Annotated in this window: 208 protein-coding genes, 1 tRNA gene, 1 other RNA gene and 1 pseudogene (1 of these 211 running past the window's edge); 133 read left to right on the top strand and 78 right to left on the bottom strand. The window is 41.1% G+C overall.

Going from position 1 to position 230,686, the window contains the following annotated elements; genetic code table 11:
* The 3 genes from SALWKB2_RS11290 to SALWKB2_RS12655 form a co-directional block, all read left to right on the top strand.
* A protein-coding gene (locus SALWKB2_RS11290) for a gamma carbonic anhydrase family protein (protein ID WP_025331782.1) crosses the window boundary here: on the top strand, positions 1 to 98 show its 3' end. 430 nt of this gene lie to the left of the window's left edge; only the last 98 of its 528 coding nucleotides appear in the window; its start codon lies beyond the left edge, outside the window; the stop codon is at positions 96 to 98.
* A 30-nt stretch (positions 99 to 128) separates the two neighbouring features.
* On the top strand, positions 129 to 269 hold the full coding sequence (locus tag SALWKB2_RS12320; protein ID WP_167539457.1) for a hypothetical protein: 141 nt from the start codon (positions 129 to 131) through the stop codon (positions 267 to 269).
* A gap of 185 nt (positions 270 to 454) precedes the next feature.
* A complete protein-coding gene (locus SALWKB2_RS12655) occupies positions 455 to 580 on the top strand; it encodes a hypothetical protein (RefSeq protein WP_255454304.1) in 126 nt (41 codons plus the stop codon).
* 10 nt (positions 581 to 590) lie between these two features.
* Here the strand turns inward: SALWKB2_RS12655 and SALWKB2_RS11280 are convergent, their stop codons facing one another.
* From SALWKB2_RS11280 to galE, 4 genes are all read right to left on the bottom strand, one after another.
* Positions 591 to 785: a hypothetical protein gene (locus SALWKB2_RS11280; protein WP_025331780.1), complete on the bottom strand. Its 195-nt coding sequence runs from the start codon at positions 783 to 785 to the stop codon at positions 591 to 593.
* Positions 786 to 1,266: 481 nt separating this feature from the next.
* Entirely contained in the window at positions 1,267 to 1,863 is a 597-nt protein-coding gene (locus SALWKB2_RS11270; protein WP_025331778.1) for a hypothetical protein, read from the bottom strand.
* 469 nt (positions 1,864 to 2,332) lie between these two features.
* On the bottom strand, positions 2,333 to 3,784 hold the full coding sequence (tldD, locus tag SALWKB2_RS11265) for a metalloprotease TldD (RefSeq protein WP_025331777.1): 1,452 nt from the start codon (positions 3,782 to 3,784) through the stop codon (positions 2,333 to 2,335).
* A 392-nt stretch (positions 3,785 to 4,176) separates the two neighbouring features.
* Positions 4,177 to 5,211, bottom strand: a complete 1,035-nt coding sequence (gene galE, locus SALWKB2_RS11255; protein WP_025331775.1) for a UDP-glucose 4-epimerase GalE — start codon at positions 5,209 to 5,211, stop codon at positions 4,177 to 4,179.
* 999 nt (positions 5,212 to 6,210) lie between these two features.
* Between galE and SALWKB2_RS11250 the strand changes: the two genes are divergently transcribed.
* The 6 genes from SALWKB2_RS11250 (at position 6,211) to SALWKB2_RS11225 (ending at position 19,275) form a co-directional block, all read left to right on the top strand.
* Positions 6,211 to 7,689 carry a hypothetical protein gene (locus SALWKB2_RS11250; RefSeq protein ID WP_025331774.1) on the top strand — a complete coding sequence of 493 codons (1,479 nt, stop codon included), beginning with the start codon at positions 6,211 to 6,213 and terminating at the stop codon, positions 7,687 to 7,689.
* A 417-nt stretch (positions 7,690 to 8,106) separates the two neighbouring features.
* Positions 8,107 to 9,888 (top strand): leucine-rich repeat domain-containing protein, encoded by a 1,782-nt coding sequence (locus SALWKB2_RS11245; protein WP_025331773.1) that lies wholly within the window; start codon positions 8,107 to 8,109, stop codon positions 9,886 to 9,888.
* A gap of 201 nt (positions 9,889 to 10,089) precedes the next feature.
* Complete coding sequence (locus SALWKB2_RS11240) at positions 10,090 to 11,799, top strand: leucine-rich repeat domain-containing protein (RefSeq protein WP_025331772.1); 1,710 nt, start codon at positions 10,090 to 10,092, stop codon at positions 11,797 to 11,799.
* A 187-nt stretch (positions 11,800 to 11,986) separates the two neighbouring features.
* Positions 11,987 to 13,813 (top strand): leucine-rich repeat domain-containing protein, encoded by a 1,827-nt coding sequence (locus SALWKB2_RS11755; RefSeq protein WP_025331771.1) that lies wholly within the window; start codon positions 11,987 to 11,989, stop codon positions 13,811 to 13,813.
* A 208-nt stretch (positions 13,814 to 14,021) separates the two neighbouring features.
* A complete protein-coding gene (locus SALWKB2_RS11230; protein ID WP_051506516.1) occupies positions 14,022 to 14,630 on the top strand; it encodes a YdcF family protein in 609 nt (202 codons plus the stop codon).
* Between the two features lie 400 nt (positions 14,631 to 15,030).
* The gene (locus tag SALWKB2_RS11225) at positions 15,031 to 19,275 is read left to right on the top strand and encodes a YobI family P-loop NTPase (RefSeq protein WP_144353300.1); all 4,245 of its coding nucleotides are present in this window, start codon (positions 15,031 to 15,033) and stop codon (positions 19,273 to 19,275) included.
* Positions 19,276 to 19,301: 26 nt separating this feature from the next.
* Here the strand turns inward: SALWKB2_RS11225 and SALWKB2_RS11220 are convergent, their stop codons facing one another.
* The 10 genes from SALWKB2_RS11220 to SALWKB2_RS11175 all read right to left on the bottom strand — a co-directional run bounded on the left by SALWKB2_RS11220 (position 19,302) and on the right by SALWKB2_RS11175 (position 30,490).
* Positions 19,302 to 20,168: an AEC family transporter gene (locus SALWKB2_RS11220; protein ID WP_025331768.1), complete on the bottom strand. Its 867-nt coding sequence runs from the start codon at positions 20,166 to 20,168 to the stop codon at positions 19,302 to 19,304.
* A gap of 378 nt (positions 20,169 to 20,546) precedes the next feature.
* Positions 20,547 to 21,785 (bottom strand): sugar transferase, encoded by a 1,239-nt coding sequence (locus tag SALWKB2_RS11215; RefSeq protein ID WP_051506515.1) that lies wholly within the window; start codon positions 21,783 to 21,785, stop codon positions 20,547 to 20,549.
* 9 nt (positions 21,786 to 21,794) lie between these two features.
* Positions 21,795 to 22,616 (bottom strand): glycosyltransferase, encoded by an 822-nt coding sequence (locus tag SALWKB2_RS11210; RefSeq protein WP_038649088.1) that lies wholly within the window; start codon positions 22,614 to 22,616, stop codon positions 21,795 to 21,797.
* 144 nt (positions 22,617 to 22,760) lie between these two features.
* Positions 22,761 to 23,852, bottom strand: coding sequence for a stealth family protein (locus SALWKB2_RS11205; RefSeq protein ID WP_025331767.1), 1,092 nt, complete (start codon positions 23,850 to 23,852; stop codon positions 22,761 to 22,763).
* Positions 23,849 to 24,604 (bottom strand): glycosyltransferase family 32 protein, encoded by a 756-nt coding sequence (locus tag SALWKB2_RS11200; RefSeq protein WP_025331766.1) that lies wholly within the window; start codon positions 24,602 to 24,604, stop codon positions 23,849 to 23,851. Before SALWKB2_RS11200 ends, SALWKB2_RS11205 begins: the two co-directional genes overlap by 4 nt.
* A complete protein-coding gene (locus tag SALWKB2_RS11195; RefSeq protein ID WP_025331765.1) occupies positions 24,601 to 26,076 on the bottom strand; it encodes a lipopolysaccharide biosynthesis protein in 1,476 nt (491 codons plus the stop codon). The genes SALWKB2_RS11200 and SALWKB2_RS11195 overlap by 4 nt, the downstream gene beginning before the upstream one ends.
* A 26-nt stretch (positions 26,077 to 26,102) precedes the next feature.
* Positions 26,103 to 26,912 carry an SPOR domain-containing protein gene (locus SALWKB2_RS11190; RefSeq protein ID WP_025331764.1) on the bottom strand — a complete coding sequence of 270 codons (810 nt, stop codon included), beginning with the start codon at positions 26,910 to 26,912 and terminating at the stop codon, positions 26,103 to 26,105.
* Complete coding sequence (locus tag SALWKB2_RS11185; RefSeq protein ID WP_025331763.1) at positions 26,909 to 28,636, bottom strand: biotin--[acetyl-CoA-carboxylase] ligase; 1,728 nt, start codon at positions 28,634 to 28,636, stop codon at positions 26,909 to 26,911. Before SALWKB2_RS11185 ends, SALWKB2_RS11190 begins: the two co-directional genes overlap by 4 nt.
* Before the next feature lie 162 nt (positions 28,637 to 28,798).
* Positions 28,799 to 29,878, bottom strand: coding sequence for an iron-sulfur cluster carrier protein ApbC (gene apbC, locus SALWKB2_RS11180; protein ID WP_025331762.1), 1,080 nt, complete (start codon positions 29,876 to 29,878; stop codon positions 28,799 to 28,801).
* A gap of 87 nt (positions 29,879 to 29,965) precedes the next feature.
* Positions 29,966 to 30,490 carry a hypothetical protein gene (locus SALWKB2_RS11175; RefSeq protein WP_025331761.1) on the bottom strand — a complete coding sequence of 175 codons (525 nt, stop codon included), beginning with the start codon at positions 30,488 to 30,490 and terminating at the stop codon, positions 29,966 to 29,968.
* A gap of 666 nt (positions 30,491 to 31,156) precedes the next feature.
* On the opposite strand from SALWKB2_RS11175, the gene SALWKB2_RS11170 reads away from it, so the two are divergent.
* The 4 genes from SALWKB2_RS11170 to bfr (SALWKB2_RS11155) all read left to right on the top strand — a co-directional run bounded on the left by SALWKB2_RS11170 (position 31,157) and on the right by bfr (SALWKB2_RS11155) (position 35,601).
* Entirely contained in the window at positions 31,157 to 32,557 is a 1,401-nt protein-coding gene (locus SALWKB2_RS11170; RefSeq protein ID WP_157785038.1) for an OmpP1/FadL family transporter, read from the top strand.
* Between the two features lie 187 nt (positions 32,558 to 32,744).
* A complete protein-coding gene (locus SALWKB2_RS11165; RefSeq protein WP_025331759.1) occupies positions 32,745 to 33,638 on the top strand; it encodes an SDR family oxidoreductase in 894 nt (297 codons plus the stop codon).
* A gap of 1,014 nt (positions 33,639 to 34,652) precedes the next feature.
* Complete coding sequence (gene bfr / locus SALWKB2_RS11160; protein ID WP_025331758.1) at positions 34,653 to 35,117, top strand: bacterioferritin; 465 nt, start codon at positions 34,653 to 34,655, stop codon at positions 35,115 to 35,117.
* Positions 35,118 to 35,127: 10 nt separating this feature from the next.
* Positions 35,128 to 35,601: a bacterioferritin gene (gene bfr, locus SALWKB2_RS11155; RefSeq protein WP_025331757.1), complete on the top strand. Its 474-nt coding sequence runs from the start codon at positions 35,128 to 35,130 to the stop codon at positions 35,599 to 35,601.
* A gap of 70 nt (positions 35,602 to 35,671) precedes the next feature.
* Here the strand turns inward: bfr (SALWKB2_RS11155) and cysG are convergent, their stop codons facing one another.
* Positions 35,672 to 37,084 (bottom strand): siroheme synthase CysG, encoded by a 1,413-nt coding sequence (gene cysG, locus SALWKB2_RS11150; RefSeq protein WP_025331756.1) that lies wholly within the window; start codon positions 37,082 to 37,084, stop codon positions 35,672 to 35,674.
* Positions 37,085 to 37,337: 253 nt separating this feature from the next.
* Between cysG and SALWKB2_RS11145 the strand changes: the two genes are divergently transcribed.
* The 5 genes from SALWKB2_RS11145 to SALWKB2_RS11125 all read left to right on the top strand — a co-directional run bounded on the left by SALWKB2_RS11145 (position 37,338) and on the right by SALWKB2_RS11125 (position 42,112).
* A complete protein-coding gene (locus SALWKB2_RS11145; protein ID WP_025331755.1) occupies positions 37,338 to 38,066 on the top strand; it encodes a phosphoadenylyl-sulfate reductase in 729 nt (242 codons plus the stop codon).
* 56 nt (positions 38,067 to 38,122) lie between these two features.
* Positions 38,123 to 39,037, top strand: a complete 915-nt coding sequence (cysD, locus tag SALWKB2_RS11140) for a sulfate adenylyltransferase subunit CysD (RefSeq protein ID WP_025331754.1) — start codon at positions 38,123 to 38,125, stop codon at positions 39,035 to 39,037.
* Positions 39,037 to 39,639, top strand: a complete 603-nt coding sequence (locus SALWKB2_RS11135) for an RBBP9/YdeN family alpha/beta hydrolase (RefSeq protein ID WP_025331753.1) — start codon at positions 39,037 to 39,039, stop codon at positions 39,637 to 39,639. Before cysD ends, SALWKB2_RS11135 begins: the two co-directional genes overlap by 1 nt.
* A gap of 7 nt (positions 39,640 to 39,646) precedes the next feature.
* Entirely contained in the window at positions 39,647 to 40,942 is a 1,296-nt protein-coding gene (locus SALWKB2_RS11130; protein ID WP_025331752.1) for a sulfate adenylyltransferase subunit 1, read from the top strand.
* A gap of 507 nt (positions 40,943 to 41,449) precedes the next feature.
* Complete coding sequence (locus SALWKB2_RS11125) at positions 41,450 to 42,112, top strand: XRE family transcriptional regulator (RefSeq protein WP_025331751.1); 663 nt, start codon at positions 41,450 to 41,452, stop codon at positions 42,110 to 42,112.
* Between the two features lie 231 nt (positions 42,113 to 42,343).
* On the opposite strand, the gene tehB is transcribed toward SALWKB2_RS11125, so the two are convergent.
* The gene (gene tehB / locus SALWKB2_RS11120; RefSeq protein ID WP_025331750.1) at positions 42,344 to 43,204 is read right to left on the bottom strand and encodes an SAM-dependent methyltransferase TehB; all 861 of its coding nucleotides are present in this window, start codon (positions 43,202 to 43,204) and stop codon (positions 42,344 to 42,346) included.
* Positions 43,205 to 43,888: 684 nt separating this feature from the next.
* Between tehB and SALWKB2_RS11115 the strand changes: the two genes are divergently transcribed.
* The 3 genes from SALWKB2_RS11115 to SALWKB2_RS11105 all read left to right on the top strand — a co-directional run bounded on the left by SALWKB2_RS11115 (position 43,889) and on the right by SALWKB2_RS11105 (position 48,070).
* The gene (locus tag SALWKB2_RS11115) at positions 43,889 to 44,866 is read left to right on the top strand and encodes an L-lactate dehydrogenase (RefSeq protein WP_025331749.1); all 978 of its coding nucleotides are present in this window, start codon (positions 43,889 to 43,891) and stop codon (positions 44,864 to 44,866) included.
* A gap of 192 nt (positions 44,867 to 45,058) precedes the next feature.
* Positions 45,059 to 46,843: an assimilatory sulfite reductase (NADPH) flavoprotein subunit gene (locus SALWKB2_RS11110; protein ID WP_038649085.1), complete on the top strand. Its 1,785-nt coding sequence runs from the start codon at positions 45,059 to 45,061 to the stop codon at positions 46,841 to 46,843.
* Between the two features lie 90 nt (positions 46,844 to 46,933).
* On the top strand, positions 46,934 to 48,070 hold the full coding sequence (locus tag SALWKB2_RS11105; RefSeq protein ID WP_025331747.1) for an acyltransferase family protein: 1,137 nt from the start codon (positions 46,934 to 46,936) through the stop codon (positions 48,068 to 48,070).
* A 155-nt stretch (positions 48,071 to 48,225) separates the two neighbouring features.
* Here the strand turns inward: SALWKB2_RS11105 and SALWKB2_RS11100 are convergent, their stop codons facing one another.
* The 3 genes from SALWKB2_RS11100 to SALWKB2_RS11090 all read right to left on the bottom strand — a co-directional run bounded on the left by SALWKB2_RS11100 (position 48,226) and on the right by SALWKB2_RS11090 (position 51,731).
* Complete coding sequence (locus tag SALWKB2_RS11100; protein ID WP_025331746.1) at positions 48,226 to 49,536, bottom strand: MFS transporter; 1,311 nt, start codon at positions 49,534 to 49,536, stop codon at positions 48,226 to 48,228.
* Positions 49,537 to 50,016: 480 nt separating this feature from the next.
* Complete coding sequence (locus SALWKB2_RS11095) at positions 50,017 to 50,589, bottom strand: hypothetical protein (RefSeq protein WP_025331745.1); 573 nt, start codon at positions 50,587 to 50,589, stop codon at positions 50,017 to 50,019.
* Between the two features lie 404 nt (positions 50,590 to 50,993).
* Positions 50,994 to 51,731 carry a LysR family transcriptional regulator gene (locus SALWKB2_RS11090; RefSeq protein ID WP_025331744.1) on the bottom strand — a complete coding sequence of 246 codons (738 nt, stop codon included), beginning with the start codon at positions 51,729 to 51,731 and terminating at the stop codon, positions 50,994 to 50,996.
* Positions 51,732 to 51,841: 110 nt separating this feature from the next.
* Between SALWKB2_RS11090 and SALWKB2_RS11085 the strand changes: the two genes are divergently transcribed.
* On the top strand, positions 51,842 to 52,384 hold the full coding sequence (locus SALWKB2_RS11085) for a DUF4865 family protein (protein ID WP_025331743.1): 543 nt from the start codon (positions 51,842 to 51,844) through the stop codon (positions 52,382 to 52,384).
* 162 nt (positions 52,385 to 52,546) lie between these two features.
* Here SALWKB2_RS11085 and rnpB read toward each other — a convergent pair.
* Positions 52,547 to 52,907, bottom strand: an RNA gene (gene rnpB / locus SALWKB2_RS11775) — RNase P RNA component class A.
* 143 nt (positions 52,908 to 53,050) lie between these two features.
* Here rnpB and SALWKB2_RS11080 point away from each other — a divergent pair.
* The 3 genes from SALWKB2_RS11080 to SALWKB2_RS11070 all read left to right on the top strand — a co-directional run bounded on the left by SALWKB2_RS11080 (position 53,051) and on the right by SALWKB2_RS11070 (position 57,932).
* Entirely contained in the window at positions 53,051 to 54,892 is a 1,842-nt protein-coding gene (locus SALWKB2_RS11080) for an ABC transporter ATP-binding protein (RefSeq protein ID WP_025331742.1), read from the top strand.
* A gap of 103 nt (positions 54,893 to 54,995) precedes the next feature.
* Positions 54,996 to 56,696, top strand: a complete 1,701-nt coding sequence (gene dld / locus SALWKB2_RS11075; protein ID WP_025331741.1) for a D-lactate dehydrogenase — start codon at positions 54,996 to 54,998, stop codon at positions 56,694 to 56,696.
* Positions 56,697 to 56,942: 246 nt separating this feature from the next.
* Positions 56,943 to 57,932, top strand: a complete 990-nt coding sequence (locus SALWKB2_RS11070; protein WP_025331740.1) for an aldo/keto reductase — start codon at positions 56,943 to 56,945, stop codon at positions 57,930 to 57,932.
* 35 nt (positions 57,933 to 57,967) lie between these two features.
* Here SALWKB2_RS11070 and SALWKB2_RS11065 read toward each other — a convergent pair whose 3' ends face one another.
* Positions 57,968 to 58,861, bottom strand: coding sequence for a LysR family transcriptional regulator (locus tag SALWKB2_RS11065; RefSeq protein ID WP_025331739.1), 894 nt, complete (start codon positions 58,859 to 58,861; stop codon positions 57,968 to 57,970).
* Between the two features lie 346 nt (positions 58,862 to 59,207).
* Between SALWKB2_RS11065 and mgtE the strand changes: the two genes are divergently transcribed.
* Positions 59,208 to 60,641 carry a magnesium transporter gene (gene mgtE, locus SALWKB2_RS11060; RefSeq protein WP_025331738.1) on the top strand — a complete coding sequence of 478 codons (1,434 nt, stop codon included), beginning with the start codon at positions 59,208 to 59,210 and terminating at the stop codon, positions 60,639 to 60,641.
* A gap of 39 nt (positions 60,642 to 60,680) precedes the next feature.
* Positions 60,681 to 61,493, top strand: coding sequence for a peptide chain release factor N(5)-glutamine methyltransferase (gene prmC, locus SALWKB2_RS11055; protein ID WP_025331737.1), 813 nt, complete (start codon positions 60,681 to 60,683; stop codon positions 61,491 to 61,493).
* Positions 61,494 to 61,651: 158 nt separating this feature from the next.
* On the opposite strand, the gene SALWKB2_RS11050 is transcribed toward prmC, so the two are convergent.
* Together SALWKB2_RS11050 and SALWKB2_RS11045 are read right to left on the bottom strand one after the other, a co-directional pair.
* Entirely contained in the window at positions 61,652 to 62,308 is a 657-nt protein-coding gene (locus tag SALWKB2_RS11050) for a site-2 protease family protein (RefSeq protein ID WP_025331736.1), read from the bottom strand.
* 65 nt (positions 62,309 to 62,373) lie between these two features.
* Positions 62,374 to 62,994: an L-threonylcarbamoyladenylate synthase gene (locus SALWKB2_RS11045; RefSeq protein ID WP_025331735.1), complete on the bottom strand. Its 621-nt coding sequence runs from the start codon at positions 62,992 to 62,994 to the stop codon at positions 62,374 to 62,376.
* An 813-nt stretch (positions 62,995 to 63,807) separates the two neighbouring features.
* Between SALWKB2_RS11045 and SALWKB2_RS11035 the strand changes: the two genes are divergently transcribed.
* From SALWKB2_RS11035 to SALWKB2_RS11015, 5 genes are all read left to right on the top strand, one after another.
* Complete coding sequence (locus SALWKB2_RS11035) at positions 63,808 to 64,944, top strand: RNA ligase RtcB family protein (protein ID WP_025331733.1); 1,137 nt, start codon at positions 63,808 to 63,810, stop codon at positions 64,942 to 64,944.
* The gene (prfH, locus tag SALWKB2_RS11030) at positions 64,944 to 65,552 is read left to right on the top strand and encodes a peptide chain release factor H (RefSeq protein ID WP_025331732.1); all 609 of its coding nucleotides are present in this window, start codon (positions 64,944 to 64,946) and stop codon (positions 65,550 to 65,552) included. The genes SALWKB2_RS11035 and prfH overlap by 1 nt, the downstream gene beginning before the upstream one ends.
* A gap of 173 nt (positions 65,553 to 65,725) precedes the next feature.
* Positions 65,726 to 66,361 carry a hypothetical protein gene (locus tag SALWKB2_RS11025; protein WP_025331731.1) on the top strand — a complete coding sequence of 212 codons (636 nt, stop codon included), beginning with the start codon at positions 65,726 to 65,728 and terminating at the stop codon, positions 66,359 to 66,361.
* A gap of 506 nt (positions 66,362 to 66,867) precedes the next feature.
* Positions 66,868 to 67,518: a DUF421 domain-containing protein gene (locus SALWKB2_RS11020; RefSeq protein WP_025331730.1), complete on the top strand. Its 651-nt coding sequence runs from the start codon at positions 66,868 to 66,870 to the stop codon at positions 67,516 to 67,518.
* Positions 67,519 to 67,720: 202 nt separating this feature from the next.
* Positions 67,721 to 68,221 carry a GNAT family N-acetyltransferase gene (locus SALWKB2_RS11015; RefSeq protein ID WP_080690492.1) on the top strand — a complete coding sequence of 167 codons (501 nt, stop codon included), beginning with the start codon at positions 67,721 to 67,723 and terminating at the stop codon, positions 68,219 to 68,221.
* Between the two features lie 360 nt (positions 68,222 to 68,581).
* Here SALWKB2_RS11015 and SALWKB2_RS11010 read toward each other — a convergent pair whose 3' ends face one another.
* The 3 genes from SALWKB2_RS11010 to mutS all read right to left on the bottom strand — a co-directional run bounded on the left by SALWKB2_RS11010 (position 68,582) and on the right by mutS (position 72,724).
* Positions 68,582 to 69,274, bottom strand: coding sequence for a DUF2461 domain-containing protein (locus SALWKB2_RS11010; protein ID WP_025331728.1), 693 nt, complete (start codon positions 69,272 to 69,274; stop codon positions 68,582 to 68,584).
* 690 nt (positions 69,275 to 69,964) lie between these two features.
* Positions 69,965 to 70,041 (bottom strand) — tRNA-Met (locus SALWKB2_RS11005).
* 70 nt (positions 70,042 to 70,111) lie between these two features.
* Positions 70,112 to 72,724, bottom strand: a complete 2,613-nt coding sequence (mutS, locus tag SALWKB2_RS11000; RefSeq protein ID WP_025331727.1) for a DNA mismatch repair protein MutS — start codon at positions 72,722 to 72,724, stop codon at positions 70,112 to 70,114.
* Between the two features lie 194 nt (positions 72,725 to 72,918).
* Here mutS and mltA point away from each other — a divergent pair, with 194 nt between their 5' ends.
* The 7 genes from mltA (at position 72,919) to SALWKB2_RS10965 (ending at position 79,621) form a co-directional block, all read left to right on the top strand.
* Positions 72,919 to 74,247, top strand: coding sequence for a murein transglycosylase A (gene mltA, locus SALWKB2_RS10995; RefSeq protein WP_025331726.1), 1,329 nt, complete (start codon positions 72,919 to 72,921; stop codon positions 74,245 to 74,247).
* 140 nt (positions 74,248 to 74,387) lie between these two features.
* Complete coding sequence (locus SALWKB2_RS10990; protein ID WP_025331725.1) at positions 74,388 to 75,842, top strand: hypothetical protein; 1,455 nt, start codon at positions 74,388 to 74,390, stop codon at positions 75,840 to 75,842.
* Positions 75,839 to 76,987 (top strand): hypothetical protein, encoded by a 1,149-nt coding sequence (locus tag SALWKB2_RS10985; RefSeq protein ID WP_051506504.1) that lies wholly within the window; start codon positions 75,839 to 75,841, stop codon positions 76,985 to 76,987. Before SALWKB2_RS10990 ends, SALWKB2_RS10985 begins: the two co-directional genes overlap by 4 nt.
* Positions 76,988 to 77,007: 20 nt before the next feature.
* A complete protein-coding gene (locus SALWKB2_RS10980) occupies positions 77,008 to 77,544 on the top strand; it encodes a GTP-binding protein (protein WP_025331723.1) in 537 nt (178 codons plus the stop codon).
* A 5-nt stretch (positions 77,545 to 77,549) separates the two neighbouring features.
* Complete coding sequence (locus tag SALWKB2_RS10975; RefSeq protein ID WP_025331722.1) at positions 77,550 to 78,209, top strand: hypothetical protein; 660 nt, start codon at positions 77,550 to 77,552, stop codon at positions 78,207 to 78,209.
* A gap of 21 nt (positions 78,210 to 78,230) precedes the next feature.
* Positions 78,231 to 78,596: a roadblock/LC7 domain-containing protein gene (locus SALWKB2_RS10970; RefSeq protein WP_025331721.1), complete on the top strand. Its 366-nt coding sequence runs from the start codon at positions 78,231 to 78,233 to the stop codon at positions 78,594 to 78,596.
* Between the two features lie 446 nt (positions 78,597 to 79,042).
* Positions 79,043 to 79,621 (top strand): hypothetical protein, encoded by a 579-nt coding sequence (locus tag SALWKB2_RS10965; protein ID WP_025331720.1) that lies wholly within the window; start codon positions 79,043 to 79,045, stop codon positions 79,619 to 79,621.
* Positions 79,622 to 80,321: 700 nt separating this feature from the next.
* On the opposite strand, the gene SALWKB2_RS10960 is transcribed toward SALWKB2_RS10965, so the two are convergent.
* Positions 80,322 to 80,804 (bottom strand): hypothetical protein, encoded by a 483-nt coding sequence (locus SALWKB2_RS10960; RefSeq protein WP_025331719.1) that lies wholly within the window; start codon positions 80,802 to 80,804, stop codon positions 80,322 to 80,324.
* 491 nt (positions 80,805 to 81,295) lie between these two features.
* Here SALWKB2_RS10960 and ybeY point away from each other — a divergent pair, with 491 nt between their 5' ends.
* The 4 genes from ybeY to rpoH all read left to right on the top strand — a co-directional run bounded on the left by ybeY (position 81,296) and on the right by rpoH (position 85,523).
* Complete coding sequence (ybeY, locus tag SALWKB2_RS10955; protein ID WP_025331718.1) at positions 81,296 to 81,811, top strand: rRNA maturation RNase YbeY; 516 nt, start codon at positions 81,296 to 81,298, stop codon at positions 81,809 to 81,811.
* Between the two features lie 2 nt (positions 81,812 to 81,813).
* Positions 81,814 to 82,650 (top strand): HlyC/CorC family transporter, encoded by an 837-nt coding sequence (locus SALWKB2_RS10950; protein WP_025331717.1) that lies wholly within the window; start codon positions 81,814 to 81,816, stop codon positions 82,648 to 82,650.
* A 273-nt stretch (positions 82,651 to 82,923) separates the two neighbouring features.
* Entirely contained in the window at positions 82,924 to 84,444 is a 1,521-nt protein-coding gene (gene lnt, locus SALWKB2_RS10945) for an apolipoprotein N-acyltransferase (protein WP_025331716.1), read from the top strand.
* Between the two features lie 230 nt (positions 84,445 to 84,674).
* Complete coding sequence (rpoH, locus tag SALWKB2_RS10940) at positions 84,675 to 85,523, top strand: RNA polymerase sigma factor RpoH (protein WP_025331715.1); 849 nt, start codon at positions 84,675 to 84,677, stop codon at positions 85,521 to 85,523.
* Between the two features lie 158 nt (positions 85,524 to 85,681).
* On the opposite strand, the gene SALWKB2_RS10935 is transcribed toward rpoH, so the two are convergent.
* Complete coding sequence (locus tag SALWKB2_RS10935; protein WP_025331714.1) at positions 85,682 to 86,524, bottom strand: DUF3579 domain-containing protein; 843 nt, start codon at positions 86,522 to 86,524, stop codon at positions 85,682 to 85,684.
* 536 nt (positions 86,525 to 87,060) lie between these two features.
* On the opposite strand from SALWKB2_RS10935, the gene SALWKB2_RS10930 reads away from it, so the two are divergent.
* Positions 87,061 to 87,399, top strand: coding sequence for a P-II family nitrogen regulator (locus SALWKB2_RS10930; RefSeq protein ID WP_025331713.1), 339 nt, complete (start codon positions 87,061 to 87,063; stop codon positions 87,397 to 87,399).
* Between the two features lie 30 nt (positions 87,400 to 87,429).
* Entirely contained in the window at positions 87,430 to 88,755 is a 1,326-nt protein-coding gene (locus tag SALWKB2_RS10925; protein ID WP_080690472.1) for an ammonium transporter, read from the top strand.
* 105 nt (positions 88,756 to 88,860) lie between these two features.
* On the opposite strand, the gene SALWKB2_RS10920 is transcribed toward SALWKB2_RS10925, so the two are convergent.
* From SALWKB2_RS10920 to orn, 3 genes are read right to left on the bottom strand one after another with little or no spacing between them, the layout of a single operon-like run.
* The gene (locus SALWKB2_RS10920; protein WP_025331711.1) at positions 88,861 to 89,334 is read right to left on the bottom strand and encodes a CinA family protein; all 474 of its coding nucleotides are present in this window, start codon (positions 89,332 to 89,334) and stop codon (positions 88,861 to 88,863) included.
* Positions 89,315 to 90,976 carry a glucose-6-phosphate isomerase gene (gene pgi, locus SALWKB2_RS10915; RefSeq protein WP_025331710.1) on the bottom strand — a complete coding sequence of 554 codons (1,662 nt, stop codon included), beginning with the start codon at positions 90,974 to 90,976 and terminating at the stop codon, positions 89,315 to 89,317. Before pgi ends, SALWKB2_RS10920 begins: the two co-directional genes overlap by 20 nt.
* Positions 90,977 to 91,021: 45 nt before the next feature.
* On the bottom strand, positions 91,022 to 91,570 hold the full coding sequence (gene orn / locus SALWKB2_RS10910; RefSeq protein WP_025331709.1) for an oligoribonuclease: 549 nt from the start codon (positions 91,568 to 91,570) through the stop codon (positions 91,022 to 91,024).
* A gap of 336 nt (positions 91,571 to 91,906) precedes the next feature.
* On the opposite strand from orn, the gene SALWKB2_RS10905 reads away from it, so the two are divergent.
* From SALWKB2_RS10905 to SALWKB2_RS10700, 43 genes are all read left to right on the top strand, one after another.
* The gene (locus tag SALWKB2_RS10905; protein WP_025331708.1) at positions 91,907 to 93,193 is read left to right on the top strand and encodes a M48 family metallopeptidase; all 1,287 of its coding nucleotides are present in this window, start codon (positions 91,907 to 91,909) and stop codon (positions 93,191 to 93,193) included.
* A gap of 2 nt (positions 93,194 to 93,195) precedes the next feature.
* Positions 93,196 to 94,080: a ribosome small subunit-dependent GTPase A gene (rsgA, locus tag SALWKB2_RS10900; protein ID WP_025331707.1), complete on the top strand. Its 885-nt coding sequence runs from the start codon at positions 93,196 to 93,198 to the stop codon at positions 94,078 to 94,080.
* A gap of 229 nt (positions 94,081 to 94,309) precedes the next feature.
* Positions 94,310 to 94,954 carry a 50S ribosomal protein L3 gene (gene rplC, locus SALWKB2_RS10895; protein ID WP_037394597.1) on the top strand — a complete coding sequence of 215 codons (645 nt, stop codon included), beginning with the start codon at positions 94,310 to 94,312 and terminating at the stop codon, positions 94,952 to 94,954.
* Positions 94,954 to 95,574, top strand: a complete 621-nt coding sequence (rplD, locus tag SALWKB2_RS10890) for a 50S ribosomal protein L4 (protein ID WP_025331819.1) — start codon at positions 94,954 to 94,956, stop codon at positions 95,572 to 95,574. The genes rplC and rplD overlap by 1 nt, the downstream gene beginning before the upstream one ends.
* Positions 95,571 to 95,885 (top strand): 50S ribosomal protein L23, encoded by a 315-nt coding sequence (gene rplW, locus SALWKB2_RS10885; RefSeq protein ID WP_025331706.1) that lies wholly within the window; start codon positions 95,571 to 95,573, stop codon positions 95,883 to 95,885. The genes rplD and rplW overlap by 4 nt, the downstream gene beginning before the upstream one ends.
* A 5-nt stretch (positions 95,886 to 95,890) precedes the next feature.
* Entirely contained in the window at positions 95,891 to 96,727 is an 837-nt protein-coding gene (rplB, locus tag SALWKB2_RS10880) for a 50S ribosomal protein L2 (protein ID WP_025331705.1), read from the top strand.
* Positions 96,728 to 96,732: 5 nt separating this feature from the next.
* Complete coding sequence (gene rpsS / locus SALWKB2_RS10875) at positions 96,733 to 97,008, top strand: 30S ribosomal protein S19 (protein WP_025331704.1); 276 nt, start codon at positions 96,733 to 96,735, stop codon at positions 97,006 to 97,008.
* 10 nt (positions 97,009 to 97,018) lie between these two features.
* Positions 97,019 to 97,348 (top strand): 50S ribosomal protein L22, encoded by a 330-nt coding sequence (gene rplV, locus SALWKB2_RS10870; RefSeq protein WP_025331703.1) that lies wholly within the window; start codon positions 97,019 to 97,021, stop codon positions 97,346 to 97,348.
* Positions 97,349 to 97,357: 9 nt separating this feature from the next.
* The gene (gene rpsC / locus SALWKB2_RS10865; protein WP_037394614.1) at positions 97,358 to 98,062 is read left to right on the top strand and encodes a 30S ribosomal protein S3; all 705 of its coding nucleotides are present in this window, start codon (positions 97,358 to 97,360) and stop codon (positions 98,060 to 98,062) included.
* A complete protein-coding gene (gene rplP / locus SALWKB2_RS10860) occupies positions 98,046 to 98,462 on the top strand; it encodes a 50S ribosomal protein L16 (RefSeq protein ID WP_037394618.1) in 417 nt (138 codons plus the stop codon). The genes rpsC and rplP overlap by 17 nt, the downstream gene beginning before the upstream one ends.
* On the top strand, positions 98,462 to 98,653 hold the full coding sequence (rpmC, locus tag SALWKB2_RS10855; RefSeq protein WP_025331702.1) for a 50S ribosomal protein L29: 192 nt from the start codon (positions 98,462 to 98,464) through the stop codon (positions 98,651 to 98,653). Before rplP ends, rpmC begins: the two co-directional genes overlap by 1 nt.
* Positions 98,653 to 98,916 carry a 30S ribosomal protein S17 gene (gene rpsQ / locus SALWKB2_RS10850; protein ID WP_025331701.1) on the top strand — a complete coding sequence of 88 codons (264 nt, stop codon included), beginning with the start codon at positions 98,653 to 98,655 and terminating at the stop codon, positions 98,914 to 98,916. Before rpmC ends, rpsQ begins: the two co-directional genes overlap by 1 nt.
* Before the next feature lie 232 nt (positions 98,917 to 99,148).
* Complete coding sequence (gene rplN / locus SALWKB2_RS10845) at positions 99,149 to 99,517, top strand: 50S ribosomal protein L14 (RefSeq protein WP_025331700.1); 369 nt, start codon at positions 99,149 to 99,151, stop codon at positions 99,515 to 99,517.
* 11 nt (positions 99,518 to 99,528) lie between these two features.
* Entirely contained in the window at positions 99,529 to 99,852 is a 324-nt protein-coding gene (rplX, locus tag SALWKB2_RS10840; protein ID WP_025331699.1) for a 50S ribosomal protein L24, read from the top strand.
* A gap of 10 nt (positions 99,853 to 99,862) precedes the next feature.
* The gene (rplE, locus tag SALWKB2_RS10835; protein WP_025331698.1) at positions 99,863 to 100,402 is read left to right on the top strand and encodes a 50S ribosomal protein L5; all 540 of its coding nucleotides are present in this window, start codon (positions 99,863 to 99,865) and stop codon (positions 100,400 to 100,402) included.
* A 2-nt stretch (positions 100,403 to 100,404) separates the two neighbouring features.
* Complete coding sequence (rpsN, locus tag SALWKB2_RS10830; protein ID WP_025331697.1) at positions 100,405 to 100,710, top strand: 30S ribosomal protein S14; 306 nt, start codon at positions 100,405 to 100,407, stop codon at positions 100,708 to 100,710.
* A 14-nt stretch (positions 100,711 to 100,724) separates the two neighbouring features.
* The gene (rpsH, locus tag SALWKB2_RS10825) at positions 100,725 to 101,117 is read left to right on the top strand and encodes a 30S ribosomal protein S8 (RefSeq protein ID WP_025331696.1); all 393 of its coding nucleotides are present in this window, start codon (positions 100,725 to 100,727) and stop codon (positions 101,115 to 101,117) included.
* Between the two features lie 9 nt (positions 101,118 to 101,126).
* Positions 101,127 to 101,660, top strand: a complete 534-nt coding sequence (gene rplF / locus SALWKB2_RS10820) for a 50S ribosomal protein L6 (protein WP_025331695.1) — start codon at positions 101,127 to 101,129, stop codon at positions 101,658 to 101,660.
* A gap of 13 nt (positions 101,661 to 101,673) precedes the next feature.
* The gene (rplR, locus tag SALWKB2_RS10815; RefSeq protein ID WP_025331694.1) at positions 101,674 to 102,027 is read left to right on the top strand and encodes a 50S ribosomal protein L18; all 354 of its coding nucleotides are present in this window, start codon (positions 101,674 to 101,676) and stop codon (positions 102,025 to 102,027) included.
* Positions 102,028 to 102,046: 19 nt separating this feature from the next.
* Positions 102,047 to 102,565: a 30S ribosomal protein S5 gene (gene rpsE, locus SALWKB2_RS10810; protein WP_025331693.1), complete on the top strand. Its 519-nt coding sequence runs from the start codon at positions 102,047 to 102,049 to the stop codon at positions 102,563 to 102,565.
* Positions 102,558 to 102,743: a 50S ribosomal protein L30 gene (gene rpmD / locus SALWKB2_RS10805; protein WP_025331692.1), complete on the top strand. Its 186-nt coding sequence runs from the start codon at positions 102,558 to 102,560 to the stop codon at positions 102,741 to 102,743. The genes rpsE and rpmD overlap by 8 nt, the downstream gene beginning before the upstream one ends.
* Before the next feature lies 1 nt (position 102,744).
* A complete protein-coding gene (rplO, locus tag SALWKB2_RS10800) occupies positions 102,745 to 103,179 on the top strand; it encodes a 50S ribosomal protein L15 (protein ID WP_025331691.1) in 435 nt (144 codons plus the stop codon).
* Positions 103,180 to 103,192: 13 nt separating this feature from the next.
* Positions 103,193 to 104,509 carry a preprotein translocase subunit SecY gene (gene secY, locus SALWKB2_RS10795; RefSeq protein WP_025331690.1) on the top strand — a complete coding sequence of 439 codons (1,317 nt, stop codon included), beginning with the start codon at positions 103,193 to 103,195 and terminating at the stop codon, positions 104,507 to 104,509.
* Positions 104,510 to 104,514: 5 nt separating this feature from the next.
* On the top strand, positions 104,515 to 104,733 hold the full coding sequence (gene infA, locus SALWKB2_RS10790) for a translation initiation factor IF-1 (protein WP_003684714.1): 219 nt from the start codon (positions 104,515 to 104,517) through the stop codon (positions 104,731 to 104,733).
* Positions 104,734 to 104,751: 18 nt separating this feature from the next.
* Positions 104,752 to 104,865: a 50S ribosomal protein L36 gene (rpmJ, locus tag SALWKB2_RS12085; protein WP_003697674.1), complete on the top strand. Its 114-nt coding sequence runs from the start codon at positions 104,752 to 104,754 to the stop codon at positions 104,863 to 104,865.
* A gap of 56 nt (positions 104,866 to 104,921) precedes the next feature.
* Positions 104,922 to 105,284, top strand: a complete 363-nt coding sequence (gene rpsM, locus SALWKB2_RS10785) for a 30S ribosomal protein S13 (RefSeq protein ID WP_025331689.1) — start codon at positions 104,922 to 104,924, stop codon at positions 105,282 to 105,284.
* A 16-nt stretch (positions 105,285 to 105,300) separates the two neighbouring features.
* The gene (rpsK, locus tag SALWKB2_RS10780; protein ID WP_025331688.1) at positions 105,301 to 105,693 is read left to right on the top strand and encodes a 30S ribosomal protein S11; all 393 of its coding nucleotides are present in this window, start codon (positions 105,301 to 105,303) and stop codon (positions 105,691 to 105,693) included.
* A 15-nt stretch (positions 105,694 to 105,708) separates the two neighbouring features.
* Positions 105,709 to 106,329 carry a 30S ribosomal protein S4 gene (gene rpsD, locus SALWKB2_RS10775; RefSeq protein ID WP_025331687.1) on the top strand — a complete coding sequence of 207 codons (621 nt, stop codon included), beginning with the start codon at positions 105,709 to 105,711 and terminating at the stop codon, positions 106,327 to 106,329.
* A 24-nt stretch (positions 106,330 to 106,353) separates the two neighbouring features.
* Positions 106,354 to 107,340, top strand: a complete 987-nt coding sequence (locus SALWKB2_RS10770; protein WP_025331686.1) for a DNA-directed RNA polymerase subunit alpha — start codon at positions 106,354 to 106,356, stop codon at positions 107,338 to 107,340.
* A gap of 18 nt (positions 107,341 to 107,358) precedes the next feature.
* Positions 107,359 to 107,742 (top strand): 50S ribosomal protein L17, encoded by a 384-nt coding sequence (gene rplQ, locus SALWKB2_RS10765; protein WP_025331685.1) that lies wholly within the window; start codon positions 107,359 to 107,361, stop codon positions 107,740 to 107,742.
* 448 nt (positions 107,743 to 108,190) lie between these two features.
* The gene (locus SALWKB2_RS10760) at positions 108,191 to 108,577 is read left to right on the top strand and encodes a hypothetical protein (RefSeq protein WP_025331684.1); all 387 of its coding nucleotides are present in this window, start codon (positions 108,191 to 108,193) and stop codon (positions 108,575 to 108,577) included.
* A 14-nt stretch (positions 108,578 to 108,591) separates the two neighbouring features.
* A complete protein-coding gene (miaB, locus tag SALWKB2_RS10755; RefSeq protein ID WP_025331683.1) occupies positions 108,592 to 109,920 on the top strand; it encodes a tRNA (N6-isopentenyl adenosine(37)-C2)-methylthiotransferase MiaB in 1,329 nt (442 codons plus the stop codon).
* A gap of 205 nt (positions 109,921 to 110,125) precedes the next feature.
* On the top strand, positions 110,126 to 111,439 hold the full coding sequence (locus SALWKB2_RS10750; protein WP_025331682.1) for an NCS2 family permease: 1,314 nt from the start codon (positions 110,126 to 110,128) through the stop codon (positions 111,437 to 111,439).
* Positions 111,440 to 111,564: 125 nt separating this feature from the next.
* Entirely contained in the window at positions 111,565 to 112,128 is a 564-nt protein-coding gene (locus SALWKB2_RS10745; RefSeq protein ID WP_025331681.1) for a beta-class carbonic anhydrase, read from the top strand.
* Positions 112,125 to 112,760, top strand: coding sequence for a nicotinate-nucleotide adenylyltransferase (gene nadD, locus SALWKB2_RS10740; RefSeq protein ID WP_025331680.1), 636 nt, complete (start codon positions 112,125 to 112,127; stop codon positions 112,758 to 112,760). The genes SALWKB2_RS10745 and nadD overlap by 4 nt, the downstream gene beginning before the upstream one ends.
* 62 nt (positions 112,761 to 112,822) lie before the next feature.
* On the top strand, positions 112,823 to 113,212 hold the full coding sequence (gene rsfS, locus SALWKB2_RS10735) for a ribosome silencing factor (RefSeq protein ID WP_025331679.1): 390 nt from the start codon (positions 112,823 to 112,825) through the stop codon (positions 113,210 to 113,212).
* Between the two features lie 32 nt (positions 113,213 to 113,244).
* Entirely contained in the window at positions 113,245 to 113,715 is a 471-nt protein-coding gene (gene rlmH, locus SALWKB2_RS10730) for a 23S rRNA (pseudouridine(1915)-N(3))-methyltransferase RlmH (protein WP_025331678.1), read from the top strand.
* A 206-nt stretch (positions 113,716 to 113,921) separates the two neighbouring features.
* Positions 113,922 to 115,799, top strand: a complete 1,878-nt coding sequence (dxs, locus tag SALWKB2_RS10725) for a 1-deoxy-D-xylulose-5-phosphate synthase (protein ID WP_038649072.1) — start codon at positions 113,922 to 113,924, stop codon at positions 115,797 to 115,799.
* Positions 115,800 to 116,404: 605 nt separating this feature from the next.
* Entirely contained in the window at positions 116,405 to 117,409 is a 1,005-nt protein-coding gene (dusB, locus tag SALWKB2_RS10720) for a tRNA dihydrouridine synthase DusB (RefSeq protein ID WP_025331677.1), read from the top strand.
* 43 nt (positions 117,410 to 117,452) lie between these two features.
* Positions 117,453 to 117,689, top strand: a complete 237-nt coding sequence (locus SALWKB2_RS10715; RefSeq protein WP_025331676.1) for a helix-turn-helix domain-containing protein — start codon at positions 117,453 to 117,455, stop codon at positions 117,687 to 117,689.
* A 32-nt stretch (positions 117,690 to 117,721) separates the two neighbouring features.
* Complete coding sequence (purH, locus tag SALWKB2_RS10710; protein WP_025331675.1) at positions 117,722 to 119,296, top strand: bifunctional phosphoribosylaminoimidazolecarboxamide formyltransferase/IMP cyclohydrolase; 1,575 nt, start codon at positions 117,722 to 117,724, stop codon at positions 119,294 to 119,296.
* 33 nt (positions 119,297 to 119,329) lie between these two features.
* On the top strand, positions 119,330 to 120,136 hold the full coding sequence (locus SALWKB2_RS10705; protein WP_025331674.1) for a sulfite exporter TauE/SafE family protein: 807 nt from the start codon (positions 119,330 to 119,332) through the stop codon (positions 120,134 to 120,136).
* Between the two features lie 25 nt (positions 120,137 to 120,161).
* Positions 120,162 to 120,797 carry an MBL fold metallo-hydrolase gene (locus SALWKB2_RS10700; protein WP_025331673.1) on the top strand — a complete coding sequence of 212 codons (636 nt, stop codon included), beginning with the start codon at positions 120,162 to 120,164 and terminating at the stop codon, positions 120,795 to 120,797.
* A gap of 195 nt (positions 120,798 to 120,992) precedes the next feature.
* Here the strand turns inward: SALWKB2_RS10700 and SALWKB2_RS10695 are convergent, their stop codons facing one another.
* Together SALWKB2_RS10695 and rmuC are read right to left on the bottom strand one after the other, a co-directional pair.
* On the bottom strand, positions 120,993 to 122,279 hold the full coding sequence (locus SALWKB2_RS10695) for an AmpG family muropeptide MFS transporter (RefSeq protein ID WP_232335742.1): 1,287 nt from the start codon (positions 122,277 to 122,279) through the stop codon (positions 120,993 to 120,995).
* A gap of 198 nt (positions 122,280 to 122,477) precedes the next feature.
* Complete coding sequence (rmuC, locus tag SALWKB2_RS10690; RefSeq protein ID WP_025331671.1) at positions 122,478 to 124,070, bottom strand: DNA recombination protein RmuC; 1,593 nt, start codon at positions 124,068 to 124,070, stop codon at positions 122,478 to 122,480.
* A 317-nt stretch (positions 124,071 to 124,387) separates the two neighbouring features.
* Here rmuC and SALWKB2_RS10685 point away from each other — a divergent pair, with 317 nt between their 5' ends.
* On the top strand, positions 124,388 to 128,215 hold the full coding sequence (locus tag SALWKB2_RS10685) for a rhamnan synthesis F family protein (RefSeq protein ID WP_025331670.1): 3,828 nt from the start codon (positions 124,388 to 124,390) through the stop codon (positions 128,213 to 128,215).
* A 62-nt stretch (positions 128,216 to 128,277) separates the two neighbouring features.
* On the opposite strand, the gene rfbC is transcribed toward SALWKB2_RS10685, so the two are convergent.
* The 3 genes from rfbC to rfbB all read right to left on the bottom strand — a co-directional run bounded on the left by rfbC (position 128,278) and on the right by rfbB (position 130,908).
* The gene (rfbC, locus tag SALWKB2_RS10680) at positions 128,278 to 128,856 is read right to left on the bottom strand and encodes a dTDP-4-dehydrorhamnose 3,5-epimerase (protein WP_025331669.1); all 579 of its coding nucleotides are present in this window, start codon (positions 128,854 to 128,856) and stop codon (positions 128,278 to 128,280) included.
* Between the two features lie 2 nt (positions 128,857 to 128,858).
* Positions 128,859 to 129,749, bottom strand: a complete 891-nt coding sequence (rfbA, locus tag SALWKB2_RS10675; RefSeq protein ID WP_025331668.1) for a glucose-1-phosphate thymidylyltransferase RfbA — start codon at positions 129,747 to 129,749, stop codon at positions 128,859 to 128,861.
* A 67-nt stretch (positions 129,750 to 129,816) separates the two neighbouring features.
* Complete coding sequence (gene rfbB / locus SALWKB2_RS10670; protein ID WP_370530650.1) at positions 129,817 to 130,908, bottom strand: dTDP-glucose 4,6-dehydratase; 1,092 nt, start codon at positions 130,906 to 130,908, stop codon at positions 129,817 to 129,819.
* Positions 130,909 to 131,099: 191 nt separating this feature from the next.
* On the opposite strand from rfbB, the gene SALWKB2_RS10665 reads away from it, so the two are divergent.
* Positions 131,100 to 132,149: a hypothetical protein gene (locus SALWKB2_RS10665; RefSeq protein ID WP_025331666.1), complete on the top strand. Its 1,050-nt coding sequence runs from the start codon at positions 131,100 to 131,102 to the stop codon at positions 132,147 to 132,149.
* Between the two features lie 166 nt (positions 132,150 to 132,315).
* On the opposite strand, the gene SALWKB2_RS10660 is transcribed toward SALWKB2_RS10665, so the two are convergent.
* From SALWKB2_RS10660 to SALWKB2_RS10645, 4 genes are all read right to left on the bottom strand, one after another.
* Positions 132,316 to 132,645: a glycosyltransferase family protein gene (locus SALWKB2_RS10660; protein WP_025331665.1), complete on the bottom strand. Its 330-nt coding sequence runs from the start codon at positions 132,643 to 132,645 to the stop codon at positions 132,316 to 132,318.
* A gap of 216 nt (positions 132,646 to 132,861) precedes the next feature.
* Positions 132,862 to 133,125, bottom strand: coding sequence for a glycosyltransferase (locus SALWKB2_RS10655; protein ID WP_025331664.1), 264 nt, complete (start codon positions 133,123 to 133,125; stop codon positions 132,862 to 132,864).
* A gap of 91 nt (positions 133,126 to 133,216) precedes the next feature.
* Positions 133,217 to 133,429 carry a hypothetical protein gene (locus SALWKB2_RS10650; protein WP_025331663.1) on the bottom strand — a complete coding sequence of 71 codons (213 nt, stop codon included), beginning with the start codon at positions 133,427 to 133,429 and terminating at the stop codon, positions 133,217 to 133,219.
* Positions 133,430 to 133,849: 420 nt separating this feature from the next.
* Positions 133,850 to 134,854 (bottom strand): hypothetical protein, encoded by a 1,005-nt coding sequence (locus SALWKB2_RS10645; RefSeq protein WP_025331662.1) that lies wholly within the window; start codon positions 134,852 to 134,854, stop codon positions 133,850 to 133,852.
* 492 nt (positions 134,855 to 135,346) lie between these two features.
* Between SALWKB2_RS10645 and msbA the strand changes: the two genes are divergently transcribed.
* Positions 135,347 to 137,134: a lipid A export permease/ATP-binding protein MsbA gene (gene msbA / locus SALWKB2_RS10640; protein WP_025331661.1), complete on the top strand. Its 1,788-nt coding sequence runs from the start codon at positions 135,347 to 135,349 to the stop codon at positions 137,132 to 137,134.
* 397 nt (positions 137,135 to 137,531) lie between these two features.
* On the opposite strand, the gene SALWKB2_RS10635 is transcribed toward msbA, so the two are convergent.
* The gene (locus tag SALWKB2_RS10635; protein ID WP_198431247.1) at positions 137,532 to 138,368 is read right to left on the bottom strand and encodes a hypothetical protein; all 837 of its coding nucleotides are present in this window, start codon (positions 138,366 to 138,368) and stop codon (positions 137,532 to 137,534) included.
* Positions 138,369 to 138,804: 436 nt separating this feature from the next.
* On the opposite strand from SALWKB2_RS10635, the gene SALWKB2_RS10630 reads away from it, so the two are divergent.
* Genes SALWKB2_RS10630 through SALWKB2_RS10615 form a run of 4 tightly spaced genes read left to right on the top strand, consistent with a single transcriptional unit; the run spans position 138,805 to position 142,335 of the window.
* Positions 138,805 to 139,656 carry a glycosyltransferase family 25 protein gene (locus SALWKB2_RS10630; protein WP_025331659.1) on the top strand — a complete coding sequence of 284 codons (852 nt, stop codon included), beginning with the start codon at positions 138,805 to 138,807 and terminating at the stop codon, positions 139,654 to 139,656.
* A gap of 32 nt (positions 139,657 to 139,688) precedes the next feature.
* Positions 139,689 to 140,477 carry a putative nucleotide-diphospho-sugar transferase gene (locus SALWKB2_RS10625; RefSeq protein WP_025331658.1) on the top strand — a complete coding sequence of 263 codons (789 nt, stop codon included), beginning with the start codon at positions 139,689 to 139,691 and terminating at the stop codon, positions 140,475 to 140,477.
* A gap of 27 nt (positions 140,478 to 140,504) precedes the next feature.
* Entirely contained in the window at positions 140,505 to 141,308 is an 804-nt protein-coding gene (locus SALWKB2_RS10620) for a glycosyltransferase family 25 protein (RefSeq protein WP_025331657.1), read from the top strand.
* A gap of 4 nt (positions 141,309 to 141,312) precedes the next feature.
* Positions 141,313 to 142,335, top strand: coding sequence for a glycosyltransferase family 2 protein (locus tag SALWKB2_RS10615; protein WP_025331656.1), 1,023 nt, complete (start codon positions 141,313 to 141,315; stop codon positions 142,333 to 142,335).
* Positions 142,336 to 142,346: 11 nt separating this feature from the next.
* Here SALWKB2_RS10615 and SALWKB2_RS10610 read toward each other — a convergent pair whose 3' ends face one another.
* Both SALWKB2_RS10610 and SALWKB2_RS10605 read right to left on the bottom strand, forming a co-directional pair.
* Positions 142,347 to 142,919, bottom strand: coding sequence for a hypothetical protein (locus tag SALWKB2_RS10610; RefSeq protein WP_025331655.1), 573 nt, complete (start codon positions 142,917 to 142,919; stop codon positions 142,347 to 142,349).
* 10 nt (positions 142,920 to 142,929) lie between these two features.
* Entirely contained in the window at positions 142,930 to 143,676 is a 747-nt protein-coding gene (locus SALWKB2_RS10605; RefSeq protein ID WP_038649067.1) for a hypothetical protein, read from the bottom strand.
* Between the two features lie 343 nt (positions 143,677 to 144,019).
* On the opposite strand from SALWKB2_RS10605, the gene sstT reads away from it, so the two are divergent.
* From sstT to SALWKB2_RS10590, 3 genes are all read left to right on the top strand, one after another.
* Entirely contained in the window at positions 144,020 to 145,255 is a 1,236-nt protein-coding gene (sstT, locus tag SALWKB2_RS10600; RefSeq protein WP_025331653.1) for a serine/threonine transporter SstT, read from the top strand.
* 130 nt (positions 145,256 to 145,385) lie between these two features.
* Positions 145,386 to 146,381, top strand: a complete 996-nt coding sequence (locus tag SALWKB2_RS10595; RefSeq protein WP_025331652.1) for an LLM class flavin-dependent oxidoreductase — start codon at positions 145,386 to 145,388, stop codon at positions 146,379 to 146,381.
* Positions 146,382 to 146,572: 191 nt separating this feature from the next.
* Positions 146,573 to 147,469: a glycosyl transferase gene (locus tag SALWKB2_RS10590; RefSeq protein ID WP_025331651.1), complete on the top strand. Its 897-nt coding sequence runs from the start codon at positions 146,573 to 146,575 to the stop codon at positions 147,467 to 147,469.
* Between the two features lie 114 nt (positions 147,470 to 147,583).
* Here the strand turns inward: SALWKB2_RS10590 and SALWKB2_RS10585 are convergent, their stop codons facing one another.
* Entirely contained in the window at positions 147,584 to 149,764 is a 2,181-nt protein-coding gene (locus tag SALWKB2_RS10585) for a primosomal protein N' (protein WP_025331650.1), read from the bottom strand.
* Between the two features lie 253 nt (positions 149,765 to 150,017).
* Here SALWKB2_RS10585 and pyrB point away from each other — a divergent pair, with 253 nt between their 5' ends.
* Positions 150,018 to 150,959: an aspartate carbamoyltransferase gene (pyrB, locus tag SALWKB2_RS10580; protein ID WP_025331649.1), complete on the top strand. Its 942-nt coding sequence runs from the start codon at positions 150,018 to 150,020 to the stop codon at positions 150,957 to 150,959.
* Positions 150,960 to 150,965: 6 nt separating this feature from the next.
* A complete protein-coding gene (gene pyrI, locus SALWKB2_RS10575) occupies positions 150,966 to 151,424 on the top strand; it encodes an aspartate carbamoyltransferase regulatory subunit (RefSeq protein ID WP_025331648.1) in 459 nt (152 codons plus the stop codon).
* 24 nt (positions 151,425 to 151,448) lie between these two features.
* Here pyrI and fghA read toward each other — a convergent pair whose 3' ends face one another.
* From fghA to SALWKB2_RS10550, 6 genes are all read right to left on the bottom strand, one after another.
* A complete protein-coding gene (gene fghA / locus SALWKB2_RS10570; RefSeq protein WP_370530649.1) occupies positions 151,449 to 152,282 on the bottom strand; it encodes an S-formylglutathione hydrolase in 834 nt (277 codons plus the stop codon).
* 90 nt (positions 152,283 to 152,372) lie between these two features.
* A complete protein-coding gene (locus SALWKB2_RS10565) occupies positions 152,373 to 153,482 on the bottom strand; it encodes an S-(hydroxymethyl)glutathione dehydrogenase/class III alcohol dehydrogenase (protein WP_025331646.1) in 1,110 nt (369 codons plus the stop codon).
* Positions 153,483 to 153,931: 449 nt separating this feature from the next.
* On the bottom strand, positions 153,932 to 155,179 hold the full coding sequence (locus SALWKB2_RS10560) for a condensation domain-containing protein (RefSeq protein WP_025331645.1): 1,248 nt from the start codon (positions 155,177 to 155,179) through the stop codon (positions 153,932 to 153,934).
* Positions 155,180 to 155,842: 663 nt separating this feature from the next.
* Positions 155,843 to 156,679, bottom strand: coding sequence for a PHP domain-containing protein (locus SALWKB2_RS10555; protein WP_038649064.1), 837 nt, complete (start codon positions 156,677 to 156,679; stop codon positions 155,843 to 155,845).
* Entirely contained in the window at positions 156,676 to 156,849 is a 174-nt protein-coding gene (locus SALWKB2_RS12080; RefSeq protein ID WP_080690470.1) for an oxidoreductase-like domain-containing protein, read from the bottom strand. The genes SALWKB2_RS10555 and SALWKB2_RS12080 overlap by 4 nt, the downstream gene beginning before the upstream one ends.
* Positions 156,846 to 157,070, bottom strand: a complete 225-nt coding sequence (locus SALWKB2_RS10550) for an RNA-binding S4 domain-containing protein (RefSeq protein WP_025331643.1) — start codon at positions 157,068 to 157,070, stop codon at positions 156,846 to 156,848. The genes SALWKB2_RS12080 and SALWKB2_RS10550 overlap by 4 nt, the downstream gene beginning before the upstream one ends.
* A 129-nt stretch (positions 157,071 to 157,199) precedes the next feature.
* Here SALWKB2_RS10550 and argE point away from each other — a divergent pair, with 129 nt between their 5' ends.
* A complete protein-coding gene (gene argE / locus SALWKB2_RS10545) occupies positions 157,200 to 158,366 on the top strand; it encodes an acetylornithine deacetylase (protein ID WP_025331642.1) in 1,167 nt (388 codons plus the stop codon).
* Positions 158,367 to 158,438: 72 nt separating this feature from the next.
* Positions 158,439 to 158,837 carry a cytochrome b562 gene (locus SALWKB2_RS10540; protein WP_025331641.1) on the top strand — a complete coding sequence of 133 codons (399 nt, stop codon included), beginning with the start codon at positions 158,439 to 158,441 and terminating at the stop codon, positions 158,835 to 158,837.
* A 301-nt stretch (positions 158,838 to 159,138) separates the two neighbouring features.
* Here the strand turns inward: SALWKB2_RS10540 and SALWKB2_RS10535 are convergent, their stop codons facing one another.
* The 5 genes from SALWKB2_RS10535 to recQ all read right to left on the bottom strand — a co-directional run bounded on the left by SALWKB2_RS10535 (position 159,139) and on the right by recQ (position 166,432).
* Positions 159,139 to 159,369, bottom strand: a complete 231-nt coding sequence (locus SALWKB2_RS10535; protein ID WP_025331640.1) for a hypothetical protein — start codon at positions 159,367 to 159,369, stop codon at positions 159,139 to 159,141.
* Between the two features lie 782 nt (positions 159,370 to 160,151).
* On the bottom strand, positions 160,152 to 160,709 hold the full coding sequence (locus SALWKB2_RS10530; protein WP_025331639.1) for a hypoxanthine-guanine phosphoribosyltransferase: 558 nt from the start codon (positions 160,707 to 160,709) through the stop codon (positions 160,152 to 160,154).
* A gap of 381 nt (positions 160,710 to 161,090) precedes the next feature.
* Positions 161,091 to 161,561 (bottom strand): anaerobic ribonucleoside-triphosphate reductase-activating protein, encoded by a 471-nt coding sequence (nrdG, locus tag SALWKB2_RS10520; protein WP_025331637.1) that lies wholly within the window; start codon positions 161,559 to 161,561, stop codon positions 161,091 to 161,093.
* 2 nt (positions 161,562 to 161,563) lie between these two features.
* Positions 161,564 to 163,705: an anaerobic ribonucleoside-triphosphate reductase gene (gene nrdD / locus SALWKB2_RS10515; protein ID WP_025331636.1), complete on the bottom strand. Its 2,142-nt coding sequence runs from the start codon at positions 163,703 to 163,705 to the stop codon at positions 161,564 to 161,566.
* 936 nt (positions 163,706 to 164,641) lie between these two features.
* Positions 164,642 to 166,432, bottom strand: coding sequence for a DNA helicase RecQ (gene recQ / locus SALWKB2_RS10510; RefSeq protein ID WP_025331635.1), 1,791 nt, complete (start codon positions 166,430 to 166,432; stop codon positions 164,642 to 164,644).
* A gap of 93 nt (positions 166,433 to 166,525) precedes the next feature.
* Here recQ and SALWKB2_RS10505 point away from each other — a divergent pair, with 93 nt between their 5' ends.
* From SALWKB2_RS10505 to SALWKB2_RS10435, 15 genes are all read left to right on the top strand, one after another.
* Positions 166,526 to 166,963, top strand: coding sequence for a surface-adhesin E family protein (locus SALWKB2_RS10505; RefSeq protein ID WP_025331634.1), 438 nt, complete (start codon positions 166,526 to 166,528; stop codon positions 166,961 to 166,963).
* A gap of 40 nt (positions 166,964 to 167,003) precedes the next feature.
* Positions 167,004 to 167,327: a hypothetical protein gene (locus SALWKB2_RS10500; protein WP_025331633.1), complete on the top strand. Its 324-nt coding sequence runs from the start codon at positions 167,004 to 167,006 to the stop codon at positions 167,325 to 167,327.
* Positions 167,328 to 167,475: 148 nt separating this feature from the next.
* Positions 167,476 to 169,368: a tRNA uridine-5-carboxymethylaminomethyl(34) synthesis enzyme MnmG gene (mnmG, locus tag SALWKB2_RS10495; protein ID WP_025331632.1), complete on the top strand. Its 1,893-nt coding sequence runs from the start codon at positions 167,476 to 167,478 to the stop codon at positions 169,366 to 169,368.
* Positions 169,361 to 169,996, top strand: coding sequence for a 16S rRNA (guanine(527)-N(7))-methyltransferase RsmG (gene rsmG, locus SALWKB2_RS10490; RefSeq protein ID WP_025331631.1), 636 nt, complete (start codon positions 169,361 to 169,363; stop codon positions 169,994 to 169,996). The genes mnmG and rsmG overlap by 8 nt, the downstream gene beginning before the upstream one ends.
* The gene (locus SALWKB2_RS10485) at positions 169,993 to 170,763 is read left to right on the top strand and encodes a ParA family protein (protein WP_025331630.1); all 771 of its coding nucleotides are present in this window, start codon (positions 169,993 to 169,995) and stop codon (positions 170,761 to 170,763) included. The genes rsmG and SALWKB2_RS10485 overlap by 4 nt, the downstream gene beginning before the upstream one ends.
* 87 nt (positions 170,764 to 170,850) lie before the next feature.
* Positions 170,851 to 171,705 carry a ParB/RepB/Spo0J family partition protein gene (locus SALWKB2_RS10480; RefSeq protein WP_037394751.1) on the top strand — a complete coding sequence of 285 codons (855 nt, stop codon included), beginning with the start codon at positions 170,851 to 170,853 and terminating at the stop codon, positions 171,703 to 171,705.
* Between the two features lie 206 nt (positions 171,706 to 171,911).
* A complete protein-coding gene (locus SALWKB2_RS10475; protein WP_180297655.1) occupies positions 171,912 to 172,244 on the top strand; it encodes an ATP synthase subunit I in 333 nt (110 codons plus the stop codon).
* Positions 172,241 to 173,101: a F0F1 ATP synthase subunit A gene (gene atpB / locus SALWKB2_RS10470; protein WP_025331628.1), complete on the top strand. Its 861-nt coding sequence runs from the start codon at positions 172,241 to 172,243 to the stop codon at positions 173,099 to 173,101. The genes SALWKB2_RS10475 and atpB overlap by 4 nt, the downstream gene beginning before the upstream one ends.
* 56 nt (positions 173,102 to 173,157) lie before the next feature.
* Positions 173,158 to 173,388 carry a F0F1 ATP synthase subunit C gene (atpE, locus tag SALWKB2_RS10465; protein ID WP_025331627.1) on the top strand — a complete coding sequence of 77 codons (231 nt, stop codon included), beginning with the start codon at positions 173,158 to 173,160 and terminating at the stop codon, positions 173,386 to 173,388.
* Between the two features lie 64 nt (positions 173,389 to 173,452).
* Positions 173,453 to 173,923 carry a F0F1 ATP synthase subunit B gene (locus SALWKB2_RS10460; RefSeq protein WP_025331626.1) on the top strand — a complete coding sequence of 157 codons (471 nt, stop codon included), beginning with the start codon at positions 173,453 to 173,455 and terminating at the stop codon, positions 173,921 to 173,923.
* A 4-nt stretch (positions 173,924 to 173,927) separates the two neighbouring features.
* On the top strand, positions 173,928 to 174,464 hold the full coding sequence (locus SALWKB2_RS10455; protein WP_025331625.1) for a F0F1 ATP synthase subunit delta: 537 nt from the start codon (positions 173,928 to 173,930) through the stop codon (positions 174,462 to 174,464).
* A 10-nt stretch (positions 174,465 to 174,474) separates the two neighbouring features.
* Positions 174,475 to 176,019 (top strand): F0F1 ATP synthase subunit alpha, encoded by a 1,545-nt coding sequence (gene atpA / locus SALWKB2_RS10450; protein WP_025331624.1) that lies wholly within the window; start codon positions 174,475 to 174,477, stop codon positions 176,017 to 176,019.
* 24 nt (positions 176,020 to 176,043) lie between these two features.
* Entirely contained in the window at positions 176,044 to 176,919 is an 876-nt protein-coding gene (gene atpG, locus SALWKB2_RS10445) for a F0F1 ATP synthase subunit gamma (protein WP_025331623.1), read from the top strand.
* A gap of 33 nt (positions 176,920 to 176,952) precedes the next feature.
* Positions 176,953 to 178,350, top strand: coding sequence for a F0F1 ATP synthase subunit beta (gene atpD, locus SALWKB2_RS10440; RefSeq protein ID WP_025331622.1), 1,398 nt, complete (start codon positions 176,953 to 176,955; stop codon positions 178,348 to 178,350).
* 10 nt (positions 178,351 to 178,360) lie between these two features.
* Positions 178,361 to 178,783 (top strand): F0F1 ATP synthase subunit epsilon, encoded by a 423-nt coding sequence (locus tag SALWKB2_RS10435; protein WP_025331621.1) that lies wholly within the window; start codon positions 178,361 to 178,363, stop codon positions 178,781 to 178,783.
* A gap of 320 nt (positions 178,784 to 179,103) precedes the next feature.
* On the opposite strand, the gene SALWKB2_RS10430 is transcribed toward SALWKB2_RS10435, so the two are convergent.
* From SALWKB2_RS10430 to SALWKB2_RS11750, 5 genes and pseudogenes are all read right to left on the bottom strand, one after another.
* The gene (locus SALWKB2_RS10430) at positions 179,104 to 179,847 is read right to left on the bottom strand and encodes an SDR family oxidoreductase (protein ID WP_025331620.1); all 744 of its coding nucleotides are present in this window, start codon (positions 179,845 to 179,847) and stop codon (positions 179,104 to 179,106) included.
* Positions 179,848 to 179,996: 149 nt separating this feature from the next.
* Complete coding sequence (locus tag SALWKB2_RS10425; protein ID WP_025331619.1) at positions 179,997 to 180,323, bottom strand: carboxymuconolactone decarboxylase family protein; 327 nt, start codon at positions 180,321 to 180,323, stop codon at positions 179,997 to 179,999.
* Positions 180,324 to 180,353: 30 nt separating this feature from the next.
* Complete coding sequence (locus SALWKB2_RS10420; protein ID WP_025331618.1) at positions 180,354 to 180,752, bottom strand: cupin domain-containing protein; 399 nt, start codon at positions 180,750 to 180,752, stop codon at positions 180,354 to 180,356.
* Between the two features lie 318 nt (positions 180,753 to 181,070).
* A pseudogene (locus tag SALWKB2_RS12740) lies at positions 181,071 to 181,250 on the bottom strand (DNA polymerase beta superfamily protein); the annotation flags it as partial.
* A gap of 170 nt (positions 181,251 to 181,420) precedes the next feature.
* Complete coding sequence (locus SALWKB2_RS11750; protein WP_025331617.1) at positions 181,421 to 182,989, bottom strand: hypothetical protein; 1,569 nt, start codon at positions 182,987 to 182,989, stop codon at positions 181,421 to 181,423.
* A 331-nt stretch (positions 182,990 to 183,320) separates the two neighbouring features.
* On the opposite strand from SALWKB2_RS11750, the gene SALWKB2_RS10410 reads away from it, so the two are divergent.
* The 3 genes from SALWKB2_RS10410 (at position 183,321) to SALWKB2_RS10400 (ending at position 184,918) form a co-directional block, all read left to right on the top strand.
* Entirely contained in the window at positions 183,321 to 183,749 is a 429-nt protein-coding gene (locus tag SALWKB2_RS10410; RefSeq protein WP_025331616.1) for a MerR family transcriptional regulator, read from the top strand.
* A 274-nt stretch (positions 183,750 to 184,023) separates the two neighbouring features.
* The gene (locus SALWKB2_RS10405) at positions 184,024 to 184,395 is read left to right on the top strand and encodes an NAD(P)H-dependent oxidoreductase (RefSeq protein WP_202806259.1); all 372 of its coding nucleotides are present in this window, start codon (positions 184,024 to 184,026) and stop codon (positions 184,393 to 184,395) included.
* Positions 184,396 to 184,507: 112 nt separating this feature from the next.
* Positions 184,508 to 184,918 carry a GNAT family N-acetyltransferase gene (locus SALWKB2_RS10400; protein WP_051506500.1) on the top strand — a complete coding sequence of 137 codons (411 nt, stop codon included), beginning with the start codon at positions 184,508 to 184,510 and terminating at the stop codon, positions 184,916 to 184,918.
* 265 nt (positions 184,919 to 185,183) lie between these two features.
* Here the strand turns inward: SALWKB2_RS10400 and SALWKB2_RS10395 are convergent, their stop codons facing one another.
* From SALWKB2_RS10395 to gyrA, 3 genes are all read right to left on the bottom strand, one after another.
* On the bottom strand, positions 185,184 to 185,825 hold the full coding sequence (locus tag SALWKB2_RS10395; RefSeq protein ID WP_025331614.1) for a rhodanese-like domain-containing protein: 642 nt from the start codon (positions 185,823 to 185,825) through the stop codon (positions 185,184 to 185,186).
* A gap of 243 nt (positions 185,826 to 186,068) precedes the next feature.
* Positions 186,069 to 186,266, bottom strand: coding sequence for a (2Fe-2S)-binding protein (locus SALWKB2_RS10390; protein ID WP_025331613.1), 198 nt, complete (start codon positions 186,264 to 186,266; stop codon positions 186,069 to 186,071).
* Between the two features lie 167 nt (positions 186,267 to 186,433).
* Positions 186,434 to 189,037, bottom strand: coding sequence for a DNA gyrase subunit A (gyrA, locus tag SALWKB2_RS10385; RefSeq protein ID WP_025331612.1), 2,604 nt, complete (start codon positions 189,035 to 189,037; stop codon positions 186,434 to 186,436).
* 420 nt (positions 189,038 to 189,457) lie between these two features.
* On the opposite strand from gyrA, the gene earP reads away from it, so the two are divergent.
* The 5 genes from earP to SALWKB2_RS10360 all read left to right on the top strand — a co-directional run bounded on the left by earP (position 189,458) and on the right by SALWKB2_RS10360 (position 194,533).
* Positions 189,458 to 190,654, top strand: coding sequence for an elongation factor P maturation arginine rhamnosyltransferase EarP (earP, locus tag SALWKB2_RS10380; RefSeq protein WP_051506496.1), 1,197 nt, complete (start codon positions 189,458 to 189,460; stop codon positions 190,652 to 190,654).
* Between the two features lie 43 nt (positions 190,655 to 190,697).
* The gene (efp, locus tag SALWKB2_RS10375) at positions 190,698 to 191,258 is read left to right on the top strand and encodes an elongation factor P (RefSeq protein ID WP_025331610.1); all 561 of its coding nucleotides are present in this window, start codon (positions 190,698 to 190,700) and stop codon (positions 191,256 to 191,258) included.
* 139 nt (positions 191,259 to 191,397) lie between these two features.
* Entirely contained in the window at positions 191,398 to 192,783 is a 1,386-nt protein-coding gene (locus SALWKB2_RS10370; protein ID WP_025331609.1) for an MATE family efflux transporter, read from the top strand.
* Complete coding sequence (murB, locus tag SALWKB2_RS10365; protein WP_025331608.1) at positions 192,780 to 193,829, top strand: UDP-N-acetylmuramate dehydrogenase; 1,050 nt, start codon at positions 192,780 to 192,782, stop codon at positions 193,827 to 193,829. The genes SALWKB2_RS10370 and murB overlap by 4 nt, the downstream gene beginning before the upstream one ends.
* A 50-nt stretch (positions 193,830 to 193,879) precedes the next feature.
* A complete protein-coding gene (locus SALWKB2_RS10360; protein ID WP_096765862.1) occupies positions 193,880 to 194,533 on the top strand; it encodes a TetR/AcrR family transcriptional regulator in 654 nt (217 codons plus the stop codon).
* A 261-nt stretch (positions 194,534 to 194,794) separates the two neighbouring features.
* On the opposite strand, the gene SALWKB2_RS10355 is transcribed toward SALWKB2_RS10360, so the two are convergent.
* Positions 194,795 to 195,811 (bottom strand): MBL fold metallo-hydrolase, encoded by a 1,017-nt coding sequence (locus SALWKB2_RS10355; protein WP_025331606.1) that lies wholly within the window; start codon positions 195,809 to 195,811, stop codon positions 194,795 to 194,797.
* 257 nt (positions 195,812 to 196,068) lie between these two features.
* On the opposite strand from SALWKB2_RS10355, the gene SALWKB2_RS10350 reads away from it, so the two are divergent.
* On the top strand, positions 196,069 to 197,484 hold the full coding sequence (locus SALWKB2_RS10350; RefSeq protein WP_025331605.1) for a hypothetical protein: 1,416 nt from the start codon (positions 196,069 to 196,071) through the stop codon (positions 197,482 to 197,484).
* 192 nt (positions 197,485 to 197,676) lie between these two features.
* On the opposite strand, the gene SALWKB2_RS10345 is transcribed toward SALWKB2_RS10350, so the two are convergent.
* The gene (locus tag SALWKB2_RS10345) at positions 197,677 to 198,534 is read right to left on the bottom strand and encodes a Vgb family protein (protein ID WP_144353299.1); all 858 of its coding nucleotides are present in this window, start codon (positions 198,532 to 198,534) and stop codon (positions 197,677 to 197,679) included.
* A 507-nt stretch (positions 198,535 to 199,041) separates the two neighbouring features.
* Between SALWKB2_RS10345 and pta the strand changes: the two genes are divergently transcribed.
* Entirely contained in the window at positions 199,042 to 200,739 is a 1,698-nt protein-coding gene (gene pta, locus SALWKB2_RS10340; protein ID WP_025331603.1) for a phosphate acetyltransferase, read from the top strand.
* An 817-nt stretch (positions 200,740 to 201,556) separates the two neighbouring features.
* Here pta and SALWKB2_RS10335 read toward each other — a convergent pair.
* A complete protein-coding gene (locus tag SALWKB2_RS10335; protein ID WP_025331601.1) occupies positions 201,557 to 201,829 on the bottom strand; it encodes a DUF3079 domain-containing protein in 273 nt (90 codons plus the stop codon).
* Between the two features lie 169 nt (positions 201,830 to 201,998).
* Here SALWKB2_RS10335 and SALWKB2_RS10330 point away from each other — a divergent pair, with 169 nt between their 5' ends.
* The 3 genes from SALWKB2_RS10330 (at position 201,999) to SALWKB2_RS10320 (ending at position 204,201) form a co-directional block, all read left to right on the top strand.
* Complete coding sequence (locus tag SALWKB2_RS10330; RefSeq protein ID WP_025331600.1) at positions 201,999 to 203,114, top strand: FAD-dependent oxidoreductase; 1,116 nt, start codon at positions 201,999 to 202,001, stop codon at positions 203,112 to 203,114.
* Positions 203,114 to 203,308 (top strand): sulfur carrier protein ThiS, encoded by a 195-nt coding sequence (thiS, locus tag SALWKB2_RS10325; RefSeq protein ID WP_025331599.1) that lies wholly within the window; start codon positions 203,114 to 203,116, stop codon positions 203,306 to 203,308. Before SALWKB2_RS10330 ends, thiS begins: the two co-directional genes overlap by 1 nt.
* Positions 203,309 to 203,673: 365 nt before the next feature.
* Positions 203,674 to 204,201, top strand: coding sequence for a YagU family protein (locus tag SALWKB2_RS10320; protein ID WP_038649059.1), 528 nt, complete (start codon positions 203,674 to 203,676; stop codon positions 204,199 to 204,201).
* 198 nt (positions 204,202 to 204,399) lie between these two features.
* On the opposite strand, the gene SALWKB2_RS10315 is transcribed toward SALWKB2_RS10320, so the two are convergent.
* From SALWKB2_RS10315 to SALWKB2_RS12285, 3 genes are all read right to left on the bottom strand, one after another.
* On the bottom strand, positions 204,400 to 205,047 hold the full coding sequence (locus SALWKB2_RS10315) for a peroxiredoxin-like family protein (RefSeq protein ID WP_025331597.1): 648 nt from the start codon (positions 205,045 to 205,047) through the stop codon (positions 204,400 to 204,402).
* Positions 205,034 to 205,540 (bottom strand): MarR family winged helix-turn-helix transcriptional regulator, encoded by a 507-nt coding sequence (locus SALWKB2_RS10310; protein ID WP_025331596.1) that lies wholly within the window; start codon positions 205,538 to 205,540, stop codon positions 205,034 to 205,036. The genes SALWKB2_RS10315 and SALWKB2_RS10310 overlap by 14 nt, the downstream gene beginning before the upstream one ends.
* 94 nt (positions 205,541 to 205,634) lie before the next feature.
* Entirely contained in the window at positions 205,635 to 205,802 is a 168-nt protein-coding gene (locus SALWKB2_RS12285; protein ID WP_157785011.1) for a hypothetical protein, read from the bottom strand.
* 277 nt (positions 205,803 to 206,079) lie between these two features.
* On the opposite strand from SALWKB2_RS12285, the gene SALWKB2_RS10305 reads away from it, so the two are divergent.
* Positions 206,080 to 206,865 (top strand): thiazole synthase, encoded by a 786-nt coding sequence (locus SALWKB2_RS10305; RefSeq protein WP_025331595.1) that lies wholly within the window; start codon positions 206,080 to 206,082, stop codon positions 206,863 to 206,865.
* Positions 206,866 to 207,104: 239 nt separating this feature from the next.
* Here SALWKB2_RS10305 and SALWKB2_RS10300 read toward each other — a convergent pair whose 3' ends face one another.
* A complete protein-coding gene (locus tag SALWKB2_RS10300; RefSeq protein ID WP_025331594.1) occupies positions 207,105 to 208,505 on the bottom strand; it encodes an amino acid permease in 1,401 nt (466 codons plus the stop codon).
* A 341-nt stretch (positions 208,506 to 208,846) separates the two neighbouring features.
* Between SALWKB2_RS10300 and SALWKB2_RS10295 the strand changes: the two genes are divergently transcribed.
* Both SALWKB2_RS10295 and pepN read left to right on the top strand, forming a co-directional pair.
* Complete coding sequence (locus tag SALWKB2_RS10295; RefSeq protein WP_025331593.1) at positions 208,847 to 210,133, top strand: MFS transporter; 1,287 nt, start codon at positions 208,847 to 208,849, stop codon at positions 210,131 to 210,133.
* A 159-nt stretch (positions 210,134 to 210,292) separates the two neighbouring features.
* On the top strand, positions 210,293 to 212,938 hold the full coding sequence (gene pepN, locus SALWKB2_RS10290) for an aminopeptidase N (protein WP_025331592.1): 2,646 nt from the start codon (positions 210,293 to 210,295) through the stop codon (positions 212,936 to 212,938).
* Positions 212,939 to 213,059: 121 nt separating this feature from the next.
* Here the strand turns inward: pepN and efeB are convergent, their stop codons facing one another.
* The 8 genes from efeB to SALWKB2_RS12140 form a co-directional block, all read right to left on the bottom strand.
* Positions 213,060 to 214,349 (bottom strand): iron uptake transporter deferrochelatase/peroxidase subunit, encoded by a 1,290-nt coding sequence (gene efeB, locus SALWKB2_RS10285; RefSeq protein WP_025331591.1) that lies wholly within the window; start codon positions 214,347 to 214,349, stop codon positions 213,060 to 213,062.
* A 10-nt stretch (positions 214,350 to 214,359) separates the two neighbouring features.
* On the bottom strand, positions 214,360 to 215,253 hold the full coding sequence (locus tag SALWKB2_RS10280; protein ID WP_025331590.1) for an EfeM/EfeO family lipoprotein: 894 nt from the start codon (positions 215,251 to 215,253) through the stop codon (positions 214,360 to 214,362).
* Complete coding sequence (locus SALWKB2_RS10275; RefSeq protein WP_025331589.1) at positions 215,240 to 216,058, bottom strand: FTR1 family protein; 819 nt, start codon at positions 216,056 to 216,058, stop codon at positions 215,240 to 215,242. Before SALWKB2_RS10275 ends, SALWKB2_RS10280 begins: the two co-directional genes overlap by 14 nt.
* 380 nt (positions 216,059 to 216,438) lie before the next feature.
* The gene (locus SALWKB2_RS10270; RefSeq protein ID WP_025331588.1) at positions 216,439 to 217,269 is read right to left on the bottom strand and encodes an FTR1 family iron permease; all 831 of its coding nucleotides are present in this window, start codon (positions 217,267 to 217,269) and stop codon (positions 216,439 to 216,441) included.
* 14 nt (positions 217,270 to 217,283) lie between these two features.
* Positions 217,284 to 217,619, bottom strand: a complete 336-nt coding sequence (locus SALWKB2_RS10265; RefSeq protein WP_025331587.1) for a cupredoxin domain-containing protein — start codon at positions 217,617 to 217,619, stop codon at positions 217,284 to 217,286.
* A 107-nt stretch (positions 217,620 to 217,726) separates the two neighbouring features.
* The gene (locus SALWKB2_RS10260) at positions 217,727 to 218,272 is read right to left on the bottom strand and encodes an iron transporter (RefSeq protein WP_025331586.1); all 546 of its coding nucleotides are present in this window, start codon (positions 218,270 to 218,272) and stop codon (positions 217,727 to 217,729) included.
* Between the two features lie 587 nt (positions 218,273 to 218,859).
* Positions 218,860 to 219,216, bottom strand: coding sequence for a hypothetical protein (locus tag SALWKB2_RS10255; RefSeq protein WP_025331585.1), 357 nt, complete (start codon positions 219,214 to 219,216; stop codon positions 218,860 to 218,862).
* Between the two features lie 978 nt (positions 219,217 to 220,194).
* Positions 220,195 to 230,577: an ESPR-type extended signal peptide-containing protein gene (locus SALWKB2_RS12140; RefSeq protein WP_025331584.1), complete on the bottom strand. Its 10,383-nt coding sequence runs from the start codon at positions 230,575 to 230,577 to the stop codon at positions 220,195 to 220,197.
* Between the last annotated feature and the right edge of the window lie 109 nt (positions 230,578 to 230,686).

Raw genomic sequence — 230,686 nt, 5'->3', positions numbered from 1 at the left:
GTTCTCCGGTACAGCAAATCCGCCCGTTAACGGAAAAGGAGCGAAAATTTTTATTATATTCAGCATCGCATTATGTTAGACTCATGAAGAGTTATTAAGTTAACCCTCTAATTAAAGGACTATAAAAAATGAAAAAATTCTTGTCTTTAGGTTTATTATGCAGCCTGCTGGCGTTGGCAGGCTGTGCCAGCGATGGCTCAGGTAAAGGGCAAACCCAGGTGTACGGGGATATCAAAACCGGTGTGGAAACATCACATACCAGTCATTAATTTATTTAGTCAAGTTAATTCGATGTAAATGAGTAGCAGAGTAATACTAAAATAGATGAGTGTCGTAAAATGGGTATTATATGCAGTTGGAAAATGCAAAATTTGCACGGAACAATTGTTATATTAATGAAGTTAAGCTAGATTGTGAAAATAGTTTTTCAAACCAACCGTTAAAGGACACAATGATGAAAAAGCTATTGGGAATTGGTGCCGTACTGGCTGCTCTGTTACTAACTGCCTGCGCTACTACAAATTCTGATACTAAAGCTGCTCCGTACAGTGATGTACAGGCAGCCGTAGAATCTAACTAAGCCGTAGTAATTAAATAAGTGGCTGGATTTGCTGGATAAATAATTCCGGCAAATCCAGCCACTTTTTTGTATAAAGTAAGCGGACAAATGCCGGAACAAAAAAATTGACAGATATCATCAGAAACGAAATAGGATTGAATAAAGAGATATCAGCACTCAGAGAAGTGCCGGTTAGCTCTAAATGAGGCATGTTATAGATATGCATGATAGAGTGTCTGTAACACTCAAAATCTTTTCAGAAAGAATCTTTTATTTTAAAGTTAATGATTTTTTCCGGCCTGATTTGGCCAGATATGAGCTGGTCAGAAATAGCCTGAATGCAATAAATATATTATTCACATTGGCGGAAGATCTACAGCGGATACCAATTCAGACCATTAACTTTAACTTTCAAAACAAATGGCTGATAAACATACGCAGTTTAATCGACAGAATTTTTTGATATTGGTCTCATCAATAATCTGATAGTAAACAGAAAAATATCACAATACTCTATTGGTTGTACTGATACAGATAATTAAATTACTTGAATAATGTTGGATTTAATATCAGCAAATAAAAATTTTTCCAGCCTTAAGCAAAATGCTTGCAAGGCTGGAGCAGAGCATGATTAGCCTGTTTATTCAGGAACTGATAAAAGGCAGTCAGACTGCCTTTTATACTGGTTGGCGATTTTAGCAGATCGCTTAATCACCCTTAATAAGTGATGTAGTTGTGCCGTCCGGATGCACTTCTTGCAGAATAACCCCGCATTGAGCTGATGCAGATGCCGCGATAGCCTCGTAATCTTTACCCGGTTCGGCTACAAAAGTAAGTTTGTTACTCTGGCAGGAGGGCTGATAGGAAATAATTTTGCCATCGTTATGAGTATTATTAACATTGGTCAGACCAATAATGGCATTGGATATGGTAATCGGTACATTAGCGGGAATAGTGAATTCACGGTAGTACAGCTTAGACAAATTATGATTATGTCGTTTCATTGTATCCAAAGTAGCCGTTGCCGGTATACCAATGGTGCTGTTACGAGCTAGACCTAATGATGAAGCAAATGCCCCTCCTAAGGTACCGCCGGTTGATTCTTTTACCTCATGTCCCTGAAAACTGTATTTCATATTAGTCGGTTTGCCATTCTGCCCGAAGATGCGTATCCGTGCCTGTTGCGCACTATCATCTGAAGCATCCTGTGCCATGGCCAAATTAACATTGAAACTTAAGAAAAAACTGATTATCAGGAATTTTTTCAGGCTGAATCTGGATTTGTTTTTTTTGATAAAAAACATATGAGTACTTTCTGAATAATTGAGGGTAGAAAAGTTAATAATAAAGTGATATATCAGAATAATTAACTGATATTACTCTATATTCACATAAATAAATATTATTTATCTGCATAATTTTTTTATAGCTGAAACGGCTCAGCCTGAAAGTGTGATTCAGATTAGTGTTATGAAATGTGTAATAAATTATAATGCAGATTGGTATTAATGCCAATATCATAATAATATGGATCTGATACCTACCGGATTGCTGTTTTCCGGTTATTTGCTGCGCGATACTGGCAGATCATTGTAATCAATAGCTGATACCTGAAAAAAGCAGATTTGATTTCAATAAGTGCAAAGAGAATATGCATATTAATATCGGGAAATTCAGATGTAATTTACGATAAATAAATATATATCCGCATAAATAAACACCATAACGGACACAGTAATTTGTCTCCGTTATGCTGTTTGCTGTTCAGGTGAATTATGTCTGGCTGCCGCCCACAGTCAGACCGGCATCAATACGCAGCGTGGGCTGTCCCACACCTACCGGCACGCTTTGACCGTCTTTACCGCAGATACCTACACCACTGTCCAGACTACTGTTATTGCCTATCATACTAACGTGTTTTAATACTTCCGGACCGCTGCCAATAATGGTGGCTCCTTTTACCGGATATTGCAGCTTACCATTTTCAACCCACCAGGCTTCCGAAGCACTGAATACAAATTTACCACTGGTAATATCGACCTGTCCGCCGCCAAAATTAACCGCATACAAGCCCTTATCGACCGAGGCAATAATCTCTTCCGGATTAAGCTCGCCGTTTTCCATATAAGTATTGGTCATGCGCGGCATCGGTGCTGAGGCGTAATTTTCACGCCGGCCATTACCGGTCACAGGGACGCCCATTAAACGTGCATTGGTTTCATCCTGCAAATAGCCGCATAAAATACCATCTTCAATCAGTACCGTACGCTGTGTAGCATTGCCTTCATCATCAATATTCAGCGAACCACGGCGTTCGGCAATATTACCCTGATCAACAACAGTCACACCTTTAGCCGCTACGCGTTCACCTAAACGGCCGGCAAACGCACTGGTTCCTTTGCGGTTAAAATCACCTTCCAGACCATGACCTACAGCTTCATGTAACAATACACCCGGCCAGCCATTGCCCAGTACCACCGTCATCTGACCGGCAGGTGCCGGACGGGCTTCCAGATTGGTCAGTGCCTGAGCAACGGCTGTATCTACATATGATTTAAGCATGGCTTCATCAAAATAACCCAGATCAAAGCGGCCGCCACCGCCACTGCTGCCCTGCTCACGCCTTTCCCCCTGTTTGGCAATCACAGTAACAGATAAACGGACAAGCGGGCGGACATCAGTGTGTATCCGGCCGTCCAGTCGCGCCAGATAAATCAGTTCATGCTCGCATACCAGCCCGGCCATTACCTGTACAATGCGCGGATCAGCAGCTTTTGCCAGTGTCTCCACACGCTGTAATAAAGCCACTTTCTCTCCGGCATCCAGACTGAGCATCGGATTAGCCATTGCATACAGCGGTTTGACTGACGGCAGAGAAGTCAGTCCCACTGAGCGCTGCTGACCGGCCTGACCAATTGCCCGTACAGCCTGTGCTGCATCTGTTAATGCCTGCACATTCAGATTGTCGGCGTAAGCAAATGCTGTTTTTTCACCACTTACCGCACGGACACCGACGCCCTGCTCAATCTGAAAACTGCCTGATTTGACCATGCCTTCTTCCAGATGCCAGCTTTCATAGGTACTGCGCTGGCAGTAAATATCAGCATAATCAATATGGTGTGCTCCCATCAGGGAGAGTGCACGGGTAAAATCGGCTACAGCCAGTTCGTTGTCGGCCAGTAGCTGTTGGTGAACAAGTTGCGCGGTTTGAGTAGAGATAGGCATGAGCTGTCAAAAATTAAGTTGTGACAAAAGCACAGACAGAGAAAGATTTAATCAGAAAAGCAAATTGTGGGCAATTATACCGAAAACAAGCTTTGTCCGCGCGAATGCAGGAATACTTATTATACGCAGATCAGGTGTTGGAATAGAGACCGGAAAAACAAATTGTAAAAATTACCAAATTGTTATTGATAATAATTCTCATTATATTATAATGTGACTCACCAGTTAGTTAGAGATAGTTAACCGGTAATGACCTCAAACATCTTTTATCTAAATCTACTTTCAGGAGCGGCGTAACGATTAGCGTTAAATTTTTGCATCAAAACTCAAAAACCGAAAACACTTAACCCACTGAAACATCAGTGGGTTAAGTGTTTATAATAAGCTGATATTCAGTAATCAGCTTTCATTTGGCTGTTGTAGCCCTGCGGATTGAGCTGTTGCCAGTGCCATGCATCGGTCATCATACTGGTCAGACTGCGCTGAGCTGTCCAGCCCAGTTGTTCGGCTGCGCGTTCAGGATTGGCATAGCACACAGCAATATCTCCTGCCCGGCGCGGGACAATCTGATAAGGAATTTTTTTGCCGCTGGCCTGTTCAAAGGCATGTATGATTTCCAGTACTGAATAACCCCGCCCTGTACCCAGATTATAAATATGTACACCGGGCTGATTATTTGTAACGCGCATGGCACTTAAGTGGCCGTCGGCCAGATCCATTACATGGATATAATCACGGACACCGGTACCATCGGCAGTAGGATAATCGTTACCAAATACCGATAGCTGTGCCAGTTTACCAACAGCTACCTGACAGATATACGGTAATAAATTATTCGGAATGCCATTCGGATCTTCACCAATCAATCCGGATTCATGCGCGCCCACCGGATTGAAATAACGCAGTAATGTCATACTCCAGCGCCCATCTGCTGCCTGTATATCCGTTAACATCCGCTCTACCATATATTTGGATGTTCCGTACGGATTGGTGGTTCCGCCGGTAGCCGCGTTTTCATCAATCGGAACCGAAGCCGGTGTACCGTAAACTGTAGCTGAGGAACTGAAAACCAGATTGAAAATACCTGCTTTGGCCATTTCTTCAACCAGAATCAGGCTGCCACTGACATTATTATCATAATATTTCAGCGGCTCCCGTACACTTTCACCGACTGCTTTTAAGCCGGCAAAATGCAGCACATGTTCAATACTGTGCTGTTTAAATACCTGTTGCAGCAGCGTACGGTCGCGAATATCGCCCTGATAAAAAGTTACCTCTTTACCGGTAATCTGTTTTAAACGCTTGAGTACCACTGGCGATGCATTACACAGATTATCAATAATAATCACATTGTAGCCGGCATTAAGTAATTGTACAGTCGTGTGAGAGCCAATAAAGCCGGCACCACCTGTTACCAGAATAGCCATAAATTATCCGTAATAATTTTTCATCGAAATACAACAAATAACCGGTATGTAAACAACCAGAAATCCATAAGTATATCTTGTTTATAATCATAGTTAAGTTGACGCGGGTTAGAAGATACACTAAAAAAACCGGCATCTGCTGTATCTTTACAACAGTAAAGTACTGAGCTGCACAGATGAGGTGACACAACAAAAAATATCCGGTACCTCTGACAAAAGTTATTTCTGTTCAAACGGCAATAACTGAACTGGACAGGAGTGATAAAACAGAAATCTGATAGAAATATGACTTGAAATACAGCGGCAAATAAAACCAGATTGAATATTTTCTGAAAACCGGCTACTGATAAATATATAACTAATTAATAAATTGAAAGTTTATATTTATTATTTAATAATATACATTTTAAAAACTAAAATAACTTTTTTGATTTTAACAATGTTCTTCATAATCGGAAGATTGAGACATTAATATTTGTGCATGATATTGCGGCTGTTAATAAGCAAGTTAAGGATAAGTCATTTTTCTATCGGTTAACTCTTAATACTCATCATTATTCTGAAAAAGATACACAAAGTGAAAATAACTATGATTGTAAACAGCCTTTATTTAAAGACCGGCAAAATGTCTGTCTCAATTTAAATCTGCAGAATCAGTTTTTTAGATTACAGCTTGCGAAATCAACACTAGTGCTTTTAAAGATATACAGAAATTGTGGTACAAGGCGATTATAGCCCGCCTGCGTCTGTTGTATTAGATGAATTTAAAGATAGCTTTAAACCAGATTCGGCACCATTTATACACTTCGGATAAATTAAGCAATTTGTAAATAGCAGGATCGGTCTATATTATTTAACCGATTTTTATATCAATGTTGTATTTAAACTAATTTAACAGTATAGTATGCAAATATTGTGAATACCAAATATTTCAGCATGTGATTATTAGATTAGCATTTTGTATTTAGTTATCTACTTAATAATATGGGGTATTTAATTATGCAGATGTATATAAAAAAAATAATATTTTTAATAACCTCGTTGCTGCTGGCTTTTTTACTAAGTTCTTGTGCTAAACACTACAAAAGTGTAAGTATAGCTGAGAACCAGTTAATAAATAGTTCTGACGCCAAGGAATCTTTACATGTCAGTTTACAAATTGATGATTTTTATAATCCTTATTTAACTCATGCAGAAAATGAAGATATTAAACAAAAATTTCCGAAAAAGAATATTAAAATAATAGCAAATTATGAGCCTATAACTGATAAAACAGGCTCCATCATCAAAAAAACGACAAAAAATAGTCCATCACCATTTTTATCATTAAGGGATATTTTGGGAATTGATGATATAGAGATTGTGTATAACAAAATAAATCAATATGCATTTGCGACAAATTTAAAAGTTGATAAAGATAATCAAATTATAAACTTTGATATTCCTAAACCTACTAAAAATAACAAGCAAAAGTATGTTCTTGAAGGTATTTATCTTTATTATCCAGATTTTCAATTTTCCAAAAATCCTAAACCTTATTATTTTCGAAACGGATCAGATTATTATTTACCGATTTTTAAAAATCAAATCGATATCAATAAATTGAAAGGTTCTGTAAATAGATTTATGAACGTGGAACCATTAAATCTTGATATATTAACCGATAAGTTTTTTGACTTTACTTATGATTATGATAGAACACAGTTAACTAAAAAAGACTATTTAGCCAGAAATATTGTCTTAAATACCAGTGTTTGGTTTTCAAATGATAAACCAATTAAAAAGAAAGTATTAAGTAATGAAGAAAAAGGTGATTTATTTGATGAAATGACTATCTCCATGGATGGGCAAAAATATGAACATATAGTTATTCCTGACTCAAAATTAAGTTGGTCTGATGCTGAAGATATATATGGTTCTTATGTTAAAGGCAAAACATTTGAAGTTTTACAACTTAAGGGACAACTTTCAAAGTATTCAAAAAAGGGTTATTACGACGGACGACGTGGAAAATGGGTTAAGCAAAAAGGGGATATGGTATATATTGACCAAAAATATGGTTCTCATGTGGATAAAAAAGGTTGTGAATTTGATTATCGAATAGTTTTTGAAAAAGATAATCAACCTAGAAGATATATTTTACACTCATATAAAAGGTCTGAATCAAATAATAAAAAGTTTACAATATTTTCTAATAAAACTTATATATCACAAGAAAATTTGAACTTCTTTGAAAAAACAAAGCAGCGAAAAAAAGAATCCTTTGACTATAGCTTGAGACAAATTCCTGTATTTTATAAAAATTCGGATAAAGAATTTCGTGATCAACTCATACTTGAAAATCAAGACTTAGCACAAGCATGTATGAAGGAAATAGATCATATGAAAAGATTGATGACAATGCCAAAAGAAGATTTAATGCAAGAATTTGAGCAATACAAAAAAATCATCAATAAAGAAAACTCGAAACAACGCTAATATAGCTGCATATTAATACAAATAAAGTAAATATATGGGTATTTCATCAAAATTTAATGAATATTACGATTCAGGTTACAGTTTGATTGGGCTGATAAATTAATATATTAGTAAATTACTTACCCTACTGGAGATGATTAATTAATTTTATAATATAGTCTTATTTAATTTTTTATTACTTTTATTTTAACCACAAAAACAGCTCTGGTTCCGGTCAGAATATTTGTATTCGTTTTATTAATTTTTATTAAAAAACATATGTGCTGAAAAAATCATTAAAACAATGTATACTGAAACTGTATGTAATGTTAATTTCAATTATTTATCAGTTAATGCTGCTCTAAGTAGATTGAATCTGAATATTTGCGGCTAAGTTATGGTCGATAACCTTACCAGTATGATTAACATACTAAATCAATGAAAAATTTTATCGAAATATTAAACCAAAAAGATATTAACTATACAGTTGAAAATGAGATTATCCGCATAGCGGATAATCTGTGCTTTTATCAAAATCCACTTAAATCACTGCCGGATAATTTAATTATTGAAGGTGATCTGGATATCTCCCAAACAAAAATCAGCCAGTTACCGGATAACCTGATTGTCTGCGGTAATTTGGATATCTCCCATACTAAAATCAGTAAACTGCCGGAAAATATAATTTTTCGCGGGGATCTGAATATATCCGGTACACAAATCAGAGTGTTACCGGAAAATTTGGTGGTTCAGGGCAAACTTATTGCCTCTCGTACCGCAATACAAGTTTTACCGGAAACGCTAATTGTTGGTGGTGCGCTGAATTTATCCTCTAGCAATATTCAGTTGCTTCCAGAAAATCTGACAATAAACGGTAATTTATATTTACAGAATAGTTGTATACTAGAATTACCGGAAAATTTAGTTATTACCGGGGATCTGGATGCCTCTTCAACCAGAATAACCCGATTACCGGAAAAATTTACGATAAAAGGCAGTCTTTGTCTGGAAAAAAGCGGTATCAATACTCTGCCTGCTAATCTGCATATAACGGGCGATCTTGATTTGGGTTATACCCCTATCACAAAGTTACCTGAAAATCTGAAAGTAGATGGTAGTCTGATTCTGGGATCTTCCAAAATTAAGAAATTACCAAAGGATATTCAGGTTAAAGCTAATCTGGACTTAAGTTTTACAGAAATCAGAAAATTACCGGATAATCTGACGGTGAACGGTAATCTGGGTTTGTCAGGAACAAAAATTAAAAAGTTACCGGATAATTTAGTTGTAAATGGTTGTTTAGCATTGGGAGGACGCAAAACAATAATCAATCAATTACTTAAAAATTTTAGGGCAACATGCACTAGTCTGGATTTGTGCTGTAATAAAATCAAGAAAATACCAGAGAATTTAAAAATCCAATCCAATCTGTATTTGAATGATTGTAAAATCAAAAAATTCCCCAAAAAAATGAATATAAATGGAAATCTGAATCTGAATGACGCAAAAATTAAAAAATTGCCCGAAAATCTGCATGTTGGTGGCGATTTATCTCTTTTGCTGGCACCGATTAAAAAACTACCTAAAAAACTTTCAGTAGGAGGTGAGCTGTATTTATGGGGTTGCCGAGTTAAAAAAATTCCCAGTCATGTTAATGTAGTCAATGGGCTGGATTTAACTTCGACTAAAGTAAAAAAATTACCTCAGAATCTTACCGAGATAAAAAAACTGGCAATAGAGGAAACTAAAATTAACCGTTTGCCAGATAAGCTCAATGTTGAGGATTATCTGGATCTGAGAAATAGCCGAATTAAAAAATTACCTAAAAAATTACAGGTTGGTAATACATTGCTGTTAAGTAATACCCGGATTAAAAAGCTACCGAATAACCTGAAACTTGATCATGGTATAAACCTGAAAAAAACTTCAATCAGATATTTGCCGGAAAATCTGGAGCTCAAATGGTTAAGCCTTGATCTTAAAAAGATTAAAAATATTGCTTACCGGAAAAATTGTACAGCTAAAAGAAAAACCATTTTTGCAGCTTATTTGAATGGCGAATATAAAATTTTTCAGAATGAATACCTGGTTGGTACCCTGCAAGAGTATGAGCAATTTGTTAACCAGAGATTTATTGATCCGCAGGCAAGTAAGCTTAAACAGGCAGCCAAGGATTGCGTAGAGCAATTGCAGAGAAAACTCAGTACTCATAAAACTTAATATATTGAATACTGGGTGACAATAAAACCAGACCGGATAAAGTCAAAGTACTTATTAATCTTTGTAATTTTTTAATTATAAATAGATATTTATATCGAAAATATATACTGAAACTGCATGATATTAATACCAGCCTTCTGGAAATGTATGCAGCGCAGTTATTTACCTTAATTTTTACCCGTATGCTTACATACTAAATCAATGAAAAAATTTATCGAAATATTAAACCAAAAAAATATTAAATATACAGTTGAAAATGACATTATTCGGGTACTGGATAATCTGTGCTTTTATCAAAATCCACTTAAATCACTGCCGGATAATTTAATTATTAAAGGCAATCTGGATATTTCTGAAACAAAAATCAGAAATTTACCGGATAATCTGATTGTCTATGGGGATCTGAATCTATCCGGTACAGAAATTAGTATATTACCGGACAATCTGGTGGTTCATGGACAACTGAATGCCTCTTATACCAAAATAATTACATTACCGGAAAAGCTCATTATAGGCGGTGGGCTGGATTTATCCTTTAGTTATATTCAGTCGCTACCAGACAATTTAATGATAGACGGCAATTTATATTTACAGAATACTTATATAGTGAAGTTGCCAGAAAATTTGACTGTTGCCGGGGATTTAGATGTCTCTTCAACCAGAATTACCAGATTACCGGAAAGGTTTAGTATAAAAGGTAGTCTTAATTTGGGAAGTTGCGCTATCAATACCTTGCCCGCTAATTTGCATATAACCGGCGATCTTAATGTAAATAGTACTCATATTACCAAGTTACCTGAAAACCTGAGAGTGGATGGTAGTTTAAATCTAAGTTATCTAAAAATTAGGAAATTACCAAAGGATATTCAGGTAAAAGATAATTTGAAACTATGGTATTCAGAAATTAAAAAATTACCAAATAATCTTAAAGTTAACGGCGATCTGGATTTAGCAAAAACAAAAATCAAAAAATTGCCAAAAAATTTAAAAGTAAAAGGCTGTTTGATATTAAAATCAACTAAAATCAATAAATTACTTAAAAATTTTAAAGGTACTTGCTCTAGTCTGGATCTGAGTAATAATAAAATTAAGAAAATACCAGAGAATTTAAAAATAAAATCTAATCTGTATCTGAATAACTGCGAAATCAAAAAATTACCGGATAATATGCGTATAAACGGAAATCTCAGTTTGTCTGAGGCGACAATTAAAAAATTGCCTGAAAATCTGCGTGTTGGTGGTCAATTATCTGTTGATTATACATTGATTAAAAAATTACCTAAAAGTCTTTCTGTGAGAGGTGAGTTAGACGTGTGGGGTACCAAAATTAAAAAAATTCCCAACCATTTTAATGTAGTTAATGGGTTAAATTTAACTCGCACTAAGGTAAAAAAACTACCTGAAAATTTTACTCAGATAAAAAATTTATTTATGAATGTAACTAAAATTTCTCACTTACCGGATACACTTTATGTTCAGGATTGCCTGGAGTTAAGCTATAGCCGAATTAAAAAGTTACCCAAAAATTTGCAGGTCGGTAAAAAACTGCTGTTAAATGATACCAAAATTAAAAAATTACCCGAAAATCTGAAACTTGAAGAAGGCATCGACCTGAGAAAAACTCAAATCAGATATCTGCCGGAAAGTCTTGAGCTTAAATGGTTAAGTCTTGATCTTAAAAAGATTAAAAATATTGCTTACCGGAAAAATTGTACATCTAAAAGAAAAACCATTTTTGCAGCTTATTTGAATGGTGAATATAAAATTTTTCAGAATAAATCCCTGATTGGTAATCTGAAAGAATATGAGCGATTTGTTAACCAGAGATTTCTTGACCCGCAGGCAGGTAAGCTTAAACAGGCAGCCAGAGATTGCGTAGAGGAATTGCAGAAAAAAATCAGAATTAATTAACTTAATGTACAAAGTACTGGCCGACAGCTGCAAAAAATGCTGAATTTGCCAGTACGTGACTCAGATATATTTGGCCGGCAGTAATTTATTAAAAATAGCATAAACATATTTTGTACTGTTTTTAATTCAACTCCATCCAATTGATTTGTATTAAGTGACTTAAGCTAAAAACACAGAGAAATAAGTTATGGAACAATTTATCACATATTTAAATACACAGCAGATTAAATACAGTATTGGGGATAATTCAATCACAATATTGGAATCTCTTAATCTGGCTGAAGTAAGAATCAAACATTTACCGGATAATCTTATTATTAACGGTAATCTCAATTTGCGATTAACAACAATAAAAAAATTGCCGGATAATTTAACTGTAAATGGTGATTTATGTGCGCGCGCAACTAAGATTAAAGCGTGGCCAAAAAATTTAAATGTAAAAGGCTCTATAGATTTATTACGTACCAGAATTGCATCATTACCAGATAATTTAACAGTAAATGGAGATTTGAATTTAGAACAAACACCTGTTAAATCATTACCTGCTAATCTGAAAGTAAAAGGAAATTTGGCTTTGCGGGGGTCGCATTTTTGCAATATACCGGAAAGATTCGATGTAGCTGGTTCTTTAAATTTGTCAGATACGAAAATTGACAGATTACCTGATAATCTGAATATACAGGGTGATCTGAACATTGCCCGTACCAAAATTAAAAAATTACCTGAAAATTTATCTGTAAGCGGAGATCTCCATTTAAGCAGAACAAAAGTTAAAATATTACCAGATAATCTTGACATTATGGGTGATTTAGATTTAAGTGATACCCGAATTAAAAAGTTACCTGGAAATTTAAAGGTTGGGGGTAAGTTGGATTTATACGGTACCAGAATACAAAAAATACCAAAAGATTTAACAGTAACTGGTGGCATTGCTTTAGGAGGCTCTAAAATTAGAAAGTTACCAGATAATTTAACTGTTAACGATTATTTGGATTTGGGTTTTACAAAAATCAAAAAGTTGCCGGATAATCTGATTGTAAACGGATATCTGGGATTGCGCGCTATTAAAGTCAAAAAATTATTAAAGCATTCAAATGTACAATGCACAAGTCTGGGTTTAGATGGTGCCAAGATAAAACAACTGCCTGCCAATATAGAAGTAAAAAACAGTTTATATCTGAGTTATACCGAAATAAAACAGCTACCGGATAATCTTGAATTAAAAGGTGATCTGACTTTACGTTATGTCCCTATAAAAAAGTTGCCGGATAATTTGACTGTTGGCGGATATCTTGATCTGAGCTGTACCAGAATCGAAACATTGCCTGAGAATTTAAAAGTTGCCGGTAATCTTAATTTAAGTTCTTCAAAACTAAAAAAATTACCGAAAAATTTACATATTGGCGGTGATTTAGACTTACATAATACAAAGATTAAAAAAATTCCGGATAATTTAAATGTGAATGGAACTTTAGATTTATTCAGAACGAAGATTAAGAAGCTTCCAAAAAATTTATTTGTAAAAAATGAGTTGTTTTTGAGTAATACCAGAGTTAAAACATTACCTTCTGATTTAAAAGTAGAAGGAGATCTCTGGCTGAGTTCTTCCTCAATTAAAAAATTGCCAGACAATTTAAAATTAAATGGCGATTTATACTTGCAAGACACTAATATTAAGCAATTACCAAAAAATTTATTTGTAAAAAGGCAGTTATCTATCAGGAATACTAAAATCAGTGTATTGCCGGAAGATTTAATGTTTGGCTCAATTGAACTGGATATAAAAAAAATAAAAAATATAGTTTATAAAAAATGCCATTCAATAAAAGCCTTTATTTTTACAGTTTATTTACAGGGAGAAATAAAACTTGTTTACAATGGGAGTCTGATAGGTAATTTGGAAGAATTTGAACAATTTACAGATAAACTATTTTTAAAAGCTGAAGCTGATGAGTTTAAACAGATGGCCAGAGATTGCGCAGCGCAATTGAAGCAAAAGCTGTCTCTTGAATAATCATGGCAGTTTTATCAGCGGTTATCAATTAATAGCAGAAGACAGGAATTATGTTTGGATATTCATTGCAAAATTTTGAGTAATAAAATCGTAGCTGTTATTGTGGATAAAATGCTGATTAGTTGCTATAGTTCCTGGCATATTTTACGTTATAGCGTTATTTGTTTTCAATTTATAGAACTGATTAACAATTATTTTACGGATAGTTATGAATAAAAGCATTATGAATATTTATAAATTGGTTCATTGGTTTGTAATAATTGTTTTAGCTTATTTTATTATCTGTAATGTCATTATTCATCTCTACGCCCGGCAAAAAGCAGCAGACAATGCTGATACTATGGTTATCTTAGGTGCTCAGGTAATGGGTAATCCTGCAGTACCTCATCCTGTTTTAAAAGGGCGTTTAGATAAAGCTCTGGTTTATTTGAAAAATAACCCTAATACAAAAGTAGTTGTTTGCGGAGGACAAGGAGAAGGCGAGCCGGCAACAGAAGCAAGCGTTATGGCTGGTTATTTAATTGATAACGGGATTGATGCCTCAAGGGTTTATCTTGAAGATAAATCAACACGTACTGCTCAGCAGTTTGTTTATGCGAATAAAGTATTACCATTAGGTAAAACCGTGGTAGTTACCAATGATTTTCACTTATTGCGTTCTATTATGTTGGCTAAAAGATCAGGAGTAAAAGATGTATCCGGCTTATCTGCACCTTTAAGTTTCAGAAATTACAGGAACTACATTTCTCTTATTAGAGAACCATTAGCTCTGATTAATTCATGGTTGTTTGATCATCCCCTGAATAATGATAATTAGAATACGGATAATTAAAATATTGAGAATACTGGGTGGATGATAGTCAGTTTATAGTATTGAATTAGAATAGATACGGTTATTATTAACCGGTATAACCATCAGCTGTCTTAGGGATAATATAAACGGAAATACTGTTGAAGTATTCCGTGCAAGAAACTTGTGTCTATGAAAGTGAATCTATTTATGCAGTTTGACATAATTACTTTTTAGTAATTTTCGAATTAGAATCGATAGCTGATATATATATTAAATTTAAAATTTCGTAGTTTAACTGGAAATATATCGGAATTGATTCTTTGTCAAAATGGAATGTATGAAAAAAATAATCTTTTAGTATATTGATTTTCAGTATTAAATTGTTAAAATGTAAATTAATGTATAACTGTATAAATAATTCAATATGTCTGACGTTAAGCATAACTCATGGTGTAAAAAGATATATGGATGGTGGTTGAAGGCTAAAAATAAAAATAAAAGTAATGAGTCAAAGTCATCGTCAGAACAAAATGAAGAAGCAGAATATAAGTATCAAAAATTAACACCCTACACCGAGGTTGATTTAAAGGAAAGTGAAAAAGCTTTTGATTATGTTTTTCAACATGATGATGTTAGAAATATTGCAATTTCAGGTGCATATGGTTCAGGTAAAAGTAGTTTGATTGAATCATATGAAAAATATCTTCAAACTACAAATACGAATAGAAAACCAGTTAGAAAATTTCTGCATATATCACTGGCTCATTTTCGTACAGAAAATAATCATTTATCTGCAGTTTTGAACAAAGAAGCAAATTCCAAAAATGAAAATAATGAATTATCAATCCTCGAAGCTAAAATTCTAAATCAGCTGATTCATCAGATTTCGTCAGAACAAATACCACAAAGCAATTTTGCTGTTAAAAGAATTACTAGTAAAAGAGATTTATTGGCAATTACAGTAAGCAGTATTATTTTCTTGCTCTTTATGCTGGATATTATATTTTCTGCAACATGGAAAGAATTTGTTTTGTCCCTGGAGTATAGTGGCTTAAAAGATTTATTACTTGGGTTTACTACTAAGATATTTCTTCTGAGCAGTGCTATCTGGAGTATGGGTCTGTTTGCAATATTTCTTTACTATATTATTAAGATTCAGAAGTATAAAAATATATTCAGAAAACTAAAATTTCAGGGCAATGAAATAGAAATTGTTACAGAGTCCAGTGATTCTTTTTTTGATAAGTATTTAAATGAGGTTGTTTATCTTTTTGCTAATGCTGATGTAGATGTAATTGTCTTTGAGGATATTGACCGGTTTGATAATGTGCGTATTTTTGAACGATTACGGGAAATCAATAAGCTAACGAATAATCAATTAAAACAGTATCAAAAAAAGGAAACAAAAATATTAAGGTTTTTCTATTTGTTACGTGATGATATATTTTGCACCAAAGACAGAACAAAATTTTTTGATTTCATTATTCCTGTGGTTCCTGTAGTTGATAGTTCAAATTCCTATGATCAACTAATAACAATTTTAAAAACCTATATAGATGGAAATAAAATAGAGAAGGGATTTTTAGAAGGGATATCGTTATATATTGATGATATGAGATTGCTAAAAAACATCTGTAATGAATTTCATTTGTATTATTCAAATATAAATAATAATAAACTTGAACTCAATGCTAATAAAATGTTTGCGATAATTGTCTATAAAAATTTATTTCCTTTAGATTTTACATTATTGCAGATGAATCAGGGGTTTGTATTTTATATATTTAATAATAAACCAATTTATATTAAGAATGAAAAGGATAAATTATCAGCAAATATAGATGATTGTGATTTAGAGATTAAAAAAATTGAGGATAATCATTCTAAATCTATAGATGAAATAAAAGCAAAATATAAAGTGGAACAAGATGAAGTTAGAAACAGATATAGATATTATAGATCATCAGTAGAAGTCGATAAGGCAATTAAAAAATTAGATAATCAGGAACAATCTGAACTTGATTGTTGTCAATCAGAATATAAAAAAAACATAGAATTAATAAACAAAGAAAAAGAAAATATTCAGAAAGAAATCTTGCAGCTACCAAGTAAAAAATTAAAATATATCCTTAATAAGACAAATATTGACCGAATTTTTGATGAATATCCGAGTAATTCTAATAATATAGAAAAGAATGAAAAAGCTTTAGAAATAAAAAATAGTCCATACTTTTCTTTAATAAAATATTTAATTCGCAATGGCTATATTGATGAAACTTATGCTGATTATATGACTTATTTTTATCCTAATAGTTTAACTATAGCTGATAAAACTTATTTGCGTAGTATTATGGATGAAATCAAGAAAGAGTATGAATATAAACTGAATAATCCTGAATTGGTTATTGGGAAACTTCAGCATCAGATAGATTATTTTTCAAAGCCAGAGATATTGAATGTTGATTTAGTTAATTATCTATTAACTGAATCAGAAAACTATGCAGAAAAATTAAAAGCTATCTTATGTCAATTCTCGGTGGTAGAAAATATAAAATTTATTAATGTATTCTGGCCTGTATCAAGCGAAGAAAATTTACAAAAATTTGTAAATTTATTAAGTGAATATTCACCAAATTTTTTTAAGATTGCATTATTTAGTCAATTAGTTCCTAGTTATATACTCTATGATTTGTCTTTAAAGATTTTATATTGCTTACCTCAGGATGTTATTAAAAAAATTAATGAATATGATAATTGTCTCAGTAATTATATTGCCAATAGCACTGATTATTTAAATATAGCAGCTCCTGATGTAGAACAATTAGTAAAACAATTTTTATTTCTTAAAATTAAATTTGCACAAATCAATTATGAAACTGCAAATAAAGATTTGTTCAATGAAGTTTATAATAACTCATTATACAAGCTGAATTTTGCTAATATTAAATTAATGTTATCTACACAATATTCTATTGTAGATGAGCAGGATATTATTCATAGAAATTATACCTGTGTTCAAAATAAACCTGATTCTCCATTGGCAGCTTATATTGCCCAAAATATAGATGTTTACCTGCATCTGATCTTGGCCAATTGTAAACAGAAAATATCTGATAACGAAACTGAGGTGCTGTATTTGTTAAATCATGACGATATTTCTCAGGAGCATAAGCTGGAGTATATAAAATATTTACAAACCCCCATTACCAGCTTAGATAAGGTTGAGAATACTGAGTTATGGCAAAATTTACTGTGTCCGGGTAAACTTGCTTATAACGAAGAAAATATTCTTTGTTATTTCCAGCATATCAAAGAAACGGATGAATCTGTAGATGAATATCTGATTGAATTCATTAACAATAATGAAAAACACTTAGATTTTAAAGGAGTTTCTAATGATGAAGACGAGGATGTAAAAAGAGAATTCTTGGATGTAATAATAATCAATCAAAAAATAACTAATTATAAATACAAAGAAATATTATCGACTTTAGGTGTTGATTATGGGAGATTTGATATTGAAAATATAGCTATAAATAAGTTTAAAATTTTAGTCGATAATAAAATAATTTGTTTAAACTTTGATAAATATAAAAAAGTAAGTAGATCTACTCTGGATTTTATTAAATTGAATTATGATAATGAAGCGATTTTATATTTTATCCAAAAAAATCTCACAGATTATCTTGATTTAATAGAAGAAGATAATGAATTATTTGATTATGAAGAAGCATTAAGCCTGATTAATAAACCAGTTGATGACGATAGTGCTATCAGGTTACTGAAATGTACTGATAACTCGGTATCTATTTGTGAGCAAAATTTTTCACTGGCAGTAATGGTATATGTTCTGGAGTATAATTTTGATACTAATGATTTAACTGGGCTGATTAATAATTATCAGAGTTATGAAGCTGATATTCAGAATCTTATTGTCAAACAGGTAAATAATAATATTGATTTTGTTTCAATTGAGAGAAGCCCGCAGGCATTGAAATTTATAAGAGCTCATTGCGATGGAGAAATTGCTTTAAAATATCTACAGACACATATTGCAGACTATCTTAATTTAATATCGGAAGAAACCGAATTGTTTAATTTTGGGGAAGCACTGCAGCTTCTTGGATTAAAACTTAGTGATGATGATGCAATTAACTTGTTGAACTATACTAACGAACCAGTTTCGGTTATTAAATATTCTTTTTCATCTAAGATAATGGCATATGTACTGGAGTATAACTTTAATAAAGATGATTTAGTGAATTTAATCAAAGACTATGATAAACATGATGAAGATATTCAGAGTCTTATCGTAGAACAGTCAATTAAAAATTGTGAATTGATTGTAATAAAACAAAAAACAGATATTGCAGATAATCTTTTGAATAAATTGTTTATTTCTGAAAAGCTAGGAGAGAATAAAAAAATTGATTTATTTATTCAGGCTTTACCCTATAAATATATGCATGTATCAGAGCGAAGGCAGGCATTAAAGAGTATGCAATTAGACGAATTTAATAAAATATGGAATCGTGGTACGCCAAAAATTAAATGTTGTGAAGATTATAGTCGTCTGTTGTTAGCACTAAAAGAACAAGGTTTAATACAGGATTTCTGTGTAGATAATAAACAAGAGAAATATTATCGAATTACTAAAAGAAATGGCTGAAAGTATGTTGGTTGAACAATTTCAAACTAGTTAGTTAATTTTATTGCCATAATACCTATAGCATAGATACCAATAGCTATAATGCTGATACAAGTACCACAGGAAATAGGTTTAACGGAGTAACCGGTACCCAGATAGTGGGTTTCAAGAACAATGATATTGGCTGCCGGAGGAAGCAGGCAAAATAAGTAAAGTGCGGCACTATTTTCCAGAATAAGGTTCTGTTGGCACAGACAGGCAAGGCCAAGCAGGGCGGAGAGGATGCAGAAATAAGCCGCAGCTTTTTTCAGGAAGGTCTGAATGGTGTTTCTGATGTCGGTCAGTGTAATTCTGCTTTTAGCCAGCCACATACCAAGAATAGCCATGCCAAGAAAGCTCATCAGAAATTTAGCGAGGGAATAAATTATATCCAGCTCGCGGATTTGTTTACCCAGTGGTAACAATAAGCAGCCAATAATAAGGGCAATGACGGGAGGCATTTGAATCAGTTTTCTGATATTGAACCGGATGCCGGTAAGCAGCCATGCCCCAAGTGAGTTACCGACAATAGAACTGCCGATATAGGCAGATATAAATATTGCGGCAGCCTGATTACCAAAGAGTGAGGCTGCTATGGGAAGACCGAGCCAGCCAATATTCAGATAGCTGAAACACAGGGTGCTTACCGGATTGATCCGGAGAAATTTACCGGCAAGCAGCATTATGCTCATAACAACAATAGTGGTAATTAATACCGCGCCCATATTGCTGAAATTGGTCGCTATATTATAGATAATTACGACAGGGATAATAAATTTTGTCAGTAGCAGAGACAAAACAGGTTTTGTATCCCGGGTTAATTTGCCGGCGATCAGACCACAGAGCAGGTAAATCAAGGGTAGAAACAGGGTCATGCCGGCTCCCTGAGCATTGCATCGGTTTGTGATAGTTCATTGTAGCTTATCTTTTTTCAGAACATTAGTCATCTGCATTTATTCGATAAGGTATTTATATTTACAATACGTTTAATCATTTTTATCCGTGTCTGATAAATTTTGGTATTTGAGTTTTTTCTAGAGCCAGATAATCAGCGTTACTGGTGCAGCCGTGGGATGGGGAGATAAATGCAGCAATCATTTTTCACTATTTTGATATCTGTTATGTGTTTTATTGCTTTTGGTCTGGTGTAAAGATTTCTGTTTATCGGCAGTTGTGCTATGTGGTTTTTGTAAGTGTATTGCAACGCTACCGGTAAGATTTTACTGGTAGCGTTTTGTATGGGGATGGCTGGGTTAGCGTGCGCCGAAGCCGGTGAGCATGGTTTTGAGGGTTTTGAAGAATATGAGTATGTCGAGTGAGAAGGAAAAATGTTTGATGTAGTAAAAATCATGTTCGATTTTTATCTGGGTTTGTTCGGTGTCGGCAGCGTAGCCCTGAGTAACTTGCGCCCAGCCGGAAATACCGGGTTTGACAATATGGCGGTAGTCATAAAAGGGAATTTCCTGAATAAACTGGTCGACAAATACTTTTTGCTCAGGGCGGGGACCAATCAGGCTCATGTCACCTTTCAGGATGTTCCAGAACTGCGGCAGCTCGTCGATGCGGGTTTTGCGGATGATGTGTCCGATACGGGTGACGCGGGCATCCCCAAGTTGCGCCATGCGGGCACCGTTTTTCTCTGAATCGCTGCACATGCTGCGAAATTTATAAATACAGAATTCTTTGCCGCTGCGTCCTACACGGTTTTGCCGGAACAGGATGTTACCCGGGCTTTCAAGTTTGATGGCAATGGCAGTAATAAGCATTACCGGCAGGGTAACAGGGGCGGATAGCAGGATAAGAACGATGTCGAATACGCGTTTAATCAATACATAGGTTGGTGAAGGCAGCAAAGAACCAAGATCATTTTCATATAGGTGATGAATTTTAACCCGTCCGGTAAGAAATTCTTCTACCTGACGAATATTGTAGACAGGCATGCCATTGAGGGTTTGCCGGGCAAGAAATTTCTGCCAGTGGTTGTCGAGCTCAGGTTCGTGCAGGTCGGCAACAATGCCATTAATGACAGAGGTCTCAGGCAGGCAGGGGCTGGTTAATTTTATCCAGTTGACGTTGGGAAGCTGGTCGGCGTTGCTGGCACGTCCGTAGGGTAGGTATGCGTAGGTTGTTATGAATTTGTTGCGGTAATAGATATAAGAAATACACAGAAACAGGGACAGACAGCCTGCCATGAATAAAAACCATACGGTATAGGGCAGGTTAAAGAATTTGGCCGTCATCCACATGCCGAAAAACCAGAAGAAAGCATGCGGCAGAGCAATCACTGCGGATTTTCTGCCGGGAAAGTTGCTGAATACGGATAAAGATTTGGTTGTCAGAATATGGGCAATACCGGCAAGAATTATGCTGGTGATGAAAGCAGCACGTCCCTGAGCAAAGCCTTTAATAGGCTCCATGATGGCCAGTGGCAGTAGCATTACCAGCAGGGTTCCGAAGAAAAGACGGCTTTTATAGGACAGTAAACTTCGCATAATTGTTTTTTATTTGTTCAGGCGCAAATGTTGGTAGAGGTTGCCCAGCAGGCTGGTCGGCAGCAGACGGCTGCTGCCGCGCAGGGCAAAACAGCTTAGTGCCGGCAGCAATGGCTGGCTTTTGAGGCGGTGTTTTAGACGCAGCAGCTGCCATTCGCTGCGAAGGTAGCGCAGACCGCGCCGGCGGGCATGCATGTTGTGACCGGCACGGGCATACACGAGGGTTTCCGGCAGGTTTGCTGCCTGATAGCCGGCCGCCAGCAGGCGCAGCCACAGGTTGTAATCTTCCATCCACTGGTGATGCTGATAGCCGCTTACTGCCTGTACCGCACTTTTGCGGTAGGCCGCAGCCATGTGATTAATCGGGTTGCGCCACTGAGCATAATGGCGGATGGCAGTGTCTGTAAGAGGTACCTGCCTGACTGTGCCGCTTAGTTCCGGGGTTGTGCTGAATTCAGCTATCTGCCCGCTGAACAGGGCGGTATCGGGGTTTTCCAGGATATATGCCCACTGGTATTCAAACCGTCCGGGTGCGCAGATGTCGTCAGTATCCATGCGCATGATCCATTCATGCCGGCAGTGTTCCAGTCCGGCATTAAGGGCATGTCCGAGACCGACATGCTGCGGCAGGGGGACGATTTTCAGAGGCAGCCGGGTCTGATAGCTGTTCAGTACGCTATGCAGTTCAGTACCTACGGCACCATCCAGTACCATGATGATTTCGTCGGCCTGTATGCTCTGCGTACACAGGCTTTCCAGACAGGCGCTGAGCCAGTCGGGATGTTCCTGTGCATATAAGGAAAGCAGAACGGAAAAAGGGCGCGTTTTCATGGTTGTGGCAGTGATGGATGCCTATGCTAATAGTTTGTCAAGATTTGTTTATTATATCGCAACAATGCAGGCAGGTGCCTCTCGGATGACGGTGGGTGCAGGTTTATGCTGTTACATCAAAGATAGTTGCTGATTTTTTTACATTTATATCGATTTATACTGTGATGATGGCCGCTGGCTGTTTTGCTCAAATGAGGCCGGATCGGGCAGGTAGTGCTCGTAAAATGCACTTTGAGCAGCGTGCAGTTGTGCCAGTTCGGTGCTGTTGTTGCTGGTGCAGGTATCGTTGAGACAGACAAAACGGATTTCCGGGTGGCGATGCAGATAATGGATAGCGTTATTCAGTTCGGTGATGTTGCTGATGTTACGTACGAAGCCGTCGTTATGTTTTTGGGGTATGAATGCACCGCTGGCCAGTTGCCAGTAGCGATTGAGGTAGATGGTGAGGTCGTTACCGGCGCGGAAGCGGTTTGCGGTGCTGGCAAGTATTTCCGGTTCGAAGTGCTGATAAACCTGTTGCAGGGTACTGCGGGTGTAAGGCTGGGGCAGATGCCAGTGAGCAAACCAGAAATAATGGCGGTAAAGATATTTGAGCAGGAAATTGCTGAATTTTTCACGCAAACTGTAGCTATGGGCAAATAATTGCTGTTTATTCAGTGAGGCCGGCTGATACAGGCGGTTAATCAGGGCAATATTGTTATTCAGTGCATCTACCCAGCTGTTGCGGCCGCGCAGACGGCGAAACAGGCTGCCGCGCTTTAGCCAGCCATGACAGAGAAAGTCTACTGGTAGCCCGTGCTGAAACAGCCGCTCACGCGGGACAGGGCGCAGAATGACGGTGTCGTCGTTAAGATAAACAAATTGTTCACTCAGGCCTTTAAGGTTAACCAGATTCATTTCGATAGCTGAGGAATTGAATACTGGCAGATTCTGCGGGCGGATAAACAGTTGCCGGTGGCTGACAATTTCTATTTTCGGATGACTGGTTTTCAGCCAAGGCGGCTGCTGATCGGCGGTTATCAGGTAAATTTTGTGATACCACGGGCAGTTTTTTTCAATGGAGCGCAGTACATAACGCAGGGTGCCGAAATCCTGATAACGGTTATTACTGGTCGCGTCACTGTGTCCCTGATGTTGTGGCTGATAGTGGTTTTTTGCAGCCAGCCAGTCCGGATCGCTGTTGTCTACCCATGGCAGAACAAAATCAATCGAGGTATTGTCAGTACTGGTGTTCATCGGTTTTTCCGTTTGAGCAGCGCTATCAGTTTCTGGCTGTTACGGGCGCCAAGTGTAGTACGCAGAGTGTTCAGGATTCTGCGTTTGAGCTGGTTGACGCCTTTACTGTCATTAAGCCATGTACCGTCGTAGTGATGAATGCAGACAGTATTAGTAGTACGGTTCAGTTCATGGGTATAGGCATTTTTGGCCATGAAGTAATCACTTGGATAAACGCAGACATAGCCGGGAATTTCCTGCCGCTGATCGTTAAGGATAATTCCGTGCTTTTGGTATATTTGTTTAAATAACTGGTTGATGGTAATAAGCTGCTGCGGGTTGAATTCAAGATTCTGATACTGTTGCCAGATATCCTGCATAAGAATGCTGCCGGCTTCACAACCCATTACGCCGGCCTGAGGGTTACAGGTAAGCTCGCGGGTATAGGGATTCATGCCTTGTTCGAAACCGGTGAAGCAGTGATGGTGCAGGAATGGGTCGAATGAGGCAATCATCTGTACATCGGTATCCAGATAGATGCCGCCATGCTGATAAAGTGCCTGAATACGGCAGACATCGGCTACAAAGGCATATTTACCGGCAGCATAGGCTGAACGGGTGTAAACGTTAGCCTGGTAGTCAAAATTGTGTTCGTTCCACAGCTGAATTTGGTAATCGGGCAGAAACTGGCGCCAGCTGGCAATATATTGTTGGGTGGCGGCAGGCAGTGGCTGAGGTCCGAACCAGCAATAGTGAATCAGTTTGGGTATCATTGGGCAGGCCGGCGATAAATCAGAATTAACAGGATGCCAAAGGGTATGGCGGTGCTCAGACCGGTAATAAAGCCAAGTTTAATCCAATCGATAAAGGTATGTACACTGATGCTGTTTACCGGATGCCAGCCAATAGTGAGGATAATGGCGATGGTAGCAAAAACTGTCAGCCACAGCAGATAGGCACGGGTGCAGGGCAGGGACAGAATGTGTTTGCTGGTGTAATGCACCATTTCACTGCTGCGGTAAAGAAATGATATCAGTGCTGCAAGCAAAATGCCGGCACTGCCCCATATCTGTATAAAGCATACTGAGCAGGTAATGTTCAGAGCAGCTTCGATCAATGCCTGTGGTTTAGTATCTTTGTAGCGACCAGCGGCCATGATCATGGTCATACTCGGAATACGGCTGTTTTCAATAATGCCTACCAGTAAAAACAGTGCAGCCAGCACGGGCTGATGGTAGTTGGCATCGGTCATATTACGGGTATAAAGCTGAATAAAGGGTGCCAGCAACAGGCCGGTGCATGTATAGACCCAGCCCAGAAAGCACATAAAGAGACGATTATAGCGGCAGAAATTCTGACGGGTACGCTGGATATCTGTGGTAAGGCTATGACCGAAAATAGCCTGCATGCCTTGTGACAGTGATTGTAAGGCCATTTTGATGGCGCCGAAAATCAACGCATAAACGGCGTAGATGCTGGCGTCTTTCAGTGACAGGAAAAAAGTAATCAGTACCAGTGGTGAGCTGAATATCAGCAGACCGGTTAGCTGATGGGTAAGGGCATCCCATGTTTGTTGCAGCTTATATGCGTTATGTTTGTCGTAATGCTGGCTCAGATTGTGATAGTGGTGTTTTACATAGTGACGGTACAACAGAAATTTACTCGCCTGTATCAGGGTAGAGATAAACTGAACAGTCAGAATACTATAGCCGTTACGGATCAGCCAGTAGCATACGACGATATTAACGAAGATGCTGCCTGCCTGAATGGCGGAGATGATATAGGTTTTCTGGTCGGCAGTAAGTAAGGCACGGTAGCTGCCGAAAAAGAAAAAATCCAGAATATTCACGGCACCCATTATCAGTACCATGTAAAAGGTAAGGCTGGCACTGATTTCGGTGTGGGTGAGCCAGGCAAACAGGATAGCCAGTATCAGTAATGCGACGGCAAACAGCCCGCCGGAGATGCGGTAAAAGTGATGGGCAGCTGCAAGAATGCGGTTACGCAGCTGGTTATCCTGTGCTGTTAGCGCCTGATAAAGGGCTACGACGGCAGCTGCACCGATACCAGCCTCCAGTAAAGTCAGGTAGGCAATAAACTGTTTGATAGAGGCCAGCATACCGTTGGTTGCTGAACCATAGGTTACAACAATTAACGGCGGCAGGATGAATCCGCCCAGTGCAGTTATCAGTTGCAGCAGCAGATTAGCGGATATGTTTTTCAGGATAACTGCACGGGTACTCATGAATATTTAAGCGGATAGGTGCCGGCTTAATGACATTTACCACTACGCTGCATCCGGCCGTAACGACCGGTAATAGCGTTGATGTCCTGCATAGCTGAGTTGTCTACACCGCTGAATACAACGCGCATTTTGGCAATGCTGGTAGCGGAACTGCCGGATGGCTGGCTGTCACTGTCGCTGCTACCGCCCAATGTGGTGATAAAGGCGTCACTGAATCCCTGCATTTTGGCACGCGCCATCAGGCCTTCTGCATCTTCACGGCGGTTAAATACGCCAAGGCTGACTTTACCCTGATTAACACCGTAGTCAAATCCCTGTTCCTGCAGACGGGCACGTATACTGCTGTCATTACCGGAAGAGAGGGCAACCATGTAGCGGGTAGGAGCAGCTGTCTGACGGGTTTTGGCCGGAGCGCTGACCTGTTCTATAAAGCGGCTGGTGGTAAACGGCCAGTGAGTAAGCAGGCCTTTGATACGATGAAAATCGTCTTCCGGCAGGGTAACAGTGGCAGTACAGGTATTGGTCGGAGCAGCAGCCTGTTTGTCAGTGTTGTCGGAAGCAGTAGTAGTAGCGGCAGTAGTTGTTTTGGGCGCAGCAGTAGTTTCTGTTTTGCTGGCAGCTTTAGCTGCTGTTGTATTGCTGCCGGCAACAGTTTCAGTTTCTGTTGCCTGTCGTACACTGATGTCCGGACTGGCGGGTGCAACAGCTTCTGTTTCAGGGCTGGCCGCACTGGCTGCAGCAGGTGCACCAGAATTACTATGTACCAGTTTCCCTGCTATCATGCTGCCAAAAACAATGATATTGAGTGCTACTAAAATTGCAAACAGCCATTTCATGCGTATTCAACCCAGTTTAGTAAACCGTAAATCACTAAATTATCCACAATTTCAATGCGGTTGTCTAAGACAAATGTATTAGGAAGTGCCTGAGCCACTTTATTGGCACCCCCACCGGTAATAATAATGTCGACAGGTTTGCCGGCACCGATTTTCTGTTGCAGGCGCGCATGCATCAGCACAATAGCTCCGCAGACTGCGTCCATAATGCCGCTGGCCATGGCATTCGGGGTGGTGGTGGCAAAAGCGTATGGTTTACCCAGCGGCCGGTTAAGATTGGCGGTGCGTCGCGATAATGCCTCTTTCATTAAATAAAAACCCGGCAGGATACTGCCACCAAGATAATGGTTGGTGTCGGTAAGGGCATCTACTGTGACGGCTGTACCACAACTGACTACGACACAGGCCTGACGGCTGTAGCGCCGGCTGCCGATGAGATTAAACCAGCGGTCGGCACCATGTTCGGCCGGATTGCGGTAATGATTACAGATACCAAGTGCTTCCGGCATAGACGGCAGCCACTGCACTGGCAGTGGCAGAATACCGGCGATTTGCTGCTGTCGGGCTTCTCCGCAGACAGCACAGCCGATAATGCGCTGTACGCCGGCTCCTTGTCTGACCCAGTCCTGTATCAGGGGCTTCAGGTCGTAGTAGGCTGCTTTGCCATAAGCCTGTATGCAGCCGTTTTCTACCCATGCCCATTTGAGTTTGCTGTTGCCGGCATCCAGTAACAGGTAACGTTTTCTGTTATTGGCTTGTACCCGATTCTGTGCAGTCCCCGGGCGCAGGCTGATTTCACCGGTGACGAAGCTGCGTTCTCCGACGGCAGTTTGCAGCAATAAAGCCCCCGATGCTGCAATCCCGTTAACGGTACCTTCGGCAATGGTCTTGCCGTTGGCTAAGAGATGGACTATTTGTCTCTGATCCCGATGCAGCTGGTTGTAATCATTAAGAAACGGATCTAGCCCGGTCTGGTCAAACAGAGGCAGATATTTTGCCAGTTTGGCCAGAATACCCTGAAAAATCTGTGTTACCTGTGCATGTGGCAGAAGAGGCAGAATAGCTGCGGCTGTGCCTACCTGATCAGGCAGACTGAAATTGATACCGATACCGATAACAGCAGTAGTCTGATTCTGTTGCGCTATGGTTTCAATCAGGATGCCGCCAAGTTTGTTTTTATCCAGCATCAGATCATTCGGCCATTTAATTTGTGCCGCTACACCGAGCCCGCGTAAAGTTTGTGCGACAGCCAGCGCTACTACCAGCGCCAGACCGCCAAGTTCTGCCTGAGGCCGCTTAAATGACCAGCTCAGGCTGAACATAAGGCAGTCGCCGATGCGGTTTTGCCATGATTTGCCCTGACGTCCGCGCCCGGCAGTCTGCTCATAAGCCAGACAGATTTGCGGCGCTGTATTTACCGGTGCATAGCGCAATTGCTCCAGCAGGACGCTGTTGGTCGATGTGGTCTGCTCCAGCAGCTGCGGATTAAACCCGTACTGACGGGCACTGGTATTGAAGATGTGTTCCGGTATTAATGCCAGAGTTTTAGTTAGCTGCCAGACACCATTACGCTGACGCAGCAGATTCTGGATATGGGCAGGCATATCCTGCCATGCTGCATTGAGCTGCGGTATTTTTTTATTCAGAATGCCTGCCAGTGTCTGGACTTCATGTGCCAGACCATCGGCAAGCAAGGCCAGTAACGGCCAAAACGGTGTGTTCATAAAATGGCATCACCAAGGGTGTCATTGGTTACAACAGGTTAAATTCAATTTGCTGTGTCTGACGGCTGCGCCGGATGCAGACAGGCTGTTAAAACGGCCGTGCAGTCACAACCGTTGTGAATATTATCGCATGGTTCGGTAAATGTATTTGGCTGTGCAGGTTTATTCGACCACAATTTTGGGGAAACGCCGGCTATAGTCTTTACCCTGATCTGCCAGTGCCTGCACCAGCTGCCATGCAGCCTGTTCATACAAGCCGGCTATTTGCGGCTGCTGCTCTGCCAGTATGCCGGCGGTACCGTTATCCATGGCCTCACGTACAGCCATTGTTAACGGTAGCTGACCCAGCAGGGGAACACCGAGTTTATCAGCAAGCTGTTTACCGCCATTCTGTCCGAAAATAGATTCGGTATGGCCGCAGTTAGAGCAGATATGCACCGACATGTTTTCAAGTACGCCGAAAATGGGAATATTGACTTTCTGGAACATATTGACTGCTTTGCGCGCATCAATCAGTGCTATATCCTGCGGTGTGGTCACTACAACCGCACCGGTAACCGGAATTTTCTGTGCCAGTGTCAGCTGGATATCGCCTGTACCGGGGGGTAAGTCGATAATCAGATAATCGACATCATCCCACTGGCTCTGAAACAGAAGCTGCTGTAAAGCCTGACTAACCATCGGGCCGCGCCAGATAACTGCCTGATCAGTATCAACCAGAAAACCAACGGACATCACTTGAATTTCACCGGCAGCCATGACTGGAATCAGTTTATCTTGATGCTGACGCGGTTCAAGGCCGGCGACACCGAGCATGGTAGGCTGGCTGGGGCCGTAAATATCAGCATCAAGGACGCCGACACGGGCACCCATGCGGCTCAGGGCAATTGCCAGATTAGCACTGGTAGTCGATTTGCCCACACCGCCTTTACCTGAGGCAACCGCAATAATATTTTTGACGCCGGCAATGGTTTGCACACCGGGCTGTACTTTATGTTTACCTATCGCCAGTTGTACCTGAACAAATAATGGTGTGTCACCGAATTCAGTGGTAATGGCCTGATCAATACGCTGTTGCAGTTCGTCAATCAGATGGGCAACCGGATAGGGAAAAGTAAGATCCAGATGAATGCCGTCACTGGTGACGGTAACATTACTCAGGGCTTTTTCACTGCCCAGTGTACGGTTACTGTCCGGAATAGATATTGTGTTAAGTAAGGCGGTAATGGATTGTGTGTTCATGCAAATTAAGTCCGCAACTGTATTTCCGGCGCATATTTTACCCTATTTGGTCTGCAGCCAGTATTTGCTTAAGACGGTAGTGAATAATCAGGTTGGTGGCTGGGTGTTTTCAGATTCAGCAGAGCTGCCGGAGTCAGCTTTGCTGTGCTGCTGCCGGCTGCGGATCCAGAGTAAACGCAGACACAGAGGGGCAGGATAAAGTAACAGTATGGAAACGATGAGGTAATGCAGATTATGCCAGTCTATAACCAGCTGTCCGTGTGCAAGTGACCATAATGCCCATGACCATTGCCACCATGCAGGTAAACTAAACGCCAGTACAATCAGCAGCGCAGCTGTTCTGAGCAATGTCAGCGGCCATATCTGCTGTTGTTGTACTGCGCGGTTTAACTGTAGCAGTGTACGAAAAGCCAGGCTGAGAATGAATACCATACCGCCGTTGGCGATTACCTGTAACCAGCTAAAGGCAATGTCTGGTGATACCGGTAAACTATTGCGTGGTACTGGTGTCTGTTCCATTGAAATACTGGCAACAATATTCAGTATGAAACTGTAAATCAGATCCAGCCATAACAGTAATAGTGGCCAGGTGCGTTTCAAACGTTGAAACATGTTGTTTCGCTATCGAAATCAATAATACGACAGTGTACCCACTGCTACAGGCGACTGTAAATGGCTGGTAGCCGGATTATTTCGCTTATAAATGCTGAAACTGCTGTATAAAAAATAATTAATGATTGCAAAGTCGGGCAAATGTTGCCAGCAGAATAATGAAACGCTGGTGTGCTGCACTGCGGACTATCCAGTATTCATTTTCAGGTAATCAACAATTTTGTGTTTATTTATGGTTTGGTTTACCAGCCAGAAATAATGACCAGTCAGGCATAAGCAAACTGAAAATCATATCAGGCAAATATGTTTCAAATTCAGCCTGAATAAAACAATTTTATTGTTATTTAATTTATTATGCTTTTAGTTTGTATATTTTTTATCTGGTTTTAATTAGTGTATTTTCTTTAGTTAAAAAAATAGCTATTTGAAAAATAATGATTTTTATTCTTATTTTATATGCTATAAGAGTAAAAATTAATTGAATTTAAATACGGGTAATTTAATCTAGTTGAATAATTGTAAAGATTATCAAACGGCATTATTTACTTTTTTGAGTTAGAATAAACACTCAAATTTATCTTATTCTTAATTTTTGACTGAATTTTTTATTTGTTTTCTGACCTTTAATAAGGTCTTTTTTATTTTATGCTTTTGAGAATAAACACAATGACAAGACGTTTGCCAGTTGTGATGAAAATAAGTGCGGTCTTAATCAGTACGACGATAGTTATTTCTCCTGTATATGCTTCCGGATATCATTTGGGCTTACAGTCGGTAACAGCTGTTGGAACCGGGAATGCTGCCGCTGCTGAAGCGGCCGATGCGGCAACAATTGTCAATAATCCTGCCGGACTGGTACATCTGGATGGCACCCAGCTAGAGACTAATCTGTTTGTGATTAAGCCCGATATTAAATACAGTAATGCGCGAGGTGTATTTTCAGATGGTTCCGCAGTACAGGGACCTGAGCATGGCAATATTGCCAATACTGCGCAACTGGTGCCGCAGCTGTATTTTTCCCATCGCCTGAACGACAGATGGGGTATGGGACTTGGGGTATATATTCCGTATGCGGCCAGAACCAATGACAGTTCTGATTCAGTATTGCGCTATAACGTAAATAAAACCAACGTAAAGGCATTGAATATTAATCCGGCTGTTGCCTATAAAATTAATGACAGACATTCACTGGGTGTGGGGCTGATTGCGCAATACCTGCATGCAGAAGTACAGAAATATGCGGATTTTACGCCGGTAGGCAGTGCACAGTCGGGAATACCGCAATCTGTATTACATCAAAAAGCTCCGGGCGCATTTGATGCACGCGCAACAGTCAAGGGTAATGACTGGGGCTATGGTTTTAATGCCGGCTGGTTATGGGACATTAATGATGATGTCCGGGTAGGTGTGAGCTATCGTTCGAAGATTAATCAGCATTTGCACGGTACTGCGCGCTGGAAACCTATGGGCAAATTTGCAGAAAACTATGCTCCGCTGTTTGAGCAGTTTGGCTTTAAGGCTCTGGAAGGTGCACAGGTACAGATTACTACGCCGGAAGTAGTATCTGTACACGGTATGTGGAAGGTCAATCCGCAGTGGAATGTTTTCAGCAATGTGAGCTGGACGCGTTCTTCACGTCTGCATGCTCTGGATATTAAATTTGAGAATGATAAGGCAATTGATCCGGTACATGGTGCTACTTCGAATACCACTCATATTGCCACAAACTGGCGTGATACTTATGCGGTTGGCGTGGGTGCTTCCTATCAGCAGAATCCGCATTTGCAGTGGCGTTTCGGCGTGAATTATGACCAGTCGCCAGTACGCAGTGCTTCTTCGCGTCTGTCTACTATTCCTGATGGTAACCGCTGGCTGTTTGGTGCCGGATTTAAGTATGATGTGGATAAAAAGAATACGGTAGCGGTATCGTATGCTTATCTGCATATTCAGCATACACATATGAATCAGCAGGATGAAGGAACACATGTATCAAGCAATGTGCGCGGTGAAGCCGATTATCGTTCGAATGCGCATATTGCCGGTGTTTCGTATACTTACCGATTCTGAAATCTGTCCGGATGGCTGCTTGATGTCATCATTTGATTATTGTTTTTTTAAGCCATTGAGATTAATAAACTTTAACTAGAATATTGACATAAATTACAGATACTTTTCTTTGTTGTGTACTAATCTGTCGTATGATGGTTCAGCTGTTCCATTTTGGATAAAGCATTGTTAAACAAGGAGATGTATTATGAAGCATCAAGAAGGTTTACAAGATCCAAGAACCAAGTACTACCATCAGGATTTTTCTAAACAGCATCAGCCTGCACCGGGCTTGCAGAGCAGAATGGATCCGGTGCCGGATTGCGGTGAAAGAAGCTATGAAGGTCATGGTCGTTTGCACGGCCGTAAAATTCTGGTAACTGGTGCCGATTCAGGTATTGGTCGTGCTGCTGCTATCGCTTATGCACGCGAAGGTGCCGATCTGGCCATTAATTATTTGCCAGCTGAAGAAGAGGATGCCAAACAGGTTGCTGCTCTGGCACAGGAAGCCGGCCGTAAGGTGGTGTGCATACCCGGTGATTTGAGTGACGAGCATTTTTGCAAACAGCTGGTTGAAAAAGCTCATACTGAGCTGGGCGGCCTTGATGGTTTGACTTTAGTGGCTGGTAAACAGACTGCGGTAGAGCGTTTCTGTGATATCAGCACCGAACAGTTGAAAAAGACTTTTGAAGTGAATATTTTTTCCCTGTTCTGGGTAATTCAGACTGCTATGCCGCACTTGCCTGCTGGTGCCACTATTGTGACGACCAGCTCTGTACAGGCATATCAGCCTAGCCCGAATCTGGTCGACTATGCCACTACTAAAGCCGGAATTGTGGCTTTTACTCAGGCGTTGGCTAAACAGGTTGCCGCCAAAGGTATCCGGGTTAATTCTGTGGCTCCCGGCCCAATCTGGACTGCACTGGAAATTACCGGTGGTCAGCCTCCTGAAGCTATTCCGAAATTCGGTCAGAGTGAATCAGTACTTGGTCGTGCCGGACAGCCTGCCGAACTAGCATCTACCTATGTTTTCTTAATGTCTGAAGAATCCAGCTATGTGACAGCACAGGTATACGGAGTAACTGGTGGTATTGTGCTGTAAGCCAGTACTTTAAACCGTAATCTGTATTAATCCGTACCGAAATTTTTTTCCGCTCTGATTGTTTATCAGCCGGAGAGCTTAAATTCCGGTACGGATTTTTGTTAATTACAGACGGATTTTCTGCTTTCTTCTGACCAGCCAGTACTTATTTGACAGACTATAGTCATCATTTTCAAAAGTCATCCGGTATGATTCTTGTATTCTGGTCAGGAGTATTACCCTGTATCTGTAAATAACTACTAATTGACTGTATTAGCCTTGTATTAAACAAATTGCTTCAATATTGAAGTTCCGGACATTGCCTATCTTTCAGGTAAACTATTTTATTTTCATAAATTTTGATACTAAGCAGTATTTATTTTATTGGTATATTCTGCTCCGATAATAAATGCGAATAGTTATGTTTTACATGGATAACTAACTGATAAAATTATGGGTATGTAGCTGTAAAAATAAAAATAAATAGTGAAAATAAGTTAAATTTTATAAATATTTTATAAATTAAATGGCTATTTCAGGTTGTTTACAACAGCTTAATAGATGGTGATAACTATTATTGTTATAAAGCTATGTTTTTATTTAATATTTTGTTAAATTGAGAATATTTTATCAAATTATTATGAAAATTAGTTTTATTTAGATTAAAAATAGTTATTTAATTTAATGTTATGATAACCCTGAATGGTTGTATTGATGATTATGCAGAATTTATTGCTTTGTTAATACAACTATTTAGAGGGGAGTCGGGTTGCGGGCTAGTGATAGTCTGCAACCCAAGACAGAAAAGATATTATTTTAGAATATTTTTCCCCGTATAAATGACTGCGCGATGTCAGTGCATCGCCTAATCTGCTGATGATACCGGCAACGATAAATTAATAAATAAAATTCTATGAATGACGTTCAGGCTATGACGGCAAATGAGTCAGGGCGGTTTGTTGACGACTGTTTAGTGATTGAGCATGCCTGTCTGGACGAATTAGCAGAAGAGTTTTGAGTAAAAAGGAAACAGACATGGAAGGCAAAAAAGTTGTACTGGATTGTTTAAACCGGTTACTGGCAGGAGAGCTGGCCGCACGTGACCAGTATTTTGCGCATTCACGCATGTATGAAGATATGGGCTATATGAAGCTTTTTCAGCGTATAGACCATGAGATGCAGGAAGAAACCGATCATGCTCACCAGTTTATTCACCGTATTCTGATGCTCAATGGCAAACCGGAAATGGTACCGGATGCAATTAATGTCGGTACTGATGTGATTAGTATGCTTGAAAATGATCTGGCAACAGAGCTTTGTGTACGCCAGAATCTGAAAGATGCAATTAAGCTGTGTGAGCAGGAACAGGACTACGTCACCCGGCAGTTTCTGGTGACACAGCTGAAAGATACTGAAGAAGACCATGCCCACTGGCTGGAGCAACAGTTACGCCAGATTGAAATAATGGGTTTGCCGAATTATCTGCAAAGCCAGCTGTAAGGAGAAAGATATGCAGGGTGATCGTCTGGCCTTACAGGCATTGAATAAAAATCTGGGTCTGCTGCTGGTATCTATCAATCAGTATTTTTTACATGCACGGATATTACGTAACTGGGGTTTTGCCGAACTGGGTGAGGCATTATACAAACATTCGATTCGCGATATGAAAAGTGCGGATGCACTGATTGAACGTATTCTGCTGCTGGAAGGACTGCCAAATTTACAGGAATACGGCAAAATTCTGGTTGGCGAAAATATCATTGAAATTCTGCAATGTGACCAGCAGGCAGAACAGGCAAAACATGTGGCACTGGCTGATGCCATTGCAGTATGTGAAAGCCAGCTGGATTTTGTCTCCCGTGATTTGCTTGAACAGCAAAAAGCAGTAAATGAAGAATATCTGGACTGGCTGGGAACACAGCTAGACCTGATTGAAGAAGTTGGTCTGGCTAATTATGCCCAGACCGCAGCGCAGGCAGACTGATACTTGCCTGAATGAAAAAACAACACGTTTGCGAACGTGTTGTTTTTTCAGCCGGAGAAATGATTAATTTCTATGCAGCAGCTTCACTGGCAACAGATTGGTTATCCATCTGTTTAAACCATGCCAGTTGCTCCCGTAACTGTACTACTTCACCGATAACCATCAGAGCTGGTGTATCAGCCTGTTGAGCCAGATCGGCCAGCTGATGCAGTCTGCCGGTTAAGACACTCTGGCTGGACATTGTACCATGAGAGATAATCGCAACCGGTGTATCGGCAGCACGTCCGTGGTTAATGAGTTGTCTGCTGATTTCAGCCGCTTTCAGCGTACCCATGTAAATGACCAGTGTCTGCCGGTTACGGGCGAGTGTCTGCCAGCCATAAGGCTGGTCGGCCAGCTGCTGATGGCCGGTAATAAATAATACACTCTGAGCATAATCACGATGGGTTAGCGGAATACCGGCATAGGCAGTTGCTCCCAGACCGGCACTGATACCCGGAATAATCCGAAACGGAATCTCAGCAGCCTGCAATATGGCACATTCTTCTCCGCCACGACCGAATATAAACGGATCACCGCCTTTCAGACGCACAACGCGTTTTCCCTGCTGCGCCCACTGTACCAGTAATTCATTGGTTTGCTGTTGCTGTACCTGATGGTGTCCGCAACGTTTGCCTACACTGATTTTTAATGCATCACGCCTGACCAGATCCAGTACTTCTGCTGAAACCAGTGCATCATATAACACCACATCTGCTGTCTGTATCGCCTGTAAAGCATGCAGGGTCAGCAGACCGGCATCGCCCGGGCCGGCTCCGACCAGAGTAACTTCGCCCTGTGGCAAAGGCTGATGCTGTGTCAGTTGTTGTTGCAGCAGTGTTTCTGCTGCTGATTCATTGCCACGGGCAATATACTGGTTAAAACGGCTGTGTTCAAACAGATATTCCCAGAAACGCCTGCGTTCGCTCATGTTGTGCAGTGTGGCTTTGACTCGTTTACGCCAGCGTCCGGCTATCGCCGCTGCCCGTCCGATAGAAAAGGGCAGTAATAATTCAATTTGCTGACGAATCAGCCGTGCCAGCACAGGTGCATGACCGCCGCTGCTTACCGCTACCTGTATCGGATTGCGGTCAATCAGTGCCGGGACAATAAATGAGCAGCAATCAGGCTGGTCTACGCAGTTGCAGAAAGTGGCTGCTGCTTCGGCTGCCTGAAAAATACGCCGGTTAAGCGCATGATCGCTGGTTGCGGCAATCACCAGAAAAATACCGCTTAATAAATCAGGGCTGAATTCGGTACTTATATGTTCAGCCTGTTGCCGGTCAAACCATTCTTTAAATCTGGCTGTAGTCTGCTGTGCGACGACCAGCAGATGCGCACCTGCCTCTAATAAAGCACCGGCTTTGCGTTCGGCTACGTGGCCGCCACCCACCAGTAATACCTTACGCTGGTGTAGTTGGGTAAAAATCGGGTAGTGATTCATGCTGACTTGTCGTTGTTGTTTATACGCTATCTTATAAGCGCCGGTGCCCGGATGAAAAAGAAGCATTTTTTCTAACCAAAGCGTTGGCAGTTATATCTGTAACAGCAGCATCAGTGACCGGAAGTTTGGTTATAAAGAAAGAAATTTTTATTCTTTCCTCCATGCCGGCTGCACTTGTTACTATTTGTGCTATTCAGACAGTAATCCGGTTAAACAATTACTGTCATTAATAATTTGTGCATTCAGGATAATGATAACCATGTTGCGTCCCCGTTTGTGGACTCCTCCGCATGATGCGGCTGCCACCGGCCGCCTGCCGGCTCTGACGACCGAGCTGACAACACGCTTGCAGCAGATTGCACAGCAGCATCACCATGTTAAATTTGCTTCCAGTCTGGCGGTTGAAGACATGGTCATTACTGATGTGATTGCCCGCGAACAGCTGCCTATTGAAGTATTTACGCTTAATACTGGTGCATTGAACAGTGAAACACTGAGCTTGCTCGGGGCAGTGCGTCAGCACTGGGGTATTCATATTGCGGAATACCGGCCAGATGAACACGCTGTTAATGCATATATCGCCACTCACGGCAAACTGGCTTTTTATGACAGTGTTGCACTGAGGCGTGAGTGCTGTCATATCCGCAAAATCGAACCGCTTGGTCGTGCTCTGAGTCAGGCTGATGCCTGGATAACCGGACAAAGGCGTGAGCAGTCGGCAACACGTACGGCTCTGGCTCTGGCAGAGCAGGATCAGGTGCACGGCATGGCTAAATATAATCCTCTGGCTGAATGGCTGGAAACTGAAATATGGGCATATGCCCGGCAGCAGCAGTTACCGGTTAATGCCCTTTATCAGCAAGGTTATCCCAGTATCGGCTGTGAGCCCTGTACCCGCCCAGTAAAAGCAGGTGAAGACATTCGTGCCGGACGCTGGTGGTGGGAAAGTCAGGACAGTAAAGAATGTGGTTTACATAAATAAGCTGAAATCAACTCAGGGTTGCAGACAGAATGGTCTGTGCCCGTAACGGGAATATCATGAGTATTCAAGACAAACATCTGGACTGGCTGGAAGCTGAATCTATTTATATTATCCGCGAAGTAGTGGCCGAAGCACGCAATCCGGCATTACTGTTTTCCGGCGGCAAGGATTCAGTGGTGCTGCTGTCTCTGGCCGTAAAGGCCTTTCAGATTCCGGGACACAGCCTGCAACTGCCATTGACACTGGTGCATATAGATACCGGACACAACTACCCGGAGGTTATTGCTTTTCGTGATGAAGTCGTACGCCGCCTCGGTGCACGTCTGGTTGTCGGCAGTGTAGAAGAGTCGATCCGCCGCGGCAGTGTTACTTTGCGCCGGGCTACAGATTCACGGAATGCCGCACAGGCCGTCACTCTGCTGGAAACAATTGAAGCCAATGGCTTTGATGCATTAATGGGCGGCGCTAGACGGGATGAGGAAAAAGCCCGGGCTAAAGAACGGATTTTTTCTTTTCGGGATGAATTTGGTCAGTGGGATCCGAAAAACCAGCGTCCCGAATTATGGGATTTGTACAATACACGTCTGCATCCGGGTGAAAATATGCGGGTTTTTCCGATTTCCAACTGGACAGAGCTAGATATCTGGCAATATATCGCGCGTGAACAGCTTGCTTTGCCGGAGATTTACTATGCACATCAGCGAGAAGTCGTTGAGCGTAACGCTATGCTGGTACCGGTAACAGAGCTGACACCGAAAAAAGAAGGTGAAGTCAGTATTGTGCGCAGTGTGCGTTTCCGGACTGTCGGCGATATTTCCTGCACCTGTCCGGTAGCCAGTACAGCCAGTACAGCAGCAGAAATTATTGCTGAAACCGCACAAACCACGATTTCCGAACGTAATGCTACCCGTATGGATGATCAGGTATCGGAAGCGGCGATGGAAGAGCGCAAGAAAGCAGGTTATTTCTGATGACAGAAAAACAAACGGTATTACCGGCCAGAATATTTATTGTGCATGGTTTTCAGAGCAGTCCGCAGGATAACTGGTTCGACTGGCTGGCTGCACAGATCCGGCCAACCGGTGCAGAAGTAACCGTACCGCTTATGCCTCAGCCGGATTATCCGCAGGCAGTGCAATGGCAGCAGACACTGGATAAGCTTATCGGGCAGCCGGATGAACAGACTTTTCTGATTGGTCATAGTCTTGGCGTTATTACACTGCTGCAATTTCTCAGCCGGCATAAACCTGCACGGCTGGGCGGTCTGATTCTGGTTGCCGGATTTGCCGCACACCTGCCCAAGCTACAAATACTGGATGGTTATATCGATGCCAGTCAGCCGGATTTTGCAGTATTGCAGCAAATCAGTATGCCGGTTCACAGCATTATTTCAACTAATGACCCATATGTTCCCGAAGCAGCCAGTAACGATATTGCCCATGCCTTGCATAGCAGTATTCAGTATATCCCTGATGGCGGCCATCTGATGGCAGAAGACGGCTTCAGAAAACTGGAACCTGCCCGGGACAGCCTGCAACAGATGCTGGCACAGGCGGCAACCTTAAAAAAGTGAGACACCGATGAGTACTGATTCTGTATTGCGTTTTATTACTGCCGGCAGCGTAGATGATGGTAAATCCACGCTGATAGGACGACTGCTGTTTGACAGTCAGTCCTTACTGGCTGATCAGGTTGCTTCGCTGTATCACGGCAAGCACAAACGTACCGCCGACGGCATTCCTGATTTTGCTCAGCTAACTGACGGACTTGCCGCTGAGCGTGAGCAGGGTATTACTATAGATGTAGCCTATCGTTATTTTGCTACGCCGGCGCGTAAATTTATTATTGCTGACACGCCGGGGCATGAGCAGTACACACGCAATATGGTTACAGGTGCATCTACTGCTGATGCAGCCATTATTCTCATAGATGCCACCCGACTGGATTACACTGAACATACACCAGCCTTACTGCCGCAAACCCGCCGTCATAGCGCAATTCTGAAACTGCTGGGTACGCCGCATATCATTGTGGCAGTAAACAAACTGGATTTACTGGATTACAGTGAAGAAAAATTTAATGCCATTAAGCGTGCTTATGCTGAACTGGCTATTGCTCTGGATTTACACAATATCAGCTACGTACCCATATCAGCTTTGAATGGTGACAATATAGTGACTGCCAGTGCGCATATGCCATGGTATCAGGGACAGCCTCTGTTGCCTTTGCTGGAAAGCCTGCCCGCTGCCAATCGCAGCAGCCAGTTACTGTCTGCTCCTGCATTATTCCCTGTTCAGCGGGTTGCCCGGCTGGATGGCAGCAGCGCAGATGATTTTCGCGGTTATCAGGGACGTCTGGAACAAGGTACCCTGAAAGTGGGCGACCGTATACGTATTGAACCGGCAGGGCAGACCAGTGCCATAGCGGCCATTTATACGCCTGATGGTCAGGTGGAGCAGGCACAGTCAGGAGCTGTGCTGACTGTGGTACTGGCAGATGATGTTGATGTTTCTCGGGGCGACAGTTTGGTGGCAGCAGATAGTGCATTACAGCCAGTGAAAACCATCAGTGCTTCCGTGTGCTGGTTCGACAGCAAACCCTTAAACTCAGCCCGCCGCTACTGGTTCAAGCATACTACTCAGACGGTATACGCCAAAATCAGACAGGTTGATTATCTGCTGGATGTTCAAAGCCTGAACCATCGCGAAGACAGCGACAGCCTGCAGCTAAACGATATTGGCCGTGTACAGCTTAGTATTCAGAAACCCGTGGTAGCAACGACTTATGAGGATAATCCCGCTGCCGGAGCCTTTATTCTGATTGATGAAGCCACCAACCATACTGTTGCAGCCGGTATGATTGTTTCTGTTGCTTAAAACCGCATTCAATAATAGTTAATCTATTGAAAATAAGCAGACAGAATTAATATTCTGTCTGTCTGGTACCAGCCTGATACTCAGGCTGGTATTGTTTTGGCATATATTAACTTGTAGATAATATTTATTAAATTTATTCGTCGTTTCAAATTATTTATCCGGCAAAATTCAGATATATTTAATATCTAATAGGTAAATATCTGATGCTTTGAATGCAAACATACAATGTCAGAATAAGATTTATATCAAACTTTTGTGTAAAAAATATGTAAAAATGACGTTAAACTGAAAGTTTAAAAAGTCAAATTGTTAATGTAATATGATATTAATTAAAGTTTATGATGAATTATCATATTAATATTATTGGATAATTTATATAGGGTAAATAATATTAACTTTTTTTGGATAAATTTCCATATTTTATATATTAAAAATGATTATTCGTATAAACAAAACATAACACGATTTACGTTAACATCATTCTGTATTTGAGTCAGGAGATAACTGATGTTAAGCGATCGGATTAAACAGGCGCGCAAGCATGTGGCTCTGTCACAGCAACAGGTGGCTGATAGAATGGGGGTTTCTAAAACTGCCGTATTTAAATGGGAGAATGGTCATTACGAACCGAAAAATCTGGATATACTGGCCAATATACTGGGTGTCAGTTTATCTTGGTTACGTGAAGGCCGTGGTAGTCCTTTTCCGGCTACAACCACAACATTGGCTGCGGAAGTAAATATTATTGCAGAAAATCAGGATCAAACACTCGTTCCATTTTATTCTTCAATAGAACAGGCCGGCAGTGTGCAGTCAAAACAACTGCATATTCAGCACGGTAAAAGAATCAGTTTAAGAACTGAGCTTCTGGAGCGTAAAAAAATCAATCCGCAAATGGTGGTGTGCTTTTCGGTAAATGATAATAGTATGGAACCTATTATTCCTTACGGGACTATTTTTGCAGTAGATTTAAACCGCACCAATATTATTGATGGTAATTTATATCTGATTAAACAAAATCACCAGTATCGCATCAGGAAACTATATTCAATGCCCTACGAAGAAATACGTTTGCATGCCTTTAATACAAAGGAATATAGTGATGTCTGTATACCAGCTAATCACATTATTATCATTGGCCGGATATTTTATTACGCTGTAGAGTTGTAATTGGTGTCATTATCATGTTATTTTTTAATTAAGCCGGATACTTTTACTTTTAATTCAGTAAATTGTTTACTAATGCTCTGCTGGTTCCAGGGAAGCAGATCTGACTGTTTCCAAATAAGTGTTACTTAGTCTGAAACTGGCATTATCGCTTTTTAATCTTATATAGTTATTATTGAATTTTCTATTTAATCATTGCATGTTTTCAATTGTACTCAACTACATCCTGAGATATTACTTTTTTTGTGCCAGTAAAGTGGCAAATCGCAGTTTTATTCGATTACCATCACTATCGGTTTTATGCAGTTCACCAACATCTTCATTGTATTTCAGAATATTCCAGTCCTGATAATAATTACGCAATTCATTCTCTTTAAAAGTAAACGAAAACCCGACTGTACAAGGGAAATCGTCAGTGGACATTGCACTGACAATTAAATTATATCCCCCCGGTTTTGTTATCATTTGCATATTGCGAATGATATCGGGAATTCTGTCTGCCTGTAGAAACATCATTACCACTGTTGAAATAATTAAATCGTAATTACCTGTTAAATCAGCCTGATTTATATCATAAACAGATGCATTAATATGGGATAAATGTTCATTAGCAATAATGCTTTGTAAATTATTAATACTCACCTCTGATTTATCAACGGAATCAACATCAAAACCCAGTTGCTGTAAATAGAGTGAGTTACGACCGGAACCACAACCTAAATCCAAAACTTTCCCTGCTGAAATGAGCTGACTAACTGCCAGTACTTCAGAGTGCGTTTTGGTCATTTGATATTTTTTCTGAGTGTAGTCTTCCGGCAGACAATAAAAAGCCAGCTGGCATTGCAAATCATCCGATATCTGAGCTATCCGGTGCCATTGCTGCGGTAAAATCAACGGTTGTTGCTGCTGAGTATTGAAAACATGCTCAGAAATGATGTCTCCCTGTTCAGTTAATATATCAAAATTCACATGACCTTTAATAATATTTAATTTTGCCCAGGTACCTGTTTGCGTATTATGCTGTTCACAAAACTGTTTCGGTAAGGTTTGTGCATTCCAAACTGGCAACGTTTTATAGCAAATTAAATTTTTCATCACATCACTATTAATAAAATAACTTATTGATACCATAGTATATGGCTTTTTTGATTAGTTAAAGAGATGACTCAAAATTAATTAAATTTGTTATTGTTACCTTACAGATAACATAGCATCTTTATCTTTAAAATAACCAGTATTTATATTCCGAATATCAAGAATAAATCTTCCTTTGATCATCAAAATAGATATTTATTCAATTTACCTTTAATGCAAAATTTTATGATGCCTCTTGCCTGGTATTTGTAAGGCCATAATTTATTCTATTTTAGAATGGCGATAACATTAAGAGAAAAAGGCAGATTATAAATACAATAAATGAATATTTGACATAGTTTTTACGGGTAGTAATCCGAAACCATTTTTCATAACTAACTATATCAATAATCAATAAAGTCTCTATAAATTAAGATCAATATTTTGGTTTTTAGTCAAGTATAAAATAGAATTTGCCAGCGTAAGGATATTATTCAAAATTAAATATAATTATATTAAATTCACGAAAATACCAATATAACTGGCAAAAAATATACATAAAATTATATTTATAGACCTAATATACCAAAATTTGTAATGAATAATGAATATAAATAAATAAAAAAAATGGTATATGATAATCTGTTACAATTTATGCATAAATTCATATAGTTTTGTATTTATCCATAGAAACGAGGTTGATTTATGTTACAGCCTACTAATGCCAAAAATCACCAGAAAATTGTTCTGGTCGGCGCCGGTGCGGTTGGTTCCACTTTTGCCTATGCTGCTACCCTGCAAGGTATCGGTCAGGAACTGGTTATCGTCGATGTTGCCCGTGATAAAGCACATGGTGATGCTAAAGATATTGCTGATGCATTACTGTTTACTTATCCGAAAAACATTTACGCCGGTGATTACAGTGATGCTGCTGATGCTGATATCGTAGTCATTACTGCCGGTGCTGCTCAAAAACCCGGTGAATCACGTCTGGATTTGGTTAATCGTAATCTGCATATCATTAAAAGCATTGTCACTCATATAGTAGAGTCTGGCTTTAACGGTATCTTTCTGGTGGCTTCGAATCCGGTTGACATTCTGACTTATGCTACATGGAAAATTTCCGGTTTTCCGGCAGAACGGGTAATCGGTTCCGGTACATCTTTGGATTCCGCCCGTTTGTGTAAATATGTAGGGTATTTACTGAATGTCGATCCGCGCACAGTAAGCGGATATATTCTGGGTGAACACGGAGACACCGAGTTTCCGGCCTGGTCTCACCTGAGTGTAGGCGGGCTGACCATAGAAGAATGGATTAAAGGTGACCCGCGCTTTACTGAAGCAGATCTGGATATTATTGCTGATCGTGTGGTCAATGCCGCTTACGATATTATTCGCCTTAAAGGTGCTACTTACTATGGTGTCGGTGCTGCTCTGGCACGTATCTGCCGCGCATTATTGGATGATGAAAATACCATTTTACCTGTTTCTGCTTATTTGAACGGTCAGTATGGTGTTAATGATATGTATATTGGTACACCGGCAGTGTTAGACCGGCATGGTATACGTCAGGTAATTGAAATTCCGCTGAATGAAAAAGAGCAGGGTTTAATGCGTGCTTCAGCCAGCCATCTGGATGAAGTGATGCGTAAATCTTTTCCGGAAATCGGTATTAAACGCTAATCTGGACAGTCTGGAGGCAAGCCAGACCATCCGATTCAAGGCAATCCGAAGGGTTGCCTTTTTATATATTCTTACTGCTTCTATCTAAATAAGCGTCATTTCTTTCTCAAAAAACTTTGTGCTTGCTAGTATGGCTGACTATCTATTGCAGTCTGAAAATTACATTAATCATAACTTTATCGAGCACAAGCCATGAGCATACCTATTTCCCCTGAATTGCTGCAATCGCTTACCAGCCTTTCACCAACACAACTTGCCTGGCTGTCCGGCTATGCATGGGCAAACAGTCAGCAGCAAAATACGGTTTCTCCGGCAGCGTTGCCGGTATCCGGTGTTGCAGAACCGGTTGCAGCACGCAAGGTACTGGTTTTATCCGCTTCACAAACCGGTAACGCACGTCGTGTGGCAGAAAGCCTGCAACTGAAACTTGAAGCTGCTGGTATTAATGCAGCTTTAATCGCCAGCGGCGACTATAAAATCAAGCAGCTCTCCAGTGAAGATATTCTTTTGCTGGTAACTTCAACGCAGGGCGAAGGCGAACCCCCGGAAGAAGCTTTACCACTATATAAATATCTGTTTGGTAAAAAAGCACCGGCTCTTAATCAGCTTCACTTTGCGGTACTGGGACTGGGAGACAGCAGTTATCCGCAATTTTGCCAGTGTGCTAAGGATTTTGATAATCAACTGGCTCATCTGGGGGCGCAGCGCCTTGCTGAACGAACAGACTGTGATGTCGACTATCAGAGTAGTGCCGCTGCATGGCAGGATAAAATTATTGCTCTTATCAGTGAGCTGAATAACACTAATAGCGCAAATATAAGTAATGAGGTTCAGCAAAGTGTAGTCGCTGCACAAACTGCGGTATTTACCAAAGCAGCACCATTCAGTGCCACCTTAAGTTTGCGTCAGCGGATCACCACACCTGAAGCCAACAAAGATGTCGAACACATCGAAATCGATTTAACCGGTTCCGGTATCCGTTATCAGCCCGGGGATGCTCTGGGCGTGTTTTATCAGAATGCAGCCACACTGGTAGAAGAAATTCTGCAGCATACACAGGTAGACAGCGATGCACTGGTTCGAATGGCTGATGGACGTGAAATAAGTATCGGAGAAGCGTTACAGAATGAGCTGGATATTACTCAGAATACACCTGCTCTGGTACAAAACTATGCCCGGCAGATACAAAATGCCGAACTGGATGAAATCGTGGCTGACAGTACAGCCTTGAAACAGTTTATTGCCACCACTCCGCCAGTTAGTGTGCTGGCAGCCTATCCGCATTTAATTGATGCACAGGCATTACATGATTTATTTCGTCCGCTTACACCGCGCCTGTATTCAATTGCTTCAAGTCAGGATGAAGTTGGCGAGGAAGTTCATCTGACCGTGGGTGTGGTGCGTTTTATTCAGCGTCAACAGCAATATACAGGGGGTGCGTCCGGTTTTCTCGGTGAACGTTTGCCGGAAGGGGAAGCAGTACGCGTATTTATTGAAGAAAATCACCGTTTCCGCTTACCTGAAGATGGTAATACCCCCATTATCATGATTGGTGCCGGTACAGGTATTGCACCGTTTCGCGCATTCATGCAACAGCGTGATGCCAATGGTGACGCAGGTGAAAACTGGCTGTTTTTCGGTAATCAGAAATTTACTGATGATTTTCTTTATCAGGCCGAATGGCTGCAATACCGCAAAAGCGGTTTACTGACACGTTACGATTTTGCCTGGAGCCGTCAGGAAAACGAAAAGGTTTATGTACAGCATAAATTGCGGGAGCGTGCACAGGATATCTGGGAATGGTTACAGCGCGGAGCGCATATTTATGTTTGCGGCGATGCCGGCAAAATGGCTCGTGACGTTGAGCAGGCACTGCTGGATATTGTTACTGAGCAGGGTAAACTCAGCTTTGAAGATGCTGATGAATATCTAAGCGAACTGCGTCAGCAGCAACGCTATCAGCGTGACGTATACTAACAGCAGGCCTGATTCTTAAAACCAGATTCACAGATACCGTAAAAAAACATTAATATCAGGTTGTGTTTACTACTGATTGTTAATATTTTTATGCTTTTTTCATACCAAATGTTTGGCTGGATGCTGGGATTATTAATACTGTGCTGGGCAGTATTTCGAACCAAGCTGTTTGCATTTATGGATAATCCCGGTAGCCGGCGGATAGAGCGACTGGATGGTCTGCGCTTTATATTAGCTTTCAGTGTAGCCATGCATCATTATGTTTACAGCTATTATTATTTGCATGGCCAGCCATGGACACCGGCCGTATTTGTCCATAATCTGCTCAATCTGCGTCTTGGTGCATTCGCTGTTACTTTGTTTTTCATGCTTTCAGGTTATCTGTTTGCGCATTCTGGCCCCGTTTCGTGGATACAGTTTTATCAGAAGCGTCTGCTGCGCATTGCACCGGTATTTTGTTTATCTTCTGCCTGCTGTATATTACTTGCACTGTATTTACAACGGCATACACTGGTCACACGTGATATGCTGCTTAATCTGTATTACTGGTTTGATACCGGTATTACTGGCATTAAACCAGGATTATTCGGTATGCAGGACGCCCGATTGATTAATGCAGGTGTATACTGGACGTTATACTGGGAATGGGCATTTTATTTTTCCTTGCCACTGATATGTATTCTGCGCCCGAAAACCGGTTTACTGCCTCTGGCAATAATCGTAATATTTATTGCCGTTTATCTGATTGCCCCATTTAATCAGCAAAAAGCTTACTTTATTGCCTGTTTTGCCATAGGCGCACTGGCCAGAATATTGTCAGAAACTGTACAGATATCTAAAAAATTCTGTGATATCGGTATCGTGCTGTTACTGGTACTGATTTTTTGTATTACTAATGGTAACTATAACATTAATTTTTTACCACTGTTTGCAATGCTGTTTGGTCTGATTGCGCTCGGTGGCGATATATTCGGGCTGTTACGGCTAAAAGCTTTTATACGGCTCGGTGATGCCAGTTATAGTATTTATCTACTTCATGGTTTAGCCTGGTATGGTATGAATAAATATATTGCCGTACAAAATCTTGTTTTGAATCGCACACAATACACATTAGTATCTACAGCAGTATTGTTGATTTTACTAACTATCTGTACTCTGACTTTTCAGTATATTGAAAAACCATTTATTGCTTTAGGCCGGCGTAAATTTTCGTGGCTGAAAGAATAAACGTTCAAACAAATTTTTCTAGGGTGCGACAACTGGTTGTATCACTTTCAGATACAGATAATTCAGGATTTAAATACAACAATAATTTCTGCCCGGAACAATTCAGTGATCCGGGCAGTATGGTTTATGCGATATATTGCTTGCTTTGCAAATAGTTATTTATCCGGCTGATCCTGCGTATCAGTATTCTGCAAAGTTTCATGAATATGCTGTTCTGCACTTTGGGCATCATACGGTGTGTCAGTAGCATCATTGTTGCGCGGGTCAAGCTCGGCGGTCATCGGACCAACATTGCCGGATACCGGCACATAAACACTGCGTTCTGAAACAGGGACAGCCGGCTGTATATACGCATATACTGCCAGAATGGTTGCGATAATCGCATATACACTATAGAAGCCGAAATGATTGAACAGCTGCATAACTGAACCCAGAATCAGGGGTGCCACCAGTGAGCCCAAACCATAAACAAACAGCAGACAGCGATTTACTTCCACTGTATTCATATTGGCAGGTAAAACATCATTGGCGCGTGCCAGCCCCAGTGCATACATCGGAAAGCCGCTACAACCGATAGCCAGTGCAATCACGCACTGAGCCCAGATATTACCCGGCAACACCAATAACAACAGCATGCCACTGATTGCTGCTACCGCAGCCACACAGGCACAGCCGAAAATAGTACGCGGGCGCCCGAATTTATTTGATAGCCAGGCAATAAATAATTGGATGGTAAACCCTCCAATCATTGCAGAACCCAGAAACAGAGATACTTCAGGCAGACTGTAGCCCAGTTTCAGCATAAATACCGAGCCCATGGTGAAAAAGCCATTAATAAAAATCCCTGCCATAAAACAGGCTATCCATGCCAGTGGGACGATAGAAAAGACATGCGGCAGGCTGATACGTTCACGTTTAGGAATTTCCGGTTGCTGCATACGGGTCAGCCCTACCGGTAACGTGGCGGCAATCACCAGAATAGCAGCCAGTGTAAAAATGTTATTACTGGTCATATTCAGGCTTAGCAGCAGAACGCTGGTTGCTGACGACATGTAATATACTACTTCGTACAGAGCCAGAATCTTGGCGCGGTTCTGAGGAACGCTGCGTGCTGTAAACCAGCTTTCCACTACCATTAATAAGCTATAGTGACAAAAACCCAGTACTGCACGCAAAATCCCCCACATCCACAACTGTTCTACCATCAGATGGGCGAGAGCGGCAATAGCAAACAATGCACCAAATACGCTGAAGCTGCGGATATGTCCTACGCGTGAAATAATCCGGTGAGAAACAATAGCAGAAATCGTACCACCAATAAAAAAAGCAGCATTCAGCACACCGATGGTAATATTGCTGACTCCCATTTGGGTCAGCTTTACCCCGGCAGAATTCAGAAAAAGCCCGTAACCGGAAAACAGAAAAAAAATAGAACCATATAAAGACAAAAACTGGCGCGTGTGCATGCTGATACCGATAATTAAACAATAGCCAAGCCTGACATAAAACTACTGTTAATGTAAAGTCTGTTACTGAGCGGACAAATAATCAAATTATATCTACAATGATTATTCAGGTTTTGCAAAATACTCCTTCTGAGTTGATGCAGCCTGAGATTTAACAGTATTTAGTAGTGATTATCCGGCATGAAATTTTCTCTGGTGATGTAAAATAAACAACCAAAATTTTCACTTCATCTGAATAAATTTTATTCGGATAAAGAGATTAAACACAATTAGCAGTACAAATTGCAGGTATAAAACTGTCTGTATATTTTAAATCTGTTTATATTTCAGGCTAAGGATTGAGAATATTCAATCTGCCCCATCTGGTATTGTTTATCCCATCATTCCCTTTGGGATTAATTATTAAACGTGATAGTAACTAGCATCAATCCTAAAAGACCGGTTATCCGGTCTTAATCATTCTGGCTATTCATATTTAAGTTATTTCATTCTCAAATACTTCGATGGTATATTTCCAAGAAACGGAGAAATGATAAAGCGTAAAGATTGGTCGTCCATATCATGCTCCTGTGTATAACGAACATTATTGAACTCATATGAACATAATTTTACCATGCCACTGGATCCAGCTGGCCATGAGGTTTTATGTTTGGATTCACATACTTTATTACGCTCGAAGTCACTAAGCTCAAAATCAGCATCAAATGCTTCACTAATAAGCTGAATAGATTGCTGACATTTATTCATATCGGCTGATTTATTATTCGAGGATTGGTCACAGTTAAGTTTAAGTTGTGTTATCAACTCATCCCAGCTGTTTCTATGCATTGTGAGGTTGATATGAGGTGCAAGGTCATATTCAGATAGAGACTCCTCGCTTTTTTTAATAGGTTTCAGATTATATCGATATTGTTTATTTAAGATATTGAATTTTTCTATAAAATCAGATGCTTTAACTTGATAGATGGGTGGGGAGGACACAGTTAGAGCTAATGCTGAGTAAGAGATTAACTGACAGACAACAAAAATAATGGCTATAAAGATTTTTTGCATTTGGCTATCTCTGGGTTTAAAAAGTAAGAATTCAATAGTTATCCGGCATTAGGCGTTACTGGAGAATATAAGAATGTAAATATCTGTTTTATTTTATAGATATTATGTTGTTTCTATGAAAAATAGAATGATATAAATCAAAATTTAAGGATTTTGACTAGTGATATTATCAATCCGGCCGGAATAAATATCAGGCCATAACCTTGTACTTGTTTAGATAATTTCTGTGCCTATTTGTTGGTAACTGTATCGGTAAGGTACTATTCAGACATGCGGACATGCAGGCTGCAACAGTAAAAATCCATACAGATGTATTCAGTTCACAGCAAATGGTTTATTAACAGACTTAACCGGTGAATAATGGTCCGGGTAGTGATAGTAAACTTGATATGATATAAAATTTTTTAAACTGATTGATGCTGATAACAAAAATAGTCAATCGGATACTGGTGAGTATCAAGTGGTGTAAGTTTATCCTGCGCAAAGAATACGGGTAATAGTGCTATTGCCTGCCCCTTTTCAACAAGATTTAACAGCTGGCTGAGAGAATCAATGGTAATAATATTAGTCAGCTGCGGATATATGGCTAAAGTTTTGGCACGTAAGGGACAATCTGCATCGTTGTTAATCAAGACAGGTAAATGCAGATGAGTAGTAACTTCGGAACTTTTTAAAAAGGTAACAGGTAAATATCCGGTTTCTGTTAAATCGTAATCTTTATGCTTAAATTCTTTAAAAGTAATAACCTTATCATAATTATGCTGATTAATTTCATTTTCTATTTCACAGGTTTTTTTAATAACAATATCTGTTGATTCTATTTGATATGCAGTCTTTTCAATAACAATAAACTGAAACAGAAGTTCTGAAATTAATAATGAAGGTTTGACAGATTTAAATGATAATTTTATTTGTGCAAATTTTTCCAGTGTTGAATTGCTAAAAGCATAAAACTGATGGCCTTGTGCTGTTGGTTTCATTCCATCAAAACTACGGATAAAAAGCGTTGCCCGTAATTCATGTTCCATCTTTTTCAGATGTGAGGTCAGATTAGATTGTGAATAGCCTAAAATTTTTGCTGCTTTATTAAGACTTTTAACGTCATAAACTGTTTTAAAAATCAATAATCCTTTGAAATCCATATGTTGTATATGCCTATCATTTTTTCTGATAACTCAATCGCAGATTAGAATTATTCAAAATTTAATTAAATTTATAAACTGAATTACATCGTTTAAAGCGGGAATTCAGTATGCAGGCTATGCAATATAAAATTAGTTTACCAGCCGATTATGATATGAATATTATCAAAGATCGTATTCAAAATAATGGTTTTAAAACAGATGGCTTTGAAGATTTATTATTTAAGGCTTATATAATTTCTGATAAAAAGAGTGGCAATACAGGCAATGGATATTGTCCTCTTTATCTTTGGAAACAAACCAAAGGAATGAACAAATTTATTTTCGAAGGCTATTTTGACAATATTATTAATTCTTTTGGCTGGCAAAAAATCAATATTGGTATTACAGCAGAAGTAGAATTGACAAATGATTTCTCACAAAGCCGGTATGTATTAGAAGAAAATTTTTCTATAGCAGAACAAGTACGGTTAAAAGATTTTTCTTTTCAAGGTGCTGAGTATAAAAATAAAACTGGTAAAGTGATTATTTATAATCCGGATAAATGGCGTTATGCCGCATTTACTTTTTTTAAAGACAAGCCAGCCATAAATAATCAGAATCTCTATCAGATTCTCCATCTTTCGCTTGATGCAGGGCATGGTCAAAAATAAATTAATCAGATTGTTCAATAAATGATATCAATAGATAACTAACTTGTTTTTACTTTATGTTTTTCTTTGATATCCGGTGCCATGGGAATGCTGAATAATCAATGAGTGCTAAAGAGCCGGAAAAACGGTTACAACTGTGTGATTAACAATTATGCTGAGGGGCACATCAGACAACCGATAAGCCGGGTTCTGTCTCGGACAGTCATTCATCTGGGCGGCACATTACTGTGCCGCTCTAGCAACCTACCCGAATGCTCGGCGAGCAGCGTCAGTGCATTCTGTTTGGTCTTGCTCCGAATGGGGTTTAGCCTGCTACACGTTGTTACCAACGGCACGGTGCGCTCTTACCGCACCATTTCACCCTTACCTGTGCTGTGGTTTCCCATAGCCATCGGCGGTTATGCTTTCTGTTCCACTTTCCGTCGCCTCACGACGCCCGGCTGTTAGCCGGCATTCTGCTCTGTGGAGCCCGGACTTTCCTCCATGCATGTATATTATGCACAGCGACTGTCTGGTATGCTGATGTGCCTGCAGGATTCTAACACAAACCGCTGAAAGCTGATTTATATTTCAGATTATGTATAATGATTTGTCTTATTATTTTTCTGGCTGCCGTATTTGCTGGTACAGCCGCTATGGCTCACCTATGCAGAAAGCCCGCGCAATATGTTACTGAACCGATTTTTCAGCTGGTTTGAAAACCGCATTGATACTTATCCGGATACGCTTCCGCAACCGCCGAAAAAAGGTGTGTTGCCGTTTATCTGGAGTTGTCTGGAAGGAGCACGCCCCTGGCTGCTGCTGATGGTTGTCATGACCATAGGTACCGGTATTCTGGAGGCACTGGTATTTCGTTTCCTTGGTACGGTAATCGACTGGCTTGGTGCTTATTCACCAGACAGGTTATGGCCGGAAAAAGGACATGAACTGCTGCTGATGGCTGCTGTGCTGATATTCAGTATTATTTGGTCATTTCTTTCTTCCAATGTACAGTTTCAGACTCTTCAGGGTGCCTTTCCGATGCGCCTGCGCTGGAATTTCCACCGCCTGATGCTCGGGCAGAGTATGGGTTTTTATCAGGATGAATTTGCCGGAAGGGTTTCTGCCAAGGTAATGCAAACCGCGCTTGCAGTACGTGATACGGTAATGTCTGTGGCCAATATGCTGGTTTATGTGCTGGTTTATTTTGTTACCAGCGGGGTAATACTTGCCGGTATGGACAGCTGGTTATTGCTACCTTTTATTCTGTGGATAGTGCTGTTTGTCATGGTACTCAGATTTCTGATTCCTAGGCTGTCTAAAACTGCTCAGAGGCAGGCAGATGCCCGCAGTCTGATGACCGGTCGTATTACTGATGCCTACACCAATATTGCTACGGTGAAGCTGTTTTCACACAGTGCGCGTGAAGCCGCCTATGCCAAAGCATCAATGCAGGAATTTCTGGTAACCGTGAATGCGCAGATGCGTCTGGCAACCCTGCTGGATAGTCTGAGCACCATGATTAATACTTTACTGGTAGTCGGTTCCGCCGGCCTGGGTATCTGGCTGTGGATGCAGGGGCAGGTGGGTGTTGGTGCTATTGCCACAGCGACAGCCATGGCCTCACGGATTAATGGTCTTTCACGCTGGGTAATGTGGGAAAGTGCGCGTCTGTTTGAAAATATCGGTACGGTTGAAGATGGTATGAAGATACTATCCCGTCCGCATGCTATTGTTGATAAACCTAAGGCACTGCCGTTAACAGTTAATCAGGGTGCGATTGATTTTGAGCATGTAAACTTTTCTTACAGTGAGGATAAACCGCTGCTGCGCGATTTTAACCTGCATATCCGAGCAGGTGAAAAAGTGGGTCTGGTCGGACGCAGCGGTGCCGGTAAAACGACACTGACCAATCTGCTGCTGCGTTTTTATGATGTACAGGGCGGGCGTATTCTGATTGACGGGCAGGATATCCGCGATGTAACACAGGACAGTCTGCGTGCAGCACTGGGGCTGGTGACACAGGATACTTCTCTGCTGCACCGTTCGGTACGTGACAATATAGTTTACGGGCGTCCGGATGCCTCTGATGAAGAAATGATACGGGCAGCACAGCAGGCAGCAGCGGATGGTTTCATCCCGTCACTGGAAGACTCTAAAGCAAGACATGGATATGATGCACATGTGGGTGAGCGCGGTGTGAAGCTGTCTGGCGGACAGCGCCAGCGGATTGCCATAGCCCGTGTAATTCTGAAAGATGCGCCGATTCTGCTGCTGGATGAAGCCACCAGTGCTCTGGATTCAGAAGTAGAGGCCGCCATTCAGGAAAATCTTACCCGGTTAATGCAGGGCAAAACGGTTGTGGCAATTGCTCACCGGCTGTCAACGATTGCTGCAATGGATCGGCTGATTGTGATGGATAAAGGGCAGATAGTTGAGCAGGGCACACATAGTGAGCTGCTGGCAAAAAATGGTGTTTATGCTATGCTGTGGCAACGGCAGAGCGGTGGTTTTTTGCCTGAAGCCTGATATACATCAGATATGTTAAAAATCTTTCCGTTAATATATAACTGTTCTAAAATGGTTTGTATTAATTAGGAATAAGTCACTACATAATAAAGGGAGAAGCAGTATGGGTATTAATACACATACCGACCTCGTTCACACATTACAGGGAATTGTCGGGCATGAATATACTCTGACTGATCCCGCACGTACTCTGCCTTACCGTCAGGGTATTCGTTTCGGAGTTGGTGATGCGCTGGCTGTTGTGATACCGGGTACACTGGTGGAGCAGTGGCGGGTATTAAAAGCCTGTGTTGAAGCTGATGTGATAGTTATCACTCAGTCTGCCAATACCGGTCTGACAGGTGGTTCGACACCGGATGGTAATGATTATGATCGCCCGATTGTTATTGTCAGCACACGCCGGCTGGATGGTATTCAGGTGATTGAAAATGGCGAACAGGTAGTCTGTCTGCCCGGCAGCACACTGTTCCGTCTGGAAAAAGAGCTGAAACAATATCAGCGTGGTCCGCATTCGGTTATCGGTTCATCCTGTATTGGTGCCTCCGTGATGGGCGGAGTATGTAACAATTCAGGCGGTGCGCTGATTCAGCGCGGTCCGGCTTATACTCAGATGGCAGTGTTTGCTCAACTGGATGAAAAGGGTCAGTTGCATCTGGTAAATCATCTTGGTATCGAACTGGGCGATGAACCGGAAACTATTTTACAGAATCTGCAAAATCATAAATACAGCGATCAGGATATCAAACATGATGCCGGTATGGGACATGACCACGAATACCGCAACCATGTACGCGAAATAGATGCAGATACGCCGGCACGTTTTAATGCCGATCCGGCACGGCATTATGAAGCTTCCGGCAGCGCCGGACGTCTGATGGTCTTTGCTGTTCGTCTGGATACTTTCCCGCTGGAGAAAAAATCTGCGGTTTTCTATATCGGCAGTAATGATACCCACGAGTTGGATGATATTCGCCGCCAGATTCTCAGCAAGTTTAAAAATCTGCCGGTTTCCGGTGAGTACATGCACCGTGAGGCTTTTGATATTGCTGCGGCGTATGGTAAAGATATTTTTGTTGCCATTCAGAAATTCGGTACGGATGCTATGCCGCGCCTGTTTGCCTTTAAGAATTTTGTTGATCGTATCATGGCGAAAATTCCGTTTTTTCCGAAGAATTTTTCTGACCATTTTGCGGTATTTATGTGTAAGTTTCTGCCGCAGCATTTACCTCAGTCCATTCGTGATTACCGCGACCGTTACGAACACCATCTGATTCTGAAAATGGCTGATGACGGTATTGAGGAAGCAGAAGCATTTCTGAATACTTTTTTCCAGCAGAAAACTGGTAGTTATTTTCGCTGTAATGAAAAAGAGGCCGAAGCGGCAATGCTGCATCGTTTTGCCGCAGCCGGCGCAGCGACTACCTATCGTAATGTGCATAGCAATACGGTAGAAAATATTGTTGCACTGGATGTGGCTTTACGGCGTAATGACAGCGAATGGTTTGAAACCCTGCCTGACAGTATTAATCAGCATTTCATCCATAAAATGTATTATGGCCACTTTTTCTGTCATGTTTTCCATCAGGATTATATTGCCCGTAAAGGTACCGATTGCAACAAAGTTGAAGATGAGATGCTGGTACTGCTTGATCAGCGTGGAGCCCAGTATCCGGCTGAGCACAATGTCGGTCACTTGTATCATGCCAAACCGGCTTTAAAGCAATTCTACCGGCAGCTGGATCCTACCAATAGCTTTAATCCGGGTATTGGTAAAACTTCAAAGAAAAAATACTGGGCTGATTAAGCTGACAAATAAATCAGTATTTTCTGAAAATCATTGCTGATAAAGGTATTTGGAAAAGATAGTATTTACGTCTGAAATATACCGCTGAGCGCCTGCTGATTTGTCAGGCGTTTTTTTTTGACTGATGAAAAGGCAAGTTGATTATTTATGAATAGTATTAATTAACCTTAGTAATTCAGACCTCTTAATCCTGTAGCCTGCAAAGACTATGCTGTTTCTGCAATTAATCACAAAAGGAATAGTACGATGCAACAACGTTATTTAGGCAGTAGCCGTCTGGCCGTTTCTGCTTTGGGGCTGGGATGTATGGGGTTGAGTTTCGGATATGGTGCGGCAACAGAAACCGGAAAAGCCATTGAGCTGATTCGTTCTGCTGTGGCACAGGGTGTGACTTTTTTTGATACGGCAGAAGTCTATGGTCCTTATCTGAACGAAGAATTAGTCGGTGAGGCTTTGAAACCTTACCGGCAACAGGTAGTGATTGCCACTAAGTTTGGTTTTACGTTTGGTGATGATAATAAACAGCAGATTTTAAACAGCCGTCCGGAGCATATTCGTCAGGAAGTCGAAGGTTCATTGCGGCGGCTGCAAATAGATGTGATTGATTTATTGTATCAGCATCGGGTCGACCCTGATGTACCGATTGAAGATGTTGCCGGTACGGTTAAGGATTTGATTGCTGAGGGAAAGGTAAAACATTTTGGTTTGTCTGAAGCCGGTGCTGCTACCATTCGCCGAGCTCATGCAGTACAGCCTTTGACTGCGTTGCAAAGTGAGTATTCAATGTGGTGGCGGGAGCCGGAAAAAGAAATTTTGCCATTGCTGCAGGAGCTGGGAATTGGTCTGGTACCGTTCAGCCCGCTGGGTAAAGGCTTTTTAACCGGTACCATTAATTCATCTACTGTATTTACCGCCGATGATTTCCGCCGGCGTGTACCGCGCTTTACTCCTGAAGCACTGGCAGCAAATGAAAAACTGAACACTCTGATCAATAAACTGGCTCAGGCTCATCAGGTTACTCCGGCTCAGATTGCGCTGGCATGGCTGCTGGCACAAAAACCATGGATTGTTCCGATTCCGGGCACTACCAGACCAGACAGACTTCAGGAAAATCTGGCTGCGGCCGACATTCAGCTAACTGCCAGTGATGTTGCTGAAATTAATCAGGCTCTGGAGCGTGTTTCTATTGTGGGTGAGCGTTATCCTGCTGACCTGCAGGCACGTGTAGGGCGTTAATCAGGAAAGAATAAGGGAGACTCATATGGTTTCCCTTATTCAACTAGTCGTAAAGCATCAATCATCATAGCAAAGGCACGGGGGTGCTGTTTGCGGCTGGGATAGTAGAGGTAATAGCCCGGAAAAGCAGGACACCAATCTTTCAGTACTTGTACCAGCTGACCGGATGCCACCAGTGCTGTGACCATATCCTCGGGCACGTAGCCAATACCAAAACCAGATAACACGGCGTCTATGCGCTCAGGCAACTGATTGAAAGTAAGTTGTCCGTTCACTTTAATGCGCAGTGGTTTGCCGTCTTTTTCAAACTCCCACTGATAAAGTGCGTTGGCACTGGGTAAGCGTACATTGATACACTGATGATGCTGTAAATCATATGGAGTGGTCGGTATAGCGTGAGTCTTGAAATAATCTGCTGATGCCACAACGGCCAGACGTATTTCAGAGCTCAGTTTAATGGCTATCATGTCTTGTTCGAGGCTCTCTCCAAGGCGTACTCCGGCATCAAAACCATCTTGCACGATATCTACAAAATGGTTATCGATAAATAACTCAACATTAATTTTCGGATGTTCTTTCAGAAATGGTTTCAGTTTCGGCCAGAGCACTGTATTTGCCGCATGTTCACTAACAGACAGCCGAATATTGCCGCTGGCCGTACCATTTTGTTCAACCAGATTCTGTAATGTAAATTCAAGCTCATTTAATCGTGGTTCCAGATAAGCAATAATCTGTTCACCTATATCAGTAGGCGCCACACTGCGTGTTGTCCGGGTCAGTAAACGTGTTTGCAGTTTTTGCTCCAGAACTTTAATCGCGTGGCTGAGCGCAGACTGTGTCATTCCCAGTTTACGGGCTGCTCTGGTAAAACTTCGCTCTTTGGCTATTGTCAGTAAATATTGAAATTCATTGAAATTTTCTCTGAGCATGTTGCTATTCCCCCTGCTGAATTTAATCATGATTTGCAGCAGTAATGTAATTTATACATTAAAACAATGTGGTGTTATCAGCAACCTTATTCTGTGACAGAGAATATATAAACCTTACCGTGAAATACACTGATTATGCAGCTTAGCAATATAGTTTGTGGTGATAAACGCAAAGAAGGAGAGGCGCGAACAGGTAAAATCCGTGTACAATATTATTAAAGACAGCCTGCTCAAGCAGGCTTTAATTTATCATAACAGGCAAAATGCTGTTTTATCAGGATATACTGCTGGCATTGCAGCGGTAACATTCCGGTTTGGATGATGCAACACACAGGATAACAATACAATGGATAGCCATAGCAATCTCAGCGAACTGGAACGCCTGCATCTGGATACCGATCACATATGTGAGCTGGTTGCTATTCTTTTGCCGGTTGCCGAGCATATCCATTCGCATACTCAGTCATACCTGCAAACACCGGAGCAGGAACAGGCACTGACTGAACTGATTGCTGCTCTGCACGAGCTGCATCCAGCCGATATGGCTACCCTGCTGGAGTCACTGCCGCTACAGGAACGTATGCTGGTGTGGAAGCTGGCTACACCTACTGAAGATGGTGAGGTATTACTGGAGGTTTCTGATCCAGTACGTGAAACCCTGATTGAAAGCATGGCGCAGCAGGAACTGCTGGCCGCTGTGGATAATCTGGATGCAGACGAACTGGCCGAGCTGGCTCCAGATTTGCCCAAAGAAGTTGTTTATGAAGCCATCAGCAGCCGTGATGAAGAAGAGCGGGCACAAATTACTGCGGCAATGTCATTTGAAGACAATCAGGTTGGCGCACTGATGGATTTTGAGCTGGTGAGTATTCGGGCAGACGTAACCTGTGAAGTGGTCTTGCGTTATTTACGCCGCTTTGAACGTTTGCCCGACCATACCGATAAAATCTTTGTAGTCGATAATTACGATGTTCTGCAAGGCGTTTTACCCATACGCAGTCTGCTGGTTGCCGATCCGGATTTACTGGTCTCGACAGTTATGGCCGATGATGTGGTTACCTTCCGTCCTGAGGACGATGCTGAAGAAGCAGCAGCGGCATTTGAGCGCTATGATCTGGTCACTGCACCAGTAGTAGACAGTAACCGCAAACTGATCGGACGTATTACCGTTGATGAAATGGTGGATGTGATTCGTGAAGAATCAGAAACCGATATGCTGAATATGGCCGGTTTACGTGAAGAGGAAGACCTGTTTGCGCCGGTAGTGGATTCAGTAAAAAACCGCTGGATATGGCTGGCTGTCAATTTGTGTACGGCTTTTGTTGCCAGCCGTGTAATTGGTATGTTTGAAAACTCAATTGAAAAAATTGTTGCGCTGGCAACACTGATGCCGATTGTGGCCGGTATTGGCGGTAATTCCGGTAATCAGACCATTACCATGATTGTGCGCGCCATGACGTCCGGACAAATCAGTAACAGTCAGGCATGGCGGTTACTGCGCAAAGAAGAGGGCGTTGCTCTTGTAAATGGTATTATCTGGGGTTCTGTGATGGGGCTTGTTTCTTATTTCCTGTATCACAGCGTAGGTATTGGTCTGGTTATGGTGGCTGCAATGACACTGAATCTGTTACTGGCTGCCACGGTCGGCGTACTGATACCGGTAATTATGCAAAAATCCGGCCGCGATCCGGCACTTGGCAGCAGTGTGCTGATTACTGCTGTTACAGATTCCGGCGGCTTTTTTATTTTTCTCGGTCTGGCCACCCTGTTTTTGTTATAAACCTGTCTTAAAGAATAGATAATGAATACAGATACGCCAATCACTCTTGATAGCTGGTTACACAACTGCGGTTTGCCGCGACTGGAAGCACGAATGCTGCTTCAGCAGGTACTGGATATCAGTCATGGCTATATTATCGCCCATGGTCAGCAGTTAATCGGCAGCAGTGATCAGACCAGACTGAATCAACTGGCACAACGGCGGCTGGCTGGTGAGCCATTGGCCTATCTGCTCGGATGGCGTGAATTTTACAGCAGGCGTTTTCAAGTTACAGAAGCTGTACTGATTCCGCGTCCGGAAACGGAACATCTCGTAGAAGCGGTTTTAGCACATTTACCTGAGCACGGAGTTGTGTGGGATTTAGGTACAGGCAGCGGAGCCATTGCGATTACCGTAGCCTGTGAACGTCCTGATGCACAGGTATGGGCAGCTGATATCAGTGCAGAAGCACTGGCAGTTGCGCGTACCAATGCTGCTGCCCTGCAGGCAGACGTATCTTTCGGACAAGGTTCATGGTATCAGGCGCAGCCGCAGCCTGCAGTTAACAGTGTGGACGTAATTGTATCCAATCCTCCTTATATTGCCGTACATGATCAACACTTGCAGCAGGGGGATTTGCGCTTTGAACCACAGCATGCGCTCACCGATAATTACAACGGTCTGACTGCATTTCAAACCATTATTACCGGCGCTGCACATTTTCTGCGTCCTGATGGCTGGTTATTACTGGAACATGGCTTTGATCAGGGAGAAGCAGTTCGCACAATGTTAGCGCAGAATAATTTCAGTCAGATTTACACACAGCCTGATCTGGCAGGTCTGGAAAGAGTAACACTAGGACAGAGAAAATAATTTCCTGGTAAATCAATGAGCCAATCATTTATTCACCAGAATTAATTTTAAATTGATGTAATCAATATAATTCGGCAAGAATATAAAAATATTCTTGCCGAATTAAATATTTCAATAGAATTTTTAATAATGAAAACTACATCTGATCTCAGAAGAGATTAATCACTGAAGATATCAATTATTGATGACATCAGCGATACAATAATATCGGTAAACGGCCACAAAATAGTCGACATTATGCCACTTACAATCAAAAGCAGAATAATCCATGTTCCATATGGTTCGAGTTTACGGTATTCCATCGAAGCTTTTGGTGACAGAAAACTGTCAACAAAACGTGCACCCGGTTGCGGAGGAATCGGCAGGAGACTGAAAAAGCAGAACATAGCATTAACATAGATACCTATTATTCCCATCATTGCCATTGGTTCCTCAAAATATTCCGGCACCCACTGACTGATAATCACAACAATGGTCCAGCACAGACATAAGAGCAGGTTAGCCAGAGGGCTGGCAATGGCTACCAGACGCTCTCCCTGACGTCTGTTTTTAAAATTTCGCGGGTCAATTGGTACTGGTTTGGCCCAGCCAACCATGAGAAAGCCTGACAAAAGAATCATAGTTGCCAGCGGGATAATAATTGTTCCGACAATATCAATGTATTTAGCCGGATTCAGACTCAGCCGACCCATCGTTTCAGCTGTACGGTCACCGCAAAAGCGCGCCACATAACCACAAACTGCTTCCGGGAGCGTAAGCCCAAGCAGAATCGGCAAGATTGCCAGAAGTAAGAAAGCCAGATCAAATTTCTGCAAAGTAAAATCCTTAAAATACAAATAGAAAATTCTGTATCAAAACAGTTATGATACCAGTGAAAATTTTACAAACCAAATAGTGCAGCATCCCCTTTACCCTGCCGTATCAGCGTAATATCCTCGGTCATATCAATGACGGTTGTAGGTTCAGTACCGCACCAGCCACCGTCTATCACCAGATCTACTTCATGTTCGAGCTGATCCCGGATATCATAAGGGTCAGTTAACGGTTCATCATCATGAGGCAGCATCAGTGTACATGACAGCATGGGTTCATTCAGATTCTGCAATAAAGCCAGAGCTATACGATTGTCCGGAACACGTAAACCGATGGTTTTGCGTTTAGGGTGAAGAGTACGTGCTGGTACTTCTTTGGTGGCTTGCAAAATAAATGTATAACTTCCGGGTGTTGCTGCCTTGAGCAGCCGGAACTGGCTATTATCTACACGCGCATAAACGCCCAGCTGGCTGAGATCATGACACATCAGAGTTAGATGATGTTTCTGATCAATGCCGCGTATACGTAAAATTCGCTCCATTGCCTGTTTATTGCCCGGCAGGCAGCCCAGTGCATAGCAGGAATCCGTCGGATAAACAATCACTCCGCCACCACGAACAATATCTGCTGCCTGATTAATCAGTCGTTCCTGAGGATCAGTAGGATGGATAGCAAAAAACTGTGCCATAAAAATTCCTTATTTTGTATTTATCAATCCAATCAGTTATTGTAAACATAAGCCTGCCACACCAACAGTGAATAATATGTCCGACTAACTATTTATTTAGAAGTATTACCGGCAGTAAACAGCCAGCACATATTCAGACAGGTATCAGCACAAATAGAAAATTGCTGAAAAATTCAGCATTCAGCCTGAAATTCGCTACCAGTGCCGGTAAATTGTCTTATCAGAGCACATGATTTCTGTCCGGCATTAATATGTCGCGGCGTGCCTGTTCCATTCCTGCCTGAGTTACTGCCACTATAAATATCGTTAATCTCTGTCACTATGCTTCTATTGCTGTTCCACTGACGGGCAGCAGTTCTGGAAGTTTTAACCCGGCGCAGATTTTTAAATTAATGCAGGAAACGTGGTTACCGATTAATATCAGAGTATGAATTATTATTAATGATTAATTTTTATTATTTTTAATTGAAAATAATTGTGTCAAAAGTACCGGATTAGTGTATTAGTGGTGAAATAACTACAAAACACTAATTATAATCAGCTCATTGACATAAAAATCGCTGATTATTTTTGACTACCTGTAAAACCTGATTTACAGTACGCCACTCTGTCAAATTATCAACATTGCAACGGAAAGGAATAATTATGTTTGTACTACCTATCCCTTGCAGGTCAATCCAGGGCTGATTACATCCTGATCCTTGGCTACGGCCTGCCAATTTATTACTCAGCATGCAAATCCTGTTCATTTATGATGAACATGGCTGACTATTGCTTGCTTATTACCAAATAAAATAATTGGAATGGATCAGAATGGGCAATTCTATTCAGCAGCTGGCGGACAATATTACCCTGATTACATCACCAGAACTCTGGTTAGAGGGCGAAGCCATCCGGCAGCTAGAGACAACTGCAAAACTTCCCGATATTAAATACGTTGCCGGTATGCCGGATTTACATCCCGGCCGTGGTTATCCGGTAGGTGCAGCTTTTTTTACTACTCAGTATCTTTATCCGGCACTGATTGGCGGGGATATTGGCTGCGGAATGGCATTATGGCAAACCACAGTTAAAATCCGGGCAATGAATCAGGCTAAGCTGATTAAGCGTCTGGATAATATTGACCAGCCGCTATCAATCACAGAATGTACAGCTTTATGGCCGGAAATTCTGCCATTAAATAATCATACATATGCTTCAGGAACCATTGGCAGCGGTAACCATTTTGCAGAACTGCAAATGCTGGAGACAGTTTATGCACCGGAAATTATCCGGGAGGCCGGACTGGATAAACAGCACCTGCAACTGATGGTACATAGTGGTTCACGCGGGCTGGGCGGCATGATTCTGGATAAACATACCCGCCAGTACGGACATCAGGGATTAATCGCCGATAGTCCTGCCGGTAAAGAATATCTGATGCAACACAATCTGGCTCTGGATTATGCACAGCAGAACCGCGAGCTGATTGGCAGACGTATTCTGGCTAACCTGCGTGAGCAGGGGCAAAAACTGCTGGATATCAGCCATAACTTTATAGAACCGGTAACAATCAATAAGGAGTATGGCTGGTTGCACCGAAAAGGTGCTGCGCCTGCCAACAGGGGATTAGTGATTATTCCTGGTTCACGTGGTGATTTCAGCTATCTGGTACAACCACTGGATACCGTTTCCTCACTATATTCACTGGCACACGGTGCAGGGCGTAAATGGCAGCGCTCTGCCTGTAAGGGCAGGCTGGCAGAACGCTATACAGCAGAACAGTTAACCCGGACAGCACATGGCAGCAGAGTAATCTGCTGTGATCGTGAACTGTTATATGAAGAAGCCCCTCAGGCATATAAATCAATTGAAAGTGTAATCGCAGCCATGGTTCAGGCTCAGCTAATCAGACCGGTAGCACGCCTTAAACCAGTAATTACTTATAAAGTTCAGACGGAAAAGAAATAATGCAACTTTTGCAATTATCTGCTGCTTACGGACCGGCTGAATGTTGTCTCGCCGTTGTCAAAGCATTAGCACGTTTACAATATGAAGCAAAACAGAAACAGGTTGAAGTACAAGTTCTGGAACAGGAACCGGCTAAACACGGGCTGCATTCGGTACTGGTGAGCTTAGAAGGTACTCAGGCCAGCGCACTGGCTGATATGTGGCAGGGTACTATTCAATGGATTTGTATCAGCCCTTATCGTCCGCAGCACAAACGAAAAAACTGGTTTATCGGAGCAAGTTGTTTTAATCCAGTTGTTCAGCAGTACTCTGATGAAATTGTGTTTGAAACCATGCGTTCATCCGGAGCAGGCGGACAGCACGTTAATAAAACAGAATCAGCTGTCAGAGCAACACATACAGCCAGCGGTATTAGTGTTAAAGTGCAATCAGAGCGCAGCCAGCATGCTAATAAAAAACTAGCTGTACTGTTGCTCCAGCATAAGCTGTTACAGCAGGAACAGCAATTGCAGGCAAGAAATAAGGCGGTTCATCATAAACACCATCATCAGATAGTCCGTGGCAATCCGGTACGAATATTTACCGGCATGGATTTCAAAGCTTTGTAGTAGTAAGCAGGCAACCAGATATCTTCATAGTTGCCTGTTTTATTTCCAACATTAATCTAACGAGTATCCGTTTAGAATAAATTTACAAAAAAAATGAATATTGACATATATCATATAAATAAATCTGGTTTTTGATAAAATAAATTAATTTACATAATTAATTAAATGTCATAATGAAAAAATATATATTAGAGCCTTATGTTGCTTTCGATCCTGATACGGCAACATATTTATTTACCAGGAATATTAAATTAGAAGAAAATCAATCACCGGCGCCTCAAATATTCCGGGAGATATTTAAAATATATTTTCCTAAAAAAATTTTTTTTAGCGGCGTAATTATTTATATCATCGATATTGCATGTTTTTATTTGCAAAAATTTTTTTTAGAGGAAAATGCAATACCTAGAACAGCTATAGAATCTATTCAGATACTCGTGATTATATTTTTACTGATATCTATAGCACAAATTGTCGGAATAATTCGTGAAATCAGAAGATTAAAAAATTTATACCAAGAAATTAACTGGCCTGCTGAATATCATTATGTGTTTTTTGAAGAAGGAATCTTAATCAAATCAGTTGACATGGAAGGTATTTTTTATTGGGATGATTTTATGAGTATTATTTTAACGTCGAATACATTAGCGTTTAATTTATGCCCGGCCGGAACCCAAAAAGGCAATATATTTATCAAACACTATCCGCGTTTACATAATTTCTATCTTTTTACTGATATAGATGAGCAAATAAAAACATTAATTACTTCAATAAGTCAGAGATATAAAAAATTAGTTGTATTTAGATAGCATTTGTTTCATTAACTGATAATGAAAACCTTTCCGTAAATTCTTAGCTGCTTTAATGCCATGATAGCTATTGGTAATCTTATCAGTGCCGTTATATAACCTGATGCGGGTAACTAAGTCTGGTTTTCTCCGCATCAGAATTCAAATTTTTAAAACCTTCGTCTGAAAATATCTGGCAAGAACGATAAAAATATAACTAAAATAATCCAGCCAAAAACAATATTGCCTTATCAAGACCAAATTTCAACCAAAAGCATTCTTAATTAATTACATAATTTTAAACAAATTAAACATTGAAATTTACCTTAAAATTACAATATAAACCATTGATAATAAATATATATTTTATTATTGTGTTTCTAATATTATAAATATTAATTACTTTAGGATATTGAGCGATATTCAGAATAATATCTTTTATTGATTTCATGATACATTTATTAAAATCAATAATTTATGTTTATTTATCTGAAGCTGCGGTTATTATTGTTTAAAAGGAACCGTTAATGAATCCCATCTATCTCAATATCATTTTCAAAATGCTGGTCGCATTTTGTATTCTGTTAGTATACATCAACTTATCCGGTAAAGGGTCTCTGGCGCCCATTTCTGCTATTGATCAGGTAGGTAACGTGGTTTTAGGGGCAATTATTGGCGGTCCGCTATATAATCCGTCCATAAGTATTACCCTACTTATGAGTGCTTCCATTTTTTGGGCAGGATTACTGTTACTGGTACGTTACACCACATTTAAGCGCAATATTGCTAAAGATTTTGTTGACGGTACCTCTATACGCTTAATGGAAAATGGAATCGTGCTTTCACAGAATTTTCGTAAAGCAAAACTGTCTATCCGTGATTTTATTATGTTACTGCATCAGCGTGGCTACAACAGTCTGGAAGCGCTCAGTGATGTCTGGTTTGAATATAATGGTCAGATGACCGTAGTAAAAAAAGGTGATCCCTCCATGGCCGTTGTTGTAGTAGAAAATGGAGTAGTGAATTACCCAAGTTTAAAATCTCTGGGGCATGACGAAAAATGGCTGGAAAATGAGCTGAACCGGTTAGGAGAAAAACTGGATGATGTTTTTCTGGCAGAAGTGCATGATAATAAGCTTTGGGTTTATCCGGATGTGCAAAAAAGTAGCGGAAACTAGTTTGATTAAACTTAGTTTGTAAATTTTATGCCATTTATCATGTGGCATCGTATTAAGATAAAAAGTTTTTCTGATTCTTATCTGGCTGTTACCGGCAGCAATACCCGGTATTTTGCAGTGATAATGAATTTCTCAGCAAATATGCGATAACATATCAATGTTGATGATAATGAAGTGCAAAGTCTTGCTGGAGCAAATCATAATGAAAATAGAAAACAAGTTGGGTAATGCTGCATCTGAAATCGAAGTAAAACCATACTCTCCACTCTATGCCACTGAAATATGCGATTTGTTTCATTCGACTATTCATGCTATTGATACCGATATTTATAACAAAGCAGAGCAAGAAGCATGGTGCCCAACACCACCAGATTATCAGATGTGGTTAAAACGTTTAGATAACACTCAGCCTTGGATGGCTATCTTTGGCTCACGCCTTGCGGGGTTTATTGAACTTAAAGATGATGGTTACATAGACTGTTTTTACGTGCATCCTGATTTTCAAAAACGTGGCGTAGCCAGAAAACTCTATGACCATGTGCTTAACTTGGCCCACCAGAAAAAGCTTTCACAATTAAGTGTAGATGCTTCAAAAGTGGCCATGCCAATTTTTAAAAAATGGGGTTTTAAAATAAAGCGGGCTAACAAAATATCCAGAAAAAATCAGGTACTGATAAATTACCATATGTATAAACCACTTTGATTTTTATAGAGACCTCTGTTAAGTAGAAAACTTTATAAAGATAGCAGAAAATGAAATACACATCTGGTTTACCTATAATGAAGAAATAAATCCCGAATTTGCTTTGACCAACTATGTCCAATTTTTGAATTATCAGGAATTGGAGCAGTGGCAAAAATTATTCTTTAACAAGTATAAACATCAATATTGGGTAACCCGAATGTTAGTGCGTGATGTTCTGAGCAGATATCTACAAAGTATTCCTGCCGAAAATATAGAATTCAAAACTAATAATTATAAGAAGCCCTATAGCTACATTGTCTCAGAAATTAAAAGCTATAACGGGAAATAATAAAAATCATTTTATATTGATGAGAATATTTATAACTTGGAAATATTCTTAATGAACTCTACATCCATTAAAAAATCATAAAGTGGTAATAACTGTTTAAAGCCTTGGGTCAGTTTATTTGGTAAATCCCTGTCAAGTATATCCTCGATATGATGATTGGTTGCCATTACAGCAATACTTTTCCGGTTGTACCATGTTGCAATCTTTTTATCCTGCTCTTTAACTAAAGGACGTTTATAACTATCACCAACAAGCTCAAACGGTTTCTTCACGCACCTCATCACTTTTAAAAACACTTCCGGTTTATTCAGTATTTCTTCACGGAAAATGTCCATAGTTTGTTTGGGTGCACAATAATAACCAAGCCCATATCGATAAGTATCGGGACTAATTTCAAAAAAATAGGCAGGAGCCTCTTTCCAGTCGCGGCTTGGACGTTTGAATGTCAGCCATAAACGGCTGCGATAAAGAGATTTATCTTTTGAGAAACGGGTATCACGATGAATACGTGATATCGTTTTACCAATAGCCGGGCGAGTTTCAAATTCTTTGTCGATTTTCAACATTTCAGGGGTTAACTGTTCAACCAGTGCACGAAATGGCTGTATCAATTCATGGTCATAAATTGAACGATGCTCATCAAACCACGGCTTACTATTATTAATCCGGATATCTTGTAAAAAATTGAGTCCAGCCTGCGTAAATCCGTTGAATTTATACATTAATCACCCTTTAAATATTCCAGAAAACGCACGGGATTTCCAGATTACTTACTTCATTTTTATCTTACCTAAGTAGTTAGAGTTAATCCAGTATTCAGGCAGAGTAAATAAACTGGTTGAAAATTAATTTTTAATATAATTTCTGATTTCCGAGCTTATCTGAACATAACACTGTTGTTTACATTCCAGTGTTTCCGTGTCGAATCTCATATAATTAATCTAAAGTTTTACGGATATCTGATATTAATCATGGAAGCTTTGAACCGATAACCAATATTACTGAGACTTTGAAAGATTTAATAAAATATATACCGTGCAGTGATGCAAGTGAAAATAATATTGTTAATTTTACAGGTTTACATGTGATTGATATGAGTAATTAAGATATTTTTCGATATCTGAAAATATTCTCAGTACAGAAAGATTTTGCATATCTTTTCTGCCTTTATATGTTCAAAGCCATTAAACCTGCATTTTTGATATTGTCGTTTTACATTTATGAGTCAGATATTGAATCTGGTTGTATCAATCAGCTTGTTATGAAATGGATAATTAAGATAAATCGCAACTACTAATAAAAATAAATAAGTAAAATCGGTAATCGAAAATCAGAAATATCTATTTTTGAAATGATGTTCAGAGAATGAATAAAACAAAATGTCCTGTTTTAAACAGGACATTTTAGAAATCTGGATGCGGGGGCAGGATTCGAACCTACGACCTTCGGGTTATGAGCCCGACGAGCTACCGTGCTGCTCCACCCCGCGTCTGGTAAGGGAGCTATTATACGGATAATCAGCCTTATGTCAACTAAAAAACCGATTTTCTATGCATTTTTTATGATGACTGATGATTTTGCCAGCAGTTCACCAGATCATAAATAGCAGCCAGTGCTGCTTTAGGTGTCAGTTCATCAGGCTTTAGTGCATTTAGCTGAGCGCATAAATCAGCAGGAATTGCCGATATAGCAACATGATTAATATCGGTATCCATCATGGTTTCTTCTTCGCTGTCTGCTGCCTGAGCCTGAAACATATCCAGTTGCGGCTGCTCGGAAGCTGCATGCTGTTCAAGTGTTTGTAAATGGCGGTAGGCGGCATTTAGTGCCCGCGCCGGCAGTCCGGCCAGTTTCGCTACTGCTATCCCATAACTTTTACTTGCCGGTCCGGGTTCAATATGATGCAGAAAAACAATATCCTGTCCTTGTTCCAAAGCCGCAAGATGCATATTGAATGCGTGTGCATGCTGCTCAGGTAAGCGGGTTAACTCAAAATAATGGGTAGCAAAAAGAGTATAACTGCGATTTCTTTGCAGTAAATGTTCTGCAATGGCCTGCGCCAGAGCCAGACCATCAAAGGTAGATGTGCCACGGCCAACTTCATCCATTAATACCAGCGATTGTTCTGTTGCATGATGCAGAATATAAGCCGTTTCCGACATTTCTACCATAAAGGTAGAGCGGTTACCTGCCAGATCATCCGAAGCACCAATACGGGTAAATATCTGGTCAAATTCTCCCAGTGTACAGCTGTCTGCAGGTACCGGAGCACCAATATGCGCCAGTAACACAATTAAGGCTACTTGTCGCATATAAGTAGATTTACCCCCCATATTCGGGCCGGTTAAGAGCATCAGGCGCCGTTTTTCATCAAGACGCGTATCATTGGCAGTAAACTGTTTAACTTGCGCAGCCACTACCGGATGACGGCCATTTTTAATCTGTAAACACGGATAGTTTACCAATTCCGGAAAACAATAATGTTCGGTGCATGCATATCTGGCCAGTGTATTTAATACATCCAGACTGGCTGCCGCACGGGCACAGCGCTGTAATACCGGCAGTTCACTTTGTAATTGCAGCAACAGCTTGTCATATATCTGTTTTTCCCGTTCCAGTGCATTTTGCTGTGCACTTAATACTTTTTCTTCGAAATCTTTTAACTCAGGCGTGATATAACGTTCTGCATTTTTCAGAGTCTGGCGTCGCTGATAGTCTGCCGGAGCCTGTTCAGACTGTACCTTGCTCAATTCAATATAAAAACCATGCACACGGTTGAATTCAACTTTCAAACTGGATAAACCTGTGCGTTCTCGTTCCCGGTTTTCTAATTGCAGCAAAAACTCATCTGCATGATTCTGTAAACGGCGTAATTCATCCAGTTCCGCATCAAAGCCATCATTAATCACCCCACCGTCGCGCAACCATATCGATGGTTCAGGCATAATCGCCATATTTAACTGTTCGGCAATAGGTGCGGCAGGTGGAAACTGTTCCAGTAGAGTTTGTATCAGGCTGCTACTCTGGACGGATTCTTCTAAACGGAATTCTGCCAGAATAGTCACGCTATCCCGTAAAGCAGATAAATCACGAGGGCGGGCACTGCCAATAGCAATTCGTGCGGCAATACGTTCAATATCAGCTACCTGATTTAGCATGGATGTTACCTGCGCCTGCTGAGAGGCCAGCTCTGCAACGGCCTGTTGCCGGGCTATAATTTGCTGACGCTGACGCAATGGCTGATGTAACCATTGTGCCAATAGACGACTGCCCATATGAGTTGCACACTGGTCTAAAACAGAAAATAGTGTCGGTGCTTTTAAACCGCTTAAAGTCTGAGTTAGTTCCAGATTGCGGCGGGTTGCCGCATCCATACCAATATAAGCAGATTCCTGTTCCAGTGACAGGCTGTCTAAATGTTTAGGTAACTGCATTTGGGTTTGCTGCACATAGTTCAGCAAAGCACCCGCAGCACCGATTGCTGCATCATGCACTCCCGGTTGTAAACCGAAAGCACGTAAATCCTGACTGCCAAAATAACGCTCAATCATTCGGGCACCGGTATCAGCAGCAAATTGCCATGCGTGTAACCGGGTTAGCTGCCGATCATAGCCACTAAGATTCAATTTTTCCTGAGTTTGATCAGAAAGCAGTATTTCTGCAGCCTGCAAACGTGCCAGCTCATTAGGCAATGCTTCAGGAGTAATGATTTTGCATCTGAATTCTCCGCTTTGCAGCGAAAGCCACGCTATGCCAAGCTGTTTTTTCAATAAAGAAATGGCCACAATACGGTTGGTCTCTTTATCTTCAAGTAACGCCGTATCAGTCACTGTACCCGGTGTAACAATACGCACAACCTGCCGTTCTACCGGTCCCTTATTTGCCCCCACTTCACCCGTTTGTTCACAAATAGCTACACTTTTACCCAGTTTTACTAGCTTAGCCAGATATTGTTCGGCTGCATGATAAGGTACACCGGCCATTCTGACCGGTTCCCCGTTAATCTGTCCGCGAGTAGTCAGCGTTATATCCAGCAGACGGGCTGCTTCAACGGCATCTTCCAGAAACAGTTCATAGAAATCCCCCATCCGGTAAAACAGTAATTTGTCCTGATGTTCAGCCTTAATAGACAGGTATTGCGTCATCATCGGTGTGAGGGCGGGTTTACTCATAATGTGGAGAATATTTGAATTGATTAAAAAAACGCTATTGTAACAGAGTGTTTACATTCAGTTTATACAACGCCAGATATCACTGCCTAAAATCAGTTATTCAGTAGTTCATTGTTTAAAAGCGTGACGGACTGTCATAATGGTGTAAAAATATAGTTTATATTATCTGTATCGATCTCAATTCCTATTAAAAAATGTCAAAAATCTTGCCATCAAAGAAATTCAACTTAATTCGCTGCTGGATACTGTGCTTCTGTGTTTTATTTCTGAGTGCCTGTCCTCATGTCCGTAAACCTACAGATAAAATTCTTCCAGGCGAAACCGGTTCAGTAACACCGGGTAAACCATTACCTCGGAATTATGTCTTTACTCCGGGGAAAGCTGGTGTCAGCTATCGGGCTGTTTCTTATCAGGAATTACCACAATGGCCGATTCAGTCATTTGTTGATAGTCTGGATGCATTCAAAACCAGTTGCAGCAAACTGCAAATGCAGCCAGCCTGGCAGCCAGTATGTCAGCAGGCAGCACGCACATCCAGACATAACCAGCATGCCAGAGTATTTTTTGAAACTTATTTCACGCCATGGGAAGTCAGCCAGAACGGACAGCTGGCCGGTACTGTAACCGGCTACTATGAACCAATGCTGCCGGGCGATACCAGACAGACTGCACAGGCGCGCTTTCCTATTTATGGTATTCCCAGCGATTTTATCGTCGTTCCGCTGAATGCCGGACAGCGTCAGGGTGTTGTACGTATCCGACTTACCGGAGCAAATAGCGGCGTCATTACACCTAACGGAGATTACACCGCTAATCTGGCCTCCTTTCCCCTGAATGAGAAAACACGGGCACTAAAAGGCCGCATCAGTGGTAACCAATTAATTCCGTATTACACCCGTGCCCAGATTAATGCAGGCGCACTTAATGGCAAAGCCCCTGTTCTGGGTTATGCTAATGATCCAGTAGAATTATTTTTTCTGCACGTACAGGGGTCGGGGCAGTTAAGAACACCTGACGGCCGGATGCTGCGCCTCAGTTTTGCTGATAAAAATGACTACCCTTATGTATCAATTGGAAAATATATGGCTAACAAAGGCTATCTGCCACTTGCACAAACCTCAATGCAGGGTATTAAAGCCTGGCTACAGCAACATCCGCAGCAATTGGCTGAAGTCTTAGGGCAAAATCCAAGCTATGTCTTTTTTCGCGCATCTGCAGAACCAGCCAGCGGACCAACCGGTGCATTGGGTGTACCCCTTACCAAAGGATATTCTGCAGCTGTCGACAGCCACTTTATGAATCTGGGTGCCCCTTTATTTGTTGCTACTACCCATCCCGCTAATGGTTTTGGTTTAAACCGGTTAATGATGGCGCAGGATACCGGCAGTGCCATTAACGGTGCAGTAAGAGTAGATTATTTCTGGGGTTATGGCGATGAAGCCGGTGCTTTGGCGGGTAAAATGAAATACCCCGGATACGTCTGGCAACTATTACCTAACGGAATGTTGCCCCAGGTTAAATAAAAATCTGGCGAACAAATGCAAGCTAAGGTAAAATAGTTACAGTATTGACAATTGTATGTGAAGCGTTACCGTAAATGAAAAACATGCATTTAACCATGCGCTCATGCATCTGGCAGCTAATTATAAAAGGGATGTAAATTATGGAATTATATTTACCTGTTGCCCTTTTGGTTATCTTGCTGGCTGTATTGCTCGTGCTGAAAAAGCGGCAGAAAGCGGCAGGACAAGGCAAAAGTAAAAGTTCGGTCCGCAAAAAGCAGTCCGCATCTAAACAAAATAAAAAGACAGATAAACAGGCTGCTGAAGCCCAGAATACATCCGAAAATGAGGATGCTTCAGCTTCTCTGGAGGATGAGGATTGGGACTGGCAGTTAACCACCAGTCCGGATAAATCCACGGTTTCTGTCGCTACTGTAGATCATCTTACTGAATATAAAGTTTATAAACAGTTTGGTTATTTTCAGAAAGCAGCTGATTCACTCGGTGCATATCTGGAGCAGAATATTGCCCAGCAGAGTCCTGCAATGGCAAATACTCTGGTCAACGAACTGGCTGCATTATGCTTAGATGCCAAAAATTCAGATAAACTTGCTGAAGTAATTGATCAATATCGTAATTATTTCCAGCGGCCTGAATTAGAAAATCTGATTCGCCAGGGGCTTGCACTTGATGAAAATCATTTGGGTCTGCGTGTGCTTGCAGAAGATCTGCTGCAATGGGATGTCAAGGAAACAGAAAAAGAAGTAGGCATCAATCAGGATAAAAAACCTGAAGATATTCGGCCTGAAGCAGAATCCTCTGCTAATAAACAGAATGCTGAGGAGCAGCCGCATGAACTGCTGGTAGAAGGTAATCTAGGTAACTTTAAAATTCGCGGTGATGAGCGTGATGTTCTGCTGAGTTTTTCCAAACCCGAAAACAGCTATGTGTTGCTGAAAGAACAGCTGCCCTATGATGCGGCCATTCGCTGTCTAAATAAAGCAATTAAAACATCCAGAAAACCAGCAGGTATGATTATTGATGCTTTGGTGCTGGATTACAGACATAATAATATCAATGTATTTGCACAGCATTTATGGCGTTTGTATTATACTTTGGGTCAATATGGAAATGTCGTAAAAGAACGTATGCTGGGTTGGGGGTACAGTCTGGGTAACCATCCAATGTTTGAACAGCTGGAGACTAAGCCTAGCGAAACGATATTGCGTGATATCGGCGTGACTCAGGGTTATCTGCCTATGAATAGTAGTGCCCTTAAAGCTAAACGCCTGTCATTGGTTGATAAAGCTTCTTCAGAGAATGACGTGGCTGAAACACCTGCAGAACTTGTATTGCGGGATGTGGAATCGCTGCTTACCTTTGGTCAGTTTGATGAAGCAATGGATTTACTGGAAAAATCAGTCCTGCTTTATCCGCAAGAGTCACAGCTTTACATTACTTTATTTGACTTATATGAACGTGCAGAAGAATGGTCACGTCTGGAAAAAATGTTACAGGTAATTCGCGCTGAAATTCAGACGCCACCTGAAGAAGTTGTACTTGCTATGAGTCAATTATTGAAACGTATTAACCACGGTGGTGTGCAAAATCAATGATGAACAATTCAATACCCAAAGTAAAAACTGCCTATGTTTTGCTCGTCAATGTGGATGATCGCCAGACAGCCATGTTGCGCATGGCATTTAAAATGTACAATAGTGTTAATTACCAGCTGATTCAGCCTGAAGATAATCTGCAGCCTGAACTAATTCTGGTGGATGGTGATGCTGATGATGGTGAAGAGCTCTGGCATAAGGCAAAAAAGAAATTTCCTGATGCTGTAGTAGTCTTTTTTGGTCGTAACTCTCCTTCATTTACGGCTCCTTATCTGATGAAACCTATCAGATTCGATACTTTGTTTCAGCATTTGCGCAATTTGCAGCAAGGTAACGGGGTCTGGCTTGCTGATAAAGCTGCTGCACAGAAAGAAACAGCTAATGAAAAGGCTGAATCTGCTGTACATCAGACAAACAATACCGCAGAGCATGCACATCAGTCAGTAACCGTAGCGCGCTTTCATACTCAGGGAACACTACTGGGCATGGTACAGAAACTCGCGCAGCAATCTGAAGATACAGCAATTCTTTTTGACAATAAGCCAGTATTAATTGTATTTCCAAGTGTTGAAAAAGTATTACTGGCTGTTGAAAGTGATGCTTTGCAACAACTATGTATGCAAACAGATGCTGAATGGCAGACTAAAGCAGTACCTGCTTCTGCACCAACGGCACAGTTGCATGATAAAGCTAAACTAACTTTGCAATCCTGTATATGGCAGCTGTCAATCTGGACAGCGCGAGGTCGTCTGATTGAGCCTATTACGCCGGATACAGTGATCAGACTGAAAGCATGGCCAAATATGACTCGGTTGGCTTATTTGCCTGAAGCCATGCGTCTGTCTGCTTTTCTGGTGCGAACTCCTGTGGCACTGAATACTTTATACAAGCTATTACCAGTTTCTTTAGAAGATGTTTTAAACTATATAGCTGCTACTTATTCAATTGGTGCCTTGATTGTTGAGCAACAGTTGACTTCTCCTGCTGCACAACTGGAGAAAGAAATGGTTCTGACCAGAAAAGCACCACAAGCAGCCACTACTAAACCGGCAAGTGGTACGCAAACAACAGAATATGAAGAAAGCGATGAAGACAGGCCGAAGGGTTTACTGGCACGTTTGATGGGTCGCTTACGTGGCAACTAATACCTAAACAGGGAGTAATCATGGTTGAAAATAAAATTATATTTACCGGCCCGGTTGGGGTGGGAAAAACAACTGCCATTGCTGCATTATCGGATGATCCTCCGGTACAGACGGATGCCAGTGCTTCAGATATGACTCAGGATAGAAAAGGTCATACTACCGTTGCCATGGATTATGGTGTTATTCGGCTGGATGAGCATACTAAAGTTCATTTATACGGTACACCAGGTCAGGAGCGCTTCGATTTCATGTGGAGCATTTTGAGTAAGGGGAGTATGGGTTTAATTCTGTTGCTGGATAATACCAGACAGAATCCATTGAAAGACTTGAAGTTTTTCCTTACATCATTTCATGATTTACTAGAAGATGCCCCGGTTGTGGTTGGTGTAACTAAAATGGATATCAATCCTCAGCCGGGTGTGGATGTTTATCAGCAGTATCTGGCACAGCATAAGCTCAATGTACCTGTTTTTGAAGTTGATGCTCGTAATGAAGATGATGTAAAACAACTTGTTACTGCTATGCTGTACTCTATTGATCCAGGTTTAGAAGGGTAGTCAGTATGGAATCTACATTACAGCTACATCATGATCTATATCCCAAAGTGATGCCGGCCGGTGCATTCTATGCAGTATCCAGCCCAAGTCACAGCGCCAGCCGTATGTTACTGGCCAATATTCTTCAGGCGGATATTAATTCGAGGTTAACCGAAGATCGTTTGAAGCAATGGGCTGAAACAGATGATGTTCATACAGCATTGAATTTGTTATATCGCTTACAGCGTCTGGAGTTTTTATACGGTGAAGCTAAACCCAGCTCTCAACTGGTTAAAGTAACTTCAGACGGATTTGAGAATATTCTGGGTCAGTTATCAGACAGTCATAAAGCTCTGTTAGTTGATCAGGACGGTTTTTATTTTGCTAATGTCGGTTTTAATCACGAAACTGCTGAAGAAGTGGCCAACCTTGCCAGTGAAGCAACGCGACTGACCGAAAAGCACAGCCTGCTGATTAAAAATAACCTCAATATATACAACAACGCTATCGGGATCTGTGATCCTGCCGGTCAGAGTGAATTAACATTCTTCCCTCTGTACATAGGGAATACCAAAAATATTTTGGTAACGGCCGGATTACCACTACTTAATAGTGAAGCTTTTGTCACTATGGTGCGTGGTCTGTATGTATTGGCGGGTGAAGACATTCATGTGGTAAATGAATAACATCAATAGAAAGACATCAAGATGCAAGAACAATTACTGGTTTCGGTATTAAGTGATTTAAACAGCTCTTCGGCTGATATTACTGCATCTGCTGTAATTTCCTCCGATGGTCTGCCGGTAGCAACCTTGTTACCGAATGGTGTTGATCCAGACCGCGTTGGTGCAATGGCAGCAGCTCTGCTTGCTTTGGGTAACCGTACCTCCCGTGAGTTACAGTGTGATGAACTCGAACAGGTTATGGTAAAGGGTAAACATGGTTATATTCTGCTAATTCAGGCAGGTGAGACCAATGTGCTGGCAGTTACTGCTAACGAAGGCGCTAAGCTTGGCCTCATTTTATTGGATGCCCGCCGCGCAGCACGTAGTATTGTAGATATTTTACGCTAAATTATCATATATAATGAAAGCCCTGTTTTCATATATTTAAGCAGGGTGAGTAATTTTATATCAAAGAGGTAAATTGATAAGTGGCTTAGAATAGCAGTATATTTTAAATTATTTGAAGCAATCAATTTACCAGATGTCTTTTGCCATAAGTTTATTCATATTTGAATAAAATATTGAATTTACTTATGGATTTTGTTTATTGGCGAAAGAAACAGCTATTTTAATTATTATTGAATTAGCCTAATCAGTTTCACAATGCATTAGAATCTTGTTTTTTAATATCTGTATTCATTTATATAATTTAAATAATAAATATATTAAGAAAATAAAATAATTTTATATAAAAATAGTGAATCAGTAATTTATACTTTTGGCAAAAAACAAGCAAATTATTGAAACAATAAATATTGGAAAGATGTTTAATTCTATTTTTTCTTAGGGGTACAATGAAATTTAAATTAGTAATGTTTATATTATTAGGTTTAGTTTTTACCCTGCAAAATGTTTATGCTAATTCTGATGTGGATTTAGATACCATTCCGGAAGAATATCGATTTCCCAAATATAATAACATTGCTCATCCGCCAATTAATGTTGAATATAAAGGCCATAAAGGAACAGCGATGTTTCTTAGTAATACTCTTGAAAAAGAAAAGCGTAATTTAGAGGTTTATTTCTTAACAAATAATAATAAAGAATTAAATAAAGCATACGAACTTGATACATATCAATATGGTGATGCAGAACTAGTAAGTGCTTTTGAATATGCTGATAAAAAAACAGGCGACAAATACATTTACATTTTACTTAAAGATACTTTAGAGCCAAACATATCATACAGTTATGGCTTTATTGAATTACCTTTATTTATAGAAGATGATGGTATATTAAGGGCATTATTTTTTTGGGGGGATAATAGAGTCATATCAAAAACGATTTGTATCGATAATTTTCAAACCGACGAACGCTGTGAATTTTCAACGAAAGAGGGATTGATAAAATATCTTAATAAAGTGAATGAATGATAAATGGGACTGAATTATTATTTTTTATTAATCAATTAAGTAAAAGATTAAAAAATGGGATAAAGTAAATTTACTGAATTGTATTAAATCTTAAAAGATAAATCGGTTAATCAAGAATAATATATTGATTAAATTTAGATTAATACATTTATTTGTTTTGCTGAGAATCTTAAACAGATATAAATGTACACCACCAAAAATAATTCTTCAAAATACATTATTAAATTACTTTATTGTTGAGAAAAGATAGAATTAGATGGTAATAAAGTTTATTGTGAAGAAACAATAAAAGTGCTTGTGTTATTGAAAGGAAAGACAATAAATTTTTATTCATCACATTGATTTATAGGTTATAAATTTCAGGATAATAACCATTTGTATGTTATTCGTAATGATATTTTGGGAATCTTGCATAATAAAGAATTATTATAGCAAATTTCATTATGTTCATTAATCATAGTAGGGCTTAGTTTTTTATTCACTTTGTTCCTTACATTGGCGGTTTTGTATTACTCATTTTATGTACCTGAACGGAACTCTTGGCAGTGATCGTTTTGGCGAAGATTCACTTGCAAGTTCTAACAGCAGTTTAATATAATATTTTAGTTATATCGTCTAATCAAAAGAAAGGTTTAATTAATAAAGTAGGCTCTTTTTTATATTCAACACACACTATATAAATAAATTATGCTTATCAGTATCACGATGCAGATATTTGATGAGCCGGCAAATTTTCTCCGCCTATTTGAAAAAAAGATAACTGATAACTAATTATATCTTCTTTATTTTCAGGAATATAAAATTGAACTTCACACGGATGCTCTGGAAACTGTAATTTTAGTTTTGCAGTATAAATTTCTTTAAGCACTTTACCTAAAGCAACTACTTTGTCACTCGTTACTTGTTCATTACAATGAATATCGGCGATGTGAAGGTGGTTAACAAGACACTCTACAGAGTAGCGCGTAGCCCCTTCCTTTTTTGCCCAACTATTGAGATAATCTGCTGTGAGCCCTTCTCGCACAATATAGCCATCAATCCATTGAAATGTTGGCCAAAATAATGTGCAATAACCCACGGCTAAATCATAACTCCCCATACAGCCAATCCAACTTTCTAAATCAATGCCTGCTCCATTATTCCATGCGCCTAGCTCTTGCTGCATACTTTCAGGAATGTCCATTATGAGCTCCATCTACTAGTAAAATAATATAATCATAACATAGCAAAGTGCTTGTTTTAATTAAAGGTGCTCTTAGTACTCTCTCAAAAAAGACACTAACCACATTAATTGTCGGTGCCTTTTTGGTTAATAACACATCAAATCTTAAGAGAGCAGTGGATTAATGAAGATTAATTTAAAAATAAGATTTTAACATTTTAAATGCTGGATAATAAAATTTGTACAGTTAAAACTATATGTAAGAAATTGATGAAAAAATATGATGTTAAAATGGAAAATAACAAACAGGATAATGGGTGATGATACAAAAAATGAACGATTATGTGCAATATAGCTGAATGGATCAAAATTTTAATATAAATATTATCAAATTGAAATTTAAACTTTAATAGTAAAATCCTGATAAAAGCATTATTTCCAGAATTAGTGATGTAGTGCATTTATCAATAGTACTTGTTAAAATATACCTATTAGGATCAAAAATAAAATAGATGAAAATTGCCAAAAAAAAGTCGGTTTTACAGCATTTGAATCAAATATTCAGTTTAAATGTCGATAATCGCAGTAATGCCAGCCTTGTTCCAACTTACAGGCAGTGGCGGCAATGGATATGGCAAACGTGTAAGAATAGTTATAAACAAGCTAATATTGCTATATTACTGTGTAATGAAGATGAGGCAGCCCAATTTAATCATGATTATCGAAACAAAAATTATGCAACTAACGTTCTGAGTTTCGCACTCAACGAAGGCGAAAGCATGTATTTGCCTGATTGTTCAGAACTCAATGGCGATCTGATTTTTTGTCCTTCGGTGATAGAAAAAGAAGCCACTGACCAACATAAATCAGTAATAGCGCATTACGCTCATCTTACTGTTCATGGTGTTTTACACCTGATGGGCTATGATCATATTGATGATGATGAAGCAGAAATTATGGAAGCGCTTGAAATTCGTATTCTGCATCAGTTAGGATATACTAATCCCTATATACAGGATGAATATTGATTATGGACGAAAGTTCATCGAAACCCGGATTTTTTGAGCGACTGGTTAATCGTATATCTGGAGAGACGCCGGATACTGAAGAAGACGTACTGCAAACCTTGCGGGAAGCCCATGAACGACAGGTTTTTGATGCAGATACCTTACAATGTCTGGAAAATGTACTGGACTTTGCTGATCTGGAAGTACGCGACGCGATGATAACGCGCAGCCAGATGGATGTGATTAAGATTGATGATTCATTAGACAAAATTATTACTTATATCATTGATACTGCTCATTCTCGTTTTCCGGTAATTGGTGAGGATAAAGATGAAATTCTGGGTATCCTGCATGCAAAAGATTTACTCAAATACTGGAATAAAACAGAGCATTTTCAGCTAGAACAAATATTGCGTCCTGCTGTATTTGTTCCGGAAGGTAAATCACTGAATACATTGCTGAAAGAATTCCGTGAGCAACGTAATCATATGGCTATTGTTGTTGATGAATATGGCGGTACTTCCGGACTGGTGACATTTGAAGATGTAATAGAGCCTATCATTGGTGATATCGAAGATGAATTTGATGAAGATGATAGTGCTGATAATATTTTTGCAGTGTCTGCTGAGCGGTTTCGCGTTAATGCGGTGACAGAAATAGAAGATATCAATGCATTCTTCGGTACCGATTATTCTGATGAAGAAGTAGACACTATTGGCGGTCTGGTTATTCAGGAAATAGGACACATGCCAGTACGAGGTGAAAAAATTACCATTGGTAAATTAAACTTCACAATAGCCCGGGCTGATGCACGGCGCTTACAGACACTAATGGTAACTGTTAAACATGATGTAGATTAGTATACTTAATGCGTTTGCGCATTGAAAAATTTTTATTTACATTGTTTTAGCTACAGAAACATAGAGATAGCTTATCAATCCGTATTTTATAGAAGGCAATATTTATGGTAATTAATCATATATTGTATTGAAAATATATTATTAAAATATAATGAATATTGATGTTTGCCATTAATGGCTAATGTAATTATTAAATTTTAATTTAGCTGTCTAAAAGCTGCGGAGATTTATGTGACTGCTCAACCGGTGATAGCTGCACAACATTCTTCTGCTATGAAATGTCATGCTATTTTAGCTAAAGCATGGGTGTACTGGCCGTTATTATTCATATCTGCGGTTCTGGTACCATTTACCTTTGCTCCTTATTATCATTATTGGCTATTACCAGTTTTACTGGCGTTATTGCTGATTTTGCAGAGTGTACGGCCACAATGGCGTATCAGGACAGTCTATCTGTGGGCATTAACCGCATATACATCATTACTCTACTGGATAGATATTGCTTTACATGATATTGCCGGATTAGCGCAAATTTGGGCTTGGCCGCTGACATTGATATTACCTGCTTATTTGGCCATTTATCCTGCTATAGTATTCTGGTTACTGGGTAAGTTCAGGTTTTCAGGCACTATTTGCCATACTATTGTATTACCTTTGTTATGGTGTCTGGCTGAATTTGTCCGTGAACGTGCACTAACAGGTTTTGGCTGGGGCATCTGGGGTTATAGCCAAATAGCAGATTCGGCTCTGGCCGGTTATGCACCAGTAGGTGGTATTTTTCTGGTTACACTGGTTACTGTAGCCAGTGGTGCCTGGTTGGCTGAGTTGGTACTGGCAAAAAGTTGGAGAGCAAAGATTAGCTGTGGTGTTGCATTAATAGGTGTATGGTTGGTTGGAGCGATATTATTACAGTTTCACTTTACACAGTCAGATGGCACTCATGCCAGGATTGCTCTGGCACAAGGCAATATTCCACAGTCATTAAAATGGGATGAACGGTCACTACAGCCAACCTTACAACGTTATCTTGACCAGATAGCCAGTACCCATGCAGATATTGTTATTTTGCCAGAAACAGCGATTCCGGTAATGCGTCAGGATATGCCTGCTGAACTATTAGATGAATTTACTCAGCTTGCACGCAGCCATGGTTCTGCACTCGCCGTGGGTATTCCGCAATATACGGCAGATGGAACCGGTTATCAAAATGCAGTGATTAATTTTACAGCTACTCCTGTAACAGCCGGATTGCCTTTCTATGCAAAAAATCATCTGGTTCCGTTTGGTGAGTATATTCCTTTTCCGGCTTTACTGGGCTGGCTATATAGTAAGATGGACATGCCACTGGTCGGTTTTTCTGGTGGTGGCATAGGACAAATGCCTTTACAACTGGCTAATCAGCATATTGCATTTAATATCTGTTATGAAGATGGTTTTGGAGATGAACTAATTGCTACAGCCAAACAGGCGAGTTTACTGGCAAATGTAAGCAATATGGCCTGGTATGGAAAGTCACATGCTATGCAGCAGCAATTACAGCAATCTCAGGCACGTGCATTAGAAACAGGGCGCTATATGGTTCGTGCAACCAATACAGGAATGACTGCAATTATTAATCCTAAAGGGAAAGTTGTGGCACAACTTAAACCTGATACTGCATCTGTATTAGAAGGTGAAATATCCGGTTATAAAGGTAGTACACCTTATATGCGACTCGGAAGCAGCTGGCCTTTGGCTTTGATCAGTCTGTTTTTACTGTTAATGCTAGGTATTTATGGACATTATCGCCATTGAATAAACTAAACTAATGTGTATAATGATAAATTTATACAATCAAAATTTTAAATATACATTATTTTTCCTATAATGAACAAATCATAAATAGTAATTGAAGTACATTAATATTTTAATTACAATGATAAATTATTAACTCAGTTATTAATTGGTTTTCCTGAAATAAACAATGTGTTATTGTAGGGAACGAAAAATAATTAAATAGCTGGGCACACAGAGAAAGGACAGGCATGAATACCGCTTTTGCATTACCCGTGCTGACCGGGCATGGTAGTTTGGAGCAATACATTCATACCGTAAACAATATTCCTATGCTTTCTCCCGAGGAAGAACAGGATTTAGCGGTACGCCAGACCGAAGGGGATTTAGAGGCTGCAAAAAAACTGATTTTGTCCCACTTGCGTGTAGTGGTTTCTATTGCTCGTGGTTATGATGGTTATGGTCTGAATCAGGCTGATTTGATTCAGGAAGGCAATATTGGTTTGATGAAAGCGGTAAAACGCTTTCAGCCAAGTCGTGGCGTACGTTTATTTTCGTTTGCGGTACATTGGATTAAAGCTGAAATACATGAATTTATTTTACGTAACTGGCGTTTGGTGCGTGTAGCTACTACTAAACCACAGCGTAAATTATTCTTCAATTTACGCAGTATGCGCAAATCTATGGCTGCGTTAAGTAACAAAGAAGCACAGTCGATTGCTGATGATTTAGGTGTGAAACTGTCTGAAGTTCTGGAAATGGAACAGCGGATGACAGGTAAGGACATGTCGCTGCTGGCAGAAAATGATGATGATGATAATTTTGCACCAATAGACTGGCTGACTGACAGTACTACAGAACCAACACAAGTACTGGCACAGCAGGCGCATTACACTTTGCAGACAGAAGGTTTGCAGAATGCGCTGGCCAAACTGGATGATCGCAGTCGGCATATTGTTGAAAGTCGCTGGCTGGCAGATGATGGTGGATTAACCTTGCATGACCTGGCTGGTGAATATGGTGTATCTGCAGAGCGTATCCGCCAGATTGAAGCCAAAGCTATGCAGAAATTACGTGGCTATCTTGCTGAAAAAGAATGAGATTTATATCGTTCTATTCAGAAATATGAAAATAAATTCAATCTGATTTGTAGTATTTTTAAAAACAAATTAATTGAAGATAAATTTACTATCTTAATAGCTGATAAAAATACAGGATATGAAATATCCTGTATTTTTATATGTTTTGAAAATGTTATTTAATCAAGTTTTTGGCTGAATTTATGGCTGCATAACGTAAAACCGTTTTTCAGATATAAATGATGCATATTGCTACTATCCGAAGATACATTTGAATCAGCATGAATACTGTTACAGTGTTCATTTATTGCAATTGTTTTCAATGTTTCGAAAATCTGGCTAGCCTGCTCATCAGCTATGGGTAAATGAAGGCTGGCTAAATCATCAATATGGATATGGCGTCCAGAAGCAAAGTTAGTCACAATTCGAAAGCCACAAACGGTCACGGCATTCTGTTTACCTTCTTCAAATATCCCCAAAAGACGATAACCTTCGGTCTGCTGAATTTTTACCATATCTTGAAACTGAGCTATATCACGAATATTGGGATGTAACAGATGCAAAGCTGCAAAAGCAGAACTAATATCTGCAGGAGTCAGTTCACGTAATTGATTAACCGGAACCTGTGGTTCTGTTTCTATTTCTGTTTGAATTGTATTTAATTGTGTTTGTGTTGTTTCTGCATTTTTCTGAGATACAGCATCGGTGAGTGTAATTTGTTTATGTTCCTGCTCTTCTAATAAAGATTTGCAATCCAAAATACGTAGGTCGTTATCACGGGCAAAGTCCATCAGAAAATTGAATGCTGTACTGCTGATTTCTTCCAGTTTACGATCAACGGCAACACAACGAATATTATCTATTAAAATAGGACGAACCCATTGATGATAAGACAGACGATGTCCCTGATCAAAAGAGGACAATATCCCGCATAAACGCTCGGCCCAGTCACTGGGACGAAAACGTTTATTATTATTAGTCATACCCTGGATAACGATTTCATACGGATTGCAAATTAGCATGTTGACCTCTTGATAGAAACATGAAGTTTCAATAATGCATATATTTATTTTTACTGTCGTGATTAATTATACCTGATACGGCATATTTAATGTATGTCACATGTGTGTGTTTTCTATTGAAATTATTTATGCAAAAAGAATAATAAATGTAATTTTATTTCATCTGCTACTTTTATTCTCTCAGATACAATTTCTGATAAAGATATCATCTGGAGTTGATATGTATTTATATCTATTGAGCTGATTAGTTTATATGCAGAATTGAAATATAAATGGTTTATATAACTATTTTATTTGTTCTATAGGCTATATCAACCAGATTGATTATGTCATTTGTCTGAGGGATTCATTAGCAAAAAATAAGATAAATACCTCAGTAATTTTGATACATCTTTGCAGATTTAAAATAAAGATGTATGGTGTTATTAAAATTTTTGCTTGCTGCAAATTGCAGAATTAACAATTTGGATTTGATGAATGTCATTAAGACTGTCTTGATGAGTAACATTCAAAAATTCTGAAAAGAGGAGAGTTATATGAAAAAAATCACAGCGATGATTAAACCATTCAAGCTGGATGATGTACGTGAAGCACTGGCTGAAATAGGTGTGCAAGGAATGACTGTCAGTGAGGTAAAAGGTTTTGGCAGGCAAAAAGGACATACTGAAATCTATCGGGGTGCAGAATATGAAGTCGATTTCTTACCTAAAATTAAAATAGAAATTGTACTCGTGGATGATCTGGTAGAGCGGGCTGTTGAAGCGATAATGACATGTGCCAGTACAGGTAAAGTGGGTGACGGCAAAATTTTTGTTTCAGCGGTTGAGCAGGTGGTGCGAATACGTACAGGTGAGTCCGGATCGGATGCTGTATAAATAATCTGAATAATTATTAAGGGAAATACAATGAAGTTGATTGATAAATGTGTAGTAATGACAGCTCTGTTATTACCATTGCCGCTACTGGCTGCTGATTTGTCCGGATGGTGGCGACCGCTGTCAGAGATAAATGCAGGTAATACAGCATGGGTAATGACTTCTGCCGTACTGGTTTTGCTGATGACTGTTCCGGGTCTGGCATTGTTTTATGGCGGAATGGTACGAAAAAAAAATGTATTGGGTACCATGATGCACAGCTTTGTCGTTGCTGCGCTGGTGAGTGTGCTGTGGATGATAATAGGCTATTCGTTAGCTTTTACCCCGGGTAATTCATTTATTGGTGGTTTGGATCGATTTATGCTTGGTGGTATGGGGCTGGATAAAACCAGAGAAATGACTACTATTGTTAATGGAGATGGTACTGTTCCTGAATCAGTATTCATGTTTTTTCAAATGACCTTCGCCATTATATCTACGGCTATTGTAACAGGTGCTTTTGCCGAACGTCTGAAATTTTCAGCCTTATTGTTATTTTCCGGTTTTTGGGTTACTTGTGTTTATGCGCCGGTATGTCACTGGGTCTGGGGCGGGGGCTTTATGAGTGATACACAAACTCCGGTTCTGGATTTTGCCGGCGGAACGGTTGTGCACATTAATGCCGGTGTTGCCGGACTGGTAGCTGCACTGGTGATTGGTAAACGTCTGGGGTACGGTAAAGATGTAATGGCACCACATAATATGGTACTTACTCTAACCGGTGCTGCGATGTTATGGGTTGGCTGGTTTGGTTTTAATGCCGGTTCAGCTGGTGCTGCGGATGCTTCTGCCGGTATGGCTATGGCTGTGACTCAGATAGCAGCAGCTTCAGCAGCATTAACATGGATGTTATGTGAAAAACTGGCAGGACATAAACCTTCTGCATTGGGTATGGCTTCTGGTGCGGTGTCCGGTCTGGTAGGCATTACACCTGCTGCCGGGTTTGTCGGTCCACAGGCTGCATTGGTAATCGGAGTATTGACAGCTGTTGCTGCTTATTTTGCCGCAGTGTATTTAAAACGCAGATTTGGTTATGATGATTCGCTTGATGCCTTTGGTATTCATGGCTTTGGCGGTATCGTTGGTTCAATTTTAACTGGTTTGCTGTTCAGTAACGCCATTTTTGGCGGTGAGGCGACTTTAGGTAGTCAACTGCTGGCTCAGATTAAAGATGTGGCTATTACAATTGTATACAGCGTAATTATGACTTATCTTATTCTTAAAATTGTGGCAATTGTATGTCGCGGTTTACGTATTGATCATGATTCAGAACGCGAAGGTATGGATGTGAGTATCCATGGTGAACGTATTGAATAAGTATGGTTGATTCTCAATTCTGTTTGAAATGAAAAACTGACCGGCTGTGAAAAACCGGTCAGTTTTATTTTATCTGCTGGATTCTGATAACGTATACAGTCTGGTTTAACGGTATAAATATTGACGTAAAAAACGCAAAGCATATTCCACAGCCTGAGTGCGGATTGTATCTCTATTACCGTTAAACTGATAATTTTTAGCCCAGATACGCTGTTTGGTTGCCAGCCCGAACCATACTGTACCAACTGGTTTTTCGGCACTTCCTCCAGTTGGCCCGGCAATACCGGAAATCGAAATAGCATAATTTGCTTTCGAATTAATCAGAGCACCTAGTGCCATTTCGCGTACACATTCCTCACTAACAGCTCCATAATGGCGCAAAGTTGTTTCGTTAACATTAAGTAACTGTTTTTTTGCCTGATTGCTATAAGTGACATAGCCCATATTAAACCAATTTGAACTACCCGGCAGGCGAGTTAGTTCTGCTGCCAACAAGCCCCCGGTACATGATTCGGCACAGGTTACCGTATGTCCCAATTCATCCAGTTTGGTGGTAATGTCAATTAAGGTTTGTGTCATGGTGATGTTTTCTGAAATAGTCAATGAGGCCGTTAGTTGAAGCATCATGGTGTAGCGAATCATTAGTACTTAATTCCGGTTCAATATTTTTAGCCAGAACTTTTCCGTACTCTACACCCCACTGATCGAATGAATTAATTCCCCAGATTACACCCTGTACAAATACTTTATGTTCATACATGGCCAGCAGCATACCCAGATTAAACGGGTTAATTTCATCTATTAAGAGTGTATTAGATGGCTGATTACCCGGAAATACTTTTTGCGGAGCCATAATATCGCGTGATTTGTTATCCAGATGAATTAATTCGGCATAAGCTTCCGCCAGTGTTTTGCCACGCATAAGTGCTTCAGTTTGAGCAAAGGCATTAGCAACAAGAACTTTATGCTGGGTACTGACATGATAAAAACTGTTAACTGGAACAATAAAATCGGAAGAAATCAGTCGTGGTCCCTGATGCAGTAATTGAAAAAAAGCATGCTGGCAGTTAACACCTTCCTCACCCCAGATTATCGGACCAGTATCAAAGTCCAGCCGTTCTCCATAACGGCTTACCTGTTTTCCATTACTTTCCATGTCCAGCTGCTGCAAGTGCGCAGCCAGACGGCGCAGTCCGTGGTCATAAGGAATGATTGCATGGCTGGTTGTGGTATAAAAGGTGTGATACCACAATCCGATCAGTCCGAGTAAAACCGGAATATTATGTCTTAGCGGTGCATGAAAAAAATGTTCATCCATTGCTCTGCCGCCAGCAAGAAAATCCTGAAAATTTTCTTTACCAATGGCACAAATAACTGATAATCCAATAGTTGACCAAACAGAGTAGCGGCCGCCTACCCAGTCAAACATGGAGAATGTATGATCCGAAGTGATACCAAAAGCCTGTGCTTTATCAACAGCACTGGTTATCGCTATAAAATGGCGGCTGATATCAGCTTCACTCATTCCCTGTTGTAAAAACCAATTACGTGCGGTTTGTGCATTCAGCAAAGTTTCAGGTGTAGTAAAGGATTTGCTAGCAATGATAAAAATGGTTGTGGCCGGGTTAACTTTATTTAATACTTGAATCAGGTTGGCGCCGTCAACATTGGCAACATAATGAATATTCAGACCAGTTTGCTGAAACGGACGTAAGGCCAGTGTCACCATTTCCGGACCAAGATGAGATCCGCCAATACCTATATTAATAATATCCGTAATACGTTCATTACCAGCTCCGGTATATTCACCATTGCGCACTGATTCGGCAAAGTGGTAGGCTCGTTCCAGTTCCCGATGGATATCTGGTACGATATTATGATCATCAACATACACTTCAGCATGCGGCGGTAGCCTGAGTGCTGTATGTAATACGGCACGATTTTCGCTAACATTAATTTTATCACCGCGGCGCATTTTGTCAGTCCAGCCACGTACATCTGCAATATTGGCCAGCTCAATCAGTAATGCAAGCGTATCTTCAGTAATACGGTTTTTGCTGTAATCCAGTAACAGACCATTTAATTGTTCATGCATTTGTGCAAAACGATCCGGTTGCTGACGGAATAAGTCGCGCATATGCAAGAAACGGGTGCTGCGCTGATGCTGATGCAATTGTGCCCAAATGGCTGTCTGATTAATGGGGCAGGACGGATTGATCATAACCGGAATTAATTTCAGCAAAGATAAATAGGGCAGTATACAAAATCAGCTAGGTATTGTTAAGAAGTGTTCGCGATAATAAGCCATTTCCTCAATGCTTTCCTTAATGTCATCCAGAGCCTGATGTGCACCTTTTTTACTTATACCTTTGACAATGGTAGGATTCCAGCGTCTGGCTAATTCTTTAAGAGTAGAAACATCCAGATTGCGGTAATGGAAGTAAGCTTCCAGTCGCGGCATGTAGCGCACCATAAAGCGGCGATCCTGATGAATGGAATTGCCACACATTGGTGAGGCTTTTTCCGGTATCCACTCACTGATAAAAGCCAGCAATTTTTCTTCAGCCTCAGCTTCTGTTAGCGTTGAAGCTTTTACTTTATCTACCAGACCAGTACGGGTATGCGTAGTGGTATTCCATTTATCCATATGATCGATAATGCTGTCTGGCTGATGAATTACCAGTACTTCAGACTGTGCGAGTATATTCAGGTCACTATCGGTAATGATCATGGCAACCTCTATAATACGGTCTGTATCCGGATTTAATCCGGTCATTTCCATATCCAGCCACGCAAGATTTTTAGCGTTTTGCATATCTTAATCTTGATTAATAATAAAATATGATTTTAGCTTCTTTCTGGTAAGGCTGATAGGTTAAGCTGATTTTTTTACCTATATAGAGCTAAAATCAGGCAAAAGTAATAATAGTTTTAGGAGAACAGACTGAATTTCAGTTATTCTAATTGAATAGATTTTATGCAATGCTGTAAGTAGTTTCGGATATTATCACAAGACAACATACGGTAATAATATATTATTCAGTCAAATAATCATGTTAATTTTAAATAGAAGGATGTTTATTCAGTCACTTTTTAGCCAGTAACAGATAAACTCCGTTAAAATGATTATTTTCAGGTACAAAGTATTTTTATGGTGTTTTATTTTTCTGCCCAAACGATTTATATATTGTTTTTATTATTTTTCATCTGCAGCATATGTGGTCAGTTATATCTTTCTGTTCGCCAAAGTAAAGCTGTACTGGCACATCGTAGCCATGTTCCAGCGGCTTTTGTGCAAAGTGTGTCTCTGGCAGAGCATCAAAAAGCAGCGGATTATACTTTGGCCAAGCAGCGTCTGGCTCGTTATGAAATTCTGTTTCAGGCATTCTTATTGCTAATATTCACACTTGGTGGCGGTCTTGATCTATTAGCGCATTTAAGTCAGAAATGGGTGCAGCACGATATTGCACAGGGAATTGTGCTTATTGGTCTGTTTGCTTTGGTTAATATGATTCTTGGCTGGCCGATCGCCTGGTACCGCAGTTTTTGTCTGGAGGCAAAATTTGGCTTTAACAAAATGACCATGGCTACTTTTATTGCTGATCAGTTTAAAGGTAGTCTTTTAGCCATTATTGTTGGCTTGCCCTTACTGTATATTATTCTCTGGCTGATGCGGATTCTGATTGCAGCAAACTGGTTTGGTGGCGCATGGTGGCTGGCTGTATGGCTGGTATGGGTCAGTTTTTCCTTGTTGCTGATGTGGGCTTTTCCAAAATGGATTGCGCCGCTTTTCAATAAATTTGAACTATTGAAAGATGATGCATTGCGAACCCGGATTGAAAACTTGTTGCAGCGTACTGGTTTTCAGAGTGATGGTATTTTTGTAATGGATGGCTCCAGACGCAGCGGGCATGGTAATGCTTATTTTACCGGTCTGGGGAAACATAAGCGCATTGTATTTTTTGATACCTTACTGAAAGATATGCAGATAAGTGAGGTTGAGGCTGTACTGGCTCATGAGTTAGGTCATTTTGCCCACAAACATGTATTCAAACAAATGATTGTTACTTTTATACTGGCTTTAATTGTTTTTGCTGTTTTGGGCTGGCTATTACCTCAGACTGGTTTTTATACTGGTCTGGGTGTGCATGAAGTCAGTCATGCTATGGCTTTATTATTATTTATGCTTGTACTGCCTGTATTTACTTTTCCGTTTTCACCATTGTCGAGTGTTTTGTCCCGTAAAAATGAATTTGAAGCAGACCGTTTTGCAGCAAAATATGCAAATGCCGATGATCTGATTCATGCTTTAACCAAACTTTATCGTACTAATGCCTCCAGTCTGGTTAGCGATATATGGTATTCGCGGTTTTATGATTCGCATCCGGGAGCACGGGAACGTATTGCGGCATTACAAACAGCCGTAAAGGCAGCCTGAGAATGGCACAGCCTGCGAATGAATTATTAACAGCACAGATTATTACCAGTTTCGGGCGCCGCTTCATGGTGCGCACACATGCGGGTAAAACTTATGAAGCCACTACGCGAAAGAAAAGAGTTGATTTTGCTTGTGGTGATGAAGTCCATATTAGTCATATCAATCAGCAGCAGGCTGTAATTGAGGATTATTTACCCCGGCGCAGCCTGCTTTACCGGCAGGATGCTACGCGCAGTAAACTTATTGCGGCCAATGTTACCCTTATGCTAATCGTACTGGCTGCTGTACCGACTCCCAGTGAATTATTATTGCAGCGTGCATTACTGGCTGCAGAGGCTGCGGATATACCGCCACTGATTGTATTAAATAAAGCAGATTTACTACAAAATAAGCTTTGGCTCGAAAAATTGGCCTTTTATCAAAGTCTGGGTTATCAGGTAATCAATATTAGTGCCTTATATAATGTGGCTGAGCTGCGTCAGTATTTACAGGGAGAGCGGGCAATCCTGTTAGGTCAGTCAGGTATGGGTAAATCAACTTTAACCAATGCATTGCTGGGTAATGAACAGGCACGGGTAGGTGATATCTCAGCGGCACTGGATTCAGGTCGTCACACCACGACTCATGCGCAATTATATGATCTGGATGCACACAGTCAGCTTATTGATTCGCCCGGATTGCAGGCATTTGGCTTACATCATTTGTCAGTTAGTAATCTGCTGCATTATTTCCCTGATATGCGTCAGTATATCGGGGAGTGCCGTTTTCATAATTGTACTCATCGTCAGGAACCGGGCTGTGCGCTGAAACAGGCTGCGGCTGACGGGAAACTGAAGCCTGAACGACTTCAGTTTCTGCAAAGTATTACTGATGAATTAACCAGATAATATTTATATTCAGGCAGAGTAAAAATACCCGAAATCCAGACTAATAGTCATGTATAAGGCATAAACGTTGTTTTTTTATCTAAAAATCCGTGCTTTACTTGCATAAAAAATTGATTCATGCAGAGTAAACATGATACTATCGCCATCTTGCCGATTTTACGTCGGCAAGATTCTTTATTTGTGCGAGGCCAATCAATCGTAATTGGTCCCTTTATAAAAGGAAATAACTATGACTTTAGGTCTGGTTGGGCGCAAAGTAGGCATGACGCGCGTGTTCGATGAGAACGGCGCATCAGTTCCGGTAACTGTACTGGATATGTCTGCTAATCGCGTCACTCAACTCAAATCCGAAGCTACTGACGGCTACACTGCCGTACAGGTAACTTTTGGTCAGAAAAAAGCCAATCGCGTAAGCAAGGCACAGGCAGGTCATTTTGCCAAGGCAGGTGTTGAAGCCGGTCGTGGTTTGGTTGAATTTGCTGTTTCTGAAGAAAAACTGGCTGAATTGTCTGCCGGTGCTGAAATCAATGTCGGCATTTTTGCAGCAGGTCAGTTAATTGATGTCACTGGTACCAGTAAAGGTAAAGGTTTTTCTGGCACCATCAAACGTCACAATTTTGGTTCTCAGCGTGCTTCTCACGGTAACTCACGCTCTCATCGTGTGCCTGGTTCAACCGGTATGGCACAGGATCCGGGTCGCGTATTCCGTGGTAAACGTATGGCCGGACAGTACGGTAACGTTAAGTCCACCATTCAGAATCTGGAAATCGTACGCGTAGACACCGAACGTCAGTTATTGCTGGTAAAAGGTGCGGTGCCCGGTGCGGTTAACAGCGACGTTGTCGTGCGTCCGAGCGTGAAGGTAGGTGCGTAATGGAACTGAAATTAATTGATGCTCAGGGTCAGGTTGCAGGTGCAGTTGCTGCGTCTGACGCATTGTTTGCACGTGAATACAATGAAGATCTGGTTCACCAGCTGGTTACAGCTTTTCTGGCTAATGCCCGTTCCGGTAACCGTTCACAGTTAACCCGTGCCGAAGTAAAACACTCCACTAAAAAACCATGGCGTCAGAAAGGAACCGGCCGTGCCCGTTCTGGTATGACATCTTCTCCGCTGTGGCGCAGTGGTGGTCGTGCGTTTCCGAATAAACCAGATGAAAACTTTACCCAGAAAGTAAATCGTAAGATGTACCGTGCGGGTATGGCAGCCATTCTGTCTCAGCTGGTACGCGATGAACGCCTGTTTGTAATTGATGAATTATCTGCTGCTACTCCTAAAACCAAAGCATTTGCTGAACAGGTTAAAAATCTGGGTATGGAGCAGGTATTGTTCATTACCAAACAGCTGGATGAAAACGTTTACTTGTCTAGCCGCAACCTGCCGAATGTACTGGTTCTGGAAGCACAGCAAACTGATCCGTACAATCTGTTACGCTTTAAGAAAGTGGTGCTTACCAAAGCAGCAGTTGCACAACTTGAGGAGCAATGGGTATGAATCAACAACGTTTAATGCAAGTGCTCTTGGCTCCTGTTGTTTCCGAAAAAAGCAACATGCTGGCTGAAAAACGCAACCAGATGACGTTTAGAGTATTGCCGAATGCCACTAAACCTGAAATTAAGGCAGCAGTGGAACTATTATTTAATGTGAAAGTGGATTCTGTAGCCACAACCATCATTAAAGGCAAAAACAAACGTTTTGGCCGTACCATCGGTAAGCGCAGCGATGTTAAGAAAGCTTATGTCAGCCTGGCGGCTGGACAGGAGCTGGATATTGAATCTGCTGCCGCTTCTGCAGATAAGGAATAAGCACTATGGCTATTGTTAAAATGAAGCCGACTTCTGCTGGCCGTCGCGGAATGGTACGCGTGGTTGCGGAAGGCTTGCATAAAGGTGCACCCCATGCACCATTATTAGAAAAACAGTCTTCAACTGCCGGTCGTAATCACGGCGGACGCATTACAACCCGTCATAAAGGTGGTGGTCACAAACACCATTACCGTATTGTTGACTTTAAACGTAATGATAAAGACGGTATCGCTGCTAAAGTAGAACGTATTGAGTACGATCCGAACCGTACCGCTCATATTGCGTTATTGTGTTTTGCAGATGGTGAACGCCGTTACATTATTGCGCCGCGTAATGTTCAGGTAGGTGCCGTATTGGTTTCCGGTTCTGAAGCTGCAATTAAAGCTGGTAATAATCTGCCAATCCGCAATATTCCGGTAGGTACAACTCTTCATTGTATCGAAATGAAACCGGGTAAAGGCGCACAGATTGCCCGTTCAGCCGGTGCATCTGCTGTATTGCTGGCAAAAGAAGGCGTATATGCACAGCTGCGTCTGCGTTCAGGTGAAGTACGTAAAATTCATGTTGACTGCCGTGCCACCATTGGTGAAGTAGGCAATGAAGAACAAAGCCTGCAAAAATTGGGTAAAGCCGGTGCTAAACGCTGGCGTGGCATTCGTCCGACCGTACGCGGTGTTGTGATGAACCCGGTTGACCACCCGCATGGTGGTGGTGAAGGTCGTACAGGTGAAGCTCGTGAACCGGTTAGCCCATGGGGTACACCGACTAAAGGCTATCGTACTCGTCGTAATAAACGCACGAACAATATGATTGTTCGCCGCCGTTACTCAAATAAAGGTTAACTGATATGGCTCGTTCATTAAAAAAAGGCCCATATGTCGACCTGCATTTACTGAAAAAGGTCGATGCGGCTCGTGCTAATAACGACAAACGCCCGATTAAAACCTGGTCACGTCGTTCCACTATTCTGCCTGATTTTATCGGTCTGACCATTGCTGTACACAACGGCCGTACCCACGTGCCTGTATTTATCAGCGATAACATGGTTGGTCATAAGTTGGGTGAGTTCTCATTGACCCGTACCTTCAAGGGCCATTTGGCTGATAAGAAGGCTAAAAAATAAGGGATAAAACATGAGAGTTAGTGCACAACACAAAAATGCCCGTATTTCAGCACAAAAAGCCCGTCTGGTAGCTGATTTGGTACGTGGTAAAGATATTGCTCAAGCGTTGAATATTTTGACATTCAGCCCGAAAAAAGGTGCTGAACTGATTAAAAAGGTACTGGAATCTGCAGTAGCCAATGCCGAACACAACGAAGGTGCTGATATCGATGAACTGAAAGTGGTTACTATTTTTATCGATAAAGGTCCGAGTCTGAAACGTTTTCAGGCACGTGCTAAAGGTCGTGGTAACCGCATCGAAAAACAAACTTGTCACATCAACGTGATTGTAGGCAACTAAGGAAAAGCGATGGGACAAAAAATTAACCCTACAGGCTTTCGCCTGGCAGTGAATAAAGATTGGTCTTCCAAGTGGTTTGCCAAAAGCGGCGACTTTTCCAAAGTGCTGAAAGAAGATATCGACGTACGTCATTTTTTACGCAAACGTCTTGCAAATGCTTCTGTAGGTCGCGTGGTAATTGAACGCCCGGCAAAATCTGCACGTATTACCATTTACAGTGCCCGTCCTGGTATTGTAATCGGTAAAAAAGGTGAAGATATTGAAGTATTAAAACGTGATTTGCAGAAAATCATGGGCGTGCCGGTGCATGTAAACATCGAAGAAATCCGTAAACCGGAAATCGATGCGCAAATTATTGCGGACAATATTGCCGGACAACTGGAAAAACGTGTTATGTTCCGTCGTGCCATGAAACGTGCTATGCAGAATGCTATGCGCGTTGGCGCCAAAGGCATCAAAATTATGTCTTCAGGTCGTCTGAACGGTATCGAAATTGCGCGTACCGAATGGTATCGTGAAGGTCGTGTGCCTTTGCATACCCTGCGTGCCAATGTTGACTACGCTACCAGCGAAGCCAAAACTACATATGGCATTATCGGTATCAAAGTCTGGGTTTACAAAGGTGAACTGACACCGGGTGAAATTCAGGCTAAGCCGGAACAGGACAAGAAACACAGCAGAAAGGCAGGTGGTCGAAATGCTGCAGCCAACTAGAATGAAATACCGCAAACAGCAAAAAGGCCGCAACACCGGTATTGCTACTCGTGGCAATAAAGTTAGCTTTGGTGATTTTGGTCTGAAAGCTGTGGGTCGCGGTCGTTTGACTGCACGCCAGATTGAGGCAGCACGTCGTGCAATGACCCGTCATATTAAACGTGGCGGTCGTATCTGGATTCGCGTATTCCCGGATAAACCTATTACTGAAAAACCAATTCAGGTTCGTATGGGTGGCGGTAAAGGTAATGTGGAATATTACATTGCTGAAATCCAGCCGGGCAAAATGCTCTACGAAATGGACGGTGTTGATGAAACATTGGCTCGTCAGGCTTTTGAACTGGCTGCAGCCAAATTGCCGATTCAGACTGTATTTGTTAAACGCCAGGTAGGTCAATAATGAAAACCAGTGAATTGAAAGACAAATCTGTTGAGCAGTTAAACGAAGAACTGGTTGGTCTGTTGAAAGCGCAGTTTGGTTTGCGTATGCAGCACGCCACCGGCCAGCTGGGTAAAAACAGTGAGCTGAAAAAAGTGCGTCGTAATATTGCTCGTGTAAAAACCATTTTGCATCAGAAGGATGGTGAATAATGACTGAAGCTAAAAACGTACGTACTTTGCAGGGCAAAGTCGTGAGCGACAAAATGGATAAAACTGTAACAGTATTGGTGGAACGTAAAGTGAAACACCCGCTGTATGGTAAAGTAATCCGTCGTTCTACTAAAATCCATGCGCACGATGAGCAAAACCAATACGGTATTGGTGACGTTGTTGTCATTTCCGAGGGTCGCCCGTTGTCAAAAACCAAAAGCTGGGTTGTAACTGAGCTGATTGAGAAAGCACGTAATGTGTAATTAACACAACAATGTGCTGCAATTAGGGAACGAAGTCTTGCGACAATCAGATATTGTCTGTAAACTTCGTTCCTTAACTTTCAGTTTCTTGAAAGTCTCCGGCAGTCGCCGGAACTCTCCCTTCGGGACCCAAGACTGGTTTACTAGAACCGTTAATGGTTTCAGACAGCTATTAAGTGGTAACAAGCTGACTGAAAGCGGTAAATTAAGTTGGATTTTTAAAGGTAATAACATGATTCAAATGCAGACCATCTTAGATGTGGCTGACAACTCTGGTGCGCGCCGCGTAATGTGCATCAAAGTATTAGGTGGATCTAAGCGTCGCTACGCATCTGTAGGCGACATTATTAAAGTGGCCGTAAAAGACGCAGCTCCCCGTGGTCGCGTTAAAAAGGGCGATGTATATAACGCTGTGGTAGTGCGTACAGCTAAAGGCGTACGTCGTAATGACGGAGCACTGATCAAATTTGATAACAATGCAGCCGTGCTGTTGAATACCAAACTGGAACCAATTGGTACCCGTATTTTTGGCCCGGTAACCCGTGAGCTACGTACTGAGCGATTCATGAAAATCGTTTCATTGGCTCCTGAAGTACTGTAAGTGAGGTTGCAATGAAAAAGATTAAAACTGGTGATCAGGTGATCATCATTGCCGGTAAAGATAAGGGCAAACAGGGTAAAGTAGTGCGTGTTTTGGGTGATAAAGTGATTGTTGACGGCGTAAATCGTGTTAAACGTCACCAGAAACCTAACCCCATGCGTGGGATTGAAGGTGGTGTAATCACCAAAGATGCGCCATTGGCTATTTCCAATGTGGCGATTTTCAATCCGGAAACCCAAAAAGCTGACCGCGTAGGTATCAAAGTAGAAACTGTAGACGGCAAAGTAGTGCGTACCCGTGTATATAAATCTACCGGTGCCGCCGTGGGAGCTTAAGGAGTAATCAATGGCTCGTTTAAAAGACTTTTATAACACTACTGTTGTTCCTGAGTTGACCAAACAGTTCGGTTACAAATCTATCATGGAAGTACCGCGTATTGAAAAAATTACCCTCAACATGGGTGTTGGTGAAGCGGTTGCCGATAAAAAAGTAATGGAACATGCAGTTGGTGATCTGGAAAAAATTGCTGGTCAGAAACCAGTAGTAACTGTAGCACGCAAGTCAATTGCAGGCTTTAAAATCCGTGATAATTACCCGATTGGCTGCAAAGTAACTTTGCGCCGTGATCGTATGTATGAATTTCTGGATCGTCTGATTGCAATCGCTTTGCCGCGTGTACGTGACTTCCGCGGTGTAAATGGTAAATCATTCGACGGTCGTGGTAATTACAACATGGGCGTGCGTGAACAAATTATTTTCCCGGAAATTGAATACGATAAAATTGATGCTTTGCGTGGTTTGAATATTACTATTACCACTACTGCCAAAACTGACGCAGAAGCTAAAGCACTGCTGTCTCTGTTCAAATTTCCGTTTAAGGGTTAATTATGGCTAAGAAAGCACTTATTAATCGTGAGCTGAAGCGTGAAGCTTTGGCAAAAAAATATGCTGCAAAGCGTGAAGCCATTTTCGCCATCATCAATGATGCTAACGCGACTGATGAAGAACATTTTCAGGCACGTCTGAAACTGCAGGCTATCCCGCGTAATGCTGCTCCGATTCGTCAACGTCGTCGCTGCGCTTTGACCGGTCGTCCGCGTGGTAATTTCCGTAAATTCGGCTTGGCCCGTACCAAAATCCGTGAAATCGCCATGCGTGGTGAAATTCCGGGTGTCATCAAAGCCAGCTGGTAATAGGAGTATAAAATATGAGTATGCATGATCCTATTTCCGATATGTTGACCCGTATTCGCAACGCTCAGCGTGCGAATAAAGTCTCTGTAAGTATGCCTTCTTCAAAACTGAAAGTAGCAATTGCCAAAGTTTTGAAAGAAGAAGGCTACGTAGAAGATTTCGCCGTATCTGCTGAAACCAAGGCGACATTGGAAATACAATTGAAATACTATGCTGGTCAGCCGGTAATTGAGCGCATTCAGCGCGTATCACGTCCTGGTCTGCGTGTGTATAAAGGTTCCAACGACATTCCTTCTGTAATGAATGGTTTGGGCGTTGTGATTGTGAGCACTTCTAAAGGCGTAATGACTGACCGTAAAGCCCGTGCCAATGGTATTGGCGGTGAGTTATTGTGCGTAGTTGCCTAAGGAGAAAACATGTCTCGAATTGCAAAACATCCGGTAGTGGTTCCGGCTGGCGTTGACGTTAAGTTTTCTCCAGAGGCTATCATTGTTAAAGGTAAAAACGGCGAATTGTCTCTGCATCAGCACGCTGAAGTGAATGTGGCATTGAATGATGGTCAGCTGGTTGTTACCGCCAATGATAACAGTACAAAAGCAAATGCTTTATCCGGTACAGTTCGTGCCTTATTGCACAATATGGTTGTGGGCGTGAGCAATGGTTTTGAGAAAAAGCTGCAGCTGATTGGTGTGGGTTATCGCGCTCAGGCTCAGGGTAAAGTATTGAATCTTTCTTTAGGTTACTCTCATCCGATTAACTACGAATTGCCTGAAGGCATTACTGCTACTACTCCTTCTGCTACCGAAGTAATCATTGCCGGTGCAGATAAACAGGTAGTAGGGCAGGTGGCCGCTGAAATTCGTGGATTCCGTCCGCCGGAACCTTATAAAGGTAAAGGTGTACGTTATGCTGATGAGCGTGTCGTTATTAAAGAAACCAAGAAAAAATAATTGAGGCTCACTGATGGATAAAAATGTAGCAAGACTGCGTCGAGCACGTAAAACCCGTGCCAAAATTGCAGCCCTGAACAAAGTGAGATTGTGCGTTTTCCGCACCAATAATCACATTTATGCCCAGGTTATTAGCGCTGAAGGTGACCGAGTACTGGCTCAGGCCTCTACTCTTGAGGCTGATGTTCGTGCCAGCATTAAATATGGTAGCAATGTAGATGCTGCTGTTGTAGTTGGCAAACGCATTGCTGAAAAAGCCAAAGCGGCCGGCATTGATGCAGTGGCTTTTGACCGTTCTGGTTTTCAATACCATGGTCGCGTTAAAGCCTTGGCTGAGGCAGCCCGTGAAAACGGTTTGAGCTTCTAATAAACTGGAGACCAGAAATATGGCAAAACACGAAACTGAAGAACGCGGTGACGGCCTGATTGAAAAAATGGTTGCCGTAAACCGTGTGACCAAAGTGGTTAAGGGTGGCCGCATTATGGCCTTCTCGGCTTTAACCGTAGTAGGTGATGGCGATGGTCGCATTGGTATGGGCAAAGGTAAATCTAAAGAAGTACCTGTGGCTGTACAGAAAGCTATGGATCAAGCCCGCCGCAATATGATCAAAGTGCCTTTAAATGGACGTACCATTCATCACGAAGTAATTGGTCGCCATGGTGCAACACGTGTATTCATGCAACCGGCCAAAGAAGGTAATGGTGTGAAAGCTGGTGGTCCAATGCGTTTGGTATTTGATGCAATGGGTATTCATAATATCTCTGCTAAAGTACATGGTTCAACCAATCCATACAACATTGTTCGCGCAACTCTGGACGGATTATCTAAGCTGTATACGCCGGCTGAGATTGCTGCTAAACGTGGCCTGACCGTAGAAGAAATTTTAGGAGCAGATCATGAGTGAGCAAAAAACCATACGCATTACACTGGTTAAAAGTCTGATTGGCACTATTGCTGCTCATCGTGCCTGCGCACGCGGTTTAGGCTTACGTCACCGCGAGCATACTGTTGAAGTGCTTGATACCCCCGAAAATCGTGGCATGATCAACAAAATCAGCTACCTTTTGAAAGTGGAGAAGTAACATGCTTTTGAATACCATTCAACCTGCTGAAGGTGCTAAACACGCGGCTCGCCGTGTAGGTCGTGGCATTGGTAGCGGTTTAGGCAAAACTTGTGGCCGAGGCCATAAGGGTCAGAAAAGCCGTAAAGGTGGTTATCATAAAGTCGGTTTCGAAGGCGGTCAGATGCCTTTGCAACGCCGCCTGCCGAAACGCGGTTTTAAATCTCTGACTGCTAATCTGAATGCAGAAGTGCGTTTAGATGAACTGGCTAAAATTGCAGTTGATGAAATTGATGTTTTAGTTCTGAAACAGGCAGGACTGGTGCCTGCTACTGCTCTGAATGTTAAAATTATTGCTTCAGGCAGTATTGATAAGGCGGTAACTTTAAATGGTATTAAGGCCACCAAAGGTGCGCAACAGGCCATTGAAGCTGCCGGTGGTAAAGTAGCAGAATAAGGCAAGGACTCAAGTGGCTAATCCGCAATCCGCAACAGGACTTTCAAAGTTCGGTGATTTGAAAAATCGTCTGTTATTTTTACTTGGTGCGTTGGTTGTATTCCGCATCGGTTCACATATTCCAGTGCCCGGTGTGGATGGTGCTGCTTTGACCAAATTGTATGAAAGTGCCGGCGGAGGCATATTAAGTATGCTTAATATGTTTTCCGGCGGTTCTCTGCAACGGTTCAGTATTTTTGCAATAGGTGTAATGCCCTATATTTCAGCCTCAATTATTATTCAGCTTGCTTCTGAAATTATTCCTTCATTGAAGGCTCTAAAAAAAGAAGGTGAGGCGGGGCGCCGTACTTTGACCAAATATACCCGTTACGGTACTGTTTTGCTGGCCACTTTGCAAAGCTTTGGTGCTGCTGCATTTGTTTACCAGCAAAATGTAGTAGTTTCCGGTCAGATTGAGTTTTATTTCTCAACTATGGTTTGTCTGGTTACAGGAACCATGTTTCTGATGTGGCTGGGTGAACAAATTACTGAACGTGGTATAGGTAATGGTATTTCGCTGATTATTACCGCCGGTATTGCAGCCAGTCTGCCTGCCGGTATTGGTCGTTTGCTGACATTAACCAGTCAGGGATCAATTAGTTATCTGATGGCTGTTGCACTGATTGTTGGTGCGCTGGCATTGATATATGCTGTTGTATATATTGAAAGTGCACAACGTAAAGTACCTGTGCAATATGCCAAACGTCAGGTAGGTAATCGCATTATGCAGGCGCAAAACTCTCATCTGCCGTTCAAACTGAATATGGCTGGGGTTATTCCGCCAATTTTTGCATCCAGTATCATTTTGTTTCCTTCTACTCTGTTAAGCTGGTTTGGTTCGGCAAATCCGGATAGTTGGTTACAGAAACTGGCTACATTATTGCAGCATGGTCAGCCTGTTTATATTCTGTTATTTGCAGCTACTATTATCTTCTTTTGTTATTTCTATACGGCTTTGGTGTTCAGTCCAAGGGAAATGGCAGAAAATCTGAAGAAAAGTGGTGCTTTCGTTCCGGGTATCCGGCCAGGTGAGCAAACCAGTCGTTATCTGGAGAAAGTTGTATTGCGTTTGACCTTTTGGGGCGCAATTTATATTGCTATCGTGTGCCTGATTCCGGAAGTGCTGACTTCTGCGATGAATGTACCTTTCTACCTAGGTGGCACCTCACTACTTATTCTGGTGGTGGTGACCATGGATTTTAAAACGCAAATCGCTTCTTACGTAATGAGCAGTCAGTATGAACATCTGATGAAGCGTTCTGCGATGAAATCATTATCATCACGTCGTTAAGTATTATGGCTAAAGAAGATACCATACAAATGCAGGGTGAAATTCTTGAAACCCTGCCCAACGCAACTTTTAAAGTTAAACTTGAAAACGATCACGTCGTTTTAGGTCATATCTCCGGAAAAATGCGCATGCATTACATTCGTATTTCACCCGGTGATAAAGTGACTGTGGAATTGACTCCGTACGATTTGACTCGTGCCCGCATCGTTTTCCGCGCCCGCTAAGAGTAGAAAGGAAATAATATGCGCGTTCAGCCATCGGTAAAGAAAATTTGCCGTAATTGTAAAATCATTCGTCGTAATCGTGTCGTACGCGTGATTTGTACTGACCCTCGTCATAAACAACGCCAAGGCTAATGGATAACCATAAGTCTTTGTGTTATAGTGACAGACTTTTGCCCTAAGGAAAAAATATGGCTCGTATTGCAGGGGTAAATATCCCTAACAATGCCCATATCGTAATTGGCCTTCAGGCTATTTATGGTATTGGTTCGTCTCGCGCTAAACTGGTTTGCGAAGCTGCCGGCGTTGTGCCGAGCACTAAAGTAAAAGATTTAGACGAGACTCAGCTTGATGCTTTGCGTGAACAGATTGCCAAATACCATGTGGAAGGTGATCTGCGCCGTGAAGTAACCATGAACATCAAACGTCTGATGGACATGGGCTGTTATCGTGGTCTGCGTCATCGTCGTGGTTTACCGTGCCGTGGTCAGCGTACCCGTACCAATGCGCGTACGCGTAAAGGTCCGCGTAAAGCGATCGCAGGCAAGAAATAATTGATAAGGAATAATAATGGCTAAAGCAAACACAGCTCGTGTGCGCAAGAAAGTACGTAAATCCGTAAGTGAAGGTATTGTGCATGTACATGCATCTTTCAATAATACCATCATTACTATCACTGACCGTCAGGGCAATGCATTATCTTGGGCTACCTCTGGCGGTGCTGGTTTTAAAGGTTCACGTAAGAGCACACCATTTGCCGCTCAGGTTGCGGCAGAAGCAGCTGGTAAAGTTGCCCAAGAGTATGGCGTAAAAAATCTGGAAGTTCGCATTAAAGGGCCGGGTCCTGGTCGCGAATCTTCTGTGCGTGCGCTCAACGCTCTTGGTTTCAAGATTACCAGTATTACAGACGTTACTCCATTGCCACACAATGGTTGTCGGCCACCTAAAAAACGTCGTATCTAACAGGAGTATTTGAGTATGGCACGTTATACCGGCCCGAAATGTAAATTAGCCCGTCGTGAGGGCACAGATCTGTTTCTGAAGAGTGCACGTCGCTCTCTGGATTCAAAATGTAAACTTGACTCTGCTCCCGGCCAGCATGGCGCAAAAAAACCGCGTTTGTCCGGCTATGGTCTGCAATTACGTGAAAAACAGAAAATCCGCCGTATTTACGGTGTGTTAGAACGCCAGTTCCGCCGTTATTTTGCTGAAGCAGCCCGTCGTAAAGGTTCGACTGGTGAATTGCTGCTTCAGTTGTTGGAGTCTCGTTTAGACAACGTGGTATACCGTATGGGGTTTGGCTCTACTCGTGCCGAAGCCCGTCAGTTGGTATCTCACAAAGCCATTACCGTGAACGGTCAGGTTGTAAACATCCCTTCTTTTCAGGTGAAAGCTGGTGATGTGGTTGCTGTTCGCGAAAAAGCCAAAAAACAGGTGCGAATTCAGGAAGCATTCAGTCTTGCCAGTCAGATTGGTTTACCAAGCTGGGTTTCTGTTGAAGAAGGCAAGCTGGAAGGTGTTTTCAAAAACATGCCAGATCGCACTGAATTGAGTGGCGATATTAATGAACAGCTGGTGGTAGAGTTTTACTCTAAATAAAGCTGGTTAAGTGAGGACAGTTAAATGCAAAACACATCCGAATTCTTGAAGCCACGTCAAATTGACGTTGACACCTTGTCTGCTACCCGTGCCAAAGTGTCTATGGAGCCTTTTGAACGTGGTTTCGGCCATACCTTGGGTAATGCTTTGCGTCGTATCTTACTGTCATCAATGAATGGTTATGCGTCGACAGAAGTAACGATTGAAGGCGTATTGCATGAATATTCTACACTTGACAGCGTTCAGGAGGATGTTGTTGATATTCTGCTGAACCTGAAAGGTGTAGTATTTAAAGTGCATGGCCGCACAGAAGTAACTTTAAGTTTGAAAAAATCAGGTGCCGGTGTTGTTACCGCAGCTGATATTGAGTTACCTCATGATGTCGAAATTGTTAACCCTGATCATGTAATCTGCCACCTGTCTGAAGGTGGTAGTATCAATATGGAAATTAAGGTTGAACAAGGCAGAGGCTATGAGTCTGTGTCAGGCCGTCGTAATAAAGACGACCACAAACGTATCGGCGCTATTCAACTAGATGCAAGCTTTTCGCCTATCAGTCGTGTCAGCTTTGAAGTAGAACCTGCTCGTGTTGAGCAGCGTACTGATTTAGATCGTCTGGTTCTGGATATTGAAACCAACGGTGCTATTGACCCTGAAGAAGCAGTTCGCAATGCGGCCTGTATTTTAATTGATCAAATGTCAATTTTTGCAGATTTACAGGGAACTCCAGTTACCGTGGTAGAAGAGAAAGAACCACCGATTGATCCGATTCTGCTTCGTCCAGTTGATGATCTGGAGTTGACCGTTCGTTCAGCAAACTGCTTGAAAGCTGAAGATATTTACTATATTGGCGATTTGATTCAACGCACAGAGACTGAATTGTTGAAAACCCCGAATCTGGGTAGAAAATCTCTGAACGAAATCAAGGAAGTCCTGGCTTCCAAAGGATTGACGTTGGGTTCAAAACTGGAAGCCTGGCCGCCGGCCAGTCTGGAAAAGCCACAAGTTTGATGATTAAAGGATAATGACATGCGTCATCGTAATGGTAACCGCAAATTAAATCGCACCAGCAGTCATCGCGCTGCTATGTTGCGTAATATGGCCAATTCTTTATTGACTCACGAAACAATTGTAACTACTTTGCCGAAAGCAAAAGAGTTGCGTCGTGTAGCTGAACCATTGATTACTTTAGGTAAAAAGCCTTCACTGGCTAATCATCGTTTAGCTTTTAATCGTACACGTGATCGTGATGTTGTTGTTAAATTATTCAATGAGTTAGGCCCGCGCTTTGCTAATCGGAATGGTGGCTATCTGCGCATATTGAAGTATGGCTTCCGTAAAGGCGATAATGCTCCGCTGGCTCTGGTTGAGTTGGTTGAGAAAGCACCTGAATCTGAAGCTGTAGCTGAGTAATCAGGCTTCACGAACAAGCCAGCCATTAGGCTGGCTTGTTTCATTTTGATTTTTTGCTTTATGGTTTTGTGAATAGTTTGAAAATGTATATTTATTTAGTTGTCGTGATGTAGTAATTCAGTATATATCTATAAATTTTAATAGGTACGATTCACTACTTTTTTCATCATTGAGTAAGTTTGGTTTTTTGTTATGATGCCGAAAATATAGTTATTTTAGGAATTAATCAATACACAAATAAAAAGCTGATTTTTGAACCGAATTTAAACTACTTGTTTAGTGTAAGTTTATTACCGTAATTCTATTTAAATACATTTGTTTGATTTAATAAGTTTGTATTTACTGTTTTAGCTTTTCAGAATTCGTTTTTCTTAAAAAGCTGCTGTTTATCTCTCTTCTGCGTATAATTATTGACGCTTAGCTGACTATTGTTATTTAAGGAGAAATCATGAAATATTTACGTTTAGTATTGTTGAGCCTGATTTTTTTATCCTCTTCATTAGTATGGGCAGGTCGTGTTTTACCTAATGATATTCATATAGTTGTATTGAAACAAGCAGAAGGACAGCAGGTTGTATTAGGAACGGCAAAAAAGGCATGGTTACGTACGTTAAGTCTGGGCTTAGTTAAAGGTAATAAAACATTTCAATTAAGCAGGGGAGTACGTATACATGATACAAATAATCGTTTTGTTACGTATAACAATTTGTACAAATTTAAGAATGCAACGATAGCAGTGCGGGTTGACAGAGCAAATCAGATTCAGGAAATCTGGGTACTGACTGATGAAGAGCAGGACGCATTAGTGAGACCCAATAATCCGCAGGTTGAATAATTATTGTAGGTGTTATGAAAAAAGTATTTATACGAACCTTTGGTTGTCAGATGAATGAATACGACAGTGAAAAAATGCTGTCTGTCCTGGCAGAAGGGCAACCTTTAGAACGAACTGACAGGGCTGAAGATGCAGATATTATTCTTTTTAATACCTGTTCGGTTCGGGAAAAGGCTCAGGAAAAAGTATTTTCAGATTTGGGTCGTATCCGACCTTTGAAAGTTAAAAATCCGGATTTAATTATCGGTGTCGGTGGTTGTGTGGCTTCACAAGAAGGTGAGGCAATTATTCAGCGCGCACCTTATGTGGATGTGGTTTTCGGTCCTCAGACTTTGCATCGTTTACCACAAATGATTCTTGATAAGGAAACCAGTGGTCTGTCACAGGTAGATATTTCTTTTCCGGAAATAGAAAAATTTGATCATTTACCGCCTGCACGTGTTGAAGGTGGAGCAGCGTTCGTATCTATTATGGAAGGCTGTTCCAAATATTGCAGTTTTTGTGTTGTACCCTATACGCGCGGAGAGGAATTTTCACGTCCACTTGACGATGTGCTTACTGAAATTGCCGGTCTGGCACAACAGGGTGTCAAGGAAATTAATCTGCTGGGACAAAACGTAAATGCCTATCGCGGCGATATGGGTGATGGTGAAATCTGTGATTTCGCGACGTTGCTGCGTATAGTGCATGAGATACCCGGTATTGAACGCATGCGCTTTACGACCAGCCACCCGCGAGAATTTTCTGATGCAATCATTGAGTGTTATCGTGATTTACCTAAGCTGGTATCACATTTGCATCTTCCGGTACAGTCTGGTTCCGACCGTGTTTTAATGGCAATGAAACGTGGCTATACAGCCTTAGAGTATAAACATATTATCCGTAAGTTGCGGGCTATCCGGCCGGATTTATGTTTAAGTTCAGACTTTATTGTTGGCTTTCCGGGAGAAACTGAGCGTGAGTTTGAGCAAACTCTGAAGTTAGTACAAGACCTGGCTTTTGATTTAAGCTTTGTATTTATCTATAGTCCGCGTCCGGGAACACCGGCAGCAAATTTACCGGATGATACTCCTCATGCCGAAAAAGTACGTCGTCTGGAAGCATTAAATACAGTGATTGAAGCTGAGACAGCGCGTATTAATCAATCTATGCTTGGCAGTATACAGCGCTGTCTTATAGAAGGTGTGTCTAAAAAAGATCCTGATCAGTTACAGGCGCGTACAGCAAATAACCGGGTAGTTAATTTTACGGGCCATCCTCGTCTGATTAATCAGATGGTAGAGCTGGAAATCACTGAGGCACATACTTTTTCTTTACGCGGAAAAATGGTTTTATCCGATTAAGTGATTAATCTTTCTAATAAGGGGAAACGCTGCATTAATCCATTTATCTGGATACCGGAACATGTACATTAATACAGTATAAAGGCTGTGCTTGTTGTCGGAATGTGATGCTATATTTATTTGTTTTTTCGTCTGGTTATCAATAAACATTTATTAATGATAACCGGTTTTGTCTGGCCTTTGTTCGGTATTAAAAGGAATTGGCATGAGCCCAGCGGGTACTTCTTTTCTGGATCGTTTTTTTAAAATTAAAGAAAGTGGCAGCAGTGTGCGCACTGAGGTGTTAGCCGGTCTGACTACTTTTCTGGCAATGAGCTATATTCTGGTAGTTAATCCTTCCATTCTTAAGGATGCGGGAATGGATTTTGGTGCGGTATTTGTGGCTACCTGTATTTCTTCAGCTTTTGCCTGCATGATGATGGGATTGGTAGCTAATTATCCGATCGCACTCGCGCCCGGTATGGGACTGAATGCTTATTTTACTTATGCTGTTGTAAAAGGTATGGGTATATCATGGCAGGTAGCACTGGGTGCAGTTTTTGTTTCCGGTATTGTTTTTATTATCTTAAGCCTGTTTAAGGTGCGCGAAGCGATTGTTAATTCACTACCGAATTCTCTCAAGTATTCTATTGGCGGCGGTATTGGTTTATTTCTGGCTCTGGTAGCGCTCAAAAGTGCCGAAGTAGTGGTATCTAATCCGGACACTCTGGTCAGTCTGGGTGATATTCATTCTCCTCAGGTGTTGCTGACGATCGTAGGCTTTTGTTTTATCGTTACTTTGGAGCATTTCCGCATACGTGGCGGAATTATTATCGGTATTTTGGTAATTACGGCTATTGCTTCAGTAGCAGGTCTTAATGAATTTAAGGGAGTATTTGCGCCGGTACCCTCTCTGGCTCCTACCTTTTTACAGCTGGATTTTCATGATTTATTTAACATGAGTCTGGTTAGCGTTATTTTTGTGTTTTTCTTTGTGGATTTATTTGACAGTACCGGTGTTCTGATTGGTGTTGCCGGACGCGCCGGTTTGTTGGTGGATGGCAAATTACCACGGGTAAAAAAAGCGTTGCTGGCCGATTCAACGGCAATTGTAGTCGGTGCCGGGCTGGGTACTTCTTCTACTACTGCTTATGTAGAGTCGGCAGCCGGAGCAGCTGCAGGCGGCCGTACAGGTCTGACAGCAGTGGTGGTTGGTCTTCTGATGCTGGCCAGTTTGTGGTTTTCCAAGCTTGCTGCCAGTGTACCGGCATATGCAACTGCGCCTGCTTTGTTATATGTGGGTGTACTGATGATGCGCAGTATGACGGAAATTGACTGGAAAGATGTATCTGAAGCTGCACCAGCATTTTTTACACTGATTTTTATGCCTTTCGCTTATTCAATTGCAGATGGTATTGCAATGGGTTTTATTAGTTATGCACTAATTAAACTGTTCTGTGGCAGAGTTAAAGAAGTTTCTTATATGGTGTGGATTATTGCTGTACTATGGGCTTTTAAATTGCTCTGGTTAGGTGCATAGACAGTTCGGTTTGTTAACAGGCAGCCGTTGGGCTGCCTGAATATTTTATGGTTTTTGTTCTTCGGGCTGATGTATCAATGTAATAAGATTCATGTAACGATTAAATAAATGCAGAGGGAGAAATTATGTCTTTAATCGATGAAATTATGGACTTTAATCAAAGATTTGTTGATGCAGAAGAGTATGAGCAATTTTTTACAGATAAATATCCGGAAAAAAATCTGGCGATTGTTTCCTGTATGGACGCACGGATTCTGGATTTATTACCCCGTGCTCTGGGATTGAAGAATGGAGATGCTAAGGTAATTCGTAATGCCGGTGCTTTAGTCACCCATCCCTGGGGTTCTGTGATGCGTTCATTACTAGTGGCTGTATTTGAAATGAATGTAACTGAAATTATGGTGATAGGGCATTATGATTGCGGCATGCAGGAATTACATGTGCCTGATATGCTTGACCGAATGCGCGCCCGGGGGATCAGCGATGAGCGCCTTGAAATTCTGGAAAATGCCGGCGTAGATTTCCATAAATGGTTAACTGATTTTGATTGTGTGGAAGATGCTATTATGCATTCGGTGAATATGATACGTAAGCATCCTCTGATGCCCAGTGAGATTAGGGTACATGGTCTGGTTATTCATCCGATTACCGGTAAGCTGAATATTGTGGTTAACGGAAATAAAGTATGAAACGTATCGGTTTGTTCGGCGGTACTTTTGATCCTCCGCATAATGGGCATATTCATATTGCACAGGGTTTTGCCGATGAGTTAATGCTGGATAATGTTATTTTTATTCCGGCTGGTGATCCATATCATAAACCGACGGTTATCTGTACACCGGCACTACAACGTCTTGCTATGGTGGAAAGGGCAATTAGTACAGACAAACGTTTTAGTGTGTCTGATTGCGATGTACTACGTAATGGACCTACATATACTATTGATACAGTATCTCTGTTTCGTCAGGTATTTCCGCAGACTCAGTTATGGTGGTTGCTGGGAATGGATTCATTGTTGCAATTACCTCACTGGCATCGCTATCAGGCTCTGCTACAAAGTGTGAATCTGGCAATTGCTCAGCGCGGTCAACAGAGATTAACCGATTTGCCGGAATCATTGCAGCAATGGTTGCCAGATGCACTGGCTAAAAATATGACTGTACCGGATGGTAGTGATGGCGGACGTGCAGTTTTATTACAAACATCATTTTTACCAGTCAGCTCAACTGATATTCGTGCAAAATGGTCATCAGGTCATCATGATGATGTTCCGGAGACTGTGGCTGAATACATCGACCATGAAGGTCTTTATCAGGCATAATTTATATTTATAGAGTATTTCTAAGCTGGAAATGCTTTTAACATAATAGGGTATTTTACTATATGGATGAAAATCTTATCGCTCAATGGGAAAATATGGTAGCCGTTAGCGTTAATGCACTTGAAGATATTAAAGGAAAAGATATTATTGTGCTGGATACTTCAGCACAAACTTCACTGTTTTCACGCATGATTATTGCCAGTGGTGACAGTACACGTCAGGTGAAAGCTCTGGCCAATAATGTGGCTGTCGATTTGAAAGAGGCTGGTTATGAAATTATCAGCACTGAAGGTCTTGATAGCGGTGAATGGGCATTGGTTGATGCCGGTGATCTGGTTGTGCATGTTATGCAGCCGGCAGTACGCGATTATTATGATATTGAAGCTTTGTGGGGTGGTGAAAAACCTTCCTTTCATGCAGGGGCAGCTAAGCCATGGCAGGCTGCAGATTGATTTGTGCCGGATACTCATTTTACTGGAATTGAATGAATATTACTGTGCTGGCGGTAGGAACGAAAATGCCGCAATGGGTAGATTATGCTGTAACCGATTACAGTAAAAGATTTGGTCGTGAAATTCAGTTTCAGCTTAAAGAAATCAAGCCGGAAAAGCGTGGTCCCGGAACGAGTACAGCGCAGGCAATGGCTGCAGAAGAGGCGCGTATTGTTGCAGCCATTCCTGCGCATAGTTACTTGATAGTTCTGGATGAGCGCGGAAAAGCCCCTACTTCGATGGAACTCGCTAACTGGTTAAAAAAATGGCAGCATCAGGGTGATAATCTGTGTTTTGTTATTGGTGGTGCCGATGGTATGACCGATAGTTTAAAACAGCGGGCGAATTTGTTATTGCGGCTCTCCAGTCTTACTTTACCTCATGGTATGGTGCGGGTATTGCTGACAGAGCAGCTTTATCGTGCACAGTCGATTCTGCATAATCATCCTTATCATCGTGAGTAATTCAATAGTGTTGATTGGTAATTTAAGATTGAATTGTTTTGATTGACTGAAATTATTTGGATGAATCCGGATAAAAATAATTTATCGTCATACAATGAAATACCCCCGTGCAGGGGGTATGCTGGTATATAATTACTCTGCATTTATTTGGCAGGTATTTGATCTGTCATCCGGATTAATAAATTAATAATAAGCAAAGTCTGATCATGAATCCTACACCACTGCTTGATACCATTGATTTACCGCAGGATGTTCGTCGTTTACAAAAAACACAGTTACCTGAGCTGGCCGATGAATTACGCGCCTATTTACTGGAATCAGTAAGTAAAACAGGTGGACACTTTGCCAGTAATCTGGGGGCTGTTGAGTTAACTGTTGCTTTGCATTTTGTATATCAGACGCCATATGACCATCTGATTTGGGATGTAGGGCATCAGAGTTATCCGCATAAAATTCTGACCGGACGTAAGCAACGCATGAATACAATGCGGCAATGCGGTGGTCTGGCCGGTTTTCCTAAACGCAGCGAGTCTGAATATGATGTGTTTGGCGTCGGTCATTCCTCTACTTCGATTGGTGCTGCTCTGGGTATGGCTGTTGCTGATAAATTACAGCATAAAACCAATCGTAGTGTGGCTATTATTGGTGACGGGGCAATGACGGCGGGACAGGCATTTGAAGCGTTGAATAATGCCGGGGATATGGACATTGATTTGCTGGTTATTCTCAACGATAACGAAATGTCTATTTCACCCAATGTGGGAGCTTTACCCAAATATTTAGCGAAAAATCCTTTGCATGATGTAAAAGACTTAGTGAAATCTATCAAGCACAAATCAGAAAAAGTGCTGAGTCTGGTTCCGGGCGCTCTGGATGTGGCTCAGCGGGTAGAAAATAAAATTAAGGGGCTGATTGAAGAAAGCACCAGCTCCGAAACTTTATCATTATTTGATAATTTTGGATTTACCTATTCCGGTCCGGTTGACGGGCATGATGTGATTCAGCTGGTAGATGTATTGCAGGAAATGCGCAGCCGTAAAGGACCGCAATTGTTGCATATTATTACTAAAAAAGGGCATGGCTATAAACTGGCAGAAAATGATCCGGTTGCATTCCATGCTGTCAGTGCATTTGATCCTCAGCAGGGTTTGCATTCATCTGCCGAAGCTGCTAAACCCACTTATACACAGATTTTTAGTCAATGGATAATTGATCAGGCCGCGGCAGACAATAAATTACTGGCCATTACTCCGGCAATGCGTGAAGGCAGTGGTTTGGTAGAGTTTGAGAAGCGTTACCCTGAACGTTATTTTGATGTTGGTATTGCAGAACAGCATGCAGTTACTTTTGCTGCCGGACTTGCCTGTGAGCAGATGAAGCCGGTTGTAGCAATTTATTCAACTTTTCTGCAACGTGCTTACGATCAGCTGATTCATGATGTGGCATTACAGAATTTGCCGGTTTTGTTTGCTATTGATCGCGGCGGAATTGTCGGTGCAGATGGTCCGACACATGCGGGTGTCTATGATTTAAGCTATTTGCGCTGTGTACCCAATCTGGTAATTGCTGTTCCTAGTGATGAACGCGAATGCCGTTTACTATTATCAAGCTGTTATCAGCTTAATCAGCCTGCGGCTGTGCGTTATCCGCGTGGTACGGGTACGGGTATCGAAGCGGGATCAGATTTGGCTACAGTGGCAATTGGTAAGGGAGTAGTACGCCGCAAAGGAAGTAAAATTGCTTTAGTAGCGTTTGGTAGTATGGTACAACCGGCACTGACAGTAGCTAATGCTATTGATGCTACAGTAGCAGATATGCGTTTTGTCAAACCACTGGATACAGAGTTATTAGTACAGCTGGCAGCAGAACATGATTATATAGTTACTCTTGAAGAAAACAGTAAAATTGGCGGTGCAGGAAGTGCTGTGCTTGAAGCGCTGGTACAGCATAATCTGACTAAACCCGTTTTGACACTCGGAATTCCTGATATTGTTACTGAACATGGTGATACAGCACGATTGTTAGCGCAAATGGGATTAAGTGCAGAAAAAATTCAGCAACAAATTCTTCAATGGATAGAATAATTGTTATCTGAATAGTATCAGGCAGCTTAATAGAGTTTTTTATCTTAATAAAACTTTATTAAGCTGCTCTTTTAGTAGGATAGACTGGATTTGTAGCTTTCAATATATTCTGCCACCTAACTGTAACTAAAATCATTTAACTTCACTCACAAATAAAATAAATATTGCCAGCAGGCCTTAAAATCACTTTAAATATCACCAGTAATCTGCTTGTGGTTATTTGACCAACAAGTCGACAGGCTTTTTATATCTTCTTATCTAAGTACTGACATTTTAAAATAGTCGCTTTATTGCAGCAGAGATAAATATAAGCAAATAGCATAAAATTTATTATATTCTGGCCTGTTAGTCAGTATTTTACTCGTAATTGATTAATCAGTATTTAACCGATGCAGCAACTATCTATTTCAGCTCTCTGAAAGCAAAATGCAGAATATAAACTGAGCTATTGTATTATCGGGCTAAAACTATTTTATATTTAAGAAATAATTTTTTAAATTAATCAATGTACTGGGTTAATAATATTATTTATATTTGGAGTGAGTGCCTAAAAAATGTACAATATTTAGATATTTATTCTTCTTTCTCCGTTTGATTTAGCAATTATGCAAATTGGTTGTTATCAGCTTGCTACTCCGTTTGCCTTAGCTCCGATGGCAGGTATAACTGATAAACCTTTCCGTCAGTTATGCCGTGAATTTGGTGCAGGCTGGGCTGTAAGTGAAATGATTACCAGTGATCCTTATTTACAGAAAACTCGTAAGACTTTGCAGCGGGCAGACTACGACGGTGAAAGCGGGGTCAGGGTAGTACAGATTGCGGGTAGTGATCCGCAGCAGCTGGCCGAGGCTGCCTGCTATAATGTAGCCCGTGGTGCTGAAGTAATTGATATTAATATGGGCTGCCCGGCAAAAAAAGTATGTAATGTATTGGCTGGCAGTGCTCTATTACAAAATGAATCGCTGGTTAAGGCTATTTTGCAAACCGTTGTCGGTGCAGTTGATGTTCCGGTAACGCTGAAAACCCGTCTGGGATGGGATGACGATCATCGTAATATTTTAACCATTGCGCAAATAGCTGAACAGGCAGGAATTGCTGCTCTTGCTATCCACGGCCGAACACGAACGCAAATGTACCGGGGAACGGCAAGTTATGATCTGATTACACAAGTACGACAGAAGATAAACCTGCCATTATGGGTTAACGGTGATATTACCAGTCCGAAAAAAGCGATTGATATAAAACAACAAACCGGCGCCGATGGTGTGATGATCGGGCGCGCTGCACAGGGACAGCCATGGTTGTTCCGCGATTTGGTACATTACTATAAGCATGGTTGTTTACCGCAGGCACTGACCGTAGCGGAGCATGCACAGATTATAGTCAATCATGTTTCTGCTATACATGATTTTTACGGGATATTTACGGGGGTGCGCATTGCCCGTAAACATATTGGCTGGTATGTGTCTGGTTTACCGGAAGGTGAAATTTTTCGCAGACAGGTGAATACGACAGATGATGCGCAAATACAGTTGCAGCTGGTTAATGATTTTCTGGACAGGCAAGTAGCACAATTAACAGAATGGCCATGTGATTACCGTGAGCAATAAGCAGTTTGCCCTGAGTTATATAAGGAAAATGTAAATGAGTGAAATGCCTAAAGTTAGTATCGCTCAATGTATAGAGGCAAATGTACGTCAATATTTTGCTGATCTTGATGGTGAAATACCTTGTGCAGTATATGATATGGTATTACAGCAAATGGAACTACCGCTATTACGTTGTGTAATGGACGTATGTGATAACAATCAGACACGTGCAGCACAAATTCTTGGTTTGAACCGCAATACTTTACGTAAAAAATTAATCCAACATCATCTGCTGGATTAAATCAGTAATATTCGCATATTAAGGGAGAAATCATGGCTGTAATCAAACGGGCACTGCTGAGTGTATCAGACAAAACAGGTGTAATTGAATTTGCGCATCAGCTGGCACAACTGGGGGTTGAATTACTGTCAACCGGCGGCACAGCCAGTTTACTGGCTGATGCCGGTATTGCTGTCACTGAAGTGGCAGACTATACGGGTTTTCCGGAAATGCTGGACGGACGGGTTAAAACATTACATCCGAAAATTCATGGCGGTATTCTGGGACGACGTGACTGTCCTGAGCATGTAGCACAAATGGCAGAGCATGATATTGGAACCATTGATCTGGTTTGTGTAAATTTGTATCCATTTGCGGCAACAGTAGCTAAACCTGACTGCACACTGGAAGATGCTATTGAAAACATTGATATTGGTGGTCCGACAATGGTGCGTTCTGCAGCCAAAAACTGGCGGGATGTAGCCATTGTTACAGATTATCATGATTATGAAGCCGTTATTGCCGAAATACAGCAGCTTGGCAGTTTATCCGCGCAAACGCGTTTTAATCTGGCACGAAAAGCTTTTGCCCATACAGCTCAATATGACGGCATGATCACTAATTACCTGACTCGTATTAACGATCAAAATCTGTCTGGAAAGCCGCAATTACACACTTTTCCTCAGCAATATAACCAGAACTGGTTGAAAGTGCAGGATTTACGCTATGGAGAAAATCCTCATCAGCAGGCAGCATTTTATCGTGATGTGAAGCCGGCTGCCGGTAGTCTGGCTAATTATCAGCAATTGCAAGGCAAAGAATTATCGTATAACAATATTGCTGATGCCGATGCAGCGTGGGAGGCTGTTAAATCTTTTACTCAGCCAGCCTGTGTTATCGTTAAGCATGCTAACCCTTGCGGAGTAGCAGTTGCAGCGGATACGTTAACTGCTTACCGTCTGGCATTTGCTACCGATACAACCAGTGCATTTGGCGGTATTATCGCGTTTAACCGTGAGGTAGATGCAGCAACAGTAGAAGCAGTTACCGGTCAATTTCTTGAGGTATTAATGGCACCCGGATTTACTGCAGAGGCAAAAACCATTATTGCTGCTAAAAAAAATGTACGTGTGCTTGAAATTCCCTTGTCAGCCGGAGCCAATCAGTTTGAATTAAAGCGTGTTGGCGGTGGTCTGCTGGTACAGACACCGGATAATCATCAGATCGAAAAAGCACAATTGCAGGTAGTCACATTACGTTCACCGACTGAACAGGAAATGCATGATTTACTGTTTGTATGGAAAGTGGCGAAATACGTAAAATCGAATGCAATTGTTTTTGGCAAAGACGGTCAAACCTACGGTATCGGGGCCGGTCAGATGAGCAGAGTTGATTCAACCAGAATCGCTGCCCGTAAGGCACAGGATGCAGGTTTTGAACTGGCAGGTGCCTGTGCTGCCTCAGATGCATTTTTTCCTTTCAGAGATGGTGTAGATGTAATTGCTGCGCAGGGTATTAAAGCCATTATTCAGCCTGGCGGTTCTGTACGGGATGAAGAGGTGATTAATGCAGCTAATGAGCATGGTATAGCAATGGTCGTAACCGGAGTACGCCACTTTCGCCATTAATATACAGTATTAGTGCAGCAAAAAAAATAATCTATGGAACTGCTTGCTTATTTAATAATCGGTGCGGTAGCCGGCTTTGCTGCTGGTCTGTTCGGAGTAGGTGGCGGTTTAATCGTTGTTCCTATACTCTATATAGTCTTTATGCATGCGGGCTATGGTGAGACTGTCACCATGCATCTTGCGCTTGGCACATCCCTGGCCACTATTATGGTTACGTCAGTCAGTTCCATGCTGGCTCATAATAAAAATCATGCAGTGCTCTGGCCGGTGGTAGGACGGTTAACTCCTGGACTTGTATTTGGCTCATTCGCAGGTGCGGCTATTGCCGATGCTTTATCCGGTCAGAAATTGCAACTGGTTATCGGTATTTTTACTTTGTTTGTTGGCATCAATATGCTTCACAGTGCCAGGGTAAAATCCAGCAGACAGAACAGGCCGTTAATTAATCCACGCTGGCACTGGTGTGCAGGTGTTGTTATTGGCCTGGCATCTGCTTTATTTGGTATCGGAGGCGGAAGTTTAACAGTGCCTTATCTGAATCGAAGCGGAATAACAATGCAGCAGGCAGTAGGATCCTCCGCTGCATGTGGTTTGCCGATTGCGATTGCCGGAGCTTTAGGCTTTATATTCTTTGGAACGCATGAACACATTGATATAGCTCATACCATTGGTTATGTTCATATTTACGCATTTATTGGTATAAGTATTATGAGCTTTATCACTGCCAGACAGGGTGCTAAAGTAGCTCATCGGCTTTCACCGACAATGCTGAAGCAATGTTTTGCCTGTTTACTATTATTCATGAGTATATATTTTTTAAGCAAAGCACTATTCTTATAAATTTGTAGCAAAATAAGAGAAAATAATGGCTTTACAAATTCAAGTGATACCAGTAACACCATTTCAACAAAATGCAGCATTGCTTTGGGATGATGTCAGCAGGGAAGCAGTACTAACTGATGTTGGCGGAGAGGCTGAACGTTTATTATCAGCAGTCAGCCAGCACCAGCTTAAACTGCAGGCTATCTGGTTAACACATGGACATCTTGATCATGCCAGTGGTGTAGCCGATTTAACTGAGCAGCAAAGTGTTCCCGTGCTGGGGCCGCATCAGTCTGATGATTATTGGTTGCAGGCATTGCCTGAAATTACCGCTAATTACGGTTTTCCGGTTAGTAAACCACTTACTCCCACACGCTGGTTGGAAGATGGCGATGAATTATCCGTTAGTGAACATAAATTTATTGTTTATCACATACCCGGTCATACGCCCGGTCATGTTGTGTTTTACAGTCAGGCAAATAACCTGTTGATTGCCGGTGATGTTTTATTCCGTGAATCTGTCGGCCGTACTGATTTCCCGGGCGGAAATCATGCGGATTTAATTCATGGGATTCAAAGTAAACTACTAACTTTGCCTGATAGTACTCGAGTTTTGCCGGGGCATGGTCCTATGACTACTATCGGTCATGAGAAACTGCATAATCCATATTTACGTTAATCAGGTTTGCATTTAACTGACAAAGTATTCAAATTTATCCTGCAAAACCTGATTATTGAAGCTTTAATGCAAATATTTAGAATTATGTATTCTGAATTGAACCAGATCATTCTGTTTGCCAATTGGCTTTTGAATTAGGCACAAACTAAGTTCTGATAATCTCTTTTTAGTTTAATTATATGTACAAGCGCAGTACTAAGTATCTGTTACGTTTTTATTCCATGGCGCAACTTTTATTAATAGCAGCATACCGGGGAATGCCAGAAAAAAGCATAACCAGAAAAAATTGACATAGCCCAGCCAGTTAATCAGATAACCGGTTGTTGCATTAAATAAAGTTCTTGGTACTGCCGCCAGACTGGTAAACAATGCCAGTTGTGTGGCAGTAAAGGCAGGGTTGGTTTCACGTGCCATATAAGCCACAAAAGCAGCCGTACCCAAACCCACACCAATTGCTTCAACGCCAATAACGGTTGCCAGCATTAACTGCTGCTTTAAACTGATTACGGCAAAAGGTCCCTGACTTGCCAGCCAGACAAATCCCAATATAGAAAAAACCTGTACCAGTCCGAATAGCCATAAAGCACGATTAATACCTAATTTAATCATCCAGATCCCGCCCAAAATACCAGCAATAATTGTTGGCCACAAGCCGGCATTTTTAGCAATCAGACCGATATCTATTTTACTGAAGCCCATATCTAAATAAAAAGGTGTAGCCAGCGCAGTAGCCATACTGTCACCCAGTTTATACAAAAAAATAAAACACAGTATCAGCAAAGCATTTTTAATACCTTTACGATTAAAAAATTCATTAAAAGGAGCAATAACTGTCTGATTAAAAGATTTGTGAGTAATTACAGGAAGTTTGGGTTCTTGTGTCAGAAAGAAGGTCATAAATAGACCAGGAAGCATAAATAGTGCGGTAATGGCGAATACTGTCGACCATGGATGTGTCTCAGCCAGAATCAATGATAAAGAGCCCGGTATAATTGAGGCAATACGATAGGCATAAACATGAATTGCATTACCTAATCCTAACTCATTATCCTGCAATATTTCACGCCGGAAAGCATCCAAAACAATATCCTGACTGGCCGCAAAAAAGGCTACGAACACAGATAGAATTTTTATAGTTGTCATATTCTGATTAGGATTAAGCCCGATGTAGCCGAGTAAAGTAAGTAATAATGCAATTTGTGTGATAAACATCCAGCCACGCCGTCTACCCAGCCATGGTAATTTAACTAAATCCATCAATGGTGACCATAAGAATTTCCAGGTAAAAGGCAGACCGATAATGGAAAATGAAGCAATAGTTGCCAAATCTATATGTTCACTATGTAACCATGCCGGAATCAGATTAATCAGAAAATAATAGGGCAAACCAGAGCTGAAACCTGTAAATATACATATCAGCATATGTCGGCTAAAAATTCTGCGTAATAATGAAACAGATGATTGAGAGTCAGTTTGAGTCATTCGGATACAACCCAGCAGCAAATGATATATGCCTGAAAGACTACATAAATATTAATTATTTATGTAATTGGCAAGATGGTTAAAATTACTGTCTGTTAACAGCTCTTGTAAGTTGGTTTATAATTTAAATTACTGATATACATTTAAACAAAATCATATTTAAATCATCAATACATTAAAATAAATGGCGAACTTTTTTCAAAGTGAATCAGGAATAGACAGAGTTAGTTCTTCCTCGTCGTCTTCTGAGATTTGATAATGTTCTGGTAAAATTTTACCGCTTTGTACACCTAATTGACGTAATTTATTGGCTTTACTTACCAGATTACCACGTCCGTTTACTAATTGCCCCATTGCTTTCTGAAATTGTCCCTGAGCCTGATCCAGATTTTTACCTACACCTTCAAGCGTATTCACAAAACCAACAAATTTGTCATATAGTTTGCCGCCTTCTTTGGCTATAGCCAAAGCATTCTGGTTTTGCTGTTCATTACGCCAGATATGCGCAATTGTACGTAATGTCGCCAGTAAGGTGCTGGGTCCGACCAGCATAATCCGTTTCTGAAAACAATCATCAAAAAGCTGATTATCCTGTTGCAAGGCAAGTAAGTATGCCGGTTCAACCGGAATAAACATGAACACAAAATCCAGTGTATTTAACCCGTCAATTTCATCATAGCTTTTAGCTGAAAGATCCTTAATATGCTGGCGTACCGACTGAATATGGGCTGCCAGTGCTTTGGTCGCAGAACCGGGATCTGTTGCCTGAGTATAGCGTACATAAGCAGTTAACGAAGTTTTTGCATCAATAACGATCTGTTTATTCTCCGGTAAATTCACCAGAACATCCGGTTGCAGCCGGCGCTGCCGGCCATCCTCATCAATAACAGTAGAGGATGCCTGTAAAACATATTCACGCCCCTTATGTAAACCTGAATTTTCCAGCACTTTTTCCAGAATCATTTCGCCCCAGTTACCCTGATTTTTATTCTGGGTACCAGTTAATGCATCTGTAAGTGCTTTAGCATCATTGTGCAGCTGCGCATTTAACTGCTGTAAATGTTTCAGTTCAGTTTCAAGAGTAGTGCGCTCTTTAGCTTCTTTTTCATAAGTATTTTGTACAAGCTGACTAAATCCCTGCATACGTTCATGTAAGGGAGTTAATAACTGATTAAGACTGGTTTGATTCTGTTCACTGAAACGTTTACTTTTTTCTTCAAGTATATCATTGGCCAGTGATTTAAACTGATCAGTCAGACTAACACGGGCTTCATTAAGCAAAGTCAGCTTTTCATCATAAGTTTCACGTTCATGCTTTAATTGTGTAGCTAGACGACTATTTTCCACACGCACATGATTTAATTCTTCCTGTACCTTTAGAAACTCTTCTTCACGCAAATGCCACTCCTCACTACGTAACTGCCAGTCTTGTAGTTGCTGTTCTGCTGCTGCCAGTTGAGTAGAAACAGACCGGCACTGTTGTTGTTCCCGCTCTAAAGCCCCCTGAATATCGGTTAATTGAGCATTAACAGCTTCGGCTGCACTTAGTTGTTTATGTACGATCTGTAACTCTTGGCGGCAATTACAAAGCTCAGCATTATGATTCTGATTGATTTGGTGTAGATTATTTACTTCTGCCCGGATACGACTTAGCTCATTTTCTGCTTCAGATAAGAGAATAGAGCAAGCCTGATGTTTGTGTAATAATTTTCGATTTGATGTTACAAGTAATAAACATGAAATAGAAGAGATAATCAGAAATATCAAAATTAGCCAAAAAATAGTGGTCATGATTTATTTGAATTTGAATAAATATATTTAAAAAAATTAAAAGAATAATATGTATTTTATAAAAATCAGATTCATAATAAAAGCTATTTATTGGAAATACATATCAAATTTAGTGTTATTAAAATATCTATTCAATTTTAAATTAGTTTTTGAATTTAATATAGAAAATTATCTATAAAATAAATTATTGAAATTATAATATAAAAATAGATTGAATTTTATACAATAAAATATAATTATTTATTATAATAACTGAATTTTTCTGATTAAATTTCAGAACATTTTTAGTATTTAATTGTAAATAGGTAAATTTTAAAATGTTTAAAGTTAATAATTCTATGTTAACCGAGCCTCGTAAGTTAACATGGCCTTATGGATGGTGTGGGCATATACCATTTGTTAGCTGGCTTATTGAAGAACAACAACCAAGTGTGATCGTAGAATTAGGTACTCATTCTGGTAATTCCTATTTAGCTATGTGTCAGGCTGTAGCAGAAAATTGTATTGATGCTAAATGTTATGCTGTTGACACATGGAAAGGAGATGAACATGCGGGTAATTATGCGGAGAATGTATATATAGAATTAGCTAAATACCACAATGAGCACTATGCAGAATTTTCTAATTTAATGCGTATGACATTTGATGAAGCGAACTCATATTTCAATGAAAATAGTATTGATTTATTACATATTGATGGTTTTCATACATATGAGGCTGTTAAACACGATTTTTTAAATTGGTTACCCAAGATGTCTGATAATGGTATTATATTATTTCATGATATCAATGTCCGAGAACGTAATTTTGGTGTATGGAAATTTTGGGAAGAGTTACGTTTACAATATCCACATTATGAATTTAAACATTCTCATGGGTTAGGTGTATTATTTATTGGAAGTATGAGTCAAGCTATTTTGAATGAGAAGTTGAAAACAGATATTTCAGGATATGATGAAGCCGTAATAACAAAATTATTTGCTCGGTTGGGAGAATTAATATGTTCAAGAGTAGATATAAAATCAGATAATTATTCTTCACAAGAGAAATTAAATGATAAAGTAATGCCAAGTAATAATGATATAAAAAACCTTATTGAAAATACAAAAAATCATATAATTGAAAAACAGAATTATTTTGAAAAAATAATAACAGAATTTTTAATTTTTAATACTGAAAAGAATGAAAATTTTCAGTTACAATTAAATAGTCAGCAGCAAATCTTAAATAAAATAATAGAACGTCATTCATTATTTAATTTAAAATCATTAAATTACTTATTATCTAAATTTAAAAAGAAGAAAAAAGAATTTATAAAATTATTAAAAAAATCATTACGTAATAAATTAAGAAAAATTTATTATAAATTTCCTAAAAAATGGCAACCAGCTTTATTAAATTGGGCAATTAAAGTTCATCCAAGCTGGTTTAAAAATCATCCAAAAGTATTATCTTTAAAGAAAAATATTTGCTATAATAACTATATATTATTAGATATAGAATCGCAGAATTCAAACTTAAAAGGTCAGCCAGGTAGTGTGGCAGTACATTGCCATATTTTTTATAAAGATTTAATAAACGAGTTTGTTGAACAATTATCTAAAGTGCCTTTTAAATTTGATGTGTTTGTTTCAGTTACTGATAAGGATACTGAAAATTTATGCAAAAAAAGATTTGAAAAAATAAAAAAAATTAATATCCTTGATATACAAATAGTTCCAAATAAAGGTAGAGATATAGCTCCAATGTTTGTTGTTTTTGGTTCAAAACTAAAACAATATGAATATATTGCACATTTACAAAGTAAAAAATCTAAATATAATAATGGTGCAACTGACGGTTGGCGCAGCTATTTATTTAACTCACTCTTTGGAAATTCATCAAATATACAAAAAATCTTTTCATTATTTTTAGGAAATAAAAAAATAGGGATAATCTATCCTCAAATGTATCATCGCCTTCCTTACTTTGCATGTACTTGGTTAGCAAATCGTACTCAAGGTCACCAAATATTAAATCGATTAAAATTACCTATGGTTGAAGGTTATTTTAATTTTCCAGTAGGTTCAATGTTTTGGGCTCGAACAGATGCATTAAAACCTTTATTTAACTTGAATTTCAAATGGGAAGATTTTCCAGAGGAACGAGGGCAAACTGATGGAACGTTGGCACACGTCCTTGAGAGATTATTAGGAGTTGTTCCTGCTCAAACAGGATATAACTCAATTGTCCTTAAAGAAAGAGAAAACCCATCCTGGTCGACTTATCGTTTTGATACACAGTATTTTAATCGAAATATAGATTTTTATAAATCGAAAATTAACCAAGAAAAAATAAAAATCGTTGCTTTTGATATATTTGATACACTTCTAATAAGACCATTATTAAATCCTGATCATACTAAACGAATAGTTGCATTATCTCTTGATAATGAAAGTAAAATAGCATTCGAAAAGTATCGTGGTATTGCTGAGTCTGAGTCCAGAATAAAAAAAGGAGGCAAAGATGTATCTATAAATGACATTTATGATCAATTTCAACAATTATCCAAACTTCCAGAAAGTAAAGTTCACTATATCCAAAAAATTGAAGAAAAAGTGGAAATATCTTCTGTAAGTGCCAGACAAGAAATAGTTCAAATACTAAATTATGCTAAAAATATTGGTAAGAAAGTAATTTTAATCAGTGATATGTTCCTAACAAAAGATATTATTGAAACAATGCTATTTCAAAATGGAATTGATACATGGGATAATTTATATTTGTCATCAGATATAGGAAAACGAAAAGATAGTGGTGAATTATATGAATATGTATTAAAAAAAGAAAGCATAGATAGCAATGCAATGATTATGATTGGAGATAATGAGCGTTCCGATTTACAGTTACCTACAGAAAAATATGGAATAAAATGTCTTCATATTTTGAGAGCTTCTGACTTAGCTTTTGCTTTACCTTCATACTCAAATTTAATGAGTAAAGGATTAATTAAAAATGATATTAATAAAGAGTTAACAATAGGTCTATTAGTTAAAAAAAATCTAAATAATATATTTTTAACTAAAAATAAATCTGAATTTCTTTCTTTGTTTAATTCAAATCCTTATCAGTTAGGTTATAACTTAGTAGGACCTGTTGTAACAGCATTCTGTCAATGGTTAATTGAGCAGGCAAAAGTTGATAAAATAAATACACTGTACTTTTTGGCCAGAGAAGGTAAATTTATTAAACAAGTATATGACTTATGGAGTATAACAGAAAATAATAGTCCTAAAAGCATTTATTTGCAATTATCTCGTCGGTGTGTAACTGTACCCGATATCACTAATATGGAAGATATTATTGCCATTGCCGAAAAAAATTATTTTGAAAATGATATCCAGAATTATTTTATTGAGAGATTTGGTTTAAAGTTGGATCCTGAAAGATGGGAAGAAATTTATCAGAAAAAATTATGGATTAAAAATGAGAAATTAAGTATAAAACAAAAAAATATTATACATTTGAAGCCTTTATTAGATTTTCTTAAAGAAGATATTATTAATGAAGCTAAAATAGAAAAGCAAACATTAATGATGTATTTGGAGCAAGTAAATATTAATTCAAATCAAACATCTAGTGTTGTGGATGTTGGATATTCTGGTACTATACAAAAAGCATTAAACAAACTATTAATGAAGCCAATTCATGGATATTATTTTGCAACTATGGTTTCACATATTGAAGGTTTAGAAAATAATATTATGATAAAAGGTTGCTATGTTGATAATTGTAAATCTAAGTTCCATGACTCTAAACTATTTTCTCATAGCTTTGAATTGGAAAAGTTGTTAAGTGCTGATGATCCTCAAATTATTAAATATATTATTGATGAAAATATTAATTTAAAAGGTAAATTTAAAGACTTGTCTGAGGAAGAACTGGCAACACGATCTATACGAGCTCAGTTGCAACAAGGAGCTATAGATTTTGTTCATGATTCTGTTGATATTAGAAAGAATATGTATAATGATTTCAATCCTTCATTGTTAATTGCCGATATTCTGTACAAAGAATTTTGTTTTACATTACAAACAAAAAGCAATAAAGTTTTAGAAGAATTAATTCTGGATGATGATTATTGTGGTAGGGGTTTAGTTAGTTAATTGTATTATCGTGAATAGATAAAAAGAAAAAAAAGGATTAATAATCTAATCCTTTTTTCTTTTTAAAAAAGATCAATATTATTATTTATTAACTCTTTAAGTTTAGAAGCATTGTTGTCTTTATCAGTTTGATTTATTGACATATTTCTTTTAATTGGCCAATTAATAGCTAAATCTGTATCATTCCATAATAGGCTGCGTTCGCATTCTTTAGAATAATAATTGGTGGTTTTATATAAGAATTGAGTATTATCTTCTAAGGCAATAAAACCATGTGCGAATCCAGCGGGTATCCAGAATTGCCGAAGATTGTTTTCAGATAGCTCGACTCCCACCCATTGACCAAAAGTTGGAGATGATGTCCGTATATCCACAGCGACATCCCATGCTTTTCCACTGACTACTCTTACAAGTTTTCCTTGAGCATGTGGATTTATCTGATAATGCAATCCACGGATTACGCCCCTATGTGAAATTGAGTGATTATCTTGTACAAAGTTTACAATTGATTGATTATATGACGATAGAATAGAATTAAAAGTTGTCTGGTTAAAACTTTCCATAAACCAACCACGATTGTCTGCAAAAACTCTGGGTTCTAAAATCAGCAGATCTTTAATCTTAGTCTCAATCACATTCATATTCAGGCTTTCCTAGAAAATTCACTATATAGTTTTAATAGATATTGACCATAATCTGTCTTTTGAAAAAGTTTGCCGCGTTTATACAATTGATCTAAATCTATCCAGCTATTATTAAAAGCAATTTCTTCAAGACATGCTATTTTTAAACCTTGTCTTTTTTCAATTGTCTGAACAAAACAGCTGGCTTCAATCAGTGAATCATGTGTACCAGTATCCAGCCAGGCAAAGCCACGTCCAAGTATTTCAACATTTAATAATTTCTTATTTAAATAAGCATTGTTAATATCGGTTATTTCAAGTTCACCTCTGGGTGAAGGACGAATACTCTTGGCTATCTCAATAACGTCATTATCATAAAAATACAATCCTGTAATTGCATAATTTGATTTTGCTTCATTCGGTTTTTCCTCTATGGAAAGTGCTTTTCCATTGGTGTCAAATTCGACTACACCGAATCTCTCAGGATCATTGACATAATAACCGAATACGGTAGCACCTTTTTCCTGTTGTGCTGCCTTTTGTAATTGTGCACCGAAACTTTGCCCGTAAAAAATGTTATCACCCAGAATAAGTGTGACATTATCTTTGCCAATAAATTCTGCTCCGAGAATAAAAGCTTGTGCCAATCCGTCAGGAGATGGTTGTACTTTATAAGATAAATCAATTCCTAAATCTCTGCCGTCACCTAACATTTTTTTAAAATTAGGTAAATCTGCAGGAGTTGAAATAATCATGATTTCTCGTATCCCGGCCAGCATAAGTACAGAAAGGGGATAGTAAATCATCGGTTTATCATAAATGGGTAATAACTGTTTTGATACGCCTAAAGTAATAGGATAAAGTCTGGTTCCGGATCCGCCAGCCAGTATAATACCCTTTCGTTTAACCATTTTTTTGTTCCTTGATTATTAATTCAATTAGAATTTAATTTTAAATAAATATTTGGTTTATTATATCTTATTGCGGGTGGTATTGTTGTTGTATCCATTTCTGATATTCTCCGGTCAGAATATGATTTACCCAATCCTGATTGTTTAAATACCATAATACGGTTTTGCGTAAACCTGATTGAAAATTTTCTTTTGGTTCCCAGCCAAGTTCTTGTTTAATCTTACTCGCATCAATAGCATAACGTACATCATGTCCGGGACGATCCGGAACAAATGTGATTAAATCTTTGTAGGATTTTATCCCAAGTGTTTTATTGGGCACCAGTTCATCTAGAAGATTACATATATTTTTTACTACATCAATATTTTTCTGTTCATTATGCCCTCCAATATTATAAGTACTGCCTGCTTTGGCTTTTGTGACAACCTGATATAAAGCTCTGGCGTGATCTTCAACATACAGCCAGTCCCGGATTTGTTCACCATTTCCGTATACAGGCAGTTTTTTACCTTGTAAAGCATTAAGAATAGTTAATGGGATTAATTTCTCCGGGAAATGATAAGGTCCATAATTATTTGAGCAATTTGTAATAATAACTGGCAGTCCATAAGTACGATGCCAGGCACGAACCAGATGATCTGAACTTGCCTTACTGGCTGAATAGGGTGAACTTGGAGCGTATGGAGTAGATTCTGTAAATAATTCTGTACTTAAATCACTAAGATCACCATAAACTTCATCAGTTGAAATGTGATGGAAGCGAAATAGATGTTGTTTTTCTTCAGGCAAATTTTCCCAGTAATGACGACTTATTTCCAAAAGTTGAAATGTGCCTACAATATTAGTCTGAATAAATTCTGCTGAGCTGGATATTGAACGATCAACATGTGATTCTGCTGCCAGATGCATTACTGTATCTGGCTGAAATTGCTTAAATAATTGTGTTATAAGTGCTTGATCACTAATATCGGCCTGACAAAAATGATAACGGGAATTATTTGCAATGGTGACTAATGATTCTAAGTTACCGGCATAGGTTAATTTGTCAACATTCAAAATTTTATGGTCAGTTTCATTGATCAGATATCTGATAACTGCTGACCCAATAAATCCTGCTCCTCCAGTGATAAGAATATTCATAAAATTACATTCAAAAATTGGTAAAATGTAATATTTTATAATATAAACTATATTAAGATATAAAAAATTTAAAGTAATATGGAAAAAATTTATTTAATTTAAATTTGAATTATTTTTGTTTAACAAGCAATATAGTTGGTCTAAATATTGTCTAAATTTATATTGTATAATGGTTCCGTAAATTTTGTATGGGAGATAAGGTATATTTTATGACAAAAACAATTATTCTGGGTATGCCTAAAAGCCGTAATATTTACTTACAAATCAAAAAAAATCTGGAATTTTACGGATTTGAGGTATTGTACATAGATAACTACCCAGAATATATCAAGCATTTTCATTATCAGAGTTTTAAAGATTATTTGTATAATCTGGTGCAAAAGCTTTTTTTTAGAAATTATTCATATAAAACAAAGTTAAAAGAAAAATTACTTTTATCAAATGCTGAGCAAGCGTTAAATAAAAGAAATTATGAATATGCTATTATTATACGTCCTGATTTGTATCCAATAAGCTTATTAAATTTGATGAAAGCACATACAAAAAACGAATTTATTGCTTATCAGTGGGATGGAATGAGACGTATGCCTTGTACAAAAGAAACAATAAATTTATTTGATAAATTTTATGTATTTGATAGCTATGATATAGTAGATAATAATTATCAAAACCATAAATTGGAAGGAATAACCAATTTTTATTTTGATATGAACAAACCGCAACCGATAAAGCATAAAGGAACAATAGCATATTTTGTAGGAACACATGTTTCCGAACGTGTTGCTGACATTGAATATTGTGCAGCAGAGTTAATTGAAAACGGTATTCAGCTAAAGTTTATTATCCCTACGAGTAATCAGGATAAGATTAATCAATACCATTGCTCTGATTATTTTATCTTTGGTGCCGAAAATGAAATTGATTTTTCTCAAAATATAGAAATGTTAAACGAAATAGATATTATTGTCGATTTCGTTAATCCACTTCATAATGGTTTATCTTTTCGGATTTTTGAAGCTTTGTATTACCAGAAAAAATTAATTACTAATAATGTTAATGTATCTAACTACGATTTTTATCATCCTGATAATATTCTTATCTGGCATAAAGATGATCTTTCACAAAAAATTAAAGAGTTTTTATCTAAACCCTTTAGACCGATAGATGATGAAATTGTAAAAAAATATAGTTTTGGTAATTGGATAAAGAATATTCTAAATTTATCCCCATATGATAAAATACGCTTGCCTTTTCAATAAATTAAAATTGAACCATTTAGAAAATATATATGTAGTATTAGATTAATTTTAAATTTTATGTCTCCTTTTTTTATGTACCGCTGTAGTTTTGCTGCCAGCCTCTTTAAGGGAAATGATTTTCTTCGTAAAGAATAAACATTTCTTTGGATATTGACGATTTTATGATCTAGTTTATCGATTTTTTGTGATAATAAGTTATATTTTTCATATTATCATTTAACAGTATATGTAAAATACTATAATTTCCCTGATTTTCTAAAATAGATTGACGAACAAAAGAATTTCTAAATTCAACATGATATTTTTGGTGTCTATCTATTGCTGCGATAACCGAATTCCCATAATTATTACTGTGATTTGGTCTAAGATAATAATAGGCTAAAATCTTATTTAATGTTTTTATTTCACCAGCTTTAAACAATCGTAATATGTAATCCCAATCTCCCAAAACGGGTAAGTTTTTGTTGAATTCACCAATTTGTTTAGCAACGCTCATTCTAATAAGTAAGCATACCGGAGGAGATACATTATTTTTTTATTAAAGTTGTAATATCAACCTGATCATGTCTGTTAGGCCATCGCATTGTACCAAGTTGAATGGATTTATCTTCCTGAATTTCTTCATTAATGATAATACAATTTGTTAATACAACAACAGCTTGTTGTTCTGAATTGAGATAGGCAACAGTTTCTTTTAAAAAAAATCAGGGTGCTAGGCGTCATCGTGTATGACTAAATATTCTTCATTAGCAATATTTAGACCGCAGTTAGATGCTGCTTCCATTCCTAAGGAATAATTGTTATGTATTACGGTAATTTTATGGTTTAAATCTATAAAATTCAGATCAATTAATTGATTAACGGAGCTGGTATCACCTCCGTCATTAACCAGATATAAATGCCAGTTTGTATAGCTTTGTTGAATAACACTTTCCAATGCCCGAGCTAATAATACAGGGCGATTTTTGGTCCGCATGATGATTGCTACTGAATTATTATGTTTTATATTGTTTAGTTGTATATCAGACCAACTTTTAATTGAGTATAGATTTTCGTTAATAGTTATATTAATTCATCAAATAATTCTTAATTAATTCAGGATATTTATCAAAAAATTTAGTTGCTATTCTATAAATTTCAGGTTTTATCTTGTTCTTATTAGCTTTCCAATGTCCTATAACGCCACATGGCCAACCGCCTAAAGTGAGTAATTGTGTAACATCTTTTTTCTCTGCAGGAATTTCCTGTGGTATGAGATAGTATGATGTTTTATGGCACATTTAATGTGCAATGATTGATTTCGCCTAAATATTGTTGTTTATTTCGGTTCGCTGTAATACACACTTGTAAAATAGCTGTTGTTGCAACAGAAGTAGTAATCCATTCAGTACCAATTCCAAAAACATTATTGTTATAAATCCAATTTGTAATGGTTTGAATCGTATTTTGTTGAAATAAATTATTGTTCTTTATATTGTTACTATAAGTTATTTTTTTATAAATTTAAACTCGGATACATATATGTATATTGTAAATTAAATTCCATTTAAATAATTGATTTTAATAAAAATTAAAGAGAATATTTATTTAAAATATTATTGTATTTAATTTCCGTTCGGAATTTTAAAGACTGTCACTTGCAAAATTTATCTGGTGTTACAAATTTCAGACTAAATTCTGAATGAGTCTATATATTTTAATTATGAATTTATACCTAAAATATTTTCTATCCAGTTTTTAAAACTGTATTTCGCAATTATATCCGGATTTATAGGGCTATATGGTTTCATAAGAAAGTTATTTATCTCTCCCAAATTTTTATCGTCCCAAATGAATATATTATTCGGATGATAAAAATCATAATATTGAATGTGTTTGTTGGTGGTGATTAATTTTTTTTTGTAGTAAAGTGCTTCAAAATGGCGGAATGATAAACCGTTATGTTCTGCAATAACAAAATCTACCAGAATATCCGCTGTAGAGACGTTTTTTAAGTTATCTTGATAAGATAGGCGATTTTTTTTACCAAAAGTAAGATATTTTGATTTATAACATTTAATATCACTTTTTTTGCTCGTAGGTATTATAAATTTAATACGGACTCCATTTTCCGCAAGTTTTTCGGCACATTGCTCTATCATGGCAACGCGACTTTTCTGATGGTCACCAATATAGTAAGCTTCTAACTTATCATTTTGGACATAATCCGGCTTTATAACATCAAAATAGAAATTAGTAGTACTGTACAGTTGATGGTTTTGGTAGTCAGCGTTATTTAAATCGGTATGATCAAAAATAAAAAACCGATCAAATAAATGAATAATATTTTTTACTGGAAAGCGTTTTAGTCCATCCCATTGATAGCCAATAAATCTTTTTTTAGTATGCTTTTTTAATAAAGCCAATACCTTTGGCGGATAGATATCTGGCCGGATAACTAAGGCATAGTCATAAAGATTATCTGCCAGAAGTTGTTTTGCTTTATGAAAACTTTGTTTTTCTCGTAGAGTTTTTTTATATGTCTTACTCTGGGTGATATTTTTGTGCAGAAAGTGATATACACGTTCCCAAATACTGTTATATTTGAATTTCAGTACACTATCTAATCGTAAAACTTGATATCCGTGAAATTGAAGGTTTTTTTCAATTAATTCAACTATACCATTGCTTGGTGGCATAGCTAATATGATGGTTTTACGAGTCATGAATAAAAACTGATTTAGATGTTGATAACAATTAAAACTGCTGAATGTAAAGAATTGGATTTATCCAATCAATATACAGAATAAGTTTATATTTTAATTCAAATTTAAATATCATATGTGTTTTGATTATTCTTTTAGAGTAAAAATATATACAATATTTATCAACAAATTGTTTTAAATAAACTGTATTTGTTAGCAATATGTAAATTAAATTCGGTAAGATCAGTGCTTAGTTTGTCTCAACTGATTTAAATTTCATTGATTTGGTAGTGGATTTTTGTACTGGAGAGAATTTTTATCAGGTATTTTATTCAGATTGTTTTCGATTTGATAGAATACAAGTTGTATGTGATTTTAGAAGTTGATAATTGGTATAGGTTTAGATTGGCAGTTTGCTGAATTTAATGGATTTATGCCGTTTATGATGAGATACCGACAGGTAATTTCATCGACACTGTGTTTTGTTTTGTATTTGATTGTTCTGGGAAGCGAATGAAAAAAAGTAAAAAGGCTGATGCTTTTTCACCGCATAATCTTTATAAGAGATTATTTCCGTATATGCGCGGGCTGGTAAAGTATTTTTTTATTTCTGTATTGGCAATGGTTGTCGTAGGTGTGACAGGTCCCCTTTTTGCTTATTTGTTAAAGCCGATCATTGATAATGGTTTCGTTGACAAAAATATCGAAGCTATGAAATGGGTACCATTTGAAATCATCGGTTTGTTCATTTTTCGTGGGGTTGCCAACTATATAAATGAATATACCAGTGCTTATATTTCTAATCAGATGGTCCAGGTAATTCAGCGTGATCTGTTTGCAAAAATGATGATGTTACCTGTGAGTTATTATCAGGAAAACAGCCGCGGGCGCATGATGTCGCGCATTACCAATGACGCTAAAGGAATAACGGCTGCCGGTTTTGATGTGATCACTGTCTTTGCCAAAGATGGTGTGACTGTTTTGGGACTTCTGATTTGGTTGTTTTATCTTGACTGGCAATTAACACTGATCACTTTTGTTACCATTCCATTAATTGCCTGGTGTGTGAGGGTTATTAATAAGCGTATTCGCCGATTAGTTACTAAAAGTCAGAATGATCTTGGCCAGGTCATGCAAATTTTGTCTGAATCAATTGATGGTACAAGGGTTGTACGCATTTATGGTGGTGAACAGTATGAACAGAGTCGTCTGGAAAAAACCAATAAGGCTCTGCGTAGTCTTGCTGTCAGACGTCAGTCGTATACGTCTATTGGCAGTGCAGTAACACAGCTGTTAATTGCCACATCGTTATCAATTATTTTATATGTTGCTGCTAAAAGAGCCAGTCATGCGGGCTTTACTGCAGGTGACTTTATGTCTTTTCTGTCAGCTATGCTGATGATGTTTGATCCGTTAAAACGGATTACCAATATGTCCAGTGTTTTGCAGGCCGGACTGATAGCGGCAGATAGTGTATTTCACTTTCTGGATGAACCGGAAGAGAAAAATCAGGGGAAAAAACAGCTGACTGCTCCTATTGGAGATATTGTTTTTCAGAATGTAACATTGCGTTATCTGCATGCGGATAAAAATGCGATAGATCATCTAAACCTGACAATTAAACAGGGTAGTGTGGTTGCGTTAGTAGGGGAGTCCGGATGCGGTAAAACTTCTACTGTAAATCTTATTCCGCGATTTTACGATACGACCAGCGGATATGTAAGTATAGGTGGTATAAATGTTGATGATTTTGAATTGAAAAATCTTCGTTCCAAAATGGCATTAGTTAGTCAGGATGTTGTTTTATTTAATGATACTATTGCGAATAATATTGCTTATGGTTCTCCGCATGCTACAGAGGCAGATATTATTCAGGCTGCGAAAGCTGCTAATGCCTGGTCATTTATCAGTAATATGCCTGAAGGCTTAAAAACTGAAGTGGGTGATCAGGGGATGAGGCTGTCCGGAGGTCAGCGACAGCGTTTGGCAATTGCACGGGCATTGCTAAAAGATGCGCCTATTTTAATTCTTGATGAGGCGACTAGTGCTTTGGATACTGAATCAGAACGATTAGTGCAGTCTGCTCTGGAAACACTAATGAAAAACCGGACCACAATTGTGATCGCGCATCGCCTGTCGACTATTGAAAATGCCGATAATATTGTGGTGATGCATCAGGGGAAAATTGTCGAGCAGGGTAAGCATGCAGACTTACTGGCAAAAAATGGACGTTATGCATTCTTACATCGGATGCAGTTTGGTGAAAACCGCAATTCAGCTGAAGATAAATCATTAAATTAATAAATTTAAGAGTGTTTAAAATTTGCCTATATTGTTTTTATTTATTGGTTTATATGTTGAAAAGTAGCAGAAATATTGGATTTTCAGTACTTTATTCATAATAAATCTATAAATAGATTGTTAACCGGATACTATGATTGTAAAAATAATGGTATCCGGTATTAAATTTAAATGCATTAATTTCATTCAATTCGATTAATATCTAAAGTAAAAAGATTTACTCTTATTCAGTATGATATAAAATTGTTGCTCGATAATTCTCTTAATATTCAATTTTGCAGAGTAAGTTCCGTTGGTTTATCTTTTGCTGAAGCAGATGTGGTGTAATTGAATGTGCTGTAGTTAGCATTTTTTAAATACAAATTTGAGCCTACAGCATTTTTTTAGAATATTTCAATTATATAACGGATATTTTCTGGAATGGCTGTCTGTTTAAAATATTGTTTATCCAGTTTGCAAAACTGTATTTTTTTATAATATCCGGATTGATGCTGACAAATGGTCTGGCCAGAAAGCTCTCTATTTTCTGTAAATCATCCGCATTCTTCCATATAAAAATGTTATCCGGATGATAAAAATCAAGATTTTTGATTTGTGGGTTATTGGTAATTAATTTCTTTTGGTAATATAAAGCTTCAAATGTACGAAATGATAAACCATGATGAACCGGATTAACGATATCAATGAGTATATCTGCATTGTTGATATGCTTTAAATTGTCATCGAAGGTAATATTTTCAGGGATAAAATGAATTTCTTTGCAAGAATATAGTCCTGCTTTGCTAGCTTCAGACGGGCGAAATTTTATATTAAAATCTAGATTTATCCCGTATTTAATTAATGCATTTGCACAGGCTTCTATAGCTGCAATGCGACTATCTACATGTAGTCCGACGAAATAGGCGATGGTTCCGGTATGTGATACAGGTTGTGGCTGATACATATCAAAATAGAAATTACTGATTCCATTTAGCCGGTATTGCTGGTATTCCTCATTATGCAGATCTTCAGAATCGAATACATAAAAACGATCAAATAAGTTTATTGTCGGCTTTGTTTTAGGAAATCGTCTGATTCCATTCCACTGATAAGCAACAAAATCGTTTTTTGTATGAATTTTTAGCAGTTGTAAGGCCTCTATAGGAAATAAGTCTGGGCGTATAACCAAAGTATAGTCGTAATGATTGTTGTCTAATAGGTTTTTAATATTTGCCAGTAATTTCTGATTGTACATTTGTTCTTTCAGATATGCTTTGTATGAACAATCTGAAAGAAAAATTTTTCGGGCTGTATGAATCAGGTGCGATTTCAGGTTAGGATAATAAAAACTGGAATCAACTTGCTTCTTCAATTCCTCTGAAGTGCTGTTTATAAAGATAACTTTAAAATTATGGTATTCTAAATGCTTTTGAATGGCAGCAGCGAAGTCACTATAGCTTGACATTGCCAGAATGATAGTTGGTTGCGACATTGTTAACTTAATTTTATGAAATCTGGTATTCTCGATAACTGTAAAGTTGAAATAGTGTAACTATTATCAGATCAGATAGCTATTTTAGCAGTTTATACCGGTGAGTGTATCAGGATACTGGATTTATCTATGAATGGCAGACATATTTTAGCTATAATTTATAGATAATTTATGACTAAAGTATGTGCAGGGCTAATCAATGCTCAAAACTTTTTTAATTAATCTTGAACGCCGTCCGGATAGATTAATGTTTGTTAAACAACAACTGGAAAATCTGAATATTGCTTTTGAAAGGGTAAATGCAGTTGATGGCAATTGTTTAACTGATGAGCAAAAAGCCTTTTTTAACCAGAAAAGATTTGCACTGGAATGTAAACGTAAGGCCGTTAATGGAGAAATTGGTTGTGCCTTATCCCATCAGACGGTATGGCAGAGAATGGTAGATGAAAATATACCCTATGCTCTGATTCTGGAAGATGATGTTCAGCTTAAACCTGAACTGGTTTCTTTGCTGGCTGATGAAAAAAATTTTCAGTCTTTTGATTTTTTAAATCTGACTTTAAAAAGACCTTTTTACGATATTGATGTTGCGGCAGTTAATTCTTGTATTGCGCATAAACAGTTTGTCCGACCGCGATTCTGGCAATTGGTAAGGCGCAGATTATGGCGCTTTATGGAAAGTAAAGCTATTGTCCGGTGGAAAATTTTTCGTTTACATACGCTCTGTAATCATATGATTGCCTGTGAATGTGATATCGCTCCGTCATTGGCATGTTGTTATATTGTATCTTTGCAGGGAGCTAAAAATATGCTGCAGGCAAGTAAAAATCTCTTTTATCCCATTGATAAGGTCTGGCATTATAGTGGTGGCCGGTTAAAAGAGGCTTTTTTGGTTGAACCGCTGGCATTTCAGAATCTGGATTCAGATATTCCTCATCGTGTGCGTTTTAAACTTACTTTGGGACAAAAAATTAAAAGATTTTTTCTTAAGGGGCGGCATTGGCGGCGTCATTTTGATGTTGTGAAAATGTATGGATGGACACGTTTATAATAAATATATGTTAATCACTGAGAATAATACTAATGATTAAACTGGGCAGAGAATATGCATGGCGAGCCAAGAATCGTAAAGTTGTGGTTCCGCTGGCACGGGTTGTGACTGATGAGATGAAAGCATCAGCAGATGATGCGGTAACAGTTGTAGCCTATCATACAGATGATGAATTTTATACGCATGAAGCCAAACGTATGTGTGCTTCTGCTGAACGTTTGGGTATCAGAGTTAAGACAACTGCTATTTCCAGTCAGGGTGGGTGGGAAGCCAATACGTCGTTTAAAGCAGCTTATTTGCTTCGTGAACGTGATATAGTCAGCGGACCGATGCTGTATGTGGATGTTGATGCGGTTTTTCATGTTTCTCCGTTAAAATATCTTGCCAGTCTGGATTGTGATATTGCAGTGTATTATGATTTAGGAGATGGTCATTTAGTATCTGCAACTCTTTTTTTCCAAGACACTGAGGCTGCAAGACACTTGCTAGCCGAATGGAACCGGCAGTGTATAGCACATCCGGAAATCTGGGATCAGGAGGTTTTACAATCTGTCATTGCTGCTGATCAGGCATCTGACAATCCTCGTTATAAAGTTTTTCATTTGCCTGTTGGCTTTTGCTGGATATTTGATCGTGCTGACAATCTGCGTGCACCTAAACAACAGGTTTATATCGAACAGTTACAGGCGGCCCGTGTGGTTCATGAAAATCTGAGAACCAGCGGAAAGCTGTTTTCAATACGGAAAAGTAAAGTACAGCGCCGCATGGATCGGATACGAGAAATTGAGGATGTTCTATTTCAGCAAAAATCTGATGATTAATTATAATATCTGTGGTGATACAAACAGATGATTTCTGCTCTAGTAATTAATCTGGATCATTCATTTGAGCGATTGGAATTTCAGCGCAAACAACTGATTCATTTGCAAATACCTATGCAGCGCCTGTCTGCTGTTAATAGTTCGGATATTCTTGGTGAACAATATGAACAATTAGCAAATGGCTGGGAGCGTAAATTGCGTCCGGCTGAGGTAGCCTGTTTTTTAAGCCATAAAGCTGCATGGCGATATGTACTTAATACCGATAAACCTTGGTTGATTCTTGAAGATGATGCTCTATTATCGCGTAAAACAGCAGATATTCTTGCTGCGTTAATTCCTCTGGCAAATGAGGTTGATTATGTGAATCTGGAAACGCGCCATCGACGTAAATGGATAAGTAAAAAGGCTTTTAATTTAATTGATGGTTATGAGTTACGCCGGTTATATCAGGATCGGACAGGTGCCGCCGCATATGTTTTATTCCCTTCCGGGGCACGGAAGCTGTTAAACAGAGCTGAATATTCGGCACCGGCGCTTGCTGATGCATTTTTGTGTCGTTCATATGATTTGAATGCCAGACAAGTGTATCCGGCCGCTGCAATTCAACTGGATCAGTGTATTAATTATGGTCTGGAGCATACAGAATCTTTTGTTTCTACTATCACTCCTGAGAATAATCTGAAACCTCATGCAAACGATATTTATAGTAACGTATGCTTTAAATATCGTCGTCTGGCAGCACAAATTCGTATGGGATGGAGGCAATTGTCCGTGCTGCGGTGTGCGCAACGTATGCTGGTGCCAATAATAAAAAGTGATTTTGAGGAATAGTTGTGTGAATGGGGTAAAAGATAATTATGCAGGTACAGATAAAGTAGATTTAAGTATTCTGATTCCTGTATTTAATGTTGAATCATATCTTTCCGGATTGCTGGATGCTTTATTTCCGGATTTGACTGCTTTAACTGAAGTTATATTTTATGATGATTGTTCACCAGATAATTCACTTAGTGTGATTCGCAAATATCAGCAGAGTTATCCGCATGTGAATATTCGTATACTGTGCGGAAAGAAAAATCTGGGTATTACTCAGGTTCGCCAGTGTCTGTTACAGGCCAGTCATGCTGAATATGTCTGGTTTATTGATTCAGATGATTTGATTGAACCGCAAGCGGTACGGCAGATAAGGAATATTCTGAGTGAGTATCATCCGGATGTAGTACTGTTCGATTATGATGTTTTTTTTGATGGTAGCGGTAAAGTTAAATACCATGAACATTTATCAGTTACTCCCGCAAATACTTTGCTGCATCAGAATAACGGTGAGTTATACCGCCTTGCAATTATGGATGGTAAACATTATTTCTGGAATAAAGTTTTCCGGCGTACTTTGGTAACAGATTCGTGTGATTTCACTATACCTGCCTATGAAGATATTGCGAATACTCCGATTATTCTGAATCAATGTCAGACTTACTTTTATTATCCGCAAACTTTAGTACATTATCGTATCTGGCCGGATTCGATTGTGCAGAAAATGAGTCTGAAACAGGTATATGGTATCAGGGCTTATCTGACACAGGCTGAATATGCTGATAAAGTGGTTGATGATAAAAAGTGCTGTGCTTATTTATTATATAAAGCTCATCTTTATTATTTCAGGTTGTGTCGTAAACTCAGAAAAATGAATCTTCCGGAAATGGAAAAAGCCGATATTTTGCTTTTGGCTAAAGAGCTATATGCACAAAAACAGTTATCGACTTGCGCAACTGTTTCGTTATTAGTACGTACGGGTATGTGGGACAAGGCGGCTAAACTGATATTAAAATCAGGTTTAGCCCGATTCTCATGCAGGTAAATATTTTCTATTCAGATTGCAGTTATTTTACCTTCGGTAATCCATTTATAAATTAGTTTTTTTTCATCATCCCAGTTATGCCCCGTCCAGCCTTCACTGGTGAAATTATGTATATAAATTTGTTTTTCCGGATAATGCTGACAAATGTAATCAATGGCCAGTAAACCTGTGCTTGGCTGGCGAAAACCCAGTGTATTGGCACAGTGCTGATAAGTATCTGTAGGTATCGTGTTTATTTGATATTGATCCAGATGAGAGTGTTTAATCCATTTAGGAAAACGCCAAATATATTTTATCCGTTTATGTAAAGGAATATTCTGATATCGTCCCAGACAGATATCTTTTGTGGTATATCGAAAAAATATTTGTGTGTCAGGTTTAAAAAACTGATGGTCAATATTCAGATGTCTGATTTGTGTGTAGCCATTGGCAATAAATACCCAGTCGGCCATAAGTGTACAGTTTGGATTGGGGGTGTTAAAGCGGACTACGATATCGTCTTCATGAATTAATCCGGCAATAGAATTTTGTTCGTCAGCATTGCCAATGATGAAGAATTTACTGTGTGCTTGTACGATTTTCATAATAGTAATTTTATTGCCAATAATTTTTTAACCATGGAGCCGGTAAAACTTTACGGTACCATTTTCCTCCGCCTCCCCTGATGGCATCCGGAGGATTAACTTCGCCGTGAAAGATAATAATTTTGCCGTAATCCGGCTTTTCCGGTGGCTGCCATAGCGCATAAGGCATTTTTTTTAATACGTCATATTTATAGCTCAGACACCAGTTTTCAGGCCAGTAACTTAGTTTATGATTTTCGCGCACATACCATGATAAAAATGCCTGTTCATGACGAAATTGCTGACGAATAGTCTGGAAATGTTCGCGAAAATAGTTCATTAACTCTGGTAATGCACCAATCTGAAATCGGTATACTGAGCTATTGCCGACTTTTCGCCACGGCTTTTTCCAGTCACGAATAATCCATACTTCGTCCTGTCGGCTGGAAGGATGTGTGAAGAAGCAGTCTATGTTATCGATTATGACTATGTCTATGTCAAGAAATAAAGCTGTACCGTGTAAACCATATAAATCTGCACTGAATGTTGTCAGTTTGTTCCAGCCACGTTCAGGCAGACCCTGAGGCAGATCCAGTGGTATTAGCGGATAACACTGAACAGCCGGATTGATGCCTTTAGCATCATCTGTCAGGCAAATCATGGTAAATGGTAGCGTTAAGTGGCGTTGTACCATGTTATAGAGGCGGTTGATGTATTCAGCATCATATTTTTGCCCCCATTTCATGCATAGTATGTAGTTTTGTGAAGCTGTGTCCATGGCATATTTTGTCTGGGCGGTTACTGGTGTGGGAGTATAGCATTTTAGATTTTTGTATAGTTTGATTCCATTGATTAAGAATAATAAATTGCTGATTGATTTTAACTGTTTTTCGCGGTTTTATTGATTATTCGCTGTTTGTGTTCGTTTTAATGCTAAACTTATTATCTGCTAGGTAAACTGAAATGGTTTTCTGTTAAGGTTTAATGGTGTTGAAAAGACGGATTAAAACAGATTTTCTGATGAGAGATAATTTGCTGCTCACGGATTTATTGTCAGTTCTGATGATATTTTGTATCTGTTTTTAAATGTGTTTGAATCCGGCGATAACCAAGGATTGTGAATGAAGAAGCTTTTATGGGTATTATTTAAGAGTAATCTGATTGTACGTATGCTGATATGTATGATTATCGGCGCGTTTATTGCGGCGTTTTTACCGCAGTACGGGGTGAAACTGGAATTTCTGGGTAAGGTATTTATTCAGGCTTTACGTGCAGCTGCTCCGATACTGGTTTTTGTATTAGTCATATCTTCTATTGTTAATAATAAATTTGATAATGTTTCCAGTATTAAGTCAGTAGCCTGGTTATATGCTGTTACTGTTCTGATTTCTGCAGTGCTGGCTTCTACGGTAAGTTTTTTATATCCGCTTCATTTGGTGATGGATGTACCGCCGATATCTGAAAAACCGCCGGAAGGTGTGGCAGAAATTCTTATGAATATTGTGCTCAAGTTTGTAGATAATCCGGTTGATGCACTGGCAACCGGTAATTTTCTGAGTATTCTGGCATGGTCAACAGCATTGGGTATTGCATTGCGCCAGAGTAGTGAGGCAACGAAATCGGTGATTAAAAACTGGTCGGATGCCACTATCTGGGTGGTTCGCCTTGTTGTGGCAATTGCTCCTTATGGTGTACTTGGTTTGGTTGCTTCTCACTTTACGAGTGATGGTTTGGCTAAGCTGAAGAATTATCTTGAGCTGATTGGTGTATTACTGGGTCTGATGGTGTTTGTGGCACTGGTGATTAATCCGCTGATTGTATTTTTGAATTTTCGTAAAAATCCATATCCGCTGGTGTTTACCTGTTTGCGTTATAGTGGAATTACAGCGTTTTTTACCCGTAGTTCAGCAGCGAATATTCCGGTAAATATCCGTCTGGCTCAGCGTATGCAATTGCCGGAAGAAATTTATTCGCTGTCTATTCCTCTGGGTGTGACAATGAGTATGAATGGAGCGGCTATCACGATTACGACGATGACAATGGCTACTGTGCATACTTTAGGTCTGGATGTGAGCTTTATTCAGACATTGTTGCTAAGTATTCTGGCAACGGTATGTGCTCTTGGTGCTTCCGGTGTGCCCGGCGGTTCGCTGCTACTGATTCCAGTAGCATGCAGTATGTTTGGCATTGATCCGGCTATATCCGCTCAGGTGGTAGCAATCGGGTTCGTTATCAGTGAAATTCAGGACTCAGCTGAAACAGTTTTGAATTCTTCCAGCGATATGCTGTTTACCTCTGTGGTGTCACTCAAACAGCAGGGAAGAGATCCGAGTAAAATTGAGTTACTACCGGAATAAGCCTGTATCATGATTGTGTATAGGCCGCTGTATAATTTATGCAGCGGTTTTTTATACGCGGACAGAGTATTCGTTTTCGCGCATAGGATGAATTTAATTTATATCTGTTTTTCTTCAATGTGAGGAATTTATGGCTATTCCTGTTTCTATACTGAATCTGGTACCACGTCGGGATAAAGGTACTGCTGCGGCGGCTATACAGGATATGTTGCGTCTGGCACAGGCTGCTGAACAGTCAGGTTTTGTGCGTTACTGGATCGCAGAACATCATAATATGCCGATGGTAGTCAGCTCTGCCACTCAGGTATTAATTGGTCATACACTGGCTCATACCCACAAGATAAGGGTAGGCAGCGGCGGAGTAATGCTGCCTAATCACAGTCCGTTAATGGTTGCAGAACAGTATGGCACTTTAGCAACCATTTATCCGCACCGGCTTGATTTGGGACTGGGGCGTGCACCCGGTACTGACAGGGTAACAGCTGCAGCTTTGCGTCGGCATTTAAATGATGTTTCATTACAGTTTGCTGATGATGTGGTGCAGTTGCAACGTTATCTGGGCGATGAGAATTGTCAGGGAATAGTAAAGGCCTATCCGGGTATTGGTACACATATTCCGCTCTATATACTGGGCTCCAGTACGGATAGTGCTTATCTGGCGGCCAAAATGGGACTGCCATACGTTTTTGCTGCACATTTTGCACCGCGTTTTCTGGAAGAGGCCGCAGCGATTTACCGGGAACGTTTTCAGCCTTCTGCTCAGCTGAGTAAGCCCTTTTTTATGCTGTGTTTAAATGTTGTTGCCGCGGCAACGGATGAAGAGGCTCGTTACCTGCAAACTACGCAGTTTCAATCGGTATTGGGACTGGTTCGCAATAGCCGGGCGCCATTACAGCCACCAGTACCTCATATGCATGGTTTATGGACTGCTGAGGAGGAAACTTATGTGCGTAACTTTACTGCCTGCACATTACTGGGTGCTCCTGATACTATTCGTCAGCAGCTGGAGGAGTATCGCCTGCGCTTACAGCCGGATGAGGTAATGGCTGTGAGTTATATTTATGATATGGATAAATTACTTGAGTCTTATTATATTTTTAAGAGTGTGGCAGATATTGTCGGCTAATCTGTTAACTTGCCCATATTAAAACGAATTAATACCTGATAATAGGTATCTACCGGTCTGATATTTATAAATTTGATTGGAATTATTTGTTTCATGTCAAATATTACTTGATTAATATTATCATTTTTACTGGTATTTTTGCGGTAAGATTACAATTATCTTTATAACGTAAGCAAATCGGGAGTATATGCATGAGCAACGATGTAATTAAGGTCTTTGTGGGTTGTGACCCGAATAACTGTGATCTGGAACAGATGATGGTGGTGGATTACAGCATCCATAAACATACATCGCGGCCAGTGGAAATTATCTGGATGCAGTTAAGTCATGACCCGGAAAGCCCCTGGTACTCTGATCCGCAGTCTGGTGCCGGCTGGCATACTGAAAAATGGGCAACACCGTTTTCAGGTTTCCGCTGGGGTATTCCTGCTGCCTGCAATTATGAAGGCCGGGCTATTTATATGGATGCAGATATGATTATTCTGGCTGATTTAGCCGAACTTTGGGAGCATCCTATTGAAGGTGAAGCAATTGTTGCTGCCAAGGAAGTGCATGATCATGCCAAGGGCAAACGCTTTACCCGCTTGTGTACTTGTGTCTGGGATTGTGCGAAAGCTAAAGCTAAATTGCCGGAACAGGCTACGCTGCGTGCTGACCCTGATTCGCATAAGAAAATGATGGCTAAGTTTAAAGAGCATCCTGAATGGGTACAGGCTTATACAGCTGCATGGAATTGTGTCGATGGTGAAGGTATGCCGATCGAGCAGATGAAAATTTTGCATTATTCGGATATGGGTACCCAATTTAGTCATAAGTATTCAATCCCGCGTTTGGCTGCAGCTGGTCAGAAACATTGGTTTGATAGTGATATTCTGCCTCATCCGCGTAAAGATCTGGTTGAGCTGTTTGACCAGTACTATCAGGAAGCTCTGGATGCCGGCTATAAGCTGGAAAATTATGCTGTGGAACCTTTTGGTGCTTTCCCTAAGGAATCTCAAGTAGGTTATGATGGCAATGAAGTTACTCGCCAGAAAAAACAAAAACCATTACTTTCACGTGTTTGGCATAGTCTGCGTGGACGCGAATAAGTTATCAGTTAAATCTGATTACTGGTCATCTGCCAATCTGGCTGATGACCAGTTTTTGTTACAGATAGGGTAAAAATGAATGAATGTATGCTTATAATTCGAATGGCATCATAATTACATTTCCAGCGGATCTACATCGATCAGCCAGCGTGTGTGTGGGCTGGTTTTTTCCAGATGCAATAGCCAGCTTTGCCATATTGTAATGCTGTGATGTAATTCGCGCCGGTTATGACTTTCCAGAAAGACCTGTGCCCGTTCATAACCGGCCAGCCGTGCCATTAACATTGGTACTGGTCCTAAAATACTGACACTGGGCGGTAAAGATTGTTGCTGTCTGATACCCTGTAATGCCTGTCGCAGGAGTTCTTGTGCTTCACGCATGGTTCTGGCGTCAGCATGAATAGCTGCCATATAGCTGAAAGGTGGCATGCCCAGTTCCTGTCTTTCCGTCAGTTCTGCTGTTGCAAAGGTAACATAATTTTGTGCAGCCAATGCCTGATAAACTTTGTGTTCGGGTTGTCTGGTTTGTACCCAGACTTCGCCACTGCATTCTGCTCTGCCGGCACGGCCGCTTACTTGCATCAATTCGGCAAACAAGCGTTCTGGTGCGCGAAAGTCCGCACTGTAAAGACTGTTATCTGCATTTAAAACAACAACCAGATTCAATTGCGGAAAATCATGACCTTTGGCCAGCATCTGGGTGCCGATCAGAATATCTACCTGCCGGTTAATGATTTTACTGTAAATATCTGACCAATCCTGCCGGTGGGCGGTGCTGTCGCGGTCTACCCGCAGAATACGTGCCTTAGGTAACAGATATTGCAGGTTTTCTTCAATGCGTTGTGTTCCTTGTCCGACAGCCGTTAAATCCTGATTACCGCATTTCGGGCAACAATGTGGAATACGCTGGTGAAAATCACAGTGATGACAGCGCAGCTGACCGGCATGCTGATGTAAAACCATCTTGGCCGAGCAGTTAGGGCAGCCGAAAGTATGCCCGCAGGCGGCGCAGAATAAAGCCGGAGCAAAGCCGCGACGGTTCAGATAGACCATACTTAAGCCACCATTGGCAAAATTGGTCTGTAATTTTTGTTTGATAATATCGCTCAAACCATTATCCAGTGGTAACCGGCGAATATCTACCAGATGAATTTGCGGTAATTGAGCACTGATATGGGCGCGTTCGCTTAATTGCAGTAGTTGATAATCTTTTTGCTGGGCTTTATACCAGCTTTCCAGAGATGGAGTGGCACTGCCCAGTACAATAGGACATCCTGCCTGCTGCGCACGCCACACAGCCAGATCCCGTGCCTGATAACGCAGTTCGCTTTCCTGCTTAAATGAGTAATCATGTTCTTCATCGACTACAATTAATCCCAGATTATGCATGGGAGTGAAAACAGCCAGTCGGGTGCCAATGATTAAAGCTGCCTGTCCGAGTGCAGCCTGAAGATAACTGGTTGTCCGTTGTCCGGCAGCAGTCTGACTGTGCAGCAGAGCAGTAACAGTATGTGGAAATCGCTGGCGCACACGCTGCAACAATTGCGGGGTCAGATTGATTTCGGGCAGCAGAAATAAAACCTGTTTGCCCTGCTGCAATATTTTGGCCATGATGTCGAAATAAACTTCTGTTTTGCCGCTGCCTGTAATGCCATATAACAGAAACGGAGCAAACTGGCCGAATTTATTCTGTACTGTTGTACTGGCAAGCAATTGTTGCTGATTAAGCTGATGCCGGCTTTCCGGAATGCTGCCGCAGGCCGGAACTGAAGTAGTCTGTATCCAGCCTTGTAGTTGCCACTGATTAAGATAATGTGCAGCCTGAGAATGTATGGTCTTAAGTTGTTGTAATGTAGCAGATGTTGTTTGCAGATGTTGCCATAATGCATTTTGTTTGTGAAAGCGTGCCGGTGGAGGAGGCTGTTCACGCCCCAGAGCATTTAACGTGTAAATCACTTCCGGTCGGGGTAGTTGCACGACTTCAGGCTGACGCAGTCCCTTCGGCAACGCCGCCATTACTGCCTGCCCGAGAGGATAGTGATAATAGCGGGCAGTAAAACTGAGTAATGTGCGCCAGTCTTCAGGCAATTGCCAGTCATCAGAAAGCACTGATTCTATTGGTCGTATTTTGCTGATATCAATTTCAGGTTCTACATTACTTTCCCATACTATGGCGGCCACCAGACGTTTGCGGAAGCGTACTGCTACCCGTGTACCGGCGGGCAGGGCTGTGGTATGGGCATAAGTAAGCAGTGAATACAGGGGCACATTCAGTGCCAGTTGATGGTAAATCAATGTAAGCAGAAATAAAAAAGGCAATGAAATGCTGATTGTAACTCAATTTGGTCAGCTTTTATCATTGCGCTGTTTATGCGATAATTTGTATTAATTTATTATTACGGGAATGATAGCGTGATGCGGATACTGGCAGCAGATGTTCAAGGTTGTCTGGAACAGGTATTACATCAGTACAGCTAATTTCCGTAAGATTTTACCCGTTTGAAGACGGGTTTTTTTGTGCCTATTGATAAATGCTGAAGGTTAAATTATGGCTAATCCGCTGTATCGGCAACATTTCATTTCTATTAATGATTTATCTACTGCGCAGTTGGAATTTTTGCTGGCGCTCGCTTTACAGTTAAAACAGCAGCCTCAGGCTGATTTATTAGACGGACGTTTAATTGGTTCGTGTTTTTTTGAACCGTCTACACGAACCCGTTTGTCATTTGAAACTGCTATCCAGCGGCTGGGCGGTAAAGTTATTGGTTTTGCTGATGGTGCCAATACCAGTGCCAAGAAGGGAGAAACGCTTGCTGATACTGCCAGAATTATCAGTAATTATGCAGATGCAATTGTAATGCGTCATCCGAAAGATGGTGCAGCCCGGGTAGTCAGTGAGTTTGCCCGTGTGCCTGTTATTAACGCAGGAGACGGTACGAATCAGCATCCGTCGCAGACATTGCTGGATTTAGTCACCATTTATGAAACGCAGGGGCATTTACAGAATCTTAAAATTGCTTTAGTTGGTGATTTGAAATATGGCCGTACTGTACATTCACTGGCGCAGGCTCTCAGTCGCTGGGGGTGTGAATTTATTTTTGTGTCTCCGCCAACTCTGGCAATGCCTGCTTATATCTGTGAGCAGCTGGATGATAATGGCGTACATTACCGGACTTCCGGCAGTCTCGAAGAAGCATTGGCCTGGGCAGATATTCTGTATATGACGCGTATTCAGCGTGAGCGGTTCGATGAACAGGAGTTTGCCAGAATCAGTGGTCATTTTAATTTGTGTGCGGCTATGCTCGGGCAGGCTAAACCGAATATGCGTATTTTGCATCCTTTACCGCGTGTGGATGAAATCCATGCAGATGTCGATGACAGTATTCATGCTTATTATTTTCAGCAGGCCAATAATGGTATGTATGCGCGGCAGGCTATTCTGGCGGCGATTCTGAATGAACATATTGATATAGTTGGAGCAAAAGGATAAACAATGATGAATCAGACCAGACTAAGTGTTGAGGCAATAAAAGATGGTACTGTGATTGATCACATCCCGGTAGGGCAGGGGCTGACTATTTTGCGCCAGTTTAAATTGCTGCATTCCGGTGATGCGGTTACGGTAGGGTTTAATCTGAGCAGTAAATCCACCGGCAGCAAGGATATTATTAAAATTTCCGGTCAGTATCTTGATGATGCTGCGGCTAACCGCTTGGCTTTGTTCGCGCCGCAGGCTACAGTTAATGATATTGAAAATTTTCGGGTAGTACGCAAACGTACACTGACTTTGCCGGAAAGTATCAGTGAAGTGTTTCGTTGTCCGAACAGCAATTGTGCCAGCCATGGAGAACCGGTAAAGAGCCATTTTTCTGTTCGGGTGAGCCATGGCGAAACCCGTTTATGCTGTCATTACTGTGAAAAAACGTTTGCGCGCGAATCCGTGATTGAAGCTTAGCTGTTAATTTACTGGTCTGGTGATTTATAGTCCGAATGCTTCGGCATGAAAGCTGATATGGCTTTCTATAAATGTACTGACAAAATAATAGCTGTGATCATAGTTTTCACGCAGCTGATACCGAATGTTAATGCCTTTGGCTTTGGCTGCCTGAACGAAATCCTGTGGATTTAATTGCTCAGGATAGTATTCATCCACGCTTCCCTGATCGATAAGAACTGGTAATGAAAACGGATACCGGCTGATCAGTTCAGTACTGTCATATGCAGCCCAGTCTTGCTGATTGGTTCCCAGATAGGTTGAGAATGCTGCCTGACCCCATGCTCCGGCTACCGGATGGGCGATAGGAGCAAATGCCGATACAGCAACGTAGCGCTGAGGGTTTTTCAGGGCAATCATCAGCGCACCATGACCGCCCATACTGTGGCCGCATAAACTACGCTGTTCATTAACCGAAAAATGTTTTTCGATAAGTTCGGGCAGTTCTGTGACCACATAATCATACATCTGGTAATGCTGAGCCCACGGCTGCCGGGTAGCATTAAGATAAAAACCGGCACCCTGTCCCAGATTGTAAACATCAGCATCAGCTACATCAGTACCGCGTGGACTGGTATCCGGCATAACCAGAACAATACCCCATTCAGCAGCAAAACGCTGTGCACCACTTTTCACCGAAAAATTTTCATCAGTACAGGTGAGCCCGCCCAGACAATACAGCACAGGCAGCCGGTAACCTTGTAAGGCACGTGACGGAAGATAGACAGAAAATGTCATGTCACATTGATTGTAGTGACTGTAATGCCGGTAACGTCGTTGTTCGCCGTTAAACAGTTTATGAGTGGTCTGCAGAGTTATTTCAGCCATTTTAAAGGATCCGTATTGAGTTTATAACATGATGAAATACCGGCAATTACATTAATAATGTGTATGCACATACGCATATTATTAATAATAAATGACTGTACGAATAGATTCGCCGGTATGCATCAGCTCGAATGCCTGATTAATATCAGTCAGCGGCAATGTATGAGTAATAAATGGTGTCAACTCGATTTTACCCTGCATGGCTTCTTCCACCATCTGCGGCAGTTGTGAGCGTCCTTTAACCCCACCGAAAGCAGATCCTTTCCATACTCGCCCGGTAACCAGCTGAAAAGGGCGTGTGGCTATTTCCTGACCGGCACCGGCGACACCGATAATGATGCTTTGTCCCCAGCCCCGATGAGCGCATTCCAAGGCAGCACGCATCACTTCTACATTACCGATACACTCAAAACTATGATCTACGCCCCATTCAGTCAGACCAATAATTATCTGTTGTATCGGTTCCTGATAATCGTTCGGATTAATACATTCTGTGGCACCAAAATGTCTGGCAAGGGCAAACTTAGCCGGATTGGTATCAATAGCAATAATTCGTCCGGCTCCGGCCTGTCGTGCACCCTGTACTACAGCCAGCCCGATACCACCCAGCCCGAACACGGCAACAGTATCACCTGCTTGTACTTTAGCAGTATTGTGTACTGCACCAATACCGGTAGTCACTCCGCAGCCTAGCAGACAAACCTGATCATGTCTGGCTTCAGGATTGATTTTAGCCAGAGATACCTCTGCCACGACGGTATATTCGCTGAAAGTTGAACATCCCATATAATGGTAAATGGGTTTTCCCTGATAGGAAAAACGTGTTGTGCCGTCAGGCATTAGCCCCTTACCCTGTGTTGCTCTTACTGCGGTACACAGGTTTGTTTTACCCGAACGGCAAAACAAACACTTTCCGCATTCAGCGGTATACAAGGGAATAACATGATCACCGGGTTTGACAGAAGTGACGCCTTCACCGACTTCTACCACAATACCGGCACCTTCGTGCCCCAGAATAACCGGAAATATACCTTCAGGATCATCGCCCGACAGAGTAAATGCATCAGTATGGCAAACACCGGTATGGGTAATTTTTACCAGTACTTCACCAGCCTTGGGCGGTGCAACGTCTACTTCAACAATTTGTAATGCTTCTCCGGGAGCAAAGGCAACTGCGGCACGAGATTTCATACTCTATCCTCTGAATTAATAAGCGCATGTATTCGGCTAACATAACGGGATTGCAACAATAAATCAATTGTCAGATTCTTAATTGCCAGTCTGGTAGTCTGAATATGAGACCAGAAAAGCTGTGCAGAATAAATATTATAAGTATAAAAATCTGATTTATATTGATATTCTAATGAATTTTATTTATATCCTAGTATGAATAGTATATTTGTATGTATAAATAAAATTATTAACCGGAAAGCGCCACTATCAAACTTAATATATCGATAGTGGCGCTGACTGATGTGCAAGCATAAAAATCAGCCAGAAATGCCTGATTTCCTTGTTAGAAAATGCTGATATATCTGAAATATAGGTGTACTCATTATCTTTAAAACAAGGATTTTCCAAGCCAAATGCAGCAATCGCAGCTATATTTTGAGTATTTAATTTATTGATTTTTTAAATGCTCAATACTCTTTTATGGCGAAATTTGTTAGCTGTCTGGCAATTCTTTCCATCAACTGGCTGATAATTTTACGTTGTAATATTTTGGTGTAATAAGAAAGGCAAAGTATCAGGCAGCCATTAAGAAAAGCCAGATGAAAGGTGGCAGTCAGCGTGCCGCTGTTCATATTGGCTCCGGTACGAAAGTTATGCAGCTTGAAGTTTGGCGGTACGGTTATTTTGTTAATCCGGCCATTATTGGTATATATAAAAACCAAATCTTTTTGCAGATTTTGTAACGTTATCGGTGACAGCATTTTATTTGCTGCAACTGTTGCTTTGGCATCCAGAATATCTTGTTTAATTTGCTGTGCACTCGTGTAAATATCTCCGGAAATGGTGGTTATTGCTTGCTGAATTAAGCAGGTAAAGCTGTCTTCTATGTTGAGTATAGGATGACAGTTAATCGCAGTTAATATGGGAAACGAATCCAGCTTAAAAAAATCTGTATTGGTCTGCTGAATCAGGGCAGTCAATAATGAATTCATGGTCAGATTATGTCTGCTTGCTATAGAGCTTAATTTTTCAACAGTTTCTGCTTCAATTATGGCCGTATAGCTTGCTGTTTGGATTTCTCTGGCAGAATTACTCCACATTTTTACAGCTTGTTGATAATCAGGATAACTGTGCCCTGTTTTATTTGCAGAACTAAAACCTGCATTTTCCAGAGATATATTTCGGTCAATAGTTTTATCAGAAAAATTTTGTGCAGACAGACGTAATATTTCAGAAAAAATCTTCAGACCGGCTGTGGCGTCTGCAATGACGTGAGCCAGTGTCAGTATCAGTAAGTGGCGATTAAAATTATCCTGACTCAGCATGGTCAATCTGCATAATTGCTGATGGATATCTAACGGATCATTTACCTCTCTTTCCAGCAATTCATCAAAACAGCGAACATCATTCGAGGGTAATTCCGGTACGGTAATGACGGTGAATATTATGGGAAATGATAAAGAGGATTTAACCAGATGCCATTGACTTTCTTGTAGAAGAATTTTGGAGGCTAGCGCCTCATATTGCTTTTGGATAATTTGTAAAGCCTGTTCTACTCTGCTCGGTTCCAGTTTACCTTCAACCTCCAGAATTAAAGTAAATTGTGTTGTTCCTGAAAAATTAGTATGCAAATTTGCCATACCACTTTCCAGCCTGTTCAAGGGGCGGATAAAATTTAACGCCTCTGATTGACTATCAGAGATCTGAGTGCTCATTTTTTATTTCCTTTATATTGACTTGAATAAGTTAAGAAAATCGATTAATAATTTTTTTTAAAAAAGAAATCGATAGGAAAACACAAATTTAAAATAAGGTAAGTCTAATACTGTTACTTTATTTATTTTTTTAAATCTTATTTTATTTTATGGATAATTTTCTATTAAATTGTTGTATATGTAGATATATTTTACATTTTATTGAAATGGTAATGCCTATTAAGCAACACTATTAGTAATATATAAATAAAATAAATTTATCTGTAATAGGCCAATTATTTATTAACATTAATAGCGAAGTAAGCACGCATATCTGGTAAGTAATAAGACTGTACGGTTTTTCAGCAGAATTGATAGACATTTAATATTATTTTTTTATAGCGGATTTCCGTATATATCTTACTCTCCCGGTCATACTGGCTATTTCTGTACAGGCAATAAAAACTTGATTTACTGTTTGATGCTTATTATCTGAATTTTTATATGATTTTAGCATATTTAAATGTAAAAATATTCTTTAATAAGCATAGAGTATACAAAAAACAATAATTACGCCTTTTATAGTATATTGGCATATTATAATCAAACATTTGTGATTGGTTTATGACTGAAACAAACTTTAAATACCTTGTTTGATTTAAAATCTATCAGAGGATAATGCGGTTAATCAGCTAAATGATCCCATACTGGTTTACAGATAGGTGGTAGTTCAGGACAGCAGCCGAGCAGGCCACCACCAAAATCACCATCACGATGAAAATCACTGCCACAACTGGCTAAAAAATCGAATTGTTGTGCCAGTAAGGCATAGTTCAGTCTATCGTTCAGATTAGAACGCCCACTATGCACTTCAATCGCTTCGCCACCACAAGCCTTAAAATCACTGAACAGATTACGGCGTGCAGTAGCAGACAGCTCATAGCGCATTGGATGCGCAATAACCGCAATCCCGCCGGCATGTCGGATAGCGGTAACAACCTCAGCCAATTCTGCCCACTGATGTTTAACACTGCAGGATTTACCGTCACCCAGATATTTGCGAAATGCATCAGCTTTTTTATTCACATGGCCGGACCGGACTAAAAAATCAGCAATATGTGTACGTGTCACCATATCTATATTCGTAGCAAGTGCCAGTGTGCCTTCATAAGCATCACTAATTCCTTTTTTAGCCAGCTTATCGGCAATGGCCTGTAGACGCTGTAAACGGCCGCTGCGAAGACGTCCGAGTAAAGTTTGTAATACTTCATCTTCCGGAGATATATTCAGACCGACAATATGTATAGTGCGTCCGCGCCAGCTTACTGAGATTTCCGCCCCGTTAATCAAAGTGATTCCTGACTGCTTGGCCTGTGCATGCGCGGCGGCCAGACCTCCGGTATGGTCATGGTCTGTTAATGCCAGCAATGTGCAACCATTAGCAGAAGCACGCAGGACAACTTCGGCCGGCGTCAGTGCGCCATCAGAAACCGTGGAATGACAATGTAAATCAATACTCATGAGCTTTTTTCGTTATTGGAAGATGATGCGGATAACTGTGCCTGCATCGCTTCATATGCAGCTTTTTCGCGGTAATAAATTTGCCAGACACAGGCATCACCACAGTCACTATTGCAGCATTCCCAGTCTTCCGGTGGTACTGGCGGAGTTAATAATTCCGGTGTGCTCATAACTCACTATTAATGACATTGATTTCACTGTCACACAGCCGGATACTGTCTCCGGCAACGATTTTCGCGGTTTTACGGGTTTCCGGCTGCTGATTGCGCAGTACTTTACCTTCGGCAATCAATTGTTTGGCTCTGCCTCCACTTTCTGCCAGCCCGGCCAGTTTGAGCAGATCACATAATGCAACATGCGGATGTCCGGCTAAGTCAAATTGCTGTTTCATCTGTTATACCTTTCCATAAATAGCTATTGTAGCTATTATCAGCGTCGAAGAGGATTTTGTTTTATGTATTGGTTACGCTATAGGCATAAATTATGCTATGGTTTAACCAGAGTTAACCGGAGATTTGCCGTGGATACACTTAGCTGGTTATGTCAGCTGATTGCTTTTGATACCACCAGCCGTCAGAGTAATCTGGCCTTGATTAATTATGTGGCCGATTATCTAGAGAGCCGTAAACTGTCGCCATGGCTGGCACATAATGAAAAGGGGGATAAAGCCAATCTGTTTGTCACTATCCCGGCTGCTGATGGCAGTACTTCCGGTGGGATAGTACTTTCCGGTCATACTGATGTTGTGCCGGTAGACGGGCAAAAATGGTTATCAGATCCGTTTGCAGCAAATATACGCGATGGCCGCGTATATGGTCGTGGCAGTAGTGACATGAAAGGTTTTATTGCCAGCGTACTGGCTACGGTTCCGGATATGCAGAAGACAAAGCTGAAAGTCCCATTACATATTGCTTTGTCTTTTGATGAAGAAGTCGGCTGTCTCGGTGCACCGGTGATGCTGGCTGAGCTGGAAAAAAGAGGTTTGCAGCCGCAATCCTGTATTGTTGGTGAACCTACATCCATGCAAATGGTAGTAGCCCACAAAGGCATCCATACTTTCTGTTGTGAAGTACACGGTAAAAATGCTCACTCTTCGCTCACACCTGATGGTGTGAATGCAATTGAATATGCAGCCCGTCTGATTGTGTTTATCAACCAGCTGGCTCAGCAATTACAACAGCGGGCTGATTTGGATCATGCTTTTGATGTCCCGTTTGCTACTGTTTCAACCGGCCTGATTCGTGGCGGTACTGCTATTAATATTGTGCCGGATTATTGTACCTTTGAATTTGATTATCGTAATTTGCCGCATATGACGGTAGAAGAGCTGACTGAACCGATTCAGCAATATATTGCAACGACCCTTTTACCCGCTATGCAGGCAGTGGTACCGGAAGCATCAATTAAGCTAACCCATAATGTACAGGTACCTGCTTTAAATGACGCAAATAATCAGCAGCTGCATGCATTGATTACTCAACTAGTGGATAATAAACAACAAGCCAAAGTGGCCTATGCGACTGAAGGCGGCCAGTTTCAGAATAGCGGTATCAATACTGTTGTATGTGGTCCCGGTAGTATTACAGTGGCTCATAAGGCTGATGAATATATAGAACTGGAGCAGCTTGAACGCTGTGATCACTTTTTACGCAAACTGATTCAGGTGCAAAGCTTATCATTTACTTGATACGGTATTATCAAACTCTGCGCTGTTTTATATATAAAATGTTTAGGATTAACTGAAGAACAGGAAAATCAGATGGCAACCAAAAAATTTCTCTCTGCAGGGATATTGTTATTATCACTGATATTATCAGTGATGACTGTTCAGGCGAATGGCGTAAACGTTTATATGAGTGCTATTAATATGAGTTATGCGCGTTTTAATTCAGCGCAAACAGTCGCAGATGCCAGTAAAGCTCTGGCCAGTATGCGGGCTGCTGCCGTGGCCGCTAAAGCAAAAAAACCTTCCGGTCTGGAAAATGCTGCACCGAATAATCCAAAATTGAGAGCATACTATGCTGAGATGGATAAATTGATTGCAGAAATTGATAAAACCAATAATCTGGTTAAAGCGGGAAAAATGGTACAGGCTAAGGCAGAAGGTAAGAAAATATTGCAATTACGTGATGAGGGGCATAAAGCGATGAGGCAATAAAAGATACTAGGGCGGTATAGCAGTAAAAACGATAGTCCAGAATGCAAAAAGCCTGGTTCCGCCCCTTAAAAAGCTAAAGAACCAGGAAACATAGACAAATAAACTAACTGATAGATAATGACCGGAATCAATGAGTCTGTACGGACATTATCTTAAATTTTTCAGGCAATCCTTTTTTTGCAACATTTCTTTATCCCCTTTCTACAATCAGATAATTGTAGCTATTAATACAAAAAATATACTAAATGCAATAAATATAATATATTATAAAAACTAACTATCTCATTACTGATTATAATACTCAATTAACTTTGCTGTCAGGCTTGGCTGAGTAAATAATTACTTTTTTAGGGCGTTTCAGTTTATATCTGATAAATGAGCGTATATCAGAACCAAAGGTGTTGCTTTCACGCAAATTAATATGACAAAACTCTGGTAAAACCTGCTTATTGGTAATTGGAGCCATCGCTGGCGGAAACAGGCGTAACATATACGCTTCCAAATGGCGGCTTTCCGCCACAAAAATAGTCATAAACACTGCCTTTCCTGATTATTCTAATCAAACCGCTATGCGCTTCCAGACGCATCTGGCGGCAGAAGAATGGCAAGGCTGGAAGACCGTTAATCAGAACCGGCAGGCATAAAGCCTCCCTGCCATTGTCTACCATCGAAAAGGTATGCCAATGACTTGGTGAACAGAATATGAAAAAACCATAATAAAAATATCAATGGTTTATCTGTCTGATAAAACAGCCTTCCAGAGCTGACCGTACTATTTAATACGGTATAGACATCATACTGGCGAGTAATTAAATTTGTCAAGAATGTGTTAATTAAATAATATAATCAATAGTTAATGTAATATTTTATTTTTTTATTGTAATCATTAAAAAAATTATTTAATAAAATATAACATATTATTTTGTATGTATATTTTACATATATATTCTATGTATGCTGATATATTATGATATTAACATTTTTATTAGTGCTGTATGGCTGTTATTTAAATTTGAACATGAATTAGCCTAATCCCGCATTAATTCTTTATTTTTTATAAAAAATATATTTCAAAGCAGATTTGAAACAGTTTGCTGTCTTTCAAAAATGATCATTTAATGCAGTAGATATATTAATGATTTAGATACAGTTTTAATGCTATAGCTTTGAGTGAACCGTGATTTTATTAATGATAATGATGGAATTAAATTTGATTATGTTATATGTATTTCAAAACCGGAAAATCTAAGAATGAGCAAGGAGCCACGGTGTAGATAACCATGGCCTGCATACAATAGATACTGTTATTGACGATTACTCAGCCAGAGCATAAATTTCGTCCAGATTACGCCATTTACCTTCAGCATCCATGCCATACCCGAAAACATAACGATTGGGAACATCCAGTCCGACAAAATCAGCCATAATGGGCTTTTCTTTGCCAATCAGTTTGTTGGCAAAAACAGCTGTAGAACAGCTGGCTGCACCCATTTCCAGTATCTGTTTTTTTACGGCTGCCAGTGTATGCCCTTCATCCAAAATATCATCCAGTACCAGAATGTGGCGTCCGACTACCGCATTCTGCGGGGCACGCAGCCACTGATAATTACCACCTTTAAGTTTATCACCGTAGCGGGAAATATGGATGTAATCAAAATCCAGCGGAAAACGCAGTAATGGCAGTAATTTTCCGGTGAAAACAACTGCACCGCCCATCACCGGTAATACCAGCGGGTATTTATCACTTAATGCTGCAGTGATGTCCGCAGCCATTTGCTCCAGCCTGGTTTCACAGGTTCTGCGGTCAAACAAAAGATCTGCTTTATCCAGCATTGCCTGAGTTTCGGCGCGTCTGTCAGTTACATCAATTATGCTCATTGGTATTGTCCATGTGTATCCGGGTAAGTAAAACCGTATGTCACTATTAACTGACCACCAATATGCTCAGAATAGATGCAGGTAGTGTTGTCTACGGTTTAATTGAGTAAATTTGTGCTGCTCTGGTGATTTGGCAGCACTAAGACGAATGTGTTTTGATTGTTTAAACCAGACTATTAAAGGTAAATTATCCCAGAATTTTACTTGTAATATACGAATTTTATGCCATTCCGGCCATTTCGGGCAGTCTGAGAACAAGCGAGTAAAATAACTGACTGGTTTATTAGAAAAATTTTCTGACAGCAAGAGATAAAGAAGCACCATTGCTGTTATGCAGAATTAATCTGTTAACTACAATGGTGCCAAATGGTTGAATTATACCGGATGCAGGTAATGAATCTGCTGATTACTGCTGCCGCGCCAGATTAATGCCGGATCTTTCAGTTCCTGTATGAATTTACCGTCGATAAGGGTGTTGATTTCATTTACAACCTGCATTTGTGCCGGTGATAATTCTGCCAGTGTGTAGCCTGTCCATAGCCAGATGTCTTTATGTTCGGTTTCCTGCCGTACCCGTCTGACCAGTTTCAGGATAGCATTCAGGTTATGCGGGTGCAGCGGATCTCCGCCGGTGAGCGACAGCCCCTGACGCACAATACGTTTGTCGTTAAGGTCGCTGATAATCAGGTCTTCCATCTGCTGGTCAAATGGTTTACCGGAATCTGTCCGCCATGTGGTGGCGTTATAGCAGCCCCTGCATTTGTGCTCACAGCCGGCTACGAACAGTGTACAGCGGGTTCCGGGACCGTTGACAACATCAACTGGATAATACTGATGGTAATTCATACTTACAGTGCACCACATTGCTGACCAAGATGTTTGACCCGTCGTTTAACTTCTTCCTGTTTGCCGGCATTAAACGGGCGGGAATCCGGACTGCCCAGATAACCGCATACACGTCTGGTAACGGATACCCGTGCAGGATCATGATTGCCGCATTTCGGGCAGACAAAACCTTTGCTGGTACAGGAAAATTCACCGCTGAATCCACAGTCGTAGCATTCATCGATCGGTGTATTCGTTCCGTAATAGGGAACGTAACGGTAGCTGTAGTCCCACACGTCCTCTAATGCTTTAAGATTGTGCTGTAAATTCGGATATTCCCCGTAGCAGATAAAACCGCCACTGGCCATTTTCGGATAGGGTGCTTCAAAATCGATTTTATCGTAAGGATTAACCTTTTTCTCAACATCCAGATGGAAGCTGTTGGTATAGTAACCTTTATCGGTCACACCATTGATAACCCCGAATTCGGCAGTATCAAGCCGGCAGAAGCGATCACACAGGTTTTCACTGGGTGTGCTGTACAGGCTGAAACCATAACCGGTTTCGGCTTTCCAGCGGTCGGCAGTGTCACGCAGTTTTTGTACGATAGCAATGGCTTTCTCGCGCAGGGTTTCGCTATCAAAAACATGTTTTTCGGTACCATACAGGGCATTAATGGTTTCGTGCAGACCGATATAGCCCAGTGAAATTGAGGCGCGGCCGTTTTTGAATATTTGAGCTACTGAATCATCAGCATTCAGACGTACCCCGCAGGCACCCTCCATATACAGAATCGGAGCCACTCTGGCTTTGACATTTTCAAAACGGGCAATGCGTGTCATCAGTGCTTTGCGGCACAGTTGCAGACGTTCATCCAGTAACTGCCAGAAACGTGTTTCATCATATCTGGCTTCTATGGCGATACGGGGCAGATTCAGGCTGATAACCCCCAGATTGTTTCGTCCTTCATGGATTTGCTCACCGTTTTCTTCATAGACACCAAGGAAGCTGCGGCAGCCCATCGGAGTTTTGAATGAACCGGTAACAGCGACAACCTGATCATAGTTAAGAATATCCGGATACATACGTTTGGAAGCACATTCCAGAGCCAGCTGTTTAATATCGTAGTTAATATCACCGGCTTTGTGGTTAATACCATCTTTTATGCTGAATACCAGTTTGGGAAAAACGGCTGTTTTGCCATTTTTACCGAGGCCTGCGAGGCGATTGCGTAAAATAGCAGTTTGTATCAGCCGGCTTTCCCAGCTTGTGCCCAGACCAAAGCCAAAGGTTACAAAAGGAGTCTGACCATTGGCTGTATGCAGGGTATTGACTTCATATTCCAGTGACTGAAAGGCGTCATAACACTCTTTTTCAGTACGTGCACGTGCATAGTCGTTTGCATTGGCAATCTGCCATTCAGTTGCTACTGCCAGATGTTTGTTGTAGCTGGCACGAACAAAGGGAGCCAGTACTTCATCAATACGGTTGATGGTGCTGCCGCCATAAATATGGCTGGCTACCTGCGCAATGATCTGTGCTGTTACCGCAGTGGCAGTGGCAATTGATTTCGGCTGCTCGATTTCGGCATTCCCCATTTTGAAGCCGTTAGTCAGCATGCCTTTCAGGTCAATCAGCATGCAGTTAAACATCGGGAAAAAAGGCGCATAATCCAGATCGTGGTAATGGATTTCACCCCTTTCATGTGCCAGTACCACATCGCGTGGCAGCAGGTGCTGTTGTGCATAGTGTTTGGCGACAATGCCGGCCAGTAAATCGCGCTGTGTCGGAATAACTTTACTGTCTTTGTTGGCGTTTTCATTGAGCAGACTAAAGTTGGTCTGTTCAACCAGACCCTGAATTTCACGATTTAGACGACTGCGTGATTCACGTGCCACATCTCGGGAATGGCGGTATTCAATATACGCACGGGCCAGCTCCTTGTACTGTCCGGCCATTAACTGGTCTTCAACAGCCTGCTGGATATCATGAATATCAATATATTCACGCTCGGCAAGATGACCGGCCACACTTTCTGCCACCTGATGGCAATAATCGATATCGTTAATCTGTACTGCTTTGGCTGCTTGTTGTATGGCTTCTTTGATGCGGGCTGTATCAAAAGGTACGTGACAACCATCTCTTTTAATTACAATGGGTTTCATGCTGATTATCCTTCTGCCACCTGTAATAACCGGCAGCAGTTACTGCATTGTTATTAAATAATAACAATTTGTCTGATCACAGTGCTTATATGTAAAAAAATACTATATTTAGTGTTTAAATGCTGTTGTTGCGCTTTTTTTTACTATATATGGGATTTGTATGATGAATAAAGCAGCATTTTTCACATTTATTTGATATAGCGCATCATTCATGGTTGACATGACTATTTATTATAGATAAATCATTGGTTTATATTATTGAAAACAAAGTGTAAAAAATGGTCATTTCTTGCCTGTAACTGAAATGCTGATGTCTGTAACCAGCACGTCTGAAATCTCTGTTAGAGGGTAACAGGTCTGAATTAGATAATTTTATTTTCAGTAATATGCTTATTGTCATTATCAGATGATTGCTATGCAAGTAGCCTAAGTTAAGGCTGATGGGGATACTTATAATTGACAACCAAGTAAACGATACAGTTTGCCATCGGTAATGATAGTGAATCTATATAACAGATAAATTTAAGCATGGTAGGTGCCTGATAAAGGCAGGAATGCCTATCAGGCGAAATTAAGCTGCTATGCTTTTATAAATGTGCAGACAGGTGATGGCTGTAAAAACGCATACAGCCAAACTAATCAGGTGGATTGGTAAATGAACCCTAGAATAGATGCGATAAATTACCAAAAAACAGATAAAAAATAACAATCAGATAATCGCAGGATACCGGCAGCAGAATGCCCGTATTACCGGATATTCTCATGCACATAAAGTAGGCAAAATCAGGTGTTATTCTGCCGATAATCACCTGTTATGAAAAACTATTTACTGTACCAGTATAAAGGCAGAATCATGACCGGATAAGCAAAGATAAAAGTTATAAAAACTGAGAAAATAAATGATTTATGAGCAGAATAGCGGAGACGTTCAGACTATTATTGCGCCCATTTGCGACACAGAGCCAGAATATCTGCACCGAAATTTCTGATTTTACTTTCACCTAATCCATAAATATGGTTTAAATCAGCCAGTGTGGCCGGCGGATGCCGGACTAAATCCTGTAATGTCCGGTCGGCAAAAATGGTATAGGCTGGTACATTGTTTTTGCTGGCGCGTTCTTTACGCCAGTTGCGCAGCGTTTGCCACAGACGTTCTTCGCGTTCAGTACGCAGCCAGGTATCAGTATTGCGATTGTTGCGGGTTTTATCATGCTTCAATGGTCGCAGCCAGACCTGTTGCTGGTTTTTTAATACTGCCCGTGCCTGCTCAGTAAGCTGTAATGCCTGATTGGCTATATCAACATTCAGATATCCTGACGCAACGCATTGCCGTACCACTGTACGCCACTCTTTAACTGTTAATTCACTGCCTATACCAAAAGTAGATAAATGCTGGTGTCCGCAGCGTATTACCGGGTCTGTTTCGCGACCGCGTAAAACATCAATCACATGTCCGGTAGCAAAACGCTGTTTTACCCGATACACGCACGAAAGTAATTTTTGTGCCAGTACAGTGCCGTCAAATCTGCTGGGCGGGTCGGTGCAGTTGTCGCAATGTCCGCAGGACTCACCTTCCTCTCCGAAGTAGCGCAGCAAGAGCCGGCGGCGGCAGTCTGTAGTCTCACAAAAGGCCAGCATGGCATCGAGTTTTTGTAAATCAATGCGTTTTTGTGTTTCATCGCGCTCAGCAAGCTCAATCCGTTCGCGCAATAGTACCCAGTCATTCAGGCCATAACACAGCCAGCTGGTGGCAGGCAGGCCGTCACGGCCGGCACGCCCTGATTCCTGATAAAAATGTTCAATGCTGGCAGGCATATCAAGATGGGCAACAAAACGTACATCCGGTTTATCTATACCCATACCGAAAGCTACTGTTGCTACGATAATAATGCCATCTTCCTGTGTGAAGCGACGCTGATTCCGGCTGCGTATATCCCAGTCCAGTCCGGCATGATAGGGTAGGGCAGTCAGACCGTTTTCGCTTAGAAAAGCAGCAATATCTTCCACACGCTTGCGTGACAGACAGTAAACAATACCATTCTCTCTGGACATCTGGCTGCGGATGAATTGTAATAACTGTTTCTTACCGTTGTTTTTTTCAATAACCTGATAGTCAATATTCGGGCGGTTAAAGCTGGAAACAAATAATCGTGCGTCTGTTAAATCCAGATAGTGCTGAATATCTGCTCTGGTGGCATTATCTGCTGTGGCAGTAAGGGCAATACGCGGAATACCGGCAAATTCGTCTGCCAGAATGCTCAGTTGCTGATATTCAGGGCGAAAATCATGTCCCCACTGGCTGACACAATGAGCCTCATCAATCGCAAACAGGCTAATACGGGTATTGTGTAAAAACTGTAAAAAACGCGGCATAACCAGACGTTCCGGTGCTACATATAATAGCTTCAGATGCTCAGCCGCGATTTCATCAGCAATGCGCTGTATCTCTTCACCACTGGTGCCTCCGTGTACACAGGCGGCAGAAATACCATTGACATTCAGAGCTGTAACCTGATCCTGCATCAGTGCGATCAGTGGTGAAATCACAATAGCGACACCATCGCGCATTAATGCCGGAATTTGATAACATAAAGACTTGCCCGCGCCGGTAGGCATCAGTACCAGTGCATTATGACCGCTAGCTACTGTGTCGATAATTTCTGCCTGTTGTCCGCGAAATTCCGGATAGCCGAAAACATCGTGTAAAATTTGCTCGGCATGGGTCACAAAACACCTGTTACATTTAATCTGAAACGGGTATTGTACTGCAATTTACCTTTATTTCCGACAGTTACCTGATGGCTGTTGCAAGGAATTAGCATGAAAATCATTTATTTCCGTCACCTGATAACCAGTTTGGCTGTTTGTGCTATTCTGGCTGCATGTACTACCACCAATGTTCCGAAAGCCAGTGGCAGCTGGGTTGAGCTTGGTGTATCCGCCAGTGGTAATATCCAGTATGCGCTTGATAGCGGCAGTATTAAACGCCATGGTAATCTGGTTACTTTCCGCGATCGCAAAACCGTTATCGACCCTAAACAGCAGTATTACAGTAACACACCGGCTTATAAAACCGCACTGAGTACAACACAGATTGACTGTAGTCGTAAAATATTCCGGGTACTTGATGTAGAGTTGCTGGATGCGCATGGCGAACTGATCCGTCAGGATCATTTCGGTGAAACAGACTTGCGCCCGATGGGTATTACCAGTGGTTCAGCTTCCGAACAGCAATATCAGCATGTATGTGCACATTAATTCTAATTAAGATTAATTCTGATTAAGAAAGTTAGCAGGCATGAAAGTAAAATATAGCTTGTGGTTGATTTTAGGTCTGGCGGTTACGGCATGGGCTGAATCTCCTGCCGATGTTGAATTACTCAGTGCTCAGAAAGCTTATCAGGCGGCACTGTCAGCACAAAGTGCCAGCCAGAGTAAAGCATTGCAATTGCAAACTCAGTTGCAATCGGCGCAGTTACAGCTGAAAAATGCACAGGATAATGTTACTCGTCTGCAAAATGATTTTAATCAGGCTGATGTTCAGCGCCAGCAGGCTGATGCTGCATTACAGGCAGCCGGTACCAGACTGGATGCCGCATGGCAGGGTGTGCACGGCCGTTAAAACAGACAGACTGCAATAACTGCCGGGGTGAAAAATCACTTTGCATTTTTACATGCCTGACAAATGGCAACAGCTCGCGTAAAATAGCACTATTTTGCTCAGGCATTGTTTCTTGAAAAAACAATGCTATGGAATCAACTGTTGTCAAATGAATTATCCGATTGAATACGATGTAATTGTGGTAGGCGGCGGACATGCCGGTACAGAGGCGGCTTTGGCCGCTGCGCGTATGGGTGCGCAAACATTATTACTTACCCACAATATCGAAACTCTGGGACAAATGTCGTGTAATCCGTCTATCGGCGGCATCGGCAAAGGTCATCTGGTGCGTGAACTGGATGCACTGGGCGGGGCAATGGCACTGGCTGCTGATTACGGAGGTATTCAATTTCGTCGCCTGAATGCATCAAAAGGACCCGCAGTACGTGCAACACGGGCACAGGCCGACCGCATTCTGTATAAAGCAGCTATCCGTTCCATGCTGGAGAATCAGCCGAACCTGCAATTATTTCAGCAGCAGGTAGAAGATATTGTTGTGGAACATGGCCGTGCTGTCGGGGTAATGACGGCAATGGGTGTTATATTCCGTAGTCGTGCAGTGGTGCTGACGGCTGGTACCTTTCTGGCTGGTAAAATCCATATTGGTCTGGAAAACTATGCCGGTGGCCGTGCCGGAGATCCGGCTGCACAGCGTTTATCAGGCTGTCTGAAAGAGCTGAATTTGCCGCAGGGACGTCTGAAAACCGGTACTCCGCCAAGAATTGATGGACGCAGTATTGATTTCAGCCAGCTTAAAGAACAACCGGGCGACAATCCGGCACCAGTATTTTCAGTACGTGGCAGCCGGGAGATACATCCGCAGCAGATTTCCTGCTGGATTACTCATACTAATAGTCACACCCATGATATTATCCGTAGCGGTTTCGACCGCAGCCCGATGTTTACCGGTAAGATTGAGGGAGTCGGTCCACGTTACTGCCCTTCTATAGAAGATAAAATCAATCGTTTTGCCGATAAAGAAAGCCATCAGATTTTTCTGGAACCTGAAGGGCTGAAAACACACGAATATTATCCGAACGGTATTTCTACCAGTCTGCCGTTTGATATTCAGTTAAAGCTGGTGCATTCAATGCCCGGATTGCAGAACGCACATATTCTGCGCCCCGGTTATGCCATTGAATATGATTACTTTGATCCGCGTAATCTCAAAGCCAGTCTCGAAACCAAAAATATAGCCGGACTGTTTTTTGCCGGACAGATTAACGGCACTACCGGCTATGAAGAAGCAGCTGCTCAGGGCTTACTAGCCGGAGCCAATGCTGTATTATATCTTCGTGAAGCAGAACCACTGGTATTGCAACGTGATCAAGCTTATTTAGGTGTACTGGTGGATGATCTGATTACTAAAGGCGTTACTGAGCCGTACCGCATGTTTACCAGTCGTGCCGAATACCGTCTGCAATTGCGTGAAGACAATGCTGATATGCGTCTGACCGGTCTGGGGCGAGCTGTTGGTCTGGTCAATGATGCGCAATGGCAAATATTTCAGCGAAAACAGGAAGCAGTTGAGCGCGAACTGCAACGCATGAGCCACACATGGTATACACCATTGAATCTGCCGCTGAGTGATCAGCAGCGGGTGCTGGGTCAGCCATTGAGTAAAGAATCCAGTTTGCTGGATATGCTGCGCCGACCTAATGTCAGCTATGCTGACTTAATGACTTTACCTAATGCACAGCAAGAAGTACTTGAAGCCGATGCGGCTGAGCAGGTAGAAATTCAGGCCAAATATCAGGGTTATATTGAGCGGCAAAATGAAGAAATCAGCCACCGTCAGAATCTGGAAAAACTAAAATTACCGGCCAGCATTGATTACACGCTGGTAAAAGGCCTTTCCGCAGAGGTACAACAAAAACTGAATCAATTTCGTCCCGAAACAGTTGGACAGGCTTCACGTATATCCGGTATCACACCGGCGGCAGTCGCATTACTGATGGTGCATCTGAAACGGGGTTTTGAGGGAGCAAAAAAATATGAATGACATGAAAACCATGTTGCAACAAGGTTTGCAGCAGATGAATATCGAACTGACTGTTCCGCAGCAATTACAATTACTGGCCTTCGTAGAGCTGTTGAAAAAATGGAATAGTACCTACAATCTGACTGCACTGCGCAATGATCAGGATGTTATCAGTCATCATATTCTCGACAGCCTCACTCTTTTGCCTTATGTAGAGCATGCCAGAGGCCTGATTGACGTAGGCAGCGGCGGTGGTATGCCGGGCATACCCGTAGCTATAGCACGCCCTGATTTGGCTGTCGCCCTGCTTGATGCTAACAGCAAAAAAACATCATTCCTGCAACAGGCAGTAATCGAGCTGGGCTTAAGTAATGTACAAGTTATAACGGCACGGGTAGAAGCCATGGTTGGTGAGCAGTTCGATGTCATTACCAGCAGGGCTTTTGCTGAATTGAATGATTTTGTTACCATCACTAAACAGCTGATGGCAAAAGGCGGTTACTGGGCGGCTATGAAGGGAGTTTATCCCTATGAAGAAATTGAACGGTTACCTGAAAATACAGAACTGATCCGGGTAGATAAACTCAGCGTACCGCATCTGGATGCAGAGCGGCATATGGTTCTGGTACGCAAGAAAGAAAGTGCATGAGTGCGCATATTATTGCAGTAGCCAACCAGAAAGGCGGGGTAGGTAAAACTACAACCGTAGTTAATCTGGCCGCTTCGCTGGTGGAAAAAAAGTCCAGAGTTCTGATAGTTGATCTCGACCCTCAGGGTAATGCCACAACTGGCAGTGGCATTAATAAAGCCAATGTAACCAGCGGAGTTTATGCTGTGTTGCTTGGTAATGAAACTATTCAGCAGGCCATTACCTCTGCTCAGCATGGCGGTTTTGATGTTTTGCCTGCTAATCGTGCTCTGGCAGGTGCTGAGGTAGAGCTGGTACAGGAATTGGCGCGGGAAATGCGCCTGAAAAATGCACTGGCACAGGTGGCTGATCAGTACGATTACATTATCATTGACTGCCCGCCGACACTGACTTTATTAACCATTAACGGTCTGGTTGCAGCACAGCACATTATTGTACCCATGTTGTGTGAGTATTATGCACTGGAAGGTATTTCCGATCTGATTGCCACCGTGCGTAAAATCCGCCAGGCCATCAATCCGCAACTGGATATTTTAGGTATTGTCCGTACCCTGTACGACCCGCGCAGTTTGCTGGCTAAACAGGTGGACGAACAGCTGGGTACCCACTTTCCCGATAAGCTGTTCAGTACACCGATTCCGCGTAATATACGTCTGGCAGAAGCACCAAGCCATGGCATGCCGGCCTTGCAATATGATCCTCGTGCCACTGGTACCAGAGCCTATCTGGCACTTGCTGATGAGGTATTGCTGCGTACCAGCAAATAAGCAGTTAATAAGCATAAATTAAATGTATTTATGTAATAACAGCCTTTGCCACAATGTGGTGTTAATCCGGAAATTAAAGAGCGATACATGGTAAAAGCAAAAGGTTTGGGTGCAGGACTGGATGCCCTGCTTGGTTCCGGTAGCGATATTACCGGAGGGGATCGTTTAACAACAGTAGCAGTTACAGATATTATTCCCGGGCGTTATCAGCCTCGAACCCAGATTGATGATGAAGGGTTACAGGAACTGGCTGATTCAATTCGTGCTCAGGGCGTTATTCAGCCAGTAATCGTACGTGAAATGGGGCTGCATCAGTACGAACTTATCGCCGGTGAGCGTCGCTGGCGTGCTGCTCAGCTTGCCGGGTTGCAGGAAATACCCGTAGTCATCAAAAGTATTACCGATGAAGCTGCGCTGGCAATGGGGCTGATTGAAAATATCCAGCGGCAGAACCTGAATCCTATCGAAGAAGCCCAGGGGTTGAAACGTCTGGTAGATGAATTCGGACTTACACATGATACAGTAGCCAAAGCAGTCGGTCGCAGCCGCAGCAGTATTTCTAACAGTCTCCGTTTACTTAATCTTCCTCAGCCGGTTCAGGACCTGATGTATGGCCGTCAGCTGGAAATGGGACATGCCAGAGCTTTATTAACTTTGCCGGTTATCCAGCAGATTGACCTGGCACAGAAAGCGGTACAAAATGGCTGGTCAGTGCGGGAAGTTGAGCGTCGCTGTCAGCAAATTCAGGCTAAACCAGAGGCTGCCAAACGTCATCCGGCAGAAAAAAGCAGTGAAGTTCAACAAATAGAAGCGGCGCTTGAGCAACGTTTTTCTGTGCCTGTGCAGGTACAAAGTAAAAATCAGCGCAGCGGCCGGATTATTCTGCAGTTTGATAATCCGGAAACTTTAAGTCATTTATTACAGAAACTAGGACTAGAATAATTCCTGCAAACAGAAATTAACTGTGGCAAAATTGTTCAGTTGGGTTATCAGTTTAAGCAATATTGTAGAAAAATATAGAAAAATTAATTAATTAGGTGTAGTTAATTTAACAAAATTTCACAAAATTACTTGACGATATTGTATTAGTTGATTATATTATTGCAGCTTACCGAAGTGTTTTTCAGGGTAACAGAATGAAGTGGATCATGTTTTGGCAAACAGTCATGTTGTTTGCCGCAGTTTGCGTGTCCACATGGTTGTGGAATTATTCTGCTATCTGGTCAGCAGTATTAGGTGGGCTGAGTTACCTGATACCTACATTACTGGCGATATTAACTATTATTGCTGCAAAAAAATTACCGGCGCTATTACCTGCAACACTGATAATGGCCGAGATTAGCAAAATTCTGATGATATGCCTGATGATGTTATTGGTGTATGTATGCTATTCCGCTGTTAACTGGTTTGCTTTCCTGACAGGACTAATACTGGTCAGTCAGGCTGGATTGTTCACATTTAGAAAAAGATTGTTATTATGAGCGGCACAGAGATGACTCCGGGCGAATATATTAGCCATCACTTAATTAATTACACCCAGAAATCACCAGATTATCAGACAAATATGGTTGATTTCTCATTTCTCAATCTGGATACACTATTCTTTTCCATTCTGACCGGTGTAATCGCTTCTGCTATCTTGTTTATAGCAGCCAGACGTATGAAAGCAGATGTGCCAACCCGTTTTCAGGCTGCAATTGAACTGCTAATTGAATTCGTTAGTGGTATCTGCAAAGATATGATTCATAACGAGAAATCTCGTAAGATTATTGCTCCTCTGGGGCTGACTGTATTCATGTGGATTCTCTTCATGAATATCATGGATTTATTGCCGGTGGATTTACTGCCATGGGCATGGCAGCATGCTACCGGTGATCATCATGCTTATCTGCGTGTAGTACCTACCGCCGATCTGAATACCACCATGGCCATGGCGATTTCAGTCTTGTTTTTATGTATTGTTTATAATATTAAAATCAAGGGGCTGGGCGGCTGGATTCATGAATTATTCAGTGCGCCGTTCGGTAACAAAGTTTGGTTGTTTATCCCAAACTTTCTGATGAATATTATTGAGTTTTTCTCCAAAACCCTTTCACATGGTATGCGACTGTTCGGTAATATGTATGCCGGTGAAATTCTGTTTATGGTTATTGCCTTAATGGGTGGTGCATGGGGTATGTCCGGTGCCGCCGGTGTCAGTGATGTTGTGCTGTTTATCCTGCAGATAATTGCAGGTCTGGCATGGGCTATATTCCATATTCTGGTAATCGCCCTGCAGGCCTATCTCTTTATGGTACTGACTTTTGTTTATCTGGGTCAGGCTCACGATTCCCATTAAGGGTCAGTTTATTTGTTGTAGTATTCTCTTTTCTTTATATTTAAGGAGTTAAGTAAATGGGTGGTTTAATCGCTATCGCTTGTGGTCTGATGATTGGTATTTCTGCAATGGGTGCCTCTATCGGTATTGGTATGCTGGGTGCAAAATACATGGAATCTTCTGCCCGTCAGCCTGAATTAATGAACTCATTGCTGGGTAAATTCTTCATTATCATGGGTATGATTGATGCTGCGTTCATTATCTCCCTGGGCGTATCATTCTTATACTTTGCCAAAATTGGCGGCTGATAAACTTGGATTTGCTGGTTGTTAACTGTTTTAATTAATAAACACAAATTCTAAAGGTTTAATCGTGAATATCAATGCAACCCTAATTGCACAAGTACTCGTTTTTGTCATGTTTGTGCTATTTACGATGAAATTCGTATGGCCGCCCATTGTCAAAGTGCTTGATGCCCGTGCCGACAAAATTGCCGAAGGTTTGGCTGCTGCCGAACGCGGGAAAAACGATTTTGCTCAGGCGGAAAAACGTGTTGCTGATATCTTAGCCGAGGGTCGCAGTCAGGTCTCCGAAATGGTGGCCAATGCGGAAAAGCGTGCCGCGCAGATTGTTGAAGATGCCAAAACGCAGGCATCAGAAGAAGCTGCCCGTATCATGGCTCAGGCAAAAGCTGATGTTGAGCAGGAAGCCAACAGAGCCCGTGAAGCATTGCGTCAGCAGGTAGCTGATTTGGTTGTTAAAGGTGCCGAATCTATCCTGCGCAGCGAAGTTAATCCTTCACGTCACGCTGATTTACTGGCGAACCTGAAACAGGAGCTGTAATCCCATGGCTGAGTTCGCAACCATAGCCAGACCATATGCAAAGGCATTATTCAGTCTGGCACAAGAACAGAATCAAATTGAGTCTTGGTTGGACGAACTGAAAACACTGGCTGAAATTATTCTGCAACCCAAAGTGCAGTTACTGATTGACGAGCCGGAAAGCGAATACACAGAAAAGGCAAAACAAATCCTGTCATTAGTGGATTTTACGCCGGCTGATGAATTAAAAAATTTCATCTTTCTGTTAGCGCAGAACAAACGCTTAACAGTTTTGCCAGAAATTTATACGTTATTCCAAGACTATGCTTTGTCCCTAAACGACATAAAAGAGGCCACTGTATATACGGCTTATCCCATTGACGAACAACAATTTACACAAGTCGTTTTAGATATGGAAGCCCATTTCAAAAGCCGGTTGAAAGCGCGTCAGGTGGTTGCCCCGGAATTGATTGGTGGCGTAAAAGTAGAAGTTGGTGACCAAGTATTGGATTTGTCGGTGCAAGGCAGATTAAACAGCCTGCATACGGCATTGATGAATTAGGAGAGTTTTCATGCAGCTTAATCCTGCTGAAATTAGCGATTTGATTAAAGCTAAAATCGCAAACCTGAACGTTGATTCAGAATTACGTACCCGCGGTACTGTAATGTCTGTAACTGACGGGATTGTGCGCGTTCACGGCTTATCAGACGTGATGCAAGGTGAAATGCTCGAGTTTCCCGGCAATACATTTGGTCTCGCCATGAACCTGGAGCGCGATTCTGTAGGTGCCGTGATTCTGGGTGAATCAGAACATATTAAGGAAGGTGACGAAGTTACCTGTACCGGCCGAATTCTGGAAGTACCGGTTGGCCGTGAACTGATTGGTCGCGTAGTTGATGCACTTGGCCGCCCGATCGATGGCAAAGGTCCGATTAATACTACACATACTGCTCCGGTAGAAAAAATTGCTCCCGGGGTGATTGCGCGTCAGTCTGTAGATCAGCCAATGCAAACCGGTTTGAAAGCCATTGACTCAATGGTACCGATTGGTCGTGGTCAGCGTGAGCTGATTATTGGTGACCGTCAGACTGGTAAAACAGCCGTGGCACTTGATGCCATTGTTAACCAGAAAGATACCGGTGTTATCTGTATCTATGTTGCTATCGGTCAGAAAGCTTCTTCCATTGCCAGTGTAGTACGTAAACTGGAAGAACATGGTGCCATGGATCACACCATCATTATTGCTGCCACTGCATCAGAAGCAGCTGCACTGCAATATATTGCGCCATATGCCGGTTGCAGTATGGGTGAATATTTCCGTGATAACGGCGAAGATGCGCTGATTGTATACGATGACCTGTCTAAACAGGCTGTGGCGTATCGTCAGATTTCCCTGCTTTTGCGTCGTCCGCCAGGCCGTGAAGCTTATCCGGGTGATGTATTCTATCTGCATTCACGTCTGCTGGAACGCGCTTCCCGCATTAATGCACATGAGGTAGAAGAACTGACCAAAGGTGCCGTTAAAGGTAAAACCGGTTCTCTGACTGCTTTGCCAATTATTGAAACTCAGGCCGGTGACGTATCTGCATTCGTACCTACTAATGTAATTTCGATTACAGACGGTCAGATATTCCTGGAAACAGACCTGTTTAACTCTGGTATTCGTCCTGCTATCAATGCCGGTATTTCAGTATCCCGTGTAGGTGGTGCAGCACAGACTAAAGTCATTAAAAAGCTGGGCGGCGGTATTCGTCTGGCACTGGCACAGTACCGTGAACTGGCTGCATTCTCGCAATTTGCTTCTGATCTGGATGAAGCTACCCGTAAACAGCTGCGTCATGGTGAAGTTGTGACGGAACTGATGAAACAGAAGCAGTTCAGTACACTAAGCACAGGTGAAATGGCGCTGACACTGTGGGCAATTAATAACGGCTCTTATGATGATGTGCCGGTATCAAAAGCATTGGCCTTTGAAGCAGAATTTTTAAGCTATGTGCGTACCCAGTGTCCGAATGTGTTACAGGACATTGATACAACCGGCGCTTTGAGCGATGATAATGCCAAAGCATTGGACAACGCCATGAAGACCTTCAAATCGTCTTACAGCTTTGCGTAAGCGTGTTATTGAAAGGAGTCTGAAATGGCAGTAGGAAAAGAGATTCTCACCAGAATTCGCAGTGTTCAGAATACTCAAAAGATCACTAAAGCGATGCAGATGGTGTCAACCTCTAAAATGCGGAAGACTCAGGAACGGATGCGTCAGGCGCGTCCGTATGCCGATAAAATTCGTCTGGTGATGAGCCATCTGGCACAAACCCATTCTACTCATAATGTACCTTTATTGCGCAGTAATAATGACAGCAAGCGTGTTGGCTTTATTGTTATTACCACAGATAAAGGCTTGTGCGGCGGATTGAATGCAAATATTTTAAAAGCATTCTTTCATAAGGTGCAGGAATGTGAGCAGAATGGTCTGGATGCAGAGATTGTGTGTCTGGGCGGTAAAGGGCTGGCAGCCTGTAACCGTGTGGGTTTGAATGTCATTGCCAGTGCTGTGGGTTTGGGTGATACACCCAAAGTAGCTACATTATTAGGTCCGTTAACGGAAATTTTCCAGCGCTATGCCGAAGGTAAACTGGATGCTATTTATCTGGTTTATGCCGGTTTTATCAATACTATGCGTCAGGAAGCACGTCTGGAAACCCTGTTGCCGATTGGTCAGAATGTTCTGGATGAAGTATCTGAAAGCAAAGAGTTCGGCTGGGAATATGTATACGAACCATCACCACAGCAGGTGCTGGAATTTTTAGTCCGCCGTTATTTAGAGTCTGTGGTTTATCAGGCCTTATCTGAAAATATGGCTGCCGAACAGGCTGCACGTATGGTAGCGATGAAAGCTGCTACTGATAATGCAAGTAATGCCATTAAAGAATTGCGTCTGATATATAACAAATCGCGTCAGGCAGCGATTACCACAGAGTTGTCAGAAATTGTGGCCGGTGCTGCTGCTGTTTAAGCAGAACAGGTCAAATAAACTTAGGATGCGATAATGAGCCAAGGCAAAATCGTACAAATCATTGGTGCGGTAGTGGACGTTGAATTTCCGCATGATACTATCCCCAATGTGTATGACGCTCTTAAACTGGTTGATACTGATTTAACTCTGGAAGTTGAACAGTTACTGGGTGATGGTATTGTACGTACCATTCCGATGGGTACTTCCGATGGTCTGAAACGCGGTATGGCCGTAATCAATACCGGTGCTCCGATTACCGTACCGGTAGGCACAGCTACTCTGGGCCGGATTATGGACGTTTTGGGTCACCCGGTAGATGAGGCAGGTGAAATCAAAACCGATACTACCCGTTCTATTCATCAGCAGGCACCGAAATTTGATGAACTTTCCAGCTCTACTGAATTGCTGGAAACCGGCATCAAGGTGATTGATTTGCTGTGCCCGTTTGCTAAAGGCGGTAAAGTTGGTCTGTTCGGTGGTGCCGGTGTGGGTAAAACCGTAAACATGATGGAACTGATTAATAATATTGCTAAAGCACACAGTGGTTTGTCTGTGTTTGCCGGCGTTGGTGAACGTACCCGTGAAGGTAACGACTTTTATCACGAGATGAAAGATTCCAACGTACTGGATAAAGTAGCGATGGTGTATGGTCAGATGAATGAGCCACCAGGTAACCGTCTGCGTGTGGCATTAACCGGGCTGACCATGGCGGAATATTTCCGTGATGAAAAAGATGAAAATGGTAAAGGTCGCGATGTATTGCTGTTCATCGATAACATTTACCGTTACACACTGGCCGGTACTGAAGTATCTGCATTATTAGGACGTATGCCGTCTGCTGTGGGTTATCAGCCGACACTGGCTGAAGAGATGGGACGCTTACAGGAGCGTATTGCTTCCACTAAAACTGGTTCTATCACGTCTATTCAGGCCGTATATGTACCTGCGGATGACTTGACTGACCCGTCTCCGGCTACTACTTTTGCCCACTTGGATGCTACAGTCGTGCTGAGCCGTGATATTGCCTCTTTAGGTATTTATCCTGCTGTAGATCCGCTGGATTCCACTTCCCGTCAGCTTGATCCTGCTGTAATCGGTCAGGAACATTATGATGTTGCACGCGGTGTACAGACTACTCTGCAAAAATACAAAGAATTAAACGATATTATTGCAATTCTGGGTATGGATGAATTGTCTGATGAAGACAAGCTGACTGTAAACCGTGCGCGTAAAATTCAGCGCTTTTTGTCACAGCCTTTCCACGTAGCGGAAGTATTTACCGGTGCGCCGGGTAAATATGTATCTCTGCGTGATACTATTGCCGGCTTTAAGGCTATTCTGAGCGGTGAATATGATCACTTGCCGGAACAGGCTTTCTACATGGTAGGTAATATCGAAGAAGCTGCTGAAAAAGCGAAAACCCTAAACTAAGGAGCACTTGATGAGTACCATGCAAGTGGAAGTGGTGAGTAATGAAGAAAGCATCTACTCCGGAGAAGCGAGTTTTGTAGTCGTGCCTACTCTGGAAGGTGAGCTTGGTATTTTTCCTCGCCATGAACCCATTATGAGCCTGGTGCGTCCTGGTGCCCTGCGTTTGACAGTGCCTGGCCAGAAAGAAGAAATTCTGGTAGCCGTATCAGGTGGTGTCCTGGAAGTACAGCCGGATAAGCTTACGCTGTTGGCGGACGTGGCCGTTCGCAGTGAAGAAATGGATCAGCAGCGTGCCGAAGAGGCTAAAAAAGCAGCAGAATCAGGTATACATGAAGCCAAAGATGATGTTTCTCTGGTAAAAGCACATGTGGCTTTAGCTGCGGCAATTGCCCAACTGAAAACGCTGGACTACTTGCGCACGCATCGAAAATAAACAACTTTGATGGCAATCAATCTATAACTATCTGATTGCCTGACTGAGATGTTGAAAAGCCCGGACAATTTGTCCGGGCTTTTTATATCTGCACAGATTCAATGGAATGTTATCAATAATGAACTCATTAGATAAATATCATTTAGTTGTTTAATGGTATTTGAATATGCTGGACATTTTATTGTATACAGGCAACTATGTTATATATGAAAAAAGCTTATAGATGGTCGTGATTTACTCTGTGTCAGCACACATAATAAGAGTGTAATATCAGCTCAAACAGATGGTATTGCACTCTTATTGGTAAACACATTTAACTTCTATGCTTGTTTAGTCGGATAAATAGTTAATTCACTAATATTGGTATCTTCAGGTTGTTCAATTGCAAAATTTACCACGCGTGCAATAGCGTCAGGGCTGATGCCTACCTGTTTATAGAGTTCAGTCATACTTTGTAAAACAGCAGTATCGGTAATGCCTTGTAAAAGTTCGGTATTGATTGCAGCCGGATATAGGGTAGTGGTGCGAATATTGGTTTGTTCGGTTGCACTTTCCTGCCGGATCACTTCCATCAGATTGCGTACAGCAAATTTGGTGGCTCCATAAACACCACAACCCATAAAGCTTTTGATACCGGCTATAGAAGAGGTGGTAATAATATGTCCCGATTTTTGTTTAGTAAAAATCGGCATCACTGCAGCTATACCGTTTAGCACACCTTTCAGATTAATATCAATCATGTCATTCCACTGTTGAGTTTGAACGGCACTGATTGGTGAGTTAGGCATGATTCCGGCGTTATTGAATATCACATCAACGCCCTGAAAATGTTTTTGTGCCAGTTCGACCAGTGTCTGCAGTTGTTCCGGTTGGCGCACATCTGTAACCTGATAAACTGCCTGACCGCCAGATTGAGTAATTTCCTGTTGCAATAATTGCAGTTGCTGTTCACGGCGTGCTGCCAGAACAACTTTAGCTCCGTTCCGAGCCAGTAAGCGGGCTGTTGCCGCACCAATACCGGATGATGCACCGGTAATAATAACAACCTTATTCTGAACACTCATATTTATTCCTTTGCAGATTGTAAAATTGAACATTACCGGCAGAAAATTTAATAAACCGGCATTTACTGTCTTCAAACAAATCAGAATAGTTTGCAAATAAGTCTATAATCTGACAATTAATTTGTTTGATATGATGATTATTGCACAGATTACTTTTTAGTATCGTGATATATTTCTTTAGCCAGATTAAATGCTGACCATGCTTTGGGCCAGCCAACATAAAAAGCCAGATGAGTGATAATCTCAACGATTTCAGTTTCAGTAATACCGTTTTGTCGTCCGATGTTTAAATGCGGCCGTAACTGCTCAAAGTTACCGGCACTGATCAGTGCGGCAATAGTAATCATGCTGCGCTGATGTGCCGGTAATTGCTGTTCGCGAGACCACACCTCTCCAAAAAGTACTTCATCATTAAAATGTGCAAACAAGGGGGCAAAATCACCTAATAAATCATGGCCTGCTGTCTGTTTTTTCATGGTTTTCTCCTATAGATTAAAAAAGATAAGTTAAAGATTGTTGTAATCAATGCTGTCTACCGGTTCCAGCCATTCACTTTGACCTTTAGTAATGGCTATATGGCTGAACCAGCTGTCTTTAGTGGCACCATGCCAGTGTTTGACTCCGGCATGAATGACTACCGAATCCCCAGGATTTAACAGTCGCGCTGGTTTATCTGCTTCCTGATACCAGCCTTGTCCTGCTGTAACAAGCAGAATCTGATAGCCATGCAGATGTTTGTGCCAGTGATTATGGCAGCCCGGCTCAAAAGTAACATTGCTAACATCGACATCTATTTGTTCATCGATAGCGGCTAAATTAGATAAATAGCTTTGGCCGATAAAATATTGTGCATAATTAATATTAATCTTGCCTTGCGGAAAGATCTGTTTGAATGCTGTAGACATGGCTTACTCCTGTTGTTATCAGTATTTGAGTATAAAACTTAAAGTTAACTTTAACTCAAGAGTTATTTTGTATTGAACCAGAACCATCAACTTTAGATATAGTTTTTATTATGCAAAGATTAAAGTTAAAAGATTGTAGATTCAGTTTTAAAAGTATAGCAGTTGTTTCAAGAATATCTGTCTTCATCATAGATATAACGAAAAATATGCTTTTTAAATATATTTAGTGCCTCGAATTTCTTATTTTTTGAGATTTTGTCTACTATCTTTTTTGACCATTCGGACTGATTTATTATATTGATAGGTTTGCTCAATCTTTTACTCAAAAGGCGTAGTATTCGATTTTTGAAGCAGTTGTAAGGTTTTTTTTAAATCCAAACCATGTAAATCCCATTTATCATTAAATGGAAAAGTTATATGAGAAGCCGGATTATCAATTAATAAGTATTTAGCAAACGGATAAACATATATAAATCCCACATCATAATCACTACTTAGTGGAGGAAATCCCTAAGTGCGGCTGCCAGATTCGCAGCAAAATAATTTTGATATTATTTTGCTGCTCTAATGCAGTAAGTTCTGTTTAATACGGTTTTGCCTATGTAATAACATCTCTGTTAATTAATTTTATAAAGATTGTTTTAATAATAAGGCTATCAATCATTGTTTTAAGTTAATAACGTGATGATTCTGTGTTTAATTTTGTCGTCAGGTTCAATAATTACCAGTTCTTGGATTGCGGTTTTAATTCTTTCTGACCAAAATGACCGATCCCATGTCTCTATAGTATTTAATGCTATATTGCGGTTTTGTATTACCGGGCTATTCAAGCCGATTAATATTAAGTCTTCTCCAACACCGGGAAAATGATTGAGTTCTTGTAAAATCAAATCTAATAAATTATGTGTGTCAATTTCTGTTTCATATTCATGGATTAATGCAGGGCCTGTTGCGATTTTAGCAAAATCATATTGTTGATTAGCTAATTGAATAACTTGCTTTATTCTCGGTAATGAATCACTTAGTAGTAAATAAGGCCACTGATCGCTATGATAATTTTTTTGATGTTCAAAACGTGCTTCCCATGCATCAAAGCCATATTGTGTATAAAGGTTTGCAGCCAGCTGAAATTGTTGCGTATTATTAGTTGTCAGCGTATTTTTAATCAAGTTTAACCATTTATCCTGCTTAATAACTTCATTTGCTTTGTTGATTATTTGATTTTTGATTTGCGTATCCCAGTTAGGATAATAATGGTTTACTTTATTAACCACAAAATCGTGTAATAACCAAACGGTTCGTAATATTTTCAGATCCGTTAAATTTGGTAGATTGAGTAAATGGGTTAAATAATTTAGACATACTTTAGCACCAGCAGCATAGTTATGCATATCCTGAGTGGGTCCGTCGTTTATCAGCGCTTCAATAATTTCACTTATGGAGCTGATTAATTCACTATCAATGGTTTTATGCGCTAGAGCTTTAGCTAATTCACCTGACATTGCACAGGTGTAAGCAAGATATTCATTCATCAAACTATTTCGATAGCCGGATCTTAGTAACCAGTCTTTTGTTGATGATGATAAGGGATATGTTACTAACCGATGAATGATATGGATACGCCCCCAACCATCAATTTTTTTTGCTAATGTCAGCAAGGCATTTTCAATATCGGTTTCAGATGATAGTGTATTTTGTAATGCGCCAGCAGAATATAATGAAAATTCTTCATGCATACCAAATAACAAAAATAATTCTGTTTGTTCGGTAGTAAAACATCCTAATATGGCAATACTGAATTTAATGATTTCACGATCCGGACTATTAAGTGCTAACCAATAAATAAATTCGTATAATTTATCAAAATCAATAATGAGTTTGGGTATTTCCTTAGTTAAATCTTCAATATAACTTAAGGTCCGTTCTGTTTGGACCAGGGTGTAAAGTGTTTCAATATCGGATTGATTAGGTTGCGCAGTTATTTTTGTGAGTAATGCTAAAATTTTTTCTACACAACTTTGTTCTGCAGAGGCACTATGATAATTTGTAATTCCATCCCTCATTCTTGCTGCCGGTTTTATTTTTCTACTATCTAAGGAGTGATCAGGCAGAATTTTGGCCGTTTCGGGAAGTTTATCCGCGTTTTGATAAGGAAGTAAAAACTGATAAATACTGGTTTTATGGTTATCCCATACCAATGGAAAGTGTTGGCAATTAATATTATTCAGGTATTCCATTATTTTTCAGATTTTTAATATTTTAGAGTTTTATGTATGGTGTTAATCTCTGGTAAAAATTAAGTACAGTTACCAGTACCGTCTGATTTTGCTGTGGTGGTTTGATTATACCTTAGCAATATATTAAGCATATACTTTCCTGTATTATTATCTAAATATCTATTTTGAATTATATTTTTTATTCATTATCAAAATTTTATTGCTATTTTTATACAGATTGATTCTTTATTTTACGCATTAAATTGGTTTTGCCTGATTTGCTATTACTTAGTCTTTAATATGAAATGATATTTTAAGTTGTTTGAGCTTTATTTTAGTGATAGGAACAAGAATGACAGAGTCACAACAATACAGTATCCGTGCTTTTGCGGATATATTCGGATTAACGCCGGCAACTGTCCGGTATTATGAAAGTCTTGGGCTGATTTCTCCGCAGCGCTCTGTCAATCAGCGTCGTTTCTATACCGAAAAGGACGTTGACTGGATGCGTTTTATTTTGCATCTGAAAAATACTGGTATGAGTATGGAACAGCTTCAGCAGTATGTGTTGCTGCGCAGTCAGGGTGATGTAACTATTGCTGAGCGGCTGGAGTTGTTGTTACAGACCCGTGATGATTTTTTGCAACAGCAGGCAAAACTGCAAAAACATCTGCAGATTCTGAATGATAAGATTGAATGGTATCAGCGACGACAGCAGGGTCTTTTATCTGAACAGGTGAGTTTTGCTGAATATTTAATTAGCAACGGCCATAGTCTGTAATACTGTGCTCTGTCTGGCTAAAGTGCAGGCTGTACAGTAAACTGAAATTCGGATGTGTTCGGATAAGTTAATTTTTATTTATATTTAGTAATTAAACAACCAAGGGGAATAAAATGAAAAAATACTGATTATTATTGGGCATCCTGATATTGAATATTCTTTAGTCAATAAACGCTAGATTGAAGAAGTAAAAAAATTTCCGGAAAAATTTACGGTGCATGAGCTGTATCAGTCTTATCCGGACGGTAAGTTTGATGTGAAGAAAGAGTAGGCTTTGGTAGAGGCACATGGTAGTCTGATCTGGCAATTTCCGGTTTACTGGTTTAACTGCCCACCACTAATGAAACAGTGGTTTGATGATGTTTTAACCTACGGATGGGCATATGGTTCCCGCGGGACTCAGCTTAAAGATCGAAAAATCGGTTTGGCTGTTTCAATAGGAAGTTCGGAACAGGATTATCAGGCACCTTATGATTTAACGGCAGTTCTGCGTCCGTATGAAATGACTTTACATTATGTTAAAGCAGATTATCAGGGTGCATTTTCTTTGTTTGGCGCTAATACAGATGTTTCATTAGTAACAAATACCCCGCAGGCAATCAATCAAAGTGCTGCTGATTATATTAAGTTTCTAAACACATTTTAAAGTATGCTGAACCATGAACAGGGTTATTAGTTGGTTTCATCTGTACAAATTAGTTTTTCACTGTATCTGTATGTGAAGTTAATAATTTGTTCGTTTACTGGAGGTATTATGTATGAATAATATTGCTTACCGTTCTAATATCAAACCCGAACTCGAAGAAACGCTGAATCTTTACCGAAATTGCAGCCTGGGGGAGCGGCGTCCGATTACGGATAAATCCCGTTTCCAGTCTATGCTGAATAATGCAAATTTAATTATTACAGCATGGGACGGACAGAAGTTGGTAGGTATTGCGCGTTGTTTAACTGATTTTGTTTATATTACTTATCTGGCTGATTTGGCTGTTGATGAGCACTATCAAAAGCAGGGTATTGGTAAGCAGTTGATTCGGGAAATTCAGAAAAATACTGGAGAGAATGCCGGAATTGTTTTAATTGCTGCGCCACAGGCTGTCGACTATTATGGTCATATCGGTTTTACTGCTCATACATCTGCATGGGTTTTAAAGAAACCGTTAGGATAGTAAATACAGTTCGTTGCTATTGATTATTCTTTGGTCGTGCCGGGTGCCGGACAAGCAGGTTTGGCCGATAATCACAAAATAAGTGCAGAGCTATGATTGCGGATTCCTGTTTTGCTCCTGAAGGTGATATTGGTATTTGCCTGCAAGTTAATAACTTAGTATGGTTTCAATTAACAGAGAGAAAAAAGTAAGTACGGAACTTATTCTGACTATTCATGTGAATAGTCAGAATAGATGGGTTTAATGATTTGTGCAGGTAAATGATTTATTTAACTTCGCTACCTTCAAATTCTAATCTTTTATCGTTAACAGAAACGAGATCTGCTAATTCATAAACATTACGATAGCCATATCCGTATAGATTAATAAAGGTAGGTATATTAAGGGCTAAACTGATCTTATCACGATAAGATGGCAGTCCGTTCAGGTCTGTTGGTGTTACTGCCATTTTACTGGCAAAGTTTTCCTGGTCATCTATAAAATTATTATTGCAATAAATGAGAATGGTTGTATTTTTATCTGGAATTAACTCGTATAGGCTAATCTGGTTGTAATCGGAGAAATTCAGATGAATGGCTCCTTTCAAATGCTTTCTGTCATACATTTCTTTGGATCTGGAGTCCAAAATAATAGTTTTTGAATTTTTGGATTTGGCCAAAAATTGGTTTAAAGGAAGAAGTCTTTTAGCTCTGTATTGTTTTACTTCTTCGGCTAATTTCATGTAACCATCAAAATCTATCTTGCTGCTGACTGATTTATCCTGAGCTATAAAATAATTCGATAAACGATTAACTTCAGCCTTATTAACTTTGGTAGTGGTTTTTGCAGTAGCAGGTAATGATAATGTAATTAATATCGCTAAGCTTGATGTAAGAAAATAGTGTTTTATCTGATTATTCTTTTTCATTTATTGCTCCCTTTAAGTAAAAAACAAAACATTAAACATAATAAACAAACCAAAAGGCTTATGTGTTCTTATATGTCTGTTTGTTGATTTATGTAAAATATATGGTTTTGTTGATTCGGGTAGTGCAAATAATTATAAATAAGTTATCTATATTTAGTTAAAAAATAAAAATATGAAATGGTTGATAAATAAAGAATGTAGTAAAGAAAATAGCGGTTAATTATTCGTATAAGTATCAAATTTTTATGTGTTATCCGCTTTGGTGCAATTAATCTGACGATCCTGTTGGCAGGAGAGGAATGAGCTGGCTAAATCAGCACAGCAGCCACAACAAGTGGCTACACCAAGTTGAGCCTGTAAATCAGTTAGACTTGAAGCACCGGCAGCAACAGTTTCTTTTATCTGGCGATCAGTAATGGCATTGCACAGACAAACGTACATGTTTTGTCCTTTGTGTGTGTTTGGTTTCTTTTGTGGATAAAGATGATAGTGGATTTCATTATTATTATCAAGTAGTGGATTTTATGCTGTCTGAAAGCTGATTATGTTTATACCGGTAAAAATAAAGCCGACTGGGAAAGTCGGCTTTATGCTTTTAAATGTCGGAATTAAGCTTCTGGTGTCTCCAGTATATCTACTTCGTTATCGCTGTTTTCTTCTGCTTCAGCAATACGTTCCAGACTGACCAGTTTTTCACCTTCATCCAGATTAATCAGTTTAACACCGGCAGCAGCACGACCAGTGGAACGGATCTGATCGACTTTGGTACGAATCAGTACACCGCCACTGGTAATCAGCATCAGGTCGTCGCTGTCGGCTACGAGTGTAGCGGCTACTAGGTCACCATTACGTTCACCGGTATCGATGGCAATTACGCCCTGAGTACCACGGCCGGAACGACGGTAGTCATCAACAGCAGTGCGTTTACCAAAGCCGTTGGCTGTGGCGGTCAGTACCAGTTTGTCGCTATCTTCTTCAGCATCATAGGCCAGCAGGCTGATTACCTGATTATTTTCAGCCAGTTTCATGCCGCGTACGCCGCGGGCACTGCGTCCCATCGGACGAACATTGTCTTCACTGAAACGGACTGCTTTACCACCATTGGAAAACAACATGATGTCGTGTTTACCGGCAGTTTTAACCGCACCAATCAGATGGTCACCTTCATCTAATCCAAGAGCGATAATGCCAGCTGAGCGCGGACGTGAAAAATCGATTAGTGATGTTTTCTTAACGATACCCTGTTCAGTACACATAAAGACGTATTCATTTTCGCTGAATTCACGTACCGGCAGAATGGTGTTAATTTTTTCACCTTCTTCGAGCTGAATCAGGTTGTTAACCGGCCGCCCACGGCTGTTGCGGCCGCCTTCAGGCAGTTTGTATACTTTAATCCAGTGGCATTTACCCAGACTGGTGAAACACAGCAGGTAGTCGTGTGTGTTGGCGATAAACAGAGTTTCAATAAAGTCTTCATCTTTGGTGGCAGTTGCCTGTTTACCGCGACCGCCACGCCGTTGTGCCTGATAGTCATCTGCCTGCTGGGTTTTGATATAGCCGCCGTGAGTCAGTGTAACCACCATGTCACGTTTCGGTATCAGGTCTTCATCGGCAATGTCGCCACCAAAAGTGTTGATTTCGCTGCGACGTTCATCTCCGAATTGTTGCTGGATGGCGGTCAGCTCATCATGAATAATCTGGTTGATACGAGCCGGTTTGGCAAGAATATCAAGTAAGTCGACAATATTATCAAGGATAGTTTTGTATTCATCGACAATTTTATCCTGTTCCAAACCGGTAAGACGTTGCAGACGCATTTCGAGAATGGCCTGTGCCTGCGCGTCGGAAAGGAAATAGCCATCAGCACTCAGACCGGTATTTTCCGGTAAATTCTGAGGCTTGATCAATTTTGCATCAATATCGCTACGTACGAGCATGTTTTTAACCAGATCAGGACGCCATGCCCGTGAGGTTAAAGCGATTTTGGCTTCTGAAGGGGTAGGAGATGATTTAATCAGGGCAATGATTTCATCGACATTAGACAGAGCTACTGCCAGACCTTCGAGCAAGTGACCGCGTTCACGTGCTTTACGCAGATTAAACATGGTACGTCGGGTAACAACTTCGCGACGGTGACGCAGAAATTCATTCAGAATCTGTTTCAGGTTCAGCAGGCGCGGCTGACCGTCTACCAGAGCCACCATATTGATGCCGAAACTGTCCTGAAGCTGAGTTAATTTATACAGCTGATTAAGAACAACTTCGCTATTTTCATTGCGTTTGAGCTCAATAACCACACGCATGCCGGATCTGTCCGACTCGTCGCGCAGGTCTGAAATACCTTCGAGAATTTTATTGCGTACTAGTTCGCCGATTTTTTCGACTAGTCTGGCTTTGTTTACCTGATACGGAATTTCATCAATGATGATTGCTTCGCGTTCATCATGATGTCCGACAGGTTCGATATGGGTTTTACCACGAATAATGACGCGACCGCGACCGGTACGATAACCCTCACGTACGCCTGAAAGTCCGTAAATAATACCGCCAGTCGGAAAATCCGGGGCAGGAATCAGATCGATAAGCTCGTCAATACTGAGGTTTTCATTAGCCAGCAGGGCTTTGGCACCGCCTATTACTTCGTTAATATTGTGCGGCGGAATGTTGGTAGCCATACCGACGGCAATACCGGAAGAACCATTAATCAGTAATGTCGGAATACGTGTTGGCAATACCGCCGGCTCTTGTTCTTTGCCGTCATAATTCGGGACAAAGTCAACAGTTTCCTGTTCGATATCAGCCATTAGCTCATGCGCAATTCTTGTCATGCGGATTTCGGTGTACCGCATAGCCGCTGCACTGTCGCCATCAACGGAACCGAAATTACCCTGTCCGTCGACCAGCAGATAACGCATGGAGAAATCCTGCGCCAGACGTACGATAGTATCGTAAACTGCTGTATCGCCGTGCGGATGGTATTTACCAATAACATCGCCGACAATGCGCGCAGATTTTTTGTAAGGCCGGTTCCAGTCGTTATTCGCTTCGTTCATTGCATACAGCACACGACGATGAACCGGTTTCAGCCCATCGCGTACATCAGGAAGGGCACGTCCTACAATCACGCTCATGGCGTAATCCAGATAGGAACTGCGCATTTCATCTTCAAGTGATACTGCTATGGTTTCTTTGGCAAAAAGTGCATCAGACATAATGGCTTTACTACTTTAGAGAGCATGGTTTATTTTACCATAATGGTGATTAGTTTCTGATTATTTTTCATGGCGCGGATGATCTGGCATAAAAAACCTTGTTGTTAAAGGGGTTAAAGATATGCTCACAATATTTGTGGATAAATCTGTGGAAAATGAAAGATGAGCGTGCATAATTGCCTATAAATCAAGACTTGGATGTGCTTGCTTAAAAAATAAGCCTTAAAATAAAATTGTTTAAAAACAAATATATATAAAAATAAGTTGCATGTGTGCAGCTATTTTTGCTTTTTATAGGGTTCAGTATGCGTTGCTTAATTCATGTGGATAAAATCAGTTTGTCAAGTCTGTTTTATGGTTGACAAAAGGATAAATAGTGAGAATGTGTGAGTAAGTTGTGCTGTCTGTAAGGAAATTTTAATGCATGTTTTAAATTTACCTGAAACTATGCTGTCGGATGAGTCTATGGCAGAGGCATGGGTATTTGTACGGGTAATTGATAATTATGGTGATGCAGGCGTAGGCTGGCGGCTAAGCTGTCTGCTGGCTGAATATATGCACATGCATGTGCGTTTGTGGATTGATGATACTGATGCACTTAATAAGCTAGTGCCGGCACCGGAAAAACAGGCACGGATTACTATCGAAGCATGGCAGGGCGATGCCATGATGCAGCAACAGCTGTTTGCTGCTGCCGATCCGGTATTGGTAATAGAAACGTTTGGTTGTGAGCTCCCGCCTCAGGTATTGGAAAGAATGAGGCAGCGCCGGCCATTGTGGCTGAACTGGGAGTATCTGACCGCCGAAGATTGGGCGGTTGGTTTACATGCTATGTCATCGTTGCAGCCTAATGGTCTGGAAAAGTATTTCTGGTTTATGGGTATTGATGCGGACAGTGGCGGTTTGTTACGGGAACCGGATTATCTGGCTGAGCGGGAAAAATTCAGACAACAGCCGCAACTTCAGCAGGCATTCAGGCTGGAATATGGTTTGCCGTTACAGTATACAGGGCAGTTATGGCTGGTATTTGCTTATACTTCCGGTCAGTGGGCACAATGGATGGCTATGTGGCAGCAGGCGGATACGCCGGTAACGTTGTGGCTCGCCGGCGGACAGGTCATTGAAAGTTTACGTGCGGCAAAATTAATTGCACCGGAGGAGCTGCAGCAGGAAGGGGATAGCTGTGAGCTGGGGAATGTGACGCTGGTACGTATTCCGTTTGTACCACAGGCGGCCTTTGACCGTTTGCTGTGGCTGGCAGATGCGGCTATTGTGCGCGGTGAAGACAGTTTTGTCCGGGCATTATGGGCAGGATTACCGTTTTTCTGGCATATTTACCGTCAGGATGATGATGTCCATCTGCAAAAGCTGCATTCATTCTGGTTTAAGGCGATGCAAGGCTGGCCGGCAGAGCTCAGACAGGCGTTTACTGTTTTGTCGGATGATCTGAACGGAGCTGGGGCTGTGAGTTCGTTAAAACGTGAACAGGCTTGGCAGTATTTGTGCGCGCATTGGCAAAGTTGGGTAAAATCAGCCGCTGCGTGGTCAGAAATGCTGCATGGGCAGGACAATGCGCTGGAAAAACTAGCCAGATTCAGCCATCTTCCGCTAAAATAATATACTTATTATTTGCTGAACATTTTTGGAAGTTAGATTAAAGATGAAAACCGCACAAGAATTGCGCCCGGGTAATGTATTTATGGTGGGCAATGATCCGATGGTGGTGCAGAAGTCCGAATACAATAAATCCGGTCGTAATGCTGCCGTGGTAAAAATGAAATTGAAAAACCTGTTGACTGGTGCTGCTACAGAAACGGTTTATAAAGCCGATGAAAAATTTGATGTGGTAGTGCTGGATCGCAAACAGTGCACTTACAGCTATTTTGCTGATCCGATGTATGTTTTCATGGATGATGAATTCAATCAGTATGAAGTGGAAGCAGAAAACATCGGCGATGCCATCAAGTTTATTGTAGACGGCATGGAAGAAAAATGCGAAGTAACGTTCTATGACGGTCGCGCTATTTCTGTAGAACTGCCTACTATTATCGTGCGTGAAGTGGAATATACTGAACCGGCAGTAAAAGGTGACACTTCTGGCAAAGTAATGAAAAATGCACGTTTGGTAGGTGGTGCCGAGATTCAGGTAGCTGCTTATATTGAAAATGGCGATAAAGTGGAAATTGATTCACGTACTTTTGAATTCCGTAAACGCGCTTAATTGATTTTCTTGCTGGCAGGCTGTCTGAATGATTTCAGGCAGCCTGTTTTATTGTTGGCATCGCAGCAGTAAACTGCCTGATGAATGTGATGATCTACGGTATTTTGTTGTTTGTATTGTTTAATTTTGTAGGTGAAACATGTTGTTTGAACTGAATCAGCACGGCCGGGGCGAGTTGCTGGCTGAATGTCGCAGATTGCTGCGGCTGGCGTTGCCGATTCTTATTGCACAGGTAGCGCAGGTAGGTGTAGGCGTAGTCGATACTGTAATGGCCGGTCATGCCAGTGCCAACGACCTGGCCGGCGTGGCTCTGGGTTCGAATGTATTTATTACGCTGTATATTACTTTTCTGGGAGTGATGACGGCATTACAGCCGATACTGGCACAGTTATATGGTGCTGGTAAAACAACGGAAATCGGAGAACAGGGACGGCAGGGGATATGGTTCGGACTGTTTCTCGGTGTTCTGGGTATGCTGTTGCTGTGGGCAATGATTATACCAATGCAGCACTGGCTGAATATGGGTGCATATGTGGATGCAGTATTTGGTCAGTTTGTGTTCTATATTGCATTGGGTATGCCGGCAGCGATGATTCACCGGGCATTTTATGCTTTTGCCTCTTCTTTAAACCGCCCCAAACCTATTATGGTGGTGAGTCTGATTGCACTATTGCTGAATATTCCGCTTAATTATATTTTTGTCTACGGAAAATTCGGGATGCCGCAGATGGGTGGAGCCGGCTGTGGTCTGGCCTCAGCTATCTGTTTCTGGCTGAATGCCATTGCACTAGGCATATATATTATACGGCAGCGGTATTTTGCACCTTTTGCTCTGTTTGCACGCTTTGAGTGGCCGCGCTGGCGTACACAGGCTTCTTTGTTGCGTCTGGGTATTCCGATCGGAATGTCGTTCTTTCTGGAAGTAAGCCTGTTTACTTTTATTAGTTTGCTGATTGCCCGTTTCGGGGTCACTCAGGTGGCAGCGCAACAGGTGGTAATCAGTATTACCTCTTTAATTTATATGTTGCCGCAAAGTGTGGGCATTGCGCTGGCTGTATGTGTGGGTCAGGCAGTCGGAGCGCGTAACTGGCAGCGTGCCCGCTTTGTTTCCGGAGTGGGGTTGTGTATGGGTCTGCTTGGTGCCTGCTTTACCGGGATCATGCTGCTGCTGTTCCGGCATTTCTGGGTAGGCTTATATACAGCTGATCAGGAAGTGATTTTACTGGGCGGTACGCTGTTGATTTTTGCAGCAGTTTTCCAGTTGTCTGATGCAACACAGACAATTGCTTCCTATGCCTTGCGCGGCTATAAGCTGACTAAGATTCCGATGGTGATTCATGCATTCAGTTTCTGGGGGCTGGGTCTGGGTTTCGGCTGTTTGTTTGGTTTGTATTTCGGTATGGCGCTTTATGGTTTCTGGCTGGCTCTGGTGCTGGCATTGACAGGTGCGGCTGTGGCACTGGTGTGGTATCTGCACCGGAAAAGTGAAAAATTTATGCTGACAGATGCAGAAGGCAAATCATGATAAATGTGATTGAACATGCAGATTTACAGCCGCTAAATACTTTTGCTCTGCCGGTGCGGGCACGCTGGCTGGTCACATTAACGAATACTGAACAGTTGCCGGATATACTGGCACTGCCTCAGTTTGAACGGCAAAGTGTGCTGTGGCTGGGTGGCGGGAGTAATATTCTGTTTTGTGCAGATTATCCGGCACTGGTGGTGCGTATGGCCAATCGTGGTATCAGGCTGGTGGCTGATGATGGTGAACAGGTTATCGTAGAAGCTGCGGCAGGTGAAAACTGGCATGAATTTGTTCAGTATACGCTGGAACAGGGCTGGTGCGGCCTGGAAAATCTCAGTCTGATTCCGGGTACAGTAGGGGCGGCACCTGTACAGAATATCGGCGCTTATGGTGTTGAAGTACAATCGTGTATTGAGGCTGTACAATGTTTTGATCTTGAAAATCAGCAACTGTGCTGGCTTAGCCGGAATGAATGCAGCTTTGCTTACCGGGACAGTGTATTTAAGCATGGCCAGCAAGGACGTTATGTCATTGTGGCGGTACGGTTTGTATTATCCCGCAGTTTTACACCACAACTGCATTATGGTGATTTAGCTCAGGTGGCCACAGAGCTGGCACAGGGGCAGCCTCTAACAGCCAGTATCGTTGCACAGGCAGTGTGCCGCATCCGCCGGCAGAAGCTGCCTGATCCGCGAGTGCTTGGCAGTGCCGGCAGTTTTTTTAAAAATCCTGTTGTGGCGGCTGAACTGGCAGAAAGTCTATTAAAACAATATCCGGCTTTGCCGCATTATCCACAGCCTGACGGGCAGGTAAAGCTGGCAGCAGGCTGGATGATAGACCAGTGCGGCCTGAAAGGTTATCAGCTTGGCGGTGCGGCAGTTCATGAACAGCAGGCTTTGGTACTGGTTAATAAAAAACAAGCCAGCGCGTCCGATGTAGTTGCTCTGGCTAAATATGTTCGTAACTGTGTAGCACAGCATTTTCAGGTATTGCTCGAACCGGAACCGGTCTGGCTGCCGGAAGTTTTGCCGCATGCGGCTGGTTAAGAGAATATCTGTATGCTTTGCCCGGTGATAAACTGCATAATCAGAAAGAAATTAATATGGTGAAAGAATCACGCCCCAATACGTATAACCGCATTATTGATGCCAGTCTGAAACTGTTTAATGAAGAGGGTGAACGCAACATCAGTACTAATCATATTGCTTCTTTTCTGGGCATCAGTCCGGGCAATCTTTATTATCATTTTCGTAATAAAGATGAAATTATTATGCAGTTATTCAAACGCTACAGTGAGAAATTGCTGTGTTATCTGCAGCAGGTCAGTCCGCCACAGGACACAGAAGCGATTAAGAACTATATGCTTGGTGTTTATGATGTAATGTGGCAATACCGTTTTTTATTCAGTGATTTAAATGCAATGCTTTCACGCAGTGCCGAATTATTGGGTGAACACAATAATTTCACCCGGGTTCGTGTATCACCGTTACTGCAAAATCTCTTGCAGCAATTGACTGATATTGGTTTTATACAAACAGACGAAGTTGCCCGCAAGGAAATGGCGGTGAATATCTGGCTGATTACCAAATATTGGTGTGATTATGACAGTGCTTTGTATGAACGCAAACTGACTGAAGCTTCTAAATTTCGTGGTACTCACCAGACTCTGACTCTGTTACGACCTTATGTTGCCCCTGCCTACCGGGAAGAATTCAGTCGCATGATGAATGATTTGCGTAATCAGGTGTGAAAATAAAAATAAATAAAAGTGGTTTAGCTTAAACAGAATTTTTAATGTGATAGTTTTTATCAGTATTCATTTGTTCAAGTTAAGAATGCATACTATTTTGCATATATATTTATAAAGTTGCACTGATTACTACGGCAATCAATTGGTTAGTCCGTATTTTAGGTGTAGCAGACTGAAATTTAAATAAAATTAAGATAATATTTTTTATTTTACAATCTGTGAGTTCCGTTCAGAACGATATGCTGGGGATGAAATTTCTTATTATTGTTTAATTAAATCAGGAATGGGACGGCTGGCTCCCATTTTTATACTTTCAAAACGGCTGTTGTCCAGCTGCTGTTGTTCACAGGCCTGAGCTAGTAGCTGTGGTGGTTCATCTATGGGTTCATCTGCCAGTTCAAATGCACCCCAGTGCATGCCAACGGCCTGACGGCATTGTAGTATTTGAAAAATTGTTACTGCCTGATAAGGATCTATGTGCTGATTATGCATAAACCAGCGGGGTGCATAAGCTCCTGTCTGGATTGCAGCCATGTCTATTGGGGCAAATCGCTCGGCAATCTGCCGGAACATCATCTCGCTGAAACCTGTATCTCCGCTGAAATAGGTAGTACTTCCCGCGGCTGTCTGCATTATCCAGCTACACCACAGAGTATGGTTGCGGTCGAAAATGCCGCGCTGGCTCCAGTGATGTGCCGGTACAGCATGAAATCGGATATCTTTAATCGTCACCTGTTCCCACCAGTCCAGTTCAATGACATTACGTACGCCCATACGTTCCAGTTTATTTTTCAAACCTAGGGGAACAACGGCAGTGATGGACGGAAAACGTTCGGCTAACTGGCGGATACTTGCCTTATCCAGATGATCGTAATGGTTGTGTGACAGTGCGATAACATCCACTGAAGGCAGTTGGGCAATACTGGCTGCAGGCTGAGTACGGCGTTTGGGGCCGGCAAATGTTACTGGTGATACCCGCTGTGAAAATACCGGATCGGTAATAATGGTACATTGCTGTAAACGTATGAGCAGTGTGGCATGGCTGATCCACCACAGCCGGTTGCCGCTCAGTGTAAAGTCCGGTTTCTGATACCAGTCGCGTGCAAAATGCTCATATCCGTTTTGCGGTGGTTTAGGCAGATGATGGATATGCCTTTCCCAGTTCCAGCGATAGACTTCCAGGGGTTTGATGACTGTAGGTTCCAGATTGCAGAAACCGTAAGGTGTATGGTGACTTTTGGCCGGATTGTAATATGGGTTTCTTTTCTTAAATAGCATTATCTGTTGTCTTTAGCTGATACAGCTACGGCAATATATTATCAGTTTAAATGTTTTAATGCTGTTTGCAGGTTCTATTTTAACTTAATTATAAATCATTCAGGTAGGTATACTGAAATTGCGACGGTGGGATGATGTTATGCACAGAATGAAATCAGGATAAAAGTAAAGGCATTTGTCTGTTTTGTTAACGAGTGTTAATATGCGCCTTTTGTATTTAATCATGCGCCTGTTTTCGCGCCTCTGGAGATCGATAAATGAAAAAAATTTTACTGGTCTTTTTATGTCTGTTGCTGGCAAGCTGTACATTACCGGTTAAACCGGAGGACAAGTTCAAAACCGGTGATTATGTAGGCGGGGTGAAAGTTCTGGCTACTAATTTCAACACTAAGGCTAAGAAGCTAGAACAACAGAATAAGCCCTGGAAGGATAAGGATATTCTGTATTTGCAGGTTACTGTTAGCGGTTTAGTGGAAATGGCGCAGAAAAATATTCAGCAGGCTGCCGTTTCTGATTATGACTTACGGATTAAAAGCTATCAGCTGTTACTGGCGATGAAAACTGAGCTGGAAGATAAAAGTTACAGCACTTATATTGAAAAATATTTAAGCCTGTATACAGTGGATGGTTTGAAAGAATCTCTGGCTATACAGTTTTATCAGCAGGCTAATGCAATTGTGGCTGCAAACAGTGCCGATTATTTGCGCAAGGCTAAATTATACCGGCAAGGCTATGAATATTTTAATTACAAAGATATTAAAAAGCGCGCTGATGATAATCAGAACATGTATTATAAAACTGCTGCTCAGGAATATTACACCGAAGCACAGGCTAATGTCAGAGACAAAAATTATAAACAGGCAGCGGATAATTTCCGCAAAGCTCATGATGTTTATCAGCCTTTGGGCAACTATAAGGACAGTGCCAAATTAGCTGCTATTTATGAAAAAAAATGGCGTACTGCTGAAGCGGAAAGTCACTATCAGGAAGCGCAGGGTATTGTGCGCAAAGCAAGACTTCTGAGTGAATACCGGCAGGCAGCGGCTTTGTTCCGTGCAGCCAGTGATGTGTACAGTCCTTATGGTAACACCTATAAAGATTCTACCAGACAGGCTGGTGTATATGAACGTAAAGGACAGGTACAGATATATATCTACGGGAATGAATTTCTGACTTACCAGATAAGTGTAGTGCTGCAAAAAAGCTATGTCAGCTTTGTAACCAGCCCGAGCGCGGCTAATCTGGTGATTGATGTAAGTATGACCCGCAATCATTTTCAGCAGTATAAGGAAAATATTGAGACGGATGATAAATATGAAAATCTGAAAGTGGGCACGAAAAAAGTTGCTGATGAAAATGGCAATATGGTTGATCAGTCTATTTATGAAGATTTTTATTTCAAACAATATAGTGTGAAGACAATTAATGAAGCGGTGATGAATGCTGAGGTGCACACAAGCGGATTGTATGAATTAAACCGCAGCTACAGTGGGAAAAGTACTTCATCACAAACCTATTACTGGTTTGACGGACATGTTCCCAGAAAATATACGGCATATACAAAAGGTACATTGCTTAGTCGTGATGAGCAGTTAGATGAGGCACGTACTAATCTTTGGTCTCATATGCGCGGAGACATTGCTGAAATAAGCAGAGCACTGGCAAATCTATAGTTGTTTAAAAACTATTTTATTTGTCAGATAGCCGGAAATACATATGTAACAATTCTGTGATCAGGAAATTTCCGGATCGGTATCTGATGATTAAAAGATGCTTATGTAAAAACAAAACCTGAATGAAAGCCATTCAGGTTTTGTTTTAGAAACTGGTTTGAACAGTTTATTGAAACTAATGTCTAGTTTGAACTATTTAGGATTAAAAGCATAAACAGTACCATCCTGCCATGTACCTATGTAATAGCGATTATGATGTAAAGCCAATGCTACTGCTCCAGGTAAAGAGGTAACTAATTTACGTACTGTGCGGGTTTTAATATCAACTGTGCGAACCATATCAGCGCCATTATCAATCACGGCAATCATATTCGGCGAAACGGTGACAATACCTACTCCCGGCCGGTTGAAGTCTTTACCCAGCTCTGTTTGCTGACCATCCGGGCTGATTAAGGTCAGGCGGCCGCTATACTGGGAAACTACCAGACTGTTATCCGGTAACTGTGTTACACCAACGGGTGTGGATAGGCCGCGTGCAATAATTTCTTTGCGACCGTTATTTAAATCAAGAGCCACAATTTCTCCGGTGGAACGGTTGGTAATCAGTAATTTTCCCGAATTGGAAAAAGCAATACCTGTCGGGGTATGGTAGCCATCAGAAATTTTTTCAGCTTTGCCGTCAGCAGTTATTTTGAGAATATAATCATCGCTGTATGATGATACGTAAATATTATCTTTTGCATCAATTACAATACCGGCAGGAGAGGAAATATTGGAATAAATAGTTTTACGCTCACCGTTGGCGGTTATTTTAGTGATTGAATTGCCAGACCAGTTGGTAACATACATGGCATCTGAGCTATCAAAAGCAATGCCTGTGGGCGCATCAAAAGAAGCTGCTACGGTGGTTAATCCGGTATTATCTGCTGATGTTTTAGATGCAGTTGCTCCGGTTGTTGAGCTGACCATATTACTCCTTCCGTATAAATATAAAGTACATAAAGCAAGACAAGCAAAAACAATGGTATATAAGGAGAGTTTTTTCATCATGAGTATCCTGCTAAAAGTTAAATCAGAAATAAATGATTAATAGTTTGTCATAATCATGCTCTGAAAGTGATGTACATAAATGATGCATGGATAGAACCTATCAAAAGCGTACACAAAAAACAGAAAGTACAGAAATACGAAATCAGCGATATAAAATAAATATCAGCGAAGGAACTCAGCGATAGCAACAAAAGGCATTTATGCAGTGTTATTGATAAATTTTTATTAGCTGAAAATCCATTTTACAGATATGGATGATTCTCTTTAGTTTAAGCTAATGTTTAATATGACATTTTAATAATAGAGATTAACGGTACTATGCTGGTAATGATTATGCTGCTCATTGCTTAAAAATTGGTAACAGGCTGTGATATCCGGCTGGCTTATGTTTTTTCATGCAAAAGTTGATGTAACTTATAATATAGCGCAGCGAAGTAAATTATAATCGTTAGCGATAAGATAAGTGCAGTATTTGCTGCTAGTGTAATTTAAATGAAAGGGATGTTTATGTCACAATTTTTGCTGGTGCCGACAGGAACTCAGACAAATATAACTGCTGTAGGTTTGGGCGTGGCGCAGGTATTTGTACAAACAGGTCATGTGCCTTTGTACTTTAAACCAATTGCTGAAGATGTGGCTAAGGATAATACATCTGAACTTGTACAGGCTGTATTGAATCAGAAATTACCGGTACCGCAATCTCTAAGCAATCTGGATGAACGTGTATATCAGGGACAGGCAGATGATGTAGTAGAAGAATTTGTTGCTGCTTTCCACGAGATGGACGAAATTAAACACGATGTGGTTGTTATTGAAGGTGCAATACCTGAAGCAGGCCGTACATATCTGCCGGCACAGAATGTGAAAATTGCGGCTGCATTGAATGCCCGGGTAATTCTGGTAGCAGCAGTGGCCGGTCAGACAGCAACGGCGGTGGCTGCGCAATTAAAACTAACTTTGCATGATTATGCACACGGACATACTGAAATCAGTGGATTTATTTTAACTGCGGATGCACAGAATGTACCGTCTGCCGGTTTTGCGGCGGATGTTCAGGCTGAACTGGCTAAACATGGTAAGCAGCTGGAATGTATCGGTCTGGTTACTGTACCGGCAGATGTACAGGTTGCACAGGCACAGGAAGCTGCTAAAGCGGTAGCGGCACAATTAAATGCAGACGTGCTGGGTAGCGAACTGGCGAAACCTGTAGCAACACATCTGGCACCGGCAGCGTTTCGCTATCAGATGATGGCACGTGCCCGTGCGGCGAATAAACGCATTGTTCTGCCTGAAGGCAATGAACCGCGTACTATTGCTGCGGCTGCAATTTGTGAGAATAAAGGTATCGCCCGTTGTGTGCTGCTGGCCAAAAAAGCAGAAGTGGAAGCAGTGGCTCAGTCTAAAGGCATTACTTTGCCTGCATCTCTGGAAATTATTGATCCTGACAGTATCCGAGAACGTTATATTGCTCCAATGGTCGAACTGAGAAAGAGCAAGGGTCTGACTCCGGAACAGGCTGCTGAACAGTTACAGGATACGGTAGTTCTGGGCACAATGATGCTGGCTACCGGTGATGTAGACGGTCTGGTATCCGGTGCTGTACATACAACGGCCAATACTATTCGTCCGGCTTTGCAGCTGATTAAAACTGCGCCGGGGGCCAGTCTGGTATCCAGTGTATTCTTTATGCTGATGCCGGATCAGGTTCTGGTATATGGTGACTGTGCTGTTAATCCGAATCCTACAGCCGAACAGCTGGCTGATATTGCTATTCAGTCTGCCGATTCTGCTAAAGCATTCGGTATTGAACCCAAAGTAGCAATGATTTCATATTCTACTGGCTCATCCGGCAGTGGTCCTGATGTTGAGACTGTTACCGCAGCGACCAAACTGGCACAGCAAAAACGTCCTGATTTACATATTGACGGTCCTTTACAATATGATGCTGCCAGCGTACCAAGTGTGGGCAAACAGAAAGCACCGGACAGCAAAGTAGCCGGTCAGGCAACTGTATTTGTATTCCCTGATCTGAATACGGGTAACACTACTTACAAAGCAGTACAGCGCAGTGCACATGTGCTGAGTGTTGGTCCGATGTTGCAGGGTCTGAATAAACCGGTAAATGATTTGTCACGCGGTGCCCTGATTGAAGATATTGTGTATACCATTGCACTGACGGCAATTCAGGCAGTACAGATGAACTAGGCAAGATATTACAAGCCCGCAGGCATTGTAATTTTGTTATACAGCAGACAGATGATAGTAATATCATTTGTCTGTTTTTAATTTTTGGTAATAACTTTTAATAAATCTATTCTTTTGAGAAATATTATTTCTAATTTTAGTTATAAAAAGGTAGATTGTTGTCTTTTGGTGCTATATATTTACAAACTATTGTCAAAATTGAATTCATAAATTACAGTCTATTACACAGACGATGATCTGAAAAAAGCCAAGAATACAGAGGCATAATTTAAAAATAGAGGAAATATTACGGTATTAAATACTCGCCTGCAGATATTTGCAGGCGTTTTATTTTTATCTGCTGTTATTTTGATCTAAAAACCATTTCTGTGCACACATGCCGGCTAGGTTGCTGCCCGCTGCTGTTCACTATTTGCAATATTGTTTCAGGTATTGGTTTATCTGAAAGAATCTACTATTTTAAATAAATATAATATATACGGGTTTGGAATTTTACCAAAATACAGTTTTTTATACTGTAATACCATCATTCAGAATCATTTTATTTTGTATTGCATAGCCACTATTTTCTGTAATATGGATAGCGATGGTAATTTTTCGGGTCGGTTTTCAATCTTGTATCTGGTTTGCAAGTATATCAATATGATTTTTAATCATAAATTGAGTTTGATGGTCAGTCCGGTTCATGCTGAATTAACTTAGCATGATGTGCACCATATGCTTGTGTGTATCAAATTATGAGCTGGATTAAAGAAATTGTTTTTTTGCGACATAGGTTCTGACAGGGAAGTGTATTTGCTGTTACATTAGGGACAGCTTATTTTTTTAACGCCAATTTGATATGGGGTTTATGTGGTTTCTCTTCCGGTAAAGAGGGTTTACCGGCGGCAGCAATCTGTGCGCGCTGTGCTTCTGAAAGCAAGCCAGACCAGTCTCCGTCCAGATACCATTGCTCGCCGAAATCTTCGCAGGGATGCGGAATACGGATACAGCCATTACCACATTGCAAATCATCAGCACGACAATATTTATCACAACCCCAGCAGATTCGTTCGGGATGTTTCGGGTGTAACGGAAAAACCTTGGCCATGATGATGCATACTTGTGACGATTGATATGAAGTTATACCTGCTAAGATAGTTTTATTCAAGGAACGGTTAAATGAAAACCTTGTAATATTTTGTCTGGATGAGGTGCTGATGGTACCGGATGCAGACTGAAATTGAATACAGATTCTAGTCAACAAAAATGGGTGCACGATGAAACAATATGATGTTGCAGTGCTGGGAGGCGGTTTATTGGGACGTTTGACTGCCTGGTTATTGGCAGAGCAGGGTTGTAAAGTAATATTATTTAATGCCGGTAAACGTAATGGTGAAGGTGCTGCTGCTTTTGCAGCGGCAGCTATGCTGGCACCTACAGCCGAGGCAGTAGAAGCAACGCCGCTTGTTGTGCAACTGGGTTATACCAGTCTGCCTATTTGGCGCCAGTGGGTGGATTCGTTTCCAACGCCGGTATTTATGCAGCAAAATGGTTCATTGATTGTATGGCATCCGCAGGATCGTGCCTTAGCAAAACAATTTACTAATCACTTGCAGCGTGCCCATCAGGATAACAGCGTCTGGCAGATGTGGGATAAACAGGCAATCAGTGAGCATGAACCACAGCTGGCCGGACGTTTTAAGCAGGGATTGTTTTTACCGACCGAGGGGCAGCTGGATAATCGCCAGACATTACTGGCTCTGGCCGATGTGCTCGAGCAAAAGCAGGTTAGCTGTCACTGGGAGCAGAGCAGTGATCTGGCTGAATGTGCCGGTCTGGCTCACTGGACGCTGGATTGCCGCGGCTATGGCGGCAAAAGTAGCTGGAATAGCCACGGTCAGAGCCGTCTGCGCGGGGTACGGGGAGAAGTGCTGCGGGTTTATGCGCCTGATATTGAGCTTAATCGTCCGGTACGGATATTGCATCCGCGCTATCCTATTTATATTGCACCCAAACAGAATAAGTTGTTTGTTATTGGTGCTACACAGATTGAAAGTGAAGATGACAGTAATCTGAGTGTGCGCAGCGGTCTGGAGCTGATGTCTGCTTTGCATACTGTTCATTCGGCATTCGGTGAAGCAAGGATACTGGAAAGTATGGCCGAACTGCGTCCGACACTTAATCACGAAAGCCCGGAAATACGTTATGATAAGCAAAATTATGTAGTGTCCGTAAATGGTCTGTTCCGGCACGGTTTTATGATTTCGCCAGCAGTAAGTATTGCGACAGTACGGGTATTACAGGCCTTAATGCAGCAGCAATCCATTCCGGATGCGCCGGCACGCTATCATATTGATGTTTTACCGGAAAATGACAATGGAGAAACAGATTAATGGATATTAGTGTTAATGATGATGTAATTGATTTTAATGGTAATACTGTGGCTGATCTATTGGAGCAGCTGATGCCGGAATCACCATTTGCTGTTTCGGTAAATACTTGTTTTATATCTAAAAAACAATATTCTGTTTATCAGTTGCAGCCGCAGGATAAAGTGGATATTGTCAGACCGGTAGTGGGCGGGTAGTACCCGCTGGTAGTTAAGTTTTATTTTGAAAACCCTGTTTGATACAGGGTTTTTGCTTATCTGGCAACAGCCGGTTTATACCTGCCGGGAAGAATAATTTACTTTGTTTATCTATAAATGAATTGGTGATTTGAGCAGTGAAAATTCGATGAGAGGTATATGGATTTTCCGGTATACAAAATCAGTATATTGCTGATTAAACAGCCATTCAGATTTTTAAACAGTTATTTATGCTCTGCTGGAGAGATATTCGGAGGGTAAATTTACTTGATTTAGCATTAAATATGCATTTACACTTGCGACCCCAATTTTGGGTTAATTAATAGAAAAAAAAGTAATCATTATTACATTAAGAGGAAATAATTATGTCTAATCTGTTTACTCGCACACAACCATCCAGTCGCAATTACGGTGTAGCCTTTTTTGCCGGTATTATGGGCGGTCTGGTTTCTGCATTTGTGAAATCAGGTACGGAAGGAATAATGCCGCCACGAACCCCGGATCGTATAGCACCGCCCATTCAGATGATTCAGGATATGGGTATTGATATTCACAGCATGGTTTACATCTATTCAGATCAGTTAGTGAACTGGGGTGGTAGTACCATACATATTCTGTTTTCAATTGTATGGGCTATTATTTACTGTATGGCTGCTGAAATTTTTCCTAAAGTTAAATTATGGCAGGGTCTGGCTTTTGGTATTGGTGTAACCATTCTGTTTCACGGTATTATGCTGCCGGTGCTGAATTTATCTCCGGCACCATGGAATCTGCCGTTTGATGAATTGTTTTCTGAACTTGTTGGTACGCTATTATGGATGTGGACAATTGAAATCTTCCGCCGCGATCTGCGTAACCGCCTGACCGAAAAACCGGATCCGGAGTTTCAGTAAAACTCATCTGATTTATGCATGATGTACCGGCTTATATGCTTAAGACCGGATACGATGCCCGTGTATATCTGTAACAATCGGGAAAATATTATTTAGCCGCTATTCCTGATGATACAGACATGCACGGGCATTATGTTAAGCACTTCAGCTTGCTGGCTTTGGTGCTTTGTGATGGATGAAATCATGATGATGGCAGGCTTAATCTTTTTTCAGTGCTTTGATTAGTTCCGAAGTGTCAGCTCTTTCCATGTAATTGACATTGATATAGGAAAAGATAACTTTTTTATTTTGGTCGATAATATAAGTGGCTGGTATGGGCAGCTGATAACTGTCATCGCCATTAAAATCAGGCAGATTTGCACCTAAGTTTTTGTATAAATTTCTGACATTCTCAGGTAAGGTAAATACCAGACCGTACTGTTTGGCTATCTGATTACCCGTATCCGATAAAATAGTCAGATTAATATTGTGTTCCTGTATTAATTGAGCGCTGATATCAGGTTTTTGCGGAGAAATAGCGATAAAGTGAACGTCTTGAGTATCGAGGATTAATTTCAGATTTTGGTTAAAGTGTTCTAATTCTTTAACACAAAACGGACACCAGCTGCCCCGGAAAAAACTGAGAATGACTGGTTTTGTCTCCAGCAATTTATAGAGTTCGATTTTTTGATTATTTGTCGCTACCAGAGAAAAATCTGGTGCGGTATCTCCGCTTTTTATGGCATGGCAATCTAAATTCTGCGTAAGCATTTCTGATAATGAATTTCCCATTACATTCAATACTTCTGCAGGTAACTGGGTAAACATTTCTTGCTGTATTGATTTTAGCTCTTCAATTATTTTCATTATGACTTTCCTGTTGTGAAACGTTTTGATGAATTTGTTGCAGAATTTTTTTAAATATCGTTAATTCTTCAGCAGATAAATTTTGGGTTATTTTTTCTATCCACTGGCTGTGCTGATGCAGAATTTCTTTAACCAGTTTAGTGCCGGTATCAGTTAATGAGACGAGGGAAATTCTTTTATCCTGACTGGCAGTTCTTTTTGAAATCAGTTTTTCATTAACTAGTGAGCTGATTAGTGTTGTTGTTGATGCTTTGGTTATGCCTAATAATTTAGCAATTTCTTGTAATGACAGCTCAGGATATTCTTTTAACAATACTAAAATAATCAGCCTGCTTTCAGATAAATGAAATTGCTGCAGACGTTTGGCGCATTCAATATCAATAGTGTTTGCAACGGATAATAGAGTAAAGCATGTCTTAATTTTATCCAGATCTGCAATTTTTTCTTTTTCCAGAACATTACAAAAGGATAAATAACGGTTTTCAAGTTGCATATGGTTATTTCTATAAATTAGTTAGTGACCTTACTATTTATTAATTATAGTATAGACTAGGAAAATTATTGTCAATAATTTCAGAATTGTATTGTTATGGTAAATTGATATGAATGGCTGTGTTTGCTGTTTTCCGGATGGTTGTAGTAATTAAGAATTTATTTGTTTTCTTAGATATTTCTGAAATTTTTTGCTTGATGGCCAGGATAAATTGAATTGTCGTAACCATGCCGGCAGAAAGAGAAGCTGCAAACGTTTTCATTTATTAGGACTGATATTTACCATGACATTTATTACACAGGGTTTTTGTTTCCTATCATGATAAAAGCTATGTGTGCGGTGCTTTGATATTTAAAATAAAAATATTAATTATGATAATTAGATGTATATGCACTGGGTAATAATAACAAATGTCGTTTTAAGTGAAAATAAGTGAAAAGTTATTGTTTTTGTTATAAAGTATAAATACTTTGTGCAGTTTGCCTTTATAGCTTGTAGTTGGAAGATTTTTATTTTTTATGTTAACGGGGGAAGTGAATATGGCTTTACAACTTTATGATGAAGAGTTTAATAGTCGTTTGTTGTTAGGCACTGCTGCTTATCCCACACTCGAAGTACTGCGTACCGCAGTTAGGAAAGCGCAGCCGGCTATGATTACGGTTGCTTTACGCCGTCAGAGCGCAACTTCGGCAGAGCATGGGCAGGGTATATGGGGATTGTTGCAGGAGCTGGCTGTACCGATTCTTCCTAATACCGCCGGTTGTCTGAGTGTAGAAGAGGCGGTAACAACTGCGCAGATGGCTCGCGAGGTATTTGAAACAGACTGGATCAAGCTTGAACTGATTGGTGATGATGATACCTTGCAGCCGGATGTATTTCAGCTGGTGCGTGCAGCCGAAATCCTGATTAAAGAGGGTTTCAAGGTACTGCCATATTGTACTGAAGATTTGATTGCCTGCCGTCGCTTGCTGGATGCCGGTTGTCAGGCATTGATGCCATGGGCTGCACCGATTGGTACCGGTCTGGGACCAGTACATGAATATGCCTTGCATGTCCTGCGTGAACGCTTACCGGATATTCCTCTGCTTGTTGATGCAGGGCTAGGCTTACCTTCGCATGCGGCAAAAGTAATGGAGTGGGGTTTTGACGGGGTATTGCTGAATACCGCGGTTTCACGTAGTGGCTTGCCGGTGATGATGGCAGAAGCGTTTGCACTGGCTGTTAATGCAGGAAGAATGGCTTATGAAGCGGAGCCGGTAGTACCGCGGGACAATGCACAGGCCTCTACACCCCAGGTAGGACAGCCGTTCTGGCACTATGCTTAACTATGTTTTCATTTGTCACTGAATACTGAGCATGTGTGAAATGGCTTAGCGGTTATTGCTTAATAGCTGCCGGATAAGGAGAATTCTCCCAATAGCATTTAGATTTGAAGAGCAGCAAGCGGATTAAGATTAGTAATCAATAAAAGACCTAAAGCGTATATAAGCTTTAGGTCTTTTATTGATTATTCTGTCCTGTTTAATTGATGCATATGTAATTAAACAGGACAGATTTTTGGGTATTAATGATTCAGATGGTCTGTATCGGTATAGGTAATGCGTTTTTTCAGTTGCTGACGATACAATGGCAGGAACATAGTCAGCAGAATAAACCACACTGGTGTGGCGATCAGACCGGTAAGCGTATCTTTATCCTGACTGAACAGGTATAGGACAAAAACGAAAAATATCAGAGTGGCATAACACATGGGTATACCCAGAGGCATTTTGTAAACTGAGCGCGCATGCGCTTCAGGATAAAGCCGGCGGTAGCGCAGATAGGCAATCAGAATGACTGCCCATACAAAAATAAAACAAATACTGGATACGGTGGTGACAATCGTGAATACTTTCATTACGTCGCCTTCCGCATAAAGCAGAACAACGCCAATCAGCAGCAGAGCACAAGAATATAACAGACCGTTTTGCGGCACTCCGTTGGCGGACAGCTGCGCAAAAGCCTTCGGACCAACACCGTTTTTTGACAGACCGTACAGCATACGGCCGGTAGAATACATACCGCTGTTGGCGGAAGACAGTGCAGAGGTGAGTACAACAAAATTAATAATAGTGGCCGCAGCACTGATGCCAATCAGGGTAAACATATTGACGAACGGGCTGCGGTCGGGGGCGACCATATTCCACGGGGTAACCGTCATAATAATGGTTAGTGCCAGTACGTAGAAAATAATGACACGCACTGGTATTTTATTAATGGCAGCCGGCAGGGTGGTATTTGGATCATCTGTTTCGGCTGAAGCGGTACCGACCAGCTCAATGCCGACAAAAGCAAAGATAGCAATCTGAAATGCGGCAAAAAAACCTGACCAGCCATGAGGCATCCAGCCGCCATAAGACCATAAGTTGCTGATTTTGGCTTGAATACCGCTGGGGCTGGTAAAGCCGGTTAGTAATAAATAGCCGCCACAGCCGATAAGCGCGAGAATCGCCAGAATTTTAATCAGGGCAAACCAGAATTCCAGTTCGCCGAAGAGTTTGACCGATAAAAGATTCAGCGCCAGCAGGATGGCAATGCAGATAATGCCGGGCAGCCATAATGGCACTTCCGGCCACCAGAACTGAGTATAGCCGGTAATCGCTACGATATCTGCCATACCAATCACTACCCAGCAAAACCAGTATGACCAGCCGACATAATAACCTATAGTCGGATTCAGGATATCGGTAGTGAAATCGACAAAAGATTTGTAATGCAGATTGTGCAGCAGTAATTCACCCATGGCACGCATCACAAAAAATAGAAATGCGCCGATGATTATATAGGTAAACAACACAGATGGTCCGGCCAGGCTGATCGTACGGCCTGAACCCATAAACAGACCGGTGCCGATTGCGCCACCAATAGCAATCAATTGTAAATGTCGGTTTTTCAGTGTGCGTTTTAACTCAGGTGGTCGGCTCATGGTGTATCCTTTACAGACTGGAAAACAAAACAAAAATAGAAAACATGGTTTTATTTTTAGAAGTGTATACGTTGATATAAAGTTAATTATGATAAATATATATACTGCTAACCACAGACTGGTTCATCACTATGTTTATATACATTTATTGATATAAGCATTTTACCGGTATATACCGGTTCGAATTTGTAATACTTTATCACAGTTTATTGTTGTTGCCGGCAATATCTGAATATAGTTGTTGAGAATGAGAGCCTGTTGTATTAAGGTGATGGTGTTACCGGTTTTAGACCGGTATAAAAAGACATAATAACAGATAAATAAGGAAGGAGAGCTTGTCCATGCGCGCAATCCAGACCGGATTAGTGGTGGGCTATGGTTTTATTGTGATGTTTATCAGCACAGCCATAAAAGGGGTTTATCAGGTTTATTTTACCAGTCTGGTAGATCATTATGCTGTGAGTATTGAAACAATGGCTCTGGTTGGTGGTTTTTTTGGCCTTGCGCAAGGTATTTACTCAGCATTAGTCGGTAAGCTGTGTGACCGTTGTGGTGCTGGTCATGTTCTGTTATCGGGAATGCTGGCTGCTGCCTGTGCCTTTTTACTATTTTCCTCTAGTAACAGTTTCATGACTTTTGTGCTGGGGTTTCTGCTGCTGGCTGCATATGCGGTTGCTGCACTGACTTTTGTACCGGTCAGTATTCTGATTGACAGATATGTGATACCTGAGCGGCGCCAGTTTGCGTATGTGCTGACCACTAACGGTATCGCTGCCGGTCTGATGATATTGTCTCCTCTGTGGATTTATCTGGACGGGTTTATCTCATGGCCGATGCTTTGTGCTATTTTGGCCGGTGTATTTGCCTGTCTGGCTATTGTTCCGGCATTGCTGAACTGGATGGAAGGTATCCGGGTGCCTGAAAAAGTAATAGTGCAGCCTGCAAATATATCATCTAAATCTAAGCCTAAGCCGGTCAGCCCGAATATTACCGCACCTTTACCCCGTTACTGGTATCTGGACCGTCGGTTTGTGCTGTCTGCCTTAGCTTTTTCCGGCTGCGGTACGTCAATGATTTTTATTGATGTACATTATGTTCCGACAATACAGGAAATATTAAGCCAGAATGAAACCGCCAATCTGTTTACCGGTACTTCACTGAGTTTGCTGGGGCTGGCGGAAGCCGTGGGCAGTGTACTGATTGGTTATCTGGTGGCTAAAAAAGTATCTCTGCCTTTATTGCTGTGTCTGCTGTATATCGTGCGTTGTATAACGCTCATGGCACTGGCTCTGTGGCCGGAACCAATGATGGTACCGCTGTTCGGGATTTTTTTCGGAATAACTTATATGGGAACCGTCATTATTATATCCCGTCTGGCCGGTTCTATTTTCGGTTATCGGTATAAAGGCTTTATTTTTGGTGCATTTTTTCTGATTCATCAGATTAGCGGTTTATTAACCGCCTGGCTTGGTGGTTTGCTGCGGGTATATTGCGGTAGTTATTTTCCGGTTATCTGTTTTGTTGCTATATGGATGGCATTATCAGCAGCTGCCTCTTTATTGTTATCTATGCTGAAAAAAAATGATAGTTCTGATAACGGTGGTCGTTATCAGGTTAAATATGAATAATAATTGCCAATTCTGCTATTAATAGCCGGCAGGAATTGAGAACGGCGAACATGGCCGTATTTAAAGATAATTATGTTGCCGGACAGGGCATGATGAGGTTGATTGTATTGATGGCAGTCGTACAATAACCGAAACAGATTTGAATAAAGAGTGTTAATGATGAGTGAAGAAAAAGTGGTTCATTATCTTAAAGATTATCAGGCACCGGATTTTGCGGTGGCAGATATTAATCTGACTTTTACTCTGGACGAAGCTTATACCACAGTAATCAATCGTATGACTGTTGTACCAAAGCAGACGCAAAAACCTTGTGTGCTTGATGGCAGTGCGGAACTATTGCAGATTGTTTTAGATGGTAAATCCTTATATCCGCATGAGTATGCTGTGGCAGATGAAAAGCTGATTATTCATACGGTACCGGACAGACAGTTTGTGCTGGAAATCACGACCAGACTATATCCGGCACAGAATAAAACGCTGATGGGTTTATATGAATCCGGTAATAATCTGTATACCCAGAATGAGCCGGAGGGCTTCCGTAAAATTACTTATTACTTTGACCGTCCGGATGTGATGAGCCAGTTTACCACCACCATTATTGGTGACAAAGAGCAGTATCCGGTTATGCTGTCTAACGGTAATCTGATTGATAATGGTGAGCTGGATAATGGCCGTCACTGGGTATGCTGGCGTGACCCGTTTGCCAAGCCAAGCTATCTGTTTGCTCTGGTAGCAGGCAAGCTGGCGGTGCTCGAAGGCAGTTTTACTACCTGTAGCGGTAAAGAAGTGGCGCTGAAATTTTATACCCGTCCGGAAGACCGTGCTAAGGCAGGTTTTGCTCTGGAGTCGCTGAAGCATGCCATGCAGTGGGATGAAGAGCGCTTTAATCTGGAATATGATTTAAATATTTTTATGGTGGTGGCTGTTGGTGATTTTAATATGGGCGCCATGGAAAATAAGGGCCTGAATATTTTCAACACCAAATATGTGCTTGCCAGCAGTGATACAGCTACAGATGCTGATTTTGAGGCGATAGAGGGTGTGATCGGGCATGAGTATTTCCACAACTGGACAGGTAACCGGGTCACTTGCCGGGACTGGTTTCAGTTGTCGCTGAAAGAGGGGCTGACCGTTTTTCGTGATCAGGAATTTTCAGCCGACCGGGCCAGCAGAGCTGTTCGCCGTATTCATAATGTCAGAGTATTGCGCAGTATGCAGTTTGCGGAAGATGCCGGTCCGATGGCACATCCGGTACGACCGGCTTCATACGAGGAAATGAATAATTTCTATACGTTGACTGTGTATGAAAAAGGTGCCGAAGTGGTACGTATGTACCATACTCTTCTCGGTGAAGCAGGTTTTCAGAAAGGAATGCAGCTTTATTTCCAGCGGCATGACGGACAGGCTGTTACCTGTGACGATTTTCGTGCGGCTATGGCTGATGCCAATGGTGTTAATCTGGAACAGTTTGCGTTGTGGTACAGTCAGGCCGGTACACCGCAGGTTAAAGCACGTGGTGAATATGATGCGGAAAAACGTACATTTAGTCTGCATTTGCAGCAATCTATTCCGCCCACACCGGATATGAATGAAAAACAGCCAATGGTGATTCCGGTAAAAGCCGGTTTAATCGGTAAAGATGGCTCACTAGTTTCGTTCCGGCTGGATAACAGTGAATCTGTGGTTGAGGAAGCGGTACTGGTATTTAATCAGGCTGAGCAGACTTTTGTCTTTAATGATGTAACACAAGAAGTAATACCGTCATTATTGCGCGGATTCAGTGCTCCGGTGAGACTGGAGTATCCCTATAGTGATGCTGATTTAATGCTGTTACTGGCACATGATAGTGATTCTTTTGCCCGCTGGGAAGCAGCACAAACTCTGTACCGGCGTGCCATTACGGCAAATCTGGCTGCGCTTGAAGCCGGTCAGCCTGTACCACATCATGCTGCGCTGGCTCAGGCCATTACGGCGGCACTGAATGCTGATATTGATCCGGCGTATAAGGCAGTGTTGTTGCAAGTACCGGCTGAAGCTGAATTGTGGGAAGATGCTCAGAGCATTAATCCCGAGCTGTATGTTCGTGCACGTCAGGCACTGTTGCAGGATCTGGCTTGCAGTATGGAGGATACACTGACACACTGGCGTCAGTGGGCTGATGAGCAGGAGCAGAACAGCAAACATGCTGCCCCGCAGGAATACCATCCTGATCTGGCCGGTATTCGCAGCCTGCGCAATACTTTACTGCAATGGGGCGTACAGGCCAGAGCAGAATTATTGCAAAGCATTGCTGCTGAGTATCCGCAGCGGGCTACCAATATGACGCATGAATTCGGAATGCTTCTGGCCATTAATCATTTGGCTGATACAAAGCGTAATGAGTTATTAGACCAGTTTGCTCAGCGCCATGCTCATGATGATTTGGTCATGGATAAGTATTTTACTCTGATAGGCAGCAGCCAGCGGACGGATACTTTGCAACAGGTGCAGGCAGCATTACAGAACCACGCTTTCAGCTTAGAAAATCCGAATAAGGTACGTTCTTTACTGGGTAGCTTTAGCCGGAATATTCAGCACTTTCATGCGGCCGATGGCAGTGGTTACCGTTTTATTGCTGAGCATATATTGCACATTGACGGATTTAATCCGCAGGTGGCTTCTCGTCTGGTACAGGCATTTAATCTGTACGGTCGGCTGGAACCGCAACGCAAAGCCTTAATGGCTGAGCAGTTACAGCGGATTCAAAAACATGACGGGCTGTCCAAAGATAGCCGTGAAATTGTAGATAAAATATTAGGTGGCTGAGGAATTGCTGATTTATTTAGTGATAAGTCAGATAAATGAAAGCACTACAGTTGATGCTGTAGTGCTTTTTTATTTCAGTATTTTATTTTTTAAGACTTATAAACATCTGTTTTGATACTGTTTATCCTTCAAGCAGCAGTCTGCCCAGATAGTCATTTTCTTTGGCCATTCCCGGTAAAACAAAGAAAAATCCGCCGCCGAATGGTTTGATATAACGTTCCATCGGTTCGCCATTCAGGCGATTCTGGGTATCAATAAAACCTTTTTTCAGGTCGTTCTGATAGGCAACAAAAATCAGACCCATATCAAGTTGCCCGTTAGGTAATACACCCAGCGAGTAACTGAAACTGCGCCGGCGCAGTTTGGCCACGTGCCGTTCAGGAATACGTGGTTCTGCACGGCGCATGTGTGAATCAAACAGAATGCGGTCGCCATGAGGGTCACTGTTCATTTTCGGGTCATCCATTTCATGCTGCATACCAATGGGTGCTCCGCTGGTTTTGTAACGGCCAAAATCATTTTCCTGATCTTCCAGCGGGGTTCTGTCCCAGAATTCGAGATTGAAGCGAATCAGACGGATTGCCTGATAACTGCCGCCCAGACACCATGCCGGTTCCTGGTTGTTCTTGGTTACCCATACCAGTTCATCCATCAGTTTGCTATCACTAATGGAGCCATTACCGGTACCGTCTTTAAAACCAAACAGATTAATAGCGGTAGTGTGATTGTCGATATCTCTGGCCGGTAGAAATCCATCCATTTTCCATACCGGCACCATATACTGATTACAATGACTAATCAGATCGCGCAGGGCATAAATGACACTTTCGCGGCTGTTGGCGCAGAACTGGATTGATAAATCTCCGCCGCACCATGCTTTTTCCAGCCGGTCGTTGGGAAAGCGGGGCATAGGAATCAGTTTTTTGGGTTTGAGCTGAGACAGACCAAAACGCTGGTCAAACAGGCTGGCACCCACGGCCAGGGTAATTGTCAGTGAGTCGGGAGACAGATTTTGACCCAGCAGCCCGGATTCTGCCGGAGGAAGCTGGTCATTTTTACCTGCTGTGAGTGTTTGTGGTCTGGTGAGATAGGCAATACGTTGTGAAATCCGCTGGAATAACTGTTGCAGCTCTTTTTTGTTTTTTACAGTAACGTTGAAGACAACAAAGATAGCTTCTTTGGTGTCGGGGGTAATTACGCCAGCCTGATGGCTACCCCAGTAATCAACGGCCTGATTGTAATCATGAGTACAGTTGCCGGCCGCATTGGCTGCTTTGACGGCGCTAAGACTGGCGAAACCCAGCCCTCCGGCCAGCAGCATTTTCATGCTATTGCGTCGCGTAGTGCTGGCCGGATTGTCTTCAGGCGAAGCAGTTGAGACAGGCTGATGTCTGAAAGTGTTTTTAGACATAACTTGAACCTTAATGAGGATATTTATAATAAACACGTATATTTAGTTGCGCCCTAAGCTGGGCCAGCCGTGCTGTCTGCGTACTTAGTAAGGAGTACAGGATATCGTGATCTGTCTGGCTGAGCCGGCTGAAACTTTGGAATTGGTTCTGGGGCAGTTGATAATGCTGCAGAATGGCAAAAATCTGCTGGTAACCATGATTCAGTGTTTTACGCTGCTCTGCCGGAATAAAGCTCTGCAGATGCTGGATGATTTGTGCTGAACCGGTTACATTGGCATGGATATCGGCCAGATCACTGTGGCTATACTGATTTTCTTTGCCGGCAAGTTTGGTTTGCAGAATCATTTCCAGAAAGTCGGATGCTGACTGAACTATTTTGGCAATATCCAGATCATCGGCAGCTACACGTTTTTGTAAATCAATAATTTCATATTGCAGATTGCTGTTTTCTGCCTGTGCTTGCTGTAGGTCTTTGAGTTTAAATAAATCATATTCTAAACGGTGAAAACCGCTGAAATTCGGATCATCGGTACCTTGCAGATAATAATCAGCGCGCGAATTAATATTCTGGTCGGCATTACCAAACAGTTTAACGATAACCCGTACTTGTTCGTAACTCTGATGGGCACGGATATAATTTTGTTGCGCCTGTTGCAGCTGTCCGTTTTTGCAGGCATTCTCAATCGCATTAAGATATTGCTGAGTGGTTTTTAGTTGCAGTACAACTTCCTGCTGATAATTACGAATTGCTGACTGGTATTTTTCCGGAGTGGGAATATCCCCTTTTGCGACTACAGCATTAGAATCATTGATAATTGGTGCCCTTAAACCATGTGCTACAGCAATGGCAGGCACCAGTAAAGAGCAAATAATAAATAGTGTACAGAACTTATTCTGTGTCATTTAAAATTTTCCTTAAGAAGAGCTGTATGGCGATTAATAGCAGGAAACTAACAAATGAAATGATGCTAAACCATACAGGCGGCGAATTATAGGCAGAAATTAAGTCAGGAAAGCTGTCGGACAGAAAGCTATTGTCAATAAAATGTGAGATTTTCACTGCCGGCCACATCATAATATCAGGAAGGGGTTCATTGTGTGTCGACAGATATACACCTGCTTTGACATATGAGGGGAAAATCAGAACTAACATTATAATACTGGTTATGATAAGGTATTTTTTCAACTGCATGCGGCGGCTAATTACAACAAATGGATAAAATGTCAGGGCAGATACTGCAATGCCGGAAATTACGGTAAGGCATAAATTAGTATAATCAGGATTATTCAGCTGTCTGATCTGACCGGACAACCATAAGATAACTTCATTGCCTGCACAGGCAATGGTAAGTGCTGCTATGAACATGGCTGCTGTCCATGAACGTGCCATCTGTTGAGCTTTTTTCTGTTCCTTTGCTGATCCCATGCTCAGGATATACTCAAACATCAAAAATACAACTAAAAATGTCAATAAAGTAATCAATATCAATATGCTCATCATAAGCATTTTTTGATTTTTTTCGGGAATATATCTGAACACACCACCGATAATTGCTGCCAGAAACAGTACACCGAGTATCAAGCCGCTAAACAGATGGCGCATCCCGCTTTTGCTGTCCGGATTATGCTTAATCCATGAGTAAATAACGCCGACAACAATCAGTGTTACAAAGCATTCACGCCAGACAATAAAAAAGGTTTGTTCCATTCTAAATCTCGTTTTATTTTAAAATTAATTGATTTAAAGACCTGTTCCGATGAAATTTATAGTTACAGGGTTTTTCAGTGCAATTGTAGCAACTGATGAAGCATTGCGCCGATTACTTTTTATTGTGACAGCAGGGGACAAACGTGACATATCTTTTGTTCGTATTCACCATATTGCAGCAAGTAATAGATATGGTTGATAAGGGTGTTAAGTGCTGGGGCATGATTTTCAGCCTGAGCTAGTTATCAGTAATGCTAGAGAAGGATAAGGCTGTATAAAAACACTCAAATCATGATTGAATGGTGCCGGTAAATCATATGCTGAAGAAATAACCGGCACATGCCCAAAGTAAGTAAATCAGATATGCAGCAGGTTCTGCCTTATCTGGATTTTTTCCTTAAAAACAATATAGCCATTAATAACCAGAATACACCAAAAGTAATGACGCTAATCCACATTGGCTGGGAACGGTAGGCAAACAGTGAGGAAGCAAAACTGCCAATCAGACCGCTATCGTCAATAAAATGTGATGTATCCCATGCCGGGCTAATGAGGAAATCAGGAATTGATACGTCATGCTCCAGCAGCATATTGGTACCGTCTTCAACAGCTCTCAGCAATAATGAAATGGCCAGAAATAACAGGACAATACCGGTTATGGTAAAAAATTTTTTCCATTGGATGAAGCGGCTGGTTAGAATAAATGCATAAAATGTCAGGGCAGATACTGCTATGCCGATAAGTACGGCAAGACAGAAACCGGAGTAATTTTGACTGTTCAGCTGCATAATCTGGCCGGACAGAAATACGACAATTTCACTGCCTTCACGGGCAATGGCAATGGCTATAATAAACAGAGCTCCCCACCAAGAATTGCGGGCTACCTGTTGTGCCATTTCCTGTTCCAGGGATGATTTCATATTTCGGGCGTGTTTGTTCATCCAGTACACCATTTGCACAATCAGTATGCAGGCAACAGCAGACATGCCCATCATAAACATGGTTTGATGGTCATCGGTAAGCGCTTTGAATACGCCGTTGATGATTAATGCCAGTATGACAGAAATCAGTACGCCAAGCCCGACACCGCCAAACAAATAACGCATACCATGGCTATTGTCAGGATTACGTTTAATCCATGCATAAATAATGCCGACAACCAGTAATGCTTCGAAACATTCACGCCAGACGACAAAAATTGTTTGTCCCATTGTATTTCCTGCTTTTATTTTACTATTAACTGCCCTTTGGGCTTATTCAGATGAAAGTCATCGAAAAAGATATAGGTACCGGGTTTTTTCGGGGCAATGACGACCACTGATGAGGCGCCCGGGGCGAGTACTTTTTCTTTGACCAGCTGGGTACTTTCAAATTCGACGGGACCTTTGCCAATATTGGTAACCTTAATGCGAATAATTTTGTTGGCTGGTGCATTGAGGGTCAGGGGAATCAGATCACCATCTTTCATTTTCAGTTCCAGAGTGACTTTATCGTCAGCAATGGCTGAAAATGAAAACATAAGACTGCATAAACCCAATAAGATAAGAAGAAATTTTTTCATAACAGATATTCTTACAGTGAAAGGTGTTGTGGCAGTAATAATGTAATAAGGGATTATTCAGCCAGTTGAAGCTAGAATAATCCCTGATCACAGCCAGCTAAATGCGATTAATAGCTGCCTTTGCGGCCTACACCGGCATAATCAAAATCCCAGCTGACTTCAAATGGTTTGAACCATGGTGCTACGCCGGTTTCTTTGTCAATATGGCGAGCCATCTGGTTGGCTGTTGGTGGGGAGATACGGTAGGTAACACGATATTTGCCCAGACCATTCAGTTTGATGTTGTCACCATAGTGGGGACCGTCATTGGCAACCATAGACATGAATTTACCTGAATGTTCGAATTTCCCTTTAGTCAGTTTGGTAATGGAGTATTCAATATTCAGATTAGGAATCCAGTCTCCTTCGGCAAAGCCGTTAGGATTACCTTCTGTTGCATGAATATCGGCTTCCATGTGCACGTCGGATTTGCTGGCCGGCAAATGCATATTACTGTGATCCATGCCATCAGTGTCCATAGTAATAGGCGGCAGATATACACCGGAAATTTCCATTCCGTTTTTAATAATAGGTTTGCCCATGGGGTATTCCTGAGCAAAGGCTGCCATTGATACAAGAGCGGCACTGGCGATAGCAATTTTTTGTAACAGCATTTTATAATTTCCCTATTTTATTCATATTGAGACAAATTGAATCAGATATGACTGCATATCAATTGATAAGGATTATCAATATACTCCTTTTACCAATGTTAGAAAATAATTAAATTATGTTTTTTACTGGTGTTTATTGTTATTTATTGTGGTGCAAATAACAGTAATTTTTTGAGGTTGTCCGTAAAAGTGTCTTATAAATAACAAATCTAAATTGACAATTGAATATATCCTTTATTAATAAATATATAGATTAAAAAAGCTGAAAACGCCGGCTGGAAATGGTTTCAGCTGTTATCAATCTTAATCTGGTCGTTACCAACCGGAAAACTGATGGAGGAATTTCTAAATTATTTGCTGTTGTGGTGTAGGCAAACTATTGATATATAAGTTAAGTAATGTTAAATTAAGCTTGTGGTTGTGATAGCGCTGGTTATGGAAATGATCAGCCGGAACAGATTCCGGATAGTACTTTAATTGGTATGTGTTAGTTTGAAGTAGAAAACTGTTCGGGCTGGTTTGGTGGTATGAATAAACAGTTATCGAAAATAGTCGCCTATGGTGAAATTACTATAAGCAGAAAATGATTAGGTTCTGTGTACTGCCTGCCATATTTGTTGTGCTATGGGTTCTATCCCTTGCCAGAGCAGGGGTTCCCAGTTATGCTGTTTGCAGAATGAAAATACCAGGGTTTCGGCACTGATGATGCTGTTACAGGGCTTGAAAACCAGCAACCCGCTATCCTGCCAGTCTGAGTCGGCTTTGATGATATAGGGTGACAGGATATAGGCTGTATATTCGGTAATTTCCTCTGGTTCGTTATGCCATTGGCTGCCGAGTGATGTAGTTTGTTGTATATAATAAAGTGCAAAGGGGTATTGCAGTTGTAGATTGTCGTGCAATGCTGTGGATAGCGCATTCTTGTCAGGCGCAAGAAGTTTCATTGTTTATTCTCCCTTTGTATTTTATGCTGAATGAGTAATTGTATGAAGTATGTAGTATATCTGTGTATCAGGACGACACCTGATTGTCAGTAGTTTTTGGGCAAACAGGTTAGATTGTGGTTTCTGAAAGGGGAGATTTGCTTTGTAGATGTTCATATCATTGCCCTTCTCTTTAATCATGAGACCGCAAGTGTGCTGTTAAACACAGATGGCGGCAGACAAATGGCAGGGTTGACAGACCGACAAAGAGTATACCGGTAGGCGTAAAGCCTCCCTGCCACTGTCCACCATGAAAAAAAGCGGTGGCAATGGGTTTTTACAGACCAACGCTACTTTTTTGGTAAGTAGCAAAAAGTCTGCCTCTTTGTTCAGCCTGTCAAAGCTGGTTACGCTATTGAACGTAACGTCTTTATCTTGCCGCTAAAGCAGGGAACTGTCAATTATTGACTCATATATATGTATGAGTTATCTGATATGCATTTTCATTCCGGGTAAAAATGGTTTGTTTATCCGGATTATTAAGTCTGTTTTATGACTGAAAAGCCAGTTTTTATTTTTTTGGCATGTATTGCCGGCTGTTATGTATTTTGCATATTTTTATGATAAATGCGAGATTAAGCAGACGATTGTGTAATTACTTATTGTATACAGGACAGAATATCTTTAACTGTAGCCATATTCGCTGAACAGGCTGTGATGACTATTGAATAATATAAATGGATAATAAACAGAAACCGGCTGCATATTCTTCGATTTAGTGTATTTGCAATATTTTTTGTTTAATGGTTAACAGTTTTATTTTTAAAGTGTTGTTTTATTGGTATTAGAAGCGAATTGATATAACTAAAAAAACTGGTATTTCATCATTCAGTCTTTAGTATCAGGATAATGTAATTTCTCAATGCTTTTATTTGTTATTTTCAGCAAAAAATCGGGCATACACTGGTATGCCCGATTTTGAAGCTATTTATCTGATGATTACCACTTATAGCCTATACCTGCATTAAAGCCGGTTTCACGTCCGGTAGTGGAGACACCTGCACCCCATGAGAACTTACCGGTATTGTTTGTGGCTTTGTAGTTAATACCAACTGCAGCATAACCATGATATGAACCCATGCCTACACCTACTGTCTGTTCACCGGCATTTAACTGCGGCAGATAAGCACCAGACAGTGCCATGGCCAGAGCAGTACCGGAATAGGCACGCCGTTCTACACGATGTACGCGGTCGTTAACATCATTGACGTAGCGGTTGATATTTTCCATGCGGGCATTAACACCTTTCAGCTGTGCCACATTGACTGCATCAGTGTCAGCAGTACCTGCAGCGACACCTGTAATCTGACGGTAAACACCATTGGCGGCGTCACCCACAGACACAGCGGCCTGAGTGCTGGTGGTTGCCTGAATGGCTCTTGCCTGTTGTGCTGTGGCACTAACCGGAATGTAGCCATTAATACCTGCTGCCGTATTGGCCACAGAGTTGGCACCCAGCGCAATTCCGCCATTCTGAGTAACGCTGGCATGATTACCAATAGCTACGCCGTTTTCTGCACTGGCTGCTGCTTGTGAACCAATAGCTACAGCAGCCTTACCACTGGCAGCTGCTGCACCGCCTACAGCAATAGCATCACTTCCGCTTGCTGAAGCCACAGCCTGAGTGGAATTAACTTTTGCATATTTGCTGCCGCCGTTATACAGATTGTTAATGGCATCGCCTACATTATTGGCTGTTACCGCAGTACCATCAGCATTGCTGGTTGTATAGCTTGGTGCAGTGAAACCACCTGTGCCGGCTCTGGTGAGCGGGTTGTAGCTGGCATTACCGCCCAGGCTGGCTGCTACTGCAGACAGGGCATCAGCTGTTGAAGCAGACAGTTTCTGGGTATCCGAAATAGCCTGATTGGCTTTTTCAGTTGCTTCATTGATCGCAGAAGCATTACCGCCACCACTGTTTTGTGCCAGCTTGCTATCCACTGAGCTGGAAAGACTTTGTAAATCCTGTTTCCATTCATTTTTCATTTGCCACAGCTGGCTGCCATTCACTGCCTCTGTTGAATTCTGGCCTGTATCACCAGAAGCAACATTGGTAATTTTCTGGGCAGTGCCGGAGCCATGGCTGGCATCATAAGCTGAACCGTTCCATTGCAGGGCATTAAGCTGTAATGAGCTCAATGTTGTGGATATTCCTGCCGGTATGGTGCCGGAAGCAAGGTGAAGCTGATCCTGCAGGCTGGACAGACTAGTTGAGGTGGAAGTGGACAGCGAATAGAGCTGACGACCATTTACTGCCTGATTAGACGTTGCGTCTACTCGTCCGTCTGCAACTCCACTAATGGTTCTTTCGTTGCTTGCTTCACGAGTCAGCTGATTTGAGAAGGCTGTTGTACCATCGTCAAAATGCACTGAGTTCTTCTGCAATTCGTCAATCAAACGTTTTGAAGTCTTAATATCATCCTGAGCAGTTTTAATATCATCCTGAGCAGCTTTGATATCTTTGTTCATCGTTTCTATCGTTGTCCTGCTCTCAGTAACTACCTGATCAACTGAGCTTGATACACTGCTAATGATGGAAGACGAAATACTGTATAACTGTCCGGCATTGACTGCATCAGTAGAACCGTCTGCCAGCTGACCGGCAGCCACGTTGGTAATCTTCTGGGCAGCGCCGGAACCATGGCTGGCATCATAAGCATTACCATTCCATTGCAGTGCGTCGCGTTGCAGATTACTGATGTTATTCACCGCAGAACTCAGGCTACTAGACAAAGTAGAGATATTACTGTTGGTAGTAGAGAGCCCGGTATTGTTACCGGCAGTCGCAGTGGAAAGACTACTGCTCAGTGAGGTGGACAGATTATACAGCTGGTCACCGTTAACGGCATCGGTAGAGCCACTGCTAAGTGTACCGTTGGCTACGTTAGTAATCTTCTGGGCAGCGCCGGAACCATGGCTGGCATCATAAGCATTACCATTCCATTGCAGTGCGTCGCGTTGCAGATTACTGATGTTATTCACTGCCGAGCTCAGACTACTAGACAAAGTAGAGATATTACTGTTGGTAGTAGAGAGCCCGGTATTGTTACCGGCAGTCGCAGTGGAAAGACTACTGCTCAGTGAGGTGGACAGATTATACAGCTGGTCACCGTTAACGGCATCGGTAGAGCCACTGCTAAGTGTACCGTTGGCCACGTTAGTAATCTTCTGGGCAGCACCGGAGCCATGGCTGGCATCATAAGCATTACCATTCCATTGCAGTGCGTCGCGTTGCAGATTGCTGATGTTATTCACCGCAGAACTCAGACTACTAGACAAAGTAGAGACATTACTGTTGGTAGTAGAGAGACTGGTATTGTTACCGGCAGTCACAGTGGAAAGACTGTTAATCATTGAGGTAGACAGATTATACAGCTGGTCACCGTTAACGGCATCGGTAGAACCACTGCTAAGTGTACCGTTGGCCACGTTAGTAATCTTCTGAGCAGCGCCGGAACCATGGCTGGCGTCATAAGCATTACCATTCCATTGCAGTGCGTCGCGTTGCAGATTACTGATGTTATTCACCGCAGAACTCAGACTACTAGACAAAGTAGAAACATTACTGTTGGTAGTAGAGAGTCCGGTATTGTTACCGGCAGTCACAGTGGAAAGACTGCTGCTCAGTGAGGTGGACAGATTATACAGCTGGCTGCCATTGACGGCATCGGTAGAACTATTGCTCACTGTACCGTTTGCTACATTGGTAATCTTCTGGGCAGTGCCGGAACCATGGCTGGCATCATAAGCATTACCATTCCAACTCAGTGCATCGCGTCGCAGGGTACTGATGCTGGTATTAACCTCTGCTAAGCTGGTCGACAGCGTAGCTGTTGCGCCGGAAACTGTATCCAGACGGTCAATAGCACCATTCAGTCTGCCAGTCAGATTACCTACAGAAGAGGAAACGGTGTTCAGTTTCTCATTGGTGGTAAACAGCTGACCGCCTGTTACTGCCTCATTTGAACCTTGTTCAATTTTTCCGCCTGTAATATTGGTGATTTTTTTGTAGTTTGCATCATAATTTTCACCATTTATTTGCAGGGCATTCTGATCCAGAGTATTGATTCTATCTGTAGCAGAAGACAAATTATCGGAAATTCTGGAAGTGGATTCAGCAATACTGTTAATCCGCGTATTGGTCTTATTCAGGCTATCATTCAGATTCGCCACTGTAGAGCTTAAGCTGCCTACCCTCGAATTAGTCTGATTTAGCTGACTGCCATTGACTGCATCGGTGGAATCCGGGGCTAAATCAGCTTCGGCTACGCGGGTGATTTTCTGCGCCATAGTAGAACCATGGCCGGCATCGTAGGCAGATCCATTCCATTGCAGAGTATTGTCCTGCAGTCTGGTTACAGTAGCAGTTACTGAATTTACCGAAGTGGATACAGCATTAATACTAGAATTTGTAGTATATAGCTGGCTGCCATTCACTACATCTGATGAATCAGGTGCCAGTGAACCGTTTGCAACATTGGTAATTCGATACCGGGCATTGGTAACACCATGGCTGGCATCATAATAACTGTTGCCATTCTCTTCCTGTACCCATTGCAAGCTGTCTTTTTCCAGTTTGTTTACTGTATCGTTCACTTTGTGTACTGAGCTGGAAACGATACTCAGATTGGAATTAGTAGTAGATAACTGGCTGCCATTTACAGCATCGGTAGAGTTATACGTCAGATCACCGTTAGCTACATTGGTAATCTTCTGAGCCTGACTGGTACCATGGCTGGCATCATAGGCACCAGAGCCATCGGTATTCTTTTTCCATTGCAGCGCATCAGACTGTAAATCAGCAACAGAGCTGCTTAGTGTGCTGATATTACCATTGATATTGGTCAGATCACCGGCACGGCTTACAACAGTAGACAGTGAGCTGAAGCTGGTAGAAGAAGAGGTGGATAACTGATAGAGCTGACCGGCATTAACTGCATCAGTAGAACCGTTTTCTAGCTGACCGGCAGCCACATTAGTAATCTTCTGCGCCTGATTAGTACCATGGCTGGCATCATAAGCACCAGAGCCATTGGTATTGTTTTTCCATTGCAGCGCATCAGACTGTAAAGCAGAAACATTGCTGCTTACCGTATTCAGTTTACCGGTGGTGTTTAGAGCAGCGGTAGATAAAGAAGTGATACCGGAAGCAGAAGAGGTGGATACCTGATAAAGCTGGCTGGCATTAACTGCATCAGTAGAACCGTCTTCTAGCTGACCGGCAGCCACATTAGTAATCTTCTGCGCCTGAGTGGTGCCATGGCTGGCATCATAGGCACCAGTACCATCGGTGTTCTTTTTCCATTGCAGCGCATCAGACTGTAAAGCAGCAATATTGCTGTTTGCTGTACTGATATTACCATTGATATTGGTCAGATCACCGGCACGGCTTACAACAGTAGACAGTGAGCTGAAGCTGGTAGCAGAAGAGGTGGATAACTGATAGAGCTGATCGGCATTGACTGCATCAGTAGAACCGTTTTCCAGCTGACCGGCAGCCACATTGGTAATTTTCTGCGCCTGACTGGTGCCATGGCTGGCATCGTAAAAGCCGCCGTTACCATTGACATTCTTTTTCCATTGCAGCGCATCAGACTGTAAAGCAGCAATATTGCTGTTTGCTGTACTGATACTACCATTGATATTGGTCAGATCACCGGCACGGCTTACAACAGTAGACAGTGAGCTGAAGCTGGTAGCAGAAGAGGTGGATAACTGATAAAGCTGACTGGCATTAACCGCATCAGTAGAACCGTCTTCCAGCTGACCGGCAGCCACATTGGTAATTTTCTGCGCCTGACTGGTGCCATGACTGGCATCATAAACACCAGAGCCATCGGTATTCTTTTTCCATTGCAGTGCGTCAGCCATTAGCTGAGTAACATTGTTAGTGATGTTGGTAACATTACCTGTATTGGCCACCGCTGCGTTCAGATTACTCAGACTGGTTGAAGTGGTTGTAGACAAGCTGTAGAGCTGAGCGGCATTAACCGCATCAGTAGAATGCTCATCCAGTACACCGGCCGCTAAATTACTGATTTTCTGAGGACTGGATGTCCCGTGACTGGCATCGTAAAAACCAGAACCATCAGCATTTTCATGCCATTGCAACGCATTACTAAGCAGAGAACTAACTTGATTATTCAGGATATAAACATTGCTGGCAACAGTAGAAATATTACCAGTAGTAGCTACCGCTTCATTCAGATTACTCAGACTGGTCGAAGTGATTGTAGACAAGCTGTAGAGCTGAGCGGCATTGACTGCATCAGTAGAATGCTCATCCAGTACACCAGCTGCTACATTACTGATTTTCTGCGGATTACTTGTTGCGTGGCTGGCATCATAAAAGCCTGAGCCATCAGCATTACTTTTCCATTGCAGCGCGCCACTGAGCAGAGTGCTTACATGGTCATTTAAGACATTGACATTATGAGAGATATTGGCAATATTACCAGTAGTGGCTACCGCCTCATTCAGATTACTCAGACTGGTTGAAGTCGTTGTGGATAAGCTGTAGAGCTGGGCAGCATTGACCGCATCAGTAGAATGTTCATTAACCTGACCGGCGGCAATATTGGTGATTCTCTGCGCACGGTTGGTTCCGTGACTGGCATCGTAAAAACCAGAACCATCTGCATTTCCATGCCATTGCAGAGCATCAATAACCAAATCATTCACTTTAGTAGTTAATGTACTGATATTACTGTTAACATTCGTCAGATCACCAGCACGATTTAAAGTGGATGATAATGTACTCAGTCCGGTAGATGAAGAAGTAGATAGCTGATAAAACTGAGCAGCATTGACTGCCTCAGTAGAGTATTCATCTATATGACCGGCAGCAATATTGGTGATTTTCTGCGCACGATTAGTTCCGTGACTGGCATCATAAGCTCCGCTACCGTCTACATTACTTTTCCACTGCAATGCATCAGATTTTAAAGCTGAGACATCGTTGCTTACCGTATTCAGTTTACCGGTAGTGCTTAGAGCAACAGTGGATAAAGAAGTGATACCACTAGCAGAAGAAGTAGATACCTGATAAAGCTGGCTGGCATTGACTGCATCAGTAGAATTGTCTGCCAGCTGACCGGCAGCCACATTAGTAATCTTCTGCGCCTGATTAGTACCATGGCTGGCATCATAGGCACCAGAGCCATTGACATTATTTTTCCATTGCAGCGCATCAGACTGTAAATCAGCAACAGAGCTGCTCAGTGTGCTGATATTACCATTTACATTGGTCATATCACTGACACGGCTCACAATGGTAGACAATGAGTTAAAGCTGGTAGAAGAAGAGGTGGATAACTGATAAAGCTGACCGGCATTGACCGCATCAGTAGAATTGTCTGCCAGCTGGCCGGCAGCTACATTGGTAATTTTCTGTGCCTGATTAGTGCCATGACTGGCATCATAAAAGCCGCCGATACCATTGACATTATTTTTCCATTGCAGCGCATCAGACTGCAAAGCAGAAACATTGCTGCTTACCGTATTCAGTTTGCCGGTGGTGTTTAGAGCAGCGGTAGATAAAGAAGTGATACCACTAGCAGAAGAAGTAGATACCTGATAAAGCTGGCTGGCATTTACAGCATCAGTAGAATCGTCTGCCAGCTGACCGGCAGCCACATTAGTAATCTTCTGAGCCTGATTAGTACCATGGCTGGCATCATAGGCACCGGAACCATCGGCATTGTTTTTCCATTGCAGCGCATCAGACTGCAAAGCAGAAACATTGCTGCTTACCGTATTTAGTTTACCGGTAGTGCTAAGAGCAGCGGTAGATAAAGAAGTGATACCACTAGCAGAAGAAGTAGATACCTGATAAAGCTGACCGGCATTAACCGCATCAGTAGAACCATTTATCAGCTGACCGTCTGCCACATTGGTAATTTTCTGCGCCTGATTGGTACCATGGCTTGCATCATAGGCACCGGAACCATCGGTATTCTTTTTCCATTGCAGCGCATCAGATTTTAAATCAGCAACAGAGCTGCTCAGTGTACTGATATTACCATTCACATTGGCCATATCACTGACACGGCTCACAGCGGTAGATAAAGAAGTGATACCGGAAGCAGAAGAGGTGGATACCTGATAAAGCTGACCGGCATTGACCGCATCAGTAGAATTGTCTGCCAGCTGACCGGCAGCTACATTGGTAATTTTCTGTGCCTGATTAGTGCCATGGCTGGCATCATAAAAGCCGCCGATACCATTGACATTATTTTTCCATTGCAGTGCATCAGACTGCAAAGCAGAAACATTGCTGCTTACCGTATTTAGTTTACCGGTGGTGTTTAGAGCAGCGGTAGATAAAGAAGTGATACCGGAAGCAGAAGAGGTGGATACCTGATAAAGCTGGCTGGCATTAACTGCATCAGTAGAATCGTCTGCCAGCTGACCGGCAGCCACATTAGTAATCTTCTGAGCCTGATTAGTACCATGGCTGGCATCATAGGCACTGGAACCATCGGCATTGTTTTTCCATTGCAGCGCATCAGACTGCAAAGCAGAAACATTACTGCTTACCGTATTCAGTTTGCCGGTAGTGCTAAGAGCAGCGGTAGATAAAGAAGTGATACCGGAAGCAGAAGAGGTGGATACCTGATAAAGCTGACCGGCATTAACCGCATCAGTAGAACCATTTATCAGCTGACCGTCTGCCACATTGGTAATTTTCTGCGCCTGATTGGTACCATGGCTGGCATCATAGGCACCGGAACCATCGGTATTCTTTTTCCATTGCAGCGCATCAGATTTTAAATCAGCAACAGAGCTGCTCAGTGTACTGATATTACCATTTACATTGGCCATATCACTGACACGGCTCACAGCGGTAGATAAAGAAGTGATACCGGAAGCAGAAGAGGTGGATACCTGATAAAGCTGACCGGCATTGACCGCATCAGTAGAATTGTCTGCCAGCTGACCGGCAGCTACATTGGTAATTTTCTGTGCCTGATTAGTGCCATGACTGGCATCATAAAAGCCGCCGATACCATTGACATTATTTTTCCATTGCAGCGCATCAGACTGCAAAGCAGAAACATTGTTGCTTACCGTATTCAGTTTACCGGTGGTGCTAAGAGCAGCGGTAGATAAAGAAGTGATACCGGAAGCAGAAGAGGTGGATACCTGATAAAGCTGGCTGGCATTAACTGCATCAGTAGAACCGTCTTCCACCAGACCGGCAGCCACATTAGTAATCTTCTGCGCCTGATTAGTACCATGGCTGGCATCATAGGCACCAGACCCATCGGCATTGTTTTTCCATTGCAGTGCATCAGACTGCAAAGCAGAAACATTACTGCTTACCGTATTCAGTTTACCGGTAGTGCTAAGAGCAACAGTGGATAAAGAAGTGATACCACTAGCAGAAGAAGTAGATACCTGATAAAGCTGGCTGGCATTGACAGCATCAGTAGAATCGTCTGCCAGCTGACCGGCAGCCACATTAGTAATCTTCTGCGCCTGATTGGTACCATGGCTGGCATCATAGGCACCGGAACCATCGGCATTGTTTTTCCATTGCAGTGCATCAGACTGCAAAGCAGAAACATTGCTGTTCAGTGTGCTGATATTACTATTAACATTGCTCATATCACCGACTTTGCTTACAGCAGTAGACAACGAGCTTAAACCAGTGGTTGTAACACTGGCCAGATTTTTCATCTGTGCCACATTCACCGCATCGGTATCGTTTGTACCTGCTGCCAGACCGGTTAACTGACGGGTTATTCCGCTGCCTGCATTACCAATAGCAACAGCACCTGCGGTGCTGGTCCAGGTCGGATTATTCGCAGCAGAATTTGTACCAGTAGGGTCAAAGCCGGTTTTTCCTTTCTCAATATCGGCAACTGATCCGCTGCCCAGAGCGACACCTGCGTCTACAATAGTCTTAGCACTGGTACCTATTGCAATACCACTGGCATTGCTAACGCTGACAGAGTTACCAATAGCAATTGCATCAGTAGCATTGGCACCTGAACTTGTGTTATTACCAATAATTAAGCCACGAGCGGCATTAACCGTGTTATCATTGCCCAGAATCAGGCCACGAGTGGCCGTGACGGTATTATCATTACCAAAAACCAAATCTTTGGCTGAACTAACAGCATTATCATTACCAAAAACCAAATCTTTGGCTGAACTAACAGTATTGTTATTACCAACAATACGGATATTATTTACGCCTTCAGTTGTACCGCTAATGGTATTTTTATTACCGAAAACACCAGAATCATCAACAGCAATTGTGCCGTTTTCGTTACCAAGAGAATAAGTGTTGTTACCGGTAATATTGGTTGGGTTGATCGGGGCTGCACTTATTTCACCATCCTTGAAAATGGCATTGTTTTGTGCGCCGCCGATTGCCCCGGATTTACGTCCGCTGACCTGATTACCCGCGCCAATACTGATACTCTGATCGCCAACTGCCTGTGCTGCATTACCGACTGCCACACTGCTGTTACCGGATGCATTTGCACCGGTGCCTAAAGCAACCGCTCCATCATTATTTGCAGCACTGCTTAAACCAACTGCTACGCTGCCGGTACCATTTGAAGAAGCCATAGAGCCCAGAGCCACACTGGAAATACCAGTTGCCTGAGAGCTTATACCAAAGGCAATTGATGCAGCGCCGGAAGCCAGAGATGCTACGCCGAAAGCCATTGCTCCGCCCGCAGTTGCAGTTGCGTTAGCTCCGAATGCAGTGGAATAATTCCCGGTAGCGTAAGAACCGCAGCCATAGGCAAAAGAATAAATACCATAAGCTACAGGCATTGCATTGTTATCACCGCCGGTAGGGGCGGCCTGATAACCGGTTCCGCCATCGGTCTTACCTTCATCACTCCATGCTTCTGCTTTGTTAGAAGTTACGCTTCCGTACGGACGACCGTTCGCAAACGCAGTATTTCTAATGAAACGTAAGTATTCATCTGTTGCTGAAATGCCATTGGTAACGGTTCTGCGACCATTAACTCTGTCTGCACCACAATGGTCGTCATCACCCGAGAATACCATGCTACCATGGCCGCCATATTGATAGCCGCCACCAGGCCAAACTGTACCGCTGTTATTGCCGCCGACAATTGCCGCATTAGCTGCATATACTGGAGCAATTGCCTGCCATTCTAAAATCAGCGCTGTTATTGTTACGCTAACAATTTTTTTCAGTCCTAGCTTATTAATAATTTTTTTAACTATTGATTGTTCACAAACAGTATTTGATTTGGTTTTACTATTCGCCAGCTCTGATGCGGCTACCCATGTTTGGGTATTTTCATTCCAGACATTCCGATAAACCTTGTTCATAGGTTTTCTCCTGATTGATTAAAGTTACAAAACCAACAATCCAACCCCCTGTACTACAATTTGAATCTGCTTACTCGGCTGTAAAATATCTGCTTATCTTGACGGCTGT

It is taken from the genome of Snodgrassella alvi wkB2 (genome assembly GCF_000600005.1).
GTDB lineage: Bacteria > Pseudomonadota > Gammaproteobacteria > Burkholderiales > Neisseriaceae > Snodgrassella > Snodgrassella alvi.
The sequence above is the reverse complement of the archived record's forward strand: the minus strand, read 5'-3'. Positions and strand labels throughout refer to the sequence as shown.

Coding starts and splice junctions, on each gene's coding strand:
- SALWKB2_RS12320 (WP_167539457.1), top strand. CDS start 129: ATGAAAAAATTCTTGTCTTTAGGTTTATTATGCAGCCTGCTGGCGTTG.
- SALWKB2_RS12655 (WP_255454304.1), top strand. CDS start 455: ATGAAAAAGCTATTGGGAATTGGTGCCGTACTGGCTGCTCTGTTACTA.
- SALWKB2_RS11280 (WP_025331780.1), bottom strand. CDS start 785: ATGCATATCTATAACATGCCTCATTTAGAGCTAACCGGCACTTCTCTG.
- SALWKB2_RS11270 (WP_025331778.1), bottom strand. CDS start 1,863: ATGTTTTTTATCAAAAAAAACAAATCCAGATTCAGCCTGAAAAAATTC.
- tldD (WP_025331777.1), bottom strand. CDS start 3,784: ATGCCTATCTCTACTCAAACCGCGCAACTTGTTCACCAACAGCTACTG.
- galE (WP_025331775.1), bottom strand. CDS start 5,211: ATGGCTATTCTGGTAACAGGTGGTGCCGGCTTTATTGGCTCTCACACG.
- SALWKB2_RS11250 (WP_025331774.1), top strand. CDS start 6,211: ATGCAGATGTATATAAAAAAAATAATATTTTTAATAACCTCGTTGCTG.
- SALWKB2_RS11245 (WP_025331773.1), top strand. CDS start 8,107: ATGAAAAATTTTATCGAAATATTAAACCAAAAAGATATTAACTATACA.
- SALWKB2_RS11240 (WP_025331772.1), top strand. CDS start 10,090: ATGAAAAAATTTATCGAAATATTAAACCAAAAAAATATTAAATATACA.
- SALWKB2_RS11755 (WP_025331771.1), top strand. CDS start 11,987: ATGGAACAATTTATCACATATTTAAATACACAGCAGATTAAATACAGT.
- SALWKB2_RS11230 (WP_051506516.1), top strand. CDS start 14,022: ATGAATAAAAGCATTATGAATATTTATAAATTGGTTCATTGGTTTGTA.
- SALWKB2_RS11225 (WP_144353300.1), top strand. CDS start 15,031: ATGTCTGACGTTAAGCATAACTCATGGTGTAAAAAGATATATGGATGG.
- SALWKB2_RS11220 (WP_025331768.1), bottom strand. CDS start 20,168: ATGACCCTGTTTCTACCCTTGATTTACCTGCTCTGTGGTCTGATCGCC.
- SALWKB2_RS11215 (WP_051506515.1), bottom strand. CDS start 21,785: ATGCGAAGTTTACTGTCCTATAAAAGCCGTCTTTTCTTCGGAACCCTG.
- SALWKB2_RS11210 (WP_038649088.1), bottom strand. CDS start 22,616: ATGAAAACGCGCCCTTTTTCCGTTCTGCTTTCCTTATATGCACAGGAA.
- SALWKB2_RS11205 (WP_025331767.1), bottom strand. CDS start 23,852: ATGAACACCAGTACTGACAATACCTCGATTGATTTTGTTCTGCCATGG.
- SALWKB2_RS11200 (WP_025331766.1), bottom strand. CDS start 24,604: ATGATACCCAAACTGATTCACTATTGCTGGTTCGGACCTCAGCCACTG.
- SALWKB2_RS11195 (WP_025331765.1), bottom strand. CDS start 26,076: ATGAGTACCCGTGCAGTTATCCTGAAAAACATATCCGCTAATCTGCTG.
- SALWKB2_RS11190 (WP_025331764.1), bottom strand. CDS start 26,912: ATGAAATGGCTGTTTGCAATTTTAGTAGCACTCAATATCATTGTTTTT.
- SALWKB2_RS11185 (WP_025331763.1), bottom strand. CDS start 28,636: ATGAACACACCGTTTTGGCCGTTACTGGCCTTGCTTGCCGATGGTCTG.
- apbC (WP_025331762.1), bottom strand. CDS start 29,878: ATGAACACACAATCCATTACCGCCTTACTTAACACAATATCTATTCCG.
- SALWKB2_RS11175 (WP_025331761.1), bottom strand. CDS start 30,490: ATGTTTCAACGTTTGAAACGCACCTGGCCACTATTACTGTTATGGCTG.
- SALWKB2_RS11170 (WP_157785038.1), top strand. CDS start 31,157: ATGACAAGACGTTTGCCAGTTGTGATGAAAATAAGTGCGGTCTTAATC.
- SALWKB2_RS11165 (WP_025331759.1), top strand. CDS start 32,745: ATGAAGCATCAAGAAGGTTTACAAGATCCAAGAACCAAGTACTACCAT.
- bfr (WP_025331758.1), top strand. CDS start 34,653: ATGGAAGGCAAAAAAGTTGTACTGGATTGTTTAAACCGGTTACTGGCA.
- bfr (WP_025331757.1), top strand. CDS start 35,128: ATGCAGGGTGATCGTCTGGCCTTACAGGCATTGAATAAAAATCTGGGT.
- cysG (WP_025331756.1), bottom strand. CDS start 37,084: ATGAATCACTACCCGATTTTTACCCAACTACACCAGCGTAAGGTATTA.
- cysD (WP_025331754.1), top strand. CDS start 38,123: ATGAGTATTCAAGACAAACATCTGGACTGGCTGGAAGCTGAATCTATT.
- SALWKB2_RS11135 (WP_025331753.1), top strand. CDS start 39,037: ATGACAGAAAAACAAACGGTATTACCGGCCAGAATATTTATTGTGCAT.
- SALWKB2_RS11130 (WP_025331752.1), top strand. CDS start 39,647: ATGAGTACTGATTCTGTATTGCGTTTTATTACTGCCGGCAGCGTAGAT.
- SALWKB2_RS11125 (WP_025331751.1), top strand. CDS start 41,450: ATGTTAAGCGATCGGATTAAACAGGCGCGCAAGCATGTGGCTCTGTCA.
- tehB (WP_025331750.1), bottom strand. CDS start 43,204: ATGAAAAATTTAATTTGCTATAAAACGTTGCCAGTTTGGAATGCACAA.
- SALWKB2_RS11115 (WP_025331749.1), top strand. CDS start 43,889: ATGTTACAGCCTACTAATGCCAAAAATCACCAGAAAATTGTTCTGGTC.
- SALWKB2_RS11110 (WP_038649085.1), top strand. CDS start 45,059: ATGAGCATACCTATTTCCCCTGAATTGCTGCAATCGCTTACCAGCCTT.
- SALWKB2_RS11105 (WP_025331747.1), top strand. CDS start 46,934: ATGCTTTTTTCATACCAAATGTTTGGCTGGATGCTGGGATTATTAATA.
- SALWKB2_RS11100 (WP_025331746.1), bottom strand. CDS start 49,536: ATGCACACGCGCCAGTTTTTGTCTTTATATGGTTCTATTTTTTTTCTG.
- SALWKB2_RS11095 (WP_025331745.1), bottom strand. CDS start 50,589: ATGCAAAAAATCTTTATAGCCATTATTTTTGTTGTCTGTCAGTTAATC.
- SALWKB2_RS11090 (WP_025331744.1), bottom strand. CDS start 51,731: ATGGATTTCAAAGGATTATTGATTTTTAAAACAGTTTATGACGTTAAA.
- SALWKB2_RS11085 (WP_025331743.1), top strand. CDS start 51,842: ATGCAGGCTATGCAATATAAAATTAGTTTACCAGCCGATTATGATATG.
- SALWKB2_RS11080 (WP_025331742.1), top strand. CDS start 53,051: ATGTTACTGAACCGATTTTTCAGCTGGTTTGAAAACCGCATTGATACT.
- dld (WP_025331741.1), top strand. CDS start 54,996: ATGGGTATTAATACACATACCGACCTCGTTCACACATTACAGGGAATT.
- SALWKB2_RS11070 (WP_025331740.1), top strand. CDS start 56,943: ATGCAACAACGTTATTTAGGCAGTAGCCGTCTGGCCGTTTCTGCTTTG.
- SALWKB2_RS11065 (WP_025331739.1), bottom strand. CDS start 58,861: ATGCTCAGAGAAAATTTCAATGAATTTCAATATTTACTGACAATAGCC.
- mgtE (WP_025331738.1), top strand. CDS start 59,208: ATGGATAGCCATAGCAATCTCAGCGAACTGGAACGCCTGCATCTGGAT.
- SALWKB2_RS11045 (WP_025331735.1), bottom strand. CDS start 62,994: ATGGCACAGTTTTTTGCTATCCATCCTACTGATCCTCAGGAACGACTG.
- SALWKB2_RS11035 (WP_025331733.1), top strand. CDS start 63,808: ATGGGCAATTCTATTCAGCAGCTGGCGGACAATATTACCCTGATTACA.
- prfH (WP_025331732.1), top strand. CDS start 64,944: ATGCAACTTTTGCAATTATCTGCTGCTTACGGACCGGCTGAATGTTGT.
- SALWKB2_RS11025 (WP_025331731.1), top strand. CDS start 65,726: ATGAAAAAATATATATTAGAGCCTTATGTTGCTTTCGATCCTGATACG.
- SALWKB2_RS11020 (WP_025331730.1), top strand. CDS start 66,868: ATGAATCCCATCTATCTCAATATCATTTTCAAAATGCTGGTCGCATTT.
- SALWKB2_RS11015 (WP_080690492.1), top strand. CDS start 67,721: ATGAAAATAGAAAACAAGTTGGGTAATGCTGCATCTGAAATCGAAGTA.
- SALWKB2_RS11010 (WP_025331728.1), bottom strand. CDS start 69,274: ATGTATAAATTCAACGGATTTACGCAGGCTGGACTCAATTTTTTACAA.
- mutS (WP_025331727.1), bottom strand. CDS start 72,724: ATGAGTAAACCCGCCCTCACACCGATGATGACGCAATACCTGTCTATT.
- mltA (WP_025331726.1), top strand. CDS start 72,919: ATGTCAAAAATCTTGCCATCAAAGAAATTCAACTTAATTCGCTGCTGG.
- SALWKB2_RS10990 (WP_025331725.1), top strand. CDS start 74,388: ATGGAATTATATTTACCTGTTGCCCTTTTGGTTATCTTGCTGGCTGTA.
- SALWKB2_RS10985 (WP_051506504.1), top strand. CDS start 75,839: ATGATGAACAATTCAATACCCAAAGTAAAAACTGCCTATGTTTTGCTC.
- SALWKB2_RS10980 (WP_025331723.1), top strand. CDS start 77,008: ATGGTTGAAAATAAAATTATATTTACCGGCCCGGTTGGGGTGGGAAAA.
- SALWKB2_RS10975 (WP_025331722.1), top strand. CDS start 77,550: ATGGAATCTACATTACAGCTACATCATGATCTATATCCCAAAGTGATG.
- SALWKB2_RS10970 (WP_025331721.1), top strand. CDS start 78,231: ATGCAAGAACAATTACTGGTTTCGGTATTAAGTGATTTAAACAGCTCT.
- SALWKB2_RS10965 (WP_025331720.1), top strand. CDS start 79,043: ATGAAATTTAAATTAGTAATGTTTATATTATTAGGTTTAGTTTTTACC.
- SALWKB2_RS10960 (WP_025331719.1), bottom strand. CDS start 80,804: ATGGACATTCCTGAAAGTATGCAGCAAGAGCTAGGCGCATGGAATAAT.
- ybeY (WP_025331718.1), top strand. CDS start 81,296: ATGAAAATTGCCAAAAAAAAGTCGGTTTTACAGCATTTGAATCAAATA.
- SALWKB2_RS10950 (WP_025331717.1), top strand. CDS start 81,814: ATGGACGAAAGTTCATCGAAACCCGGATTTTTTGAGCGACTGGTTAAT.
- lnt (WP_025331716.1), top strand. CDS start 82,924: ATGAAATGTCATGCTATTTTAGCTAAAGCATGGGTGTACTGGCCGTTA.
- rpoH (WP_025331715.1), top strand. CDS start 84,675: ATGAATACCGCTTTTGCATTACCCGTGCTGACCGGGCATGGTAGTTTG.
- SALWKB2_RS10935 (WP_025331714.1), bottom strand. CDS start 86,524: ATGCTAATTTGCAATCCGTATGAAATCGTTATCCAGGGTATGACTAAT.
- SALWKB2_RS10930 (WP_025331713.1), top strand. CDS start 87,061: ATGAAAAAAATCACAGCGATGATTAAACCATTCAAGCTGGATGATGTA.
- SALWKB2_RS10925 (WP_080690472.1), top strand. CDS start 87,430: ATGAAGTTGATTGATAAATGTGTAGTAATGACAGCTCTGTTATTACCA.
- SALWKB2_RS10920 (WP_025331711.1), bottom strand. CDS start 89,334: ATGACACAAACCTTAATTGACATTACCACCAAACTGGATGAATTGGGA.
- pgi (WP_025331710.1), bottom strand. CDS start 90,976: ATGATCAATCCGTCCTGCCCCATTAATCAGACAGCCATTTGGGCACAA.
- orn (WP_025331709.1), bottom strand. CDS start 91,570: ATGCAAAACGCTAAAAATCTTGCGTGGCTGGATATGGAAATGACCGGA.
- SALWKB2_RS10905 (WP_025331708.1), top strand. CDS start 91,907: ATGGTGTTTTATTTTTCTGCCCAAACGATTTATATATTGTTTTTATTA.
- rsgA (WP_025331707.1), top strand. CDS start 93,196: ATGGCACAGCCTGCGAATGAATTATTAACAGCACAGATTATTACCAGT.
- rplC (WP_037394597.1), top strand. CDS start 94,310: ATGACTTTAGGTCTGGTTGGGCGCAAAGTAGGCATGACGCGCGTGTTC.
- rplD (WP_025331819.1), top strand. CDS start 94,954: ATGGAACTGAAATTAATTGATGCTCAGGGTCAGGTTGCAGGTGCAGTT.
- rplW (WP_025331706.1), top strand. CDS start 95,571: ATGAATCAACAACGTTTAATGCAAGTGCTCTTGGCTCCTGTTGTTTCC.
- rplB (WP_025331705.1), top strand. CDS start 95,891: ATGGCTATTGTTAAAATGAAGCCGACTTCTGCTGGCCGTCGCGGAATG.
- rpsS (WP_025331704.1), top strand. CDS start 96,733: ATGGCTCGTTCATTAAAAAAAGGCCCATATGTCGACCTGCATTTACTG.
- rplV (WP_025331703.1), top strand. CDS start 97,019: ATGAGAGTTAGTGCACAACACAAAAATGCCCGTATTTCAGCACAAAAA.
- rpsC (WP_037394614.1), top strand. CDS start 97,358: ATGGGACAAAAAATTAACCCTACAGGCTTTCGCCTGGCAGTGAATAAA.
- rplP (WP_037394618.1), top strand. CDS start 98,046: ATGCTGCAGCCAACTAGAATGAAATACCGCAAACAGCAAAAAGGCCGC.
- rpmC (WP_025331702.1), top strand. CDS start 98,462: ATGAAAACCAGTGAATTGAAAGACAAATCTGTTGAGCAGTTAAACGAA.
- rpsQ (WP_025331701.1), top strand. CDS start 98,653: ATGACTGAAGCTAAAAACGTACGTACTTTGCAGGGCAAAGTCGTGAGC.
- rplN (WP_025331700.1), top strand. CDS start 99,149: ATGATTCAAATGCAGACCATCTTAGATGTGGCTGACAACTCTGGTGCG.
- rplX (WP_025331699.1), top strand. CDS start 99,529: ATGAAAAAGATTAAAACTGGTGATCAGGTGATCATCATTGCCGGTAAA.
- rplE (WP_025331698.1), top strand. CDS start 99,863: ATGGCTCGTTTAAAAGACTTTTATAACACTACTGTTGTTCCTGAGTTG.
- rpsN (WP_025331697.1), top strand. CDS start 100,405: ATGGCTAAGAAAGCACTTATTAATCGTGAGCTGAAGCGTGAAGCTTTG.
- rpsH (WP_025331696.1), top strand. CDS start 100,725: ATGAGTATGCATGATCCTATTTCCGATATGTTGACCCGTATTCGCAAC.
- rplF (WP_025331695.1), top strand. CDS start 101,127: ATGTCTCGAATTGCAAAACATCCGGTAGTGGTTCCGGCTGGCGTTGAC.
- rplR (WP_025331694.1), top strand. CDS start 101,674: ATGGATAAAAATGTAGCAAGACTGCGTCGAGCACGTAAAACCCGTGCC.
- rpsE (WP_025331693.1), top strand. CDS start 102,047: ATGGCAAAACACGAAACTGAAGAACGCGGTGACGGCCTGATTGAAAAA.
- rpmD (WP_025331692.1), top strand. CDS start 102,558: ATGAGTGAGCAAAAAACCATACGCATTACACTGGTTAAAAGTCTGATT.
- rplO (WP_025331691.1), top strand. CDS start 102,745: ATGCTTTTGAATACCATTCAACCTGCTGAAGGTGCTAAACACGCGGCT.
- infA (WP_003684714.1), top strand. CDS start 104,515: ATGGCTAAAGAAGATACCATACAAATGCAGGGTGAAATTCTTGAAACC.
- rpmJ (WP_003697674.1), top strand. CDS start 104,752: ATGCGCGTTCAGCCATCGGTAAAGAAAATTTGCCGTAATTGTAAAATC.
- rpsM (WP_025331689.1), top strand. CDS start 104,922: ATGGCTCGTATTGCAGGGGTAAATATCCCTAACAATGCCCATATCGTA.
- rpsK (WP_025331688.1), top strand. CDS start 105,301: ATGGCTAAAGCAAACACAGCTCGTGTGCGCAAGAAAGTACGTAAATCC.
- rpsD (WP_025331687.1), top strand. CDS start 105,709: ATGGCACGTTATACCGGCCCGAAATGTAAATTAGCCCGTCGTGAGGGC.
- SALWKB2_RS10770 (WP_025331686.1), top strand. CDS start 106,354: ATGCAAAACACATCCGAATTCTTGAAGCCACGTCAAATTGACGTTGAC.
- rplQ (WP_025331685.1), top strand. CDS start 107,359: ATGCGTCATCGTAATGGTAACCGCAAATTAAATCGCACCAGCAGTCAT.
- SALWKB2_RS10760 (WP_025331684.1), top strand. CDS start 108,191: ATGAAATATTTACGTTTAGTATTGTTGAGCCTGATTTTTTTATCCTCT.
- miaB (WP_025331683.1), top strand. CDS start 108,592: ATGAAAAAAGTATTTATACGAACCTTTGGTTGTCAGATGAATGAATAC.
- SALWKB2_RS10750 (WP_025331682.1), top strand. CDS start 110,126: ATGAGCCCAGCGGGTACTTCTTTTCTGGATCGTTTTTTTAAAATTAAA.
- SALWKB2_RS10745 (WP_025331681.1), top strand. CDS start 111,565: ATGTCTTTAATCGATGAAATTATGGACTTTAATCAAAGATTTGTTGAT.
- nadD (WP_025331680.1), top strand. CDS start 112,125: ATGAAACGTATCGGTTTGTTCGGCGGTACTTTTGATCCTCCGCATAAT.
- rsfS (WP_025331679.1), top strand. CDS start 112,823: ATGGATGAAAATCTTATCGCTCAATGGGAAAATATGGTAGCCGTTAGC.
- rlmH (WP_025331678.1), top strand. CDS start 113,245: ATGAATATTACTGTGCTGGCGGTAGGAACGAAAATGCCGCAATGGGTA.
- dxs (WP_038649072.1), top strand. CDS start 113,922: ATGAATCCTACACCACTGCTTGATACCATTGATTTACCGCAGGATGTT.
- dusB (WP_025331677.1), top strand. CDS start 116,405: ATGCAAATTGGTTGTTATCAGCTTGCTACTCCGTTTGCCTTAGCTCCG.
- SALWKB2_RS10715 (WP_025331676.1), top strand. CDS start 117,453: ATGCCTAAAGTTAGTATCGCTCAATGTATAGAGGCAAATGTACGTCAA.
- purH (WP_025331675.1), top strand. CDS start 117,722: ATGGCTGTAATCAAACGGGCACTGCTGAGTGTATCAGACAAAACAGGT.
- SALWKB2_RS10705 (WP_025331674.1), top strand. CDS start 119,330: ATGGAACTGCTTGCTTATTTAATAATCGGTGCGGTAGCCGGCTTTGCT.
- SALWKB2_RS10700 (WP_025331673.1), top strand. CDS start 120,162: ATGGCTTTACAAATTCAAGTGATACCAGTAACACCATTTCAACAAAAT.
- SALWKB2_RS10695 (WP_232335742.1), bottom strand. CDS start 122,279: ATGACTCAAACTGACTCTCAATCATCTGTTTCATTATTACGCAGAATT.
- rmuC (WP_025331671.1), bottom strand. CDS start 124,070: ATGACCACTATTTTTTGGCTAATTTTGATATTTCTGATTATCTCTTCT.
- SALWKB2_RS10685 (WP_025331670.1), top strand. CDS start 124,388: ATGTTTAAAGTTAATAATTCTATGTTAACCGAGCCTCGTAAGTTAACA.
- rfbC (WP_025331669.1), bottom strand. CDS start 128,856: ATGAATGTGATTGAGACTAAGATTAAAGATCTGCTGATTTTAGAACCC.
- rfbA (WP_025331668.1), bottom strand. CDS start 129,749: ATGGTTAAACGAAAGGGTATTATACTGGCTGGCGGATCCGGAACCAGA.
- SALWKB2_RS10665 (WP_025331666.1), top strand. CDS start 131,100: ATGACAAAAACAATTATTCTGGGTATGCCTAAAAGCCGTAATATTTAC.
- SALWKB2_RS10660 (WP_025331665.1), bottom strand. CDS start 132,645: ATGAGCGTTGCTAAACAAATTGGTGAATTCAACAAAAACTTACCCGTT.
- SALWKB2_RS10655 (WP_025331664.1), bottom strand. CDS start 133,125: ATGCGGACCAAAAATCGCCCTGTATTATTAGCTCGGGCATTGGAAAGT.
- SALWKB2_RS10650 (WP_025331663.1), bottom strand. CDS start 133,429: ATGTGCCATAAAACATCATACTATCTCATACCACAGGAAATTCCTGCA.
- SALWKB2_RS10645 (WP_025331662.1), bottom strand. CDS start 134,854: ATGACTCGTAAAACCATCATATTAGCTATGCCACCAAGCAATGGTATA.
- msbA (WP_025331661.1), top strand. CDS start 135,347: ATGAAAAAAAGTAAAAAGGCTGATGCTTTTTCACCGCATAATCTTTAT.
- SALWKB2_RS10635 (WP_198431247.1), bottom strand. CDS start 138,368: ATGTACAATCAGAAATTACTGGCAAATATTAAAAACCTATTAGACAAC.
- SALWKB2_RS10630 (WP_025331659.1), top strand. CDS start 138,805: ATGCTCAAAACTTTTTTAATTAATCTTGAACGCCGTCCGGATAGATTA.
- SALWKB2_RS10625 (WP_025331658.1), top strand. CDS start 139,689: ATGATTAAACTGGGCAGAGAATATGCATGGCGAGCCAAGAATCGTAAA.
- SALWKB2_RS10620 (WP_025331657.1), top strand. CDS start 140,505: ATGATTTCTGCTCTAGTAATTAATCTGGATCATTCATTTGAGCGATTG.
- SALWKB2_RS10610 (WP_025331655.1), bottom strand. CDS start 142,919: ATGAAAATCGTACAAGCACACAGTAAATTCTTCATCATTGGCAATGCT.
- SALWKB2_RS10605 (WP_038649067.1), bottom strand. CDS start 143,676: ATGGACACAGCTTCACAAAACTACATACTATGCATGAAATGGGGGCAA.
- sstT (WP_025331653.1), top strand. CDS start 144,020: ATGAAGAAGCTTTTATGGGTATTATTTAAGAGTAATCTGATTGTACGT.
- SALWKB2_RS10595 (WP_025331652.1), top strand. CDS start 145,386: ATGGCTATTCCTGTTTCTATACTGAATCTGGTACCACGTCGGGATAAA.
- SALWKB2_RS10590 (WP_025331651.1), top strand. CDS start 146,573: ATGAGCAACGATGTAATTAAGGTCTTTGTGGGTTGTGACCCGAATAAC.
- pyrB (WP_025331649.1), top strand. CDS start 150,018: ATGGCTAATCCGCTGTATCGGCAACATTTCATTTCTATTAATGATTTA.
- pyrI (WP_025331648.1), top strand. CDS start 150,966: ATGAATCAGACCAGACTAAGTGTTGAGGCAATAAAAGATGGTACTGTG.
- SALWKB2_RS10565 (WP_025331646.1), bottom strand. CDS start 153,482: ATGAAATCTCGTGCCGCAGTTGCCTTTGCTCCCGGAGAAGCATTACAA.
- SALWKB2_RS10560 (WP_025331645.1), bottom strand. CDS start 155,179: ATGAGCACTCAGATCTCTGATAGTCAATCAGAGGCGTTAAATTTTATC.
- SALWKB2_RS10555 (WP_038649064.1), bottom strand. CDS start 156,679: ATGAGTATTGATTTACATTGTCATTCCACGGTTTCTGATGGCGCACTG.
- SALWKB2_RS12080 (WP_080690470.1), bottom strand. CDS start 156,849: ATGAGCACACCGGAATTATTAACTCCGCCAGTACCACCGGAAGACTGG.
- SALWKB2_RS10550 (WP_025331643.1), bottom strand. CDS start 157,070: ATGAAACAGCAATTTGACTTAGCCGGACATCCGCATGTTGCATTATGT.
- SALWKB2_RS10540 (WP_025331641.1), top strand. CDS start 158,439: ATGGCAACCAAAAAATTTCTCTCTGCAGGGATATTGTTATTATCACTG.
- SALWKB2_RS10535 (WP_025331640.1), bottom strand. CDS start 159,369: ATGACTATTTTTGTGGCGGAAAGCCGCCATTTGGAAGCGTATATGTTA.
- nrdG (WP_025331637.1), bottom strand. CDS start 161,561: ATGAATTACCATCAGTATTATCCAGTTGATGTTGTCAACGGTCCCGGA.
- nrdD (WP_025331636.1), bottom strand. CDS start 163,705: ATGAAACCCATTGTAATTAAAAGAGATGGTTGTCACGTACCTTTTGAT.
- SALWKB2_RS10505 (WP_025331634.1), top strand. CDS start 166,526: ATGAAAATCATTTATTTCCGTCACCTGATAACCAGTTTGGCTGTTTGT.
- SALWKB2_RS10500 (WP_025331633.1), top strand. CDS start 167,004: ATGAAAGTAAAATATAGCTTGTGGTTGATTTTAGGTCTGGCGGTTACG.
- mnmG (WP_025331632.1), top strand. CDS start 167,476: ATGAATTATCCGATTGAATACGATGTAATTGTGGTAGGCGGCGGACAT.
- rsmG (WP_025331631.1), top strand. CDS start 169,361: ATGAATGACATGAAAACCATGTTGCAACAAGGTTTGCAGCAGATGAAT.
- SALWKB2_RS10485 (WP_025331630.1), top strand. CDS start 169,993: ATGAGTGCGCATATTATTGCAGTAGCCAACCAGAAAGGCGGGGTAGGT.
- SALWKB2_RS10480 (WP_037394751.1), top strand. CDS start 170,851: ATGGTAAAAGCAAAAGGTTTGGGTGCAGGACTGGATGCCCTGCTTGGT.
- SALWKB2_RS10475 (WP_180297655.1), top strand. CDS start 171,912: ATGTTTTGGCAAACAGTCATGTTGTTTGCCGCAGTTTGCGTGTCCACA.
- atpB (WP_025331628.1), top strand. CDS start 172,241: ATGAGCGGCACAGAGATGACTCCGGGCGAATATATTAGCCATCACTTA.
- atpE (WP_025331627.1), top strand. CDS start 173,158: ATGGGTGGTTTAATCGCTATCGCTTGTGGTCTGATGATTGGTATTTCT.
- SALWKB2_RS10455 (WP_025331625.1), top strand. CDS start 173,928: ATGGCTGAGTTCGCAACCATAGCCAGACCATATGCAAAGGCATTATTC.
- atpA (WP_025331624.1), top strand. CDS start 174,475: ATGCAGCTTAATCCTGCTGAAATTAGCGATTTGATTAAAGCTAAAATC.
- atpG (WP_025331623.1), top strand. CDS start 176,044: ATGGCAGTAGGAAAAGAGATTCTCACCAGAATTCGCAGTGTTCAGAAT.
- atpD (WP_025331622.1), top strand. CDS start 176,953: ATGAGCCAAGGCAAAATCGTACAAATCATTGGTGCGGTAGTGGACGTT.
- SALWKB2_RS10435 (WP_025331621.1), top strand. CDS start 178,361: ATGAGTACCATGCAAGTGGAAGTGGTGAGTAATGAAGAAAGCATCTAC.
- SALWKB2_RS10430 (WP_025331620.1), bottom strand. CDS start 179,847: ATGAGTGTTCAGAATAAGGTTGTTATTATTACCGGTGCATCATCCGGT.
- SALWKB2_RS10425 (WP_025331619.1), bottom strand. CDS start 180,323: ATGAAAAAACAGACAGCAGGCCATGATTTATTAGGTGATTTTGCCCCC.
- SALWKB2_RS10420 (WP_025331618.1), bottom strand. CDS start 180,752: ATGTCTACAGCATTCAAACAGATCTTTCCGCAAGGCAAGATTAATATT.
- SALWKB2_RS11750 (WP_025331617.1), bottom strand. CDS start 182,989: ATGGAATACCTGAATAATATTAATTGCCAACACTTTCCATTGGTATGG.
- SALWKB2_RS10410 (WP_025331616.1), top strand. CDS start 183,321: ATGACAGAGTCACAACAATACAGTATCCGTGCTTTTGCGGATATATTC.
- SALWKB2_RS10400 (WP_051506500.1), top strand. CDS start 184,508: ATGAATAATATTGCTTACCGTTCTAATATCAAACCCGAACTCGAAGAA.
- SALWKB2_RS10395 (WP_025331614.1), bottom strand. CDS start 185,825: ATGAAAAAGAATAATCAGATAAAACACTATTTTCTTACATCAAGCTTA.
- SALWKB2_RS10390 (WP_025331613.1), bottom strand. CDS start 186,266: ATGTACGTTTGTCTGTGCAATGCCATTACTGATCGCCAGATAAAAGAA.
- gyrA (WP_025331612.1), bottom strand. CDS start 189,037: ATGTCTGATGCACTTTTTGCCAAAGAAACCATAGCAGTATCACTTGAA.
- earP (WP_051506496.1), top strand. CDS start 189,458: ATGCATGTTTTAAATTTACCTGAAACTATGCTGTCGGATGAGTCTATG.
- efp (WP_025331610.1), top strand. CDS start 190,698: ATGAAAACCGCACAAGAATTGCGCCCGGGTAATGTATTTATGGTGGGC.
- SALWKB2_RS10370 (WP_025331609.1), top strand. CDS start 191,398: ATGTTGTTTGAACTGAATCAGCACGGCCGGGGCGAGTTGCTGGCTGAA.
- murB (WP_025331608.1), top strand. CDS start 192,780: ATGATAAATGTGATTGAACATGCAGATTTACAGCCGCTAAATACTTTT.
- SALWKB2_RS10355 (WP_025331606.1), bottom strand. CDS start 195,811: ATGCTATTTAAGAAAAGAAACCCATATTACAATCCGGCCAAAAGTCAC.
- SALWKB2_RS10350 (WP_025331605.1), top strand. CDS start 196,069: ATGAAAAAAATTTTACTGGTCTTTTTATGTCTGTTGCTGGCAAGCTGT.
- SALWKB2_RS10345 (WP_144353299.1), bottom strand. CDS start 198,534: ATGATGAAAAAACTCTCCTTATATACCATTGTTTTTGCTTGTCTTGCT.
- pta (WP_025331603.1), top strand. CDS start 199,042: ATGTCACAATTTTTGCTGGTGCCGACAGGAACTCAGACAAATATAACT.
- SALWKB2_RS10335 (WP_025331601.1), bottom strand. CDS start 201,829: ATGGCCAAGGTTTTTCCGTTACACCCGAAACATCCCGAACGAATCTGC.
- SALWKB2_RS10330 (WP_025331600.1), top strand. CDS start 201,999: ATGAAACAATATGATGTTGCAGTGCTGGGAGGCGGTTTATTGGGACGT.
- thiS (WP_025331599.1), top strand. CDS start 203,114: ATGGATATTAGTGTTAATGATGATGTAATTGATTTTAATGGTAATACT.
- SALWKB2_RS10320 (WP_038649059.1), top strand. CDS start 203,674: ATGTCTAATCTGTTTACTCGCACACAACCATCCAGTCGCAATTACGGT.
- SALWKB2_RS10315 (WP_025331597.1), bottom strand. CDS start 205,047: ATGAAAATAATTGAAGAGCTAAAATCAATACAGCAAGAAATGTTTACC.
- SALWKB2_RS10310 (WP_025331596.1), bottom strand. CDS start 205,540: ATGCAACTTGAAAACCGTTATTTATCCTTTTGTAATGTTCTGGAAAAA.
- SALWKB2_RS12285 (WP_157785011.1), bottom strand. CDS start 205,802: ATGAAAACGTTTGCAGCTTCTCTTTCTGCCGGCATGGTTACGACAATT.
- SALWKB2_RS10305 (WP_025331595.1), top strand. CDS start 206,080: ATGGCTTTACAACTTTATGATGAAGAGTTTAATAGTCGTTTGTTGTTA.
- SALWKB2_RS10300 (WP_025331594.1), bottom strand. CDS start 208,505: ATGAGCCGACCACCTGAGTTAAAACGCACACTGAAAAACCGACATTTA.
- SALWKB2_RS10295 (WP_025331593.1), top strand. CDS start 208,847: ATGCGCGCAATCCAGACCGGATTAGTGGTGGGCTATGGTTTTATTGTG.
- pepN (WP_025331592.1), top strand. CDS start 210,293: ATGAGTGAAGAAAAAGTGGTTCATTATCTTAAAGATTATCAGGCACCG.
- efeB (WP_025331591.1), bottom strand. CDS start 214,349: ATGTCTAAAAACACTTTCAGACATCAGCCTGTCTCAACTGCTTCGCCT.
- SALWKB2_RS10280 (WP_025331590.1), bottom strand. CDS start 215,253: ATGACACAGAATAAGTTCTGTACACTATTTATTATTTGCTCTTTACTG.
- SALWKB2_RS10275 (WP_025331589.1), bottom strand. CDS start 216,058: ATGGAACAAACCTTTTTTATTGTCTGGCGTGAATGCTTTGTAACACTG.
- SALWKB2_RS10270 (WP_025331588.1), bottom strand. CDS start 217,269: ATGGGACAAACAATTTTTGTCGTCTGGCGTGAATGTTTCGAAGCATTA.
- SALWKB2_RS10265 (WP_025331587.1), bottom strand. CDS start 217,619: ATGAAAAAATTTCTTCTTATCTTATTGGGTTTATGCAGTCTTATGTTT.
- SALWKB2_RS10260 (WP_025331586.1), bottom strand. CDS start 218,272: ATGCTGTTACAAAAAATTGCTATCGCCAGTGCCGCTCTTGTATCAATG.
- SALWKB2_RS10255 (WP_025331585.1), bottom strand. CDS start 219,216: ATGAAACTTCTTGCGCCTGACAAGAATGCGCTATCCACAGCATTGCAC.
- SALWKB2_RS12140 (WP_025331584.1), bottom strand. CDS start 230,577: ATGAACAAGGTTTATCGGAATGTCTGGAATGAAAATACCCAAACATGG.